The sequence below is a fragment of the Actinomyces sp. Z16 genome (genome assembly GCF_003111765.1).
Taxonomy (GTDB): domain Bacteria; phylum Actinomycetota; class Actinomycetes; order Actinomycetales; family Actinomycetaceae; genus Actinomyces; species Actinomyces glycerinitolerans.
On sequence record NZ_CP027862.1, the window covers coordinates 1,670,383 to 1,901,068 of the forward strand.

Consider the following 230,686-nt stretch of genomic DNA (forward strand, 5'->3'; position numbering starts at 1 on the left):
CCTCCACCGGCGTGCGCATCTACCGCGGCACCGTCGACGCCGCCTCTCTCGGCGACGTCCTGGCCGATACGGTCACCGGCGCCACCGAGGGCTCCCGCCTGGTGCTGCGCGCCCCCGTCTCCGCGGACGACGGCGCCGTGGCCACCGAGATCACCGTCGTCGACGTGCTGCCCACCACCGCGTCCGGCGAGGAGCGAGCCCCCGCCGCGGGCATGCCCACCGTCGCCTTCGCCGACGACGGCACCGTCTCCCTGTCCGTGCAGGACCTGGACGCCCCCACTCGTGCCGCCGCGAGTGTGCTGGTGGCCGGCACCGGGCAGCAGATCAACTCCGGCGACGTCATCATCGCCCGCTACGCCTTCGCCAACTGGTCCGACAACAGCCTGCGCACCTCCAGCTACGGCGCCACCACCGTCCCCGGCATCATCGACATGTCCGACACCATGTCCGGCCTTGCTCAACAGCTGGTGGATGCCACCGTTGGCAGTCGCATCGTGCTGGTGCTGCCGGCGGACCAGGCCGCCGGCGACGACGCCCTGGCCGTGGTCATCGACATCCTCGCCGTCGTAGCCGACGGCACTCTCACCGACGCCACCGCCGTCCCCAGCCCGCAGGCCACGCCCACCACCGACGGCGTGGTACGCGTAACCCCGAGTTCCGGCGCGGCACAACCCGCCGCGGCCGCACCCGCCGGCGCGGCCGCCGGCAAGGAGGAGCAGTAGACATGAGTGTTGCCGTACGTGTGATCCCGTGCCTGGACGTCAAGGACGGCCGCGTGGTCAAGGGCGTGAACTTCACCGGCCTGCGTGACGCCGGCGACCCGGTGGAGCTCGCCGCCCGCTACGACGCCCAGGGTGCCGACGAGATCACCTTCCTGGACGTGTCGGCCTCAGCCGAGGGGCGCGCCACCATGTTGCAGGTCGTGGCCGACACCGCCGAGCAGGTGTTCGTGCCGCTGACCGTCGGCGGCGGCGTGCGCAGCGTGGACGACGTCGACCGGCTGCTGCGGGCCGGCGCCGACAAGGTCGGCATCAATACCGCCGCCATCGCCCGTCCCGAGCTGCTGACGGAGGTCGCCTCCCGCTTCGGCAACCAGGTGGTGGTCCTGTCGGTGGACGCCCGCCGTTGCCCGCCCGGCGTGAGCACCCCCTCCGGCTACGAGGTCACCACTCACGGCGGCACTCGCTCCACCGGCATCGACGCGGTGCAGTGGGCGGCCCGCGCGGCCGAGCTCGGTGCCGGCGAGATCCTGCTGAACTCCATGGATGCCGACGGCGTCACCGGCGGCTTCGACCTGGAGATGCTCGATGACGTGCGCCGGGCGGTGCGGATTCCGCTGATCGCCTCCGGAGGTGCCGGGCGGCCCGAGGACTTCGCGGCCGCCGCCGACCACGGTGCGGACGCCGTGCTGGCCGCCAGCGTCTTCCACTACGGCACCATGACCATCGGGCAGGCCAAGGAGGCGCTGCGCGCCGCCGGCCACCCCGTGCGTTGAGCGGCGGCACCGGAGCCCGCCGGAGGGGTGCCACAATGGCACCCGTGACCGAGTCCCACGCCGTGGCCAATGAGCCCTCCCCGCTGCCGTCCGAACTGGCCGCACGCCTGAAGCGAGACGCGAACGGCCTGGTGGCCGCCGTCGTCCAGCAGTACGACACCCGCGAGGTGCTCATGGTGGGCTGGATGAACGATGAGGCCCTGCGCCGCACCCTGAGTGAGGGGCGCGTGACCTACTGGTCGCGCTCCCGCCAGGAGTACTGGCGTAAGGGCGATACCTCCGGCCATTACCAGTACGTCAAGGCCGTCTCCCTGGACTGCGACGGCGACGCCCTGCTGGTTGAAGTCGACCAGGTGGGGGCCGCCTGCCACACCGGCACGCGCACCTGCTTCCAGGCCGGCGGGGACCTGGGCGCGGTGGTGGGGGAGCGTCCCTCCAGCCGGGACGGATTTGCCTGTACGGCCCCGTCCGGTAACCATGAGGGTTGAGAAACGTAAGGGGGTGACCGACGGTGAACACCTTCGAGGAGCTCGCCGCCACGGCCCGCGCCTGCGTGGCGCAGCGCGAACGACGCGTCCCGCTGGCGCAGCTCAAGGAGGCCGTGCGCGCCGCCCCCGCCTGCCGCGACGCCGTCGCCGCCCTGCACGGTGAGGGCCGGGCCGTCTCGGTGATAGCCGAGGTCAAGCGCGCCACTGCCACCTTCGCGGACCTGTCCGGCGTCGGGGATGTGGCCATTCTGGCCGGCTTCTACGCCGCCGGCGGGGCCGCCTGCGTTTCCGTGGTCACCGAGCCCGCCCGCTCCCACGGTCGGCTGGCCGACCTGGATGCCGTGCGCGCCGCCGTGGACGTGCCCGTGCTGGTCAACGACGTCGTGGTCACCCCCTACCAGGTGCATGAGGCCCGCGCCCACGGCGCCGACCTGCTCATGCTCGACGCCCGCCTGCAGCCCCTGATCCTTGAGTCCCTGATCGAGCGCACCCACTCCCTGGGCATGGTGGCCGTTGTCGAGGCTCACTCGCGGGCCGAGGCCATCACCGCCGCACAGTCCGGCGCCCGCCTCATCGCCGTCGACGCCCGCGACCCGGAGACCCGCAAGGTGGACCGCTCCCGCTTCGAGCGAGTTGCCGAGGTGCTGCCCGCGGGCATTACTCGGATCGCCACCGGCGGCGTGCGCGGCCCCCACGACGTCATGAGCTATGCGCGCGCCGGCGCCGACGTCGTACTGGTCGGCGAGGCCGTCATCCGCTCCGCCGACCCCCAACAGTTCGTGGCCGAGCTGGTTGCCGCCGGCAGCCACCCGGCATTGTTTCCCGCCACCCACCGAGAGGCGCCGTAAGTGCCCGTAGCCCTGCTCAGCCCCGCCGCCATGCTCGCGGCCGCCATCCCCAGCCCCGCCCGCGGGGTGTGGTATCTCGGACCGTTCCCCCTGCGCGCCTACGCCCTGTGCATCCTCGCCGGCGTGTTCGTTTCCGTGTGGTGGGGCGACCGCCGCTACCGCGCCGTCGGCGGGGCAGCCGACCAGGTGCTGGACGTCGCCCTGCTGGCGGTTCCGGCCGGCATCGTCGGCGCCCGCCTGTACCACGTGGTCACCTCCCCGGACGCCTACTTCGGCGCGTACGGCAACCCGGCGCTGATCCCGCAGATCTGGCGCGGCGGCCTGGGCGTGTGGGGCGGCATCTTCTTCGGCGCGCTGGCCGCCGCCTGGATGGTGCACCGCCGGGGGCTGCGGTGGGCGCCGTTCGCCGACGCCGTCGCCCCCACACTGCTGGTGGCCCAGGCCATCGGCCGGCTGGGCAACTGGTTCAACCAGGAGCTGTTCGGCTCCCCGACCACCCTGCCGTGGGGGCTGCGCATCGACGACGCGCATCTGCCGGCGGGCTATGCCTCCGACACCCTGTTCCACCCCACCTTCCTGTACGAGGCGCTGTGGAACCTGGCCGGCGCCGTCTTCCTGGTTTGGTTGGAGCGGAGGCTGCGGCAGCGTGACGGCGCCGTGGGCGGGCGGCTGCTGTGGGCCTACGTGATGGTGTACACGGCCGGCCGCGTGTGGATCGAGTGCCTGCGCATCGACGAGGCGCAGCTGATCGCCGGCCTGCGGTTGAACGTGTGGACCTCCATCCTGATCTTCCTGGTGGGACTGGTCTGCTTCATCGTGACTTCGCGTCGACCGCTCAGCGACGAAGTGTCTCGCGTGGGAGGTTCGTCGTAGGAGCGAGAGTCATTTAGGCTTGCCCCATGCGCAGAGCGAAGATCGTATGCACCCTGGGGCCCGCCACCGACTCACCCGAGCAGGTGCAGGCGCTCGTCGACGCCGGCATGAACGTATGCCGCATCAACCGTTCCCACGGCCGTGCCGAGGACCAGGAGGAGGTCATCGCCCGCGTGCGCGCGGCCGCCGAGGCCTCGGGACGCGCCGTCGCGATCCTGGTGGACCTGCAGGGCCCGAAGATCCGCCTGGGCAACTTCGTGGACGACCAGAAGGTCATGCTCAACAAGGGCGACGAGTTCACCATCACCACCGACGACGTCCTGGGCACCGTCAAGCGCGTCTCCACCACCTTCAAGGGCCTGCCCGGTGACTGCCGCCCTGGCGACCGGCTGCTGATCGACGACGGCAACGTGGCCGTCCGCGTCACCGCCGTCACCGACACCGACGTCGTCACCCGCGTGGAGGTGCCCGGGTACGTGTCCAACCACAAGGGCATCAACCTGCCGGGTGTGGCCGTGTCCGTGCCCGCTCTGAGTGAGAAGGACCGCGAGGACCTGCGCTGGGCGCTCAAGATCGGCGCCGACCTGATCGCCCTGTCCTTCGTGCGCAACGCCGAGGACATCAAGGACGTCCACGAGATCATGGACGAGGTCGGCGTGCGCATACCGGTGATCGCCAAGATCGAGAAGCCGCAGGCGGTGGAGAACCTGATGGACATTGTCTCCGCCTTCGACGGCATCATGGTGGCCCGTGGTGACCTCGGTGTGGAGATGCCCCTGGAGGCTGTGCCGCTGGTACAGAAGCGCGCCATCGAGCTGGCCCGGCGCGCCGCGAAGCCGGTGATCGTGGCCACCCAGGTGCTGGAGTCGATGATCCAGAACCCGCGCCCCACCCGCGCCGAGGCCTCCGACTGCGCCAACGCGATTCTCGACGGCGCCGACGCCGTCATGCTCTCCGGGGAGACCTCCGTGGGCGCCTACCCGATCGAGGCCGTGCGCACCATGGCCAACATCATCGAGAACGTGGAGGAGAACGGCGGCGAGCGCATCGCCCCGCTGGGCTCCTACCCGCAGACCCGCGGCGGCGCCATCACCCGGGCGGCCGCCGAGATGGGCGAGCAGTTGGACGCCACCTACCTGGTGACCTTCACCCAGTCCGGTGACACCGCCCGCCGCCTGTCCCGCCTGCGTTCAACCATCCCGCTGCTGGCCTTCACGCCACTGCGCTCCACCCGCAACCAGCTGTCGGTCTCCTGGGGCGTGCAGACCTACGAGGTGCCCGAGGTAAAGCACACCGACGACATGGTCGATCAGGTGGATGAGGTGCTGCAGGCCAAGCACCTGGCCAAGCCGGGCGACGAGGTGATCATCGTCGCCGGCATGCCGCCGGGCACGCCCGGCTCCACCAACTCCATCCGCGTCCACACGGTGGGCGAGCGCAGCGACTACCGGGTGTGAACGCCGGACCCGGTGCGGTTACGCTGCGCGGATGGACCGGGCATCGGCCCACCGCAGCACGCAGTAGAGCAGTTGCGTGGCGCCGGGCATGAAGCCCGCCCCGTGGTGATAGCAGGGGTCCATGGTTGTAATCAGGATCGCGCCCGGTGTACTGGACTCGTCCAAGAAGGTGGTCACGCCCGCCTCAAGGCCGTCCTCCTCCAGTGCCACCAGCGGCACCGCGCCGTCGGGCAATCGGAAGATGCCGTGGTGGTGCCAGATCACGGCGCGCTTGGACAGGTACTCCCAGATGGGGTGTTCCAAGCTGCGACGCCGCATGCCGGAGTCCTCCCCGGTGCGCCACCACCAGAAGTTGGTGGCTCGGGGTTGCCATCGCAGGTCCGGCAGCCATTCGTGAACGGAATTCTCCCCGAAGACGATCAGCGTACCGCCGCGTTCAGCGACGTCCCGCATGGCGGCGGCGTGCCGCATAAGCATCCGGGGGTGGGAGCGGTCCGCGACGAGCAGGACGTCGAGATCGGCGAAGTCGGCGGCCGACGCGTCGGGCAGGTACAGGTCCGCCGGCCGGTAGGGGCGCAGCGCCGGGTCGGCAAGGGTCTTGAGCTGTGATCCGGTTCCGGTGTGGGCGAAACCGATGGTGGGTGTGGGGTTCATACTGCACCTCCGAGCCAGTTGCGGATGTTGTCGGTGAATCGAGTCAGCGTGGTTCCCGGGGTACGGGCGAAGATGGCCAGGTCCAGGCCGGCGTGCACGACTACGCGACCTTCGCCGACCGGCATCTCCACGTCGATCGGCGCGCGCAGCGGCCCCAGGCCGTTAATGATTGTCACATCCTCAGGCAGGTCCAGCAGGTATCCCCGACCGTAGAAGCCGGCCACGCCGAACTGTTCCAGGGAATCACGGGTGCGGGGAATATGCGGCCCGGAGCGGTACAGCAGCTCATCGACGTCGATGCCGTCCCACACCGGATGCGAGGCCAGGCGGGTGATACCCAGGTCGCGTGGGCCGTGATATTCCAACAGCCGCCATCTGGGCAGGCCGGTCACCCACGGGTCGACGACGTGGCCGTTGACCAGCATGCGGCCGCCGGCGTGCAGGAACGCATCGAACTGTTCGCGCCAGCGGGCGAGGTGACGCTGGTCGCACATGCCGGAGACGAGAATGCCGGGCGTATGCGCCAGTGCTGCGGCATCCAGGTCGTAGGGATCGAGGGGGCGAAATCCGTCCGGCACGGCGGCGGCCCCCATGGTGGGGGAGTGTCCTTCGGGCGCGGGCACGAGCCAAAGCGGTTCGTCATGTGCCATGAGTGTTTCTCCGTTCTGCTTGCCTGCTTCCAATGGTGTGTAGGCGGTCGGCGGCCTAGTCGGCATCACGGCGACGTATGCCGTAGTCCGGGACGACGACGCGTTGCGACAGACCACCGATGCTCACTTCGGGGGTGGCGACCGGCAGGCCGTAAAGGGAGGAGAGGGTGGCGCCGGTCAGCAGCTCGGTGGTGGCGCCGACGCGAATGTCAGCGGCGTCCACGATCAGTAGGGTCTGGTCGGCGATCCGCAAGGCGTGCTCCGGGTGATGACTGGTCATCACCACGGCCATGCCGTCCTCGGCCAGGGCGTGCAGGACGCCCAGTACGCGGGCCTGGTTGCGCAGGTCGAGGGCGGAGGCGGGCTCGTCCAGGACGAGTGCCCGGCAGCCGGTGGCCAGGGCGCGGGCGATGAGCACCAGCTGCCGTTCACCGCCGGATAGGGCCTGGTAGTCGCGGTCGCGCAGGTGGCTGATGCCGACGCGATCCAATGCCGCTGCGGCGGCCTCGTGGTCGGCGGGGCCCGGACTGGCGTAGGCGCGTATGAATCGGGCCCGGCCCATCAACACCATGTTGAGCACGGAGAAGGCGGCCGCCGCGCCGTGCGACTGCGGGACATAGCCGACTACCTCACGCCGGATCACCTCACCCTTGGTGGGCTTGCGCAACCCGGCCAGGCAGGTGACCAGTGTGGTCTTTCCGCGGGCATTCGGCCCCAGTACGGCCAGTACCTCCCCGGCCTCCACCTGCAGGTCGACGTCGCGGAAGATCCACTCGCCGCGTCCGTAGCGGAAGCCGAGGCCGGTGGCGTCGAGCACCGTCGTGGAGTGCCTCGCGCAGTCCGGTTCGATTGTTGCTGTGCCGGTTGTGCTAGTCACTGAGCCACACCCGCCTTCTGAATCGCACCAGCAGGACCACGAAGAATGGGGCGCCGATGATCGCGGTGAGGATGCCCAGCGGCACCTCGACCGAGGCGATCGAGCGGGCCAGCGTGTCCACCGCGGTCAGATAGCCGCCGCCCAGCAGGAAGGAGGCGAGCAGCAGTACGCGGTTGTCGCTGCCCACGAGCAGGCGCGCCAGATGCGGTACGAGCAGCCCGACCCAGCCGATCACGCCGGAGACGGAGATGGCTGCGGCCGTCAGCAGGGCCACCGCCAGCAGCGCCGCATTGCGGTAGGGAGCGGGAGGCACACCCAGGGCGCGGGCGTCGTCGTCGCCGAGGGACAGAATGTTGAGCCGCCAGCGCAGCAGGAAGACGGCGAGTGCGCCCAGCAGGATCGGTGGCAGGGCCGTGAGTACGCTGCCCCAGCCGGCTGTTGCCAGGGAGCCGAGCAACCAGAACGTGATGGCGGGCAGGTCCCGGTACGGGTCGGCGACATAGGTGAGTAGCGAGGTCAATGCGCTGAACAGAGCGCTGATGACCACGCCGCCGAGCACGATCATCAGCAGCGGCGCGCTGGAGACGATGCGGCTGAAGGCCATCACACACCCGAGTGCCCCGAGCCCGAACAGGAAGGCCCCACCCACCAACCAGGCGGAACCGAGCCCGAGCACCATGGTCAGCACACCGCCAAAGGAGGCGCCGGCGGAAACGCCGAGCACCTGCGGGCTCACCAGCGGGTTGCGGAACACCGATTGCAGCACGGCTCCCGCCGTCGCCAGGGCCGCACCGACCAGGAAGGACAGGACTACCCGCGGCAGTCGCACCTCGAACACGATGCTCGCCTCCTGGGCGTACCAGGTGCGCTCCAACGGGAACACGCGGCCGAGCAGCATGCGTGCCACCTCCACCACCGGGATGCTGAAGCGGCCCGCAGCCAGCGCCAGCAGGCACACAGCCAGCGTGATCATCCCGATCACGGCCACGGTCAGCCAGGGCATGCCCGAGCGGTGTCGCCCGGAGGAGGGGGCTTCAGCGGGAGAACTGGTCATAGCCCTGCGCCTCGGCGTTGTCATCGAATCGCAGGATCTGGTCGATCTCGTCCTCCGAAAGGGAGTAGCCGTAGAGGAATTCGTAGTTCTCCCGTATCTGCTCGCGCAGGTCGTAGGTGGCGGTGTCCGGGTAGGCGACCTGGGCCGCCCACATCATCGTCAGATGCGATTCGGCGCTGGGCGGATCCCACCAGAAGCCTCCGGAGGGGACCGCGTACACCCTGTGATTCTTGACGGCCTGCAGCTCGGACAGGGCGGAGTCGGCGTACAAGTCCGCCGGTGTCAGGGCCGTCATGGAGGAGACGAAGATGATCTCCGGATCCCAGGTGAGTAATTGCTCCACGCTGGTGGCATTGGAGGTCGAGTAGTCGATGTCGGCGCCGACGTTCGTGGCCCCGCACAGCGTCATCCAGGTGTTCATATAACCGCGGGTGGAGCTCATGCCGGCGTTGTAGCCGGAGTCACCGGCCGAGCGCAGGAACAGAACCGTGGGCGAGGCGTCCTGCTTGGCGGCGAAGGCCTCCAATGAGGCGATGGTGTCATGCATGCGCTGGAGGATCTGCTGGCCGCGGTCCCGGCGTTGCAGCAGGGCCGCGAACATTTGGATCCACTGCTCCAGGTACTCCTGCGTGCCGTAACGCAGGCCGATCACTGGGTACCCGGCGGCCTCAATGGGATCGATGTAGGTGGAGGAGTCTCCCTGATCGGCCCACTGGATGACCACGTCGGGGTTGATGCGGGTGATCTCCTCCACATTCGGGATGAAGTCCGAGTTGGCGACAGTGTTGTTCGAGACCGCCGCAGGGAACATCGTCTCGAACACCGAGCCCCGGTCGCGTTTGACAGTGGACTCGTTGACCCCGTCGATGCGGTCGTAGCTCTGGTCGATCGCGGTGAGGATCGAAGGCGAGGGGATGACCGTGGTGACGATACTGGTGATCGGCCGGGTGAAGGTGTGGGTCTTGTCGCGCTGGTCGGTGATGACGATCGGCTCGGCCAGGGTGGCGCCGTCCTCGGCGGCCACGTCCTGGCCGGAGCGGGAGGAACAGGCGCCGACGGCCAGGATGACGGGCAGGGCCGCGGTGATTCCGGCGGCCGCTCGCATCACGGTGCGCCGTGGGTAGGAATGCACGTGCATGAGGCTCCTTCAGGGCTGAGGGAGACCCGTCCCTAGGTAATACCCCGGGACGGTTTAATTAGTGCTGCCTACCCTAAATTGTCGTGATCGATTTGTGAACGATTGACGACCTGTCAGTTAAATGAGGGGGCCCGGGCGTAGCGGCGCGGTGGGAGCAGTAGCGCCAGTGGGCGCGTCGGTACCTCCGGTGGGACTCGAACCCACAACACTCCGATTTTGAGTCGGATGCCTCTGCCAATTGGGCTACGGAGGCGTGCTCGCTCGCACGCGGGGCGGCGCGCGGGCCTCGCAACGTCGTCGAGCATACTAGGATTCAGCCGTGAGCAACGAGTCCGCTACTTCCCGAACCCGCAGAGTCCTTGTCGCCGAGGACGAGACCCTCATCCGCCTGGACATCGTCGAGACCCTGACCGATGCCGGCTACGAGGTCGTCGCCGAGGCCGCGAACGGGGAGGAGGCGATTCGCCTCGCCGACGAGTACGAGCCCGACCTGTGCGTCATGGACGTGAAGATGCCCGTGCTGGACGGCATCACGGCTGCCGAGCGCATCATCGACGCGCACGGCTGCGCCGTCGTGATGCTGACGGCCTTCTCACAGACCGAGCTGGTCGAGCGGGCCGGTGCGGCCGGTGCCATGGCCTACGTGGTCAAGCCCTTCACCCCGGCCGAACTGATCCCCGCCATTGAGATCGCCATGTCCCGCCACGACGAGATCCGCTCCCTGGAGGCGGAGATCTCCGATCTGCAGGAGCGCTTCGAGACCCGCAAGCGCGTGGATCGCGCCAAGGGCCTGCTCATGGAGCAGATGGGGCTGAGCGAACCGGAGGCCTTCCGCTGGCTGCAGAAGACCTCCATGAACCGGCGCCTGACCATGCGTGAGGTCGCCGACGCCGTGATCGAGCAGATCGGCGGCGCCAAGGGCGCCAAGAAGGAGTCCTGAACGCGGCCACGGACGGCCGCCGGCGTCCGGGCGGGGATACGGCCCGGACGGTTCAGGCGCCGTCGACCTCCACATACAGGCAGCGCAGAGTGCCGTGCGCAACGATGCGTCCGCTCTCGTCGCTGACCTCCACCCGGTAAACGGCGGTGCGCCGACCGCGGTGCAGGGGGGTGGCCACCGCCGTCACCCAGCCGCGTCGCGCCGGCCGCAGGTGGCTGACCTGCAGGTCGGTGCCCACCGGGGCCGTGCCGGTGGGCGCGCTCTCCCGCGCCGCCACGGAGGCGGCCGTCTCTATCAGCGCGGCGCTGGCTCCGCCGTGCAGTACCCCGGTGACCTGCCGGGCGCCGTCCACCGGCATGCGCACCACGGTGTGCTCGGCCGAACGCTCCTGAAGCTCCATTTGCAGGGTCGACATGAGTGTGCCGGCCTGCGCGTCCGCCAGTCCAGAAGTTCCCAGCGCACTGGTGGCCGAAACCGCGGAGCCGGCCGGCCTGGGCACCGGGAACGGGCGGACGGAAGCGGCGGGGAAGGCCACGGGCACGTCCGGGCCGCCAGATGCGGGTTCCTTTTCGCTCATGCCCTTAGGCTGTCACGGTGAGCACCATCGAGACCAGCCCCGCCACCCCGGACGCCGGAACGCTCCTCCTCATCGACGGGCACTCCATGGCCTTCCGCGCCTTCTACGCCCTGCCGGTCGAGAACTTCACCACCACCACCGGCCAGTCCACCAACGCGGTGTACGGCTTCGTGTCCATGTTCCTGTCCCTGCTGGAGCAGGAGCAGCCCACTCACGTAGCGGTTGCCTTCGACCTGCCCGGCGGCACCTTCCGCACCCGCGAGTACGCCGAGTACAAGAGCACCCGCGATGAGACCCCGCCCGCCTTCGCCGGACAGGTGGAACTGCTGCAGGACGTACTGAACGCCATGGGCGTCCCCACCGTGACCTCCCCCGGATACGAGGCGGACGACATCCTGGCCACCCTGGCCGCTCAGGGGCAGCACGAGGGCATGGAGGTGCTGGTGTGCTCCGGGGACCGCGACTCCTTCCAGACGGTCACCGAGCACTGCACCGTGCTGTACCCGATCAAGGGCGTGTCCACGCTGCGGCGCATGACCCCCGCCGAGGTGGAGGAACGCTACGGCGTCACCCCCGAGCGCTACCCGCACCTGGCCGCGCTGGTAGGCGAGACCTCCGACAACCTGCCGGGCGTCCCCGGGGTTGGCCCCAAGACCGCCGCCAAGTGGATCCGCCTGTATGACGGACTCGAGGGGGTCATCGCCAACGCCGACCAGATCAAGGGCAAGGCCGGCCAGTCCCTGCGCGACCACCTCGACGACGTGCTGCGCAACCGCCGCCTGAACCATCTGCTCACCGACCTGGACCTGGGACTCGACCCCGCCGTCGACCTCAAGCTCACCGGAGCCAACCGGGAGGAACTCGCCCGCATCATGGACGCTTTGGAGTTCCGCAACCTCCAGCAGCGTTCCGAGCGAGTCCTGCCCTTCGCCGACGCCGCCGATCGGCCCGGTGACCCCGACTCGCCCGCCGCCCGCCTGGAGGATCTGCGCATCGCCGCCGTCGGGCATGACGTCGACCCGGGCGACGTTGCCGCTTGGCTGGAGACGAACCTGCCCTCGGGCGAGGGGGACTCGCTCGGGCTGGACGTGGTCGGCACCCTGCACCCCGGCCGGGGGGACACGACCATGGTCGCCGTCTCCGACGGCGTCGTCGCCCTGGTCGCGGACCTGTCCCTGCTCGACCCCACCGATGAACGGGCCCTCTTCTCCCTGCTCACCGACGCCGACCGCCCCAAGGTTGTGGCCGACGCCAAGGGCTCCTGGCACGCCCTGCACGCACGCGGCATCGACCTGGACGGGGTGGTGGCCGACCCGTCGCTCGCCGGCTACCTGTGCCGCCCCGAACAGCGCTCCTACGACGTCGGCTCGCTGGCGCAACGGTGGCTCGGCATCGACCTGGAGGCGCTGGCCGCCGCGCCCGACGACCAGCCGCAGACCGCCTTCGACCTGGACTCCCTGGCCGGCGACGCCCCGGCGGCCGCGGCGCTGGCCGCCGCGCGCCGCGCCGCCGTGCTGCTGCCCCTGCAGCGGGCTCTGGAGGAGCAGATGCGCCGGCGGGGCGTGCTGGAACTGTTCACCGACCTGGAGATGCCGGTGGCCGCCACCCTGACGCAAATGGAGGACGCCGGCATCGCCGTCGACGACGACGTCCTGGCCGCGCGCGAGACCGAGCTGGACGCCCGCGTCACCCACGCCGCCGAGGGCGCCTTCGCCGCCGCCGGGCACGAACTCAACCTCTCCAGCCCCAAACAGCTGCAGACGGTGCTCTTCGACGAACTGAAGATGCCCAAGACCCGCCGCACCAAGACCGGCTACACCACCGACGCCGACGCGCTGGCCTCCCTGTACGCCAAGACCAGTCACCCGTTCCTGGAGCACCTGCTCGAGCACCGCGACGCCATCAAGCTGCGCCAGACCGTGGAGGGGCTGCGCAAGGCCATCCTCCCCGACGGTCGCATCCACACCACCTTCCAGCAGACCATCGCCGCCACCGGCCGGCTGTCCTCCACCGACCCGAACCTGCAGAACATCCCCGCCCGCACCGAGGAGGGCATGCGCATCCGCGAGGCCTTCACCGTCGGGGCCGGCTACGAGTGCCTGCTGACGGCTGACTACTCCCAGATCGAAATGCGCATCATGGCGCACCTGTCCGGCGACGCCGCCCTGATCGAGGCATTCCGCTCCGGGGAGGACCTGCACCGCTACGTCGCAGCCATGGTGCACGGCATCGGCGTCGACGAGGTCACCCCCCAGCAGCGCAGCCACGTCAAGGCCATGAGCTACGGGCTGGCCTATGGGCTGTCCACCTTCGGGCTGGCCCGGCAGCTGGGTGTGGACACCGCCGAGGCGGCCGCGTTGCGGGAGGCGTACTTCGCCCGCTTCGGCCGCGTGCGCGACTACCTGGAGCACGTGGTCGAACAGGCGCGCCGCGATGGATGGACCGAAACCATGTTCGGTCGCCGCCGCTACCTGCCGGACCTGAACAGCGACAATCGGCAGCGCCGGGAGATGGCCGAGCGCGCCGCCCTGAACGCCCCCATCCAGGGCAGCGCCGCCGACATCGTTAAGCAGGCCATGGTTGACGTCGCCGAGAACCTGGTCGCCGCCGGCCTGCGCTCGCGCATTCTGCTGCAGATCCATGACGAGCTGCTGCTGGAGGTCGCTCCCGGGGAGGCCGACGCCGTCGAGGAGCTGGTGCGCACGCGCATGAGCGGTGCGGCCGAACTGTCCGTGCCCCTGGACGTGTCCGTGGGACGCGGCGCCACCTGGCGTGACGCCGCCCACTGATCCTTCGCCGTGGGCGTGCTTCAGGAGGACGGCGTGAGGTATTCCACGCAAATGCGGGCACGGTTTGTGACCCGCCTACAAGTCACGGATTGGGAACGTGCTGGTATGGTCTGACGCGCACGCCCCTAGGCGCCGTTCGCGGCACCCAACCGTGGTGCGGTGCCGGTCCGGGCCGGCCCGCGCGGCGGGGGACGTGTGGAATCTACTGACCCGACCCTTCTGTCCATATTCGGAGCAACCACTCAATGACCACAACCACGCCCAGCCCCGCCCCGGTCGCCGTCAACGACATCGGCTCGACCGAGGAGATCCTCGCCGCCGTCGACGAGACCATCAAGTACTTCGATGACGGCGACATCGTCGAGGGCACCGTTGTCAAGGTGGACCGCGATGAGGTCCTGCTTGACATCGGCTACAAGACCGAGGGCGTCATCCTCGCTCGCGAACTGTCGATCAAGCACGATGTCGACCCCGAGGAGATTGTCTCCGTCGGCGACGAGATCGAGGCCCTGGTTCTCCAGAAGGAGGACAAGGAGGGCCGCCTGCTGCTGAGCAAGAAGCGCGCCCAGTACGAGCGCGCCTGGGGCACCATCGAACGCATCAAGGAGGAGGACGGCGTCGTGTCCGGCACCGTCATCGAGGTCGTCAAGGGCGGCCTCATCCTCGACGTCGGCCTGCGCGGCTTCCTGCCCGCCTCCCTGGTGGAGATGCGTCGCGTGCGCGATCTGCAGCCCTACGTTGGCCGCGAGCTCGAGGCCAAGATCATCGAGCTGGACAAGAACCGCAACAACGTGGTCCTGTCCCGCCGCGCCTGGCTGGAGCAGACCCAGTCCGAGGTTCGCACCAACTTCCTGCAGACCCTGCAGAAGGGCCAGGTGCGCACCGGCGTGGTCTCCTCCATCGTCAACTTCGGCGCTTTCGTGGACCTGGGCGGCGTGGACGGCCTCGTCCACGTCTCCGAGCTGTCCTGGAAGCACATCGACCACCCGTCCGAGGTCGTCGAGGTGGGCCAGGAGGTCACCGTCGAGGTGCTCGACGTCGACTTCGACCGCGAGCGCGTCTCCCTGTCGCTGAAGGCGACCCAGGAGGACCCGTGGCAGGCCTTCGCCCGCACGCACGCCATCGGCCAGGTCGTGCCCGGCAAGGTCACCAAGCTCGTCCCCTTCGGCGCGTTCGTGCGCGTCGAGGACGGCATCGAGGGCCTGGTGCACATCTCCGAGCTGGCTCAGCGCCACGTGGAGGTGCCCGAGCAGGTCGTCAAGGTCGGCGACGAGGTCTTCGTCAAGGTCATCGACATCGACCTGGACCGCCGCCGCATCTCCCTGTCGCTCAAGCAGGCCAACGACGGCGTCGACCCGAACTCCGACGACTTCGACCCGTCGCTGTACGGTATGGCCGCCGAGTACGACGAGAACGGCAACTACAAGTACCCCGAGGGCTTCGACCCGGAGACCAACGAGTGGCTCGAGGGCTACGAGGCGCAGCGCGAGGCCTGGGAGGCCGAGTACGCGGCCGCGCAGGCCCGGTGGGAGGCCCACAAGGCCCAGGTCGCGCGCGCTCTGGAGGAGGACCAGGAGGACGGCAGCGCCGCCCCCGCGGACGCCACCTCCTTCTCCTCGGCTCAGCCCGAGGCCACCGGCACGCTGGCCTCCGACGAGGCGCTCGCCGCACTGCGCGAGAAGCTGACCGGCAACTGACCTCGGCCGCACAGGCGGCACTCGCCTCGGCCCTCGCGGCCGATGAGCAACCACGATTGGGGCCCGTCCACCACCCGGTGGGCGGGCCCCAATCGCGTGTGGGCCGGTTCGACATGGCGCGTCTGGACCGCTTTTCTCTGTATGGATTACTTCCCTCAGTTTGGACCGCTGATAACCTGGCGCTGCCCGGGACGACCCGGAGCCCATGGGTAACACTCGGGGACGGCCCCATGGAAGGGGCATACATGTCCTGGCTGATTTTGATCGGTTCCGGCCTGTTCGAGGCCGTCTGGGCAACCGCGCTGAGCCGTTCAGAGGGGCTCACACGCCTGGTGCCGACGCTCGTCTTCTTCGCCGCGTGCTTTACCTCCATGGGTGGGCTCGCATACGCGCTGCGTGAGATCCCCGTCGGTACCGGCTACGCGGTGTGGACCGCGGTGGGGGCCGCCACGACCGCGGTGTGGGCCATGGCCACCGGCGCCGAACCGGTGTCCCTGGTACGGATATTGCTGCTCACGGGGCTGGTCGCATGTGTGGCCGGCTTGAAACTGGCCGAGGGCTAGGCGGGCATGATGGTGCCATGACTAACGCCTCGCACGCCGCCCACCGCCCGCGCCGCCTGCCCGTGCGCAGCCCCGAAGGCCGCGCCCTGTACGTGGGGCTGACCGGCGGTATCGGCGCGGGCAAGTCGGAGGTCGCCCGACTGCTGGCCGAGCACGGCGCGGTGGTTGTGGATGCCGACGCCGTCTCCCGAGAGGTGGTCGCGCCCGGCACCGATGGCCTGAACGCCGTGGTGGCCGAGTTCGGGCAGCAGCTGCTCAATGCCGACGGAGCCCTGGACCGGGCCGCGCTGGGGCGGATCGTCTTTGCAGACCCGGTGCGGCGCGCCCGGCTGGAGGAGATTCTGCTGCCACGTATCGCCGAGCAGGCGTGGGCTCGGTTGGAAGCGGTCCCTGCCGGGCAGGTGGCCGTCTACGACGTGCCCCTCCTGGTGGAGGAGCAGATGCAGGATCTGTTCGACGTCGTCGTCGTGGTGGAGGCCGAGCTGGAGGCCCGGCTGACGCGTCTGACGCAGCGCGGCCTGGAGCGTGAGCAGGCCCTGGCGCGGATCTCCTCCCAGGCTTCCGACGCCGAGCGCCGCGCCGTCGCCGACGTCGTACTGTCCAACTCCGGCACCCGGGGGCAGCTGGCACTGGCCGTGGGGGAGCTCTGGCAGCGGCTCTCCGCCATGCGGGCGGGATGCAGGTAGGCCGGGAAGTGCTCCCCATAGGAATACCAGCGCGGGCGCAATAGCCTCATTGCCAGGCCCCGACCGGGCCGGCCGGTAATGGACCAAGGAAGGACCTCCATCATGCGCGCCCCGCTTCTGACCCGACGAGCCGCCCTCACGCTGACCTCCGCGGCCCTCATCGCCGGTCTGGCGGCCTGCGCCACCGCCGACCAGGACGATCGTGAAGATGATCACGGTCACCGTGACCGGCAGACGGAGGAGCCGGTGGCATACAAGCCGGTGCTCTACCTATACCCGCCCGAGCAGACCGACATCGAGGTGGCACTGGACTACGCCGGCGAACTCACCTTCACCTACCCCGAGCCGGCAGTCACATCCACGGGCGTGAGCTGGCAGGTCACCGCCAGTCCCGACGGGACCCTCACCGACGCCGGCTCGCGCAGCTACCCCTACCTGTTCTGGGAGGGCATCAACCCCGCGCTCATGACACAGACCGAGGGATTCGTGGTCCAGGCGCACGAGGTCACCGCCTTCCTGGAGGACAAGCTAGCCGTGTTGGGGCTGACGGAGCGCGAGGCCGCCGAGTCCATCACCTTCTGGGCTCCGCGGATTCAGGCCACCGAACAGGTGCTCATCACCTTTGCCGCCGAGCAGCACGCGGCGATCGCCAGCTACAGCTTCACCACGGATGGAGAGCCCCTAACCCCCGAGGTCTTCATCCGCGTCTACCTGGTGATCGGCGACGTCCCCGCCGATCCGGTTCCCAAGCAGGAACTGATCCCCGGCCCCTCACGTGAGGGGTTCACCGCCGTGGAGTGGGGCGGCTGCGACCAGCGCACAACGACGTCCTGAGGCACGTGGAACGCCAGGAGGGCTGCGACGTAGCCTTGGGCCATGCGTCCTGTCACCGACCTGCAGCGCGCCCAGAAGCGCTTCGAGGTCATCAGCCCATACACCCCGTCCGGCGACCAGCCCACCGCCATCGCCGAGCTCACCGAGCGGCTGAACGCGGGGGAGAAGGACATCGTGCTGCTGGGTGCCACCGGCACCGGCAAGTCGGCCACCACGGCGTGGCTGGTGGAGCAGGTGCAGCGCCCCACCCTCATCCTGGAGCCCAACAAGACCCTGGCCGCCCAGATGGCCGCCGAGTTCCGCGAACTGCTGCCGAACAACGCGGTGGAGTACTTCGTCTCCTACTACGACTACTACCAGCCGGAGGCCTACGTCCCCCAGACGGACACCTTCATCGAGAAGGACTCCTCCATCAACGACGAGGTTGAGCGGCTGCGGCACTCCGCCACCAACTCCCTGCTCACCCGCCGGGACGTGGTGGTGGTCTCCTCCGTGTCCTGCATCTACGGCCTGGGCACCCCCCAGGAGTACGTCGACCGCATGACGCCCCTGCGCGTGGGGGAGCAGATCGACCGCGACGAGTTGCTGCGTCGCTTCGTCACCATGCAGTACACGCGCAACGACATCGACTTCACCCGCGGTACCTTCCGCGTGCGCGGGGACACGGTGGAGATCATCCCCATGTATGAGGAGCTGGCCATCAGAGTCGAGTTCTTCGGCGACGAGATCGACGCCCTGGCCACCCTGCACCCGGTCACCGGCGAGGTCATTGACCGGGTGGACGAGGTCTACGTGTTCCCTGCCTCCCACTACGTGGCTGGGCCCGAACGCATGGAGCGGGCCATCGCCGGCATCGAGGAGGAACTGGCCGACCGCCTGGCGGTGCTGGAGCGCGACGGCAAGCTGCTGGAGGCGCAGCGCCTGCGCATGCGCACCACCTATGACCTGGAGATGCTCCGCCAGATCGGCACCTGCTCCGGCGTGGAGAACTACTCGATGCACATCGACGGCCGCTCCCCGGGCACGCCCCCCAACACGCTGCTGGACTACTTCCCCGAGGACTTCCTGCTGGTGATCGACGAGTCCCACGTGACCGTCCCCCAGATCGGCGCCATGCACGAGGGCGACGCCTCGCGTAAGCGCACCCTGGTGGAGCACGGCTTCCGGCTGCCCTCCGCTCTGGACAACCGGCCCCTGACCTTCGCCGAGTTCGAGGACCGGGTCGGGCAGACCGTCTACCTGTCCGCCACCCCCGGCCCGTATGAACTCCAGCGCGCCGACGGCGTGGTGGAGCAGATCATCCGCCCCACCGGGCTGGTGGACCCCAAGATCGTGGTCAAGCCCACCGAGGGGCAGATCGACGACCTGCTCGAGGAGGTGCGCCGTCGCGTCGAGAAGCACGAGCGCGTCCTGGTCACCACCCTGACCAAGCGCATGGCCGAGGACCTGACCACCTATCTCGCCGACCGGGGCGTGCGCGTGGAGTACCTGCACTCCGACGTCGACACGCTGCGCCGCGTGGAGATCCTCCGCTCGCTGCGGCTGGGGGAGTTCGACGTGCTGGTCGGCATCAACCTGCTGCGCGAGGGCCTGGACCTGCCGGAGGTCTCCCTGGTGGCGATCCTCGACGCCGACAAGGAGGGCTTCCTGCGCTCCTCCACCTCCCTGATTCAGACGATCGGGCGGGCCGCCCGCAACGTCTCCGGTGAGGTGCACATGTACGCCGACCAGGTCACCCCCGCCATGACGGAGGCCATTGAGGAGACCGAGCGGCGCCGCACCAAGCAGCTGGCCTACAACGCCGAGCACGGCATCGACCCGCAGCCGCTGCGCAAGAAGATCGCCGACGTCACCGACATGCTCGCCCGGGAGGACGTGGACACCGCCGAGCTGCTGGCCGGCGGCTACCGCGGACACGAGGAGAAGCAGGTCGTCTCCCGCCGCAAGCAGGCGGCCGAGGCGACCGTGCGCGAGAAGCTCGCCGGGACGGCCCAGTCCGACCTGGCGGGGCTGATCCAGGAGCTGACCGACCAGATGCACGCCGCCGCGGAGGATCTGCACTTCGAGTTGGCCGCCCGCCTGCGCGACGAGATCCAGGATCTGAAGAAGGAGCTGCGGGACATGCGGGCCACCGCCTGATGCGGCGGTGCGTCCGCCGCGCCCGGGCGTGCTGCGCAGCGGGCCGCGGCGTCGTCGACGTCGGCAAACACACACCGTTTCCGGCCGCGCGGGGGTGGCGGGTCCGGCACCCCGCGGCGATAGACTCGGCCCATAAGCCCATACGGAGGGGAGTACTCCCAGCAACGGCGACGTCGTCATCACGGCGGACCGGACGGCAACCGCACCGCGGCAGCCCCGGCCCCCGGCGTCGCAGGCCAGCAGGCGCGGCACGCAGTCGCGCCCCTGGCGGGGGGAGACCTCCGGTACCAGCACCGTACCGGAGGTACATGCAGTGGATGTCCACGCCCTCGGCTGGCTCGCCCTGGCCGCCATCATCATCACGATGATCACGATCGACATCGTCGGTCACGTCCGCACCCCGCACGAGCCCACTCTCAAAGAGGCGGCACAGTGGTCGATCGGCTATATCGCCATGGCCGTCGCCTTCGGCGGGATCGTCTGGGCGATTTGGGGCGGCACTTACGGCCAGGAGTACTTCGCCGGGTACATCACCGAGAAGGCGCTGAGCATCGACAACCTCTTCGTGTTCGTCATCATGATCTCCGCCTTCCGGGTGCCCCGGAAGTACCAGCAGGAGGTGCTGCTGGCCGGCATCATCATCTCCCTGGTGCTGCGCCTGGCATTCATCCTCGCCGGTGCCGCGCTGATTGAGAACTTCTCCTGGATCTTCTACCTGTTCGGCGCCTGGCTGCTGTGGACCGCCTTCTCCCAGGCCCGTGAGGGCCTGGAGGAGCCCGACGCGCACCAGGATGAGGAGTACCACCCCACCGGCTTTGTGCGCATGGTGGCCAAGGTCGTGCCCATGACCGACGGATTCGTCGGCGGCAAGCTCATTCACCGCCACGCCGGACGCACCATGATCACCCCCATGCTGCTGTGCGTGATCGCCATCGGCACCGCCGACGTCATGTTCGCCGTCGACTCCATCCCGGCGATCTACTCCCTGACCAGTGAGCCCTACCTGGTCTTCGCCGCGAATGCCTTCTCCCTGCTGGGCCTGCGGCAGCTGTACTTCCTGATCGACGGGCTGCTGGACCGGCTGATCTTCCTGCACTACGGACTGGCCGCCATCCTGGCCTTCATCGGATTCAAGCTGGTCAACCACGCCCTGCACACCAACGAGGTGCCCTTCATCAACGGTGGCGAGCCCTGGGAGATCGTCCCCGAGCCGGACATCGGCGCCTCGCTCGGCTTCATCGTGGTGGTCATCCTGATCACTGTGGCCGCCTCCGTGCTCGTCTCCCGGCACCGGGCCCGCCGGGCCGCACGGGAGGCCGCGGGCAGCAGCAACGCCATCGGCGAATCCGAGGGCGCCGTCACGGCACAGTCCGGCGCCTGAGCCGCGGACACGCTGAGAGCTTCTCAGGAATTTCCGGGCTGGAAAGTACATGCTGAACCCGTGAACCCGACATCCACCGCTACCGTGCCCGCAGAGGCCGCGGATACGACCGGGCTGACGAGCCGGGAGGTCGCTCAGCGCGTAGCGGCGGGGCAGACCAACGCCTTCCGGGACACGACCTCGCGTTCGGCGGTCGCGATCCTGCGCGCCAATGTCTTCACGGTGTTCAACGCGATCCTGGGCACGGCCCTGGTGCTGATCCTCCTGTTCGGCTCCTGGAAGGACGCCCTGTTCGGCTTCGTGCTGCTGCTGAACACGGCCACCGGCACCATCGCGGAGGTGCGCGCCAAGCGGGCCCTGGACCGCCTGTCGGTGCTGGATGCCCCCCGCGCGCATGTCCTGCGTGACGGCGTCGAGCAGGACGTGGAGGTGGCGGAGGTGGTGCTCGACGACGTGCTGCGGCTGCGCAGCGGCGAGCAGGTGCCCGCGGACGCCGTCGTTCTGGCCAGTGACAACCTGGAGCTGGATGAGTCCATTCTCACCGGCGAGTCCGCCTCCGTCCGTCCCGGTCCGGGGGACCGGGTCATGTCCGGTACCACCGTCACCGCCGGCACGGCTCTGGTGCGGACGACGGCGGTCGGCGCCGACGCCTACGCCCACCGGCTGGCCCGGGAGGCGCGCCGCTACTCGGTGGTCACCTCCGAACTGCAGGAGGGCACCAACCGGGTGCTGCGCTGGATCTCCTGGGTGATCGTGCCCGTCGCCCTGCTGCTGTTCTGGTCGCAGTTGCGGCAGAACGGCGGCGTGGCGCAGGCGCTCACCTCCGGGCAGTGGCAGGCGGCACTGGTGGCGGGCATCGCGGGCGTGGTCGGCATGGTGCCGCAGGGGCTGGTGCTGCTCACCTCCGTCAACTTCGCCACGGCCTCCCTGGCTCTGGCCCGCCGCAACGTGCTGGTGCAGGAGCTGCCCGCGGTCGAGGTGCTGGCCCGCGTGGACACCCTGTGCCTGGACAAGACCGGCACCGTCACCACCGGATCCATCCGCCTGGAAGAGGTCACCGGCCCCGACGGCGGCGCCCCGGGCCGGGGGGTCCTGGAGGCCCTGGCCGCCCTCAGCGACGGCGAGGATCCCAACGCCACCGCCGTCGCCATTGCCCGTGGCCTGACCGAGGAGCGGTACCTGGGGGAGCGGGCCGCCGCGGCCCGAGCTCGCACGGTGGAGGCGGCCGTGCCCTTCTCCTCACGGCGCAAGTGGTCGGCGGTCCGCTACGACGGCGTCACCTGGGTGCTCGGCGCCCCCGAGATCATCCTGGCTACCGCCCCGGGGGCGGACGTCGTGCTGGCGCGGGCGCGTGAGCGCGCCGCCGATGGCGCCCGGGTGGTGGCGTTGGCCTGCTCGAGCGAACCCTGCGGCGAGGACGCCGAGGACCACCTGCTGCCCGGCGGACTGGAGCCGGCGGCGCTGGCGGTGCTGGCCGAGGAGATCCGCCCCGACGCCGCCCGGACCCTCGACTACTTCCGGCAGCAGGGCGTGGAGGTGAAGGTGATCTCCGGGGACAACCCGGACACCGTGGCCGCCGTCGCCCGTCGGGCGGGCGTAACCGGCCCGGACGGCGGGGCGCCGGTCGCCGTCGACGCCCGCACCCTGTCGCAGGAGCCGGACCCGGACGGCCCGGAGGCCAAGCGCCTGGCCGACGCCCTGGAGGGTGCGAGCGTGCTGGGGCGGGTGACTCCCGAGCAGAAGCGCGCCTTCGTGCGGGCGCTCAAGTCGCGGGGCCGGGTGGTGGCCATGACCGGCGACGGCGTCAACGACGCCCTGGCTCTGAAAGACGCCGACCTGGGCATCGCCATGGGCAACGGGGCGCCCGCCACCAAGGCGGTCGCCCGCCTGGTGCTGCTGAAGGGGGAGTTCTCCGCCCTGCCGGGCGTGGTGGCGCAGGGGCGGCGGGTCATGGCCAACACCGAGCGCATCGCCTCCCTGTTCCTGGCCAAGACGGTCTACGCCTCGCTGATCGCCGTGGTGGTGTCCCTGACCGCCATCGCCTACCCGTTCCTGCCGCGGCAGCTCACCATCGTGTCGTCCCTGACCATCGGCATCCCCGCCTTCATCCTCGCGCTGGCGCCCAACTCCCGCCGCTACCGGGCGGGCTTCCTGGGGCGGGTGCTGACCCTGGCGGTGCCGGCCGGGCTGGTGGCCGGCTGCGCCACACTGGCGGCCCGCACCTGGCTGGTGGCCTCCGGGGCGGAGCAGGCGCAGGTGACCACCGGCGCCACCCTGGTGCTGGTCTGCGCCGGACTGTGGCTGCTCACCTTGACGGCCCGGCCGCTGCTGGGCTGGCGGCTCGGCCTGGTGGCGGCGATGGCCGGGATCGCGGTGCTGGGCGTGTTCGTGCCCGCGGTGCGCGACTTCTTCCTGCTGGCCTGGCCCGCGGCGGGCACCTGGTGGGTGATCCTGATCGTCTCCGCCGCCGCGGTGGCGGGCATTGAGGCGGTCTACCTGCTGCGCCCGCGCTTGGTCGCATACCTGCATGGCCGCGGCCTGGTGAACTGAACCCGCTTAACCGCGGCGGGCGCGGGGGAGCCTGGCCGTGAGACAGGGAGGCCGGAGGACCGTCAGGCCAGGACGCCGATCACCGGGTTCCACTCGTGGGGGATGCGCTCGGCGATGAAGCCCGCCTGGTTGAAGGGGTCCTCCTCCAGCAGGGCCAGGGCGCCGGCGGCGTCGTCGGCGCGCACCACGATGAGCGCGTCGTGCGTGCCCACGTAGGGGCCGGCGGCGAGCAGCCGGTCCTGCTCGGCCAGCGCGGCGTTGAAGGCGCGGTGGGTGGGGCGGAGGTCGGCCATGGCCTCGTCCTGGTCGGTGACGTAGTGGTACTCGACGGCGAAGATCTTGCTCATGCCGTCAGCCTAGCCATCCTCCGGCCAGGACGTCGGCCTCCGGGATTCGCGTCCTCGATCGGCTACGCTCGCGCCATGTTGAGCCGTATTCCGGAGTGGACTATCGAGGCGCCGCAGTCGCCGGTTCCCCGCGAGGTCGTGAAGGTGGGTGGTCTGCCGCTCGGCTGGCCTGTCGGCAGGGATTGGCCGTTGTGCGCCGAGTGCGGCCTGCCGATGTCCTTCCTCCTCCAGGCCGGCGAGTCGGCGCAGCTGCCTCACACGCCTGCGGGTCAGGTCATGTTCGTGTTCAAGTGCGAGCGCGGCAGTGTCTGTGCCTTCTGGGAGCCGGGCACGGGCCGCAACTGTGTTGCGCTGCTCGACTTCGAAGATCTGAGTGATGCAGCGGCTACCGCCCCCGAGGGTACGCCGGTGCTGCTCGAGCTGTGGGCACGGCGGTGGCGCGAGCATGACGACGGCGTGGATGCATCCCTGGAGCCCGCGTTCTTCGATGCCCGGCATGACGCGATGCCCGAGGGTATCGCGTACCCGCACGACTTCGACTTCGCGCTCCAGACCAAGGTCGGCGGCCTTCCCTACTGGACGGCGAACGGGACCGTGGCCTTCCGGTACTCCGGCGGCACGGTTCTCGCCGAAGGAGGGGACTGGCACTTGGTACTCCAGCTCGACACCGCGCTGAAGGTGGTCGATCCCATCGGCGCAGTGCAGGCCTACGCAGACTCGCACCCCGTGGGTCCTGCGCGCGAGGGTGCCGCTGAGGTCTATCCGGAGGACGGAAGCGTTGAGATCGCGAACTTCTGCCTGGACGGGATCGGCTATGTGCTCGTCGACGGCTCAGCGCAATCTCCGGAGCCGGTGTTCCTGATCAACCGCTGACGGGGCTGGCTTATGGAGCCGGGCGAGGGACCGGTGAGATGTGTACGGGAGGTCAGGGTCGCCAGCGGCGGGTGGCACGGCCGGTGGCACGCGTCGCGCTGATGCTGGCAACGGCTGCCACCAATACCGTAATCGCCAAGCAGACGGCCGCGTAGGCCGGACTGGGACGCCACAGGACACTGTCATTGTTCGTGGCAACTCTCGCCTGGCCTAGGGGCAGAATCAGGTAGAGGACCGTCGCGGTTAGGCCGGACACGAGCACGATCACACCGGTGCGCCAGCGGGCCGTCGAGGCCGCGCAGGACACCGAACCGGACAGAGCACCCACAGGCGCCAGGTTGCGGGCGGCGCGCGCGGAGTCATGCGCCAGTGCCAGCCCGAGCACGATCGCCAGTACCGACAGCCCCACGGCGCCCAGGGTCACGGTCCAGCGGGAGCGGATGTACTGCACCTGACCGGCGGTAATCCACTCCTGCGGCTGGCAAAACACCTGCACACCAGGGGCATTGGCGTGCAGCATCCGCTCGATCCTGCGCATATCTAGGTCCGCGCCGTTCACCGACATGAGGTAAACGCCGCTGCCGGTCTCGTAACCGCGCATGATTTGGCCGGGGGCGGCCGTCGGAGTGATCTCAATGTCGGTTGCACCGGCGAGTTCGTACACCTGCCCGAGGACGGGAACGTTCGTCAACAGTTCGGTGGCCGAGACCTGCTGCTGGGCGCATTCCAGACCCCAGGAGGACAGCAGCTCGCAGCTGGCTTCGATATGGGGCATCGGCTCTGCGTCGGCCGCATCCGACTCGTCGAAGTCGAATCCGGCAGAGAATGCCCCAACCTCATTGGGCAAGAGCGCAACCAGATCCTCGGGAGCAGCGGCCGCATCTAGATGGTCAAGGACGGCGACTTTCTCACCCCACCTGTCCAGTGTCTCTACCGACTCGAAGTACTGCGGGGACATGGATCCGGCCCACAGCTGTATCTGGCCTCCGGCCAGTAGTGCGAGTGTCATCGCCAGTGCCAGATGGCTACTGGCCTTGGACAAGGACACCAACTGGCGGCCCGCGATCAGGCGTCCGGCGTGACCGCGACGGTAGCCCCAGCGGGCCAGCATTCGACCGCACCAGGCGGACAGCGCCGTCACCACGCCGGGCAGCGCCAGTACCGTGAGTACTACACCAGCCGCGTATACAAAGTCCGTTAGCTTGCTTCCTGGATTCCACAGCGGGAACCAAATCGCCAGAAGCAAGCCGCAGATGAGCAGCAGCGTCGGGCTGGCTTTCTTCCAGCGGCGGTGATGCCGCCGGGGAGCGGCGACGTGGCGGCCGCGCCCGCGGCCGAGCAGCACAATGGTGACGGCAAGCACCGCGCCGATCAGCAGGGCGGCAACAATGGGGCCGGCCAACCGGCGCGTATCCGCGGCCGGGAACCAGGCGTCCACCCACGGCACGCGCACATCCACGTACATGGCAACGCCGGTGAGCGCCCCCGCGAGCACAAAGCCGCCGAGGACTCCCGGCCAGGTTTCCGCCAGGTCGATGACCGCCAGGTCGCGGCGGCGCAGGCCGGAGGTCACCAGGGCGGTGATACGCCGCCGGTTCTCCTCCCCGCGCAGCGAGGAGGCGGAGGCGGTCGCGCCGAGGCCGGGCAGGAGCAGCACCCCGGCCACCAGCAGCAGGACCTCCGCCACGGGCGAGGCGTTCAGCGAGCCTGAGCCTGCGTAGGCGCCACCCTCAATCGTGGCGCCGAAGCCGCAGATCGACTCCATCGCATCCGCGTTGAGTGCCTGGTCGGTCGGGCGCAGGTACACGCGCCGCTCCTGCGGCACCTCCAAGCCGTCCAGGCCGATCTGAGCTGAGACGGGGCCGAACAGCCCCTCCAACTGCCCGGTCAGGTCCCGGGCGAGGGCGGGGGAGACCACGGCCTCGCCGGGCTCCGGCCACTCTGCAACGCCGGGAGGCAGCGGGGCGTCGTCGCTCAGCGGGGCGAGGACGATGATCGTGACCGGGCGGTTGTTCACCTGGGTGAACCCGCCGAAGCGGTACAGGACGGTGGCCTCCTGCGCGTCGCACAGCTGCGGAGCAATGGACTCGGCGCGCTCCCGGTGCAGGGCATCCCCGAACCAGGTCAGTGCGAGGCCGGCCAGGCTCAGACACAACAGACAGGTCCCCAGGAACAAGGCCACGGTCTGGGTGCGTGCGAGCAGTCGGGACTCCGAGTGCCGCAGGCTGGTGCCGATGCGCAGCAGACCGGACAGCAGACGACGGTTCATCGGTCCGCCGCCTGCCCGGATTGGTGAACCGTCGCGGTCAGTTTCCCGTCGGCCAGCGCCATGACGTGATCTGCGCGCTGCGCGACCACGGGGTCGTGGGTGACCAGCAGAATGGCGCAGCCCAACTGCGTCGGGAGGGCCATCAGCGTGTCCATGACGCGGTCCCGGTTGGCGGGGTCCAGCGAACCGGTGGGCTCATCAGCGATGAGCAGCTGCGGGGAGTTGATGAGTGCGCGGGCGATGGCGATGCGCTGGCGCTCACCGCCGGAGAAGGAGGAGGTGGCCCGCTCCTGCACGGTAAGTCCCAGTTCGGTCAGGATCGAGTGGGCGCGCTCCTCGGCGTCGGCGGCGGGCACGCCCGCCACCAGCGCCGGCACGATGATGTTCTCCACGGGGGTCAGCTCATCGATGAGGTAGCCGTCCTGGAAGACCATGCCGATGTGCTCGCGGCGGATGCGGGCGGTGGCTGCGCTGTTGCCGGCCTGCATGGCCTCGCCGCAGATGGTGATGGAGCCGGCGTCGGCGCGCAGCAGCCCGAGGATGGCGGACAGCAGGGTGCTCTTGCCGGCGCCGGAGGGGCCGATCAGTGCGGTGGTACTGCCAGCCTGCAGAGTCAGGTCGAGGGCGTCCAGGACGGTGCGCTCCCCGAAGGAGACGGTGAGGCCCTGGACGGCCAGTACTTCATTCGCGGGCCGTGAAGCCGTTGCTGACGGGTTTGCGTCCATGGGGATCCGTTTCGGTGGTTGGAGAACGGCAACGCCTATGTGTCTGAACAAACATAGTTGTGAGTCCGCTCCTAGCCGCCGCAACACACGCAAAGACTCGCGCCACGTTGAAGGCCTGCGCCGCGTCGGGTCCTACTCGTGTCCAAGGCATCGGCGGCACCTCGCCTCACACAGTCGAACGGGTGTACGAAAGCGGGGCCTTGGCCCTACACTCTGACCCCGTGAACGACTCCCTCATCATCCGTGGCGCCCGCGAGCACAACCTGCAGGGCGTCGGCATCGACCTCCCGCGGGACAAGATGATCGTCTTCACCGGCCTGTCCGGCTCGGGCAAGTCCTCCCTCGCCTTCGACACGATCTTCGCCGAGGGGCAGCGCCGCTACGTGGAGTCGCTGTCCTCCTACGCCCGCCAGTTCCTCGGCCAGATGGACAAGCCCGACGTCGACTTCATCGAGGGGCTGTCACCGGCGGTGTCCATCGACCAGAAGTCCACCTCCCGCAACCCCCGCTCCACGGTCGGCACCGTCACCGAGGTCTACGACTACCTGCGCCTGCTGTACGCGCGCGCCGGCATCCAGCACTGCCCCGTCTGCGACGCCGTCATCTCCTCCCAGACCCCTCAGCAGATCGTCGACCACATCCGCGAGATGGAGGACGGCACCCGCTTCCAGGTGCTCGCCCCCGTCATCCGCGGCCGCAAGGGCGAGTACACCGAACTGTTCACCGAGCTGCAGGGCCGCGGCTTCTCCCGCGTCCGCGTCGACGGCGCCACCCACCGCCTGGGGGAGGTGCCCGCCCTGAACAAGAAGCTCAAGCACAACATCGAGGTGGTCGTCGACCGGCTGGTGGTGCGTGAGGGCATCCGCCAGCGGCTGACCGACTCGGTGGAGACCGCCCTGGAGCTCGCCGACGGCCTGGTCATCATCGACCTGGTGGATCTGCCCGAGGACGACCCCGGCCGCACCCGCCGCTACTCCGAGAAACGTGCCTGCCCCAACGAGCACCCGCTCCAACTGGACGAGATGGAGCCGCGCACCTTCTCCTTCAACGCCCCCTACGGCGCCTGCCCCGCCTGCACCGGCATCGGCAGCCGACTGGAGGTCGACCCCGAGCTCGTCGTCCCCGATGAGGAACTCACCCTGGCCGAGGGCGCAGTCGCCCCCTGGGCCAGCCACCAGAAGTACTTCACCCGCCAGCTCAAGGCGCTGGGCGAGGAACTGTCCTTCGACGTCGACACCCCCTGGCGCGCGCTGCCCGAGCGCGCCAAGGACGCGATCCTGCGCGGCAAGGACTTCGAGATCAAGGTCCGCTACCGCAACCGCTGGGGCCGGGAGCGCATCTACTCCACCGGCTTCGAGGGCGCCCTCAACTACGTCATGCGCAAGCACGACGAGACCGAGTCCGAATGGTCCAAGGAGCGCTACGAGGGGTACATGCGGGAGGTCCCTTGTCCCGTCTGCAACGGCACCCGGCTCAAGCCGGAAGTACTGGCCGTACGCGTGGGCGATAAGTCCATCGCCCAGCTGTGCGACCTGTCCATCAGCGAGTGCCGTGACTTCCTGGCCGGGCTGGAGCTGACCGGCCAGGCCGCGCAGATCGCCGGCAGCGTCCTCAGTGAGATCGCCGCCCGCCTGGGCTTCCTCGTCGACGTCGGCCTGGACTACCTGAGCCTGTCCCGCGGCGCCGCCACCCTGTCCGGGGGCGAGGCACAGCGCATCCGCCTGGCCACCCAGATCGGCTCCGGGCTGGTCGGCGTCCTGTACGTGCTGGACGAGCCCAGCATCGGCCTGCACCAGCGGGACAACGCCCGCCTCATCGACACCCTGGAGCGCCTGCGGGACCTGGGCAACACCCTGATCGTCGTGGAGCACGACGAGGAGACCATCCGCTCGGCCGACTACGTGGTGGACATCGGTCCCGGGGCGGGGGAGAAGGGCGGCCAGGTCGTCTACGCCGGCGAGGTCGCCGGCCTGCTTCGGGCCCGCGGCTCCGTCACCGGCGACTACCTGGCGGGCCGCCGCGCCATCGAGGTGCCCGCCAGCCGCCGCAAGCCCGTCAAGGGGAAGGCGGTCACCGTCGTCGGCGCCCGGGAGAACAACCTCAAGGACGTCACCGTCACCTTCCCGCTGGGTGTGTTCACGGCCGTCACCGGCGTGTCCGGCTCCGGGAAGTCCTCCCTGGTCAACTCGATCCTCTACCAGGTACTGGCCAACCGGCTCAACCACGCCCGGGGCGTGCCCGGGCGGCACAAGACCGTGCGCGGCCTGGACAACCTGGACAAGGTCGTGCACGTGGACCAGTCGCCCATCGGCCGCACGCCGCGCTCCAACCCGGCCACCTACACGGGCGTGTGGGACCACATCCGCAAGATCTTCGCGCAGGTGCCGGAGTCAAAGGTGCGCGGCTACGGCCCCGGTCGCTTCTCCTTCAACGTCAAGGGCGGCCGCTGCGAGGCCTGTAAGGGCGACGGCACCCTCAAGATCGAGATGAACTTCCTGCCGGACGTGTACGTGCCCTGCGAGGTGTGCGGCGGCGCCCGCTACAACCGGGAGACGCTGGAGATCCGCTACAAGGACGCCACGGTCGCCGACGTCCTGGACATGACCATCAGCCAGGCCGCCGACTTCTTCGCCGCCACCCCCATCATCGCCCGCCACCTGAACACGCTGGTGGAGGTGGGACTCGGCTACGTGCGCCTGGGGCAGGCCGCCACCACCCTGTCCGGCGGTGAGGCCCAGCGCGTCAAGCTTGCCACCGAGCTGCAGCGCCGCTCCACCGGACGCACCATCTACGTGCTGGACGAGCCCACCACCGGCCTGCACTTCGAGGACATCCGCAAGCTCCTGGCGGTACTGCAGGGACTGGTGGACAAGGGCAACTCCGTGGTGGTGATCGAGCACAACTTGGATGTCATCGCCAACGCCGACTGGATCATCGACATGGGCCCCGAGGGAGGCAAGAACGGCGGCACCGTGGTTGCCACCGGCACCCCCGAGCAGGTCGCCGAGGTCGAGGGCTCCTGGACCGGCCACTACCTCAAGGAGCTGCTCGAGCAGCGCCGGGCGGCGAGCTGACCGGCTCCGCCGCCCGGGGCTGCGGACCGGCTCCGCTAGTCCCGGGCGGCGCGCTCCGGCCGGGGCCTAGGGCCGTAGGGGGTGAGCGCCTCTCGCAGCCGCATCAGCAGTTCCCGCAGGCGCTCGGGCGTGCGCGCGCCCAGGCCGAGCACCACGCCCGGGCCGGCTGCCGCTCCCGGGGAGGCCCAGTACGCGGACATTCCGGCGACTCCCAAACCCGCGCGGTGACACGCGGCCACGGCGCCCGCCTCATCCGCCTGCGGCGCCAGCAGGACGACGGCGTGGAGCCCACCCTCCATGGGTACGCCCTCCGGGAACACCTCCGTGAACAGCGCCCGCCGCTGCCGCTCGATCCGACGCGCCCGGGCCACGTGCCGGCGCAGGCCGTCCTGGGCGAGGAAGCGGGTCATCGCGTCCTGCACGATCCCGGACACGGGCACGCACAGCGGGCGCATCCGCTCCAGCAGCGGCGCGGGCGCCACCAGGTAGCCCAGGCCGACGGCGGGACTCAGGGTCTTCGCAAAGGAGCCGAGCATGATGACCCGCTCGCCCGGGTCCAGGGACAGCAGGGGCGCGGGCGTGCTGCGCAGCTCGGCGTCGTAGTCATCCTCAATGATCATCGCCTCCGCCCGGCGCGCCGCCCCCAACAGGGACAGGCGCTGCCCGGCGGGCATGCGCTCGCCCCACGGGAACTGGTGATTCGGCGTCACCAGTACCGCCTGCGCCCCGGCGGGAAGTGCCGGCGATGTGGGAGCCTCCCGGAAGGCGGCGGTGTCGACCGGGACCGTGCGCCAGCCCAGCGCCCGGGGAATGCCGGTGAGTGAGGGGTAGCCGGGCTCCTCGACCGCCAGCGTCCCCGTGCCTGAGACGCCCCCGCGGCCGCCCAGCGCGCCCAGGGCCAGCCGCAGGCCATCGCGCGCCCCCGCCGTCACCAGAATGCGTTCCGGATCGACGTCGACCTGGCGGGCGCGCCGAATATGGGTGGCCAGGAGCTCGCGCAGCTCGGCGGAGCCGGAGGCGGGGTGCGGTCGCGGATCCGCGGCGGCGGCCCGCCAGGCGGAGCGCCACAGGCCGGTGGTGAGGACCCCGGTGACCGGTGCGCCCGGCCTCAGCTCGGTGGGTTGAAAGTCCGCCGGCGCGCCGGCGGGGCGTGCACGCCGTTGCGGCAACGGCCGGGGCAGCTCCGGGTTGACGCGGGTGCCGCCGTGCGTGGCGGTGAGAAAGCCCTCGGCCACGAGCTGCTCGTAGGCGGTCACTACGCTCCCACGCGATATGCCGAGCTCCCGTGCGAGCAGTCGGGTGGCGGGGAGCGGGTCCCCGGGTGCGAGCTCGCCGCGCGCCACGCGGCCGCGGATGTCCACCACGACCTGCTGGGGGAGTGGCTGCCCGTGGTCGATGATCACCCGACCGCCTCCCATACCTGTTGAACCGAGCGCGTCCGCTGCGCAAACCGCTGCCATCTCCGACACAGACTAGCCGGTGGTCCAAAGAATTGTCCCCGTTGTGGACCTGACAATGACCCACCGGTGTCGTGAGCATGGCGCCATGAGCACACGCGAAACTCCCGCCGTCCCCGATTCCGCTGCCATTCCCGTGGGCACCGGCTCGCCCCTGGTCAAACGGGGCCTGGCCGACATGCTCAAGGGCGGCGTGATCATGGATGTGGTTACCCCGGAGCAGGCGCGCATCGCCGAGGACGCCGGCGCCGTCGCCGTCATGGCACTTGAGCGCGTCCCCGCCGATATCCGCGCCCAGGGCGGCGTGGCCCGCATGTCCGACCCCGACCTGATCGCCGCCATCATCGACGCCGTCTCCATCCCCGTGATGGCCAAGGCCCGCATCGGCCACTTCGTCGAGGCACAGGTCCTACAGCACCTGGGCGTGGACTACATCGACGAGTCCGAGGTCCTGTCGCCGGCGGACTACGCCCACCACATCGACAAGCAGCGCTTCACCGTGCCCTTCGTCTGCGGCGCCACGAACCTGGGCGAGGCCCTGCGGCGCATCGCCGAGGGCGCCGCCATGATCCGCTCCAAGGGTGAAGCCGGCACCGGGGACGTGTCCGAGGCGACCCGTCACATCCGCACCATCAAGGAGGAGATCGCCCGCCTGCGCGGCCTGCGTGAGGACGAGCTCTACGTTGCCGCCAAGGAGCTGGCTGCTCCCTACGACCTGGTGGCCGAGGTAGCCCGCAGCGGGGACCTGCCGGTGGTGCTGTTCACCGCCGGCGGGATCGCCACCCCCGCTGACGCCGCCATGATGATGCAGTTGGGTGCCGACGGCGTCTTCGTCGGATCCGGCATATTCAAGTCCGGCGACCCCGCCGCCCGCGCGGCCGCGATCGTCCGGGCCACCGCCGCCTACGACGACCCGGCCGTGATCGCGGAGGTGTCCCGGGGGCTGGGCGAGGCGATGGTGGGCATCAACGTGGCCGACCTGCCCGCGCCGCACCGGCTGGCGGAGCGCGGCTGGTGAGCGGGCGCGTCGTCGGCGTCCTGGCGCTTCAGGGAGGGGTGGCCGAGCACGCCCGCATGATCGAGGCGCTCGGCCACCGTCCCCGGCCGGTGCGCCGGATCGGCGACCTGGAGGGCATTGAGGCGCTCGTGCTGCCAGGCGGGGAGTCGACGACGCTGCACCGGCTGCTGACCGCCTTCGACCTGACCGAGGGCATCAGGGATGCCGCCCGCAGGGTGCCGACGCTCGGCACCTGTGCGGGCCTGATCCTCCTGGCGACGCTGGGGGTGCTGGACGTCGACGTCGAGCGCAACGCCTTCGGCCCTCAGGCGGACTCCGCCACCGCCCGCCTGCCCTGGAAGCACGGGAGCGTCGTGGCCGCCTTCATCCGTGCACCGCGCGTGACCCGGGTGGGCGGCGGCGTGCGCGTCTGCTCAACCTGGCAGGGCGGCGGCCGCTATGGGGCCGAGCCGGCGATCGTCGGCGTCGAGCAGGGGGAGGGGAAGCAGCGGATCATCGGCGTCTCCTTCCACCCCGAGCTCACCGGGGATACGACGATCCACCGCGACCTGCTGGACTGATGCCGCCGGCGGAGTCGGCTCCGATCGCGCCGTGCTCCGCCTGCTCCTGCTCCTGCGCGAAATGGTTGTATGCGAGCGACAGCCCGAAGCACACGACGCCGGCGACCATGAGCGCCAGGATCCGCGACAGCGAGTTTTGTCCGGCCAGATCCACCACGGCCAGCTTGAACACCACCAGCAGTACCAGGGTGAGCCCGTAGTGGCGCAGTGTGGTGGCGCGCAGCCGGAATCCGATGACGATGCAGGCGGCACCGGTCGCCAGCACCACACCGGTGATCAGCAGAGAAGCTGCGGATGCGCCGGTGAGGATCATCACCGACCACCACAGGGCGAGGCTCTGCGAGAGCGCAATGGTCAGTGTCACGGTGAGTGACATTGCGGAGTGCCGCAGCCAGGGCAGCAGCATTCGCCCGCCGACCACCACGAGGGCCAGCGCCAGGGCAACCAACGGCGCCGCCAGCAGCGGAGAGCCCAGGGAGTCGGCGCGTACCAGCACCGCGACGGCCAGCGCCGTCAACAGTGCCTCGCCCAGCCACGCCAGAGCCGGTGGTGTGGGCACGAGCGGGCTGCGCAGGTCGGTTGCGCCCGCCAGCTGTCCTGCGCGCCGACCCGAGACGAGCATGCGCGGGCTGCATTGGGGCGTGAACGCGCCCATGCCGGCCAACGCCAGCGCCAGGGCACCCGCCAGTAGCGGCGCCGCGATCCGGCCGGCCCCGCCGAGACCGCCGGCGGGAACCAGCCGGTCCAGCAGCCGGGGGATGATCAGCACCAACTGACCGGCCGCGACCCACATCCCCGCGGACAGCCACGAGGGCCGGTTCGCGTGCTCCTCGGAATGCGGGGGCGGTGGAGCCAGTAGCGCCTCCAGAGGGGCGGTCGGGAGCACGCCGATGAGTACGGCCAGAATGGCCAGCATCACGGTGCTGCGATCGGGGGAGAACACTGCCAGCAGCGCGGCTGTGCTGAACAGCGGGAGCACCAGCACGGGGGCGCTGTAACCGACACGTACCACGGGAACGGCGGCCAGTGCCACCGCTGCCACCGCAGGCGGTAGCAGCGCGATATTCAAAGCGAAGACGGCCGCCGCGACGCAGACCACCGTACCCAGGTTCACGGCCGCGACGACGCGCAGCCACGGGGAGGTGGCTCGCTGCGGGAGCAGGGCGGCGGTGGCCAGGCAGACCAGGACCAGGAAGGACATGGCCATGCCATTGCGCGTGGACGACGTCACGTCGTTAGCGGACGCGAGGATTAGCAACGCCAGCGCCTGGATGATGCCGGTGACCGCCCACTCGTATCCGGCGGCCTCCCTTGCTCCGGCTCCGGCCAGCAGACGCGTGGAGTGATGCGCTTGCGCCAGGAGCACCGCGCAGGGCGCTGCGAGCAGCACGATGCCGGTGAGCGGCTGAGCCACCAGCAGCCGGGAGGGGCCGGCCAGCAGCACGGTGCCGGTGACCACCATGGAGGTGGTCGGCAGCCAGGGCGCCAGGCGCATGCGCGGCGTGAAGCGCGGCAGTATCGCCGCCACCACGGCCAGGGTGACGGTGTAGATATCGATCAGGGTCCAGGCCAGGACCGCCTGTTCCGGGTGCGTTGCCACCTGCCAGGTGGCGAAGCCGACGGTCACCAGCGCCCCCAGCATGGAGATGACGGCGGTGAAGAACTGCGCGGTGACGCAGGACACCAGCAGCAGCACGAAGGCCCAGGCCACCATCAGTCCCAGGGCGGCGACCGGGCTCAGTCCGGCGATCAGGGCGGCACCGATGACGGCGACGAAGCCGAGCGCACCGCCCGTGCCCGTGAGGGTGGCGGCCGCCACCTGCAGCCGCTCCCCCTCCTGGTTGACGACCGTGCCCGCGGCGACCAGGGAGACGGCGACGACGCCCAACGCCGTTACCTTCACGACGTCGGGAATCTGGTCCCAGACCAGGGCTATGAGGCTCACGGCGGCGGACACGATCAGGAACGCGGCCGCCCCGGACAGGACGTATCTGCCGATATTGCCCTCGTTGCGCTTCTCCCGCATGGGCCGCATGGCGAACGGGTCGCTGTCGGCGGCGCTCGTGGCGCCGCTGGGGGCCACTGCCGTCGGGGCCTTCTGCGATGGGGTGGAGGGCGCCTTCAGAACGGGCTTGGACGGCGGGTATGTGGCCAGGGCCGGGGTCCGGGGCTGTTGCACCGCGGGAGCCGCGGCCGGTGAGGAGGACGACGTCCGCGTAGTTATCGGCCGGGCGGGTGGGGAGGCGACCGGCGCGGGGCGCGGCTGCGGACGCGCCGCAGAATCGAGGGGGTACCCGTCACGGGAGATCCGTTTGGCCACCCAGTCGAGTTTGCGTTCGAGGGTTGTCAGGCGCCCGATGATCTCTTCGAGCTGCTCACTGCTGACCGTATCCATGTCTCAAGGATCCGGTCCTGGCGGGCCAAAGTCACGCCGTCGCGACGGGGAGTACTTCCCTCGGCCCGGATTGTGATCGAGCCGGACATGTCCGGCGCGTCGGGTACGTCGGTCACGCAGGTCCATCAGGCGTAGGGCGGCACCCGATGATCGTCGGCCGGCGCCGGGCCCGTCCCGGCAGCATATCGGGCCTGCTCGCGCGCGAAGCGGTTGTATGCCAAAGACAGGCAGAAACACGCCAGCCCGGCCACCAGCAGCGCCAGGATCTGGGTGAGCGAGTTCCCGTTCGCCAGGTCCAGCACCGCGAGCTTGACCACCACCAGCATCACTAGTGTCAGCCCGTAGTGGCGCAGTGCGACCGCCCGCGCCCGGAAGCCGAGCACAATGCCCACTGCGCCGGTCGCCAGCACCACACCGGTGACCAGCAACGAGGTCGCCGACGCACCGGTGAGGACCATTACCGACCACCACAGCGCCACGCTGAGCGAGATGGCGGTGGCCGTGCCGGCGCCCGCGCGCCGCAGCCAGGGCAGCAACAGGCGGGCCGCCGCCACCGCGAGCACCAGGCCCAGCACCACCAGCGGTGCCGCCACCAGCCGGTCGCCCGCGGAATCCGCGCGCGCCAGGATGACGAGCGCCTGCAGGCACAGCAGCGCGAACCCCACCCAGCCGATGACCGGAGTCGCGGGAATTCGCGGCGTGCGCGGCCCATTTGCGCCCTCGATGGCGCCGGCGTGGGTCCCCGAGGCGAGCGCGAGTGGAGTGCATCCACGGGTGAACAGCCCCAGGCCCGTCAGCGCCAGGGCGCACACGCCACCCACCAGCGGGGCTGCGGAGCCGCCCGGGACCAGCCGCGCGACCAGCGCGGGCAGCACCACCACCAGGTCCGCGCCGATCAGCCAGACGGCCGCGGTCAGCAGGTCGACGCGTGCCTGTTGCGCGCGCCCGGGGCTCCGGGCCGGGGTTAGTCGGCTCTCCAGCAGCAGGCTCAGGCCGGCGGCGGTGGCCACCGCGACGAGTGCGAGTCCGACGGCGTCCCTGTCTGAATGTGCTCGGGTGGCGAGCGCGAACGCCGGCAGACCCGCCAGTGGCAGTATCGGGATCGGCGCGGCTTGCCCGACGCGGACCACCGGGGCGCCGGCCAGCCCCACCGCCAGCACCGCAGGCAGGAGCAGGCGGGGCTCCACGGCGAAGACGGCGGCACCGATGCCCACCATCACCCCAAGGTTTACCCCGGCCACGTTCCGCGGCCAGGCAGCCGTACCGCCGTCGGGAAGCAGCGCCGCGGTGGAGGCGACCGCAGCCACCAGGAGCACCACGCCGGTCAGGGCACGGGCCGTCGGCGGGGCCGCCGGATCCAGTCCCAGGTGCAGCACGGCCAGCACCATTGCGACACCCACGGCGCCCCATTCCCAAGCGGCCGCGGCGCGCCCGACCGTGCGTGACAGCAGCCGCCCGGAGTGATGCGCCTGAACCAGCAGCACGACGGCCGGTAGACACAGCAGGGCGACCCCGGTCGGGGACCCACTGCGCAGAAGAACGGTCGGCCCGATCACCAGCGCCGTCGCCGTGACCACCATGGAGGTGGTGGGCAGCCAGACGGCATGGCGCATCCGCCGCGCAAAGTGCGCCAGCAGCGCGGACACCGCCGCGAGGGCGATCAAGTAGCCGTTCACGAGCATCCACACCAACGCCGCCCGGCCCGGATGCGCATTGGCCTGCACCCACGCGAAATCAACCGCGACCAGGGCGCCAAGGGCGGAAATCACGGCGGTGAAGAATTGCCCGGCGGTCCAGGACACCAGTAGGAGCACGAACCCCCAGGCGGCCATCAGCGCCATGGCCACGGGGGCTTGTAGGTGCACGAGCAGGACCGCGCCAATGATGGTTACGAAGCCCAACGCCCCACCCGTACCGGTTACGGTGCCCGCCGCCACCCGCAGGCGGGGCCGATTCTCCGCCAGCGTGGTGCCCGCGGAGACCATGGCGAGGGATAACAGTCCGAGCCCGCCGACCTTCCAGCCGTCGGGAATCTGCTCCCAAACCAGCGCAATGAGGCTCACCGCGGCCAGCAGCACCAGCAGCGCCGCCGCGCCGGACAGCAGATAGGCGCCCAAGTTACCCTCCCGCGCCGGAGGCAATTGGGTGGCGGGCGGGGCTCCGGCGTCGGGGGAGCGCGGCGGCGTCGGCTGCGGCGCCCACAACGGCTGCGGTGGCTGCTGCTGTGGGGGTGCATACGGATCGGGAGCGTAGGCGGTAGTGGGCATGTCCCGGGCGGGCTGCCGGGTGGCGGGTCCGGAGGGCAGCGTGGTGGCGGGCCCGGAGGACAGCCGGGCGACTTGTCCCTCCAACCGTCCGACCTCACGCTCCAGGGCGTCCAGACGCGCGATCACCTCATCGAATCGTGCGCGCTCTTGGGAATCCATGATTCAAGGATCCGGCAAGGTCGCGGCGTTGTCACGACTTTGATACGGAGACTTGGACGCGGTGGGCTGATGGGCGGTGGATCAGGCGCGACGGTTTGTGTGTTGGCCTGACGGTTCGTACGTTGCGGTCGACGGTTCGGCACTTCCGGCGACGGTTCGTGGGGTAGGGGTACGAACCGTCGCTGTGATGTCTCAGGACATCGGTGACAGTTTTGTGTCAGGACATCGGTGACACTTGGTGTGTCAGGACATCGGTGACAGTTGTGGTGGTTGGTGGGGTTGGGTGTGTGTGGGTGGAGACGTAACGGACGCCGGGTGCGGGCCAGGGGTACTGGGCCAGGATCTCGCCTTGGGTGTCGGTGAAGGCGACTTGGTGGGGGTCCCAGGTGATGGTCACTGGCTGGTGTGCGTGGGTTCTGGATACCAAGAAGCTGATACCGGCCAGGCTGACCACTCCGTTAGCCCCGATGGTGCCTTGGCGCTGCCCTGAGGGCGGTGTTGTGGGCCGGCGCCTGGGGCGGGGTTGTGTGGGGATGCCGCCGACGGATACGGGCTCGTGGTGCTTGGGGCGTGGCGGGGCGGCGACGGGGGTGGCGTCCCACGCCTGCTGGGGTGTCATCCTCCCGGGCAGGGCCTGGTGTCCTCGCTCGGTGTTGTAGATGTGGTCGAAGGCGTCGACTTGGGCTTGTAGCTCTTCGATGGTGTGGGCCAGGGGCTGGTTGTCGAGGTAGCGGAACAGAGTCTGGTGGAAGCGCTCGTTCTTGCCCTGGGTGGTGGGCTTATAGGGCTTGGAGGTGATGGGTTCTACCCCCAGGGTGCGCACGTGGCCCGTCCAGTTTGCCTTTGCGGCCGCGTCGGGTGGGGTTCAGGGCCGTCCCGTTGTCGGTCAGTAGCCGCTGGGGCACCCCGTAGCGGGCGACGGCCCGGTCGAATACCGCGATAGCCGCCTGGCTGGTCTCGGCGGCGGCGACCAGGGATGCCACCGCCAGGCGGGAGTGGTCGTCGATGAGCCGGGGAGATGACGACCTTGCGTCCTCCGGCGAGGACGTACTCGGTGGCGTCCATCTGCCAGCAGGCGTTCGGGGCCGGATAGACAAACCGGCGCCATGCCGCCCGGGGCCTCTTCGTGGGCTCGGCTCGGGCCACGCCGGCGGAGCGAAAGATGCGGGCCAGTGATGTCGGCGAGGGCGCCTTGAGGCCCATGGCCCGCATCTTGTCGTGCACGCTGATCGGGCCGCAATCCAGGCCAGAGCGTTCCAGCGCGGCACGCACGTCAAGGGCCTGGGAGCGTACCTGGTCGCTTATGCGTCCCGGGCTTGTGCGAGGACGGCGGGAGCGGGGCTCGAGTACCGCGGCCTCCCCGTCAGCTCGGGCTCGGGCCCGCAGCACATAGAAGGTCTTGCGGGAGATGCCCTCCTGTTCGCAGAACGTGGTCACCGCCCCGCGCGGGGCGTCATCAGGCCACCGGGCGATCGCCAGACGCACACGCGGATCAACACCACTACTGTTGGACTTCCTGACTGAGCTCATGCGCCCAAAAGCACACCAGAACTGTCACCCCCAACAACCCACGAACTGTCACCGATGTCCTGACACAGAACTGTCACCGATGTCCTGAGACATAACATGTACGAACCGTCGCGGTTCATGCCGAATCGTTGGTGCTAACTGACGAACCGTCACTGGAACACACGAACCGTCCACCCCCGACGCCGGCCCGAGGACGTCCTCATCGGCCCGAGAAGGTCCTTTGTCCGGTGAGAACGTCCCGTTGCCTCTCCTACCCCACGTACAGCCTTCGCCTGGCGGCCGACCACCCCTACAAGCGCGAGCGGCCACTTTGATACGGAGACTTGGGCGCGGTGGGATAGCCTTTTCCCATGAGCACCACCGGATTGGCCGCTGCCCAGGCAAAGATGCGCGACGCCGGCGTCGCCGAGCAGGCCATCGACGTTTTCAGCCACTACTACCGCGCCCTTGAGGAGGGAGCCACCGGGCTCGTCCCCGAGGACACCATCGAGCCGCTCACGCAGATCGACTCGATCGACGACGTCGAGGTCGACGACGCCGCGGCCCGCGAGGCACTGAGCAAGACCGTCCTGATCAAGCTCAACGGGGGGCTCGGCACCTCCATGGGCATGGACCGGGCCAAGTCGCTGCTGCCGGTGCGCGACGGCAAGAGCTTCCTGGACCTGCTGGTGGATCAGGTGATGGCCGCCCGTGCCCGCTATGACGTCACCCTGCCACTGATCTTCATGGACTCCTTCCGCACCCGCGAGGACACGCTGGCGGCCCTCGCCGCCCACCCGGGCATCGAGGTGGAGGGGATCCCGCTGGACTTCCTGCAGAACCGGGAGCCCAAGTTGCGCGCCGACGACCTCACCCCGGTGCAGTGGGAGGCGGACCCGAGCCTGGAGTGGTGCCCGCCCGGCCACGGCGACATCTACACCGCCCTGGTGGCCTCCGGCGTGCTGGACGCGCTGCTGGAACGCGGCTACAAGTACGCGATGACCTCCAACTCGGACAACCTGGGCGCGGCCCCGAGCGCCCGCATCGCCGGCTGGTTCGCCGCCTCCGGCGCCCCCTACGCCCCCGAGCTGTGCAGGCGCACCCCCGCCGACGTCAAGGGCGGCCACCTGGCGGTGCGCAAGGCGGACGGCCGCATCATCCTGCGCGACACCGCGCAGACCCCGCCCGAGGAGATGCACTACTTCACCGACCAGTTCCGCCACCCCTTCTTCCACACCAATAACCTCTGGTTCGACCTGGAGGTGCTGCGGGACACGCTGACCGAGCGAAACGGCATTCTGGGGCTGCCGCTGATCCGCAACGCCAAGACGGTCGACCCCGCCGACCCCGAGTCGACGCCGGTCATCCAGCTGGAAACCGCCATGGGCGCCGCCGTGGAGGCCTTCGACGGCGCCACCGCCGTGGAGGTGCCGCGCAGCCGCTTCCTGCCGGTCAAGACCACCAATGACCTGCTGCTGGTCCGTTCGGACGTGTATGCGGTGGATGCCGACGGGCTGCTGCAGCAGGTGCCCGAGCAGGCCTGCGTGGTCGACCTGGATCCGCGCTACTACAAGCGGATCGCCGACTTCGAGGCGCGCTTCCCGCACGGGGTCCCCTCCATCCGCGACGCACGCAGCCTGACGGTGCGGGGCGACTGGACCTTCGGGGCCGACGTCGTCGCCACCGGGGACGCGACCGTGACCGAGGCGGGGGCACCCGGGGTGATCGCCGACGGCGCCCGGCTGGGCTGAGCTGCCCGACGGCGGCTTAGGGGCGCCCCCCGGGCACACGTGGGCCGGTACGTGCTTCACACACGTTTCCATCGCAAATACACGAGGCTTGGAGCTTCGCATGCGCCCTGCACCTGTAAAGCTCCAAGACTCGTGACTATGACGCAAACTCGTGTGGACTGCCTGCGTCTACTTGGACTGCCTGAATGGTCCTGCGTTTTGCACGACCTCGGGCCGCGTTCCACGACCTTGGTGTGTGTTGCACGACCACCCCGGGGTCGTGGAATGTGCACCAGGGTCGTGCAGTGTCGCCCAGGGGCGTGCAGTGTCGCCCGGGTCGTGCAAAGCCGTCCCGGCCCCGGCGCCGGACACTGCCACCCGCACAAAGGCCAGGCCGAACGAACCAGCCGGCAGAGGCCACAACACCGGTCTCGAGCAACACATTCGCGCCGACGAACTCACTACGCCCCCGAACCGCACGCGCTCGCGCCGATAACCCGCAGCTCCTGAGCCTGCACACGAGTGAGGCCCCGGACCGCTTGGTCCGGGGCCTCACATGATGCTTCCGGTGGGCGATACTGGAATCGAACCAGTGACCTCCTCGGTGTGAACGAGGCGCTCTAACCCCTGAGCCAATCGCCCGGTGCGGTGCAGACACTAGCGGGACCGAGGCCCCCGCGGCAAACGGAGGACCGGTGAGGTGGATCACCGCCCGTGCATTTGCCACCCGGCCCCGGCTGGATGGTATGGTTCAGCAGCGCTCAGGGGAACGCATGGGTCCCAAGGCGTTGAACATGCGGATGTGGCTCAGTTGGTAGAGCATCACCTTGCCAAGGTGAGGGTCGCGGGTTCGAGTCCCGTCATCCGCTCCGAGGAGCGGGGGTCCTCCCAGCCTCTCATTGGTGGGTTGGCCGAGAGGTTAGGCACCGGCCTGCAAAGCCGTTTACACCGGTTCGAATCCGGTACCCACCTCGGGCGATTGGCGCAGCGGGAGCGCGCTTCCCTGACACGGAAGAGGTCACTGGTTCGATCCCAGTATCGCCCACCATCGCCTTCGCTCTTCCCGTGTTCAGTCCGCCGGGAACCAGCCCTCCAGTACTTGCAGCACGCCGTCGTCATCATTGGCGGGCGCCATGAAGTCGGCGGCGTCGCGGGCGGCGGCGGAGGCGTTGGCCATGGCAATCCCGTAGCCCGCGCGAGCCAGCATTTCCGCATCGTTCCCGGAGTCTCCGAAGGCCGCCACCTGCCCCGGCACCAGGCCCCAGTGGTCCAGCAGCACGCCCAGCCCCGAGGCCTTGTGCCGCCCGGGCACGATCAGGTCCACGCTGTCGTGTCCCGAGACCACCGGCACCATCGCGCCGTCCAGCGCCTCGGACAACCGGTCCAGGAACGCCTGCGTGAAGCCGTGCTCGTCCACCAGCGCGATCTTGGATACGCGGTGACCGTTAATTTCGGCGGTGCGGGCGACGTACTGGTACCGGGGGTGGTAGAAGGTCAGCAGCTCCCGCATCTCGGGCGTCTCCGACTCGCGCAGGTAGGCGCCGTCCGGGCCGGAGGCGATGAAGGTCAGCCCGGCGTCGCCGTCGAGCACCGCCAGCACCCGCGCCAGCGCGTCCATGGGCACGTGCGTCTCCAGCAGCCGGACGCCGTCGGCCAGGACGATCGCCCCGTTATCGGAGACCACGCCGTCGGGAGCCGGGCCCTCCGCGGCCGGGAAGAAGCCGAGCAGCTGCGCCTCCTGATTGCCGGAGGCGACCACGAAGCGCACGCCGGCCTCGCGCATCCGGCGGCGCAGCGGTGCGAAGCGGCCCCGGTCGTAAGTGGAGCCAGTGCGCAGGAAGGTGCCGTCCATATCCACCGCCACCAGGCGCAAATCCGACGGACGTGGCGTCGGGGGAGCGGGCAGCACGCAGGACACCGGGGTGCCGTCCGCATCCGGCGGGATGACGCGATGGTGGGAGGCGGCTGTGTTCATGGTGACATCGAGGGTATGACGGGTCGGCTCATTCGGGGCGGGTGCGTCCGCCTTGCGTCAGGCGCATCATGTCGGCCATGTCCGTGAAGCCCGTGCTCTCGTAGAGCCGCCTGCCCGCGTCGGACGCCTCCAGGTACACCTTGCCCGCGCCCCGTGCACGTGCCTGCCGGACAAGCCAGTCGACGACCGCGGCCCCCACCCCGCGTCCCTGGAACGCAGGGCGCGTGTACACGTTCATCAGGTAGGCGCAACGGCCGCTCGGGTTGTCGGGCGACGGCATCTCCGTGTGCAGGCAGACGCCGCCGCATCCGACCGGCTCGCCGTCCAGCCATGCCAGGCAGGCGATATGCCCGCCGGTCGGTAACTCCCGCTCGTAGTAGGCACGGTTGGCGCGCTCAAGGCGAGTGGGGGCGGCGTCGAGGGCGGTCCCGAAGACTTCACGCAGCACCTCCATGCGCCACGCCAGGAGCTCGTCGATGCGGGCGATCCCGACCTGCTCTATCTCGATCCCCATGATCTCCCCATAATCTCCCTGGGACCTCCGTGACATCCGCGCTGCCACTACCCCGCCCGTCAGCCTGCTTTCAACACCACCGGCAGGGCGGCGTCGTCGGGCTTGCCGTTGCTGTTCAGGGGGATCTCATTCATGACGACGAAGAACTCGGGAATCATGAACGAGGTGAGCCGCCGTGCGAGGCGCTTGCGCAACTCGGAGAGCACGATGCTCTGGGAGGCCGGCGTCAAGTAGGCGACCAGATAGGAGAGCCCGTTCTCGTCGGAATGGTCGCGCACCACGGCGCGGTCAACGGAATCGTCGGCCGAGAGCACGTTCTCCACCTCCGTGCACTCGACCCGCTTCCCCTCGATCATGACCTGGGAGTCCTTACGGCGCAGGAAGGCGATGTCGCCGGTGTCCGTCATGACCCCCAGGTCTCCCGTGCGGTACATGCGCGAGCCGTCGTCCTGCATGACGAAGTTGCTCGACTCCGGTCGCTGTGTCAGGTAGCCGCGCGATACGCCTGTACCCGTCACGCAGATCTCGCCGACCTGTCCGCGGTCGACGGGCTGTAGGTCCTCGTTGAGGATATCCACGCGGTAGCCCAGCACCGCCCTGCCCACCGGGTAGGTGCCATCCGCTAGAGGCGCTCCGGCGCTGGCACGGTAGTAGGTGGCGCAGCAGGTCGTCTCTGAAGGACCGTAGGTGTTGTAGACCTCGGCCCGGTCCACGAGCTGGTCGCAGTAGTTCGCCCGTAGGACGTCGCCGCCGCTAATGTACAGACGCACACCTTTTGGCACGCGCCCCGATGCGTTGAAATCTGCGATGAGGTAGGGGAAACCATCGACGATCGTCACGCCCATCTCGTCAACGAAGTCGAGCAGGGCCGGCACGTTGTCGTGCTCGGCGATGGAGGGGATGGCGAGCGCGGCGCCTGTCAGCAGGGAGCAGAACACCTCCTCGACGAAGATGTCGAAGGAACAGACCGAGTGCTGCAGCATCACGTCCCCCGGCCCAATCCGCATCTCGTGCTCGAAGGCCTTCACGTAGCCGAGCACGTTGCGGTTCTCGACGCACACGCCCTTAGGATCGCCCGTGGTGCCGGACGTGTACAGCACGTAGGCGAGATCCTCCGTGGCCGTGCCGACCGGGATGGGCTGCGGTACCGGGGTGTCGGAGAAGTCGGGGGCGATGTAGATCCGCTCCGCCCCGCGGAACAGACCGTCGTATTCCCGTTGCGTCACCACTACATCCACGTCCGCCTCGGTGAGCATGAAACGGATGCGGTCGACGGGAAAGGATGGTTCTGCCGGGACGTAGGCCGCTCCCGTCTTCAAGACGGCGAGCATGGCCGCAATCATCGCCGGGCCGTGGTCCATCACGATGCCGACGAAGCGGGGATTGCGCGGCAGCATGGTGGCAATCGCCGATATCATGCGGTCAAGCTCGGCGTAGGTGAGGGTTCTGGCCCGGGTGATTACTGCCGGGGCGTCTGGTCGTCGTGCGACCTGCTCTGCGAAGCAACCGTAGATGGTCTGGGTGGTCTGGGTCTTCATAGTCACTTCCTTCGTTCAGGCTATGGAAGTGGAACCGTTCGGTTGTCGCGTTAGCCTAACGCAAGCACGGTGGCTTGCGAACCCAGGTCGTAATGTTGACCGCATGGCCGACCCGTCGACATACCGTCCTGCCCCCGGCGATATCCCGACCTCGCCGGGCGTGTATCGGTTCCTGGACGCCGAGGGACGCGTCATCTACGTCGGCAAGGCCAAGAACCTGCGCCAGCGGTTGAGCAACTACTTCCAGGACCTGAGTGCACTGCACCCGCGCACCCAGAAGATGGTCACCACCGCCTGCGCGGTGGAGTGGACGGTGGTTTCCACCGAGGTCGAGTCCCTCGCCCTGGAGTACTCCTGGATCAAGGAGTTCAACCCGCGTTTCAACGTCAAGTACAAGGATGACAAGTCCTACCCGTACCTGGCGGTCACCATGCAGGAGACCTTTCCCCGCGCGCAGATCGTCCGCGGCGCCCGGCGTCCCGGTGTGCGCTACTTCGGGCCCTTCGTGCAGGTGTGGTCCATCCGCGAGACCCTCGATCAACTGCTGCGCGTTTTTCCCATCCGCTCCTGCTCGGCCGGCGTGTTCAAGCGCGCGCACGCCTCCGGCCGCCCCTGCCTGCTGGGCTACATCGACAAGTGCTCCGCCCCCTGCGTGGGCCGCATCGGCCCCGCCGACCACCGGGCCCTGGCCGAGGACTTCTGCGCCTTCATGGCCGGGCGCACCGGCCCCTACCTGCGCGAGGTCGAGGCACAGATGCGGGCCGCCGCCCAGGCGCTCGACTTCGAGAAGGCGGCCCGCCTGCGTGACGACGCCGAGGCTCTGCGCAAGGTCATCGAGCAGAACGCGGTGGTGCTGCCGGAGGCCACCGACGTGGACGTATTCGCGCTGGCCCGGGACGAGCTCACCGCCGCCGTCCAGGTCTTCCACGTGCGCGGCGGGCGGGTGCGGGGCCAGCGCGGCTGGGTGATCGACCTGGTCGAGGACGCCACCGACGCCGAACTCATCGAGCGGCTTCTCCAGCAGGTCTACTCCGATCTGCTCGACCCGGCCGACGCCGCCGCCCCCGCGGGCACCGCCGTCGGCGCGCCCGCCCGCTCGGGGCCGACCACCTCCCTCGGTGTCGGCGGCCGAGCTCCCGCCGCCCCGCTGGAGCGCACCGCCCCCGAGAACGGCAATCGCACCGGACGCCGCGAGCGCGGCGCCACCAGCGTCGATGACGTCACCCACACCGCAACCACCGCCGTCCCGCGGGAGATCCTGGTGCCCGCCCTGCCGTCCGACGCCGGGGCCGTGCGCGAGTGGCTGACCGGTCTGCGCGGCGCCCGGGTGGAGCTGCGCGTGCCCCTGCGCGGGGACAAGGCCGCCCTCATGGACAACGTGCGCAAGAACGCCGAGGAGGCGCTGCGCCAGCACAAGACCCGCCGCGCCGGCGACCTCACCCAGCGCTCCCAGGCGCTGGAGGAGCTGGCCGAGGCCCTGGACCTGCCCGAGGCGCCGCTGCGGGTGGAGTGCTACGACATCTCCCACACGCAGGGCACCTACCAGGTCGGCTCCATGGTGGTCTTCGAGGACGGCGCCCCCAAGAAATCCGATTACCGGCGCTTCATCATCCGCGGCGAGGACGGCACCGGCACCGCCGACGACACCGCCGCCATGCACGAGGTACTCACCCGTCGCTTCAAGCGGCTGCTGGCCGAGCAGAACAGCCCCGGCCCGGTGTCCGGCTCCGTCCCCGCCGACGTCGGCGGGGAGTACGTGGAGGAGACGGCCAACGACGTCGTGGCGGACGTCCGCGGTGGCAAGCCCGCGGGCGCCGCCGGCGGCGCGGCGGCTGCCGGGGCCGGCGACATCGCAGTGCCCGTTTCCGGTCCGGTCGACCCCGACACCGGCCGTCCCCGGCGCTTCTCCTACACGCCCGGGCTCGTCGTCGTCGACGGCGGCCTGCCGCAGGTCAATGCCGCCCGGGCGGTCCTCGACGAACTCGGTGTGGACGTGCCGCTGGTGGGCCTGGCCAAGCGCCTGGAGGAGGTGTGGGTGCCGGGGGAGGAGTTCCCGATCGTGCTGCCGCGCACCTCGCCGGCCCTGTACCTGCTGCAGTACCTGCGCGACGAGTCCCACCGCTTCGCGATCACCCACCACCGTAAGAAGCGTTCGGCGGGCATGACCCGCTCCGTGCTCGACACCATTCCCGGCCTCGGCCCCGCCCGGCAGACGGCACTGCTGAAGGAATTCGGCTCCGTCAAGCGCATCCGGGCGGCATCCGCCGAACAGATCGCCGCCATCAAGGGCATTGGCCCGACCCTGGCCGCCACCATTCAGCAGCACCTCGCCGGGGCACAGGCCGGGGCGGCTACCGGGACGGAGGCGGAGACGGACCCCGCTGCGGCGTCATCGGATCGGTGACACAATCCCACAGGTGGAGATCCTGCGGGTGTTCAACAACAACGTGATCCTGGCGCGTGACGAGCTGGGACGCGAGACGATCCTGACCGGCCGCGGCCTCGGCTTCCAGCACAAACCGGGCCAGGAGGTCGACACCTCCCGGGTGGCACGCCGCTACGTGCTGGCGCAGAACGCCGAGAGCGTCGGCGAGGTGATGGCCGCGATCCCGCTGGAGCGCATCGCCCTGATCGAGCGCACCTTCCGTGCGGCCGCCCGGGAGCTGGGCACCACCGTGCCCTCCTCCACGGTCGTGGCGGTCGTCGATCACGTCAATCAGGCCATGGAGCGGGCGGCCGCGGGCATCGTCATGGACTATCCGCTGCGCGCCGAGGCCGCCCACCTGCACCCGGAGGAGCTGCGGCTGGCGGAGCGCATGGTCGCCGAGCTCAACCGCGCCCAGGAGGTGCAACTGCCCGACGGGGAGGCCGTCGCCCTGGCCCTGCACCTGTTCGCCGCCGCCGTGGGCGCCCCCTCAACCCAGGAGGCGACGCGCCAGTCGAAGCTGATCGGCCAGGTCATGGATGTGCTCAAGGCCGCCTACGGCCGCGACTTCCGCGCCGACTCCATCGACGCCGCCCGCTTCGCGGTGCACTTGCGCTACTTCCTGGTGCGTGCCCGCACCGACGAGCAGGTGGCAGACGGTACGGGAACTGCGATCGCCGAGTCCCTGCGGCTGCGCTATCCGCGGGCCTACCGGGTGGCGGTGCGGGTGAAGGAACTGTTGGAGATGCGTCTGGGAATCACGGTGCAGGACGATGAGACCGCCTATCTGACCATGCACGTGGCCCGGCTGGAGGCCGGCATCGACCGGGCACCCCTACAACCCGAATAGGTGGTGTGACTAAGGGCACCCTCGGAGGCTATGCCGCTGCACCCCCGGTACCTTCTAAGCTGTTCCCTGAGCCCCCAGAAGGGGCCCAGGATTGTTACCCGCAAGGGGCAAGACCTGAGACGACTCGCAGAGTACTGCGCGGTCGCCTCGGGTCTTTTTTGTTTTCCTGCCGCTTGCGGGCACCCGGATCGAGGAGGATCAGCATGGCCAAGGTCGACTACGCGGCGCTGGCGCCGCAACTGCTGGAGAAGGTCGGAGGTGAGGGCAACGTCCGCTCCATAACCCACTGCGCCACGCGCCTGCGCCTGGTCCTGGCCGACGAGTCCAAGGCGGCGACGGCACAGATCAAGCAGCTGCCCGGCGTCGTCACCGTCGTGCAGGCCGGCGGCCAGTACCAGGTGGTCATCGGCAACGACGTGCCGATGCTGTATGAGGAGCTGGGGCGCATCACCTCGCTGGGGGCGGCCGACTCGGGCGCCGAGCAGCCCGCCGAGGAGGGAAACCTCTTCGACCGGTTCATCAAGCTCATCTCCGCGCTGATCCACCCGGTGCTGTGGACCCTGGCGGGTGCCGGCCTGATCAAGGCGTTGCTGGCGCTGCTGACCACCCTGGGCTGGATGTCAGAAGAAGGCACCACCTACACGATCCTGAACGCGGCCGGCGACTCAGTCTTCTACTTCCTGCCGGTCGTGCTGGCGATCTCTGCGGCACGCCGCTTCAAGGCCAACGAGATCACGGCGGTCGCCATCGCCGGTGCCCTGGTCTACCCCGACATCGTCGCCCTGGCAGATGCGGACTCGGTCACCTTCATCGGCATCCCCGTGGTGATGGCCTCCTACAGCTCGTCCCTGCTACCGATCATCTTCTCCACCTGGATTCAGGGCTACCTCGAACGCTGGCTCAAGCGCGTGCTGCCCAGCACCATCCGCAACTTCATGGTGCCGCTGCTGGTGCTCGCCATCATGGTGCCGCTGGTGCTCATGACGATCGGCCCGGTCACGACCGCGCTGTCCAACGGCATCTCCGGCGGCATCCAGTCCCTGTTCCGGATTGCGCCCTGGGCCGCGGGTGCGATTATGGGCGCCTTCTGGCAGGTGTTCGTCATGTTCGGCATCCACTGGGGCTTCGTGCCCATCATGCTGGCCGACTACGACAACCCCGGCTACTCGGTTATGACCGCCCCGCTGTTCGCCGCCGTCCTGGCGCAGGCCGCCGCCGTGCTCGCCGTCATGATCCGCACCCGCTCGGCGCAGATGCGCCAGGTGGCCGGGCCGGCCGCGCTGTCGGCCTTCCTCGCCGGCATCACCGAGCCCGGCATCTACGGCGTGAACCTGCCGCTGAAGCGTCCCTTCATCGCCGGCTGCATCGGTGGCGCCGTGGGCGGCGCCATCATCGCCATCGGCGGCGGAGCCTCCTCCGCCTTCGTCTTCCCCTCCCTGATCGCCATGCCCGCCCTACTTCAGTACGGCAACGTGGTGGTCACCTTCATCGGCATTGCCGTGGCCGTCATCATCGGCTTCGTGCTCACGCTCGTGCTCGGATTCAATGAGGCCGACGCGGCCGCCGACTCCGACTCCGACGAGGACACCGCAGAGGACGTGGAGGCCTCCGCTGAGCCCACCACCACCCTGGGCGCCCCGGTGGCGGGCCGGGCCATGCCACTGGAGAAGGTCTCCGACCCGGTCTTCTCCTCCGGCGCGCTGGGCGGCGGTGTCGCCGTGCGCCCCAACGGCACCGGGCGGATCGTGGTCACGGCACCCGCTGCCGGGACCCTGGTGACCGTCATGGACTCCGGACACGCCTACGGCATCAAGACCGACGACGGCGTGGAGCTGCTGGTACACGTCGGCCTGGACACGGTCCAGCTCGAAGGCAGGGGCTTCTCGCCGAAGGTCACCGTGGGGCAGCGGGTGGCCCGCGGCCAGGAGCTGGCCGAGGTCGACCTGGAGGTCGTGCGCGAGGGCGGATACGACCCCACCACCATCCTGGTGGTCACCAACACGGCTAGCCTGGCGGGCGTGGTCCCGGTGGCCGACGCCGACGTGGAGGCCGACGACGTCGTCGTCGAGATCGACCACTGATCCCCATCCCCCGTCCCGCGCCGGCGCATCCGGTGCCGGCGCGGGACGGGCAGAATCGATTCCGAACCTGAATACCAGCAAAACTGACCCGTTAACGCACCCATGAAGGAGAACCCAGCCATGCCGACACCAACCACCTTCCCCGACGACTTCCTGTGGGGCGGCGCGCTGGCCGCCAACCAGTACGAGGGCGCCTACGACGCCGACGGCAAGGGCCTGAGCGTCCAGGACGTCATGCCCCAGGGCATCGTCGGCCCCCGCACCGAGGCGCCCACGCCGGACAACCTCAAGCTGGTGGGCATCGACTTCTACCACCGCTACAAGGAGGACATCGCCCTCCTGGCCGAGATGGGCTTCAAGGTCTTCCGCTTCTCCATCGCCTGGTCCCGCATCTTCCCCAAGGGCGATGAGACCGAGCCCAACGAGGCCGGCCTGGCCTTCTACGACCGGGTCCTGGACGAGCTGGAGAAGTACGGCATCGAGCCGCTGGTGACCATCAGCCACTACGAGACCCCGCTGCACCTGACCAAGACCTACAACGGCTGGGCCGACCGGCGCATGATCGGCTTCTTCGAGCGCTACGCCCGCACCCTGTTCGAACGCTACGGCAAGCGGGTCAAGTACTGGCTGACCTTCAACGAGATCAACTCCGTGCTCCACGAGCCCTTCATGTCCGGTGGCATCAACACGCCCAAGGAGGAGCTCAGCGAGCGGGACCTTTACCAGGCGATCCACCACGAGCTGGTCGCATCCGCCTCCGCCACCCGCATCGCCCACGAGATCAACCCCGACTTGAAGGTCGGCTGCATGATCCTGGCGATCCCCTTCTACCCGCTCACCCCGGACCCGCGGGACGTGTGGGCCGCCAAGCAGGCCGAACGCGACAACTACACCTTCGGCGACGTGCACGTGCGCGGCACCTACCCCGGCTACTTCCTGCGCAAGCTGCGGGACAAGGGCATTGAACTGGACATCACCGAGGCCGACCGCCGCACCCTGGCGGAGCACACGGTCGACTTCGTCTCCTTCTCCTACTACATGTCCTCCTGCGAGACCGCCACCCAGGAGCGTGAGGCCAGCGGCGGCAACCTCATGGGCGGCGTCGTCAACCCCACCCTGGAGGTCTCCCAGTGGGGCTGGGCCATCGACCCGCGTGGCCTGCGCACCATCCTGAACGACTACTGGGACCGCTGGGGCAAGCCACTGTTCATCGTGGAGAACGGCCTGGGCGCCCGCGACGAGCTGGTAACCGGCCCCGACGGGACCCCGACCGTCGCGGACGACTACCGCATCGACTACATGAACGACCACCTGGTGCAGGTGCGTGAGGCCATCGCCGACGGTGTACAGGTCATCGGCTACACCTCCTGGGGCTGCATCGACTGCGTCTCCGCCTCCACCGCCCAGATGTCCAAGCGCTACGGCTTCATCTACGTGGACCGCAACGACGACGGCACCGGCACCCTGGAGCGCTATCGCAAGCAGTCCTTCGGCTGGTACCGGGACGTGATCGCCTCGAATGGCGCCAGCCTGAAGGCCTGACCGGCTACGCGGTAACCGACGGCCGCAGCCGGCTCGCGGCGGGCGCACCGGGCACTGGGTAGTCTGTGCCGATGCCCGAAGAACGCGCCCCGCTGAGCCGGCTGCGGCTGCTGCCGCTGCGCCTGGTCCAGTTCACCGCCATCCAACTGGCCTGCTGCGCCTTCCCGATCGCCTTCATCCTGGCCCTGTGGGGCTCCGTGGCGCACTTCACCGTGGGCGGCGACCGCTACCGCATGCCGACCGCGGTGTCGTTCGTGCTCATCGGGGTCTTCCTGTGGCTGGCGGAGAACATCGGCACGTTCCTCAACGCCTGGCGCTACCCCGATCAGCAGGCCGGGTGGCACCTGGTGCACGTGGGCAAGCTCGGCAGCTGGGCACTGCTGGTCACCCTCAGCTTCGTGCTGGTGGCCGCCGTCAAGGCGGAGGAGGGCGTGCGCTACGGCGACGGCGAGGCGCGGGTCACCCCGCCCAGGCGCCGGCGCCGAGCTCGCTGACCGCCTCGATGACTAGCCCTCGGGGCGCGTCACGGTGATGGCTCCGGCCGCCTCCCGCGCCCGGCGGCGGGCCGAGTCGACGTCGTCGGCCGCCGCCACGGCCACGCCCATGCGGCGTCCCGGGTGCGCGTCGGGCTTGCCGAACAGGCGCACGTCGCTGCCCGGCACCGCCAGCGCCTCGGCGACGCCCCGGTAGGTGACCCCGGCGCCGGTACCGGACTCGACGGGCGACTTAACCACGGCGGAGGCGCCGGGCGAGCGCAGGGCGGTGTCCACCGGCAGACCCAGCAGGGCGCGGGCGTGCAGCTCGAACTCGCTCAGGCGCTGGCTCGCCAGGGTCACCATGCCGGTGTCGTGTGGGCGGGGGGAGACCTCCGAGAAGAGCACCTCCTGGCCGCAGACGAACAGCTCCACCCCGAACAGGCCCCAGCCGCCCAGCGCGCCGGTCACCGCCGCGGCCACCTCCTGCGCGCGGCGCAGGGCCGCCTCTGGAAGCGGATGCGGCTGCCAGGACTCCACGTAGTCGCCCTCGACCTGCCGGTGCCCGACCGGCTCGCAGAACGAGGTGACGGTCTGGCCGGTGCGCGGGTCGCGGGAGCGGACCGTCAGCAGCGTGATCTCCGCATCGAAGTTCACAAAGCCCTCCACGATCACCCGGCCCCGGTCCACCCGGCCCTCCGCGGCCGCCAGCCGCCAGGCGGCCGCCACGTCGTCGGGTCCGCGCAGCACGGACTGGCCATGCCCGGAGGAGGACATGACCGGCTTGACGATGCACGGGTAGCCGATGCGCTCGGCGGCGATGGCCAGCTCGGCCGAAGAGGAGGCGAAGGCATAGGGGCTGGTGGGCAGGCCGAGCGTCTCCGCGGCCAGGCGGCGGATCCCCTCCCGGTCCATGGTCAGGCGCGCGGCACGCGCGGTCGGCACCACCCGCACCGCGCCGGCCTCCTCCAACGCCACCAGGGCGTCGGTGGCCAGCGCCTCGATCTCCGGCACCACGATCCGTGCCCCGGACGCCGCGATCGCCGCGGTCAGCGCCCCCGGGTCGGACATGTCCACGGTCAGGGCGTGCTGGGCGACCTGCTGGGCGGGGGCGCCCGCATAGCGGTCGATCGCGGTGACCTCCACGCCCAGGCGCATCAGCGCGATCGCCACCTCCTTGCCGAGTTCTCCAGAGCCGAGCAGCGCCACCTTCGTGGCCGAGGGCGTTCCCGGGGTGCCGATGCCCATGGCGGCGGGGGAGGGGGATGGGGATGCGGTCACGGTCGCCTCCAAGTCGATTGTGCGCGGTGCGCCTTCGCGCCCGGGCGGCACGGCAGCCGCGTGCCGACTGCTACGGCCACGCTACCGAAACTACGCGAGCCCGGCACAGCCGGTTGTGCCATGCTGGGGGCATGGACGCACAGGACCGAACCGACCCCGGCCGCCCGCCGGCGCCGGATGCCGGCCCCGACCGGATCCCCCCGTCGGTACCCGTCGCCGGACCCGCTCCCGCCGCCCCGCCGCCGCCGGGCCTCCCCCCGCGCAAGCCGGTGCGCCACCTCGCCACCCCAGCGGCGGACGCACCCGCCCCCCGCGATCCGGCCAAGGACACGGTCCCGCGCGGCATCCCAGCCATCGATGAGGCGGCCCCGCCGGTGCCGCCGGCCAAACGGCCGGAGATGATCATCGTCACCGGCATGTCCGGTGCGGGCCGCTCCCGGGCCGCCAACGCCCTGGAGGACCTCGACTGGTACGTGGTGGACAACCTGCCGCCACAGCTGCTGCCGGCGCTCGCGGGCATGATGACAACGGTCGGGGCGGGCGTGCACCGGCTGGCCGCGGTCGTCGATGTGCGCAGCCGCGAGTTCTTCGCCTCCTTCATGAAGTACCTGGGGCAGCTGCGCGACGCCGGCGTGGACGTACGCCTGATCTTCCTGGATGCCTCCGATGCCGCGCTCATCCGCCGCTTCGAGTCCTCCCGCCGCCCCCACCCCTTGCAGGGCACCGGCTCCATCCTGGACGGCATCGAGCATGAGCGCACCCTGCTGGCCGGCCTGAAGGGCACCGCCGACGAGGTCATCAACACCTCCGACTACTCGGTGCACGACCTGGCCCGCCGGATCCGGGAACTGGTCGCCCACGAGTCCGACCTGGGCCTGCGGGTGACGGTCATGTCCTTCGGCTTCAAGTACGGGCTGCCGATGGACGCCGACCACGTCCTGGACGTGCGCTTCATCCCGAACCCCTACTGGGTTTCGGAACTGCGGCATCTGACCGGGCGGGACGCGCCGGTGGCCGAGTACGTGTTCCAGCAGGATGGTGCGGCCGCCTTCGTGGACGGCTACGTGAACCTGCTGATCCCGGCGCTGCCCCGTTACGTGGACGAGCTCAAACCGAATGTCACCATCGCGGTCGGCTGTACCGGCGGCAAGCACCGCTCGGTTGCGACCGCCGAGCGGATCGGCGCCGGCCTGCGGGCCGCGGGATTCAAGGTCGCCGTGCAGCACCGGGACCTGGGGAGGGAGTGAACGTCATGGGACAGACTCCGGGGGAGCCCGGGCACGGTGCAACCGGCATCGACGTGCCCGGCGCCCGCGCCACCATCGACTCGGCCGGCTGGCGTCGACGCGGGGAGGAGGGGCCGGCCGTCGTCGCCCTGGGCGGTGGACACGGCCTGTCCGCCACCCTGCGGGCCCTGCGGCACGTCACCCAGCGGCTCACCGCCGTGGTCACCGTCGCCGACGACGGCGGCTCCTCGGGCCGCCTGCGCCGCGAGTTCAACTGCCTGCCGCCCGGCGACCTGCGCATGGCCCTGGCGGCCCTGACCGACGAGACCGAGTGGGGGCTGACCTGGCGGGATGTGCTCCAGCACCGCTTCTCCGGTGAGGGCGAGCTGGATAACCACGCCCTGGGAAATCTGCTCATCCTGGCCCTGTGGCAGCTGCTCGGCGACGAGGTCGAGGGGCTGGACTGGGTGGGCCGGCTGCTGAGTATTCACGGGCGGGTCATCCCCATGAGCGCCTCCCCGCTGGTGATCGAGGCGGATATCGTCGACGGCGATCACCGCCAGCGCGTCAGTGGACAGGTGGCCGTCGCCTCCACCCGCGGCCGCATGGAGAACGTGCGCGTGGTGCCCGAGGACGCCGATGCACACCCGGAGGCGATCCGCGCCATCGACGCCGCCGACTGGGTGATCCTGGGGCCGGGTTCCTGGTACACCTCGGTGCTGCCGCACCTGATCCTGCCGTCCATGCGCCGCGCCCTGGTCGGCACCCGCGCCCGCAAGGCCGTGGTGCTGAACCTGTCGGCGCAGAGCGGCGAGACCGACGACATGACGCTCGCCGACCATCTGCGCGTGTTGGCCGAATACGCCCCCGACCTGCGCCTGGACGTGGTCATCGCCGACCCGAGCGTGGTGGAGGATGTCGCGGAACTGAGCGCGGTGGCCGACTCCATGGGGGCGGTGCTGATGCTGCGGCAGGTGCGGACGGGGGACGCCCTGTGCCACCATGACCCGTTGCGGCTGGCCGCCGTCTTCCGGGACGCCTTCGACGGCGCGGTGGGGGACATCACCGGCCCGCCGCGCGCCGCCTGACCGGTACCCGAGTGGACTGCACCCAACCGGCCGACCCTGAAAAGCGGCCGCGCGGCAGCCCACAACCAGCCCATAACAGCCCAAAAACAAGGACCAGGAGCATCACCACATGTCGCTGACGGTGACCGTCAAGGACGAGCTCGCCCGCGTAAGTACCGAAAACGCCGCCCAGCGGCGCGCCGAGGTGGCGGCCATGCTGCGCTTCGCCGGCGGACTGCACCTGGTGTCCGGCCGCATCGTGGTGGAGGCCGAGTTGGACCACGGCGGGGCCGTGCGCCGACTGCACCGGGACCTGCGGGAGCTGTACGGCATGACACCGGAGGTGCTGGTGGTTCAGGCCGGCTCCCTGCACCGCGGCAGTCGCTACGTGCTGCGTGTGAGCGACCGCGGCCGCGACCTGGCCCGCCTGACCGGCCTGGTGGACGCCCACGGCCGTCCCGTGCGCGGCATGCCCGTCGCGGTAGTCCAGGGGGGACGCAACGCCTCCGCGGCCGCCTGGCGCGGCGCCTTCCTGGCGCGTGGTTCACTCACCGAGCCGGGTCGCTCCTCCGCCCTGGAGGTCACCTGCCCCGGCAGTGAGGCGGCCCTGGCGCTGGTGGGTGCCGCCCGCCGTTTCGACGTGGTGGCCAAGGCCCGCGAGGTTCGCGGCGCCGACCGGGTGGTGGTTCGCGACGGCGAGGCGATCAGCGTGCTGCTGCAGAAGATGGGGGCCGTGGAGGCCAACGCCACCTGGGTGGAGCGTCGCTCGCGCCGTGAGACCCGCGGCACCGCCAATCGGCTGGCCAACTTCGACGACGCCAACCTGCGCCGCTCGGTGCGCGCCGCCGTCACCTCCGGGGCCCGGGTGGAGCGCGCCTTCGAGATCCTGGGGGAGGACGTGCCCGCGCATCTGGTACAGGCCGGACGGCTGCGCATCCAGAACAAGCAGGCCAGCCTGGAGGAGCTGGGGCGCATGGCCGAACCGCCGCTGACCAAGGACGCGGTGGCCGGACGCATCCGCCGACTGCTGGCCATGGCGGACAAGCGCGCCCACGAGCTGGGCATCCCGGACACGGAATCCGTACTCACCCAGGACATGCTCGACATGTGAGATGCACCCGCGTGTTCGCCCCTGGCGTGTCCGAACCGGCACGGCGGCGTGCACGTAACGCTAGACTCAACCTGCCGGATCGGACGGGGAGCACCCCACGAAGGCCCGGGGCACACCACGTGTGCAGCAAGCTACGAATACGTGCGTCCCATGGCGCACTAGGAGGACACAAAGTGACCACCCGCGTTGGTATCAACGGCTTCGGCCGCATCGGCCGTAACTTCTACCGGGCCGCCCTTGAGCAGGGCGCCGACTTCGAGGTCGTGGCCGTCAACGACCTGACCGACATCAAGACCCTCGCCCACCTCCTCAAGTTCGACTCCATCATGGGCCGCCTCGGCGCCGAGGTCACCTACGACGAGGAGAACATCATCGTCGACGGCAAGCCGATCCGCGTCCTGGCCGAGCGCGAGCCGGGCAACCTGCCCTGGGCGGACCTGGGTGTCGACGTCGTCGTCGAGTCCACCGGTTTCTTCACGGACGCCACCAAGGCCAAGGCGCACATCGACGCCGGCGCCAAGAAGGTCGTCATCTCCGCCCCGGCGAAGAACGAGGACGGCACCTTCGTGGTCGGCGTGAACGAGCAGGACTACGACACCACCAAGCACAACATCATCTCCAACGCCTCCTGCACCACCAACTGCCTCGCGCCGCTGGCCAAGGTGCTGGACGAGGCCTTCGGCATCGAGAACGGCCTGATGGTGACCGTGCACGCCTACACCGGTGACCAGCGCCTGCACGACGCCCCGCACCGCGACCTGCGCCGCGCCCGCGCCGCCGCCCTCAACATCGTCCCGACCTCCACCGGTGCCGCCCGCGCCGTGGCGCTCGTCCTCCCGCAGCTCAAGGGCAAGCTGGACGGCTACGCCATGCGCGTCCCGGTCCCGACCGGCTCCGTCACCGACCTGACCTTCAAGCCCGCCAAGCCGGCCACCGTTGAGGAGATCAACGCCGCCGTCAAGGCCGCCGCCGAGGGCCCGCTCGAGGGCGTTCTGGCCTACTCCGAGGAGGACCTGGTCTCCACCGACATCGTCGGCGACTCCCACTCCTCCATCTTCGACTCCAAGCTGACCAAGGTGCAGGGCGACCAGGTCAAGGTCGTCTCCTGGTACGACAACGAGTGGGGCTACTCCAACCGCCTCGTTCAGCTCACCGCCCTGGTTTGCGAGAAGCTCGCCTGAGTCCGCGTAAGCCGGCACTCACCACTGTGAGCAACTGACGGACGCCCGCGCACGCCAACTCGCGTGCGCGGGCGTCCGCCGCATCCGGCGCGAACACACGCTCCGGACCTCCATCCACCAACCATCCCACCAACACAACCAACACAGCACTGCGAGGTTCCATGAAGACCATCGAGTCCCTCGGCGACCTGAAGGACAAGCGCGTCCTGGTCCGCTCCGACTTCAACGTCCCGCTCGACACCGACAAGCACATCACCGACGACGGCCGCATCCGCGCCGCCCTGCCGACCCTGAAGACCCTGCTCGACGCGGGCGCCAAGGTCATCATCGTCGCCCACCTGGGCCGTCCCAAGGGCCAGGTCAACCCCGACTTCTCCCTCGCCCCGGTTGCCACCCGCCTGGCCGAACTGACCGGCGTGAAGGTCACCCTCGCGCAGGACACCGTCGGCGAGAGCGCCCAGGCCGCCGTCGCCGCCCTCGAGCCCGGCAACATCGTGCTGCTGGAGAACGTCCGCTTCAACGCTGCCGAAACCTCCAAGGACGACGCCGAGCGCGCCGCCTTCGCCGAGCAGCTGGCCGCCCTGGCCGACGTCTTCGTCTCCGACGGCTTCGGCGTCGTGCACCGCAAGCAGGCCTCCGTCTACGACGTGGCCCGCATCCTCCCGGCCGCCTCCGGGCTGCTGGTCGCCAAGGAGATCGAGTCCCTCGGCAAGGCCGTCAACGACCCCGAGCGCCCCTACACCGTGGTGCTGGGCGGCTCCAAGGTCTCCGACAAGCTCGGTGTCATCGCCAACCTGCTGGGCAAGGCCGACCGCCTCCTCATCGGCGGCGGCATGGCCTACACCTTCCTCGCCGCCCAGGGCCACGAGGTCGGCACCTCCCTGCTGGAGGAGGACCAGATCGACACGGTGAAGGGCTACCTGGACACGGCCAAGGCCAACGGCGTCGAGCTGCTCCTGCCCGTCGACACCGTGGTCGCCCCCGAGTTCAAGGCGGACGCCCCGGCCTCCGTCGTCGCCGCCGACGCCATGCCGGCCGACCAGATGGGCCTGGACATCGGCTCCAAGACCCGGGAGCTGTTCGCCCAGGCCATCGCCTCCTCCAAGACGGTGGTCTGGAACGGCCCCATGGGCGTGTTCGAGTTCCCGGCCTTCGCCGAGGGCACCAAGGCCGTCGCCAAGGCCATCTCCGACTCTGACGCCTTCTCCGTGATCGGCGGCGGCGACTCCGCCGCGGCCGTGCGCACGCTCGGCTTCGACGAGTCCACCTTCTCCCACATCTCCACCGGTGGCGGCGCCTCCCTGGAGCTGCTGGAGGGCAAGACCCTGCCCGGTATCGCCGTCCTGGACGACTGACCAACCCCCATCACACAGTTCCCGTAAGGGAACCCGGATAAGGAATACGCAAATGAGCAACCGCACCCCGCTGATGGCGGGCAACTGGAAGATGAACCTCGACCACCTCGAGGCCAACCACCTGGTGCAGGGCCTGGCCATGGCCCTGAGCGACGCCGGGCACGACTACTCCAAGTGCGAGGTCCTGGTGATCCCGCCCTTCACCGACATCCGCACCGTGCAGACGATCGTCGAGGCGGACTCCCTGGACATCAAGTACGGCGCCCAGGACGTGTCCATTCACGACAACGGCGCCTACACCGGCGAGATCTCCACCGCCATGCTCACCAAGCTCGGCTGCAGCTACGTGGTCATGGGCCACTCCGAGCGCCGCGAGTACCACAACGAGTCCGACGAGCTGGTTGGCGCCAAGGCCCGCAAGGTACTGGACGCCGGCATGACGCCGATCCTGTGCTGCGGCGAGGCCCTCGAGGTCCGTAAGGCCGGCACCCACGTCGACTTCGTGCTCGGCCAGATCCGCGCCGCCCTGGCGGGCTGGTCCGCCGAGGACGTCGCCAAGATCGTCATCGCCTACGAGCCCATCTGGGCCATCGGCACCGGCGAGACCGCCACCGCCGACGACGCGCAGGAGGTTTGCGGTGCCATCCGTGAGGCCCTGCGCGCCGACTTCGGCGACGCCACCGCCGACGCCACCCGCATCCTGTACGGCGGCTCGGCCAAGCCCGCCAACATCAAGGAGCTCATGGCTCAGCCCGACATCGACGGCGCTCTCGTCGGCGGCGCCTCGCTGAAGGCCGACTCCTTCGCGCAGATGGCCGGCTTCTACGCCTGACCCGTATCCGCGTCAGTGGCGGGTGCGCCCGACCCCACCGTGGGGTCGGGCGCACCCGCATACATGGGGGAGGGGATCGGGTAGAGTCGCCCACGAAGCGGCGGCCGCCTCATAGCCGCCGGACCACCCCGGCCGAATGCCGAACAGCCGACAACGAAGGGAACCGCGTGGGCACGCTGACCATCATCCTGCAAGTGCTGCTGGTGCTGTCCAGCTTCTTCCTGATCATGACGATCCTCATGCACAAGGGCAGGGGCGGCGGCCTATCGGACATGTTCGGCGGCGGCATCACCTCCTCCGCCGGGTCTTCCGGCGTGGCCGAACGCAACCTCAACCGCATCACCGTCGGCGTCGCCCTGGTATGGGTCGCCACGATCGTCGGCCTGGGCCTACTGGCCCGCTTCGCCTGAACCGGACGAGGTCGCCACGAAACCAGCCGTCGACACCGCGCGCCCCGACGTCGACCCCCGGGGGGACGCACTCGTCCGGGCCCGGGCCGGCTACCTCGCCCACCTGCGGGTGGAGCGCGGGCTCAGCCCCAACACGCTGGCCGCCTATGAGCGCGACCTGGGCCGTTACGCCGACTTCCTGCGCGCCCGCGCCATCCTGACCCCCGCCGCGGTCACCGAGGCGGACGTGACCGCCTTCCTGGAGGCGCTGCGCACCGGCGCCGACGGCGGCCGCCCCCTGGCCGCGTCCTCCGCCTCCCGCACGGTCACTGCCGTACGCGGCTGGCACAAGTTCCTACACGCCGAGGGCATCACCGGCGCCGACCCCTCCGCGGCCGTGCGTCCGCCGCAAGTGGGCCGGCGCCTGCCCAAGGCCCTCACCGTCGACGAGGTGCGTCGTCTGCTGGAGGCCGCCGATGTTGACGACTCCCCGGTGTCACTGCGCGACCGCGCCCTGCTGGAGCTGCTGTACGCCACCGGCGCCCGCATCTCCGAGGCCGTGGGGCTGGTGGTGGACGATCTGGACGCCGAATCCGGCTGCCTGCACCTGTTCGGCAAGGGCCGCAAGGAGCGGATCGTGCCCATGGGCCAGTTCGCCTGGGACGCCCTGGACGCCTACCTGGTGCGCGGCCGCCCCGTGCTGGCCGCCAAGGGCAGGGGGGTGCCCGAGGTGTTCCTCAATACGCTCGGCCGGCCCCTGTCACGCCAGTCCGCCTGGGCGGTGCTGCGGCAGGCGGCCCAGCGCGCCGGGCTGACGGGCGCCGACGCGCAGGGGGAACGGCACATCTCCCCGCACACGTTGCGCCACTCCTTCGCCACCCACCTGCTCGCCGGCGGCGCGGATGTGCGCGTGGTGCAGGAGATGCTCGGCCACGCCTCGGTCACTACCACCCAGATCTACACCAAGGTCACCGTCGACCACCTGCGTGAGGTGTACGCCACCAGCCATCCGCGCGCCCGCGGCTGACCATCGCCGGCGGTCACGGGAACGGTCACCGCGCCCCGCGCTGCCTCTTCGACTAGGCTGCCCGTGTGAGTGACGTGAAGCAGCCCGGCCTGATCGACCCGCCCGATACCCCCGCCGAGGACCAGCAGGAGGAGAAGACCTTCCCCGTCCCCGCGCCGCTCGACTCGCACGGCCCGGCCCGCGTCATCGCCATGTGCAACCAGAAGGGCGGCGTCGGCAAGACCACCACCACCATCAACCTGGGGGCCGCCCTGGCCGAATACGGGCGGAGAGTACTGATCGTGGACTTCGACCCCCAGGGCGCGGCCAGCGCCGGCCTGGGCGTCAACGCCCACGAGTTGGACCAGACGGTCTACGACATGCTGGTGGCCGCCCGCCCCGACGTGCGCCCGATCATTCACCACACCTCCGTGGAGGGACTGGACCTGGTGCCCGCCAACATCGACCTATCCGCCGCCGAGGTGCAACTGGTGGGCGAGGTCGCCCGCGAGCAGGCACTCGCCCGAGTGCTGCGCCCCGTCCTGGACGATTACGACGCCATCATTGTGGACTGCCAGCCGTCGTTGGGCCTGCTGACCGTCAACGCCCTCACCGCCGCCCACGGCGTCATGATCCCCCTGGAGACCGAGTTCTTCGCCCTGCGCGGGGTGGCCCTGCTGGTGGAGACCGTGGACCGGGTACGCGACCGCATCAACCCGCGCCTGCAGATCGACGGCATCCTGGCCACCATGGTGGACCCGCGCACTCTGCACTCCCGGGAGGTGCTCGAGCGCCTGCAGGAGGCCTTCGGGGACAAGCTGTTCGACACGCAGATCCGCCGCACCGTTAAGTTCCCGGACGCCTCCGTCGCCAGCGAGCCCATCACCAGCTACGCCCCCAGTCACCCGGGCGCCGAAGCCTACCGGCGCCTCGCCCGGGAGGTCATTGCCCGCGGCAATGTTGCCTAAGAATGTCGCCTAAACCTGGCTCCGCGAGCGCCGCGGCGGCCGCCTCCCAGCCACCGCTGGAGGGCGCCGCACAGCCCGACGCCGCGGCGAGAACGCAACTGCCGGGATTCAGCGTCAACCTGCCCCAGTTCGAGGGCCCCTTCGACCTGCTGCTCACCCTGATCGCCCGCAAGCGCCTGGACATCACCGAGCTGGCCCTGGCGGAGGTCACCGACGAGTTCATCGCCTACATGCGCGCCGACGGCGACCTGGGTCGCGCCACCGAGTTCCTGGTGGTCGCCTCCACCCTGCTCGCCCTGAAGGCCCACCGGCTGCTACCGCACGACCCGGATGAGGCCGACGAGGACATGGAGCTGCTGGAGGCCCGCGACCTACTGTTCGCCCGCCTGCTGCAGTACCGCGCCTACAAGGAGGCGGCCGCCGCCTTCCGCGGCCGCGCCGAGACCGCCTCCCGCACTCACCCGCGCGTGGTGGCCCTGCCCCCCGAACTGGCGGCGCTACTGCCCCGGCTCGTGGCCACCATCGATGCGGAGGACCTGGCCCGTATCGCCGCCGACGTGTTCACCCGCCCCCACGATCCGGGCGTGCAGACCGTGCACCTGCACGAGCGGGTCCCGGTGGGGGAGCAGCTGCGTATTCTCGCCGACCGGCTGCGCCGGGCCGGCACCCTGACCTTCACCGAGCTGACCGCGGATGCGGGCCGCACCGCCGTCGTCGTCGCCCGCTTCCTCGCCCTGCTCATCATGTACCGGCAGGGCGGCGTCGACCTGACCCAGGCCGCCCCCATGGAGGAGATCACCGTCACCTGGCGCGGCGACGCGGATGCGGCCGGCATGACCAGCCCCGATTTGGAGGAGGAGTTCGCATGAGCATCCCGGAACCCGCGGCCTCCCGGCTGCCCGTGCCCGTGTCGGACGCGGAGTTGCGCGCCGCCGTCGAGGCGGTGCTGGTGGTGGCCGACGAGCCGGTGACCGCGGCCGCCCTGGCGGCCGCCCTCGGCAGGGAGGAGACCGACGTCGAGGCGCTGCTGGAGTCCCTGGCCGCCGAGTACGCCGGCGGGGAGCCGTCCCCCGACCGGGGCGTCCGGGCGCGCGGCTTCGTGCTGCGCCGCGCCGCCGGCGGCTGGCGGCTGGCCTCCGCACCCCGGTTCAGCGACCTGGTGGAACGCTTCGTCATCGGCGGTGCCACCGCACGCCTGTCGCAGGCAGCCCTGGAGACGCTGGCCGTGATCGCCTACCGGCAACCCGTCACCCGCGGCCGGATCGCCGCCATCCGCGGCGTCAACGTCGACGGCGTGGTGCGCACCCTGCACGCCCGCGGCCTGATCGAGGAGGCCGGCAGCGAACCCAGCGGCGCGATTCTGTACCGCACCACCGGCGAGTTCCTGGAGTACCTGGGCCTGGACTCGCTCGACGACCTGCCGCCCCTGGCCCCCTACCTGCCCGACACATCCGCCCTGGGAGACATCGAAGACGAGATCAGCGGGAGAATACTGCCGTGAACCCAAGCCAGGACCACCGCGACGAGCGCACGGACGCCGTGCTGGACTTCGGCGCCGAGGAGTTCTACGACGCCGACGACCTCGAAGAAGTCGACTACGAGGTCGACGCCCCCTCTACGGCTCCCGCCGTGGCGGGAGCCGGCGCCGGCCAGGACGGGCAGGCGCGCACCGAGGACCCCTACGTCGCCGGCGGCCAGCGGCTCCAGAAGGTGCTGGCCCACGCCGGGGTGGGGTCGCGGCGCGTATGCGAGCAGCTGATCGCCGCGGGGAGAGTGAGCGTCGACGGGGTGCGGGTCACCGAACCCGGGGTGCGCGTGGACCCCGCCACTCAGGAGATCCGCGTGGACGGCTCGCGGGTGCTCACCGACCCCGACGTCATCACCATCATGCTGCACAAGCCCGCCGGCGTGGTCACCACCATGGAGGACCCGCAGGGACGGCCCACCGTCGCCGAGTACGCCGAGCGGTACCTGACCGAGCACGCCGAGCAGCTGGGCGGAGTGGAGAAGGCCGCCGCCTTGCGGCTGGTGCACGTGGGCCGGCTGGACGCCGACACCGAGGGGCTGCTGTTGCTGTCCAACGACGGCGAACTCACCCACCGGCTCACCCACCCCAGCTACGAGGTCGCCAAGACCTACGTGGCCGTGGTCAAGGGCCGGGTGGGCGCCGGCCTGCCGCGGCGGCTCCGGCGCGGCGTCGAGCTGGAGGACGGTCCGATCACCGCCGACCGGGCGGTGGTCAAGGATGTCTCCCCGGACGCCTCGATCGTGGAAGTCACCCTGCACTCGGGACGCAACCGCATCGTGCGCCGCATGCTGGCTGCCGTCGGCCACCCGGTGATCCGTCTTTCCCGCACCCGGCTGGGCCCCTTGACCCTGGGTGATCTGCGGCCCGGTGCCATGCGGGCCCTGACCGGCGCCGAGGTCAGCGCCCTGCAGCAGGAGGTGGGCCTGTGAGTGCCATCGGAAACCCCTCGGCCGTCCTGTCCACCCGGGGGCCGGTGCTGGTGGTCGGCACCGGGTTGCTGGGCACCTCCCTGGCGCTGGCCCTGACCGCCGCCGGCGTCCCGGTGCAGCTATCCGACACCTCGCCCACCTCCCTGGCGCTGGCCCGCGATATGGGTGCCGGGCAGGTGCGTGACGAGCACAGCCCCGAACCGGCACTGATCGTGGTCGCCACCCCACCGGACGTGGCCGCGGGCGTGGTTCTGCGCGAACTGGACGCGCACCCGGATGCGGTGGTCACGGATGTCGCGAGCGTCAAGGCGCGCATTGCCGCCGAGGTGCGCCGCCACGGCGGGCGGGACGCGCGCCGCTATGTCGGCTCCCACCCCATGGCCGGGCGGGAGCGGTCGGGGGCCGGCGCGGCCGACTCCGACCTGTTCGCGGGCCGCCCCTGGGTGGTCATCGCCGACGGCGCCACCCCGGAGGCCGAGTTGGCGGTGCGCAACCTGGCCGTCGACGTCGGCGCGACCCCGGTGCGCATGACCGCGGCCGAGCACGACGCCGCCGTCGCCGCCGTCAGCCACGTCCCCCAACTGGTCAGCTCCCTACTGGCCGCGCGTCTGGAGACCACCCCGGAGAACGCGCTCGGTCTGGCCGGGCAGGGACTGCGCGACACCACCCGCATCGCCGCCTCCGATCCGCGGCTGTGGTCGGCCATCGTGGTCGGCAACGCCGGGCCGGTGGCGGACATGCTGCGCCAGCTGCGTGGGGACCTGGACCGCCTGATCGATGGGATCGCACCCGCCGCCGTGTCGCCCGACGACCCCGCCTACACCGCCGCCGGAGACGCCGCTACCATCGCCCCGGGCGCCGTCGGCGCCATTACCGACCTGATGACCCGCGGCAACGCCGGGCAGGCCCGCATACCGGGCAAGCACGGCGGGGCGCCGCGCCGCTACGCACAGGTGCAGGTGCTGGTGCCCGACTCCGCCGGCTCGCTCGGTCGGCTGTTCTCCGACGTCGGCGAGGCGGGCGTCAACATTGAGGACTTTGCCATGGAGCACTCGCCCGGGCAGAGCGCCGGCCTGGCCATGCTCTCGGTCATGCCGGCCGCCGCGCAGGGGCTGGAGGATGCCCTGGATGCCCGCGGCTGGCGCGTGGTCGTGTCCTGAGGCGGCCGGCGTGCGCATCCTGATCGTCGGGGCTGGCGTGATCGGCCTGAGCTACGGCTGGCTGCTGAGCCGATGCCATGAGACAACGGTCCTGGCGCGGCCACCCCGTGCGGAGCAGTTGCGAGCCGGCGTGCAGATGCGGCTGCACCGTGCCGGCGGCGGCCATCGTAGGCAGCCACTGTTCGGCCGATACCTTCCTGAGGTTGTCACTGCGCCCGTGGACGCCGAGCTGACGCTCGTCACGGTGGACCGGCTCCACCTGCATGAGGTGCTTCCGACCGTCGCACCACTTGCCGGGCGGACATCGCTGCTATTCATGCTCAACCATTGGGATATCGTCACTCAGCTGCGGGAGTGGCTCCCGCGAGAGGACTACGTTCTCGGCTTCCCCGGCCAGATCGGCGGGGGACGCACCGACGCGGGCGGCGACGTCGGCATTGAGGCGACGCTCTACCGTCACGGCACGCGCCTGGAAGCGGACACGCCTGCGAAACGCGCCGCCCTGGACACAGCCGTCTCTGCCCTGACCACGGCCGGGCTGTCGGTCCGACGGGAGCGGGACATGGCCGGCTGGCTCGCCGTGCATTACCTCCAACAGTCCCTCACCCTCGGCCCACTGCTGGAAGCGGGTGGCTATGACCGGCTGTGCACCGACAGGGACGCCCTGCGACGCATGGTGCTGGCGCTGCGCGAAGGAGTCGCCGTATGCCGGGCGCGGGGCATCGTCACCGGCGGGATACGACCTGCACCGCTGCTGCGTCTACCGGCGCGGATCGTCGCAGTGGGCCTGGGCCGCATGTTTGCTCAGGCCGACACCCGCCGCATGGTGTTGGCGCACTTGGCACACGGGCGTGAGGAGTGGAGGGCCGGCTTCTTTGAGGTGCTGGAGGCCGGCGAGCATTTCGGCGTGCCCATGCCGGTGTGGGACAGCTATGCGCCTCTGGTGGCCGGCGGAAGTACCCGATGACCGGCTGTGGGCGGACTCATCTGCTGCGGATCCGCGCCCGGCCGCGTCATTGTGGGACGCTTACCCCTTGAGGCCAACCGGGCTCGCCTGAGCCTGCGGGGTTGAATGTTGGAGGAGCACATGGGAATCGTCGTCGCCATTGACGGGCCGTCCGGGTCCGGCAAGTCCACGGTGTCCAAGCGGGTTGCGGCCGCGCTGGGGCTGGCCTACCTGGACACCGGCGCCATGTACCGGGCGGCCGCCTGGTGGTGCGAGCGCACCGGCATCGACCTGGACGACGCCGCTGCCGTCACCCACGCCGTGCAGGCCATGCCGCTGGTGATGGGGCTGGACCCCGAGGCGCCCGGCGTCACCTGCGACGGGGTGGACCTCGCCGAGGCCATCCGCGACCCGCACATCTCCACCGTGGTCTCCAAGGTTGCCACCAACCTGGACGTGCGCGCCGAATTGGCCCGGCTCCAGCGGGAGATCATCCGTGCCGAGGCGACCGGCCTGGCCGGCTCCTTCTCCCGCGGCGCCGGCATCATCGCCGAGGGGCGCGACATCACCACGGTGGTCGCCCCCGACGCCGACGTGCGCCTGCTGCTGACCGCCAGCGAGCAGGCCCGGCTCGCCCGCCGCGCCGCCGACCTGGATGCCGCCGGCAAGGCCGTGGATGCGGCCGCCCTGCGCGACCAGGTGGTGCGCCGCGACCACGACGACGCCACCGTCTCCCAGTTCCTCACCGTTCCTGAGGGCGTCACCGCCGTGGATACCTCCGATCTGACGCTGGAGGAGACCATCGCCCGCGTCACCGAACTGGTCGAGCAGGCGCGCACCGAGGCCGCCGAGCGCGAGCGCTTGGAGGACGCCCGCGCCGACGCGCTGCGCGCAGGCCTGGACGACTACGTGCTCGACGCCGACGACCAGGCGGTGCTCGCGGGGGAGGAGATCCCCAGCGCCCAGGCGGGGCTGGAGGCAGGATTGCCGGTGCTGGCCGTCGTCGGCCGACCCAATGTCGGCAAGTCGACGCTCGTTAATCGCGTGCTGGGGCGGCGCGCCGCCGTCGTGCAGGACGTGCCGGGCGTGACCCGCGACCGCGTCTCCTACCCGGCCGAATGGGCCGGCAAGCGCTTCACCATCGTCGACACCGGCGGCTGGGAGGTTGACGTGGCCGGCCTGGACGCCGCCGTCGCCGCGCAGGCCGAGGCCGCCGTGGACTTGGCCGACGCCGTGCTGCTGGTGGTGGACGCCCGCGTGGGGGTCACCGAGGCCGACGACCGGATCGTCAAGATGCTGCGCCGCTCCGGCAAGCCGGTGGTGCTGGCCGCCAACAAGGTCGACTCGCCCGTGCAGGAGGGCGACGCCGCCGCGCTGTGGGCCCTGGGTCTGGGCGAGCCCTACGCCGTCTCCGCCCTACACGGCCGCGGCAGCGGCGAGCTGCTCGACGCCGCCGTCGCCATCCTGCCGGAGGTGTCCGCCGTGGCCGGGCCGGAGCGCAGCGACGACCTGCACCGCATCGCCCTGGTGGGGCGCCCCAACGTCGGCAAGTCCTCACTGCTGAACCAGCTCGCCGGCAACGAGCGGGTGGTGGTCAACGAGCTGGCCGGCACCACCCGCGACCCGGTGGACGAGGTCGTCGAGTTCGACGGCCGCCAGTGGCTGCTGGTGGACACCGCCGGCATCCGCCGCCGCATCCGGCAGGCGCGCGGTGCCGACTACTACGCGGTGCTGCGCACTCAGGGGGCGGTGGAGAAGGCCGAGGTGGCAGTGGTCCTGCTGGACGCCTCCGAGGCCATCACCGAGCAGGACATCCGCGTGATCCAGCAGGTGGTCGACGCCGGACGCGCCCTGGTGATCGTCAACAACAAGTGGGACCTGGTTGACGAGGACCGCCGCAAGCAGCTGGAGTGGGAGGCGGAGCACGAGCTCGCCCATGTGGACTGGGCGCCGCGCATCAACCTCTCCGCCCGCACCGGCTGGCACACCAACCGCTTGGCGCGCGCCCTGGACACGGCCCTGGCCGGCTGGAACACGCGCGTGCCCACGGGGCGGCTCAATGCCTTCCTGGGGGAGCTACAGGCGGCCAGCCCGCACCCGGTGCGAGGCGGCAAGCAGCCCCGCATCCTGTTCGCCACCCAGGTGCAGACCGCCCCGCCACGCATCGTCATCTTCACGACCGGATTCCTGGACGCCGGTTACCGGCGCTTCATCGAGAACCGGCTGCGTGAGGAGTTCGGCTTCGCCGGCACCCCCATCCAGATCGGTGTGCGCGTGCGCGAGCGTCGTCAGCGGCGCTGAGGGCGGCTTCGCCCGGCCGTGAGCGCGCGCCGGGTGCGGCAGAATGTCCACGATCGGCATTAACGCCGGGCTCGGCCGCTCGGGGTGATTCCGCATCCGCGTGATTCCAAGGACTGGCTGACCCGTGGCTTGGGATTGCGGGCTTGTTCGTGCCGATTTCGGACATTTCTTCGCGGCAGTTGTACGATCGCGGCATGGTCGACACGGCGTCGTGGATCGCTGACCTCAAGGAGTTGGAGCCCGCCGACTGGCCCGCGTACCTGAACCAGCGCTCGGGGCTTCCCGGCCCCCGCGCGAACATCGAGCTGATCGCGACGGCCGCGCGGGCCGCCGATCCAGACACGATCGAAGAACTGCTGGCCGACGGCGGCGAGTACACCACTGCCTGTGCGGCCGCCGCAATTGGCTACCGGGCGGCCGATGCGCCATATGAGCGACGGGCGCGGGAGCTTGCCACCGACGAGCGCTGGCGCGTGCGCGAGGCCGTCACCATCGGCCTGCAGCTACTGGGGGACTCCGACCCGCAAACACTGTTCTCCCTCGTCCTGACATGGGCCGACGACGATGACCCGTTGGTACAGCGCGCCGCCGCGGTGACGATCTGCGAGCCGCGGCTGCTGTGTACCGCCGAGGCCGCTCGGCTCGCCATCGACGTGTGCCGGCGCACCACCGATCACCTCATTGCACTGCCGCCGCAGGACCGCAAGGCCCCGGCGGCGCGGACGCTGCGCAAGTCCCTCGGCTACTGCTGGAGCGTGGCCGTGGCGGCCGACCCCGGCGCGGGGCTCCCCGTATTCGCGGCGCTCGACGTCGGCGACCCCGACGTGGCCTGGATCGTCACCCAGAACCGCCGCAAGAAGCGCCTGTCCAAGCTCCTGGACAACCCAGGCTGACCCCGGAGCGGTGTTGCCGGGGCGGCTCGGCATGCCAACGTACGGGCGGTGTCAAGATCGATGACAAACGCCGGGGAAGCGCTCTTCTACGCCACTCGGTACCCGCATGGTTCCAACGTTTTGTGAAGCGCCTGGAGCGCTGCGGATTTCGTTTGTCATCGATTTTGACAGCAAGAGCGCGGAGCGAGCCACGGCGAGGCAGCGGATCACTGACTTCGTGAGGCGCTCCTCAGTTCCACACCCCGGAGGAGCCGCGCCGCCAGGATCCCACCAGGTGGGTGTCCACGATGCCGATGGCCTCCATAAGCGCGAACGCCGTCGTCGGGCCGACGAACCGGAAGCCCAGGCGCTTGAGCCGGCGAGCCAGCGCCTCCGACTCCGGCGAGCGCGTGGGCGTCTCCGCCAGCGTGCGCGGGGCGGGCGTGGCCGCCGGCCGGTAGGACCAGACCAGGCCCGCCAGGCCGCCGTCGACGTCGTCGGCCTCCCGCAGGGCCACGGTGGCCCGGGCGTTGTTGATGGTGGCCAGGATCTTCGCACGGTTGCGCACGATCCGGGTGTCGGCCAGCAGGCGGGCCACGTCGTCGTCCCCGAAGGCGGCCACCGCCTCCGGCTGGAAGTCGGCGAAGGCCTCCCGGAAGGCTGGCCGCTTGACCAGGATGGTGCGCCAGGACAGGCCGGACTGGAAGGCCTCCAGGCTGAGGCGCTCGAACACGCCGCGCTCATCGCGCACGGGCATGCCCCACTCGGTGTCGTAGTAGTCGCGCAGCAGCGGGTCGGCGGCGGCCCACACCGGCCGCGCCAGCCCGTCCTCGCCGATCACCAGGTCTTCCATGCGGTAACCGTAGCGGACGGCCTAGACTGCTTCCATGTCGACAACACGCACACCGGTTGACCCCACCGCCACGGCCGCCTGGAAGCGGCTTACCGAGCTGCACAAGTCCATGGAGCCCGACCTGCGCGCCTGGTTCGCCCAGGACCCGCAGCGTGCCGAGCGCTACTCCTACGAGGTGGGCGACCTGTTCGTCGACCTGTCCAAGAACTTCCTGACCGACGAGGTCCGCGACGCCCTGGTGGAACTCGCCGAGGCCGTGGACGTGCCCGGCCGCCGTGACGCCATGTTCGCGGGCGAGCACATCAACATCACCGAGGACCGCGCCGTCCTGCACACCGCCCTGCGCCGCCCCGCCACCGACACCCTCACCGTGGACGGGCAGGACGTCGTAGCCGACGTGCACGAGGTCCTGGAGAAGATCTACGCCTTCGCCCGCCGCGTGCGCTCGGGGGAGTGGACCGGCGTGACCGGCAAGCCCATCAAGACGGTCGTCAACATCGGTATCGGCGGCAGCGACCTCGGCCCGGTCATGGTCTATGAGGCCCTGCGCCCCTACGTGCAGGAGGGGCTGGAGGCCCGCTTCATCTCCAACATCGACCCCAACGACTGCGCCGAGAAGGTCTCCGACCTGGACCCGGAGACCACCCTGTTCATCATCGCCTCCAAGACCTTCACCACCCTGGAGACCCTCACCAACGCCCGCATGGCCCGCACCTGGCTGCTGGAGGCGCTGGCCTCGCGCGGCATCAGCACCGACGGCGCCGTAGCCAAGCACTTCGTGGCCGTGTCCACCGCCCTGGACAAGGTGGAGGCCTTCGGCATCGACCCTGCCAACGCCTTCGGCTTCTGGAACTGGGTGGGCGGGCGCTACTCGGTGGACTCCGCCGTCGGCACCGTGCTGGCCGTGACCGTCGGCCCGGAGAACTTCGCGGACTTCCTGTCCGGTTTCCACGCCGTCGACGAGCACTTCGCCACCAAGGCGCCGGCGGAGAACGTGCCCATGCTCATGGGCCTGCTCAACGTCTGGTACGTGAACTTCTTCCAGGCCGCCTCCCACGCGGTGCTGCCCTACGCCCAGTACCTGCACCGCTTCCCGGCCTACCTTCAGCAGCTGACCATGGAGTCCAACGGCAAGTCCGTGCGCTGGGACGGCAGCCCCGTGGTGGCCGACACCGGGGAGATCTTCTGGGGCGAGCCCGGCACCAACGGCCAGCACGCCTTCTTCCAGCTGCTGCACCAGGGCACCCGGCTGATCCCCGCCGACTTCATCACCGTCGCCAACCCGGCCCACCCGGTCAAGGACGGCGAAGCGGACGTGCACGAGCTGCTGCTGTCCAACTTCCTGGCCCAGACCGCCGCCCTCGCCTTCGGCAAGACCGCCGATGAGGTGCGCGCGGAGGGCACCCCTGAGGCGATCGTCCCGGCCCGTGTGTTCAGCGGCAACCGGCCGACGACGTCGATCCTCGCCCCGGCACTGACCCCCGCCGTGGTCGGGCAGCTGATCGCCCTGTACGAGCACATCACCTTCACCGAGGGCATCGTGTGGGGCATCGACTCCTTCGACCAGTGGGGCGTGGAGCTCGGCAAGAAGCTGGCCCTGGAGATCGCCCCCGCGGTGCGCGGAGACGAGGCCGCATACGCCGGCCAGGACGCCTCCACCCGGCAGCTGATCGACCGCTACCGCGGCCTGCGGCACTGACCGCGGACGACTCGGTACAGACATGACGCCGGGAGCGGGGGAGACCTACCCCTCGCTGATCGACGACGTCCGCCTGCGCCCGCTCACCACTGCCGAGCAGCAGCGCTTTTCGCGCAATGCACTCGTGCCTCGGGTGGGCGGGCGCAGAGGGACAGCCAACTCGTAGGAGGCAAATATGCACACCGTCACCGCCGCGCAGCTGCGCGAGCGCATTGCCGCCGGGGAACTGCCCGGGCGGGCCTTCACGCTGCTGGACGTGCGCGAGCCGCACGAGGTCGAGCTCGAGGCGATCGATGGCTCCGTGCACATCCCGCTCGCCCAGGTGGTCGAGCGCCGTGGTGAGCTCGATCCGAGCCGGGAGCTGATTGTCTACTGCGCCGGTGGCGTGCGCTCCGCCCGCGCCATTGCGGCCCTGGAAGATGCTGGATACGTCGGCCCCATGACCAACCTGGATGGCGGCATCAAGGCCTGGAACGCCTCTGCCTGACCCGCCGAGGTCGGCGGGACTTACGTGCCGAGGTCGGTGGAAGGGGCCGCGATGGGACTGCGGCAACGGTGAGCGGCGTCACCGCCCACGGATTTCGACGCTGGCACCCGGATGGGCTATTGTCTTCCGTGTTCGCGCGAGGCAACAGCCGCGAGCGGACGGGCTGTGGCGCAGCTTGGTAGCGCACTTGACTGGGGGTCAAGGGGTCGTGGGTTCAAATCCCGCCAGCCCGACGGAAAGCCCTGGAGTGAAAACACTTCGTTCCAGGGTTTGCGTGTTCTTCAACCTCTAACAGAGACCGTCGACTCAACCGATGCAAGGAAGCAGCAGGTGTGACATGGCCTTTGACTACAAGCGGGAGTACAAGGAGTTCTACGCCCCGCCCCGGCGGCCGGGCATTGTGGACGTCCCCGCCATGAACTTCATTGCCGTGCGCGGCAGTGGGGACCCCAACCGCGAGGACGGGGAGTACCAGCAGGCGATCGGCGTGCTGTACGCCGTCGCCTTCACCATCAAGATGAGCCGGCGCGCCGGGCACCTCATGGAGGGGTACTTCGACTACGTGGTCCCACCACTGGAGGGCTTCTGGTGGCAGGCAGGCGCCGGCGACGTCGACTACGCCCACAAGGAGCGCTTCGAGTGGATCGCCGCCATCCGCCTGCCGGACTTCGTCACGGAGGCCGAGTTCGGTTGGGCGCTTGAGGAGGCGACGCGCAAGAAGCACGCCGACTTCTCCCGGGTCCAGTTCATGCCTCTGCAGGAGGGGCTGTGCGTGCAGTGCCTGCACGTGGGCCCCTACGACGACGAGCCGGCCACGCTGGCCCTCATGCACGAGTTTGCGCAGTCAGAGGGCTATGTGCCGGACTTCTCCGACTTGCGCCGCCACCACGAGATCTATCTCAGCGACGCCCGACGCGTCGCCCCCGAGCGGCTGCGCACGGTCATCCGGCACCCGATTCGGCGGGCGTGAGTACTTCCGCTGGCCGAATGCGCCGACACGGGGTCAGTCGACTGTGCGGATGCGCGTGACGCAGGCGGCGCCGAGCACACAGGCGGCGGCCGCCATCAGGTACAGTCCCGTGTAGCCACCCAGGTGGGTGACGATGGGGGCGGCGACGACCGGGGCCAGTACCTGGGCGCCGGCGGAGGCGATGTTGATGATTCCCAGGTCGCGAGCGGCGTCGCCGGAACTGGGCAGCACCTGGGTGACCAGCGCGAAGTCCACGCTGGTGAAGGCGCCGAAGCCGATCCCGAGGATGACGGCGCCGACGATCGCACCGACCCAGTTCTGGGTGAGCGCCAGGTCGAGCGCCGCCAGCCCCGTCACCAGCGCCGCCACGATCACGAAGGGCTTGCGCCGACCCAGCCGGTCGGACCAGATGCCGCCGGACACGGTCGAGCCGAACACGGCGACGGCGTAGATGCCGGTGAGGATGAAGACTCCGGTAGCGGCGGCGTCGGCCTCCATGCCGACCGCATCCATGAGGTAGTAGAGCAGGTAGAGCGTCCCGGTGGAGTTGCCCAGGTTACCAGGAAGCGGGTCAACCACGCCCAGCCGAAGTCCGGGTGGGAGCGCAGCGGTGGCACGAAGCCGGCGAGGATGTGCCGCAGCGACGGGCGCGGGGCGCCGTCGGGCAGCCGCAGGTCGCGGGCGTTGAGTACGTGCGGGATGCCGAGGACGACCACTAGCACGGCCAGCACCAGGTAGCCGGTGCGAGTGCCACCCGCCGTGGCGGCAATGCCGGCGCCCATCACCAGGCCGGCGGTCTGTGCCACGCCGATGAGCCCGGAGACGAAGCCGCGGCGGTCCACCGGCACCTGGTCGGTCACCGACGCATTCAGGGCGGCGTAGGCCGCGTTGAGGAAGCCCTGCACCAGGCACCAGCCCAGGATCATCAACGCCACCGAGTCGGCGATGGCCAGGACCACCAGTCCGACGGTGCCCAGGGTCAGGCCGCCGGCGATCCAGGGCAGGCGGCGGCCGAAGCGTCCGGAAGTGCGGTCTGACAGGGCGCCGAAGACCGGATTGCCGAGCGTGGACACCAGCGCACCCAGGCCGGTGACCAGGGACAGCACCGCCTCCTTGTGGTCGGGTGCGAGCTGGGCCGCCTGCAACCCGAGCAGCACCTGAATGGGGCCGAACCAGGCGGGGACAGTCCGAGCATGGTCAGCGTCAGTGTGAGGGACCAGGTGCGGGGAGGCATGTGTTCGGGGGCGGCTGCGGAGGCGACGCCGCGCGCGGTTAGCGTTGGCATGCGGGCAATCTAGGACGACGACGTGGCGGCATGGTCCGGGACGGGCCGCGGGTGCCGGGTCGAGACCGTCGTGCAACGGTCCTGGAGCCGGACGGCGGCGGGGCCGCCGTCACCGTGAGCGTGTTCCGACGGAGTCTCCGGTGCCGGCTGCGGCGCTAGCCCAGCGGCGTTCCCGTCTCCTGCGCCAACGCAGCCAGCAGCCGGTCCTGGAACTCGATGTCATTCACGCGCCGGTCGGGCTCCTGCGTGCGCTGGTGGTGCCAGTAGGCGCTAGTGTGGGTGCGCGGGTCATCGCCAAGCGCCAGCCAGGCCTGGGTGCGGTGCCCGGCCTCCAGGTCGTCCGGGGCGCCGGCGCCGCCCATGCGGGTGGGCACCCAGCCCGGGTCGACGGCGTTCGCCCATGTGCCCGGACGGAGCCGGCCCACCGCGGCGGCCAGCGCCGTAACCAGCAGCTTGGAGTCCGAATACGACGCCGTTGGCCGCACGCCCGTCCAGTCCAGTTCGGCCAGCCGTGCGGTGTTGAGTCGGCCGCCGCGGTGCATGCTGGAGGAGAGGTAGACGTGGCGCTGCGCGGGCACGAGGGCGGTGAGCAGGTAGGGGGCGACCACGTTTACGGCCAGCACCAGACGCTCGTCCATGGTGCCGGCATTGTGAATGATGGCGTCCACACCTCCCAGGGCGGTCACCTGCTCGGCCACGTCCCGCACCTGGGCCCGATCGGCCAGGTCCCCGACGACGCCGGGAACCGATACCCCAAGCTCCCGACGCACCGCCTCCAGCTGTGCTTCGCGGCGCACGTGCGCCACGACCTCGGCTCCGGCGTCCAGTAGGTCATGCAGAGCACCCAGCCCCAGTCCGGTGCTTGTTCCGGTCACCAGTACGCGTGTCACTGCGGCGCTCTCCGTTCTCCTCGGGCAAGTTGATGATCACGTTACCGCACCGCGGTCGGTCAGCCGGGGTCGTGGATGCTTGTGTCCCGCTATCGCGAGTATGGCCTCGGCGCCGACGTGGGCTGCGACCAGTACGGGCAGGGAGGCGGCGACGCCGGCCGGCGACACGCGGGAGGGCACGCCCTGGGCCCGAAGTGCGCCGCGGGCCCAGGCGCCGTAGCCGATTACCAGCGGTGCGGTTAGTGCCCCGGACACGTACCCGCCCCGGGCCGCGCACGCCGCCAGGTGGGCGAAGCCGTGCAGGCCCCAGGCCGCGGCCGCGTTCTGGAACCAGGCGGAGCGACCGCGGCTGCGGTATCCCGCCACCGAGGCGCCGACCCAGTGAATCCCGATCAGGGCGATCGCCAGACTCACATGCGTCTGACTCCACCCCTCGCGCCGCGCCCCTTCCGGAAGCGGCATCCATTCCGGCGCGCGATGCAGCAGCCAGGCGGATGAGGCCCGGTAGGTGAATAGTTCCTCGCCGTCGTTGAGCAGATAGCAGGCGGCCAGCCCCAGCGCCGCCGCCTTGGCACCGGCGGGCCGCGTCATGAGGTGAAGCTCCGCCAGCGCCGCGCGGCCAGGTGCCCGACCCCATGCAGCACGACGCCGACGACGGGGAAGGCCGGAATGGTCCACCGGGCCGCCTGCGGCTCGACGCCGTCGGCCCGCAGAGCCGCCTTGGCGAAGCGCCAGAACGGGAGCACGACCGGGAGGGCGGTGGTGCAGCCGGGCGTGTAGTCGCGGGCCAGTGCTGCCGAGCCCAGGTGCATGAAGGCGTGCATGCCGTAGCCGTAGAGCATCGCCTGGTAGAAGCCCGAGCGCCCGCGGGTGCGGTAACCGTCCACGGAGGCCGCCGCCATCAACACCCCCATCAGGCTCAGCGCCACATACACCTGGTCGCGCGACATCCCCCGCGTGCGTACGTCCTCGGGCAGCAGTGGCAGGGCGTGGAGGAAGGGGTGACGGCGCCCGGGCATGGTCGCGTACTCCTCCAGGTCGTGGACCAGCCAGGCGAAGAACAGTCCTGAAGTCGCCAAGTCAACTCTGTCCATGGGGCCTCCCAGGATATCGCTACCAATAGTTGCGCAACCTACAGTAGCGGAAGTGGGGGTCAGATGGAAGAATTGCGTGCGATCCGGTGACAGGATGAGGAGGACACCGTGGCGGGCAGGCCAGACGACACGGGTGAGGCGGGCCGACGGGCCGGGCTGCGCGCCGGCACCGCTCGGCGCACAGATGCGGGCCGCGGCGGACGCCCGCGCGACACTGCGCTGGACGAACGCATCCTGCGGGAAACCTTCGCTCTGTTGACCGAGGTGGGGCTGCACGGTCTGCGCATCGACGCGGTAGCTGCGCGCGCGGGCGTCCCCAAGTCCACGATCTACCGGCGCTGGCCCTCCCTGGCCGAGCTCGCCGTCGACGCCGTCGACGCCGCCCTCGGGCCGCGGGAGTTCCCGGCGGGTAAGGACCCGCTGGCCGACCTCGCTCGCATCATCGTCCACACCTGGCGACTGCTCATGCGCCCGCCCCTGACGACGGCGCTGCCCGGCCTGGGTATGGAGCTCGCCGGGCACCCCCGGGCGGCCGCCGCGTACCGGGAGCGCGTGATCGCGCCCCTGCGAGACGGGGCGATTGCCGCCGTCGCCCGCGCGGTGGACGCCGGAGCGTGGAACGGACCGGACCCGGTCACCAGCGTGGACATGCTGGTGGGCACTTTCCTGTACCGGCTTACCTACCTCGGCCAGACCCCGGACCTGGACGAGGTGTTTCGCGTGGCGGAGTTGATTGCCGGACGGGAGCTGCCGAGGTCTCGCGTGAAGCAGCACTCCGAGATATAGCGGCGCTTCGAGTTCTGGGTGCGGTGGACTTCGGGCTTGCCCACCAGGGGTCTGCCGGAACTGGGTCTGTGCGTGGGGGTGAGGCGCTTACGCCTCTCCGACCCTCCGAACCGGCATGGCGAACTCTCAAACGCGAGGAGCCAGATTGATGCCACTTTTCCATCCCGGAAAACCGCAGACTAATTTCATTGTTTTCCCAGATAAGGCGCCCGCCGTATCGAATTGGTGAAATCTCCCACATGCGCTTGAGCGGCGTACTACATTTCCTTCCAGGTGCCCGGCCGGCACCGTTCAGTCAATACAACGTCAACGCTCACATATGGAAAGAGGCTGCCATGTGCACGGGAATCAGGTTCACGGATAATGAAGGCAATATGTACTTCGGGCGAAACCTGGACTGGAGCACCTCCTACGGCGAGCGCATCGTGGTCGTCCCCTCGGGCTTCATGATCCGTTCGGCGTTCGGCGAGGATACTCCGGCCGCGCACGCGGTGATCGGCATGGGCATCGTCTTCGAGGACTACCCGCTGTACTTCGACTGCGGCAACGACGCCGGCCTGGCCGTCGCCGGGCTGAACTTCCCCGGCTACGCCTGCTACCAGGACGGGCCGGTGGTCGGCAAGACCAACGTGGCCGCCTACGAGTTCCCGCTGTGGATCGCGGCGAACTTCACCAGCGTCGATGAGGTCGAGGCGGCACTGGTGGAAACCGCCATCGTGGCCAAACCGGTCAGCGATAACCTCGGCGTCTCCCTGCTGCACTGGATCATCGGCGATGGGCGGCGCAGCATCGTGGTGGAGTACATGAAGGACGGCATGCACATTCACCACAACCCGGTCGATACTCTGGCCAACCAGCCCACTTTCGACTGGCACATGGAGAATCTGCGCACCTTCATCACCGCCAACGGTGATATGCCGGACGCCGCCCACTGGCGCGACGCTGAACTCTCCCCATTCGGTTCGGGTGCCGGCATGCGTGGAATTCCCGGCGACTATTACTCGCCGTCGAGATTCGCCAAGGCGGCATTCCTAAACGCCCATTACCCGGTTAAGGACAATGAAGTGGAGAACGTCTCCCGGTTGTTCCACACCCTGGGCAATGTCTCCATGGTGGATGGGGCCGCCCTCATGGCCGACGGCGCCTACGAGCGCACGCTGTACACCGGCTGCTTCTCGGCCCGCACCGGCACCTACTACTACTCGACCTATGACGACCCGGCACTGCGGTGCGTGAGCCTGGCCGACTGCGTGGGTGCCGATGCGACCGACCTGCTGGAACCCGAGCCGACGGTGTGGCGTCCCTGACACGGCGCGTGAGAGCCTTGTGCCGTACTGCTAACCGCCGCGCTGGTACTGGCCTTCACCGTCGTAGTGGGCAGAAACGATGGGGCGCCGCTGTGCGCGCTCAACATCGGGGCCAACCCGGAGCGCCCCTGGGGCCCGGTCGCCATCCTCGCCGCTGTGACCGCCCTGGTAGGCACCGCGACCGGGGTGCGCCTGGCAGGCGGAGGCGCGAACTGGCCACTCGTCGCACGGGTGCTGGCGCTGGCCGCCCTGGCTCCCGTGCTGGCCGGATCGTGCGCCCGCGCCCTCCTGGCCGTGCTGGCACGCCTGCGGCTGCCGGACGCCCACCGGTGGATGGGGTATGCCCGCAGCGGTGGGTTCATCTGCGTCTGCGCGGCCTATGGGCTCAATGACGGCCAGAAGCTGTTCGTGGTGTGGATGACCGCGCTGGGGCAGCCCGTGGGCGGTCCGGGCGGCGGCCCGGCGCTGCGCTTGATGGCGGCGGTCGGATCCGGGTTGGCCTTCGCCATCGGGGCTCGGCTCGGTCTGCGCGCTGCGGGCCGCGCCTGGCGGGTGGGCGTGTTCGCACCGAAGCCCTATCAGGTCAGCAATGTCCTGGTGGCCACGGCACTGGCGGTCACGGTGGGCGCCATTCTCGGTGCCCCGGTGTCGATGACTCAGGCCACGGTGGGTGCCCTCATGGGGAGCGTGCCCGGCGTCCAGTGGAGAAGACTGCGGTGGAACGCCGTCGGCCGGATCGCCGCCGCCTGGGCCTGGACCCTCCCGGTATCCCTGCTGTGCGGGGCCGGCGCGGCCATGCTGCTCGGTCATTGAGCACGGTGTCGCACGGCGCGCACAATTGGGGCGCTTCGCGTTTGGGGGTGTGGGTGGAGCCGGGAGGAGGTTCGTCGGTTTGCTTTGCGCTGGCGTGGTCTGCTACGCCGGTTCGGTGTCTGCTGAAGGGTTCTGGGCCCTTCAGCGGAGCTCAAACTGGCGTAGCAGAGGCCGAAGGGGCGTACCCAACGACCGCGCGCTGACCTTGACCCCACTCGCTCTACGCCCGCGACACCGCCCCGAGGACATCCCCGCCGGCCACATGTCCTCGTCAGCCTCAGAACATCCTCGCAGACCCCACGCCGACCTCGTGCGCCCGGGCACGACCACCCGCGGGCCCGAACCACCACACCCACAATCCGCAGCGCCCATGAGCATTCGATGGTGCTCCCAGCTGTCACAGATTGCACCACTTTGCTGGGACGTGCCGGAACCTTGGTCGAGAGAACCGCATGATTTCAACGATGTGCGCTAGGTGGCTCGTGTCCGGGCAGGTAAAGTGGTGCAATCAGTGACAGCTGGGCGGCGGTCACCGTGGTGAACCGGCAGGCCCACCGGTTTCCTCGCCCGGAGACACGCCGGCCGCCACATCCACAAGCACGACGAGCCGGCCTGGATGCCCTGGCGGGGTTGTTCAAGAACACACCCCGGCCCTCGAGGACGCCTCCCGGGAGAGCGTCCTAGGCGGCCCGACGACGTCCCCGCCGACCCGAGCACGACCGCACCGCACCAACCACCACCCCACACCACAGCCCCGGCCGAACCTCACACCCGCAAACCGGAAGCACCTGTTTACTACGCCGGTTGGGTGTCTGCTGAAGGGGTCTGGGCCCTTCAGCGGAGGCCAAACTGGCGTAGCAGACGCCGAAGGGGCGTACCCAACGACCGCGCCCTGGCCTCGATCCCACTCGCTCCACGCCCGTGACACCGCCCCGAGGACATCCCCGCCGCCGGTGACGTCGTCGTCAGCCTCAGAACGTCCGCGCAGGCCCAACGACATCGCTTCCCGCACGCCCGAGCACGACCTCATCGTCCCGAACACGACCACCAAGTCGGACCCGTCCGCGCCGAACAACGCGCCGAACACGACCAACCGCGAGCCCGAACCACCACACCCACAAACGCGAAGAGCCACAATTGGGTACACGGAGGACGGATGCAGCATGGCAAGACTGTGGACTTGGCTACGGCGACCAGGGAGACGGCAGACTCTGGTCGGGGCGCTGTCGGCGCAGGCGACTCTCGCCATTGAGGGCGTCGAGCTCGCGCTGCGCGCATGCGAGGCGGACGCGGATCTGGACGCGCTGGTCGAGCGCATCGAGCAGGTAGAGCGCCAGGGAGACACGACTCGCCTGCAGTTCGTGCACCTGCTGTCAACACGCGTGGTGACGCCGCTCGACCGGGAGGACATGTTCCGCTTCTCCCGCTGCCTCGATGAGGTGCTCACCAACACTCGTGACTTCGTGCGGGAGACCCGCGCCTGGCAGGTCCACCCCGATGACCACTCGCGGACGGGCCTCGAACACATTCGCCGCGGACTGGAGCAGCTGGTCGGTGCCATGGACACCTCCTCCGGGCGCATCAACCGGGAGCTGTGCACCGCCGCCCGTAAGGAGGGCCGCCGGGTACGCGAACAGTACGACGACGGCTTGCGCCAACTGTTCGTGGAAGAACTGAACATGGAGGCGCTCGCCCGCCGCGAACTGCTCAGACGCGTTGACGTGATCGGCCTGAGACTGATCGAGGCCATCGACGCCGTCGTAGACGGAATTGTCAAACGCACCATTTGATCGCCTGCGCCGATTCACGATCATCCGCCGGGTCTGTAACAATCGCCTGCGTGAAGTCCTCCACCACGCCCGGCTCGGTTGCCGGCCCCGCCCCACTGCCGCCCGCGCCCGTCGACCTGCGCCTGGTCGTCACGGATATGGACGGCACCCTGCTCGACGGCGACGGCCTACTCCCGGCGGGATTCGCCGACATGGTTTCGCGGCTGCGCGCCCACGGGGTGCTGTTCGCTCCCGCCTCCGGGCGCCAGCTCGCCAACCTGCGCTCCGTGCTGGGTGAGCCGATCACCCACTCGCCGATCATCGCGGAGAACGGCACCCTGGTGGTACAAGACGACGAGGTCATCCACTGCGAGACCATAACCGTGAGCGACACGGTTGCCGCCATCGACACCGCCCGCGACCTGGGCATCGACGGCTACAACGTCGGCGCCGTCCTGGCCGGGGTGGAATGCGCCTACATCGACCGCCAGGACCCGCCCTTCGTGGAAGAGGTCTCCCGCTACTACCGGGAGCTGGAGATCGTCGACGATCTACTCGCCGTGCCGCTGGACCGGACGCTGAAGGTGGCCGTATACGACTTCGACGACGTCGAGGCCGGCAGCTCGCAGGCACTGAAGGCGGCCGTGCCGGACGTGCAGGCCGTCGTCTCCGGCGTGCACTGGACCGACCTCATGCCCCGCACCGCCTCCAAGGGCCGGGCCCTGGCCGCCCTGCAGGCGCGCCTGGGCATCACGCCGGCGCAGACTGCCGTCTTCGGCGACTATCTCAACGACCTGGACATGTACGAGCGGTCCGAGCTGTCATTCGCCATGGCCAACGCCCACCCCGGCATTCAGGCCGTCGCCCACTGGACCGCGCCCGCAAACACCGAAGCCGGCGTCCTACGCACCGTCGACGCCCTGCTCCAGCGCCTGGCCTGAGCGCCGCCGCCGGACGGGACGGTCGCGCGGGCCCTCAGCTTCCGCCCGCCAGCCCCCGACGCAGAGCATCGATCGCATCACTGCGGAAATCGCGCATCGCAGCCGACCAGGTGCAGTAGTCGGCGCCGTGATACATACCCGGCTCAACCCGCAGTTGCACCTGCGCGCCGGCAGCCCGCAGGCGTTCTGCATAGGCACGGTCCTCATCGAGGAACAGGTCCAACTCGCCAACGCCGATCCAGGCGGCCGGTAACCCATCCAGGTGCTCCCGCCGAGCCGGCACCGCCCAGCGCGCCGGCGCCCACCGGTCGGCCGGCTCGGCGACCGGACGCCCCAGGTAGGCGCCCCAACCTTCCGCGTTGCGACGGGCGGTCCACACGAACTCGCCGCGGCCGGGAATCTCGGCGCCACCGGCACCCGTGCGGTCATCCAACATCGGATAGATCAGCAGTTGGAAAGCAACCGGTACTCCCTCGTCCAGGGCGCGCTGAGCGAGTGCGGCCGCGAGCCCGCCGCCGGCGCTGGCGCCGCCGATCGCAATCCGCTCGGCGTCCACGCCCTCGGCCGCGGCCTCGGCGTGCAGCCGACGCAGAACGGTGAAGGCGTCGTCGAGTGCCGCCGGATAGGGGTGGGCGGGCGCCAGCCGGTAATCGACGGAGACCACCAGAATGCCCAGTTCCCGGGCGATGCGTGAGCAGAACAAGTGGTCCTGGGCGGGGGAACCGCCCACAAAGCCGCCACCGTGCAGCCACACGAGGGCGCCCGACGGCGGCGCCTCCCGCCGCGCATCCGGCTCGTACCGCCACACCGGCACCTCCAGACCGCCATCGACGACGACGTCACGGTGCCCCAGGCCGGATGGGAATACCCGCGCGGGCAGCCGCGAGGAAAGCAGGGAGGAGAAGTCGGTGGGCAGGTCCTCGGGCACTCCTGCCTGGCCCCGGCCAATCACCAACAGCGGCGCACGCAGCTCCCGGGCCACGCGGTTGAGCCCCGGTCCCAGCTCTCGGCGGCGCACCGCCAGCGCCCCGATGGCGCTCAGGGCGGCGATGGCGGCCGCGCCACGAGTGGCGCGAGCGGAGGGAGACATGCGGTTCTCCTTCAGTCCTCGTCCAGCAGGTGCTCGATATCGACGTCGGCCCGGCGGGTGGCGCGCAGGGCGTCGAGCTGACGACGCTCCTTCTTGGTGGGGCGGCCCGCCCCGCGGTCGCGAACGATCGCGGCGGGCGCATCCAGCGGGGTCGGACGCGGGGGAGAGAAGTCGGTGTAGGCGGTGCGGGCGACGGGTGCACCCACCCGCTTGACGAGGATCCGCTGCACGCGCAGCAGCCGGTCGAAGCCCTGCACGCGATAGCGGATCTCGTCGCCCACCTTCACGTGTTGGGAGGGCTTGGCGGTCTCGCCGTTGATGCGCACGTGGCCGGCGCGGCAGGCCGCGGTCGCGGCGGAGCGGGACTTCACCTGCCGCACGCTCCACAGCCACACGTCCACGCGCGCCGACGCCGGATCGTTAACGCCGGGAGCACTCCGGCTATCGCTTCCGGCCGCTGGGCCCGACTGCGTATTCGCCACGTGTCCGATCCTAGGGGATCGGGCATCGGGCCTCGGTGCCATTTCAACCGACCTCGGCACGTAACTGCTACCGACCTCGGCGAGATGGGCGGCGGCGGGGCAGGGCGGCACGCCCACGCGTCACCAGCCCGAGCCCGATCAGCAGCGCCCCGGCGGCACACACCAGCGTGTAGACGCGGTCGGCCAGCACCGTTTGCCCCACCCGGACACCAACACTGCGGACGCGCTCGGGCACCGAGACGGCGCCATTGCCGCCGGCCGCGCAGTCGGTCAGTGCCGTGCGCAGGGCGGCGGCGTCGGCGTCCGGCAGCCCGAGGTCGTAGGCGGCCGCCACGCTGACGAACCGGCGGGCGTACTCACAGCGGTAACCGACGTCGTCGGGCCACCATCCGGGCCCGGTAGTGGTGGTCCAAGTGCCCGTCTCGGTGGAGCCGGCCGGGCACGTGGCCGGGCCGCAGTTGGACTTTTCCTGATTGGCCGCGCCATCCACCGCCAGCAGATTCAACGGATCATTGGCGACCAGCAGACGCCGGCGCTGATCCCACTGCCAGGCCCCGTGCGCGTACAGGTAGTTCAGCGGGATCACGTGGTCGATCTGAACGGCGTCGGAGGTGTCCTGCCCACGCTGAAAGGTGACCGTTGATCCGGTGTAGGGATCGTGGAGGGTGCCCGACCAGACCGTGGCGTCGGGGCAGACGGCCGCCCCTGACCGCGCCCGGCTTCGATGCCCTGCGTGCCGTCCTCGCGGGAGAAGTCCGCGTCGGTCAGGTCCCGGGCCAGGATTTCGTTGCGGGTGTCGCAGCCATCCCCATCGACGTCCATCCACGCCTGGCCGAACCAGCCGGTGCGCGAACCCCCTTCACCCCAGGAGACGGCGGCGGGGGAGTCCTCCGGCAACGCCTCGAGCGCGTCCAACGCCTCCGCCGCGCCCAGCACGAGCCGCTCGCGCTCGTCCCAGGAGACAGCGGCCGCGGTTGGCGCATCCAGCGAACTCGCGGTATCCGCTGCCGCCGGGGGCGCGACCGCGCACGGAGTCAGGGCGAGCGCTGCCGAAAGCGCGCAGGCCGCCGGCGCCGTCCGGGCGGATCGGTGGAGACGAGGCAGCATGATGGGCGGGTTCCGCGGCCGGAGGCGGCTCAGGGAACGATGTAGCCGGCGGCGCGGAAGACCTCGTACCACTGCTCGCGAGTCAGCTCCAGGTCGGAGCCGGCGGCCGCGGCCTCGACCCGGTCCGGGCGGGTGGTGCCCAGCACCACCTGAATACGGGCGGGGTGGCGGGTGATCCAGGCGGTGGCAATCGCCTCCGGGGTCACGCCGTACTCGGCGGCCAGGCGGTCCACGACGTCGTTCAGCTCGCCGTAGCGCTCCCGGTTGCCCAGGAACGGGCCGGAGCCGTCACCGGACTGGAAGGGGGACCAGGCCTGAATGGTGGTGTTGGTCAGGCGGCAGTAGTCGAGGATGCCGTCGGTGCGCACCACCGACTGGTCGTGGCGCATGTTCAGGGCCACGCCCTCGGCGATCATGTCCGCATGCGTCAGGGACAGCTGCAGCTGGTTGACGAGCAGCGGCTGGTCCACGGTGGCTCGCAGCAGCTCCAGCTGGCCGCGCGTGTGGTTGGAGACGCCGAAGTGGCGCACCTTGCCGGAGGCGGCGAGGGAGTCGAAGGCGGCGGCCACCTCCTCCGGCTCGACCAGCGCGTCGGGACGGTGCAGCAGCAACACGTCCAGGTAGTCGGTGTGCAGCGCCTTGAGGGAGGCGTCGACGGACTCAAGGATGTGCTGGGCGGAGAAGTCGAACCAGCCCCAGCGGATGCCGCACTTGGTCTGCAGCACCACCTGCTCGCGCTCGGTGGCCGACCAGTTCAGGGCCGAGCCGAAGCGCTCCTCGCAGGCGTGGTCGCGGCCGTAGATGTCGGCGTGGTCGAACATGGTGATGCCCGCGCCGCGGGCGGTGGCTACCAGGTCGCGGATCTCGGCGTCGCTGAGCTCCTTAATGCGCATCAGGCCGAGGATGAGGTTGGAGGCGGTCAGGTCGGATGAGCCAATTGGTTGGATTCTCATACAAATATGGTACTTGACGGCCGCGGCTGTGCCTAGGGGCGGGCCGGCGTTGTCCACAGCCGGGCGCTCGCAGCCGCCGCGGCTCGTGCCTGTGGACGCCGGTGGACGTCCGCGGGCACGAGCCGCGGGTCAGTCGGGCACGCCGGCGGCGGCCGCCCGATCCAGGTGCCAGACCGTGGCCTCGCCGCGGGCGCAGGAGGCCGGGGCGGCGACGACGTCGGGGGCGGCCAGCCCCTTGGCCACCGCCTCGGTCTTACCGGCCCCGCCGGCCACCACCATGACCCGACGGGCCCGGTGCAACACGTCGAAGGTGAAGGACACGCGCTCGGGCGGCGGTTTGGGGGAGTCGCGCACCGCGATCACGTCCGTACCGGTGGTGGGCGCGACCGGGTGCCCCGGGAACAGCGAGCACACGTGCGCGTCCGGCCCCAGCCCCACGTGGACGACGTCGAAGCGCCCGTCGGCCGGGCCGTGCTCCCGCAGCGCCTCGGCCAGTGCGGCGGCCGCCGCGTCGACGGACTCCACCTGCTCGGGGCCAGGCAGGCGGTGCATATTGGCCTCCGGAATTCCGGCGGCTACCAGTCCCGTCACCTGTAGGTCGTTGCGGTCAGGGTCGTCGGCGGGCACGAAGCGCTCGTCGCCCTCCCACAGGTGCACCCGATCCAGCCCGTGCGCGGATGTGAGCCCGACGGCGGCGAGTGCGGCGGGCAGCGCCGCAGCGAGCGCCGCACCGCCCGATCCGCCGGTCAGGACCAGGTGGGCGACGCCCCGTTCGGCGGCGGCGTCGGCGAGCAGTCGCGCGGTCTCCGCGGCGGCGGTGGCGGCCGCCTCGGCCATGGAGTCGTGGACGACGACGGAGGGGAGGGGACGGGCGTCCGCGGCCGCGTTGACGGCGGCGGCATCGACTGTGGGCATCAGTGGATCCTTTCTTCCGCAACGGCGGCCTGGGCGGAGTCCTCGGCGAAGGTGGCCAGAACCTCCTCGTAGACGAGGTCCGGGCTGAGCCGGCGCAACTCCTCGCTCATTGTGGCCACCGGCTCGCGGCGGGCCATGGTCACGACCTGTGGGCGCTCGACGCCGGGGCGCGTGATCATCACCCGCTCGTGGTCCTTGCGCGTGATCACCAGGTCACCGGAGTCGGTGCGCACCGTAATGGTGGCGATGCCGGGAACCTCTGGGGCATCCACCCGCTCCACATCCACACCCAGGCGCAGCCGCAGCCAGCGGATCATCAGGGACACCGAGGCATTGTGCGGCTCGCCGGCGACGACGACTCCCCGGACCGCCCCGGCGCACAGCAGCGAGTCCAGGGTTGAGGCGACCATGGCGCGCCACAGGGTGATGCGCGTCCAGGCCAGGTCGATGTCGCCGCGCGTGTACTCGGGGGCGAGGGCCGCCAGGGCGGAGGACGGGTCCGGCTGAGAGGGCGTGTTGGTGATGCGGGTGGTGGCCAGGGCTCCGAGCGGGCTCGTGGCCGGGCGCACGGGCGGCGCATACGGCCACCAGGTCACCACGGGCACGTCGGGCAGGAGGAAGGGCACCACCAGGGTGTCGGCGTGGCGGGCCGCCTCGCCCTCCGGGAACAGCACCAGGGTCTCGCCGGCGCCAGCGTCGTGGCCGAGCCGGATCTCGGCGTCGAGATGGCCGAGGGAGCCGTCGGGACGGTGCCCATTGTGACGCCGGTCGTCGTCGGCGTCGTCGCTGCCGTTGGTCGGCGACACGACCGCCACCACGCGGCAGGGATGGTCCAGGCTGGCGCCGTGGGCGGCCACGAGGGCCTCCTCCAGACCGTCCCGGTCGGTGTCGATCACGAGGGTGAGCACGCGCGAACCGCTGCTGACACCCTCGGAAAGGAGGGTGGCGACGATCTCGTCGGTTGTGGTCTCGGTGAGGTTGATGATCATGAGCGCCTCCAAATGCGGCCGTCGCGGGCAAGCAGGTCATGGGCCGAGGGCGGCCCCCAGGAGCCGGGCCGATAGCCCTCCGGCACTCCGTTCGCGGCCCAGTGCTCGATCACCGGGTCGAGGATCCGCCAGGACAGGTCCACCTCCCGCTGCTGCGGGAACAGCGGGGCATCGCCGAGCAGCGCGTCCAGAATGAGCCGCTCATAGGCCTCTGGGGACTCCTCGTTGAAGGAGGCGCCGTAGCCGAAGTTCATGGTCACATCGCGCAGCTCCATCTGGGTGCCGGGAACCTTAGAGGCCATGCGCATGGTGATGCCCTCGTCGGGCTGAATGCGCAGCACGATCGTGTTCGCGCCCAGGCCGGCCGTGGCCGCGTCGGTGAAGGGCAGGAACGGTGGTCGCTTGAACACCACCGCCACCTCCGTGACCCGGCGGGCCAGCCGCTTGCCGGTACGCAGGTAGAAGGGGACCCCGGCCCAGCGGCGGTTGGCTATCTCCAGCCGCACCGCGGCGAAGGTCTCCGTGTGGGAGTCGGCGGCCACCCCGTCCTCCTCCAGGTAGCCGCGCACGGGGACGCCGCCCTGGAAGCCGGCCTCGTAGCGGCCGCGGGCGGTGGTCGCGTCCAGATCGAGGACGCCGGCCCGTTCCAGCTTGACGGCGGCCAGCACCTTCTCCTTCTCGGAGCGGATGGCGGAGGCGCGCATGGAAATGGGCTCCTCCATGGCGGTCAGGGCCAGCAACTGCAGCAGGTGGTTCTGGATGACGTCGCGGGCCGAGCCGATCGTGTCGTAGTAGCCGGCGCGGGTGCCGATGCCGATGTCCTCGGCCATGGTGATCTGCACGTGGTCCACGTAGCGCTGGTTCCACAGGGGCTCGAACATGGTGTTGGCGAAGCGCAGCGCCAGAATGTTCTGCACCGTCTCCTTGCCCAGGTAGTGGTCGACGCGGAAGACGTCGTCCGGGCGCACGATCCGGGAGACGACGGCGTCCAGCTCCTGGGCGCTGGCGCGGTTGTGGCCGAAGGGCTTCTCAATGATCACCCGCCGCCAGGAGCCCGGGACCTCGTCCACGAGCCCGGAGGCGGCCACATGCTCGGTGACGGCGGAGAACCAGGCCGGCGGCACCGACAGGTAGAAGGCGCGGTTGCCGCCGGTGCCGCGGGTGGCGTCCAGGTCGGTGACGGTGCGGGTGAGCCGCTCGTAGGCGCCGTCGTCGTCGAAGGAGGCCAACTCGACGAAGCGCATGCCGGCGGCCAACTGATCCCAGATCGCCTGCCGCCAGGGGGTGCGGGCGCCGCCGCGCACCGCGTCCGCGACGTATTCGCGCATGTCGTCGTCGGACCAGTTGCGCCGTCCCACGCCCACCAGCGAGAAGCTGGGGGAGAGCAGGCCACGGTTGGCCAGGTCGTAGATGGCCGGCAGGAGCTTGCGCCGGGCCAGGTCGCCGGTGATGCCGAACATGACCAGCACGCACGGATCGGCGATGCGGGGCAGACGCAGGTCGCGCGGGTCCAGCAGCGGATTGTCCCGCGGAGCGGCAACGCCTCCCGGGGCGCCGGAGGCGGTCGGTGTGCTTGAGATATGGGAGAGGTCCACGGGTGCCTTCTGCGCCTTCCTGTTCTTCTTCCCGGTGGGTGGTTGCGGCCGACCATGACGCCCACTCGGATCCCGGATGCGGTGCAGGGCCGACCGTATCCACTCTATGCGCTCGGCCGACACCGACGCCGGGCAGGGCGGGTGTCGAGGGGGTGTCTGTCAGGGCGTGTTTCAAGTTCTCACCGGCCGTGTACGACGCGACGGCCCCAACGGTAGGCTCTGGGGCGCGCCGGGAGCCTGCCCGGCGCGTAACCTTGCCCAATAACCGATCCCAGAACCGTGGCCCGTGCGGACGGGCAGAAGAGGATTGCGATGAGTTCAGCGAGCGACTTCGTCCCGCAGCCCGCCTCAGCGGATATCGGCGTGTACGGGCTGGGGGTGATGGGCGCCAACCTGGCTCGCAACCTCGCCCGCCATGGTCACTCGGTCGCGGTGTTCAACCGCACCCCGGCCCGCACGGAGCGGCTCATGGACCTGCACGGGGGCGAGGGCGACTTCGTTCCGGCCGTCGACGCGGCCGCTTTCGTCGCCTCGCTGCGGCGGCCGCGCGCCGTGATCATCATGGTGCAGGCCGGCTCCGCCACTGAGGCGGTCATCGAGCAGTTGCGCGAGTTGCTGGAGCCGGGAGACATCATCGTCGACGCCGGCAACACCTTCTATGAGGACACCGAGCGCCGCGAGACCTCCCTGCGCGAGCAGGGCATCCACTTCGTTGGCATGGGTGTGTCCGGTGGTGAGGAGGGGGCACTGCTCGGCCCCTCGATCATGCCCGGCGGCACCGACGCCTCCTACGAGCGCCTCGGGCCGCTGCTGGAGTCCATCTCCGCCCACGTGGACGGCGAGCCCTGCTGCACGCACGTCGGCCCCGGCGGCGCCGGCCACTTCGTGAAGATGGTGCACAACGGCATTGAGTACGCCGACATGCAGCTGATCGCCGAGGCCTACGATCTGCTGCGCGGCGTGGCCGGAATGAGCGTGCCCGAGATCGCCGGCGTCTTCCGCGACTGGAAGCACTCCGAGCTGGACTCCTACCTGATCGACATCACCACCGAGGTCCTGGACCGGGTGGACCCGGCCACGGGCGCGCCCTTCGTGGATGTGATTGTGGACGCCGCCGGCCAGAAGGGGACGGGCGCCTGGACCACCCGCACGGCCCTGGACCTGGGCGTGGCCGTGCCCGCCATCGCGGAGGCCACCTTCGCGCGGGCGGCCTCCTCCGCTCCCGCGCAGCGGGCCGCCGTGCGGGCCGCAGAACTGAACGCCGGCACCACCGTGCCGCATCTGGCCGCCGGCCCCGAGCGCGACGCCTTCGTCGACGCCGTGCGCCAGGCCCTGTACGGGTCCAAGATCGCTGCCTACGCCCAGGGCTTCGACGAGATCGCCACCGCGTCCGCACAGCACGACTGGAATGTGGACCTGGGCGCCATGGCCCGCATCTGGCGCGGCGGCTGCATCATTCGCGCCCGCTTCCTGGACGACATAACCCGCGCCTACGAGGCCGACCCCCAGCTGCCCAGCCTGCTGACGGCCCCCACCTTCGCGGACGCGCTGCGAGCCGCCCTGCCGGCCTGGCGGCAGGTGGTCTCCGCCGCCGCCCTGGCGGGCGTGCCCGCACCGGCTTTCGCGGCCTCGTTGGCCTACGTGGACCAGCTGCGCGCCCAGCGCCTGCCCGCCGCTCTCATCCAGGGACAGCGCGACTTCTTCGGCTCTCACACCTATCACCGTGTGGACGACCCCGAGGGCGTCTACCACGTGCTGTGGGCCGAGCCGGGCCGCGCCGAGGAGAAGTGGAACTGAGTCCTGGACTCGGGGCCGGGTGAAACGCCATCAGCCGCATCCGGCCCCGGCCGGGACCTTTTCCGGACCACGCATTGCGGCGGCCCACCGCGGCAACGGTATGGTTTGACCACAGCGGTGCGACCGGCACCGCCCGACCGGAGGGGAACAGATGTCGAGCACGCCGATGGAACCGGATCCCACCTCGACCCAGGCCTTCGGGGCGATTGGCGTCCCCGTTGAGCCCGACGTCCCCTCAGTGGGCATCTCCGCTCAGGACCGGGCCGCCATCGCGGCACTGCCCGCGGGCACGGCGCTGCTCCTGGTGCAGCAGGGACCGACCGCCGGCGCTCGCTTCCTGCTCGATTCCGCCGAGACAACCGTCGGACGGCACCCGCGCGCAGACATTTTCCTCGACGACGTCACGGTTTCCCGCAAGCACGCGGTCTTCACCGCGCTGCCCGCCGGCGGCTTCTCCGTGCGCGATCAGGGCTCGCTCAACGGCACCTACGTAAACCGCCAGCGCGTGGAGCAGGTGGCCCTGCGTGCGGGCGATGAGGTCCAGATCGGCAAGTACCGCATGACCTACCACCCCGCGCCCCAGCGGGCCGCGCAGTGACCGGCGCCGCCGCCCGGCGTGGGGCGGCCGACGACTTGGCGCCCGCAGAGGGATCCGAACCGTGGCCGCGCGGGGTCTCCCGCGAGCCGGCGATGAAGATCGGTGAGGTGGTCGACCGCCTCAAAGCCGAGTTCCCTGCGCTGTCTGTCTCCAAGGTGCGTTATCTCGAGGCCGAGGGACTCATCTCCCCGCACCGGGTCGGCAATGGCTATCGGCGCTACTCGGTCGCCGACATGGAGCGGCTGCGCTACACCCTGACCGCGCAGCGCGACGAGTACCTGCCGCTGTCGGTGATTCGCGAGCGTCTGACGGAGTTGGACGGGGATATGGACGCCCCGCCGCCGGCCCCGGTGGCGCGGGTGGTGGCCTCGGACGGCCGTACCGTGGCCGGCGCCTTCGACGCCGATGACCTGGTGCACCACTCGGGGGCGTCGCTGGCGCAGATCGAGGAACTCGTGACGATCGGCATCATTGTGCCCGACGCGCACGGCCGCTTCGACTCCCGTGCCCTCACCACCGTGTCGCTCGCGCTCAGGGCGGGCCGGCTGGGCGTGCCCCTGCGCAATCTGCGGACGGTGCGCAGCGCCGCCGAGCGTGAGGCCGACGCCATCGAACTGGCCACCCAGCACAAGCGCAGTCGCTCGACGACGGCGGGGGAGGACGCGGCCGCGGAACTGGCCGGGGTGCTGGCGCAGCTGCACACCAGCCTGCTGCACCACGCCGTCGACGCGCTGCGCTGACCGTCGTATACCAGTCGGCTACTCCAGATACTTCTGTCACCGTTCCCAGGACAGCACCGCCGACCCGCCGGTAGGTTATGAGCGTGCGGACCATGTCACTGATGGGAGTCCGTTCCACGGTCCCGGACTCAGGCCTGGTCGCCGTCCTCATGGAGGACGGGGGCCCTGGCATGATCACCGTCCCCGTGGGGGCGCGGGACGGACTGCTGCTGAGCACCCCTAGCCACAACCGGCCCCCCAGCTGGGTGCCGTTTCTGACTGCCTGCGTGGATGCTTTCGGCTCGGCCATACTGCGGGTGGAGCTCGACGTCGATGCGGACGGCGGCCTATGCGCCGCCGCGGTGCTCGACGCCGCGGCACCCGGCCTGCCGAAGGTGGTGCCCTGTGTCCCCAGCGACGCGCTGATTCTGGCCGACGTGCTGTCCCTGCCGATGCTGGCCACCGACGCGCTGCTGCGGTTGCGCGGCATCGATCTGGGCGAGGAGGCATTGCAGCAGCGCATGCTGCGGTGGCGGCGGGAGCTGGACGGAGCCGTATCGGAAGACGCCTGACCTGGCCGGGCGACTTCCCGCGACACGCGGGGCTCCTGTGACAGATGTGAAAGTTGATGTGCACTGCGTCACACGTCCTTTGAGGCCGTTGCGGGTAATCCGCACAATCTCGCGCCGTCGGAACAGCGGGGGAGTCGAGCGTGAACCTCAACCTCAACTCAATGCCCTTTGTTCGGCGTGCCTGACATTGAGTCCGCCCACGACGGGTTCTATCGTGGAGCAGTGGCCGGGAGGACCGGCCCGCGCGTGCGTCCCCGCGTACGCCCCGATCTCGACAGGAGCCGGCAAGTGAGCGCCAACGAAGCGAGTCTTCACGCACCCGCACCCCAGCACACGCAGGGGATGCTCTTCGGTGACCCGCTCCCGCACCTGGACGTCAACACCGGCTATCGCGGACCGGTCGCCTGCCGCGCCGCCGGCATCACCTACCGGCAACTGGACTACTGGGCCCGCACGGGCCTGGTCGAGCCCTCCATCCGTGGAGCCAAGGGCTCCGGCTCCCAGAGGCTGTACGCGTTCCGCGACATCCTGTTGCTCAAGATCGTCAAGCGCCTGCTCGACACCGGCGTCTCACTCCAGCAGATCCGGGTGGCCATCAACGCCCTGCACGCGCGCGGGGTCGAGGACCTGACCTCGATCACCCTGATGAGTGACGGCGCCTCCGTTTACGAGTGCACCAGCGCCGACGAGGTCGTGGACCTGGTCCAGGGCGGCCAGGGCGTCTTCGGCATCGCGGTCGGACGCGTCTGGCATGAGATCGAGGGATCGCTCGCCGAGCTTCCGGTCGAGCACGCCGCCGACGCCCCGGTCGTCGAGGATGAGCTCGCCAAGCGCCGTGCGGCCAAGCAGCAGGCGGTCTGATAACAAACTCGAAGAGGTACAACATGGCGCCAACCAGAACACTCGGGAACTCCGATCTTTCCGTCAGCCCCATCGGTCTGGGTGGGAACGTCTTCGGTTGGACGGCCGACGAACCCACCTCCCACCGCATTCTGGACGCCTACGTGGACGCCGGCGGAAACTTCATCGACACGGCCGACGGCTACTCCCACTGGGCCGAAGGCCACGTCGGCGGCGAGTCCGAGGCCGTGATCGGTAGCTGGCTGGCGGACCGCGGCCGCCGCGACGACGTCATCATCGCCACCAAGGTAGCCACCAAGCCCGGGCGCGAGGGCCTCGCCGCCGGCAACATCCGCACCGCCCTGGACGAGTCTCTGGAGCGGCTGCACACCGACCACGTTGACGTCTACTACGCCCACTACGACGACCCGAACACGCCGCTGGAGGAAACGGTCGCCGCCTTCGAGGAGGCGCGTGTCGCCGGCAAGACCCGCCACGTGGCGCTGTCCAACTACACCCCCGACCGCGTTGAGGAGTGGTGCGCCATCGCCGCCGCCAATGACTTCGCGGCTCCGGTTGCGCTCCAACCCCACTACAACCTGGTGCACCGGCACGACGTCGAGGGCCCCGGCAACCGCGGGGAGGTGGCCGCCGCTCACCAGCTGGGCATGGTGCCCTACTTCGCCCTCGCCTCCGGATTCCTCACCGGCAAATACCGGCCCGCCGCCGCGACCGGCGCGGAGGTGGCCTCGCCGCGCGGCGGCTGGGTGGAGGACTACCTGCGCCCGGAGTGCTTCGCCGTCGTGGACGTGCTGCGCGAGGTTGCTGCTGCGCACGACGTCGCCCCCGCCGCGGTCGCCCTGGCCTGGCTGCGAGACCGCCCCGGTGTGGTGGCCCCGCTGGCCTCCGCGCGCACCCTCGAACAGCTCGGACCCATCGTCGACGCCCTCACGCTCACGCTCACCGCGGACGAGACCGCGGCGCTCACCCGGGCCTCGGATCAGGTCTGAGACAACCGGCAACAGAACCGACGCCGCCCGGCGTGCGCCTCAAGGCGCACGCCGGGCGGCGTCGTACTTCAGGCGGTACGACGGCCCAGCACGTAGGTGCGCGAGTAGCCGTCCGATAGGTCCGTCAATGTCACGCGAATGAGCCCCGCACCGTCGATGTCGTAGCGCTCCTCCACCTGTGGGCCGTTGCCGAGCCGATGCACCGGTATCGCCGCCAGGTCCTCGGCATCGCGCAAGGAGCGGTCGAAGGGAAACAGCACATCCTCATAAGGCGCGAGCCGGCCACGTGGCTCACCGGATGCATCCACCCCGGCGCACTCCACGAACCGGTAGCGGCCGATGTTGTGTACGGCCGGGTAGCGGCGGGTGATGATCGTGCCGGACTCGCCGTCGGCCCGCTCCTGCACCGATTCCTCGGTCAGCAGGGCGTCGAACACGGTGCGCGCACCGGCGTCGGCCTCCCGGAAAACGCCGAAGCCGCGGGAGAGCCGGTCGGTGAGTGCCACCTCCGCATTGCGGTCGGCGGCGATGGCCAGGCCGATCGCGGTGGAGGCGCCCGGGTAGGGGGAGCGGTGCACCCTCCGCCCGAAGCGCTCCCGCAGCAGCCGCGGCACCAGCGGGAAGGCGGAGCCACCGCCCACCAGGTAGATGCCGGCAATGTCGGCCAGGTCGGGTCCGCCGTCGTCCAGTCGGCCGATCAGCGGGGCCATGGTGTCCAGGCTGCGCTGGAGCAGCGGCGTCGCGGCGGCGTAGAAGTCCGCCGCCGGCAGTACCACGTCCCTGCCACGCAAGGTGATCAGCAGGCGCCGGGTCTGCGGTGCCATCGACTCCTTGGCGTCGCGGCACTCGTCGAGCAGGTCATCCTGCTCCCTGCTGGTCAGCTCCTCCTCGGCCACCCCGGCCCGGTCCAGCACCAGCTGGGCGAGCAGCAGGTCGAGGTCGTCGCCGCCGAGGTCGGAGGCCCCGCGTGAGGCGAGAACCTCGTGCGACCGACCGCGCACGTCCACCAGCGAGGTGTCGAATGTGCCGCCGCCCAGGTCATACACCAGCACCCGAGTGCGCCGGGAGGACACGGTCGCGGACTTGCGGTGGGTGTACTCGAAGCCGGCGGCGCTGGGCTCGTTAAGCATCGCGGTGACGTGGAAGCCGGCCGCCCGGAAGGCGTCCAGGGTGATCAGCCGCTGGGCTCCATAGGCGTGCGCCGGTACCGCCACCACGATGTTGGCGTCCTCGGAGCCCGGGTCCGCGCCCTCCAATGCGCCGGAGTCGGTCAGCTGTGCACGCACGGTCGTCAGGAAACTGGTCAATAGCTCCAGCACCGTGAAACTCGCGTCACCGAGCTGCACGGGTGTTTGGGCGGTGACCGCGGGGGAGGAGAGCAGGCGCTTGAGGCTGCGCAGCAGCGGTGCGCCGTTCCGGGCGGCCGCCCGGGCCGCAAAGCCGTGTACCAGGCCGTCGTCGGTGAGCGCCGTCAGTGAGGGGAAGAACTCGTGTACGTCGCCGTCGGTGTCGGTGAAGCCGACGACGGGATAGTTGCCTCGGTCCGCACGGGCCACGACGGTGCGCGTCGTGCCCAGGTCAATGCCGAGGTCCAGGGGCGCGGAGGGTGCGCGCCGACGCTTGGGGGTCTGTCGCGTATTGCTGCTACCGCTTCGGGCTGCCATGGAAGCGACCCTATCGCTCGGGCCCGTCCGGTGCCCGGCGGCGCGGCGGCGCAGCGGTGAGGCGTGGGCCTCTTTGCCACTCTTCGGCTTGGCCCCCGGGGGTGACCCGGCCCACTGGGCCCGAGCGACGACGTCGCCGCCACCACACCTCGAGTGAACAGTTGGTGAATTCCCTCCGTCTGGGCTTCGGCGGCTCGCGCCGGCGGGGTAAAAATGACAGCAGGTCGCTTTCACACGACCCGGGTGCGTTAAGTGCCGGACAGCCTCCGACGCGACCGCGCTCCCGCCCACCCGACCGGGAATGGCATGAGTACAACCCTTTTCATCGTGGTCGTGGTCGTAGTCACGGCGCTCGTCTTCGACTTCACCAACGGCTTCCACGATTCGTCCAACGCCATGGCAACCTCCGTTGCCACGGGCGCCTTCACGCCGCGGCGCGCCGTGTTGATCGCCGCCGTCCTGAACGTCGTCGGCGCCACCCTCTCCACCGAGGTCGCCAGGACGATCTCCCACGGCATGTTCGACGACGCCCTGATCCAGGCGGCCCCCGAAATGGTGTTCGCCGGACTGGCCGGTGCGATCCTTTGGAACCTCGCCACCTGGCTGTTGGGCCTCCCCTCCTCCTCCTCACACGCCCTGTTCGGCGGACTGATCGGCGCCGTCGTCGTCGCCGCCGGATTCCAGGGGGTTCACTGGGGCACGGTGATCTCCAAGATCATGCTGCCCGCCCTGATCGCCCCCGCCGTAGCCGCGGCGGCGTCGGCTGTCGCCACCTGGGTCAGCTACCGGATTACCGGTCCCACGGACAAGTTCGGTGACAAGATGTTCCGCTACGGCCAGCGCATTTCCGCCTCCATGGTGGCCCTGGCCCATGGCACCTCCGACGGGCAGAAGACCATGGGGGTGATCACCCTGGTGCTCATTGCCGCCGGATACCAGGAGGCGGGATCCGCACCGTACTCGTGGGTCGTACTCGCCGCCGGCGCGGCCATCGGGCTGGGCACCTACTCCGGCGGGTGGCGCATCATGCGGACGATGGGCAAGGGCCTGGTCCACATCGATCCGCCGCAGGGATTCGCCGCGGAGACGACGTCCACCGTCGCCATCCTGGCCTCCTCCCACCTGGGATTCGCCCTGTCCACCACGCACATCTGCACTGGATCGATCCTCGGCACAGGTATCGGCCGAGGCGCCAAGGTCTCTTGGGGCACCTTTGGGAAGATGGGCGCCGCCTGGCTCATTACGCTGCCATGTGCCGCCGTGGTTGGTGCCGTCACCTCCTTCATCGCCGTCAAGGGCGGGGTCATCGGCACCATTGGGGTGATTGTGCTGCTGCTGCTCAGCGCCCTGCTCATCATCCGCCAGGCCAACCACAACAAGGTGGACTTCTCCAACGTCAACGACGCCGACAAGGTGGTCGTCGCCAAGCGGACGGATCCGGAGTTGGGGCGGCCCCCGAGGAGCCTGGAGCAGGTCAAGGCCGAGCTTGTGGGTACCAGCCCCAGTGACCGGGGGACGGGGGCGCTGGTATGAGCATCGACTGGTCCTCGCTGGGCCTGGTCACGCTGGTCACCGTGGTCGGAGCGGCCTTCATCCTCGCCGTCACCTCCGCGGCCGTGCGCATGCTCACCGCGGTGCGCATCAAGCGGCAGTCCGGCGAGGTGAACGGGCTGCACGCCGCCGAAGTGGCCGCGGGCTTCTTCATCGCCTGCGTGGTGGCCATCGCCCTGTTCGGGCTGTGGCTCATCATCCCGTACTTCCACTAAACCGCCGACACGTCGTGTGCGCGTTCGGGTGATGCCTAACGAGTCCGGCTGTTAGTGTCGCCACATGACCGAGGATCTGAGAGCGGCCGCCCTGGAGGCTGTAGCCCGCTCACACGCAGCCGCAGACCCCGACTACCCCGTGGTGCATCTGGCCCCGCCCGTCGGACGGCTCAATGACCCCAATGGCCTGCTGGTGGACTCCGGCACCTACCACGCCTTCTACCAGTTCAGCCCCTTCCACCCACACCACAAGCTGGTGTACTGGGGACACGCCTCCTCCAGGGACCTGCTGCATTGGACCCACCACGATCCGGCCATCATCCCCGACTCGTTCTACGACCGCTCCGGCGCCTACTCCGGCGGTGCGCTCGTGCTGGAGCCGGAGGAGATTGCCGCGGCCCCAGCCGGCGCCCCCTACCAGTTCTTCTACACCGGCAACCTCAAGGATCCGGTCACCGATGAGCGCACCGCCAGCCAGTGCCTGGTCACCAGCCCCGACCTGGCCGGCTTCACCAAGTGGCCGGACAATCCGCTGCTGCCCGACCACCCCGCCGGCTACACCGCTCACTACCGTGACCCGCAGGTGTGGCGCGATCCCGATGAACCCGGCAGCTTCCGCATGCTTCTGGGCGTCCAGCGCGAAGACCTGACCGGAACCGCACTGCTGTACCGCTCAACCGACCTGCGTGAGTGGGAGCTGGAGGGTGAGCTGACCTTCCCCGACGCCGGCGGCGCCTTCGACCACTTCGGCTACATGTGGGAGTGCCCCGGCCTGGTGCGCCTGACCGACGAGCTTACCGGGCAGGTGCGTGACGTGCTGATCTGGTGCCCGCAGGGAGTCGCCCCCGACACCGAGGGCTACGAGAACATCTTCCCCTGCGTCTACACCGTCGGCCGCCTGGTGGGCACCGAGCTGCGCGAGTGCGACGGGACCTTCGCCGAGCTGGACCGCGGATTCGAGTTCTATGCGCCGCAGGCCTTCGCACGGCGTCCCAGCGAGCCCGGCCCGGTCCTGCTGACCGCGTGGGCGGGCAACGCCTCCGAGGATGATCAGCCTTCGATCGACACCGGCGGCTGGGTGCATGCCTTGACGGTGCCGCGCGTGCTGACCCTGCGCGGCGGTCGCCTGCTACAACGGCCGGTGACAACGCCGAGCGACGCCACGCCTGGGCTAACCCTGGTGGGGGAGGGCCGTCAAGCGGCCGCCCCCATCCGGGAACTGGAGGGGCACCGCTCCTGGCAGTTGCGTCTCCAGGCCGCGCCCGATGCGGACCGGTGGGGGGTGCGGATCGGCACCGCCGACTCCTGCGTCACCATCGAGCTTGCCCGTGCCACCGACGGCGCCACGCAGTTGATCGTGGATCGGTCCCGCTCGCGCTACACGCAGCACGGCGCCACCCGTATCGTCACGCTGCCCGCAGGCACGGCGCCGCGACTGGAGGTGCTGCACGACCGTTCCATTACCGAGGTGTTCGTAGGTGACGGCGAGATCGCCTTCACCCTGCGCAGCTTCGTCGCCCCGCACGCCACCGGTGCCGGCCTGCTGGCCGACGACGGAGCGCAACTGACAGCGGGCGTCGTTGTTTACGACTGAGTGCAGGCTTGGGGTGCGCGTCCGCGGCGGGGCGCGTCAACGCGGCGAATTGCCCGGCCCCAACGGTTGCGGAACTCCAGGGGCGAAGGTAGTCTGACCAACGTTTGACATAGGTCTAAGCGCCCGGTCGGCGACCGACCCCCGGCGTACCGGAACCTTCCGTCGAGCTCAATGCAGAGTGATCAGTTCCCACAGAAAGGAAGCCCGGGTGGCTATGGATCACGCCCGCGTGGCGAAAGACGTCCTGACATACGTCGGTGGCGCGGATAACATCAATGCGGCCGCGCACTGCGCGACCCGCCTGCGCCTTGTCCTTAATGACATGGACAAGGTGGATCAGAAGGCGCTGGACAAGGACCCCGATCTCAAGGGCACCTTCGTCGCCGGCGGTATGTTCCAGATCATCGTCGGTCCCGGCGACGTCGACATCGTGTTCGACGAGATGGTCAAGACCGGCGGGGTCAAGGAGGTCTCCAAGGACGAGGCCAAGCAGGAGGCCGCCAAGAGCGGCAACATCGTCTCCCGCTTCATCAAGATGATCGCGGACATCTTCGTCCCGATCCTTCCCGCCCTGATCGCCGGCGGTCTGATGATGGCGATCAACAACGTGCTCACCGCGAACGACCTGTTCTTCAAGGGTGACTCGTTGGTCGGGCGCTACGGCTGGCTGGCAGACTACGCCGATCTGATCAACATGATCTCCTCGGCGGCCTTTGCCTTCCTGCCGGTGCTGGTCGGCTACTCGGCCACCAAGCGCTTCGGCGGCAATGTCTACCTGGGCGCCGCCATGGGTGCGGCGATGGTCTCCACCTCGCTGCTGTCCGCCTACAACATGGCCAATGAGGAGGCCGCCCAGGCCTTCTGGGACTACATGGGCACCGCCGACACGTGGAGCCTGTTCGGTCTGACGGTCGACAAGATCGGCTACCAGGCCATGGTGATCCCGGTGCTGTGCGTCGCCTGGATCCTGTCAACCATCGAGAAGTGGCTGCACAAGCGCCTGTCCGGGACCGCGGACTTCCTGCTGACGCCGCTGATCACCATGCTGTTGACCGGCTTCCTCACCTTCGTGATCGTCGGCCCGATCACCCGCCAGCTGTCCATCTGGATCACCGAGGGCCTGGACTGGACCTACAACACGCTCGGCCCCATCGGTGGTTTCCTGTTCGGCCTGGTCTACTCGCCGATCGTGGTGACCGGCCTGCACCAGTCCTTCCCGGCCGTCGAGATCCCGCTGCTGCCCGTCAACGGCGGCGTCGGCGACTTCATCTTCCCGATCGCCTCCATGGCCAACGTCGCGCAGGGCGCCGTGGCCCTGGCGGTCTTCTTCAACACCCGCGACGCCAAGATGAAGGGTCTTGCCGGTGCCGGTGGTGTCTCCGCCGTCTTCGGCATCACCGAGCCGGCCATCTTCGGTGTGAACCTGCGTCTGCGCTGGCCGTTCTTCATCGCGATGGGGGCCGCCGCCATCGGCGGTGCCGGCGTGGCCCTGTTCAACGTGCGCGGCGCTGCACTGGGCGCGGCCGGATTCGTCGGCTTCGTCTCGATCATCACCGAGAAGATCCCGGTCTACCTGGCCCTGGAGGCGGTCACCTTCATCATCGCCTTCGCAGCCGCCTTCGTCTACGGCCATACCCCCAAGGGGCAGGCGTCCTTCGCCGCCGACGACGAGGTGGACGAGGCCGCCCTCGAGGCCGAGGCCACCAAGGCGCACTCCGCCACTGTGGAACTGCCCGCCGAGGCCGCCACCGACTTCACCATCACCTCTCCCATCCAGGGGCGGGCGGTACCGCTGTCCGAGGTGCAGGACCAGACCTTCGCCTCCGGGATGCTTGGTCCGGGCCTGGCGGTGGTGCCGGACTCCGGGCCCGTCGTCTCGCCGGTTGATGGCGAGGTGCTGGTCGCCTTCCCGACCGGCCACGCCTACGGCATCCGCTCTGCCAGCGGCGTCGAGCTGCTGATCCACGTCGGCATGGACACCGTTGAACTGAACGGCAAGCACTTCACCCCGCGGGTCTCCGCCGGTGACAAGGTGCTGCGCGGACAGACGCTGGTCGAGGTCGACTGGGCCGGCGTAACCGCGGACGGCTACCAGACCGTCACCCCGATCGTGGTGTCCAACGCGACCGCCTTCGGTGGCGTCACCGACGAGCACACCGGCGCAGTCGACCGCGGCGACGCGCTGTACGCCGTCGCCCCCGCCACCGAGCCGGTGGGCGCCTGATCCGCGTGTAGAGGACCTGCCGAGTCCTGTAAACGAAGGCCGGTGGCCGTCCCGGGAAACCGGGGCGGCCACCGGCCTTCGCACCCCCGCATGCCGCGGCGTGGGGGGGAGCGGCGGGAGAAGACGACGGCTACGTCGTCTTGCCGGGAAGCAGCTCTCCGGGCAGCTCTATGGGGGAGTCCACCGGAGTGGCGTCCTCACCATTGGCATGCGCCTGAATCTGGGCCAGCAGCACCTCGACGGCGGCGTGCGCCATGTCGGTCAGGGGTTGGCGGACCGTGGCCAGGCCCGGCAGAGCGCGCCGCACGGCGGAGGTTCCGTCGAATCCGATCACCTTGAAGTCCTCTGGCACGCGTCGGCCGTGGCGCTCGGCCCAGTCCAGGACCGCGGCCGCAGACAGGTCATCGGTGGCGAAGACGGCGTCGATCTGGTCTGCTGCGGCGTCCAGGTGGGCGTCGATGAGACGGGCCCGCTCGTCATCGGGAGTATGGAAGTCGACGGTGAAGATGAGCGGCTCGACGCCGGCCTGCTCCAGGACACTCCGGTAACCGGCCTCGCGCCGGTTGTGCGGACCCGTGCGTGAGGTGAGTAGCGCAGGGCGGAGGGCCCCGCGATCCAGCAGCAAACGAGTGGCCTGGTGTGCGGCCGCCTCGTTGGCGCAGCGGATGTTCGGGATCGTGGGGGAGATGTCCCGGTCGATCGTCACCAGCGGCATACGTACCGTCTGGTACTCGCTTAGGTCGTCGTTGTGAGCGCCAGAGATGATGCCATCGACGCGGTGGGAGACCAACAGGTCCAGGTACTCCCGCTCCCGCTCCGCCCGGCCCATCGAGTTGCACACGAGCATCCGGTAGTGGTGCTCGGCCAGGGCGGTCTCGATTTCATCGGCGAGCTCGCCGAAGAAGGGGAGGGCGACCGTCGGCACGATTACGCCGATGATGTTGGTCGACTTGCCATGCAGCGCACGGGCGACCTGATTGGGCCGGTAGTTGAGCTGGGCGATCGCCTTGGCGACTCGATCCTTAGTCGCCTGGCTGAGGTATCCGCGGTTGTTGAGGACCCGGGATACGGTCGTTAGGGAGACGCCGGCGACTTCGGCGACGTCAGCCAGCGTGGGTTCGTGACGTACGACCAACGGCGACTCCTTTGTGAGACTACTGCATGAATCTGTAACACCGGGCCGACCGATTTGCGCGGCCGTCCGACAAATCCCGCCTAAGCCTAGTCCTTGGCAGGCCGATGTTGTGCATCCGGCCACCAAACGGCCGTCTTGGCCGCATCTATGTCATAACATTCTAGACCATGTCACGGGGTGGTGGGTTCCCATACCGGGCAAGCATATGCCGCACCGGCGACTGCCGCCCACATGACCTGCGCATATTCCCGGGGCGCAGTCCTGCCGATGAGCGGACAGGCGCGGGCTGGTGGGCCATGCGCACGCCTCGTTGCGCGCAGGCGTCTCGGCAGGGCATAGAGGTCCTAGCAGTGCCTGAGCCGCGGGGGTCACGGCGGCTCGGAAGGCTCCTGGTCGCTGAGCACGCCGTCGTGCATGACCATGACCCGGTCGCAGACCGGCAGGATCCGTTCATCGTGGGTGACCATAACCGTCGCCTTACCCAGTTCGTGTGTCTGCTGCGCGAGCAACTGGGCCACGTCGTGGGCCCGGTGCGAATCCAGTGCGGCCGTGGGCTCGTCGGCCAGGATCACCTTGGGGTCGTGGTACACGGCGACGGCGATCGCGGCGCGCTGCTTCTCACCCCCGGACATCTGGGAAGGGTAGGCGCGTACGCGTTCCCCGATGCCCAGCATGGCGAGCAACTCATCGCGACGCTCCGTGGCGGGGGCACGCCGCAGCACCCGGTCATGCAGGGCGAACTGGTCGGCCAGAGTCAGGAACGGGACCAGGCCCGAACTCTGGAGCACGAAGCCCAGGCATCGCCGGCGCAGTTGCGCTCGTTTCTTCTCGGGCAGCGCGGAGAACGGGCTCCCGTCGATTTCAACGGTACCCGTGGTGGGCGTGCGCAATCCGCCCATAACGGTCAGAAGAGTCGACTTGCCCGAACCGGAGGGGCCCAGGATGCCGACAAGCTCACCGCCGTGGATCTCCAGGTCGGTGCTTCTCAGCGCGTGCACGATCTCCCTGCCCTGGTGGTAGTCGCGCGATACCCCGGACAGGCTCATTGCCGCAGCGGACGCGCCTGTATGCCGATGGGCGTCGTGTCTCATGAGATTGCCTCCACAGGATCAATGCGGGCGATAACGCGCACCGACGCCAGCCCTCCCAGGACCGATACCAGGATGAAGGCGGTAGCGATTACGGCGTTGAGTCCCGCAGACAGGCGGAACGGGACGACGTCTGGAAGGATGACCGAGGTCAGCAGGGTCAGCAGCAGGCCCATCAGGACGCCGGTTGCCGCAAGGACCGCGGTCTGGGCGCCTCCGGAGCGGATGAGGTAGCCGGTGGGGACCCCGCGCGCCCTCAGGATGCCCAGAACCGGGCGCTTCTGGAGGGTGAGTACGTAGAGGAAGATCCCGAGTACCAGTGCGCCCACGAGAATGAGGGAGCCGATCATGAGGGTGAATGTCAGCACCTGGGCGGAGTACCCGGGCAACGTCTGAATCAGCTCCTCGGTCGTCAAAAGCGTGAGCCCGGCGGCCGAGGCCGCCTCGACCGCCCGCGAGTCCTCCGTGATGTTGCCGTCAAGCACGACGGCGCTGGTCGCGGGGGACTGGGTGACCGGTCCCTTCTCGCGCAGGGCGTTCGCATCCATGGTGAGTACGGGGGTGGCCTGGAACGTGGTGTCCCGAGTCAGGCCGGTGACGGTCCACTCGTGGTCCGAGCCCAGGAGCCGAACCGTGTCGCCGACGGCCAGTCCGTCCGCCCGCAGGCTCTCGTCGGCCAGGACTTCTTTAGTCGGATCGGTGATCCCGGAGCCGGAGACGATGGTGGGGGAGAGCCGGCCGTCCAAGTCGATGCCGAAGGCGAAGACGTCCGCCTTGGACTCGTTCTCCGCGTCGCCCTGAGCGCCGTCCCCGTCCGCCCTTGAAGGCAGCTGCGCCACGACGGGAACGGAGATGAGGGGTGAGGCATGCGTGTCGGCGTCCTCGGCAATTGATGTGGCGCGGACCACTTGGTCGTTGGTCATTTGCGAGGCCGAGATGTTCTCGTTGGACGCCTCGGTGACCATGATGCTGCCCGAGTGCCAGCTGTCCACGATGGCCCGGTAGGAGCCGGCCAGGCCGGTGGCGAGGGAGGCGAGGAAGAAGGTGAGGTAGGTGATCAGCGTGATCACCGAGACGACGAGCGCGAAACGACCGGGCTCATGCTGAATCTCACGCAGAGCAAGAAACACCGAGGCTCCTTCTTTGAACTCCTAAGCGGTTCGTTGCCGGCGGGAGGCTGTAGACCCATATCCGCTCGGCCGGACCAAGTTGACGATCCGCGAACTGCGCAACAGCTTGCCCTCGGCGGCAGGGTGTTCCGTGTGAGCGGCATTCGAGCAGCATCGGAATCTGGGCACGGTTGAGTGCCGGCGGTCGCGCTGTTGCGTGTGGGGCTCTGAGGGGAGGAGCGCCCCTCTGAGTTTGAGAGATGGCAGGTCCTGGGGCGGGGCGGGCGGACCTGGTCCTCGGATCAACGCCTCAACCCGGAAATGACATAATGTACATTATCGGCGTCTAAGTACCTGCGCTCCGAGCGGTTCCAGGTCGACTGAGCGTGGCTGGCTGCCGTCCGCATACTCCAGCACGACTCTGACCGACTCATCGTGCTGCGAGATGACGACGTCGGCCACTGTGCCATCGCCCATCACCAGCGAGTCGACCATCATTTGCGGGTCGGGTACATGAACCGGGCGTCGCACACCGGCGACCGCGGCGAGCGCGTCGTACAGCCGCCAGGTGTCCTCCGGATTGACGTTCTCCAATCGCGCCGCAAAGTACTCCAGCGGGTACGTGCACAGCACTGTCCTTCCCTGTCCATGACGGCGTTCGATCAGCGCGGGCCGCCCCGCCGCATCCCGCGCCACCACAGTCGCCAGCGACTCGTCCACCGCTACCGGTAGAAACGCTCGTGCCTCAGGATTGCCCGAAGCCCTGAAAGTCAGGGTGGATCCGGCGTCGAGCGGGCCGAGATCGGTGGCAAGAGTGAACTCGACGATATCCTCCGTGACGGGGTCATTCAGGCCGTATGTGAGCTGAGGCGAGACGCCGAAGAGTTGCGTGACACGGTTCCACCAGGGTCCTCGCTGGCTGTCCGCCTCTCCCGCGCAGTACGAGACGTATACCGTTGCACCGGCGTCGGCGAGCTTCTCGAGTCGCAACCACGACGGTGCTGTCAGCTGCTTGATGGAAGGCAGCAAGTAAAGCTTGTAACCCTCTGGGATACCGCCGTCGCCTCCATCCGCGGGCTCATGCACCACACCGGGAGCCAGGTCCGCCTCCCGGGCGGCGACGTAGGCCTGCTCCGAGACGTCGACGATGAGATGGCGTTCGACATCGGTCGTAAACGGGTATCGAGCGGTCAGATAGGATGGGATGACGATAGCGGTCTCGGTGTCGGCCCGGTGTGCCTGGCCCAGTTCGAGCTCGGCCAGTTCGGCACCGAATCTCTGCAACTCCCGCAAAGGGGGCTTGGGTCTGCCCGCGCAGTCCGTGATGCCGAAGTGCTGCTCGAAGGGATGATGACTGTAGGGGCGTTCATCCCGCAGATTGTCATAATCGGTGTTGTTCCAGGCGATCCAGCCCGATGCGCCGGCAGTTAGCGTAGCGTGCAGCAACTGGCGATAGTACGAGGCGCTGCCTTGTGCGGAGACGAAGTCCGAGGACAGACCGAACTCCTCCATGATCACGGGCTTGTTCGCGATACCGCCCAGCTCACAGATGAAGGCGGCCTTGAGATGCTGACGTATCCGGTCATGCTCCATGCGGTAGACGTGAGGGCCGACGAAGTCCACGAGCGGGCCGTACGCGAGGGAGGAGAAGCCGGAGTCATGCCCGGTGGTCTCCACACCCCATAGTCCATCTCCAAGACTGACGGGTTGGTCCCCTCCCCCGGCGCGCACGGCGTCGATCATGAGCAGGGCCCAGGATGTTATGACCTCCTCCGGGCCCTCGCCCCCGTAGATGGGGATCTCGTTGGAGATCAGCCATCCGGCCACCGCGGGATGACGGTGGAAGCGCCGGGTCAGCTCACGCACGTACCAGGCCTGGCGCCCAACCATCCACACGTCGGAGTAAATGTCCCGGCCGCGCCGCCAGGAGGGATCCCAGTTCTCCCCCGACATATGCCCGACGAGGAACGTGGGGATGGTGCGCATGTTCAACTCGGCGTGCGCGTCAAGGAAGTCCGCGTAGTTGACGCAGCAGTTCTCATCGATGACGCTCGGCCCCGGCATGAAGTCGGGCCAGTAGAAGAACGATCGTGTCAGGTTCAATCCGTGGTCGTGGAGTACCTTGAGCTCCTCCCGGACGACGGTAGGGTTATAGCGCAACCACATGCGGGGTCCGCCTTCGCGGGACCAGAAGTTTGCGCCGAGCCACGGCCGGGTGTCTGTGCCACCGAGTAGGTTCGGCATAGGACGGGACGGCATTTCAGTTCCTTTCGGAGCGTGAGACTACTTCACGGCGCCTGCGGTCAAGCCGGCGACGAAACTGCGTTGCAGCAGGAGGAAGGCGATCACTACCGGGACAGACACGGCCAACGAGGCCGCCATGATCTGGTTCCAGTAGACGGCTGTCTGTGTGGAGTACAGCCGCAGTCCGACGGCGAGTGTGCGATTGGCGTCCGTGGTCATCACCGAGGCGAAGAGCACCTCTCCCCACGAGGTCATGAAAGAATAAATCGCCACCGCCACCACTCCGGGGCGTGCGGCCGGAAGCACCACGCGGAACAGAGCGGTGAGCGGGCCACACCCGTCCACCTTGGCGGCATCATCGAGTTCGCGGGGAATTCCGTTGAAGTAGCCGGAGAGCATCCAAATGGAGAAGGGCAGCGAGAACGTCAGGTAAGTCAGAATGAGACCGCCGCGCGTACCGACGAGCTGCACTCCGATCGACGTGTTGATGTTGGAGAAGATCATGAACAGTGGCAACAGGAAGAGGACGCCCGGGAACATCTGCGTCGACAGGATCGCGGTCGTGAACGCTCCACGTCCGTGGAAACGGTAGCGCGACACGGCGTATGAGGCGAAGATGGCGATGATCAGGCTGAAGATGGTGGCAGCCGTGGAGACGATGATTGAATTCACGAAGTAGCGTCCCAGGGGGACCGTCTTCCACATGTCCAGGAATGGTGAGATCGTCGGGTGGGTTGGCCACCAGGTGAAGTCGCCCTGGACGTCTTGCAGCGGCTTGAGTGAGGAGCTGATCATAACGTACAGGGGCAGTGCGACGAACGCGGCGAGCACAACGATGACAACGACGCGTAGGACCTTGAAACCTTTACTCTCACGCATTTTCTGACCTCCGATTGAGGTAGATGATGTACACGCCCGACAGTGCCAGCAGTATCAGCAGTAGTAGGGTCGACATTGCGGAGCCGGAGCCGAAGTTCCAGGTGAGGAACGAGGCGTTGTATATGTGGAAGGAGATCAGGTCTCCCGCGGGCGGGTTTGCGCTTCCGTAAAGGACATAAGGGGTGTTGAAGTCGTTGAAGGTCCACAGGAACATGTTCAGCAACAGGACGAGGTTGACCGGACGCAGCATCGGTAGCGTGATTGACCACCACTGCCGCAGCGGTCGGGCGCCATCAAGCGCCGCCGCCTCGTAGACGTCCTCGGGTATCGACTGCAGCCCCGCCATCAGCATCAGGAACGCGAAGGGCCACCACCGCCATATGGCGACGATCACGATTGCGAAGAATGCATTGCCTCCGATCAACCAAAAGGCACCCTCGTCGAGTATCCCGAGGCTCTGCAAAATGTGATTGATTGCCCCGTTGTCCTTCTGGAACATGAACTTCCAGGCGATGATACCGGCATACATGGGCAGGGCATATGGCACCAGGAAGAGCGTGCGCACCACCGCGCGGCCGCGGAATGGACGCTGCAGCACCACCGCCGCCAGCATGCCCAGCCCCCAGGAGACGGCGACGACGAGAATCGTGAAGGCGCAGGTGATCAGGAGAGAGTTGCGGAACCCGGTGCCGACCGTGCTAGACATGTCAAGCACCTTGCGGTAGTTATCCAGTCCGGCGTCGGGTGCTGCCGTCCAGTTCGCAATGAAGAACTTGGTCAGTTGTTTGAAGCTCATCCAGATGCCCGTAAGCATCGGGATAATGTGTACGAGCAACTCAAAGATGACTGCAGGCAGGATGATCAGGTAGGGAAGCCACCATCCCTGGCGCCGTCGTCCAACAGCGGGGTTTCGGCGACGGTGAGTGGCTGGAGCGTGCGCGGTCATGAGGATCAGCCGATGGCAGCGGAGACGGTGTCCTGGGCGCTTTGGAGCGCCTGGCGTACGTCGTCTGCGGTCAATACGGTGCCGGTTGCGACGGACGCGAACATGTCATTCATGGCCTGCCCGACGGAGGACTCGAACTGGTCCTCGGCCGGAACCAGCGGAAGCGGCTTGGCGCGGTTCTCGTATACCTCCACGAATGTGGCCGCTTCATCCGCGTCGTCGGTGAATGTCGGGTCCTCATCCTTGAGCACCGGCAGCGTCTTGAACTGTTCGCCAAGCGTCGCCTGCTGCTCGGCGTCCGTAAGGTACTTGACTAATTGAAGCGCACCGTCCCGATTACTGGTGTTGGCGAATACTGCAATGTTGATGCCGGCAACATGGCTGGCGGTGTCGTCCGGCGCGTCCGCGGGGGCCGGGTAGGGCACCACCCCAAACTGTTCGCTGGTCATTCCGTTGGCGACGATTGTGGTATCCGCGTTGTTCTGGTTGATGATCATGGCCGCCTTGCCGTTGGCGAAGTCGGCTACCGAGTCGGCCCCGTTGTCGTACTGGGCGTTTGAGGTGTTGACCACCTTGTCGGTCTGCATGAGATCGAGGTACCTGAGGATGCCGTTGACCACGCCGTCGCCGGTGAAGGTCGGGTTGCCATCAGAGTCGAAAAGCTCCTCTCCCTCCTGGGCCGCGTTGATGAAGGCGTAGTGGGCGTTCTCGGTGTAGCTTCCGGCGGCAATCGCCATGCCGTAGACGCCGTTGTCTGGGTCAGTCAGCTGTTTCGCCGCATCGACCATCTCCTCCCATGTGGTTGGGGGCTCCAGGCCGGCATCGGTGAACATTTGACGGTTGTAGTAAAGGCCGTAGGCGAGCCCGTACAACGGCAGCGACGTGGGCGTGGTTCCCTCGGCGCCGCAGGTGGCCAGAGCTGTGTCCACGAACTTGTCGGCGCCGCCAACGGCCTCCATGGCGGCATCATCGAATTCAAGGAAGGCACCGGTGGCCTGTAGTGACACGGCCCAGGTGTTTCCGATGTTAACGACGTCCGGCGCGTCGCCGGAGGTGACCGCGGTCTGGATGCGCGTCTGGAGGTCATTCCAGCCGATCACCTCCATCTCGACCTGAATACCCGTCTCGGCCGTGAACGCCTCGAGCAACGGGGTTAACGTTTCCTTGTCGTCGTCGACGCTCGCCCCCTGGTTCGACGCCCAGTAGGTGATCGCCCCGCTCCCCTGCTCCCCGGAATCATCCGACCGTCCGCACGCGGCGGTCGCCGAAACCGCTGCCAGGGCGGCGGTCAGCCCGGAGACGCCGATGAAGCCACGTCGAGTAAGTGACAGTGCCATGGGTTTCCTCCTTGAAACCTCGCGCTGTGTGCCCCTCGCACAACCGAAGCGCTTCGGTAACAGAATAGAACCAGGCCAAGGGTGCGTCAAGAGTCAGCACGCCGGGGGCTTTAGTGGACGCCAAGCGGCGCCGAGGACCTCCGCACCACAAGCGCACTCGGATCGGCGATCTCGATCCGGACCGGTGCTTCGGCGTTGCGAAGCAACTCCAACAGCATTTGCGCGGCTTTGGTCCCGCATCGCTCGGGATGGCGGTCCAGGGCACTGATCGGAGGTTCGGTGATCTCGCAAAGCACGGAGTTGTCCCAGGCGACGACGAGACAGTCTTCGGGGACCCTGATGTCGTGCTGAACCAGTCTGCGGCAGGCCGCGACCGCGATCAGGTCGTTGGCCGCGACGATGGCGTCCGGACGCTCCGTGCTTCGTGCAGCGACAAGATCGGCGGCGCGTTCCCCGTGCGACAATTCATAGGACCCGCAGATCGAGTCGTAGCTCAAACCGTGGGCGGCGCACTCGGCGGCCACGGCCTCACACCGCCGTACCTCGTGACGGTGCCGCATTGGCCCCGCCGCATGCAGTATTCGGCGGGCTCCCCGTAGTGCCAGATGCTCCACGATGGTGGCGGAGTCGAAGGCATCGTCAGTGAGAATGCCGGGCAACTCGGGGTGCGTGGGCGGCGTGGTCCCGTGCAGCACGGCCGGCAGTCCGAGCGACTGTGCAAGGCCCGCCCGCGGATCGTCAATATTCTCATCGATCAGAATGATCCCGTCCACGCGGCGTTCCGCGGCCCAACGGCGGTAGATCGCCAGCGCGTCGTCGAGACCGGATTCCGTTAGCTTGACGATCAGCTCAACCTCCGTGCCTTCGAGCGCCGCGGCGATACCTGCCAAGAAGCGCAGATAATAGGGCTCGGTTCCGATAACCGCGTAATCGTCTCTCACAACGATGCCGATGCTGCCGGTGCGCGCGCGGGAGAGAGCTCGAGCGGAGGAGTTTGCGCGATACCCCACTCGCGTGGCGTATTCGATGACGCGCCTTCTCGTGGCCTCGCTGACACCCTTGTGGCCATTGAGGGCGTATGACACCGAGGAGATCGACAAGTTGAGGGCGCGAGCCAGATCCGAGATTGTCGGTGCGGCGTTCATATGGCGCTCTCCCCTGATCGATTCACATTTGCCGTACGACCAGGGTCGTCTATACCGTTCACATGCCGCCTCAGCCACGCGGCAGTGTCGCAGGGTTGATCATAGCGATGATTGAGGGGTCATCTTCCGTAGCGGCGATGGACGGCCTGCTTGCTGATGCCCAGCGCGGCGCCGATGGCCGTCCAGCTGTAGCCGGAATTGCGCGCCCGGCGCACGGCGACTTCTTCGGCGGCGTCGAGTTGTCTGCGCTCGCGCACGATGCGTCCGAGCTCCTTCAGTGGCGCGTCGTCGTCGGCGCCAACCAGTGTCTTCATAGCGTCAATCTTAGTTGACTTCCTGGTGGCGCGGCAAGCTCGTGCCGGGACGAAGTGGCGTTCACCCTATGACGAGGGTCATAGTATGTGAATGGATGGGTAATGCATCCAAGATGGGTGGCGAGTGGTGTCTGTTGGTCCTGTCGGACCTGAACTACCCGGCACGGCTTCCCGGGCTGTATCTGCCGATGCGTGCGCTGCTGCTTTCGTGCGCGACACTTACCCGCCCTACCTTCTACGCCTCCTTCTCGGATCTGCCCGGGGCTTTCGCCGCAGCCGCCGTGGCCCGGCTCGAGGACGTGTTCGCGGCGGCCCCGCCGACAGGCGCCGCACGGCGGGCCGACGCCGAGGAACTGGCGGCGACTTTCCGGCAACTCCTCACGCGCATGCAACCCCACGCCGAGTTCTTCCTGCGCGTACTCAACGGTCCCGGTGGTCCCGCCGTCGAGACGGCCATCATCGAGTTCCTCGCTGAGAGGCTGCGTACCTCCTCGCCCGCTGCCTCGGCGCTTGCCGCTGGGCCGCTACCCCTGCGGGTCAGCAGTGAGGCAATTGCCGCCGGCGTCACCTGGACCATGCGGCGCTGGCTGGCCGAGATGCACGGCGCTGACAGTGCGATTGATATCGCAGCGGACTCCCAAATGCTGCGAGACCTGGTGCTGCACATGACTGCGCCGGGACTTGGCATCCCCACCAGCCCCGAATACCCCGGAGGCACTGTTAGGAAGGATCGTCCGTGACCACCGCCCACACCCACCCCGCAACCCGGCGGGGCAGCCGAAGCCGTCGCCGGGAACGCCTATGCCTGGATGAAGCCGTAGTGCTGCTCACCGGCGCCACTGGAGGACTCGGCACCGACCTGGCACGCGAGCTTCACCGCCACGGCGCCCGCATCGCGCTCGTGGGCCGCTCACAGGAGCGACTCGCAGCACTCGCCGCGGAGCTCGGCGGCCCGGATCGCGCCTTGGCCCTGCAAGGGAACGTGGCGGAGCTGGCACAGCTCGAAGGGGTCGCGGCGCGGACGGCGGACCACTTCGGACGCATCGATGTGGTCATCGCCGGCGCCGGAACCGACACCGCCGACACCCTCGAAGACGTAGATCCGCGGGCCTTCGAACGCGACATAGATACGAACCTGACCGCCGTATGGCGCACCTTCCGAGCGACCCTGCCGTATGTGCGCCGGACCCGTGGGCACCTGGTGGCCGTCTCCTCCTTGGCGGCATTCGTCCACTCCCCCATGCAGTCCTCCTACGCCGCCTCGAAGGCCGGCGTCGTCGCCCTGTGCGACAGCCTGCGCCTGGAACTGGCAGGAAGCGGCGTCACCGTCGGCAGTGTGCACCCGACCTTCTTCGACACCCCAATGCAAGCCACGCTGCGGGAGAACGCCGCGTTGACCGCCGCCTGGGGCGGATACCGCGGCGTGTTCACCCCCGTCGATCGCGGCCAAGTGGTGAAGGAGATCGTACGCAGTATCAATCGGCGCGCCCGTACCACCGTCGTGCCCCGCCGCTACAGCTTCGCCGCCCTGGCCCCCGGACCGCTCCAACGCCTACTGGAAACAGGGCCACTACGCCCCCACGTGAAAGGAAACCCGCATGCCTGATATCTCCGCCGCCACCGCTAAGCTGACGGTGCTGCACACCGGCACCGTCATCATCGATGAGGCTCTTCCCTACCACCGGGACTCCGATCGTCCGCTGGCCTGGACGCACCTCGGCCGGAGCCGCCGTCACCTGATTGAGGCGCCCGTGTCCTGCTACCTGCTGGAGGGGCCCCACGGACTCATTCTCATAGACACCGGCTGGAACGCCCGCAACCGGACACGAGCCGGACAGATCGCCAACCTGCGAACTCAGTACCCCGTGAACAAGGCGGTGCTGCCAGTCGGAGCGGCCGTCCACGAGCAACTCGAAGAGCGCGGCATTCGGCCACGTGACGTCGACCTGGTGCTGCTCAGCCACCTGCACTGCGACCACGCCGACGGCCTGTCGCATGTCAAGGAGGCTCCCCGCATTCTGGTCTCCTCCCCCGAGTGGGAGGCGGGCAATACCGACCGCCTGCGCTATCTGCGCCACGAGTGGGACGGTGTGGACGTAGGCACCTTCAGCTGGAACACACAGGTGGGCCCCTTCGGCGCCGGATTCGATGTCTTCGGGGACGGCAGCCTGGTGATGGTGGCGGTGCCGGGGCACGCCCGCGGACTGTGTGCCACCATCGTGCGCACCGGCGCGGTCGCGGAGACCGACCGGGATCGGTGGGTCGACGGCCTCGATGCACCGGGCGTCCCCGATCCGCGCCACTTCCTGCTGCTGACCTCCGACGCCGGCTACGGCCGCCCCTCCTTTGAGGAGGGACTACGGCCCGGTGTCGTCGTCGACGCGGCACAGGCCAAGCGCTCACTGGACTGGGTGCGCGCGGCCGGCGACGATCCGCGCTGCCTGGGCCTACTGGCCAACCACGACCCCGAGGTGCTCCCGGGAACACGAGCGCTGGACTAGGGGCACTGCCGGCCGGCCGGCCGGCTCACTGGTGGTCCGCTCCTCGACGGCGGTGCCGCCCAGGCAGGCTCCGGCCGCCTAGTCGCCCAGGGCGGTGCCGACCGCGCGGGCGGCCTTGATCCACTCGTGGTCGCGCGGCACGTACTTGACCTTGCCGGCCACGTCCTTCAGGGGCACCAGTGCGGTGTCGTGCCCGCGGTCGGCGACCATGACGCCGTACTTGCCGTCCGCGATGGCGTTGGCCCCGGCCACGCCCAGACGGGTTCCCAACAGCCGGTCGGCCGCATTCGGGGTGCCGCCGCGCTGTACGTAGCCCAGGATGGTCACCCGTGCCTCCAGGCCGGTGGCGGCCTCGAGCTGCTCGGCCAGAGTGAAGGTGTTGGCGCGGTGGGAGGCCTCCAGCGCCTTGACGCCCTTCTTCGCCATGGCCTTCAGCTCCGGGCTGGAGGCGTCCTTGACCAGGGCCTGGGCGTGAGCGAGTTCCTCGGCGTCCTTGACGCTGCGGGCGCCCTCCGCGACGGCCACGACCGAGAAGCTCGATCCCTGCTTGCGGCGCCGCTGGATCTTCTCCGCGATCGCCTCCACCGAGTACGGAACCTCGGGCAGCAGGATTACGTCCGCGCCCCCGGCCACGCCCGCCCCGAGGGCCAGCCACCCGGCCCGGTGGCCCATGATCTCGGTGAGGATGATGCGGTGGTGGGAGTGCGCTGTGGAGTGCAGCCGGTCCACCGCCTCGGTGGCGATCTCCAAGGCGGTGGAGAAGCCGAAGGAGGTGTCGGTGCGCACGATGTCGTTGTCGATGGTCTTGGGCAGGTGCAGCACATTAATGCCGGCGTCCATCAGTCGACGGGCGTTCTTGGCGGTTCCACCCCCGCCCAGACACACCAGGGCGTCCAGCTTGTCCTTCTCGACGTTCTCCACGATGGTGGGAATCATGTCGCGGACCTCGCCGTCCACCATCATGCGGTGCACCTTGTCCCGGCTCGTGCCGAGCATGGTGCCACCGGTGGTCAGGATGCCGGACAGGGCCGCGCCGTCCAGCTCGGTGTATCGGTTCTCCGCCAGGCCGCGCATGCCATCGCGGAAACCGATCAGCTTCCAGCCATGCTCGCCGATTGCCGCCTTGCCGAAGCCGCGGATCGCGGCGTTGAGTCCCGGGGCGTCGCCACCGGCGGTCAGGATTCCGATACGCTTGGTTGCCATGGCGCCAAGTATGCCGCAGTACGCCGGGCGGTAGTCGCGTTCCGGCGCTGGGCATTCGCTCGGGTGGGTGCGGCGGCGCGGGAATGCGCCGTGGCCCGGGTGCGTTATCCTCTCGGCAGTTAAGCAACAGCGGGAAGGAAGGCCACCAGCATGGCGGATCGCGCACTGCGAGGCATGACGATCGGCGCGAAGTCGATGGAGTCCGAGGAGGGCGTCGAGTTCGCCGCCAGGCAGAACATCACCTACGAGTGCCCCCTGGGCCACGTCACCACCGTGCCTATGTCCGTGGAGGCGGAGGTGCCCCCCACCTGGGAGTGCCCCGAATGTGGCCAGGCCGCCGCCCTGCGCGGCGAGGATGAGCCCGAGTCGGAGGAGCCGAAGAAGGCGCCGCGCACGCACTGGGACATGCTGCTGGAGCGCCGCGACATTGAGGACCTGAAGGTCCTGCTGGACGAGCGCCTGGAGATGCTGCGCTCCGGGGAGATCTACCGCGAACGCTTCTGAGCCGCGCGCCGTACGCGGTCGGCGGCGCCGCGCACGGCGGTCGCCGCCGAGCCGGCCGCGTCCGCCAGTTGCGCCCCGCGCCGGGCCAGCCCCCACTTGGTGACCAGGGCCAGCTCTTCGGAGAAGATCCCGCCGGACAGCTTGGACCGGCCCGCCTCCCGCTCCCGGAAGGTGATGGGCATCTCCACGATGCGTCCACCGGCGTCGGCCACCAGCTTGGTCATGTTGACCTGGAAGCCGTAACCGAGCGCCTCCACCTCACCCAGATTCAACCGACGCAGCAGGCTCGCCCGGTACACCCGGAAGCCCGCGGTCGCATCCCTGACCCCGAGCCCCAGCATGGCGTTGATGTACAGGTTGCCGCCGCGGGACAGGGCCACGCGCTTCGCATCCCAATCCGCGGTGGCACCGCCGGACACCCAGCGGGACCCGATCACCAGGTCGGGCGCATCGGCCATCTCCGCGCGCTGAATCAGCAGCGCCAGGTCCTCCGGCCGGTGGGAGCCGTCGGCGTCCATCTCGCATACCAGCTCATATCCGGAGGCCAGTGCCCAGGAGAAGCCCGCCAGATAGGCTGGACCCAGCCCGCTCTTCTGATTGCGGTGCAGCACGTGAATGTGGTCGTCGGCCTGGGCGCGGGCGTCGGCGAGACGGCCGGTGCCGTCGGGCGAGTTGTCGTCCACCACCAGGATGTGGGCCTTCGGCGCGGCCTGCCGTACGCCGTCGAGCGCCCCTGCAAGGGTCTCGATCTCGTTGTAGGTGGGTATGACGACCAGAGCCTTCACGGTCCTTCTCCTGTCCCTTGTGCGGGCTGCGGCACGGTCACGCTCACCGCCGCCGACGGCGCAGTCGTGACACACCGGAAACCATACCGGCCGCGGCCAGCAGTGCGGCACCCAGCTGCGCGGCGAGCCCGGGTGCGGCCCCGAGCCGGTCGGCCACGGTGATGGAGGTGCGCAGCGGTACATCGGCCACGAGCGAGGCCTGCGTGTAGGCCTGGGTGCGCTGCTCGACGACGCCGCGGGGGTTGATGATGGCGGTCACTCCGACGGTGGAGACCTGCACCAGGGCGCGTCCGTGCATGACCGCTTGGATCCGCCCCTGCGCCAGCTGCTGTTCGGCCTCCGAGGAGTGCAGGAAGCTGGCGTTGTTGGTGGGGATGACGATCACCTCGCCGCCCTGCTCGACCCCGGCGCGCAGCGTGTCCTCATAGGCGACCTCGAAGCAGATGCCCATGGCCAGCGTGACGTCGCGGTCCTGAGCAGCGGCGTGAATGGTGAGCGTCTGTGGGCCCGTGCCGGGGGCCAGGTCGGTGCCGATACGGTCCACCTGGCGGGTGATGTGGCGCAGCTGCTCGCGCAGGGGAATGTACTCCGCGAAGGGCACCGGCCGGTGCTTGCGGTAGTACTCCCCCGCGCCGACGCCTGGCGTCCACACCACCATGTCGTTGTAGCGCACGCCGTCTGCGTAGGACATCGCCCCCACAAGCACGGGCGCCCCCACCGCCTGGGCGGCCGCCTCCACCAGCGTCGCCGACGCGGGGACGTCGCGCGGGTCCAGGTCGGCGGCGTTCTCCGGCCAGATCACCACGTCGAGGGTGCCCCGGCCGACGGTCTCGGCCAGTGTCAGGGTCGCCTCGGCGTGGTTGCCGGTCACCTCCAGCGCCCGGTTGAAGGCGTCCTCGAACTCCTCGGCCACATTGCCCTGCACCGCGCCGACGCGCAGGGTTCCGTCCTGGGCGCTGCCCTCCATCGGCAGCGCCACCGGCGCAACCACCACGGCGCCGGCGAGGGCCGTGGCCACCAGCGCGTTGAAGGCACGACGGCGGCGCAGCGCATGGGCGGCCTCGGCCACGCCGGCCCCCACCAATGCAACCAGCGCGCTCAGCCCGACGATGCCCCCGTAGGCGGCGAAGGGCAGCATGGGGGCGTCGGCCATGGCGAAGGCGAGCCGGCCGAAGGGGAAGCCGCCCCAAGGCCAGGACGAGCGCAGCTCCTCCACCCCGCACCAGATCACGGTGAAGGCCAACACGCGCGCCAGTAGGGCCGTGGCGGTGGGACGCTCCAGGTGGCCGATGCGAGAGGCCAACGCCCACGCGGCGCCGAAGGCCGCCAGGTAGAGCGACTCCACCGCCGTCAGCGCCACCCAGCCGACCGGGTTGCCCATGGCCACCGCCGTGAAGTGCAGCATCGGGGTGAACAGGGCGACGCCGAACACCAGCCCGAGGCCCGCCCCCGCCCAGGGGCCACGATCGCGCAGCGCCGAGGCCAAGAGGGCGAGCCCGAGCGGGGCCGCCCACCAGGCCCCGATGGGCGGGAAGGCGGCCCATACGGCCAGGCCGGCGCAGGTACAGGCCGGCAGTGTCAGCAGGTGGCGTGCACGGGACCTCATACGGACGACCAACTCACCACTCCTCGGTTGACATCGAGACAGGCCTCGGCGGCGGTCAGGGCCAGCCGGTTCAGGTGGGCCAGGTCTGAGCGGCCGGCGGAGTCAGCCGACCGGGGCGGCTCCCCCGCGCTGAGCGTGGCCAGCTGCCCGAGCACATCCAGCAGCTGCTTGCACCAGCGCACGAAATCCCCGGCGGTCAGGTCCGAGTCGGCCAGGATGGTGGTCAGATCGGCGCCGTCGGCCCAGTCCCGCACCGACCCGGCCACGGCGGGCTCGGCGCCGGCGGAGGGCTCCACCCGCTCCAGGGCCTCCAGGTTGCTGATGCGCCGGGACACGGAGAGCTCTTGGCGCAGCACCTCCCCCAGGCGGGAGCCGGGCGCGGTCGGCAGGCCGAGTGAGGACACCGCCATCCGCGGCTCGTACACGCAGGCCGACACCGCCCCCGCCAACTCCGCCGGGTTCAGGCCGTCCCACAGCCCCTGGCGCAGGCACTCGGCCACCAGCAGGTCCCGCTCGGCGTATACGCGCGCAAGCATCCTGCCGGCCGCCGTGACCCGCAGCTCGCCCTCGGGCCGATCCGCCTCGACCGGGACCAGGTAACCGAGCTCCAGCAGCACCCGGCACACGGCGTCGAACTGGCGGGCGATCGTGCCGGTGCGCCGATCCACCCGGGACTGCAACCGGTCCAGGTCTTCGCGCGCACGCACCCAGCGGCGGCCGATACGGGCGTGCTCCTCGCGGTGCGGGCAGGCGTGGCAGGGGTGGGCGCGCAGCTGGTGGCGCAGTTGCTCGAGGCGGGAGGCGGCGTCGGCGTCGTGGCGGTGGCCGCGGCGGGAGCCGCGCGCGGTGGAGGCATCCAGAGCGCCGGCGCGCAGCGCCTCTATCAGGCGCTCGGCCAGGCGCTCCCGCTGGTGCGGGCGGCGGGCGTCGAGGTCCTCCGGCACCGGCAGTGAGCCGACCCGGTTGACGCCGTCCGGGGTGCTCTCGGGGGTGAGGGTGTGCACCCGCTTGTCCTCGCCGACCACCGTCAGGTAAGGCTCCCCCGAACTCGCCGCATGCTGGGCGACGACGACGCCGTGCCGGTGACGCCTGCCGGTGCGGTACAGGACCACGTCGCCGCGCGCCAGTGCCCCCATGGACCGGCTCGCCTCGCGGCGGCGCTCGGCCCGGTTGGTGCGGGACTGGTCGGCCTCGGCGTCGGCGATGCGACGGCGCAGGAGGGCGTATTCGCCGAAGTCGCCCAGGTGGCAGGCCATCTGCTGCTCCAGCGTGTCCTGGTTCCGGCGCTTGCGACGGACCTCGGCGGCCAGCTCCACCACGCCCCGGTCGGCCTGGAACTGGGCGAAGGAGGACTCCAGCACCTCCCGGGCCCGTTCGCGCGGCAGGCGCCCCAGCAGGTTGACGGCCATGTTGTAGGTGGGGCGGAAGGCGGACACCAGTGGGTAGGTGCGGCGGGAGGCGAGGGAGGAGACGAAGGCGGGCTCGGCCTCGTCGGTGGCCAGGACGACGGCGTGCCCCTCGACGTCGATGCCGCGCCGGCCCGCGCGGCCGGTCAACTGCGTGTACTCCCCCGGCGTCAGGGTCACGTGCGCCGAGCCGTTCCACTTGCGCAGCGACTCCAGCACCACGGTGCGTGCGGGCATATTGATGCCCAGCGCCAGGGTCTCGGTGGCGTAGACGACCTTGACCAGGTTGGCGGCGAAAAGCTCCTCGACGGTCTCCTTGAACACCGGCAGCAGGCCGGCGTGGTGCGCGGCCACGCCCCGGGTCAGTGCGTGCGCCCAGGCGTGAAAGCCGAGCACCCCCAGGTCGGCGGTGGGGATCTCCGCGGTGCGCCGGTCGATGATCTCCCGGATTCGGCGGGCCTCCTGTGGGGTGGTCAGGTCCACGCCGTGGGAGATGGCCTCCCGCACCGCGTTCTCACAGCCGGCACGGGAGAAGACGAACACGATCGCCGGCAGCAGGTCGGCGCGTTGCAGGGCACCGATGACCGTGCGGCGTGAGGGCGGGCGCAGGTGGGCGGTGCGGGCCCCGCCCTCGCCGCGGCGCGGTGGGCGGCCGCCACCGGCATTGCGCGACCACCGGCCCCCACGTCCGGAGACCGCCCTGCGCCCGCCACCGCGCCCATAGCCGCCCCGATGGTCCTCCCCGGCGGCGGCGCGGCGCGCATCCCTCACCGCCCGCAGCAGGTCGGGATTCAATGGCGGTTGGGCGGACGAGCGGGCCTCTCCCGCGGCGGATTGATCGGTGGCTGCGGACTGCGCCGGTGCCGAGTACAGGGGCAGCAGCCGTCGGCCCACCAGCATGTGCTGAGTCAGCGGCACCGGGCGGTGCTCGGAGACCACGACGGCGGTGCGGCCGCGCACCTGCCCGAGCCAGTCCCCGAACTCCTCGGCGTTGGAGACCGTGGCGGACAGTGACACCACCTGCACTTCTGGGGCCAGGTGAATGATCACCTCCTCCCACACCGGGCCGCGGAAGCGGTCGGCCAGGTAGTGGACCTCGTCCATGACCACGTAGCCGAGCCGATCCAGGTCGCGGGCCCCGGAGTAGAGCATGTTGCGCAGTACCTCGGTGGTCATGACGATCACGTCAGCGTGGGGGTTGATGGAGGTGTCCCCGGTGAGCAGGCCCACCCGGTCGGCGCCGTGGCGGGCGACCAGGTCCAGGTACTTCTGGTTCGACAGGGCCTTGATCGGGGTCGTGTAGAAGGCCTTGAGCCCCTTGGACAGTGCCAGGTGGACGGCGAACTCACCCACCACGGTCTTGCCGGCGCCGGTGGGCGCCGCCACCAGCACGCCCTCTCCGGCCTCTAGGGCCCGGCAGGCGTCATTCTGAAAGTCATCGAAGGGGAAGTCGTAGGTCGCAGCAAAGCGGGCGAGCTCGGTGCGTGACTCCGCTTGGCGACGGCGTGCAGCGGCGTAGCGTTCGGCGGGCGAGCTCATGGGGTAACCCTATGCGTAGCCCGCCACCGCTTCGCACGGCCAGCAGGTGCTTGCTTACGACGAAACGGCGGCGGGCGGGTGTGGTTCTCAGGCGGTGGGGACGGAGGAGTTCTCGGCCAGGGCCGCGTCCAGAGCGGCATCCTCCTCGGCGCGGCGCTTCGCCACGTTCTTGTCATGCCGGATGGAGATGAAGCAGGCCAGGAAGTACAGGCCGGTGATGGGGATCGCCATGAAGATCATCGACCACGGGTCCGGCAGCGGGTTCGCGAAGGCCATGAAGGTGAAGATGCCGACCACCGCCCAGCGCCACCCCTTGAGCATGGTGCGCCCCTTCATCACGCCCAGCCGGTTCAGGGCGACCAGGATCTCCGGCAGCAGGAAGGCGGCGCCGAAGGCCAGCACCAGCCGCAGCACGAAAGACAGGTAAGTCGACGCATCCATGATGCCGGTGGAAGACGCCGTCTTCGGGATGAAGCCGGTCAGGATCACCGTCGCGCGCGGCATGATCCACATGCCCAGCGCGCAGCCGGCGGCGAACAGCAGCAGTCCGACAACGCCGAAGATCCAGGTGTAGGCCTTCTCCTTACGAGTCATGCCCGGGCCCACGTAGGCGAAGAACTCGTAGATCCACAGCGGGGAGGACAGCAGCACGCCGATCCAGATCGACACCCGCAGTCGCATGTCGAATGAGGACAGCATGGTGGAGAAGTTGATATTGAGCTTGGCGCCGCGGGCGTTGGCGACCTCGACCGGGTGAGTGATGAACTGGAACGCGGCGTCGTACAGGAAATAGCCGACGACCGCCATCACGGTGATGCCGATTGCGGAGATGAACAGGCGGTTGCGCAACTCGCGCAGGTGGTCCCCGATCGACATGATCGCCTCGGGGTTCTCCTTGCGCTTGCGGCCGGGCAGCTTAGGCATATGCGGCACGTTCTACTCCTCCCGGATGCTGGTGACCGTACGCACGCGGGACCGGGCGGGCCCGGTCCCAGCGGCGAGGTGAGGTGGACGCGCGGCCCGCGGCGCAGTCACGGCCCCGCGGGCCGGGGCGTCACTGCTGGACGGTGCCGTCCGTGTACGGCTGCGGCTGCTGCGGGGCGGCCGGCTGCTGGGGCGCCGCCTGCGGAGCGGTCTGACCCGCCTGGGTCGGCTGGGTGTAGTAGGTGCCCTGCTGCGGCTGCTGCGGAATCTGGGCCGGGGGCTGCTGCGCGACGGGGGTCTCCTCGTCTTCGCGGAGCTCCTTGACCTCCTTCTTGAACACCTTCATCGACTTGCCGATGCTGCCGGCGATCTCCGGCAGCCGGTTGGCGCCAAAGATGAGCAGGACGACGACAAGCAGGACGACGATGTGCGTGGGCTTGATCACGACGCAACTCCTTTCATGGGGCTCGCGACTGTAGATGAGCCCGCAGATACGCTCACGAGTCTAGCGTTTCGCCGTCGTCGGGCGCGCATCCGTTCGCCGGTGTTCCACCACAGGCGTATACGGCGGCCGCACTGTCCAGGGCGCGCTGGGCGGCCGTGGCCGCCTCGTCCGCGAGGTCGGCGGGAGCGACCGACCGGAGGTGACGGCCGGCGGACAGCACCAGGCCCACCAGCCAGGCCCGGTCCCGCCCCCGTATCCGCACGTGCAGTGTGCCATCCCGGTCGGTATGCAACACCTCACAGGGGATCTGCTCGACCAGCCAGCGGCCGGTCGGCTTGAGCACGAGCGTCGCCTCCACTGCGGCTGTGCGCGGGGCGCGGTGCGGAGCCCGGTGGCTGACGGCCGGCACGTCCAGGACCTGCGCCTGCAAAATACGGTCGATTCTGAAGGATCGCTCGGCACGGGCGGTCAGGCACCAGGCGCGCAGCGTCAGGTGAGTGCCGTCGCTGACCAGTTCGAGGGGGTCGACGTCGCGTTCGGTGCGGGTGTCGGTGGCGGAGACGTAGACCAGGTGCAGGCGCCGTCGCCCGGCGAGTGCCCGGCGCACGGCCGGCAGCACGCCCGCCGGTGCGGCCTGCGGCCCGGGAACCGCCGGTGACGCCGGGGCGTCCGCGCTACTCGAGGCGCCCAGGGCCCGGTGCAGGGCGCGGCGCGTCTGGTCGAGGACGGCCGCGGCGTCGGGATCGTCGGCCAGCACCTGCGCCAGCACGCCCAATGAGAGCAGCAGCGCGACCGCTTCGCGGTGGGACAGGCGCACGGGCCGGTCCAGGCCCAGCGGTTCGGTCAGGCTGAGCCGGCCGGCCTCGAGGGCTTCGGCGGAGAAGTCCACCAGTTCGTCGGGCAGGCCCCCGGGCAGGCCGGAGACCCACAGGGTGTCCACATCCCGGCGGATGGTCTGCGCGGTGACGCCGAAGTGCGCGGCCGCCTGCTCCAGGGTGGCGCCGTCGTGCTCGGACACCCAGGCGGGCAGGGCGAGCAGCCGCACCAGCCGGTCGGTGGAACTGGGGCGGGCCATGTCAGTGCCCCTCCTGGGCCGGTGGGGGCCCGCCGAGGGCGGCCACCGCCCGCAGGTGCGCGGCGACGTCGTCTCGCAGCTCGGGCGGGGACAGGACCACGACCGCGTCGGCCAGGGCGGCAAGCGTCCCGGCGAAGGAGAACCGGTCCGTGTAGGTCACATGGATCTCGTCCCAGCCGGCCGGTCGGCGCGCCGGCGCGGTTGCGTGCGCGCGGGCGCGCAGTTGCAGGGCGCGGCCGGGAGCGACGACGAGCACCGCCTCAACCCCGGCGGGGGCGGGCGCGGCCGGGGCCGGGAAGGCCTCGGCCGCGGAGATCACCGACACCGGCCCGACGATGCGAGCCAGCCGGAAGGTGCGCTGCTGGCCGGAGGACTGGTCCCGGCCGTCCAGATACCAGGCGCCCTCGCTCATGCGCAGCCGGTGCGGCTCCACGATGCGAGCCCCCACTCTCCCGGAACTGGCGGAGGCGTAGTCGAAGCTCACGCGGCGCCGCTCCTGGACGGCGCCGGCCAGCTCGGCGGGCACCTGTCCACCGGAGATGTCACTGCCCAGGTCAATGCTCAGATCCGGAAGCGGCGCGGGGTCGGAGTCCGCGGCGACCGCCCGCATCTTGGTCAGTGCGTGCCGGGCCGCGGGGGTGAGTGCCCCACTGCGCCAGGCGGAGGCGGCCAGCTCGACAGCGGCGGCCTGCGCGGCCGTCAGCGTCAGGTCGGGCAGCGTGTAGTCGGCGTCCGTGATGCGGTAGCGGGCGTCCTCGCCCTGGCCGATGGTGGTGATCTGGATGCCCAAGTCCCGCAGCACGCCCTTGTCGCGCTCGAACATGCGCTCGGCGGAGGCGCCGCCGTCGGCGTCATAGCCGGCGACCGTGCGGGTGATCTGTGTGCGCGTCAGGCCCACGGCGGTGTTGCGCAGTGCCAGCAGCAGGTTGACCTGCCGTTCCTCGGCGGGGATGGCGGCCGGAGCGGGGCGGGATGCGGGTTGGGGCACGGCGCCAGCGTAGGCGCTGCGGCGGTGCCGGTGCGGGTGAGACACCCGGGTGGCTTAGGGTGAGGACATGATGTGGCGTGACGCGAACGTGCTCGGCGTGCGGCGGATTTGGGGACGTCCCGGCAGGCGCTGCGCGGAGGTCGAGGCCCGGATCGTGTCGGCCCCGCCGGGCGCCGTCGTGCTCGGCGACGGCGAGCCGTGCCGGGCCGTCGCCTACGAGTCCGTGACCGGCCTGCCCGAGCCCGGCGAGTGGGTGCGGCTGGAGGTGTCCGCACTGGCCCGCGGCCTGGGCACCGGCGGGCACGCGATGGTGACCGCGCGGCCGAGCGTGTTGCCGGCCGATCCGGCGCCGGACGGCCACCTGGTCAAGGCCCGCTACATGCCCGACCAGGTGATGGTCACCGGCGTCGATGAGCAGGACACTCCCGCCCATGCGCTGCTGTCCGCCCCGATCGAGGACCTCACCCTCGCGGGCACGCCCGTGGTGATCGCCGATCTGCACTCCGCCCTGCCGGCGGTCCTGGCGGGCCTGCGCGCCCCGCTGGAGCCGGACCGCGACGCGGCGGCCACGCCGTCGCGGCGGCGCGAGCTGCGCGTCGTCTACGTCATGACCGACGGCGGCGCCCTGCCGCTGCCATACTCGCGTACGGTCGCCGCCCTGCAGGAGGCGGGGCTGCTGGCCGGCACCGTCAGCGTCGGGCAGGCCTGGGGCGGGAATTTGGAGGCCGTCAGCATCCACAACGGCCTGTTGGCGGCCCGGCTGGTGCTGGGCGCGGACGTGATCGTGGTCGCCCAGGGCCCCGGCAACCTGGGCACCGACACCCCCTGGGGCTTCTCCGGCGTGGCCTGCGGCGACGCCGTCAACGCCGTCGCCGCCCTGGACGGCCACCCGGTCGCCTGTCTGCGCGTGTCCGAGTCGGACGGCCGCGCCCGCCACCGCGGTATCTCCCACCACTCCCTGACCGCCTACGGGCGCGTCGCCCTGGCCGCGGCCGACGTCGTCGTTCCTCGCCTGGAGGGCGCCTTCGGGCGGCAGGTGGCCGAGCAGGCCGCCGCCCTGTGCGCCCCGCGCCGGCAGGGAGCCACGCACCGGCTGGTGGAGGTGCCGGTGACCGGGCTGTTCGGGGCGCTGGCCGCCGTGGAGCGGGAGGCCGGCGTGCGCCTGAACACCATGGGCCGCGGCCTGTCCGAGGACGCCGCCGGCTTCCTGACCGCGGCCGCGGCCGGCCGCCACGCCGCCCGGCTGGCCCAGGCCCTGCCCGCGGCCCGGGCGGGCGCGGCGACCACACCGGGGGCTGCACTACGCTGAGCCCATGAAGACTTTCGAGGACCTTTTCGCCGAGCTCAAGGACAAGGCCGCCACCCGCCCCGCCGGGTCCGGCACGGTTGAGGAGCTCGACCGCGGTGTGCACTTCATCGGCAAGAAGCTGGTTGAGGAGGCCGCCGAGTCCTGGATGGCCTGCGAGCACGAGTCCGACGAGGCCGCCTGTGAGGAGCTCAGCCAGCTGCTGTACCACACCCAGGTGATGATGCTCGCCAAGGGGTACACGCTCGAGGACATCTACCGCTACCTGTGACCGGCCCGCCGGGCCCCGCATCGACCCACCAACCACTCACCACATCAAGGACCACCGTGCTGCGCATCGCCGTGCCCAACAAGGGCTCCCTGTCCGAGCCCGCCACCACCATGCTCGCCGAGGCGGGCTACCGCACCCGCCGCTCCGGGCGGGAACTCGTCCTGGTCGACGACGCCAACCAGGTCGAGCTGTTCTTCCTGCGTCCGCGCGACATCGCCGTCTACGTCGGCCAAGGCACCGTGCACGCCGGCGTCACCGGCCGCGACCTGCTGCTGGACTCGGGCGTGGAGGCGATCGAGCACCTGCCACTCGGCTTCGCCCGCTCCACCTTCCGCTTCGCTGCGCCCGCCGGCACCATGAGTACGCTCGCCGACATCGAGGGCAAGCGGGTGGCCACCTCCTACGACGTGCTCGTGCGCAACTTCCTGGCCGAACAGGGAATCAATGCTCAGACCGTGCACCTGGACGGCGCCGTGGAGTCCTCCGTGCAGCTGGGGGTGGCGGACCTGATCGCCGACGTCGTCGAGACCGGGTCCACGCTGCGTGCCGCCGGCCTGGAGACCTTCGGCGAACCGATCCTTGCCAGTGAGGCGGTGCTGATCACCACCGAGCAGTACCGCGACGAGCCCGGCCTGGCCACGCTCGTGCGCCGTCTGGAGGGGGTGCTGCGGGCCCGCTCCTACGTGCTCGTGGACTACGACATCCCCATGAACCGGCTGCACCTGGCCAGCGAGATCACCCCCGGCATCGAGTCCCCCACCGTCTCCCCGCTGCAGAACCCCGACTGGGTGGCGGTGCGGGCGATGGTCCCCCGCAAGGACGCCAACCGCGTCATGGACGAGCTCTACGCCATCGGCGCGCGCGCCATCCTGGTGTCCTCCCTGGTGGCCTGCCGACTGTAACTATGTTCAGACGGTGAGCAGCGGGTCGCAGACGTCGTCGGAGGTCACGGTGGTCTCACCGAGCAGGCCGCGGCCGGCCAGGAAGTCGATGGTCTCCCCCACCTGCTCCGGCACCAGCGCGCCCACCACGGTGTTCTCGCTGGGCCGCACCAGCTCACCCGTGGCCACGGCCACCTCGCGTGCATTGTCGGCCTGTGCGGAGTCGACCAGGTCGGGCACGTACTCCTTGGTGGCCTCCACGGCCGCATCGGGGTCATCCACGAACTTGGTCATCCCGACGGCGGAGGCGGTCACCACCTCCTCCAGCTCGGCGCGGCGGTCGGCCAGCACCTGCGGGGTGGTGATCAGGGAGGCACCCAGCAGCGGCACCTCCTCGCCGATCGCGATGATGCGCACGGGCATGCCGTTCTGGGCGATCTGGACGGCGTCGTTGTTGGAGAAGCCGGCGATCGCGTCCACCTTGCCGCTGGAAAGGGCGGCCTGCTGGGTGTAGCCGATCTCCTGCACGTCGACGTCGTCCTCGCTCAGCCCGGCCGAGGACAGCGCCACCAGCACCGAGTACCAGGTCTCTCCCGTCTTGCCGGGGGTGCCGATCGTCTTGCCGGCCAGGTCCGCGAGCTGGGTGATGTCGGACTCCTCGGGGACGATGATGCAGCCCGGGTAGCGCTGGTAGTAGCCGCCGATGATCACCAACTCATTGCCGTTGGACGCGGCCACGATGGCCTCGTCGCCGCCCGCCACCACCACCTGCTCGGTCCCGGCCAGCAGCGCGTCGAACTGCCCCTCCTGCTCCCCGTGGTGGCGCAGGGAGACGCCCGCCGCATACTCGCCGTCGGCCAGGGCCAGGTAGAAGGGGGCGAACTGCACGTTCGGGGTGTAGGTCATGCCGATCACCAGCCCGGAGGCGTCGGCAGAGGCGGAGGCCGTCGCGGTCCGGGCGCCGGTGCCCGAGGCGCAGGCTGCCAGCAGCCCGGCGGTGCCCGCTCCCATGGCGGTCAGCAGCGTGCGGCGGGTCAAGCGGGGGGCGAGGGCGGTCATGGGGGTTCCTTTCGGTGCCGTGCGGCGGTGAGGGGAAGCGGGCGGGTAGAAGTGGGGAAAGTGGGAATCGGTTGGGAGTCGCGTCCGCACCGCGGCGGGGCGGGCACTCAGGTGGCGCGGCGCCCCCGCATGGAGGCGACGACGCGGCTGCGGCGCTCCAGTTCATGCAGCACCCAGTGGATGGTGGTGGCGATGACGCACAGCACCACGATGGTGGAGAACAGCCCGGTGGTGTCCACGGTCTGCCGCTGGGAGGCGAGCACCATGCCCAGGCCCTCTCCGCCCATGGTCATCTCTCCGATCACGGCGCCGGTGACGGACAGGGTGAATCCCGTGCGCAGGCCGGACAGAATGGAGGGCAGTGCCATGGGCAGCTCCAGGTAGATCAGCATGGACAGCCCGTGGGCGCCGTCGAGCCGGGCGGCGTCGATGACGTCGGCGTCCAGGCCCCGCAGGCCCAGCAGGACGGTGACGGTGATGGGGAAGAAGACCATGAGCACGCACAGCACCACGGTCGGCACCGTCCCATAGCCGATCCACACCACCAGCAGCGGCGCGATGGCGATGGCCGGGACCGCCTGGGAGGCGGCCACGTACGGCAGGACGGCGCGGGAGAAGCGACGGGAGTGGTACAGGGTCCAGGCCAGGGGCAGCGACAGGGCGGCGGCGGCCAGGCAGCCCAGCAGCGCCTCGCGCAGTGTCACCCAGGTGTATCCGGCCAGGCCGCCTTGGGTGAAGGCGAGCACCAGGCGGCGGGCGACGTCGCCGGGGCTGGGCAGAAAGACCGGCGGGATCAGCCCGGCGCGGGTGATCGCCCACCAGGCCAGCAGCAGCACGGCCCCGAGGGCTGCCGGTGGGTTCAGCAACGGTCGCAGCAGACGGGACGATCCGGTACGTGGGCGCCGCGGCGCGCGGGCAGCCTCACGGTCGGCCACGCCGAGGGCGGTGCTGGCGACGGTGGCGCTGGTCATGCGCGGTGTCCTCTCCGGCTCCCCCGGAGCACCCGCCCCGGGGCACTCCGGGGTGACGGGCGGTACGCGCGTAGCACCGCACGGCGCGGGGCCGCTGCCTACGGCCGGGATGCGCCCGCATGGGAACGCACCACGATCCGCCGACGCCGGACGCGCGCCACGTGTCTCCTCCCATCCGGACTTTCACCGTCGGTGCCGGAATTCCACCGGCTCAGCCGACCGCACCCACCCTGCGGGTGGACACAACCGGGTCGCGGACTGTCACCGCCGGTTCGGACTTTCACCGACCCCGGAGCACGTTTCATGCACCACCGACATTAGTGGCTGGTCGCAGCAGTGGCAACCCTGTTCGCCCGAAACGGGCGGGAGTGTGATACGTCTCAGTGGCGGCGTATGCCGGCGGTGACACGGTCCATGAGGGCCAGCACATCGGGACCACGCCAGGCACGCCGACCGCGGGCCACCTGATAGCTGACCACGATTCCCGCCTGCTCCAGGCGTGCCAGCGAACGTCTGGCGCTCTGCGGAGAAACCTTCAGTTCCTGGGCGGTGGTGGCGACGTCAAGGACGGGATGGCGGACCAGCAGGCATATCTGTCACCCTCACCGAAGTCTTTTCCACTTACCGGGATAAGTGTAAAAGGATGCGGGTTGCGGGTGCGCGCCGCTCACCAGCCCGTCGGGGCCAGGCGCCACGGGAATGCTGCCGTGCCGTCGCCGGGATCGTCGGCGTCGAAAAGGCCGGGCAGCCGTCGCCCGCAGTGCCGGCAGCAACCCGACGCATCCAGCTCGTAGGTTTCCACCGTGTAGCCGCGGCGGACGATAACCGCGGCGCCGCAGCCGGGGCAGTGCGTAGTCGCACCATCCGCGTCGCGCACATTGCCCAGGTACACGAAGTGCAGCCCCGCATCCAGCGCCGCGCGGCGGGCCCGCCGAAGCGTCACCACCGGCGTCGGCGGCCGGTCCAGCATGCGGTGGGCGGGGTGGAAGGCCGTCAGGTGCAGCGGCGTGTCCGCGCCCAGCGCGCCGACCACCCAGGCGGCGAGCCGACCGACCTCCTCGGGCGAGTCATTCAGGCCCGGGATGAGCAGCGTGGTCAGCTCCAGCCACGTCGAGGTGTGCTCGCGCACGCGCACCAGCGTGTCCTGCACGTCGCGCAGCCGCGCCCCGGTGATCTTCCGGTAGAAGTCCTCGGTGAAGCCCTTGAGATCAATGTTGGCGGCGTCGACGGCGCCGAACAGTTCCAGCCCCGGTTCGGTACAGATCCACCCGGCGCTGACCGCGTAGGCCAGCAGCCCGCGCTCGTGGCAGGCGTGGGCGGTGTCGATGGCGTACTCGGCGAAGACCACCGGGTCGTTGTAGGTGAAGGCGACGGCGCGGGCACCCAACCGGGCGGCCTGATCGACGATGCTGCCCGGCGGGGCGTCCACGCTGAGCACCTCGATGGAGCGGGCGGTGGAGATCTCCCAGTTCTGGCAGAACTTGCAAGACAGGTTGCAGCCGGCGGTGCCGAAGGACAACACCGAACTGCCGGGGTGGACATGGTTCAGCGGCTTCTTCTCCACCGGGTCCAGGCACACACCCGTGGACCGGCCGTATGCGGTCAGCACGATCCGCTCCCCGCTGCGCCGACGCACGAAGCAGAAACCCCGCTGTCCCTCCCGCAGGCGGCAGTGCCGCGGGCACAGGTCGCATTGCAGCCGGCCGTCCGGCAGCGGGTGCCACCAGCGGGCCGTGTATCCGGCGTCCCCACCCGCCGCACCCGGCCTGGAGGCGGGCGGGGCGGAGGCGGTCACGGCTCCTCCCAGGCGCGAACCCGGTAGGTCTCCACCACCAGGTCCGCATCCCAGAAACCGGCCGGCCAGCCGGCCTTGCGCTTGAGTTGGCGCAGGAAGTCGGCCGGGTCGGGCAACTCATCCCACACCTGCGGCAGGAAGGTGGCGCGCCGGGCCCCCAGCGACAGCACCACGCCGTCGATCCCCGGGCGCAGGCGACGGCGCACCTCCTGCTCATCGTGCGCATCCATGACCTCGGGCGTGGTGAGTACCGACACCTCCAGGTTCAGAGCAGGCAGCTCCATCGCCGTCACGGGCGGGAAGCGCGGATCGCGCAGGGCGGCGGCCACGGCGTTGGCGACGACGTCGTCGCCGAGCGACCGGTGCGCCTCCAGCGAGCCGATGCAGCCGCGCAGGGAGCCGTCGGCGCTGCGCAGGGTGACGAAGGCGGCACCGGGGCGATACAGCCAGGCGGGTCGCTCCCCCGCCAGCAACTCGGCGGGCGTGCCGGTCTCGGCGCCCACCGCGCGGGCGATCGCCCTGCGGGCCAGCGGAAGCAGCGTGTCTCCGGCGTCGGCGGGCGGCTCGGTCGCCTGTGGACCCGCCGCGGCCGCGGCGGGCTCGGCATCTGCGGTGGCCGCCTCATGGAGTGCGACGGCGCAGTAGCCGACCACCCGATCCGGATCGCCGGCGGTGTCGGCCGACGTGCACCGGCCCAGCAGTTCGGCGCGCATGCCGTGCTCCTGCGCCGCCAACAGCATCCCGTCCAGCGGGGTGGCGCCGCAGGCGCGATCGTGGGGGATGGAGGAGTCCAAGGCGAGAATGCGCGTGACGGTCTCCTCGTCGACGGTTACGGCCAAGTCCTGCGGCAGGTAGTGGGACAGGTCGGAGGAGATGATGATGACGGTCTCCGGCCCGCCCCACAGCGCATTGATCACGTCGGCGACGGTGCGCGCCGAGGCGTCCCCGGCAGCCAGCGGCACCACCGCGACGTCAGCCCCCAGGACGGTCTGGATGAAGGGCAGCTGCACCTCCAGGGAGTGCTCCCAGGCGTGTACCTCCGGCGCGGTGGTCACGCCGGGCAGGGCGGCCGCCTGCGCGCAGCCGGCGGCGTCGACATTCAGCACCCCCAGAGGCGTGGCCAACTGGTCGGCGCCGGGCAGCGCCAGTCCCCGCACCGGCACCCGGTGGGTGGGGCCCAGCAGCACCACCCGGGTGATGCGTCCCCGGCCGGCCTCCAGGCGGGCGTAGGCGCGCGCCGCCATGGGGCCGGAGTAGACGTAGCCGGCATGCGGGACGACGACGGCCTTGGGCACGGCCGGGGCGGCGGACAGCTGGGCCCGCGCCCGGGTGAGCAGGTCGGCGAGCATGCGTTTCAGGGCGCGCGCATCCCCGGGGTAGAAGCTTCCGGCGACGGCGGGACGGCGGACGGTCTTCATGGTGGTCTCTCCCTTGAGCAACACCAGGATACTCCGGCCGGGCCCGCATGTATCCGGTGCGGCCCGGCCGGCCGACAGGTCTCAGCGGGCGGCGGCCACGGCGGCGTCGAACTCGCCGGCGACGGCGTGGTCCGGCGTGCCGGCGCGGGACACGGCCCAGGCGGCGAGCAGGTTCGCGGCGAAGCCGGGGGCGAGCTCGTACAGGTCGAAGATGCCGCCGGGCCCGCCGGAGACATTGCCCCAGATCATGACGACGACGGCGCCGGCGATAATGCCGGCGAAGGCGCCCGTGGCGGTCAGCCGCCGCCAGTACAGGCACAGCAGGACCGTCGGGCCGAAGGAGGCGCCGAAGCCCGCCCAGGCGAAGGCGACCAGCGCCAGGATCGTGTCATTGGGCGTCCAGGCCATGGCCGCGGCGATCACGGCCACGCTCAGCACCGCGAAGCGCGAGTACATGACCAGCCGACGCTGGGAAACCTGCCGGTGGAAAACCTGGCGGTACAGGTCCTCGATCAGGGCGGAGGAGGTGACCAGCAGCTGGCTGGAGATGGTGGACATGATCGCGGCGAGGATGGCGGCCAGCATGAACCCGGCCACGAAGGGGTGGAACAGCAGCTGCCCCAGGCTGATGAACACGGTCTCCGGGTTGGTCAGGGCGGCGCCGTCGCGCTGGTAGATCGCCACACCGACGATGGCGGTTGCGGCCGCCCCGGCGACGGCGAACAGCATCCAGCCGATGCCGATGCGGCGGCCGGCCACGGCCTCCTGCGGGCTGCGCAGCGCCATGAAGCGCACAATGATGTGGGGCTGGCCGAAGTAGCCCAGGCCCCAGGCCAGGGAGGAGACGATACCGATCACGGAGGTGGTGGGTCCGAGCACCGCCCAGTAGTGCGGGTCGACTTCACTGACCGCCCGCAGGGTCGGCCCCAACCCGCCCAGGCGCGTCACACCGACAACGGGCACGGCGATCAGCGCGGTCACCATCATGACTCCCTGCACCAGGTCCGTGTAGGACACCGCCAGGAAGCCGCCCACCAGTGTGTACATCACCGTAATGGCGGCCACCAGGGTCAGACCCAGCCGGTAGTCCAGGCCGAAGGAGGACTCGAAGAAGGTGCCGCCGGAGACCATCCCGGATGAGACGTAGAAGGTGAAGAACACGACGATCACGCCCCCGCTGGCCCAGCGCAGCAGGTGCCGGTCGTCGTGCAGCCGGTTGTCCAGGAAGCTGGGGATGGTGATGGAGTCGTGGGCCACCTCCGTGTAGGAGCGCAGCCGGGGCGCCACATAGCGCCAGTTCAACCAGGCCCCCACCGTCAGCCCGACGGCGATCCACGCCTCCACCAGCCCGCTGGCGTACAGCGCCCCGGGCAGCCCCATCAGCAGCCAGCCGGACATGTCGGCGGCGCCCGCAGACAGCGCGGTGACCGCGGGCCCGAGCCCGCGGTCAGCCAGCATGTAGTCGTCCAGGGAGTCGTTATGACCGTAGGCCCACCAGCCGATCGCCACCATTCCAACGAAGTAGATGATCATCGAGATGGCTTGGAAGGTCGTCTCGGTCATGGTGCTCCTAGTCGGGTGGGGGGCCTGCAACCTGCCGCAGTTTAAGTGACGCGGCGGCATCGGCGTCGGCCTGTACCGCATCCAGGCCCTTGCCGGTGCCGGCCGCCGCGTAGGCGGCGACCAGGCCCTCCACCAGCGCGGCGCCGGACAGGCGCACGTGCGCGGCCAAGTCCGGGTCCAGCAACTCCAGGGCCATCTGGGCGCTGAGTACGCCGCTGCCCAGGTCTGCCAACACCAGTACGCCCGAGCCGTCGTCGACGCGCTCGATCGCCGCCATGATTTCGGTGGCGTCCGTGCCCAGGGAGCCGTCGGGCAGGCCCGCCGCCACCTCCGTGGGCGCATCCAGACCTGGAATCAGCCCCTTGGCGAGGGCGACGGCGGCGTCGGCGAGCGGGCGTGAATGAGAGACGACGACGATGCCCGTCATGCGGCGTCCGCCGTCTGGCCGGAGACGACGTCGGCGAGCGCCCGCATGATCAGAGCAGTGGAGGCGGCGCCCGGGTCGATGTGACCGACGGACCGCTCCCCCAGATAGGAGGCGCGCCCCTTCTTCGCCAGCATCGGCTCGGTGGCGTCCCGCCCAGCCGCCGCGGCGTCGGCGGCGGCATTGACGGCGGCCGCGAAGGCGCCGTCCGTGCCGGCACGGAGCGCCTCCAGGGCCGGGTACCAGGCGTCCAACATGGTCTTGTCCCCCGCCTCGGCGTTACCCCGCTGCACAATGCCGCCAATGCCGGCCTCGACGGCGTCGACCAGGGCGGCGGTGTCGATGGTCTCGTGCTTGGCGCAGGCGGTGGACATGCGCAGGAAGAAGGTGCCGTACAGGGGCCCGGCGGCACCGCCGACCTTGGAGATCAGCGCCATCGCGGTCTGCTTGAGGACCGCCGCCGGGGAGTCCGGCTCCGCTTCCAGCGCCTCGACGGCGGCGGTCAGGCCTCGCTTCATGTTGGCGCCGTGGTCGGCGTCGCCGATAGCGGCGTCCAGGGCAGTCAGATAGTCCGCCTGCTCGGTGACCAGGGCGCATGCGCGCCGGATCCAGGCGGCCACATCCGTGGCGGCCAGCGTCGTCAGCGGGGCGGACGGGGTCTGTGCAGTTGAAGTCGTCATGGCGCTCAGACCCCCCAACGCAGGCCGGGCGTGTTCACCGGAGCGTCCCACAGGCCGAGCATGTCCTCATCGGCGCGCACCAGCGTCAGCGAGCAGCCCGCCATGTCCAGGCTGGTGATGTAGTTGCCCACCAACGAGCGCTCCACCTTCACGCCGGCCGCGTCAAGCAACTTGGCGACCTCGCCGTACATCAGGTACAGCTCCAGGAGCGGGCTGGCGCCCATGCCGTTGAGCAGCGCAATGACACCCCGGTCGCCTTCCGGCAGTTCGGCCAGGATGGGGTCGACCAGCTGCTTGGCGATCTCGCCGGCGGGGGCGATCTTGTCCCGATGCCGGCCAGGCTCGCCGTGAATGCCGATGCCGATCTCCATCTCATCCTCGGGCAGGTCGAAGGACGGCTTGCCGTTGGCGGGCACGGTGCAGGAGGTCAGCGCCATGCCCATGGAGCGACCGGCCTCGGAGGTGCGCTTGGCGACCGCCGCAACGTCGGCGAGGGAGCGCCCCGCTTCGGCGGCGGCGCCGGCGATCTTCTCCACGATCACGGTCACGCCCACGCCGCGGCGGCCGGCGGTGTACAGGGAATCCTCCACGGCGACGTCGTCGGCGGTCACAACCGTGGCGATTTCCGTGCCGGACTCGGCGGCGACCATCTCTGCGGCCATGTCGAAGTTCATGACGTCGCCGGTGTAGTTCTTGACGATGTGCAGTACGCCCGCACCCCGGTCCACGGCGGCGGTCGCGGCGGAGACCTGGTCGGGAACGGGGGAGGTGAAGATCTCCCCCGCGCAGGCGGCGTCGAGCATGCCGAAGCCGACGAACCCGCCGTGCAGCGGCTCATGGCCACTGCCCCCGCCGGAGACGATGGCGACCTTGCCATCCTCCTTGGGGGTGGCCCGGTAGACGATGTGCTGGTCAACATCCACCCGGAGGCGATCGGGGTGTGCCGCGGCCATTCCGGCCAGCGCGTCGGTCACGACGCCGTCGACGGAGTTAATGAGCTTTTTCATGGCAGAACTGTACCGCGGATGAGTCGCCGATCACTGTCTCGGCCCCATTCGGCGTCCGGTTCGATACAGAGAACCGGTGAGGGGCGCAGCCGGCGCGGCTCACGCGCGATCGGGGCGGTCAAGCGAGGCGGAGCGGCTTGCGGAGTAAAGCACGACGGCGGCCGCCCAGTCGCCGTCGTGAGTCAAAGACACGGGCCAGTGCTGCGGGCCCGCGGCGCCGTCGCCCAGGGAGTCGGTGACGGCGACGGCGACGGCGCCGGTCAGGCGCAGCGACGGCCTCCCCCAGCGGTCGGTGATCAGTTCGATCTCCCGCCAGTCGACCGCCTCGGGCGACAGCTGCGGAGGGACCGCTCGCCCGGCGCTGGTGTTAACGGTTTGGGACCAGGCCTTGATGAAGGCCTCCTTCGCGGCCCAGCGGCCGGCCAGGTGCTCGGCCTGCGCCGAGCCGGTGACGTCGGCCCGGCGGGCGGCGTCGCGCCGCTCGCGTGCGGTGAAGGCCCGCTCGGCGAATACGGTGCCCGGCTGGTGCAACTGCTCGGCCAGGCCGGAGATATGCACCAGGTCCACCCCAACGCCGAGGATCTCACCGTTTTGACGTTCGGGGACGTCGGGCAACCGTGGTTCAACGCCCATAGTGGAGCCTGCACGCAACGATGAGGACGTCGTCCCCATCGACCCGGTAGACGAGCCTGTGCTCGGACGTGATGCGACGCGACCAGTAGCCGCTGAGATTGCCGCGGAGGGCCTCTGGCTTGCCGAGACCCTCGTTGCCGTGTCGTTGGATGTCCTGGAGGAGGAGATTGACGCGTTTGAGGACTCGACGATCCTCAGTCTGCCACCACAGGTAGTCCTCCCAGGCGTGGGTAGACCAGATGAGTCTCATGGCGGACCCGGTCAGTCCTCACCGGTGTTCACCAGCTCGTGGGCCTTGCCGTGCCCGTCCTCGAGCTCGGTGATCGACTCCAGGAGCCGCCTGGCGTTGGCGGGGTTGCGCAGGAGATAAGCGGTCTCCTTGAGCGCCTCATACTCCGCTAGGGAGACGATGACGGCAGGATCATGCCCGGCTCGGGTGATGACGACCTCCTCGCGGTCGTCCACGACGTCATTGAGCACTTGGGCGTAGCGCGCGCGGGACTCCGTGTAGGTCATGGTCCTCATGACTCACCTCCTGTGCAGAAAACTGTACGTCACGTTCATTCTTCGCTGCAATGGAGCATCGCCGACCAGTTCTATCTCGCGCCAGTCGTCCGCTTCTGGCGCCAGTCGGCGGCCGGCGCATGGTGACCACGGGGAGCACGCCTCGCCACAACGCGTCCGAGCCCGGAACTGCTTTGAATCCGAGTCGTATGTAGAAGCGTTGCGCCCCACGGTTGAAGATGTCTTTGTCGGTGAGCCGAGGCTTCCAGATCTCATCGACCCACTGCCGGGTGGCGCCTTCGGGGCGGACGTAGGTGTCGCACAGGCGCGATACCACACTCCTGTGGCCGTACGGGCTTCTGTGGCGCGCATGGGGCGCACCGTGAACAAGCAGTCTTCGCATCGGTACGCGGCCCGGCTGGCCTTGCTCATCACTCAATCCTAAGTCTGCTTTTCAAGGCTATTCGTGTCGGCGGGTGTGCCAGGCAGACGCTCAACCAGGCGCCCTCGATCTTTTGCCCAGTCGGTACACGATTCAGGCAATGATAAGTGCCCCGGCATCCTAGAAGTCATGGCCTCAAAGCTCCCAAAGCTGTGGAAACCACGCAGTACCTTCGTTTGGGGGTCGTACCTTCTGGCTGTCGATTCGGCACATCTTGTGACGGTTCGTAACTTCTGGTCGACGATTCGTACTCTCTGACGACGGTACGTACATCTAGGTGCCGAACCGTCGCATACAAGTACGAATCGTCGGTGTAAAGGTACGAACCGTCAATACACAGACCACCACGAGCACGAACCCCGCGGGAAACACCACCGCACGGTGAGGCTCCAGTCCCGGCCCCAAGGAAGGCTCCGGGAGTACGCAAAGACCGGACGCCCGAAAGAATCCCTGCCCCCGTAAAGAATAGGCGGGCCGAGCCGGCTTACGGGTCGCGATATGTCCGAACCGCGCACATATTCGCGCCGACAACCCCGCGATGAGCCCTACGGCGCGGTGGCCCCGGGAACCGAAGCTCCCGGGGCCACCGCTGCAACCGGTGCCGGCATCTCATTGGTGCCGGTGTCGGAGATTAGGCGAGTTCGCCGGTGTGGTAGACACCGTCGGCGCCGAGGCGTGCCTGCGGGTCGAGCAGCATGGCGGCCTCAACCTCGTGCGGGTCGCGACCCTTGCGCTCCTCGCCCAGGCGCCGGCCGTCGATCTGCTCGAACAGCGGGGCGCGACCGATCATGCCGGCGCGGCGCTGCCGCGTACCGGCCGCCAGGCGCCGGTTGGCCGAGGCCAGCCAGGCGTCCACGGCCTCCTGGCCGCCCTGCGCGCGCAGCGCCGCCTCGAAGGCACCGGGGTGCACCAGGGCGATCAGGCCGGAGACGTGTCCGAAGCCGAGGCTGGTGAGCAGGCCGGCGCGCACCGGGCCGGCGCCCGGGACGCGGCCGTCCGCTCCACCGCGGCCCGCCAGGCGGATCGGGGTACGCGGCCACACCCAGAAGGCGTCCCGCTCCAGCGGGGCGTCCACCACGTCCAGGCTGGTGTTTCCGGGGGCCACGCCGGTGGCCAGGATCTCGGCCAACCCCGCCACCTGGAACAGTGCGGCACCGCCCTTGGCGTGACCGGTGATCGTCTTCTGGGAGACGGCCACCAGCGGGTTGCCCTCGCTGCGGCCCAGGGCGCGAGCCAGGCGGGTGTGCAGCTCGGACTCATTGGGGTCGTTGGCACCGGTGGAGGTGTCGTGCTTGGAGACCACGGCGATGTCGTCGGCCTCCACGCCCAGAGCGGCCAGGGCCTTGGCCAGACGGGAGTCCTTGCCGCCGCGGCCCGCGCCGAGCGCACCCAGCCCGGGGGCGGGGATGGAGGTGTGGGCGCCGTCGGCGTAGGAGGAGACGAAGCCGATCACACCCGCCACCGGCAGACCCAGTCGGGCCGCCACGGAGCCGCGGGCCAGGATCACCGTGCCGCCGCCCTCGGCCTCGACGAAGCCGCCGCGACGGCGGTCGTTGGCGCGGGAGAAGTGGCGGGCCGAGATGCCCTTGGCGTACATGGCCTCGGCCTCTGCGGTGGCGTTCATATTGCCGAAGCCGACCACCGACTCGATCGAGATGTCGTCGATGGCGCCGGCCACCACCACGTCGGCCTTGCCGAGCGCGATCTTGTCCCAGCCCTCCTCGATGGACACCGCCGCGGTGGCGCAGGCCGAGACCGGCTGCACCATGGAGCCGTAGCCGCCGATGTAGGACTGCATCACGTGCGCAGCCACGACGTTGGGCAGGGCCTCCTGCAGGATGTCGCTGGGGCGCTCCTCACCGAGGAAGCGGCCGACGAACATCTTGCGCATGGACTCCATGCCGCCGAATCCGGTGCCCTGCGTGGAGGCCACGTCGGAGGGGTGCACCGCCGCCAGCAGCTCGGCCGGGGAGAACCCGGCGGACAGGAAGGCGTCCACCGCGGTGACCAGGTTCCAGGAGGCGATGGTGTCCATGCCCTGCACCATGGCGGCGGGGATGCCCCAGCGCTCCGGGTCGAAGTCGACCGGGAACTGGCCGCCGACGGTGCGCGAGAGCGTAGCGCGGCGCGGCACTCGGGCCAGCGACCCGGCCAGGCGGGTGACGGTCCACTCCCCCGTGGGGGCGCCGTCGACCAGCTCCGGGGTCACCAGCGTGTGCTCGGGGTCGGTGACCTCGATGGTGCGGGCGGTGGCCTCGTCGGCCACGGTGAGGGTGATGTCGTGGTCCAGGTAGACGGCGACCTCCTCCGGGCCCTCGGTGGCGATCACGCCGTCGTCGACGAACTCGCGGATGCCGCAGCGGGCCACGACCTCGTCGCGGTAGCGGGCGTAGATATCCGACTCGTCGACGAACTCCCCATCGGTGTCGTACCAGCCGGCCTTGGGGCTGTCCTGCCAGGTGAGCAGGCCCATGCCCCAGGCGAGTTCGAGCACGCCGGCGGCGGTCAGCTCCACGTCGTCGCCGCCGGTCATGCCCAGCTCCGCCTCGCGGCGGGTGCGGCCCGAGCCCCAGGTGGAGACCTCGCCGGTGGAGACCACTACAACCAGGTCGTCCAGGTCGGCGTCCACCTCGCCCCAGTCGGGGGCCGTGGGCTGGGTGGGTACGTGCGGGGTCGGCAGCGCCTTGATGCTCGCCTGAGACGCGGGCTCGGCCTGCGGGGCCGGCGCGGTCGCGGCGGCGCTCTCGCGCAGGGCCACCAGGTCGACGTCGTCGCCCAAACCGCCGGTCAGGTCGGCCTCGACGGGCGCCTGGGCGGCGTGGCCGCGCACCTCGGTGGTGCACAGCTCGACGAGTTCGGCGGCGATCTCCTGGGTGGACCAGGTGCGTACGCCGGCGGCCTCGACGGCCGCCACCAGCGGGTCGTTGCCGCCCATCAGGCCGGTGCCACGCACCCAACCGATGCGCGGGTGGGCGAGGGTGACCCGCCCGGACCAGTTCTTCTCCGCGCGCCAACGGTTCACCACGGCGTCCAGGGCGGACTTTACCTCGCCGTAGGCGCCGTCACCGCCGAAGGTGCCGCGGTTGGGCGAGCCCGGCAGCACCACGTGCAGACGGTGGTCCACATGCGTGTCGGTGCCGATGGCGGACAGGGCGGAGATGGTGCGCTCCACACTCCACAGCAGCAGCCGGGTCTGCGATTCGGCGGCCGGGCCGGCGTCCGCGAGAGTGCCGACCACGCGCGGGGCGGCGAAGGGGAACAGCAGCGTCGGAACCAGCGCCTCCTTGACCAGCTGCGTGGAGCCGCCGGAGGTGACCGTCTGGTCGTTACCGATCCAGTCGGCCAGGGCGTCCACGTCCCGGTAGGAGGCCAGGTTCGCGGGCACCATCCACAGGCGGGCGCCGGCGGAGGCGTGCTCGCGGTACAGGTTGGTGGCGAAGGTCAAGCGCTCGTGGGTCAGTCGGGAACTGGTGGCGACGACGGTCGCGCCTCCGGCCAGCAGCTCCCCGACGACGGCCGCGGCGATCGAGCCGGGGGCCACACCGGTGACCACGGCGACGTCGTCCGCCCAGCGGACCGAGTCCGCGCCGGCGACCGGCTTCTGGGCAGCCGCGGCGGCGATCGCCTCGGCGATCTCGGCGCGACGAGCCAGGTCCGGCGACTCCGCCCCGGCGTCGGCGGCGGCGCGCAGCTGCCGCCCCCACCAGGCGGCCTGGTCGGCCACGGCGGCCCCCAGGCCGGTGAAGCGCTGCGGGGCCAGCTGCTCGGTGGCCGTAGCCAGGTCGGTCTCGCCGTTGCCCAGGCGGGCCAGGTCCTCGCGGGCGGAGGCCCAGCGGTCGTCGATGAGGACGGCGCGGTCGGCCGAGAAGGCGGGGGTCACGGACTTGACCCAGCCGGAACCGAGCTCGGCGTCGATCGCCGCGAGCGCGGCGCGGGTGGCGGCCGCCTCGTCGTCGGCGTCGGCGGGCACGCCCGCCTTGTCGGCCAGGCCCAGGGCATCGAGCAGCGTGCGGGCGGTGTTGGCCAGCACCCCGTCGGCGCCGGTCACCTGAGCGGCGAAGGCGTCCAGGGCGGCGGAGTCAACCACCGCTCCCCCGGCACCGCCGGCGCTCGGCATGGCCACGCTCACCCCGTGGGCGGAGGCAACGGCCTGCACGGCGGCGTCGATCAGGGCGTCCACGGCGCCGGCGTTGGTCAGCGGCGCGGAGGAGCCCAGCGTGGCCAGGTCCTCGCCGCGCATGGAGGCGCCCTCACGGGTACCCAGGAACAGCTCCGCGGTAACGTGGGCAACCCAGCCGTCACCGAGCCCCCAGGTGCCCTTCACGCGCTCACCGACGCGGCCGGCGCGCACGCCGGAGGGGCCGAGGATCCGGCCCAGCCCGGTGCGGGTGGCGTCGGCCAGCACGGGGCCGAAGGGCTTGTAGCCGGGGGCGCCCTTGGCGACGATGCCGGCCAGCGTGTTCATGTCGGCGTCGGCGGCGCCGTCGATGCTGGCCAGCTGCAACTCGGTGCCCAGGTCCATGAGCAGCTGGTTGCGGCGCGAGGACACGCCATTGGTCAGCGACTCGGTGGTGTCGGTGGGCGCGATCTGCTCGGGGCGGATGCGGGCGGCGTACGCCAGCAGCACCGTCAGCGCGTCGGTGGCGCCGAAGGGCAGGTCCGCGACGGGCCCGGCAGCGGCCGGGGCGCTCGCAGCGGGGGCGGCGGGTGCGGCCTCGGCGGGGGTCGGGGCGGAGGCCGCCGGCGCGGCGGGGGTCTGCGCGGACGGCGCGGAGGCCGGCGCGGCGTCCGCGGCCGCGTCGGGCAGCTCGAAGCTCTCCTCCTCCAGGCCCGCGGCCGGGTCGGTGTCGGTGGCCAGTACGCGCGCCTCGTCGCGGCGGGCGTTGTGCACCACCACGTGGCGGCCGGCGTGCTGCGGCAGCGCCAGCGTGCGGGAGGCGAGGTTGGCCAGCGTCGGGGAGGTGGCCAGGCCGACCTCGACGACGTGCTCCACACCCAGGCCGCCCTGCTCCGGGGCGCTCAGCAGCACGTCCTGCGTCTCGATCCAGCGGACCGGGGAGGCGAACTGCCAGGCCAGCAGCTCCACCAGCAGCTGGCGGCCGAGCTCGACGGGCCGGGCGGCCCACTGCTCCCAGTCGTCCAGAATCTGGCGGACCGGCTCGGAGGGGACCACGTCCAGGATGGCACGGGCGAAGTCGCGGGTCAGCGCGAAGGGACGGGCCACCAGGTTGGGCACGTAGCGGCCCACCAGACGGTCCACATCCAGGTCCGTGGGGATCAACGTCAGCAGCCGCTCCCGGAACTCGGGCACGCCCGGGCGCAGCACCTCGGAGTGGAAGGGCACGTCGATGCCGGGCACGTACATGAACGGGTTCTTACCGCCCCGGGCGGCCGCCTTGGCGCGGGCGTCGGCGGCCAGCGCCTCCAGGCCCTTGATGGTGCCGGCGACGGCGTACTGCACGCCCGCCAGGTTGTAGTTGACGATCTGCAGGAACTCCCCGGAGGCCTCGGACACCGAGCGCACGTAGTCCTCCACGGCGTCGGCGCCAATACCCGCCTGGTTGGGGCGCAGGGCCCCCATCCGGTAGTTGGAGGCACCGGACTCATCACGCGGCACCAGGGAGTGCATGGTGGAGCCGCGCTGGAAGACGATGGAGATGGTGGTCTCCACCGACATGACGCGACCGTAGGCGCTCAGCGCGGTGTACTCGCCCAGGGAGTGGCCGGCGAAGGCGGCGGACTCCACCAGGGCGCCGGCCTCCGCCATGCGGGCGGTGGTGGCCATGGCGACGGTGGCCAGCGCCACCTGCGTGAACTGGGTGAGGTTGAGCAGCCCATCGGGGTGCCGGTAGGTCACGCCCCGGGCGGTCATCTCGGTGGGGTTGTCCCGCACCAGGGAGATCACGGAGAAGCCCAGCTCCGCGCGGGTGTGGGCGTCGGCGCGCTCCCACACCTCGCGGGCCGCCTTGGAGATGCGCATCTCGTCCAGGCCCATGCCGCGGGCCTGAATGCCCTGGCCGGGGTAGACGTAGGCGGTCGGCTCCGGCTCGGTGACGGCGGTACCCCGGGAGACGACCTCGTCGCCAATGCGGCAGGTGACCTCCAGGACCAGGCCGCCGCCGATCACCAGGCCGGTGCGCTCAACACTGATCTGTACCCGGTCGCCGAGCTCCACGGGGCCGAGCATGGTGTAGGTCCAGCCGGCCAGTACGTGGTGGGTGCCGTCGGTGGCGGTGGCGGCGGCCGCCTGCTGGGCGGTGGCCGACAGCCACATGCCGTGCACCAGCGGGGCGTCCATGCCGGCGACCTTCGCGGCGTGGTAGCTGGTGTGGATGGGGTTGAAGTCGCCGGTGACGCGGGCGAAGGCCGTCATGTCGGTCGGGGCCGTCACGGTGATGCGGCGCAGCAGGCGGCGGGCCGCCGGAGCGGTCTCGCGGCCGGTGCCGCCGGCCTGCTCGGGCGCGGAGGGCACGGCGGTGCCGGAGGCGCGGCCGCGGATGGCGAAGCGCTCACGCATGAGCGCAACCACGCTGCCGTCGGCGGCGTCCGTCAGTTGCAGGCGCACATCCACCACGCGGCCCGCGCTGGACTCCTCCAGCCCGGCCACCCAGCCGTCGGCCTGAATGACCCGGTCGGGGCCGGCCTCGCGGGCCAGTTCCGCCAGCGGGCGGCGCAGGTCGATGGTGTGGTCCAGGTGCACCGCGCCCAGTAGCCCCTCGATCAGCGGCATGCCGTCCTCGACGACGCTGCCCAGGGCGGCGTAGACCACCGGCCAGCAGGGGCCGAGCAGGGCGTCCGGTACCAGCGGCGCGGCCGCCAGCGAGGTGGGCAGGGCGTCGGCGGTGACGGCGGCGTGGTCCGCGCCCAGGCCCGCACCCAGGGTGAAGCGGGCGTGCACGGTGCCGAAGGGCTGGTGGGCCGGGCGACCCAGGATGTCCTTGGCGTCCGGGACGGCGGGCACCACCTCGGGCAGGTGGTCAACCTCGTCACCGGTGATGGACACGGCGCCGACGCCGGCGGTGTCGCGCAGCAGCGCGTTCATGGTGTCGCTGATACGGCCCGGGTCGACGAAGGGAGCGGCCCCGTCCCAGGCGCGGGCCAGTCGCAGCGGCACCACCAGGCGCCGCACCGCGTGGATGCCCTCCCCGCCGGGGGTGTGGTCCCAGTGGGTGTCCAGGGCGATGTCCAGGTCGTAGGCGTCCTCGGCGACGTCGGGACGGGCCACCACCTGGTAGGCGTCGTCGTCCAGCACGCGGGCCGGGTTGACGGTCAGGTGACCGTTCCACAGCACGTGCGGGGTGGCCCGCACCAACTCGGTGGCGTCGGCCACCGGGCGGGTCCCTGCGCCGCAGCCGACACCGAGGCGACCGGCCGCCGGGGCGGGCTGCTCACCGGCGGATTGCAGCGCCTCAATCACGGCCGTCTCGAAGCGGCCCAGCAGGTGGCCGATCGGCTCGTTGATGGTGGTGATGCCGGCCACGGACACCGGGCCGGGGATGATGCGCACCTGGTCGGCGGTGTAGCGGGGGTCCTGCGACTGCCACAGGGAGTCGGTGCCCCACCAGCGCAGGATGTCGGCGTCGAGCACGGGCACGAAGGGCACCGGCTTGGGGTGCTTGCGGCACAGGTCCACGAACCAGGCCGCATCCGCGGGCTCCACCTGGGTGGTGGCGGCCTCCGGGTAGCGCTCGGCCAGCGCGGCCAGAGCGGCGTCGGCGTCCAGGACGTCGTCCTCACCGGCGAACAGGGTGGGGATCTCACCGTGGTCGGCGCGGTTCAGGCGCGCCTCCACCCGGTGCAGCAGGTCCAGGAACCGGTCGTACCAGCCCTCGTCGGCCCAGTCGTCGCGGCCCGCGGCGCGCCCGTCATGCGGCGCCACGCACAGCTCGGCGTAGCGGGCGGCCCACTCCAGGTAGTTCATCGACTCGACGTCGCCGAAGTAGGGCTTGGCGGTCTTGGCCAGGGCGGCGATCACCTCGTCGCGGCGCGCCGTCATGGCGGCCTCGTTACCGGCGATCTCCTGGATGAGCCGGGAGGCGCGGGCCGAGGAGTTGTCGATCTCGTACAGGTCGGCGCGCAGGTGGGACAGGCCCGAGGTCATGCCCCCGGCGGAGGCCCCGGAGGCGACCCAGCCGCCCTCGTGGGCGGGGTCGATTCCGGGAGTGTCCACCAGCAGCTGCTTGACGTCCTCGTTGGTCTTGGCCTCCAGGGCGGTCATGGCGGCGGTGCCGACGCTGACGCCGTCCACCGGGGCGGCCGCGGTGCCGTAGGCCAGTGCCCACCGACCGGTGATGTAGTCGGCGGCCCGCTCCGGGGCGCCGATGCCACCGCCCACGCACAGCACGATGTTGTCCACCGCGCGGATGGCGTCGTAGGTGGCCAGGAGCATGGTGTCCAGGTCCTCCCACGAGTGGTGGCCGCCGGCGTGACCGTCCTCGATCTGCATGATGAGCGGCACGTCCGGGACCGCCTTGGCGATGGCGATGACCTGGCGGATCTGGTCCACCGTTCCCGGCTTGAAGGCCACGTAGGGGAAGCCCTCCGCGCGCAGGCGGTGGATCAGGGTGATGGCCTCGTCCAGTTCGGGGATGCCGGCGGAGATGATCACGCCGTCGACGGGAGTGCCCGCGGCCCGCGCCTTGGACAGCAGTCGCTGCGTGCCCAGTTGCAGGTTCCACAGGTAGCGGTCCATGAACATGGCGTTGAAGGCGGCGGTGCGGCCCGGCTCCAGGGCCTGCTCCAGGCCGGCCAGGTTGTCGGCCAGCACCTTCGCGGTGGTCTGGCCGCCACCGGCCAGCTCCGCCCAGTAGCCGGCGTTCGCGGCGGCGGCCACGATCTCCGGGTCCACGGTGGTGGGCGTCATGCCCGCCAGCAGGATCGCGGAGCGGCCGGTCAGGCGGGTGAAGGCGGTGTCCACGGTGATGCGGCCGTCGGGCAGCCGGGTCAGGCGCGGCGCGAAGCGCGCCCGGTCCACGGTGGGGGCCGGGGCGGTGCCGGGCCGGTCCAGGTCGTCGATGTGGCGGGCGGTGCCGGCGGGCACCACCGTGGTGCCGGTGCCGGCCACCACCGGTTCGGTCAGGCGGGACAGGACCGTGCCCGGGCCGACGTCGAGGATCAGCTTGCGCTCCCCCGCGCCCAGGGCCGCCGTGACGATGGCCGGCCAGTCCACCGGGTCGATCAGTACGGCCACGGCCAGGTCGTGAGCCAGGTCGGTGTCCAAGCCGGCGCGGCCCGCCCAGGCCACCACGTCGTCGACGGCGGTGGCCAGCAGCGGCGTGTGGAAGGGCACGGAGGTGGTCAGGAACTCGGTGATCGGGTTCAGGACCGCGCCGCCGCGGCGCCGCTCCTTGCGGTCGCGCTCGCTGCGGCGGGCGGCCGCCTGCAAGGCGGTGATGACCTGCTCCAGGTCGCCGGGGCGGCCGGACAGGATGTGGGCCTGGCGGCCGTTGACCACGCCGACGGCGATGCGCTCCGCGCCGGGCACCTGCGCCAGGACCCCGTCGAGCACCGCGCGGGTGACGCCGCGCACCGACAGCATGGGGGTGGTCTCCCCGACCGTGCCCAGGTTCAGCCTGCCCGTGGTGCGGGCGGCGGCGGCCCCGATCAGGCGGGCGATCGCGTGCACCTGCACCACCGCGTCGGGGGCGACGGCGTCGTCACCGTGCTCCCGCGCGCGGCGCAGCGCCTCCAGCAGGGCCACGCCCAGAACCCCCTGGGAGTGGCCGATCACGGCGCCGGGGGCGTGCTCGCCGGCCGGGTCGATGCCGGAGCCGGGCAGGCAGGCCAGGGCGGCGTGCTGGGCGAACAGGATGCCGGGTACGGACACGTCGGCGGTGTCGGCGGCGCCGCCCTGCGGGGCCGGGGCCACCGGCGCGCCGGCGTCGGTGAAGAAGCGCCCGCCGCGCGGCGTGACCGTCAGCAGGTCGGTAGCGACCGGGGCGAGCCGGTCGGCGACGGCGGCGTCGATGGCGACCAGCTCACCGGCCAGGTCGCGGTCCAGGCCGGCCAGTTCCTCCAGCGTGGAGCGCCAGGGGGTGGCCTGCCCGCCGAAGGCGAGTACGTAGGGCTCGCCGGCGTGCAGTCGTTCGGCGATGGTGTCGGCAGTGTTGGGCTGGGTGGTCATGCGGTCCTCGGTTGTCGGGTCGATTGCGGTGGTCTGTGGGTCGGGGTTGGTTGGGTCGATGGTCATTGGGGGCTCATAGGGGGCCGTTGTCGTGCTTGCGGTAGGGGGTACGCCGCTCGTCGCGTTTCTCGGCCAGGGCGGCCAGGGAGTCCACGATCACGGTGCGGGTGTCTTCGGGGGCGATGACGGCGTCGATCTCCCCGATGGCGACGGCCTTGTCGGGGTTGATGACGGTCTGCGTGTACTCGTCGACCAGGCGCTGCTGCTCGGCGGCGGCCGCCTGCTCACCGGCCTCCTCACGCACCTGCTGCAGGTCGCGGCGGTGAATGATGCCCACCGCGCCCTGGGCGCCGAGCACGGCGATCTCCGCGCCGGGCCAGCAGAAGTTCAGGTCCGCGCCGATCGCCTTGGAACCCATGACGATGTAGGCGCCGCCGTAGGCCTTGCGCAGCACCACCGTCACCAGCGGGACGGTCGCGGACGCGTAGGCGTTGATCACCTTGGCGCCGCGGCGGATGATGCCGGCGTGCTCCTGCTCGGCGCCGGGCCGGTAACCGGGTACGTCCACGAAGGTGACCACCGGCAGGCCGAAGGCGTCGCAGAAGCGCACGAAGCGGGCCAGCTTCTCGGAGGCGTCCACGTCCAGGGTGCCGGCATCGACCAGGGGCTGGTTGGCGACCACGCCCACGGGGCGGCCCTCGAAGCAGGCGAAGCCGACCACCACGTTGGCGGCGAAGTCCTCCTGGACCTGCACCAGCTCCCCGTGGTCGACGACGGCGGACACCACGGCGGTGACGTCGTAGGGCTGGCGGGGCGAGGCGGGAACCAGGGAGCCGACCTGGGCGGCGGCGTCCCGGTCCGTGGCCCGGTCGGCGTCCTCGTAGGCGTAGCGGGGCGCCTCCTGGTCGGAGGAGGACGGCAGGTAGGCCAGCAGGGTGCGTACCTGGTCCAGGGCGTCGTCCTCGTCCTCGGCCACGTAGTGGACCACGCCGGTGACCGAGCCGTGGATGTCGGCGCCCCCGAGCTCCTCGGCGCTGATGCGCTCGCCGGTGACGGCGCGCACCACGTCGGGGCCGGTGACGAACATGTGGGAGGCCTCGCGGGTGGCGATCACGAAGTCCGTCAGGGCGGGGCTGTAGACGGCGCCGCCGGCACACGGCCCCATGATCACGCTGATCTGGGGCACCAGTCCGGACGCGGCGCAGGTGCGGTTGAAGATGCGCCCGTACTGGCGCAGGGCCGCCACGCCCTCTTGAATCTTGGCGCCGCCGGAGTCGATCAGGCCGATCACCGGGATGGACAGTCGCATGGCGTCGTCTAGCAGGCGCACGATCTTGTCGCCCTCGACGGTGCCCAGTGCCCCGCCGGACACGGAGAAGTCCTGGGAGTAGACGGCCACCTGCCGGCCGCCGATCTGGCCGAATCCCGTCACGACGCCGGAGGGGCGGGCCCCCTCCCCCGCGCCGGAGCCGGAGTAGCGGCCGATCTCCAGGAAGGAGTCGGCGTCCAGCAGCATGGCGATGCGCTCGCGGGCGGTGTGCTTGCCCTTGGGATGCTGGCGGGCGGCGGCGTGCTCCTCGGCCTGCGCGTCGGCGCGCGCGATGCGCTCGCGGAAGGCGCTGGTCGCGGCCGAGGTGGCCATGGTGGCGTCGGGCGTGGTGGACTCAGTCATGGGTTCAGGCCTCCTGTGGGGCGTTGACGGCGTCGCCGGCGCGCATGCGCACCAGGACCTCGCCGGCGGCTACGGTGCGGCCGGCACTGACCGGGATGTCCGCGACGGTGGCGTCCGCGGGCGCGTGCACGTAGTTCTCCATCTTCATGGACTCCAGCACCACCAGCAGGTCGCCCTCGCGCACCCGCTGGCCCGGGGAGACGCAAATGCGGGTGACGATCGCCTGCATGGGGGCGGCGATGGCGTTCGGGTCGCTGCTGCGCGTGCCCGGCTCGGTGGTGGCGCGCCCGCGCCCGTTGGCGCCCCCGCGGCCACGCAGTGGCTGCTGGGCGCGGTCGCCGCCGCCGTGGTAACCGCCGCTGAGGCGCCGGGCATGGGCGCCGAGGATCCCGTCGGGGACGGTGACCTGCAGGCGGTGCCCGTTGATTTCAATGACGTAGGTGGAGCGGGTGCGGTGGTCGTCGGGCGCCGGCTCGGGGCTGGCGGCAGTCGGTGCGGCGGTCCCGTCACCGGCTGCGCTGGGCGCCAGGGCTGGCAGGACGGCGTCCTCGATCCAACGGGTGGTGACGCCCAGGCCGCCGTCGGCATCCGGACGGGTGAACTCCTCGCGGCCGAGCACGTGGGCGTGCAGCGAGGCGCACACGGTCACGCCCTCCACGATCGTCTCCTTCAGGGCGCGCCGCGCCCGGCGGATCGCCTGCTCCCGGTCGGCGCCGGTGACCACGATCTTGGCGAGCATGGGATCGAAGGTGGGGGTGACGGTGTCGCCGGCGACCACGCCGGACTCGATGCGGATGCCGGGGCCGGCGGGCCAGCGCAGCCGGGTGATGGTGCCGGTGGACGGGGTCAGCCCCTGGGCGGGGTCCTCGCAGGTGATGCGCAGCTCCAGGGAATGACCGCGCGGGGCGGGCACGTCGCCCAGCGGGCCGCCGGCGGCAATGCGCAACTGCATTTCCACCAAGTCGATGCCGGTGACCTCCTCCGATACGCAGTGCTCGACCTGCAGGCGCGGGTTGACCTCCAGGAACCACAACTCGCCGGTGGGGGCGAGTAGGAACTCGCAGGTGGCCACACCCACGTAGTCGACGGCGTCCAGCAGCCGGTGGGAGGCCTCGACCAGCCGCTCGGCCACGCCGGCGGGAAGGAACGGGGCGGGGGCCTCCTCCAGCAGCTTCTGGTTGCGGCGCTGCAGGGTGCAGTCGCGGGTGGACACGACGGCGAAATCGCCGTGGACGTCGCGGGCGCACTGGGTCTCCACGTGGCGGGCGGCGGTGACGAACTTCTCCAGGATGAGGGTGCCGACTCCGGCGGCGGAGTCGAAGGCCGGAGTGCTGCTGGCCTCGGCGTCGGAGGTGAGCACGGTGATGCCGCGGCCGCCGCCGCCGTCGGTGCGCTTGAGCGCAACCGGGTAGCCGTGGGTGGCGGCGAAGGCGATGACCGCTTCGGGGCCGTCGACGCCGCCGGTGATCCCGGGCACGGGGGCGACGCCCGCCTGCTCGGCGGCCCGGCGCGCGCTGAGCTTGTCCCCCAGGGTGCGCATGGCCACCGGTGCGGGGCCCACCCAGGTGATACCGGCGTCGCTGACCGCCTGGGCGAAGTCGGCGTCCTCGGACAGGAATCCGTAGCCGGGGTGGATGGCATCGGCGCCGGTGCGGCGGGCCAGTTCGATGATGGCGTCGGCGTCCGTGTAGCCGGATCCCTCCGGCAGGGCGTAGGCCTCGTCGACCAGTTCGGCGGCCGGGCTCATCAGGTCCTCGGGCGTGTACGGCAGGATCGAGGTGGCGCCGAGGTCGCGCACGGTGCGGGCTACGCGCAGGGCGATCTCGCCACGGTTGGCGATGAGAATGCGGCTGAGGGTGTGGTTGTAGCTCGCGTCAACGCTCACTGAGCGGCTCCTGGGGTGACTGGTCGATGTGGGCGGACCCGCGCGGTTCTGGTAACGGGCAGGCACGGAATCGCGGTTGTCTACAAGCCTTTTCGGCTGCCCCGCTTGGGGGTGGCATGCGATTCCCGCCGCAACGCAACGATAGGACCGTTGACCTTTGTGGGCCTATTGTGGAATCACCACAAATCCGGTCCGTTACCTTGAATTCACCTCAGGGGTGTCGGGGTGGACTCAGTAGCTGTGGGCGGCCGCCTGCTCACGCAGGGCGGCGATGGCCGCGGCGGCGTCGTCGGCCCGATACACGGCGGAACCGGCAACGAACACATCCGCCCCGGCCTCGGCGGCGCGCACGATGGTCTGCTCCGTTACTCCCCCATCGATCTGGATGCGCAGCTGCTGGCCGTGCCGCCCCACCAGGCGTCGGGCGGCCGCGATCTTGTCCAGCATGGGCTCGAGGAAGGACTGCCCGCCGAAGCCGGGCTCCACGGTCATCAGCAACAGCAGATCAAGCTCCCCCAGCAGCGACTCCACCGCGGCAAGGGGCGTGGCCGGGCGCAGGGCGAGCCCCACCCCCACCCCCTGGCGGTGCAACTGCGCGGCCAGGCGGAAGGGGGCGGCCGTCGCCTCCAGGTGACTGGTGACGATCGCACAGCCGGCCTCGGCGTACACCGGTGCCCAGCGGTCGGCGTTCTCGATCATCAGGTGGGCGTCCACCGGCAATTCGCTGTGCGCCAGGACCGTCTCCACCAGGCTGGGACCGCCGAACTGGTTGGGCACGAAGTGGTTGTCCATGATGTCCACATGTAGGCCATCCGCCGTGCGCACCCGGTCCAGCTCGGCGGCGAGGTGGGCCTGGTCGGCATTGAGGATGGACGGGTGAATGGCGGGCATGACGGACTCCTTCACTGGGGGGATCTTTGCTTACGCGCTGCGCCGCAGCAGGGTGCAGAACATGGCGTCGGAATCGTCCAGATGCGGCCAGGTCTGCAACTGCTCCCGGTCGGCGCCGGCGGGCGGGGTCGGGGCCAGCTCGGCGGCGATCCGCCCGGCGTGCAGCGGTTCCAGCTTGATGCCGTCGCGGGCCGCCTGCCGGGTCACGTCGCGCACCACCAGACTGGTTTCGAGCACGTGCGGCGTGCAGGTGACGTAGGCGACCACGCCACCGGGACGCACCGCCGCCACGGCGGAGGCCAGCAGTTCGCGCTGCAGCTCGGCCAGGGCCGCCACGTCCTGCGGGGTGCGGCGCCAACGGGCCTCGGGGCGGCGCCGCAGCGAGCCCAGCCCGGAGCAGGGGGCGTCCACCAGGATGCGGTCGTAGGCGCCCGGCTCCTGCCGACCCACGTTGCGGCCGTCGTCGGTGCGCACCGTGACCACGTCGGGGGGCAGAGCCCGCACGGCGCCCTGCACCAGGCGCGCACGGTGGGCGGTGACCTCGTTGGCCACCAGCGTGGCGCCACGGGAGGCGGCGAGCGCACCCAGGAGGGCGGCCTTGCCGCCGGGACCGGCGCACAGGTCGAGCCACCGCTCATCACGCCCCTCCAGCGGCGCGGCGGCGACCATGAGCGCGACCAGCTGGCTGGCCTCGTCCTCCACACCCGCGCGGGAGTCCCGTATCGCCTCGATGCGGCCGGGGTCGCCGCCGGACATGACCAGCGCATTGGGGCTCAAACGGCCGGGCCGGGGCTCCTCGCCGGTGGCGTCGCGCACCTGCTCGGCCAATTCATCCACCGAGATCAGGCCGGGGCGGGCGCACAGGGTGACGCGCGGGTCGGTGTTGTCGGCCTCCAGCAGGGCCGCCAGCTCCGCGTCGACGTCGGGCCGGGCATTGACCTTCAGCGCCTGCCGCATGGCCTTGACCACCCAGGTGGGGTGGGACAGCGTGCGCGCCAGGGCGGTGGTGGCGTCGGGGGCGTCCGTGCGCAGGCGGTCCAGCCAATCGGCCAGGTCGTGCTCGCTGATGCGGCGCATCACCGCGTTGACGAAGCCGGAGGCGCCGCGACCGGCACTGTAGGCGGCCAGGTCCACGGTGGTGGACACGGCTGCGTGTGTGGGCACGCGCATGCCCAGCAACTGGTGCGCACCCAGGCGCAGCACATCCAGCACCACCGCGTCGACCTGGTCCAAGGGACGGTCGACGCAGGCGGCGATGATCGCGTCATAGCGGCCCTGCAGGCGCAGCGTCCCGTAGGTCAGGGCGGTGGCGAAGCCGGCATCGCGACGGTCCAGGCGGGCCTGGTCTAGCAGTTCGGGCAGAACCAGGTTGGCGTAGGCATCGTCCTCACGCACCTTGGTCAGCGCGTGCAGGGCCGCCAGGCGGGCGGCGTCGGGCTCGGTGTCTGGCCTCATGCGGTGGTGTCCTCCTGCGGTTGAGTGCGTCCTAGCACGGTATCGGCGGCGGGGCGGGCGCCGCGCGCCCAGGCGTCCGCATCCATCCAGTTCTTGCCGGCGGGGGCCACCCGTCCCAGCCGCACGGATCCGGCCCCGGTGCCGACGCGCACCTCGTGCTTGGTTACGTGCAGCGCGCCGGGAGTCAGCCCGGTGTCCTCCGAGATGGGAGTGACCGGTCCCAGGCGCAGCCGGGCGCCGGCGTAGGTGGTGTAGGCGCCGGGAGCGGGGGTGACGCCCCGGATACGCCGATCAATGGCCGTGGCATCCGCCTCCCAGTCCACGCGCCCGTCTGCGGGACTCAGGACGGGGGCGTGCGTGGCCGCGGCATCATCCTGCGGCGTGGGGGTGAGGGTTCCGGCCTCGAGCCCCGCCAGCACGTCCAGCAGCAAGGGGGCTCCGGCGTCGGCCAGGCGGGCGAGCAGGTCGCCGGAGGTGTCCTCGGGGCGGATGGGCTCGGTGATGCGGGCGTAGACGGGGCCGGTGTCCAGCCCCTCCTCCAGTCGGAACACGCTGGCGCCGGTGACCGCGTCGCCCGCGATGATGGCCCGCTGCACCGGTGCGGCGCCGCGCCAGGCGGGCAGCAGGGAGAAGTGGAGGTTGACCCAGCCGTGCGCGGGCACGTCCAGCAGAGCGGCGGGAACCAGGCGCCCATAGGCGACCACGACGGCGACGTCCGCCCGCAGCTCGCGCACCCAGGCCTGGACCTCGGGATCGCGCAGAGTGACGGGGGTGCGCACGTCGAGCCCGGCCGCACGGGCGACGGCCGCCACCGGTGACGGGTGCAGGGTGCGGCCCCGGCCGCGGCGGGCATCGGCGCGGGTGAGCACACCCACAACCTGGTGCGCCGGGGAGGCGATGAACGCCTGCAGCGCGGGTAGGGCCGTGTCGGGAGTTCCGGCGAAGAGCACACGCATGGCGTCAGTCTAAGGGTGCGGGCAGCAGGCCGGCCTCGATCAGTACGGCGCGCAGTCTCGCCGCCCCCGTGAAGTGATGGGCCTGCATACCCGCCCTCCGGGCCGCCTCCACATTGACCGCGGAGTCGTCGACGAACAGGGTGCGGGGGGCATTCAGCCGGTAGCGGTCCAGCAGCAGCCGGTAGATGTCGGGATCGGGCTTGACCAGGTGCTCCTCGCCGGAGACCACGATGCCGCTGAAGCGATCCAGCAGCGGGGAGAGTTGCCGGGTGGTGGCGAACAGGACGTCGTTGAAATTGGTTAGGGCGTACAGGGGCACGCCGGCATCGGCGAGCGCCTCGATGACCCGGGCCGTGCCGGGAATGGGGCCGGTCTTGGTGTCGATGAAGTGGTCCCAGTAGGTGCGCAGGATGCGTGTCCAGTCGGGGCGGTCCGGGTGGGCGGCAGCCAGGGCGGCGAGGATCTGTTCCAGGGGCACGCCGGCGTCCAGCATGGCGTTCCAGCGGTGGAACTCCCCCGCCTCCACGAACTCCTGCCAGTCCTCCAGCCGCACCCGCCCGGCGACCGCGCCGACGGCCTCCCAGGCGTAGATCACGTTGCCGTAGTCGAAGACGACGGCGTCGATGCCGTCGGCCTCCGGGACGCGTTCGGGCTCGCGGTTGGGGGCGGGGGCTGCGCTGCTCATGGTCTCCTGCCTACCACAGGACGGTCGGGTCGAGTTCGACGCGCACCGGCTCCTCCCGGTGCACGGAGGCCTCGCGCATCTGCAGCTGCAGGAAGGCGGCCAGTTCGCGGCCCCGCGCCAGGGGGGCGCGGATCAGTCCCCGCATGTTCGGCGGCTGGGCGCCGGGCGTGGCCGCGCCGGAGTCGGTGGGGCCGCCGTGCTGGGGGGCGGCGACGGGGCCGAGGGCCTCGAAGCCGGCGGCACGGGCCTGCTCGAACAGGTCCTCCAGGCGTGTACGCGGACCGTCGAGGCGGGCCGCCCGCCAGGCGGGCGGCAGGTGCAGCTGGGCGCGTTCGGCCAGCTCGCGGCGGGCGAATCCCGCGTGGTCCCAGCGCACCAGGGCCTGCGCGGCCACCGGGTGCGGGCGGCCCAGCAGCACGACGGCGGCGTCGGGGTGGGCGAGTACGGCCGCGTTGGTCCACTGGCGCATGGCCTCGCTGGCGGCACCGAGATCGGGGCGGGAAGACAGGGCGGCCCCGTCCAGCAGCAGCACCGCCCAGTAGCCGCCGTCGGCCACCGGCTCCGCGCCCGGGGTGGCGATCACCAGGCGCGGGCGGGCATCGACGCCGGCGATCACGCCGTGGTCCTCCCGCGCCCCTGAGGTGACCACGGGGACGCCCGGGAAGGCGCGCCCCAGTTCCTCGGCGGTGCGGGTGGTGCCCACATGCACCATGCGCAGGCGGGTGTGGCCGCACTCCGGGCAGGTCCAGTTGGCGGTGTTCCGCCCGCACCAGCGGCAGGTGACGGTGCCGTCGCGGCCCAGGGCCAGGGGGCCGGAGCACACCGGGCAGCGGGCCACGCTGCGGCAGCGGGCACACGCCACCAGAGGGGCGTATCCGCCGCGCGGCACCTGCACCAGGGCGGGGCCGCGTCGCAGTGCCTCGCGCAGCGCGCGGTGCGCGAGTGAGGGGATGCGGGCGGCGCCGGAGGGCCCCTCCGCCTCCAGTTCGGGAGCGCCGGGCACCTGCACGCGGGCGACGGCGGCGCGCATGGTCTCCCGGTGCGCGTGCAGGTCGGTGGCCCAACCCTGCTCGATGTAGGCCTGGGCCTCCACCGAGCGGGAGTAGCCGGCGATCAGCAGGCCCGCGCCGGACAGGCCCGAGCGCAGGGCCAGCACCGTGCGGGCGTGAATGTAGGGGGCGCGCGGCTCATCGAGCCGGTCGTCGCCGTCGTCCCAGATGACGGCCAGGCCGGGATTGTGCACCGGGGCGAAGGCGGCGCCGCGCGTGCCCACCACCACCCGGGCACGGCCGGTCAAGGCCCGCAGGAATGCCCGGTAGCGGCGGGCGGGCCCGTGCTCGGCGGACAGGGTGACTACGGCCTCCCCATCCAGGGCGTCGGTGAGTGCGGCGGCCACCGCCTCGGCCCGTTCGGTGGTGGCGACGATCACCAGTACGCCGCGGCCTCCGGCGAGGGTGGCGCGAGCGGCGTCGGCCACCAGTCGGGTCCAGGTGGCCACCAGCCCGGGACGCCCCGGCAGGGCTGTCCACACGGCCCGGGGGGCCTGACCGGCGGCTAGGCGCTGGAGGAATGCGGGCCCGCCGGCGTAGGCCGCCCAGGTGTCCGCCGGGGGCGGCGACCAGTGGGGGGCGGCCGGTGCGGGGCGATCGCGTTCGTCCCGCTCGGTGGTGGCGTGCCGGGCGGGCACGGCCAGCCGGATCACGTCGGAACGCACCCCGGCGGTGCGGGCGGCCACCGCCTCGACCAGGCGCATGGTCTCGGGGTTGAGCACCGGCAGGTCGGAGACCACGCGGCGGATTGGGGCCAGCCGGCCGGGGTGGGTGGTGGTGTCACCGCGCTCCCAGACCCAGCCGTGCAGGTCCTGGCGCCCGAAGCGGACCACCACGCGAGTCCCGACGGCGGCGGCCACATCCAGTTCGGGGGGAACCAGGTAGTCGAACAGGCGGTCCAGGTGGGGCACCGCGGTCTCCAGCAGGACGCGTGCGACCGGCTGGGACACGCCGGCACCGGCGACCCGCCGGGTGGCGGTGGCGGGGGCGTCCAGGAGCACGCCCTGTGCGGGCGCGCCCGCGGTGACGGCGTCGCCCATGGCCTCCTCCCCGACCCGCGCCGTCAGCAGGCCGCGCGCAGCGCGTCGGCCCGGTCGGTGTTCTCCCAGGTGAAGCCTGGCCGCCCGAAGTGGCCGTAGGCGCTGGTGGCGCGGTAGATCGGACGCAGCAGGTCCAGGTCGCGCACGATCGCGGCCGGACGCAGGTCGAACACCTGCTTGATGGCGGCGGTGATCTTGCCTACGGGCACGGTCTCGGTGCCGAAGGTCTCCACGTACAGCCCGACCGGGTGGGCGGAGCCGATGGCGTAGGCGATCTGCACCTCGCAGCGCTCGGCCAACCCGGCGGCGACCACGTTCTTGGCCACCCAGCGCATGGCGTAGGTGCCCGACCGGTCCACCTTGGAGGGGTCCTTACCGGAGAAGGCGCCGCCCCCGTGCCGTGCCATGCCACCGTAGGTGTCCACGATGATCTTGCGGCCCGTCAGGCCGGCGTCCCCGGCGGGGCCGCCGATGACGAACTGGCCGGAGGGGTTGACCAGGATGTCGGCGTCGGCGGTGGCGAGCTTCAGGCCATTGGCCTCCTCCGCCTCCAGCACCGGGCGGATCACCTCGCGGGTGATGGCGTCGGTAAGGGACGGGCGGGTGCGGTCGGGATCGTGCTGGGTGGAGATCACCACCCCGTCCAGCGACACCGGGGTGTCGCCGTCGTAGCCGATGGTGACCTGCGTCTTGCCGTCGGGGCGCAGGCCGTCCACGATGCCCTGCTTGCGCACGTAGGCCAGGCGCTCGGCCAGGCGGTGGGCCAGGTGGATGGGCAGCGGCATCAGTTCGGCCGTGTCCGTGCAGGCATAGCCGAACATGAGGCCCTGGTCGCCGGCCCCCTGGAAGTCCAGCGGGTCTAGGTCCCCGGCGTCCTCGCGCACCTGCAGGGCCTTGTCCACGCCGGCGGCGATGTCCGGAGACTGCTGGCCGATCGACACCGACACCCCGCAGGACGCACCGTCGAAGCACACCTCGGAGGACGTGTAGCCGATGGAGACGATCTCACTGCGCACGATGTCTGGAATCTCCACATAGGCGCTGGTGGTCACCTCACCGGCCACATGCACCAGGCCGGTGGTCACCATGGTCTCCACCGCGACGTGCGCGGCCGGGTCCTGGGTGAGGATCGCGTCCAGGATCGCGTCGGAGACGCGGTCGCAGATCTTGTCCGGGTGTCCCTCGGTGACGGACTCGGAGGTGAACTGCCGCAGGGAGTTCGTTGCCTTACGTGCCATATGTGTTGTGGTCCTTATTGGTCGGTGGGTGCGGGGGCGTGGGTGAGTCGAGTGGTTGCGCGTCTCAGGCGTCCCACCAGGGACGCAGAGGATACCAGTGGCCGCCGGTGTCCTCACCGGGGCGGACGGCCAGGAACTGGTGGATCTGAATGTTGTTGCGCTCAAAGTTCCAGCGGGCGCCGGCCATGTACAGGCCCCACAGGAGCGCGGTCTGGGAGCCGCCGGACTCGACGGCCTCGTCCCAGTGGGCCTGCAGGTTGCGGCACCAGTGCTCCAGAGTCAGCGCGTAATGCTGGCGCAGGTTCTCCGCATGCACGATCTCCAGGCCGGCGTCGTGCAGGTGGGTCATCACCACCCCGGGGGCGGCGAGTTCGCCGTCGGGGAAGATGTAGCGGCCGACGAAGGCGCCGGCGCCGTTGCGTTGGTTGGCGTCGCGCCGGGTGATCTGGTGGTTCAGGAGCCGTCCGCCGGGGCGCAGCAGGGAGAACATGGTGCGGAAGTACTCGTCGTAGTGGCGCACGCCGACGTGCTCCATCATGCCCAGCGAGCAGATGCCGTCGAAGTCGTGCTCCGGCACTTCCCTATAGTCCATGACCCGCGCCTGCGCCAGGTCATCCAGGCCCTCGCGGGCGAGCCAGGCGTTGGCCCAACGGGCCTGCGGCTCGGACAGGGTCACGCCGATGGCACGGATGCCGCGGCGGGCGGCGGCGACCAGCACCGAACCCCAGCCGCAGCCGATGTCAAGCAACCGCTGCCCGGGGGCCAGGTCCAGCTTGTCCAGCACCAGGTTGATCTTGCGGCGCTGCGCATCCTCCAGGGATGTGTCCGGCGAGTCGAACAGGGCGCAGGTGTAGGTCATGGACGGGCCCAGCACCAGCGAGTAGAAGCGGTTGGACCGGTCGTAGTGGGAGGAGACCGTGTCCTTGTCCGCCGCCTCGGTGTGGGGGCGCGCGCCGGCCAGGGCGCGGCGCCAGGCCGGCGGGGTCTCGATCTCCGGCACCTCGGGGCGGTGCAGTCCCTCGTGGCGCAGCAGCCGAGAAATGGTGCGCATGCCCGCCGGGGTGGGGCGGCGCAGGTGCTCCTTGCACGCCTGCAGGCTGTCGAAGGCGGCATACGGGTTACCCGGTTCAACGCCGGACGCGATCAGCTCGCCGGTTATGTAGGCGCGGGCCAGGCCGAGATCCCCGGGGGCGGTGGCGAGATAGTTCAGGGCGCGCGGCGACTTGACATGCAACTCCAGGCCGGCGTCGCGCGGGCCGACGGCGGAACCGTCGTAGGCGGTGATCCGCAGGGGCAGCGGGGGCGTGGTCACCGCCTTCACCATGTCGGCCACAGTGGGGGTGCTCGTCCCGTTCCTCGTCATGCAGGTCACTTCCGTGCGCGTTGCAGCTAGAGCGGGGCCTCGCGCGGTGCCCCGCCCGCTCATCGTATGACCGCGTCACCGGCGCCTGAAGCGCACGGGCGGGATCGGATGCGGAAACGGCCGTGAGAAACAAGACGCCGGCGGCGGCTCCGAGGCGCGGGGATGGTCAGACGGAGGGGTGCCGGCCACTCAGGCGGGCGGCGATCAATTCCACCAACGCCTCGGCGACCTCCTGCTTGGTCCCCTGCGCTCGGGCGACCTCCGTGCCGCCCGCGTCCAGGACGACGACGGCGTTCGGCACGTCGCCGAAGCCCTGGTCGGTGCCGACGGCGTTCACGGCCAGCAGGTCGGCACCCTTGCGGCGGGCCTTGGCGGCACCATGCGCCAGCACATCACCATCCGCGTCCCCGGTCTCGGCGGCGAAGCCCACCACCAGGGTGTGTTCGCCGTCCTGGCGCGGCGGGTCGGTGACCAGGCCGGCCAGGATGTCGGGGTTCTCCACCAGGGGGATGACCGGCGCCGCCTGCCGTACCGGCTCGCCCGTGCCGCCGGAGGTGCGCAGTGAGTGCTTCTTGAGCTTGGTGTCGGCCACCTTGGCGGGCCGGAAGTCGGCGACGGCGGCAGCCATGACCACGGCGTCGGCGTCCACGGCGGCGGCGCGCACCGCATCGTGCAGCTCCATGGCGGTGGTGACCGGCACGATGTCAACCTGGGGCGGCAGTTCTGCCAGCACCCCCGGCTCCGCGTGCGCCGACACGACGGTGACGCGGGCGCCGCGGGCGGCCGCAGCGGTGGCGATGGCACAACCCTGCCGACCCGAGGAGCGGTTGCCGAGGTAACGCACCGGGTCCAGGGGCTCGCGGGTGCCGCCGGCGGAAACGACCACGTGCCGGCCGGCCAGATCACCCGGGGTGCCCGCAGCTGCGGCGGCCGTGTCCCTGGAGGCGGCATCGAGCGCGGCCAGGGCGCGGGCGACGATCTGCTCGGGCTCGGGCAGGCGTCCGGCCCCGTAGCCGGAGCCGGTCAGGGGGCCCGCGTCCGGGTCGATGATGGTCACGCCGCGCCGGCGCAGGGTGTCCACGTTGCGACGGGTGGCTGGGTGGTTCCACATTTGGGTGTGCATGGCCGGCGCCATCACCACCGGCGCGGTAGTGGTCAGCAGGGTGGCGGTGAGCAGGTCGTCGGCCCGGCCGGCGGCGGCCCGGGCCAACAGGTCCGCGGAGGCGGGGGCCACCAGCACCAGTTCGGCCCACTCCCCCATCTGCACGTGCGCGACGGCGGCGGCGTCGTCGAAGACCCCGGACTGCACCGGCGCGCCGGTCACGGCCGCCAGCGCCGGGGCGCCGATGAAGCGCAGCGCGGCCGCCGTGGGCACGGTGCGTACCTCGTGTCCGGCCGCGCGCAGCAGCCGGATGATGTACGGGGCCTTGTAGGCGGCGATGGAGCCGGACACCCCCACGACGATGCGCCGCGCCCGGGGCGCGTGTGCGTCCCGGGCGCGGGTGGTTTGCGGGTTCACGGTAATCCTGATCGGTGACGCGGCCCGTGGGGCCGTCAGAACTGGATGTCGTCCAGGCCGGTGGCGGTGCCCGGCTCGTCCTGGCCGCCCAGGTCGATCGGCGCGTCCAGCGAGATGTCGGAGAACATGTCCTCCTCGGCGGCGCGGCGGGCCGCCTCGGCCTCGGCGCGCCGGGCGCGGGCCTCATCCCCGGAGATGACCTGGAGCTTGTCCTCGGCGACCTCGCGCAGGGCGATGCTCAGGGCCTTCTCCTCGTTGTCGGCCTCCACCAGGGGGCCGAAGTACTCGAACTGGTTGTCCTCCAGCTGCTGGTTGTAGCTGTTGATCTGCCGGGCGCGCTTGGCGGCCTCCACCACCAGCCCGTACTTGGAGTCGACCTTCTCCAGGAGGTCGTCAATGGGAGGGTTGGTGATTCCCTCGGGGTCGGCAGAGGTTCCGAGCATGTGCTTGTCTCCCAATGTGTTCTGGTACCGGATCGGGTGCGAGCCTGGCCGGATGCGTGCACACCCGGCGCATCACCGCACCGCAAGCACCCTAGTCTAGCGGCTCAGCCCGAGCACGTCCTCCAGCTCATCCGTGGCACGTGCCACGGTGTCGTTGACAATGGTGCGGTCGAACTCGTCGGCGGCGGCCAACTCCACTCGGGCGGTTTCCAGCCGGCGAGCGCGCTCGGCCGGGTCCTCGGTGCCGCGCCCGGCCAGGCGGGAGACCAACTCCTCCCAGCTGGGCGGGGCGATGAAGATCAGCTGTGCCTGCGGCATGGAGGCGCGCACCTGCCGGGCGCCGGCCAGGTCGATCTCCAGCAGGGCGGGGCGGCCGGCGTCGAGCTGCTCCTGCACCGGGCGGCGGGGGGTGCCATAGCGGTGGGTGCCGTGCACCAGCGCCCACTCCAACATTTCGCCGGCCGCCACCAGGCGGTCGAATTCCGCATCGGAGACGAAGTGGTAGTGCACGCCGTCGCGCTCACCGGGTCGGGGGGCGCGGGTGGTGGCGGACACCGAGACGAACAGGTCGGGGTGGCGACGCCGCAACTCGGCGACGAGCGTGCCCTTCCCCACGGCGGTCGGCCCGGCGATGACGGTGAGGCGGGCGGGCGGCACCTGGGCTGCGGTCATGGGCACATCATGCCTTCTTCTGCGCCCTTCACGCGCGCAGGGCGGCCGCGGCCTCGGCGGCCGCCCGGGCCGCGGCCCGGCGCAGTTGCACGGGGTCGGGGCCGGCACCCAGCACGCCGCGGGAAGACGAGGCCAACACATGGGCCCGGGCGGGTCCGAAGACCGCCTGCAACTCGGGCGCGCCGGCCCCCTGCGCCCCCACGCCGGGCGCCAGTAACGGGCCGCCCGCGGCCAGCAGGTCCAGGTCCAACTCGCGCACGGCGTCGCCCACGGTGGCGCCGACCACCAGGCCCACGCTGCCGAGCTCACCGGCGGCACGGGCGGCCGCGTTGGAGGCGGCCGCGCCGGCGACCACCTCGGCGGCCACCGCCCGCCCCGAGGCGGTGCGGGCGTGCTGCACGGCCGCACCCTCCGGGTTGGAGGTCAGCGCCAGCACGAACACGCCCCGCCCGGTCGCCGCGGCCGCCTGAAGCGCGGGCGTCAGCGAGCCGTAGCCCAGGTACGGGGAGACGGTGATCGCGTCGGCGGCCAGCGGGGCCCCGTCCGCCAGGTAGGCCTGGGCGTACCCGGCCATGGTGGAGCCGATGTCCCCGCGCTTGACGTCCAGGATGGCGGGCGTGCCCGCCCGTCGCAGGGCGGCGAGCACCTCCTCCAGGACGGCGATCCCCGCCGAGCCGTGCCGTTCGAAGAAGGCCGACTGCGGCTTGACGGCCGCCACCCGCCCGGCCAGGGCCTCCACCACGCGCAGGGAGAAGTCCCGCAGTCCGGCGGGCGTGTCCGGCAGACCCCAGGCGTCCAGCAGGGCGGCGTGCGGGTCGATGCCCACACACAGCGGGCCGTGGGCATCCATGGCGGCGGCCAGACGCACGCCGAAGGGCAGCCGCCCGGCGGCGGGGGGCTGCGCGCTCATGCGTCCACCTTCGCGGCGTCGCGGCGCCGGGACCGGTCGGCGTCGTGCTGCTGCAGGCTGCGCACCCGGAAGGGGCCCGCCAGCTGTGCCTCCAGCGCCTGCACCGCCGCCTGCAGCTCCTGCACGGTGGTGATGATCGGCTTGTCGGCGCTGGTGGTGGCGGCACGGATGGAGTAGCCGTCGGCGCGGGCGCCCTGGCCCTTGGGGGTGTTGATCACCATGTCGATGGCGCCGGACTCGATCAGGCCGACGATCGTCTGCTCGCCGTGGGCGCCCTGGCCCTGGCTCACCTTGCGCACGGGCGTGGCGCTGATGCCGTTGCGGCGCAGCACCTGGGCGGTGCCGGCGGTGGCGTAGATGGTGAACCCCAATTCGGCCAGGCGGGCGACGGGCAGCACGATGGCGCGCTTGTCCCGGTCGGCGACGGACACGAACAGGGCGCCCTCACTGGGTAGGCCGCCGTAGGCGCCGTCCTGCGACTTGGCGAAGGCGCGCGGGAAGTCGACGTCGAAGCCCATGACCTCGCCGGTGGAGCGCATCTCCGGGCCCAGCACGGTGTCCACCACCCGGCCCGCCGGGGTGCGGAACCGCTTGAACGGCAGCACCGCCTCCTTCACGGCGATCGGGTCCAGCGGGTCGGTGATCGCGGCGTCGTGGGCGGGCAGGTGGCCGGAGGCCTTCAGGGAGGCGATCGACTCGCCGGCCATGAGCAGGGCGGCGGCCTTGGCCAGCTGCACGCCGGTCGCCTTGGACACGAAGGGCACGGTGCGGGAGGCGCGCGGGTTGGCCTCGATCACGTACAGGGTGTCGGAGACCAGGGCGTACTGGATGTTGATCAGCCCGCGCACCCCCACCCCGGCCGCGATGGCCTCGGTGGAGCGACGGATGCGGGCGATCTCCGTGTCGGACAGGGACATGGGGGGCAGCACGCAGGCGGAGTCGCCGGAGTGGATGCCGGCCTCCTCGATGTGCTCCATGACGCCACCGAGGAACAGCTCGGTGCCGTCGTAGAGGGCATCGACGTCGATCTCGATGGCGTCGTCGAGGAAGCGGTCGATCAGCAGGGGGCCGTTGGCGTAGGCGCCGCCGGCCTCCGCGGAGGCACGGGAGAGGTAGTCGACCAGGCCATCGCGGTCGTAGACGATCTCCATGCCGCGCCCGCCCAGCACATAGCTGGGTCGCACCAGCACCGGGAAACCGATCTCCGCGGCCACGGCCAGGGTCTGCTCGTCGCTCAGGGCAGTACCGTGGGCGGGCGCCGGCAGGCCGGCCCGCTCCAGCACCACGCCGAAGACCTCCCGGTCCTCGGCGGCGTCGATCGCCTCCGGGGTGGTGCCCAGGATGGGCACGCCCGCCGCCTTCAGCCGGGCCGCCAGCGACAGGGGGGTCTGTCCGCCCAGCTGGACGATCATGCCGGCCACCGGGCCGGCCGCCAGCTCCGCCTCGTAGACCTCCATGACGTCCTCGAAGGTCAGCGGCTCGAAGTACAGGCGGTCGGAGATGTCGTAGTCGGTGGAGACGGTCTCCGGGTTGCAGTTGACCATGACCGTGTCGTAGCGCGCGGACAGGGCCATGGTGGCGTGCACGCAGGAGTAGTCGAACTCGATGCCCTGGCCGATCCGGTTGGGGCCGGCGCCCAGGATGATCACGGCCTCCCGTTCGCGGGGGGCGACCTCCGTGCTCTGGTCGTAGGTGGAGTACAGGTAGGGGGTGTTGGCGGCGAACTCGGCGGCGCACGTGTCCACCGTCTTGTACACCGGTCGCAGCCCGAAAGCGTGACGCACCTCGCGCACCGTCTCCTCCCCGATACCGCGCAGGGAGGCGATCTGCGCGTCGGAGAAGCCATGCCGCTTGGCCCGCCGAAGCAGCTCGGCGGTCAGTGCCGGTGCCGCGCACATCTCCTCGGCGATCTCCTGCAGCAGGAACATCTGGTCCAGGAACCAGGGGTCGATCGCGGTGGCCTCGAACAGGGCCTCCATGGTGGCGCCGCCGCGGATCGCCTGCTGCAGGTCCACCAGGCGGTGCTCGGTGGGGGTGCGCAGCGACTCGATGAGCTCGGGCAGCTGCTCGGGGGTGGGGGCGGGGCCGTCCCAGTGGAACACCGAGCCGGACTTGTCGATGGAGCGCATGGCCTTTTGCAGGGCCTCGGTGTAGCAGCGGCCCAGGGCCATGGCCTCCCCCACCGACTTCATGGTGGTGGTCAGGGTGGGGTCGGCGCCGCGGAACTTCTCGAAGGCGAAGCGCGGCACCTTGACCACCACGTAGTCGACCGCCGGCTCAAAGGACGCCGGGGTGGAGCCGGTGATGTCGTTGGGGATCTCGTCCAGCGTGTAGCCGATGGCCAGGCGGGCGGCGATCTTGGCGATGGGGAAGCCAGTGGCCTTGGAGGCCAGCGCGGAGGAGCGGGACACGCGCGGGTTCATCTCGATGACGATCACGCGGCCGGTGTTGGGGTGGACGGCGAACTGGATGTTGCAGCCGCCGGTGTCCACGCCCACCTCCCGGATGACGGCGAAGGCGATGTCTCGCAGCTGCTGCAGTTCCCGGTCCGTCAGGGTCAGAGCCGGGGCGATGGTGATGGAGTCGCCGGTGTGCACGCCCACGGGGTCGACGTTCTCGATGGAGCAGACCATCACGCAGTTGTCGACTTGGTCGCGCATGACCTCCAGCTCGATCTCCTTCCAGCCGAGGATGGACTCCTCCAGCAGCACCTCGGTGGTGCGGGAGTCGGCCAGGCCCTGCCCGGCGATGCGCTCGAGGTCCTCGGCGTTGTAGGCGAAGCCGGACCCGAGCCCGCCCATGGTGAAGGAGGGGCGTACCACCACGGGGTAGCCGCCGAGCGCCTCCACTCCGGCGTGGCACTCCTCCATGGTGTGGGCGATGACGCTGCGGGCGACCTCGGCGCCGCAGCGCTCGACCACGCGCTTGAACTCTTCCCGGTCCTCGCCGGCGTTGATGGCGTCGGCACGGGCGCCGATCAGCTCCACGCCGTACCTGTCCAGCACGCCGGACTCCACCAGGCTCATGGCGGTGTTCAGGGCGGTCTGGCCGCCGAGCGTGGGCAGCAGCGCGTCGGGACGCTCCTTGGCGATGATGGCCTCGATGACCTCCGGGGTGATGGGTTCGACGTAGGTGGCGTCGGCCATGTCCGGGTCGGTCATGATCGTGGCCGGGTTGGAGTTGACCAGGATGACGCGTACGCCCTCGGCGCGCAGCACCCGGCAGGCCTGGGTGCCGGAGTAGTCGAACTCGCAGGCCTGGCCGATGACGATCGGGCCGGAGCCGATGACCAGAACGGAGGAGATGTCGGTACGGCGGGGCATCAGGCGTTCTCCTCGGTGTCGGTGTCGGCGGCGACGCGGTGCTCGTGCATCATGCGTATGAAGCGGTCGAACAGGTGCTCGCCGTCGTGTGGGCCGGCGGCGGCCTCGGGGTGGAACTGGACGGAGAAGGCGGGCAGGTCCAGGGCGCGCAGGCCCTCGACCACGCCGTCGTTGAGGTCGATGTAGCTGACCTCGACGCGGCCGTAGCGCCCGGAGTCGAAGGGGGCGGTGGAGGGGCCGTCGGTGGGGGCGTCGACGGCGAAGCCGTGGTTGTGGGAGGTGATCTCCACACGGCCGGTGGCGCGGTCCAGGACCGGCTGGTTGACGCCGCGGTGCCCGTAGCCGAGCTTGTAGGTGCCGTAGCCGAGCGCCCTGCCGAAGATCTGGTTACCCAGGCAGATGCCGAAGAAGGGGATGCGCGCGTCCAGGACGCCGCGCAGCAGGGCCACCTCCTTATCGGCGGTGCCGGGATCGCCGGGGCCGTTGGAGAAGAAGACGCCATCGGGTTGCAGGGCGCGTAGCTGCTCCAGGGTGGTGGACTGCGGCAGCACGTGCACGCGCACACCGCGCTCGGCCAGCTGCCAGGGGGTGCGGGCCTTGATGCCCAGGTCGATGGCGGCGACTACGGCGACCGGCTCCTGGCCGGCGAACTCGCCGCGGGGCTCAACCACGTAGGCCTCGGTGGTGGTCACCTCGGCGGCGAGCGCCTGGCCGGCCATGGCCGGGGCGGCGCGCACGGCGCTCAGGCAGGCCTCCAGGGCCGCCTCGGAGGGGGCGGAACTGGGGTGCTCGGCGAAGCCGTCGGGCAGGGCATCGCCGGAGAAGATGCCGGCGCGCATGGCGCCCCGTTCGCGCAGGTGACGGGTCAGGGCCCGGGTGTCCACCTCGCAGATGCCGACCACGCCGTAGGTGACCAGGTCGGACTCGAGTTCGCGGCGGGCCCGCCAGGAGGAGGCGCGGCGGGCGGGGTCGCGTACCACGAATCCGGCTACCCAGATGCGGTCGGATTCGCCGTCCTCGTCGTTGACGCCCGTGTTGCCGATGTGCGGGGTGGTCATGACCACGATCTGCCGGTGGTAGGAGGGGTCGGTGAGGGTCTCCTGGTAGCCGGTCATGCCGGTGTTGAAGACGATCTCGGCGACCGTGGAGCCGGTGGCTCCGTAGGAGCGGCCCACCAGGGTGTAGCCGTCCTCCAGGACCAGCAGCGCCGGGGTGCGCTCGATCGGCGCGCCGGCGGGCAGGGCGGGGCTGGTGAAGCCGCCGTACGCTGCCGGGGTCGCGGGGTTGGGGGCGCTCATGCATGCTCCTTCGGTTCGGTCTGCTCGACGGGCCGGCCGGCCAGCACGGTCGGGCGGCCATGCAGGAAGGTGGCCATGACCTGTCCGGGCAGTTCCATGCCGGCGTAGGGGGTGTTGCTGGAACGGGTCCACTGGGCGTCCGGGTCCACCACGCGGCGCACGCTCGGGTCGACCACCGTCAGGTTACCGGGCTCGCCGACGGCCAGTGGACGACCCTGGTCGTCCAGGCGGCCGATGCGGGCGGGCGCCTCGGACAGCACCCGGGCCACGTCGCGCCAGGTCATACGGCCCGGCTCGACCATGGTGGCGATGATGATCGGCAGCGCGGTCTCCAGGCCGGTCATGCCGAAGGCGCCGGCCTGCCACTCGCAGTCCTTGGACTCGCGCGGGTGGGGGGCGTGATCGGTGCCGACCACGTCAATGGTGCCATCGGCGAGCGCCGCCCGGACGGCCTCCACGTCCTCGGCGGTGCGCAGCGGCGGGTTCACCTTGTACAGCGGCGAGTAGGTGCGCGCCTTCTCGTCGGTGAGCAGCAGGTGATGGGGGGTGGCCTCGGCGGTGACGTCGATGCCGCGGGCCTTGGCCCAGCGGATGATCTCCACGCTGCCGGCGGTGGACAGGTGACACACATGCAGACGAGAACCGACATGCCCCGCCAGCAGGACGTCGCGGGCGATGATCGACTCCTCGGCGACGGCGGGCCAGCCGGCCAGGCCGAGCTCGGCGGAGACGCGACCCTCGTGCATCTGGGAGCCCTCGGTCAGGCGGGGGTCCTGGGAGTGCTGCGCGATCACGCCGTCGAAGGACTTGGCGTATTCCAGGGCGCGGCGCATGAGCACCGGGTCGGATACGCACTTGCCGTCGTCGGAGAAGACGCGCACGCGGGCGGCGGAGTGGGCCATGGCGCCCATCTGGGACAGGTGCTCGCCCTTCAGTCCCTCCGAGACGGCGCCGACGGGGTGGACGTCCACCCAGCCGGCCTCGTTGCCCAGGCGCAGCACCTGCTCGACCACGCCGGCGTTGTCCTGCACGGGGGTGGTGTTGGCCATGGCGAACACGGCGGTGTAGCCGCCGACGGCGGCGGCGCGGGTGCCGGTGTAGACGGTTTCGGCGCTCTCTCCGCCGGGCTGGCGCAGGTGGGTGTGGATGTCCACGAGCCCGGGCAGCAGCACCAGGCCGGCCAGGTCGTCGTGGCGGTGGGTATCGGTGGGCGCCTGGGCGACGGCGTCGGGGCCGATGGCGGCGATCGTTTCGTCGATGACGAGGACGTCGGTGGGGTCCTCGCCGTAGGGGCGGACCCCGGGCAGGAGGTGGGCGGTCACAGCTGGTTCCCTTCGTCGGCGAGGAGCAGGTAGAGGGCGGCCATGCGCACGGAGACGCCGTTGCCAACCTGCTCGACCACGCGCGAGCGGGGGTCGTCGGCGGCGTCGGCGGTGATCTCCAGGCCGCGGTTCATGGGCCCGGGGTGCATGACGATGGCGTGCTCGGGCATGGCGGCGCGGCGCACCGCGCCGAGCCCGTAGCCGCGGGAGTACTCCCCGGGGCTGGGGAAGTAGCCGCCGCCGGCGGCGCTCATGCGCTCGCGCTGTACGCGCAGCATCATCACGGCGTCGGGCTCGACGGCGGCGATGGCGGCGTCGAAGTCGTAGGACACGTCGCAGGGCCAGTCATCCATGCCCACCGGCAGCAGGGTGGGTGGGGCCACCATGGTGACGTGGGCGCCCAGGGTGGTGAGCAGGTCGACGTTGGAGCGGGCCACGCGCGAGTGCAGCACGTCGCCGACGATGATGACGCGGGCGCCTTCAAGGTCGCGGCCGCGGGGGCGGGGCTGCCGTCGCCGGCGCGGGCGGAGCCGGAGGCCGGCCCGCCGGGGGTGTACCAGCGGCGCAGGGTCATAGCGTCCAGCAGTGCCTGGGTGGGGTGCTGGTGGGTGCCGTCGCCGGCGTTGAGCACGGGCACGTCGATCCAGCCGGCGTGGGCGAGCAGGTGGGCGGCGCCGCAGGCGGAGTGACGCACCACCACGGCGTCTGCGCCCATGGCCATGATGGTCTGGGCGGTGTCCTTCAGCGACTCCCCCTTGGACACGGAGGAGCCCTTGGCGGAGAAGTTGATGACGTCGGCGCTCAGCCGCTTGGCGGCGGCCTCGAAGGACAGCCGGGTGCGGGTGGAGTCCTCGAAGAAGAGGTTCACCACGGTCTTGCCGCGCAGGGTGGGCAGTTTCTTGACGGCGTGACGCTGGGTGGCGGCCATGGCCTCGGCGGTGTCGAGCACCATCACCGCCTCGTCGTGGGACAGGTCCTTGGCGGACAGCAGGTGCTTCATCGGGTGGCCTCCTGGGTCGCGGCATCGACGATGGTGACGGCGTCGGCGGCGGCGCCGAGTTCCGTCAGGGACACGACCACCTTCTCGTTGCGGGAGGTGGGTAGGTTCTTGCCCACGTAGTCGGCGCGGATGGGCAGCTCGCGGTGGCCGCGGTCGACCAGCACGGCCAGTTGCACGGCGTCGGCGCGGCCGATGGCTCCCAGGGCGTCCAGGGCGGCGCGGATCGTGCGGCCGGAGAAGAGCACGTCGTCGACCAGGATGACGGTGCGGCCCTCGAGGCTCTCCCCCGGGATGCGGGTGGGCTGGGGCACGCGGATCGGGTGCCGGCCGAGGTCGTCGCGGTACATGGTGATGTCCAGGGTGCCGACCGGTGGGGCGCCGGCGGGGTCGTCGTCCTCCTTGGCGGCGACCTCCAGGGCTGCGGCCAGGCGCTGGGCCAGGGGCACGCCTCCGGATGGGATACCAAGGACCATGAGGTTGTCGCTGCCGCGATTGCGCTCGAGGATCTCGTGGGCGATGCGGACGAGGGAGCGCTGGATCTCGGCGGCGCCGAGGATCTGCTTCCCGGTGGACTGTGCTGCGGCCACGGTGCGTGGACCTCCTTCTCCGCCTCACTGGACGGGCTTCAAGGATGTCGTTCGGAGCGATGTTAGCGCAGCGCCTGGGCCGGTGCGGCCGGCGTCCACCCGGTGAACGTCGGCCGCACCGGCGAGTGCGGCGCGCCGGGCCGACACCGCGCACACGAGTTCTCCCCTGATACACGCGTTTTGGAGGTTTGCGGGTGCTGGGCACGTGCAAACCTCCAAAACGCGTGATCGTGGCGGCAACGCATGTTCGTGATGGCCTGCGCTTGGGCGTGCCGCACGCTTTGACGGACAATGAGTCAAGGCTCGGGCCGCTCGGACTCGGGCCGCCCGGCAGAGGAGCCGACCATGACATCTGGACACACCGGCGTCCGCCCCATGCAGACGGGCCGTCAATCCCTGCTCGTCCGGATCATGCTCATCGCATTGACCATTGCGGTTCTCGGCTCCGCCGGGTTCGGCACCTGGGTGGCCTTCATTTACGACGGCGGGACGCCCACGCTGATCCCCTTCGGGCTCGTTGCGCTTCTAGGCGGGTTGTTCGCGCTGTGGGGCCTGTCCGAGCAGTCGGCGAAATGGGTCGGCCTGGCGGCCGTGCTTCAGGTGTTCGCGCCGACGGGTGCGGCGTGGGCGGCCAGCCTGGTCCTAGCGGTGTTCGGAGCGGTCGTGCTGGTGATGCAGTGGAGGGCCGGCCGTCACCTCCCGGACCGGCAGCACGCCCACGCCTAGGATGCCGCGTCGCTCGACGTCGATCACCGCGTGAGATCGGGTCCGGCTTGGGCTGAGTTGCTCAGCGCAGCACCTCGGCCAACGTGAGTGGCGTCCGCCCGGTGAGCGCGCGGACGTCGTCGGTGACGGTGGCGAGGACGCCGGAGGCAATGGCGGTGTACGTGGACACCCAGGCGTCCAGCTGCCAGTCGGGCACGCCGTAGCTGCGCCGGGAGGCGTAGGCCTCCTCCAGGCTCTGGTCCCGGTAGACGGTGGGGCGGCCGGTGACGGCCGTGATGGTGGCCGCCGCCTCGGCCAGGGTGAAGGCCTCGGGCCCGGTGAGTTCGTAGGTCGCGCCGTCGTGGCTGGTGTCACCGGCCGCGGCGGCGGTGAGGATGGCGGCGGCGCTGCGGGCTACGTCCGCGCGGGCGACCGCGGCGACGCGTCCGGAGCCCGCCGGACCGGCGATGACGCCGTCGACGGCCAGATCGGGGATGAAGTCGGCGTAGAAGGAGTCGCGCAGGAAGGTGAAGGCCATGCCGGACTGGCGCAGGTGCTCCTCCGTGGCCTGGTGGGTGCGGGCCAGGGTGAAGGCGGCGTCGGGGGCGGCGGCGAGGAAGCTGGTGTAGACGACGTGCCGTACCCCGGCGGCGCAAGCCGCGTCGATGAAGGTCTTGTGCTGCTCGAGGCGGTCGGCGCTCTCGGCCGCGGAGACCATGAACAGCAGGTCGACTCCCCGCAGGGCCTGCGCGGCGGCGTCGGCCTGGCCGTAGGAGGCGACGGCGACGTCGTCGGCCCAGGCGGGGGCCTTAGCCGGGTTGCGCACGAGGAGGCGCTGATGCAGGCCGGCGTCGTGCAGCAGCTCGGCGACACGGCCACCGACCTTGCCGGTGGCACCGGTGACGGCGATCGTGAGCGGGCGGGCGGAGGGGTCCGGGCCGGAGGTGGTGCTCATGGCACCTGTCTACCCCACTCCCCGCGAGACCAGCACCTGATGGGGAAGGCGAATCCGGAAGCACTGTCACAAATGATGACAAACGAGCCCACGTGTCCGAAGGCCGACCAAGGAAACGTTGAAATCATGCGGTTGGTATTCTGGGCCGGGCGGTTGGATCTGGCGTTTGTCACCATTTGTGACAATGCACCTCCGCAGTAGGCGGTCGCGCGCCAGGCAAGAGTCCCAGCGTCAACCGACTGCAGCCTCGAGTACCGCGCGGGCGGTGACCTCGTCGGTGACCAGCGCGGAGAGGTAGCCGCCGCGCAGGGCCGCGCGGATCGCGGTCACCTTCTCCTCGCCCGCGGCCACGCCGACGACGAAGGGAATCCCCTTGAGGCGCTCGGGCTCCATGCACAGGGTGCGCTCGCACAGCGCCGTGGGCACGTGTCGTCCCTCGGCGTCCAGGTGGTGCCCGCACACGTGTGCAACCGCGCCGCGCCGGCGGCACTCGCGCACCACCTGCGGCGTCATCCACTTGCGCAGCAACGGGCTGGTGGACTCCCCCACCGCGCCGATGCCCGTCAGGGCGACGTCGCTGCGGGCGGCCAACTCCAGCGTGGTGGCGACCTGGTCCTCTTGGCGCACGGCCCGCGCCAGGTTCAGCGAGTCGAAGACCAGCGGCACGGTCAGCGACCGGTAGCGACCGCCCAGCCGCATGGCCAGGTTGCGGCACACGTCGCCGCCGTCGCCGAGGTCGTAGGACTCCCCCGCCGAGCCGATCATCGCCACCACCGTCGAGGTGGGCCAGGTGCGCTCGGGCATCTGATGCACGACGGCGGCCACGGCCCGCCCGTTGGACACCGCGATCACCGACCGCGGGCCGCAGTGCTCAACCAGCAGCTCCGCCGCGGCCCGGGCGACGTCGGGGGTGACGCCGGGAACGAACGGACGGGACACCTCGGTGACGCGAGCCTGTTTGAGGCCGAAGGCGGAGGTGAGCTCCTCCTCCAACGCCATCAGCCGCTCGATGGGGTGTGCGACCGTCACCTGAACGATCCCGACTCGGCGGGCCTCGGTCAGCTTGCGTGAGACCGTGGAGCGCGAGTAGCCCAGGCGCTCGGCGATCTCGTCCTGACTGAGGTCCTTGTCCCAGTACAGGTGGGCGATGTCCAGCAGCAGCCGCGCGTGTTCGCGATCCAGGTTTGCGCACATAATTGCATCTTACAGCCAGATAACCTAGCTTTCACCTCAATTAGGCGTAAGTAAACAGGTTATGAAGGCCACCTGCCCTGAGGTAAGGATGCACGGATGTGCAGCACACGCCCTTGGGGGTGGCGTCGTCCCGCCTTAGCGTGAAGCCACCGCGGCGGTGAGGGCCGGTGGTTACAGCCAACTCTCGCCGGCACCTGCCGGCACAGATACCGCCCGGTGTGCAGTACATCGCTCATCCGTTCGAAGGAGAACCCCCATGGCAATCGTCCGCACCATTCACGGCGACGTCGACCCGTCCACGCTCGGCGTCGTCAACGCCCACGACCACCTCATCCGCGTCGGCGCGGGCGAGGTCTACATCGACCCCGACCACCTCCTGGACGACGAGGACAAGGCGGTCGAGGAGGCTGGCTACTTCGTCGACGCCTCCAAGCGCTTCGCCTCCACCGCCACCATCGTGGACATGTGCCCGGCGTCCTCCGGCCGCGGCGTGCTCAAGCTGAAGCGCGTCGTCGAGCGGGTCCCCGACCTGCAGGTCATTCAGGCCACCGGCTTCCACCAGCAGAAGGTCTACCTCGAGTGGCGCCAGTCCTGGGTCAACCAGTACACCGTCAACGAGATCGCCGACCTGCTGATCGCCGACATCGTCGAAGGCGTGGACGCCAATGACTACATGGGACCGCTGGTCAAGCGCACCGACGTGCGCGCCGGCGTCATCAAGTGGGCGACCGCCTACGGCAAGATCACCGACTGGGAGGTCAAGACCGGTAAGGCCGTCGCCATCGCCTCTAAGGAGACCGGCGCGCCCGTCAACACCCACGTCACCGCCGGCACCTGCGGCCCCGAGCAGGCCCGCTTCCTGATCGAGCAGGGTGTGGCCCCGGAGAAGATCGCCATCGGCCACATCCAGCGCAACTGGGACCCGTGGATCCAGGAGCAGATCACCAAGCTCGGCGCCTACGTGGAGCTGGACGGCACCAACCGCATCAAGTACGTGCCGGACAACGCCCGCGTCAACCTGCTCAAGGTGCTCGGTGAGAAGGGCTACGGCAAGCAGATCCTGCTCGGCACCGACTCGGGCAAGGCCTCCTACCAGAAGGCCTACGGCTCGGTCTCCGGGATCGACTACGACCCGGCGGTGTTCTGCCCGCGCCTGATCGACGACGAGGGCTTCGACCCCGACTACGTCCAGGACCTGCTGGTGAACAACGCCGCCAGGTTCTTCGCATTCGAGCCCCTGGCCGACTGAGCGAGGCGAGTTGAAATGAGCGAACCCCGCAACACGCCCAGGCTCCAGATCGCCCTGGACACCCTGGACCAGCCCAGCGCGCTGGGCCCCCTGCAGCAGGCGGCGCCGTACGTCGACGTCATCGAGTGCGGCACCATCCTGATCCTGTGCGAGGGCTACCACGCGGTGCGCAACATTCGCGCCCTGTTCCCGGACAAGCAGATCCTCGCCGACGTGCGCATCGCGGAGGCGGGTGCCAAGATCGCCCGCCTCGCCTTCGAGGCCGGCGCGGACCTGGTCTCCTGCGTGGCAGGCGCCTCCATGACCACCATCGAGCAGGTCTGCAAGGTCGCCGCCGAGTTCGACGGCGAGGTACAGGTGGAGCTGGCCGACGAGTGGTACGACCCGGAGCGGGCCCGCGCCTGGCGCGCCGCCGGCGTCCAGCACGTCATTGTCAAACGGTCCCGCGACCGCGAGGCCGCCGGCGACCTGTCCTGGAAGGCCGAGGACATGGACCGGGTCGACGAGCTGGCGGACATGGGCTTCACGGTCACCGTCACCGGCGGCATCAGCGTGGCGGACCTGCCGGCCTTCGCGGGCCGCAGGGTTGGCATCGTCATCGCCGGACGCTCGATCGTCGGCGCCGAGGATCCGGCCGCCGCCGCATCTGCGCTGCGCGACGCCATCGACGAGGTGTGGTCATGAGCGTGACCTCCCTCGACGACGGTATCCGCCTGGGCATCTACGAGAAGGCCCTGGTCGGCAACCCGCTGGCCACCCCCGACGACTGGGCGGGCTTCCTCGCCCAGGTGCCGCAGGCCGGCTACTCCTTCCTGGACCTGTCGGTCGACGAGTCCCCGGAGCGGGAGGCCCGCCTCGAGTGGGGGCCACGCCAGTGCCGCATGGTACGTGAGGCCGCCGAGTCGGTCGGCACCGGCATCGGCGGGGTGTGCCTGTCGGTGCACCGGCGCATAGGCCCGGGCTCGGCCGACCCCGAGGTACGGCGTCGGGCCCGCGAGGTCATGGCCCGCGGCCTGGAACTGTGCCACGAACTGGGGGCGCCCGTAATCCAGATCGCGGGCTATTACGCCTACTACGAGGACCCCCACCCGGACGCCGAACGCTGGTACGGCCAGCTGCTGGCCGACGCCGTGCCCCTCGCCTCTCGCCTCGGGGTGGTGATGGGGATCGAGAACGTCGACGGCACCGACGTAACCTCGATCCGCAAGGCCATGGAGTTCGTCGACGCCGTCGGCTCCCCCTACCTGCAGGTCTACCCCGACCTCGGCAACATCGCCGAGCAGGGCCTCGACCCCGCCGTCGAGTTGGAGGCGGGCCGCGGGCACATGGTGGCCATGCACGCCAAGGATGTGCGCCGCGGCGAGCCTCGGCGGGTGGAGATGGGCACCGGCATCGTCGACTGGGACAAGTCCTTCCAGCTGCTCGCCGCCCAGCACTGGACCGGTCGGCTCATGATTGAGATGTGGAACGACGACGCGCCCGACTCCGTCGCCCGTTGCGTGGCCGCACGCGAGTTCATTGAGGGCAAGGCCGCCGGCGCCGGCATCGCCATTCAGAGGCCCTGAGCACCATCAGACGACTCGCAACGCGAGCCGCACGCGGCACACACGCCGTCATCCCCTGACCGTCTTCGAGAACCCCTACGGCTGCAGCCAGACAGGCAGCCGCAGCGCCGCCCATTCGCGGCCACACACAGTCAACCAGAAAGACCGAACAATGACGTACGACCTGACCACTATCGGTGAGGGGCAGATCCGCCTCACCTGTGAGCGTGGCGAACGGCTGTCCACAGCCCGCTCACTGCGCATGACCGCTGCCGGCTCCGAAGCCAACGTCGCCGGACTGCTCAGCGAGCTCGGCCGCTCAACCGCCTGGGCGTCGAAGCTGCCCAAGGGTGAGCTGGCCGACCGCATCGCCCTGGAGTACTCCGCCGTCGGCGTGGACATCCGTCACACGGTGATGACGGAGGAGGGCCGGGTGGCCCTGTACTTCCTCGAACCGGGCGAGTTCCCGCTGCCGGGCAAGGTGACCTACGACCGGCTGCACACGCCCTTCCGCACCATCACGCCGGAGGAGTTCAACTGGGATGCCCTGCTGGACACCCGCGTCGTCTTCCTCACCGGCATCACGGCGGCGCTCACCCCCGAGACCGCCCGGGTGGTGCGCTACTTCGCCGACGCCGCCGTCGAGCGGGGCGTGGACGTCGCCCTGGACGTCAACTTCCGCTCCCTGCTGTGGACCGGCGAGCAGGCACGCGAGACCCTCGAGCCGATCGCGCGCCAGTCCTCGATCCTGTTCTGTTCGCGTACGGACGCCCGGGTGGTGTTCGGCATCGACAAGCCGGACGTGCAGGCCTGCCACGCCCTGCGCGAGGAGATGGGCGTGCCCACGGTGGTCTCCACCGACGGCCGCGCCGGTACCTACCTGTCGACGGCGGAGAAGGATCGCATCTTCGAGATCCACTCCGTCCCGGTGATCGACCGGCCCGGGGCAGGTGACTCCTTCGTCGCCGGCACGCTGCACGGTTGGCTCGACGGCGACGTCGAGAAGGGCATCCAGATGGGCACCAAGGTCGCCCAGATCGCGCTGACGCACCACGGCGACCTGACCCACGTGCGTCCCGGCGAGCTGCAGACCCTGCAGAGCTCGGACATCGTCCGCTGAGCAAATCGACCGTACCGCCGGGCGGCGCACAGCCGCCCGGCGGCCGGTCCCTAATCAAACGTCTGCTCAATCGACAAGATCGGATTGAAATGAGTACACAGGCAACGGCGCCTGCGGCGCCGCGGGGGAAGACCGCCCTGAACAAATCGACAATCATCACCTCACCGGTCACCAGAAGTCGCTGATCGGCATGGCGATCGTGGGCAACGTGTCGGAGTTCTTCGACATGTTCCTAATCGGCTTCATCGTCAACCTCCTCATCGAGACTCCGGGCTGGAACCTGACCGGATTCCACTCCGGCGTGATCCTCGCCGGCTCCGGCCTGGGCACGGTCCTCGGCTCCATTACCTGGGGCCGACTGGCGGATGTGTTCGGTCGTAAGACCGCCTTCATCTGGTGCATCGTGGTGCTGGTGGTCTTCACCGCCGCCTCCGCCTTCACCCCGGTCAACGGCTGGATTCTGTTGACCATTCTGCGCACCGGTGTGGGCTTCGGCGTCGGCGGCCTCAACATCACCTCCGTGCCCTTTGTGCAGGAGTTCGTACCCGCCAGACAGCGCGGCCTGTTGGCCGGACTCACGAGCGTATTCATCCCGGCCGGCATCTTCCTGGGCGGGCTGGTGACCAGGTACCTCGGCGATTCGCTCGGCTGGCGCGGACTGATCGCCGTCGGCTGCATCCCCATCGTGCTGCTCGCCTGGACGCGGATCGTTCCGGAGTCGCCCCGCTTCCTGCAGTCCCGCGGGCGTGACCGGGAGGCCAAGGAGGCCTACGCGTGGGCCATGGAGATCCCGGTGGAGCAAGTGGCCGATCTGCCCGATATCAAGGAGGCCTCGTCGGCGTCCTACGCGGTGATCTTCTCCAAGTACCCCAAGCAGCTGCTGGTGGTCGCCGTCGGCTCCTTCTGCTTCATCATGGGCTCCTTCACGGTGCAGTCCTGGGGGCAGACGCTGCTAGGGCAGTCCTTCAAGTTCAGCGCCGCCTCCGTAGCAACCCTGTTCATGTTCGTGTCGCTAGGCGACCTGCTGGGACGCCTGGGATCGGCCTGGATCTCCGACAAGATCGGACGGCGCTGGACCATGTTCGGCTGCGGCATGATTGGTGCCATCGGCGCCCTGATCGCCGCCTTCTCCACCAGGATGGTCACGTCCGGTGGAGAAATCGGCAACGCAGGCTACGTGTTCTTCGCCGGAATCTTCATCGTCATGATGTTCGGCGATGGCGCCTTCGGCATCCTCAACGCCTTCGGCGGTGAGCAGTTCCCGACGGAGGCCCGCTCCACCGGGCTTGGCCTCGGGTATGGCATTGGGTCGATTGCCAAGGTCGTCGGTCCATACTTCGTCGGTGCCCTGGTGGGCTCTTCCGAACTCAGCCCGGAAGTGGTGTTCGTACCGTTCATCATCTTCGCAGTGCTGCTGTTCCTGGGTGGCATCGTCTACCTGTTCGCCCGCGAGACGAAGGGTGCTGCACTGGAAGACATCTGAGTGCCCCGTCGTGGCCGCGGTCCGCGGACCACGGCCACGACGTCGCCAACTGCTCGGCCGACGCCGAAGCCCGGGACAAACGGGTTGCCCCCGGAACCGTGTGGGTTCCGGGGGCAACCCGTATCTCAGCGACCAGGCGACGTTGGCGAACGCGGGCCTGGTTGCCGGGATGCTTAGTGTTGGCCGTAGACGTTCTGGTAGCGGTCGTTGAGGCGGTCGATCAGGTCCTGCTCGATCGGCACCGGCTCACCCCCCTGACGCGCGATATGCACCGTACGCGCCACCTCCTCACACATCGCCGCAGCCTTCACCGCCGCCCGCGCATCGACCCCGATCGTGAACGGGCCGTGATTCGCCATCAACACCGCCGGCGACCGCGACCCCGACAAGGTCTCCACAATCCCCCGCCCAATCGAATCATCCCCGATCAAGGCAAACGGACCCACCGGAATCTCACCCCCAAACTCATCCGCCATCATCGTCAACACACACGGCACCGGCTCCCGCCGCGCCGCCCACGCCGTCGCATACGTCGAATGCGTATGCACCACCCCACCCACCCGGTCCATATGCCGATACACATACGCATGCGCCGCCGTATCCGACGACGGCGTCAGATTCTCCGGCGTCCCATCCTCGATCTTGTCCCCATCCAGCGTGCACACCACCATGTTGTCCGCCGTCAGCTCCTCATACGCCACCCCCGACGGCTTAATCACGAACAAGTCCGTCCGCTCCACACTCCCATCCGGACGAGACACGCTCACCCGCTCAGACACATTCCCAGCCGTCCACACCACCAAACCCCACCGAATCAACTCCCCATGCAAACGCGCCACCCGCTCACGCGCATCAGCCACCGCCCCACGCACACCATCATCCAAATCAGCCAACACAATCCGCTCGGTCTTCTCAGCCATGAGAGCACTCCTTCGTGACGGGCCGGCCCGGCGCCGGCCAACTTGTATCGTCACGGCAATCGTGCCCACCGCGGGGCAAACAGTCACCGCCCCCACCGCACGTTCGTGCATGGCGGGGGCGGTGACGTTTCGACCTTCTCGGCAGGTTTACCTGCGCCGTTCTCGGCGCGGTCGGAAGGCGCGAGGGCGGTGCAGCGGATGCGGACGCTCGTTCAGCGAAGCGTGTCGGCCAGGTCGCCGATGCGCCCCAGCAGCCCGTTCAGGAAGCGCGGAGAGTCATCGGTCGACAGCATGCGGGCGAGGGTGATCGCCTCGTCGACGGCCACCGGCGCATCGACGTCGTCGTTCCAGACGATCTCCCACGTGGCCAAGCGCGCGATGGCCCGATCCGTGGCCGGCATGCGGCTCAGCACCCACCCGTGGGAGTAGGTCTCGATGGTCTCATCGATCTCGCTCAAGTGGTCGGCGACGCCGGCCAGCGCCTGACGGGTATAGGCGGGCGCCTCGGTGTGGTTGGCGGAGTGGAAGGCCCGCTCGGCGGCCAGCTCCCGTAGGTTCTGCGCCCCGGAGTCGCCCTGTAGCAGGCCGCGCTGGTCGGCCTCGAAGAGCACCTCCACGGCACGCCGCCGCGCCTTGGTGCGTGCGGTGACCGGGAACTTGGGGTGCCCACTCGCAGCGGCGGGTGCGCCGTCGTCGTCCAGTGGTTCCTCGGCGGCGTCAGACTCCGACACCGGCATGGATTCGGTCATCGGCGGTCAGTCGGTGACGCGGGAGATGTAGGAGCGGGAGCGGGTATCGACCTTGACCTTGTCGCCGATGTTGAGGAACAGCGGGACCTGGATCTCGGCACCGGTCTCCAGGGTGGCCGGCTTGGTGCCCGCAGAGGAGCGGTCGCCCTGCAGACCCGGCTCGGTGTGGGAGATGGTCAGCACGACGGCGGCCGGCAGTTCCACGAACAGCACGTCCTCCTCATGGAAGGCGACGATCACGTCCTGGCCCTCAAGCATGAGGTCGGCGGCGTCACCGACCACGTCGGCGGGCACGTAGGTCTGCTCGTAGGTCTTGACATCCATGAAGACGAAGTCGTCGCCGTCCTTGTAGGAGAACTGCATGTCGCGGCGGTCGACGGTGGCGGTCTCCACCTTGAGGCCGGCGTTGAAGGTCCGGTCCACGGTCTTGCCGGACAGAACGTTCTTGATCTTGGTGCGCACGAAGGCGGGGCCCTTGCCCGGCTTGACGTGCTGGAACTCGACTACCTGCCACAGCTGGCCCTCCAGGTTGAGCACCATGCCGTTCTTCAGGTCGTTCGTCGTTGCCACGTGCGGTTCCTAACTCGCTAGAGGATTGCTGGAGGTCTTAGACCGGGTAAGCCTACCGCCATCACTCGTTCACTCCCCCGGCCGCCGCCTGTCATGCCGGTCACGGCTTACGTATCGCCGCGCCATATCAACCGACCTCGGCGAGTGGGGCGGCTAGTGGAAGTCGGTGATGTCCTTGACGTCCTCGCGCAGGGCGTGTACTTCGCCCAGGCGGGCGAGCGTGGCGTAGCGCTGCTCGGCATACGGCAGGGAGACCTCCAGCAGGAATTCGGCCATGCGGTCCTGCCCCTGGCGGGCCAGCTCTGCGGCGAGCGAGCGGATGTCGTCGGGGTGCCGGTTCTGGCTCATCTTCGCCTTGCCCTGTACCTGCTCGATGCCCACCTCGACCGCCACGATCGCCCGTGCCATCCGCTCCAACTTCTCCTCCCCGATGGGGGTGAGCACGTCGTCCGGCTCGGACAATTCGGTGAGCCTGCGTGCCGCCTGCAGCGCCGCCTCGGGGCTGGAATCGATACGCACCGGCCCCCGCACGTGCAGGGTGATGTAGTCCCAGGTGGGCACGTTCGGCTTGACCTCGTTGGTGGCGTACCAGCGGGGCGAGACATAGGTGTCGACGTCGTCGAAGATGACCATGCCGCGGCCCGTTATCGGCTCGCGCACCTGCGGGTTGTTGCGCACCAGGTGGGTGACCAGCGCATTGCGCTCCGCGTCCCGGTAGAAGGGCACGAGGGTGGCCGCCGGCCCGTCGGCGTGCACGGTGATCAGGTTGCCGACGTGGGGTCGGTCCAGCAGGGAGGTGGCGTAGTCCTCGGGAAGTTCAAAGTGCCGCGGCACATACATGCGTTCAGCCTATGGCTCGGCCCGCCGTGGGGTCGAGCCCACCCGGTCGGCCAGCTGCTCCAGTACCAGCGCGGCGGCCCGCTCCGGGGTGGTATCGGTGGTGTCGACGACGACGCCGCCCGCCTGTGCGCAGGCGGCCTCCCGTTCGTGCAGCATCCGCGTGAACGCCTGATAGACGTTGCCGAGCGCCACCGAGCGCGGTGCGTCCAGGCCGTTGCGGGTGGCCAGTCGCCGCGGCGTGGCGGTCAGGTGTACCAAATGCGCCCCGTCGGCACGCGCCTGCGTGAGAGCGGCCTGCACAGCGTCGTCATCCAGACACCCTGAACCGAGGGCGATGACGGCGCCGGCCGCGGCCTGCCCGAGCGTCTGCCGTGCGGTGGCCGCCTCGGCGCGCCGGTAGCGCTCCTCGGGGACGGCCACCAGGGCGAGTTCGGGCAGGGTGCCCAGTGCCGCGGCCGTCTCCTGCCCGACGTCGTACAGCGGCAGCCCGGTGGCGTTCGCCAGGGCGCGACCCACACTGCTGCAGCCCGCGCCGGGGGCACCGAGCAGCACCACGCGCGCCGGATTCATGCGCGCCCCTCCGCAACCGCCGCAGGGCTGGCGGACGGGGCGGTGACCGCGTCGTGGGCGGCCCGCAGCACCTCCAGGTCGGGCTCCACTCCGCGCACCGGCTGAGCGATGTCATCCAGCAGCACCATGCGCAGCCTGCCGGCGCGCACCTTCTTGTCCGACGTCATGGCGGCGCAGAGCGCATCGAAGGAACCCGCTCCCTGCGGGAACGCCGTTGGGAGCCCGGCCGCGGTGAAGGCGCGCCGGTGCAGCGACACCGCGTCGGCGTCGAGCCGGCCCAGACGGTGGGCCACCTCGGCGGCGAACACGCAGCCCACGGCGACGGCCTCTCCGTGCCGCCAGGTGTAGTCGGTGACCTTCTCAATGGCATGGGCGTAGGTGTGACCGTAGTTGAGGATCTCCCGCAGCCCCGCCTCGGTCAGGTCCTCCCCCACCACGGCGGCCTTGACCGCCACCGAACGGGCCACCAGCTCGGCGATGACCGGGGAGTCGGCGGCCGGCGGGGCGGGTGCGGCGAGTACCCGGTCCAGGATGACCGGGTCAGCGATGAACCCGCACTTGACGACCTCCCCCATCCCGGCGCGCAACTCCGCCTCGGGCAGGGTGGCCAGGGCAGCCAGGTCGGCGATCACGGCGGCCGGCGGGTGGAAGGCGCCCACCAGGTTCTTGCCGGCGTCGGTGTCAATGCCGGTCTTGCCGCCGACCGCCGCATCCACCATCGCCAGCAGGCTGGTCGGCACCTGCACGACGGGGACGCCGCGCAGCCAGGTGGCGGCGGCGAAGCCGGCCAGATCGGTGGTGGCCCCACCGCCCACGCCCACGACGCAGCCGTCCCGGCCCAGGCGGAAGGCACCCAGCTGCTCCCAGATCTGGTTGAGCACGCCCGCGTGCTTGGCGCTCTCCCCTCCGGGCACCTCGATCCGGGCGGCGCGCAGCCCGGCCGCCCTCAACGCCCGCTCATATTCGGTGGCGGAGGCGGCCAGCGCGTCGGCGTGGACAATCGCCACCCCGCCCGCGCCGCCTCCGGGGGCGGTGGCTACGGCTTGGGTGACGGCGTCCGCCAGCCCGCTGCCGATCACGACGTCGTAGGGACGGGCCGCGGCGGTACCGGGCACGGTTATGCGGGTGCGACCGCCCTCATGCACTTGGCGCGGGGCGGTGGGGCGCAGCCCGGATACACCGCGGACAGGGGCCAGCGCGGCCGCGGCCCGCGAGGGAGCGCTCCCCAAAGACACCAGCACGAGCGCGGCGACCTGCTCGGGAGTGAGCCCATCGGTGGGCACGGTTATGGTTGCGACCCGCTGGTACAGGTCGGCGCGCTGCGCATGCAGGTTCTCCATGCGGGCCAGCACATCGGCGGCGATGTCATCCTGGGCGGCCGCAGTGGCGTCGGAGTCCGCCGCCCGCCCGGCGGGGTTCACCAGCGGCCGGCCGGCGCCGTCGCCGACGTGTGCGGCCGCGGTGGCGGGGCTGGCCGCCAGGTGTACGACGGTGTGCCCGCGCAGCAGGCGACGGTTCTCCTCCCGCAGGACGCCACCGCCGCCGAGCGCCACGACTCCCTGGGCGGCGGCCTCCCCGGTCAGCACGGCCCGCAGAGCGCGGGTCTCCCGATCCCGGAAGCCCTCCTCACCCTCGGCGGCGAAGATCTCCGGGATGGTCATGCGGGCGCGGCGACGAATCTCCGCGTCCGTGTCGGTGACTTGCACGCCCAGCGCGGTGGCCAGCAGTCGCGCCACCGTGGTCTTGCCGGATCCGGGCAGCCCAACCAGAACCAGCGGCAGCAAACCCGTATCCACGGCGCCCTCGGACACCGCCGGACCCGGCCGGTCGGCGTGGCTCGTGTGGCTCATGGGATTGACTCCTTCGGCGTATGGGACGGGCGATGAGACTGGATGGCGGCCGCGGGGCGTTCACCACTGGGTGCGTTCGGCCACGCGGGCGAGGTAGCCGGAAAGGTTGCGGCGGGCCTCGGCGACCGAATCCCCGCCGGTCTTCTCCACCAGGGCGTCGGCGAGCACCAGCGCCACCATGGCCTCGGCGATCACCGCGCCGGGTACGACGGCGGTGGTGTCGGAGCGCTGGTGCAGTCCGGTGGCCGGCTCGCCGGTGGCCAAGTCAATGGTGCGCAGGGCGTGCGGGACCGTGGAAATGGGCTTGTAGGCGGCCCGCACCCGCAGCGGTGCCCCATTGCTGATGCCGCCCTCAATGCCGCCGGCGCGGTTGGTGGCGCGGTCCACCCGCCCGGCGTCGATGGTGAGGATCTCATCGTGGGCGGCGGAGCCCGGGCGGGCCGCCTCGGCGAAGCCGTCCCCGATCTCCACACCCTTAACCGCCTGGATGCCCATGAGGGCGCCGGCCAGGCGCGCATCCAGCCGCCGATCGGCCTGCACATGGGTGCCCAGTCCGATCGGTACGCCGGTGGCGATCACCTCCACCACTCCGCCGAGCGTGTCACCGGCCTTGCGGGCGGAGTCGATGGCCGCAACCATGGCGGCACCGGTGGCCGGGTCGGTGCAGCGCACCGGGTCGGCGCTCAACCGGACCTCGTCGTCGGGCGTGGGGCGGGCGGCGTCGTCGGGCAGGGCGACCGTCCCGATGCGCACCACGTGACTGACCAGGCGGATTCCGGCGACCTGCTCCAGCAGTGCCTCGGCCACCGCTCCCAGAGCCACCCGGGCGGCGGTCTCGCGGGCAGAGGCGCGTTCGAGGACGGGGCGGGCGTCGGGCAGGTCGTACTTGAGCAGCCCGGGCAGGTCGGCGTGGCCGGGGCGTGGGCGGGTCAGCGGCAGATTGCGGGCGATCTCGCGTTCGTCGCCGGTGCCGGCGTGCTTGCGCAGGGCGGTCTCGGGCACCGGGTCGGCGCTCATAACGGTGGACCACTTGGGCCACTCGGAGTTGCCGATGCGCAGGGCGATGGGGCTGCCCAGGGTACGGCCGTGGCGGATGCCGCCAAGGATCGACAGTTCGTCCGCCTCGAACTTCTGCCTGGCGCCGCGCCCATGGCCCAGGCGACGGCGGGCGAGGGCGGCGCGGATCTGTTCGCTCGTGATCTCCACGCCCGCGGGCACGCCCTCAATGATGGCGGTGAGGGCCTCACCGTGGGATTCGCCGGCGGTCATCCATCGAAGCATGGGGTGATCATCCCACGCCGCCGGGCGCGACGTCACCGCGGTCCGGCGGCGCGGGCGGCGAGCGCCTCCACCAGCGCGCGGCGCATCGGCGCCAGCGGCGGAGTGCGGCCAGTCATGAGGGTGACCTGTGGGACCGCCTGATGCAGCAGCATCAGCCAGCCGGGGGCCACGCTCCCGCCGGCCGATTGCCAGGCCGCCGCCAGTGGCGTGGGCCAGGGTGCATAGACGACGTCCAGCAGCACCGCGCCGGGCCCGGGCCGGGACGCTCCGCCCGCGATTGCGGCGGTCAGTGGCGCAGCCAGGGTGTCGGCGGCGCCGGCCGGGAGCGTGGAGACGAGCAGATCGGCGTCGGCGGCCGCGGCGGCCACCTCGGCGTCGGAGGCGGCATCACCGGGCCGCCAGGTTAGAGCCGCCACCTCCAGACCCATGCGGTGGGCGGCGGTCAGCGCACGGCCGGGGCCGGCGTGGCGACGGGCGGCGACGGTGATGTCGGTGGCCCCCAGTTCGGTCAGGGCTGCCAGCGCGGAACAGGCGGTGGCGCCGGAGCCAAGCACCACGGCGCGCGTCGCACCGCCCGCGGGAGCCGCGGTGGCGCCGTCCGCCGGGGCGGTGCGGGTCTCGCGGATGGCGCCGACGATGCCGGCGACGTCGGTGTTGAAGCCGGCCAGCAGGGCGGCACCGCGGCCGGAGCGCTGGGCGATGACGGTGTTGACGGCGCCGACCGTCGCCGCCAGCGGGTCCACGACGTCGAGCCGACGCAGCAGCGCCTGCTTGTGCGGCATGGTCACGCTCAAGCCGGCCCAGATCGGGTCGGACGGTGCCGGGGCGGCCAACTCCTCCAGCAGCGAGGCCAGGTCCGCGGGCGCAGTCTCGCGGCGTTCATACACCCAGTCGTCCAGGCCGAGCGCCCGGTAGGCGGCCCGGTGCAGCACCGGGGACAGCGAATGCGCAACCGGCGCACCGATGACGGCGGCCCGATGCCGGGGCGGGGTGGGCGAACTCGTCGGCGGCGCGGCGCACATCGCGTCTACTCGCCGTCCGCCGGGGCCGTCGGGCTGGGCGAGGCGGAGGCGCCGGAGCAGACCTCGGGGTTGTCCTCGCAGTACGCCGACAGCTTCTCGGTGTTGGCCACCTGCTCCTCGTGCGTGGTGGCGAACAGGGTCTCCCCGGTTTCCAGATCGACGGTCACGAAGTACAGCCAGTCGCCGGCGGGCGGGTCGACCACCGCCTGAATGGCGGCCTCGCTGGGACTGCCGATCGGGGTGGGGGTCAGCCCGGCATGCTGGTAGGTGTTATAGGCGTTGGCGTCGTCCGCGATCTCGTCGGCGGAGGGGATGCCGCCGGTGCGGCCCAGGCCGTACAGCACGGTGGAGTCCATCTGCAGCATGCCCTTGGTCTCCCCGTCGGTGTCGGCGAGCCGGTTCTCGATGACGCGAGCCACCTGGCCGTAGTACTCGGCGTGGAAGACCTCCCGTTCCACAATGGAGGCCTTGATCAGCACGTCCTCATAGTCGGCCTCGTCCACGCCGGCCTTGCTCAGGCGTGTGTTGGTGGTGGAGACCATGGAGGCGACCACGTCGGTGGCCGTGGCGTCCTCGGCGATGTCATAGGTGGAGGGGGCGAGCCAGCCCTCCACGTCTCCGCCGGCGACCTCCGGCAGACCGATGGCGGTGGTGTCCGCGAAGGCGGCGTCGACTTCGGCGTCGGTGTAGCCGCCCACGCTCATGAGCCGCTCCTTGACCTCCGCCTTGGTAGCGCCCTCGGGGACGGTCAGCGTGTGATCGGAGCGGGAGGACGGGTCCAGCAGCAGGGCGACCGCGTTGACGGCGGACATATGGGTCTTGAGCGTGTAGGTGCCCGCCTGGATGTTGCCGGCATTGGAGTTGGCCGCGTAGGCGTTCTTGAAGGCGCCGGCGGTTGCGACGACGTCGGCGTCGACGAGGATCTGGGCGATGTCCGCGCCGGTGGCGCCATCCGGGATGGTGACGACAACATCGTCCTCACCGGCCCCGGTGTAGTCGGCGACGGCGGTTTGCTCGGGCTGGGCGCCCTTGACCACGCCCAGGGCCTTGTAACCGACGAAGCCGACCGCGGCTAGCACTACCGCCAGCACCACGGCGGTCAACGCGTGGCGGCGGCGCTTGCGGCGCCTCCGGTCGCGCTCAACGTGACGGTCGCGGCGCCGGCGGGGGCCGGCGTCCGGCTGTTCGGCGTCGGTGCGGTCAACCCCGACGGCCGAGAAGAAGTCGTCCTCGGTCACTGTCTGCCTTCCTGGATGGGTACGACCATCTCGCCGACGGGCGCGTCGGTGGAGCGCTCCGTGGCGAGGGCCTGTTCAAGTATGACCACGGCGGCCGCCTGGTCGACAACGCTGCGAAAGCTCTTCTCCCGCCGACCGGACTCGTGCAGCTCGCGGTGGGCGGTTACGGTACTCAGCCGCTCATCCACCAAGCGCACCGGCACAGGAGCGATCAGGCCGGCGAGTGTGCGCGCCCAGCGGCGGGCATCGCGCGTAGAGGCCGAAGCGCCTCCACTGAGGCTGCGGGGCAGCCCGACGATCACCTCGAATGCGCCGTGGTCGGCCACCAGGTCGGCGGCCTCCTCCAGGTCGGCGCCGTAGCGGTCGCGGCGCAGGGTGGCCAGCGGTACCGCGAGGATGGCGTCGGCATCGCAGCGGGCCACGCCCACGCGCACCTTGCCGACGTCGAAGGCCAGTCGAACCCCGGTCCTCACCACGTACCCCTTGCCGGGTGCCCGCGGGCTCAGGCCAGGGCGGCCGCGATGGCGGCCAGCGCGGCGGGAATTGCGGCCGGGTCCTGGCCGCCACCCTGGGCGACGTCATCCTTACCGCCACCGCCACCGCCGAGTGTCTTGGCGGCGGTGCGCACCAGCGCCCCCGCTCGGGCGCCCTGGGCGCGGGCGGTGGGGTTGGTGGCGACGACGACGAGCGGGCGGCCATTCGCCTCCCCGGCCAGGGCCACCACGACGGCCTCCGACTCGGGCAGGCGTCCGCGCACATCCAGGGCGAGGCTGCGCAGCGCGTCGGCAGAGCCGACCGCGCCGAGCGAGGCGCTGGCCAGCAGGTAGTCGCCGGTGCGGGCGGCCGCGCCGGCGATCTCGCCGGCCCGGGCGGTCAGGGCGGCCTGCTCCGCGGCTGCCAGCTTCTTCTCGGCGTCCTTCAGTCGCGCCAGCAGGGTCTCCACGCGGCCGGGTAGCTCCTCGGGGCGGCCGCCCACCAGGGTGGACAGCTGCGAGACGAGCGCGTGCTCCTTGCGCTGGAAGCCGTAGGCGGAGTCCGCCACCAGGGCGTCGATACGGCGCACGCCGGAGCCGATCGATCCCTCCCCCAGCAGGGCGATGCGGCCGATGTGACCGGTGGAGGGCACGTGGGTGCCACCGCACAGCTCCCGGTCGAAGCCGTCGCCGATGGTGACGACCCGCACCTGCTTGCCGTACTTCTCCCCGAACAGGGCGATCGCGCCCGAGGCGCGGGCCTCCTCCAGGCCCATGACCTCGGTGGTTACCGGCAGGTTCTCGGCGACCTTGTCATTGACCAGTGCCTCGATGTCGTCCATCTGACCGCCGGAGAGGGCCGAGCCGTGCCGGAAGTCGAAGCGCAGCCGGGCGGGCGAGTTCTCACTGCCGGCCTGGGCGGCGTCGGGCGAGACCACGTTACGCAAGCCCGCGTAAACCATGTGGGTGGAGGTGTGGGCGCGGGCGATGGCCAGGCGGCGCACGGTGTCGATTTCGGCGTAGGCGCGCTCGCCCACCGCGGCCGTGCCCTCGGTGAGGGTGCCGCGGTGCACGGACAGGCCGCGGATGGGGGCCTGCACATCGTGCACCTCGATGACGCCGCCGTCGGCCAGGCGAATGGTGCCGTGGTCGGCCAGCTGGCCACCCATCTCGGCATAGAAGGGGGTGCGGTCCAGGATGACCTCCACCTCGGCCGGGGCGGTCGCCACCGGGGCGGGCACGCCGTCGACCAGCAGGCCGGTGACGGTCGCGTCGGCGGCCGACTCGGTGTAGCCGAGGAACTCCGATCCGCCGCCCATCTGCTTCTCAATGTCCTGGAAGACGCGCACATCCGTGTGGCCGGTCTTCTTGGCACGGGCGTCGGCGCGGGCGCGTTCCTTCTGCTCCTCCATGAGGGTGCGGAAGGTGGCCTCGTCCACGTCCACGCCCTGCTCCGCGGCCATCTCCAGGGTCAGGTCGATGGGGAATCCGTAGGTGTCGTGCAGCTCGAAGGCCGCCTTGCCGGGGACGACCGGACGGGTGCCGCGCCCAGATTCGGAGGCCCGCTGCTTGGCGGAGGCGACGGCGGTGTCCAGGATGGTGGTGCCTGCGGCCAGGGTGCGGCGGAAGGCCTCCTCCTCCGCGTAGGCGACGTCGGAGATGGTGGCCCAGCCGGTCTCGAGCTCCGGGTAGGAGGCCTTCATGGCGTCCTTGGAGGCGGTCAGCAGGGTCGGCAGGGTGGCGTCGCTCACCCCGAGCAGGCGCATGGAGCGTACGGCGCGGCGGATCAGGCGGCGCAGCACGTAGCCGCGGCCGTCGTTGCCGGGGCGCACGCCGTCGCCGATGAGCATCAGTGCGGAACGGACGTGGTCGGCCACCACCCGCAGGCGCACGTCGTCGAGGTAGGCGTCACCGGCCTCCGGGCCCGCGGCGCCCCGGCCGTAGGTCTTGCCACTCATGGCCTCGGCGGCGGCGATGACGGGGTAGACCTCGTCGATCTCGTACATGTTGGGCTTGTCCTGCATGATGAACGCCAGGCGCTCCAGGCCGAGCCCGGTGTCGATCGCGGTCTGGTCCAGCTTGCCGATCAGCTCGAAGTCATGGCCCTCGCCCTCGCCGCGGATGAACTCGTCGAAGACCAGGTTCCAGATCTCCAGGAAGCGGTCGCCGGCGGTGTCGGCAATGGGACCGCCGTCCGGACCATAGGCGGGGCCGCGGTCGTAGTGGATCTCGCAGCAGGCGCCGGCGGGGCCGGGCTGGCCGGTGGACCAGGAGATCTCCGCGAAGGGCAGCAGTTGTACGCGCTCGGCGGGCACGCCGATCACGCGGGTCCAGTGGTCGAAGGAGACCTTGTCCTCCTCCCAGATGGTCATCCACAGCCGGTCGCCGTCCAGGCCGTACTTGCCCTCCTCGCGGCTGCCGGTGAGCAGGTCCCAGGCGTAGTCGATGGCGCCTTCCTTGAAGTAGTCGCCGAAGGAGAAGTTGCCGTTCATCTGGAAGAACGTGCCGTGACGGGTGGTACGGCCGACATTGTCGATGTCATTGGTGCGGATGCACTTCTGCACGGAGGCGGCGCGCGGCCACGGGGCCTTCTCGGTGCCCAGGATGTAGGGGATGAAGGGCACCATGCCGGCCACGGTGAACAGGATGGACGGCTCGGGGGACACCAGGGACACGGAGGGGCGGATCTCGTGCCCGTTCGCGGCGAAGTAGTCGAGCCAGCGGGAGCGGATCTCTGATGTACGCATGAGATGCCTCGTCCTGTTCGTTTCGGGAGGGGCGTGCGCTGCGCACGCCGGTGGATTGGAGAGCCGGGGCGAGAGTACCCCGGAACGCTGGGGACGCCCCGAACCGGTATGCGGTCCGGGGCGTCCCGGCGTCGTGAAGCGTGGGGTCAGCGCGAGTAGTACTCGACGACCATCTGTACGTCGCAGGTCACCGGGACCTCTTCGCGCTTGGGGCGGCGCACCAGCTGTGCCTGCAGCTTCTCCAGCTCGACGTTGAGGTAGTCGGGCACGGGCGGCAGCACGTCGCGGTGGGTGCCGGCGGCGGCGACCTGGAAGGGCACCATCACCTGGGAGCGCGGACGCACCTGAATGGTCTGGCCGGGCTTGACGCGGAAGGAGGGACGGTCCACGACCTTCCCGTCAACCATGATGTGGCGGTGGACGACGCTCTGGCGGGCCTGCGCGATGGTACGGGCGAAGCCGGCGCGCAGGACGAGCGCGTCCAGACGCATCTCCAGCAGCTCGACCAGGGACTCACCGGTCAGGCCCTTCTCGCGGCGGGCCTCCTCGAAGACCTTCTGCAGCTGGGCCTCGCGGATGCCGTACTGGGCGCGCAGGCGCTGCTTCTCCTTCAGGCGGACGGCGTAGTCGGACTCGGTGCGGCGGCGGGCGCGGCCGTGCTCGCCGGGGCCGTAGGGGCGCTTCTCGAAGTAGCGGACGGCCTTGGGGGTGAGCGGAATGCCGAGGGCGCGCGAGAGGCGCACCTGGCGGCGGGAGCGTGAAGAGCTCATAGATATCTTCCTGTCGGATCGGTTCGCACGCCGTGGGCGGGTGTGCCCAGGCGCGGGGTCAGCCACGTCGGCTAAGACCCCAGGAGTGCCCGAGCGCGCGCCGGTCGCGCGACGCCGCAGGCAACCCGGAAACATTAGCGCGGCGGCGGCAGGGGATGCACGTCTAAGCCACCGGTTGTGAGCCGGTCCTCATCCGGCTTCGGCCCTGCCAACAGCCGGCCACCCGGAGCGAACCATAGCGGCGACGTGTCGAGGCCGGCTCACCCGCGGCGACCAGGCGGTGACGTGTCGAGACCGGCACGCCCGCGGCGACCAGGCGGTGACGTGTCAAGGCCGGCACACCCGGAGGCGCCTGCGTCGGGATGTACACGAGTTCGCGTCGAATACACGAGTTCTAGAGGTTTGCGAGCGCAGGGCACATGCAAACCTCTAAAACTCGTGTTCATGAAGCAAACGCGTGTGCGTCTGCCGGTGTGTTCGTGTCTCCTCACGCTTGCGGGCGTGGTGATTCGGGCTCGAGCTGCTGTGTGGTGGTCGGGTTCGGGGCTCTGTTCGACGGGGGCCGGCCTACCAGGTGGTCGTGTTCGGGTCGGTGAGGTCGTTCTCGGTGGCTGCCGACCTGCCGAATACGACCTCGTAGGCGCCAAACCCTCCACATTCGGGAGGGTTTCGGGCTGACGAGGTCTTTTGGCCGAGCCCGGGTCGTTGTCGGGCTGATGAGGACGTTCTCGGGGCGGCGGGGACGATGCCGGGCCGGTGGAGGGCGGCGGGGTGGACGGTTCGTGTGTTCCAGTGACGGTTCGCCAGGTAGCAGCAACGATTCGGCATGAACGACGACGGTTCGTACCCCTACCCCACGAACCGTCGCAAGAAGTGCCGAACCGTCGACCAGAGCGTACGAACCGTCAGACGAAGGCACCGAACCGCTGGGCGAACACGCGAACCGTCGGGCTAAAGTGCCGAACCGTCAGAGGAACGCACGAACCGTCGGCTAAAGGCGTGAACGTCGGCCCGAACGCACGAGCTGCCGCGCCTGATCGACTGTTCCCCGCACCGCGCACACCCCCAGCCAACGCGCACTCCCACCAATCGCGCCCGCGCACCCCGCCGCCGGGACACGTACGCCAACACCACCCGGCGAACCGCCCCATCCACCCACCAGATGCCCAAGCGCGGGGAGCCGGGCTTAACCGGGGTCGTCAGGCTCGACTTCGAAAGACCTCAGCCCCAAGCGCGACGAACCGGGTTACTTCGGCTGCCCCTTGTGCGGGGAAGAGTGACGGGAGCGCAGCAGGGTGGAGATGATCACGTACACCAGGAACAGGCTGAACAGGATCGAGCCCATGCGCGGGCTGACCAGGCCGGCGACGACGCTCCCCAGTGGAGAAGCCGCGGCCGACGCCACGCCCACGACGAGCCCCACGCGCACGTCGGCCACCCCGTGGCGCAGGTTGGTGACGGTTCCCGACAGGGCGGTGGGGAGCATCACCACCAGGGAGGTGCCGCGGGCCAGCAGGTCACCGATGCCCACGGCCAGCTGGGTGCCGGGCACGATCACGGCGCCGCCACCCACGCCGACGAGTCCCGACAGGATGCCCGCCACCAGACCCACCCCCACCAGGGCGGCGCCGCTGGCGGGCGTGAGACTCAATCCGGCGTCGCGCACCGGCACCATGAGCTGCTGGGAGACGATGACGAAGACCGCGAAGGCCACGAAGATCCACGGCAGGATGCGGGCCGGGAGCGTACGCAGCAGGCGCACCCCGATCTGCGCGCCGGTCAGGGAGCCAATGATCAGGAAGACGGCGGCCACGAGGGACACCTGTCCCTGCACCCCGTAGGAGACCGCCCCGACGATGGAGGTCGGCACGATGGCGACCAGGGAGGTGGCGGCGGCGTGGCGCTGATCCATGCCGGCGAAGGCCATCAGCGCCGGCACGATCACCAGTCCCCCGCCGACACCGAACAATCCCGCCAGGAAGCCGGCCCCCAGTCCCATCAGTACAATCGCCGGCCAGCGTCGGGCGGGCGGGGACCACGGTGCCGGAGCATCGGACCGGTTGCGGGCGGAGTCGGGATCGGGGGCTTCGACGTCGGGGGTTGCGGTCACCCGCCGACCCTATCCCCGCTCGCGCGTTCAGCTCACCTGCCCTTCTCCCCTGCGGCGCCGTGGGTGATGCGCCGGATGGCCGCCAGCCGCCGGGTCAGCTGCTCCTCGAAACCGTTCGTGGTCGGCCGGTAGTACTCGGCGCCGGCCAGTTCGTCGGGCAGATACTGCTGGGCGACGACGCCGTGCGGGTAGTCGTGCGGGTAGCGGTAGCCGACGCCGTGGCCGAGGCGCTCGGCGCCCGCATAGTGGGCGTCGCGCAGGTGAGCGGGCACCTGCCCGCCGCGGCCCGCGCGCACGTCCGCCGTGGCCTCACCGATGCCGACCGTCACCGCGTTCGATTTCGGGGCGGTGGCCACCGCCAGGGCCGCCTCGGCCAGCACCAGTTGCGCCTCGGGCATGCCGATCAGGGCGACCGCCTGCTGCGCGGCCACGGCCGTGGACAGCACACCGGGGTCGGCCAGGCCCACATCCTCGGCGGCGTGGATGGTGATGCGTCGGGCAATGTAGCGCGGGTCCTCGCCCGCCGCGAGCATGCGGGCCAGGTAGTGCAGGGTGGCGTCGGGATCGGAGCCGCGCATGGACTTGATGAAGGCGCTGATCACGTCGTAGTGCTGGTCTCCCTGCCGGTCGTAGCGGACGGCGGCGACGTCGGCGGCCCGCTCCACGTCGGCCAGCCCGATCCGGGGCGCGGCGGACTGCGCGGCGGCCTCTCCCCCGGACCCGTCGGTGGGTGCCGGTGTGGCTGCCAGAACCGCGCCGGCGGCCGCCTCCAACACGGTCAGGGCCTTGCGCGCGTCCGAGCCGGCCATGCGCACGATCTGCTCGCGGGCGTCGTCGGCCAGCGTGACCGCGCCGCCCAGGCCGCGTGCATCGACCAGCGCCCGCTCCACCAGCGCACGCACGCAGTCGGCGTCCAACGGGTGCAGCGTCAGCAGCAGGGAGCGCGACAGCAGCGGCGAAACCACCGAGAAGGACGGGTTCTCCGTGGTGGCGGCCATGAGCGTCACCCAGCGGTTCTCCACGCTCGGCAGCAGCGCGTCCTGTTGCGAGCGGGAGAAGCGGTGCACCTCGTCGACGAACAGCACCGTCTCCTCCCCCGCGGCCAGGCGCCGTCGGGCGTCGGTGACCACCTGGCGGACGTCCTTCACCCCGGCGGTGACGGCGGACAGCTCCACGAAGCGGCGACCCGAGCCGCGCGCCACCAGATACGCCAGCGTGGTTTTGCCGGTGCCCGGTGGCCCCCACAGGATCACGCTGGACACCCCCGCGCCGCCGGCCGGTCCACCCGCGTCGGCGGCAGGCTCGACCAGGCGACGCAGCGGGGAGCCGGGGGCGAGCAGATGGTCCTGGCCGACCACTTCGTCCAGGGTGCGTGGCCGCATCCGCACGGCCAGGGGCGCGTGGGCGTCTCCGGGCAGGCCGACGGCGTCGGTTCCGGCGCTCTCAAACAGGTCCGTCATGTGCACGATTCAACACCCGTTTCGGCTCCGCCCGAGTGCCGGGACCACTCAGCGCCCGGCGGTCTGCCAGACTAGGGCGCATGCTTGCCTGGCTTTCCCGCCGCGTCATCAAAGATGCCTGGATCATCGTCGGTGCGTGGCTGCTTCTCGCCGTCGCGTTGCTGCTCCCTTCCATCACGGGGCTGGGCGGCAACAACCTGTTCGAGCGCGCGGCCGCGGGGAGCACTTCAATTGCCGGCACCAACAGTGCGGAGGGTGAGCAGATCCTGGACACGCTGTCGGGTGATGCCGAGACGGTGACGCTGCTGGTCACCGACATGGACATCTCCGACACCGTCACCCAGCAGACGGTCGCAGACGCACTGGAGGACGCGCACGCGGATCTGCGGGCGCTGGTGGGCGAGCAGAACGTGATCGATCCCTTCGTGGTCCCCGGCATGCTGAATGAGCCCGCCGCACAAATGCTGGCCTCCACCGACCTGGACGGCTTCCTGCTGGTGGTCACCGTTGATCCCAACGGGGACACGGTCGCCGACGCCGACGACAAGAAGTACGCCGAGCAGGTCGCCGAACTGGTCGGCCGGGTTGAAACCCGCCTGGAACAGGTCCCGGACGAGCTGAGTCGGGTTGAACCCGGTGTGCGCGGCATTGTCTCCGACGACGCACGCATGTCCGCAGCCGTCAACGATCAGGTGCGCGCCGACCTGGTGCGGGGTGAGCTGATCTCCCTGCCGCTGGCACTGATCATCATGGTGCTGGTCTTCGGCGGCTTCCTGGCTGCCGGCATGCCGCTGATCGGTGCGCTGGCCTCCATCGCGTGCACCATGGGAGTGCTGTACTTCCTGAGCCTGGGCATGGACCTGCAGTCCTTCGTCATCAACATTGTCACCGTGATCAGTCTGGGACTGTCGATCGACTACGGGTTGCTGATCACCTCCCGCTACCGGGAAGAACTTGCTCGCTCCCACGACGCCGCCGGCGAGGACGCCGGGGGGCACCGGCGTCGTCGTCGCAGCGGACGACGGGACCCCCGCCTGGCGGCCTGCATGACGACGACGCTGGCGACGGCCGGCCGCACGGTGCTGTTCTCGGCACTTACGGTGTCGGCCTGCATGCTCGGCCTGGTGCTGATGGGACCGGCGGTGCTGCGGTCCATCGGCATCGCCTGCCTGGCCTCGTGCCTGATCGCGGTGGCGGCGGCGGTCACCCTGGTGCCGGCCGTGCTGGTGCTGCTGGGGCGGCGCCTGCTGCACCCGCCGCTGCTGCAGCGCATTCCGGTCCTCGGCGCCATGCAGCGACACCTGGGGGATGTGACCAGTGAGCGCGGAGTGTTCCGGTGGATCGCCCGGCAGGTGCAGCGCATGGCCTGGGTGGTGCTGGTGGCCTGCGTGGTGGCGCTGGTGGTGCTGGCCTCCCCGGCCCGCAACCTGCACCTGCTCTCCTCCACTACCGAGCTGCTGCCCACCGACTCCGACCAACGCACCTACCTGACGGTGCTGGAGGAGCGCTACTCCGCCGTAACCCAGCAGGACGCCACCATGATCATCGCCGCCACCGGTGAGCGGGTCACCGACTTCATCAACGAGCAGGTGGCTGCCGTCGACGGCGTCCAGGAAGTGTTGCGGGTAGCCACCGCCGGCGACTACACAGTGGTCTATCTGGAGCTTTCCGGTGATCCGACCTCCCGCGCCGCCGAAGACACGGTCGCCTCCATACGGACGTTGTCTGCACCCGCCGACACCTGGACCACCGGTCAGGCGGCCAGCCAGCTGGACTTCCGTCAGTCACTGCTGGCGTCCCTGCCGTGGGTGGGCACGTTCATTGTGCTGGCGACCTTCGTACTGCTGTTCCTCATGACCGGTTCCCTGCTGGTTCCGCTCAAGGCGCTGCTGATCAACCTGCTGTCCCTGGCCGCCTCAGTGGGCGCGCTGACCTGGGTGTTCCAAGAAGGACACCTGACCGGGCTGCTCGGCTTCGTCCCCATCGGCGGGGTGGAGGCCTACGTGGTGGTCACGGCCGTGGGTGTCGGCTTCGGACTGGCCATGGACTACGAGGTCTTCCTACTGGGGCGGATCAAGGAGTACTGGGACGCCGGCGCCGACAACGACACGGCCGTCGCCAAGGGTCTGCAGCGCTCGGGCCGCATCGTCACCTTCGCCGCCCTGATCATGGTGGTGGTGTTCCTCGGCTTCGTCAGCGGCGAACTGCTGATCGTCAAGGAGGTCGGGCTGGCGCTGGCAATCGTGGTTGCCCTGGACGCGACCGTGGTGCGCATGCTGCTGGTGCCGGCCACCATGACTCTGCTGGGGCGTTGGAACTGGTGGGCGCCGACGCCGCTGCAGCGCCTTCACGACCGCTACGCGCAGGTCGGCGTGCTCACCGGTGAGCCGGCGCCGTCGGGCCCCGAGTCACGGGGGCCGGCCGAGCCTGAGGCGACTGCGGCCGCCACCGAGTAGCCGCGGGTGGTAGCGCGGGCTACCGGAGACACGGCCTATAGCAGGCTGATGTCGCCCGCACCTTCGCGGGCGACCTCCGGCACGTCCTCGGTCAGGTCGATGACGGTGGTCGGCTCGGTGGAGGTGACCGGCCCCTCGATGACGACGTCGATCAGGTGGCCGAGTGCATCCTCGATCTCCCAACCATTGGACTCCGGCGTGGTTTGTCCCGGACGAATGAGGGTGGAGGACAGGATCGGGGCGCCGAACTCCTTCACCAGCGCCTGCGCGATGACGTGGTCGGGAATGCGCACGCCCAGGGTGTGCTTCTTCGGGTTCAAGGTCATCCGCGGCACCTCCTTGGTGCCCTTGAGGATGAAGGTCCACGGCCCGGGCGTGAGCCGCTTGATGAGCCGGAAGGCGTTGTTGCCGACGATCGCGAGCGGGCCGACCTGGGCGAAGTTGGCGCACACGAAGGTGAAGTTGTGCTTGGAATCCAGCTGACGAATCGTGCGAATGCGCTCCAGTCCCTCCTTGTTGCCGGGGGCGCAGGCGAGCGCGTAGCCGGAGTCCGTGGGGTAGGCGATGAGCTCACCGTTCCGGAGTCTGTCGACGATCTTGGTGACCAGTCGTGCCTGGGGGTTGACGGGGTGCAGCTCAATGTAGCGGGACATGGAGCACATTGTTGCACCGATCACCCCGTGTTGTCGTGCGCCACACGGTGGGGTGGGCCATCGGCCGGCACGCTCAGTCACGGCGGCGGTAGGCGCTGGGCGTGGTGCCGGTCTCTTCCCGAAAACGGCGGTTGAAGTTCGAGAGGTTGGTGTACCCGCTCAGTGCGCACACCCGGGCCACCGGCAGGTCGGTGGTGCGCAGCAGGTGGCAGGCCCGCGCGACTCGACGCCGCCGTACCAGTTCGGAGAAGGTGATCCCGGCGGTGGCGTGGAAGAACCGGGAGAACGCCGATGGGCTGAGCGCCACCAGTTCCGCGGCCCGGGTCATGGAGATCTCCTCCGCCAGGTGGGTCTCCACATAGTCCAGGACGACGTTGATCCGGGAGGCGGTGGCGTCGTCGAGGCTGGGCACGTAGCCGGCGCTGGCGATCGGGTGCGCCTCCGCGGCGGGGGCGGCGAGGAAGACGCGGGCCAGTTCCAGTAGCGCGGCCAGCCGCCCCAGCGGGCCCTGCTCGCCCATGCTTTCCAGAATGGCGGCCGCCCGCTCACGGCTGTCCCCCGACAGCATGATGCCTCGGCGTGCGCGGTCGACCAGCGCCCCCATGGCGGCCAGTTCGGGCAGCTGCCCGGAAGCCGCCTCGAAGCGCGCGGGCAGCACCTGGCACAGCACGTCGCGTTCGGGCAGGCGTTCGCCGGGACCGAGGTCCGAAAGCCAGTTGTGCGGCAGGTGCGGTCCCATCAGAGTGACCTGTCCGGCTTCGAAGTCGATGGCGCGGTCGCCCGCGAGCATCTGCCCGGAGCCGGAGCGGATCAGGTGGAACTCGATCTCGGGGTGGTGGTGCCAGCGGGCAAGCGGGTCGGGGTATCCGTGCGTCCACCAGCGCACCGAGGTGCCGGCGTCGGGGACGATGACTTCCAGGTCGCCGACGTCGGCCTTCGTCCCCGGCGCGGGTTCGACGCCCGGGGTGGAGGGGCGTGGGGGGATGCCGGGGCGGGCCGATGGGGAGGACACACGCTCATTGTGCGCGCCCTGCCCACCGGCCCGTCGGCGGTTGCGGTGGTTGGCCCTTTGCACGGCTGCGGCCTCGGGTCAGCCCACCGTGATCTGGAGTTTGACGTCGCCGGGGCGGCCCTCGGCCACCCGGTCGAAGACCTCCTTGGCGCGGTCCATCGGGAAGGTTTCGGTGATGAAGGGCTTGAGATTGATCTTGCCGGCCGCGACCAGGTCGATGGCGCGCTGGTAGACGTTGGCGTAGCGGAAGACGGTCTCGATACGGGTCTCGCGGGCCTGCACCTCGGTGACATCGACGGCGACCGGGTCCACGGGGATGCCGACCAGGACGGTGCGGTTGCCGGGGGCGCCCAGCTTCCACAGGTCCTCGTACGCGGACGGGTGGCCAGAGGCCTCGAAGACCACGTCTGCGCCCCAGCCGGCGGTGCGCTCGTTCACGACGTCGAGCAGGCGCTGCTCGCGCAGGTCCACGGTAACGACGCCGGGGATCTGGGAGGCGATCTCCAGCTTGACCGGGGAGACGTCGGAGACGATGGCGGTGGAGGCGCCGCCGGCGAGCGCGGCGGCGGCGGTGAGCATGCCGACCGTGCCACAGCCGGAGACGACGGCGACGTCGCCGGGGTGGATGGCGGCCTTGGTGGCCGCGTGCATGCCGACCGCTAGCGGCTCGAGCAGGGCGCCCTCCCCGTAGGAGACGTTGTCGGGCAGGTGGTAGGTGAAGGCCGCCGGGTGAATGACCTCCTCGACCAGGCAGCCGTCTACCGGCGGGGTGGCCCAGAAGGAGACGGCGGGGTCGACGTTGTACATGCCCATGCGGGAGGCGCGCGAGCTCATGTCCGGGACGCCCGGTTCCATGGCCACGCGGTCGCCGACGGCGAAGTCGGTGACGCCCTCGCCCACCTCCAGCACGGTGCCGGAGGCCTCGTGGCCGAGGATCATCGGCGCCTCGACGATGTAGCGGCCGATGCGGCCGTGCGTGTAGTAGTGGACGTCCGAGCCGCAGATGCCGACGGTGTGCGGGGCGATGCGCAGCTGGCCGGGGCCGCAGACGAGGTCTCCGGGGACCTCGCGGACGTTGATCTCATTGCGCTTCTCTAGGACTACAGCCTTCATGGTTTCTTCTCCTCGTGGGTTGGTTGCGGTGATTTGGTGGTGGTGAGCGGGTTTAAGGATGGTCGGCGATTCGGTGGGCTCAGGCGTCCACCTCCGCGACGGGTCGGTCGGCGGTCTCCGGCAGACGCCGCCCATTGCGGTCGAAGCCGGGCTGGTCGGGGTGGATGAAGACGGTGATGAGGGAGCCCAGCAGGTACAGGGCGGTGTAGGTCCAGCACACTCCGGCGACGCCGATGTGCGGCAGCAGCAGGGTGACCAGCCCGGGGCCGACGAAGGTGGTCAGGCCGGAGGCGAGGTTGTTGGCGGAGATGGCCGCCCCGCGGTGTTCGGGGCCAGGGCGGGGAATACGGCGGCCATGGGGACGAAGGCGGTCACGCCCATGCCCAGGAGGACGGCGGCCGCGCCGAGGGCGATCATGTTGCCGCCCAGGAACTGGGGCACGTAGTAGAAGCCGAGGGTGGCGGCGGCGCAGAACCAGCACCCGTACCAGCGCATCTGCCGCATCCACCCGAAGCGGTCGCCGATCCAGCCCCAGAAGAGGTTGCCGAAGACGGTGACGGCGAACTGGATGCCCCAGATGGTCATCCACTGCGGCATGGTGAACCACTCCTCGCCGTAACCGGCCGTGGTCAGGTACAGGGGCATGATGACCGGGAACCCGTAGAGACTGAGGTTGCAGATGACGCGGACGATCGCCGTGAGGGCCACCTCCCGGTTGGTGCCGAGGATGGTGACGCCCACCGACAGCTGTCGCAGTGTGTCACCCAGGTCGCCGCGCTTGGGCTGAGGTTCGCCGCGGCCCACAAACAGCAGGCAGAGCAGGCCACCGGTGATGGTCCAGGCCAGGGAGAACCAGAGCGTGCCCCGCTCGCCGATGAAGTTGATGGTCCGGGCCGGGATCCAGGAGCCGAGGCAGCCGACGCCGATGGAGTAGGCGGTCCAGAACCAGCCCATGGCGGAGGCGCGGGACGCCGGCGCCACCTTCTGGGTGATGTACACGACGAAGGAGTAGATGAACAGGGGGTAGGCCAGTCCGCGGCAGGCGTATATCACCAGGATCAGCGGGTAGATGCCCGAGGGGATCGCCACGCCGACGAACAACAGGTGCAGGCAGACCCACAGCCCGGCCCCGATGAGCATTATCCGGCGGACCCCGAAGGTCTCGGCCAGTACGCCGGAGGCCCAACCGGACAGGGCGGCCATCAGGCCGTAGGCGGTGATGACCGTTGACGCCTGGGTCGCGGCGAAGCCGAGGGAGACAAGGTACTTGGATAAGAAGGTCAGCTCGAAGCCGTCGCCGGTCATGAAGATGGCGATGGCGATGAGCCCGGGGATCAGGATCTTCGGGGGTGCAAGGCGCATGGGTTCCACTCCGTCGTGTTGGTGCCGCGGCTCATTCCGCGGTTGCTGGCTCAAGCATCGCCCCGGGCGCGCACAGCGGTCTTCCGGCGCCGATGCCGAGCGCCGGTACTTTTTTGACCCCGCCGTGGACCCGACCGGCCCGGTAGCATCGGTCGCAGCCGCTTGAAGGGGGGTGCTTATCTTGTCCGGCACGGAACCCGACTCGGGTGCGCCACGCGACGCTCGCAGCACCCGCGGGCCCTGGTGGTGGCGGGCGCTTACTTGGCCGTGGCGGCACTGGTTGCCCATTGTGGCGCACCTGGTGGGGATCACGGCCACGCTGTTGACGCCGATAGCCTTCCTGTGGGCCGGTCTGAGCATGCCGACGACCGCCTTCGAGCCTGAGGACGCCGATTACCGGTGCGCCTACTTGCTGGAGCAGCCGGTGGTGGCCGTCCAGGCCCACGAGTCGTGGTTCTTCTCCTCGTGCGACATCCTCACTTCCGGCGGCGACCTGTTGGCGCGGGTACCCATGAGTCCGGGCTGGTGGCCCTGGGCGGCCGGAGGGCTCGTGCTGCTTAGTGCGAGTGCCGTGGTCATGGCAATTGTGGCTCTCGGTCTTCAGGGCGGTGAGCACAGAGCATCCGCCCGCGTGCTGGTGGTGTTGGCGCTGGTGATCGTGCTGGCTACTCCACGCGGCCTGGCCTGGCTGGGTGAGCACGCCGAGTCGCCTGATGCCACCGCGTTGGCCCGGGCCCAGCAAATGACGATCCCCAAGCTAGCCGGAAACGGCCGCGTCGTGCCGATGAACAGCTTGATAGTAGAGGAGTGCGACCCCGCAGAGCTGAGCTACTGGCACATTTGGAACTCTGCCGCACTGGGCGGCCACGTCACCGCTGCAATCGCCGTACAGAACGACTCCAAGGCCGCTTGTCTGGTATCCGGCTGGCCCGACGTCGTCGTTGTTGACGAGCAGGGCCGGGACCTTGAGGTCTCTGTACTGCACGTGGACGACCAGGAATCCAGGTCACCGAGCACAAACGACCCGCCCGTGGTAGAGATCGGTCCGCGCGTACGGGCCGTCGCCACCCTGCGGTGGGACAACGACCAGAGCCGCCCCACCGGCACCCACCTGGCGGTGACGACCGTACTCGGCCGCCAGGCAGTCACGAAGGACCCCGACCCCAGGTACAAGGAATGGGGCACCGCCCACGACCTGACGATCCCCGAAGGCCATCTCATTCTGATCTCCCCGTGGGAGCATGAATAGCCGCACCGCCGCCGACCGCGCGTTTCACGACCACCCGGGGTCGTGAAACGCACCCCAAGGTCGTGTTCGGGCAACACGAACAGCCCTCTTCAACGACGTAAGACGATGTAGTACAATCCATGTATGACGCGGCTGTACTGGGACGCTGCCACGGAGCGGTATATCCGGAACCGCGCCAAGAGGTACCCGGGTGCAATCGGCGTCACGCCAGAGCAGGCACGTGAAGTGCTGGATGACATCGACCTGGTTGCGCTCGAACCTGATCCAAAGTCTCATACTGGCGCCAGTCGCTTCATCGGCTATTCACCGGATGCGAAACGAGTACTGACCATTATTGCCTGGCGGGATCGCGACGGTGATCTGCATCTTGTGAATGCCTGGCGTGCGACCGGCGCAGACCTGCGCCTGTACAACCTCAAGGAGGACGAGGAGGACTTCGATGGCCAAGACGGTTGACGTTGAAATGATCGCCAAAATGCGCGAGGAATCCGAAGCGACCCGCGAAGCGGAGTACCCCGTGAATACCGTTCCTGTACGACCGAACCGGTCTCAGGTGTACTCGGTGCGGTTAACCCCGCAGGAACGTGAGGCAATCGAGGCGGTCGCTGAGGCAAAACACCTGCCCGCCTCTACCCTGGTGCGGGCATGGATACTGGAGCGTCTTGAGGCCGAGCACGCCGCTTGACTGACACTGGTCGACGACTCCCCGGAGCCGCGCGTTTTACGACCCCCGGGTGCACTGCACGACCCCGGGGTGGTCGTGGAACGCGCCCCAAGGTCGTGTTTTGCACCGGCAAGGCGGTCAGCCCTCTTCAACGACGTGGCATAGGGCCGGGGTAGCATCGAGCGCAACCGCTAGGTTCGAGGAGGACCACGATGCCCGGGACAGGCGCACCCGCTGCACGCGGCCAGGCGTTGGTTGCGGCTCGTGATCTAAGTGTTGGCTATGGCGAGCACGCCGTGTGCGGGCCGGCTACCTTCGTCCTCCGAGCGGGTGAGGCGCTGGCACTCGTAGGCGTCAATGGCGCCGGCAAGTCCACCCTGCTACGCACCTGTCTCGGCCTGCTGCCACCCGTCGACGGCGAGGTGAGACTGCTGGGGCGCATCCCCGATCCGCGTTCGGGTCGGCAGCGCCGGGCGGTGGCACGCGAGTTGGGCGAGGAGTCCTTCTTCCCCGCCCTGACCGTGGCCGAGCATCTCGCCCTGGTCTGTTACGGGCACTCCACCCCCGCACCGGAGCGCACCGCCGCCGAACTCCTGGATGAGTTCGACCTGGCGGATCTGGCGGATGCCCTGCCCGATGAGCTGTCCTCGGGGCAGCGGCGCCGCTTGGCCCTGGCCGCGGTGCTGGCCCGGCCGCGCCGTCTGCTGGTACTGGATGAGCCGGAGCAGCGCCTGGACCACGTCACCCGCCGGGCCCTCGCCCGCCGCGTAGTGGACGAACGCGAAGCGGGAATCGGGGTACTGCTGGCCTGCCACGACGCCGAGTTCGTGTGCACGGCTGCAACCGCGGTGCTGCTGGTGGGTACAGGCACCCGCCTGCTCAGCGTTTCCGACGGAGTGCGCGCCATCACCGAGGGCCGGCTGTGACCGCGGCCGGCGGCAACTCCTCCCCCGCACCGCCCCCGGGTCGGGAACTACGCCGCTGGGTACGGGGTCATACCGCTAGTACACGCAGCCCCTGGGCGATTCTCGGTGATGTCTATGACACGTTACTGTCCGCGGCGATCCTGGCTGCCATGACCGTCCCGTACCTGGCGCGGTTGGGGACCGGTGCCCCGGCGTCCATGCCCGGTATGGTCGCCGCAGACCCGGCCTGGGCGGCGATACTACTGGCGCTGGTACTGGTGGGGCTGCTGTTGGATCCGCTGCGGCGGCTGGGCCCGCTGTTCCTGCGGACCTATGAGGCGGCCTGGTGGCTGCCCATGCCCGGCGATCGGCGTGGCCTGCTGGCCCCCGTGGCGTGGGCGGAGATGGCGCTTGCGGTCGTCGCCGGCGGCACGGCCGGATTCTTGCTGGCGGTGGTGGCGGGCGGCGGAGCGGCGACGGCCTCTGGGACAATCCTGCTCGGCGGTGGCGGTGGGGCGCTGTTGTTATTGGCGCTGGTACATGCGCAGGTGGATGGTACCGGCCTTCTCGGTGCGAGAGTGGCACTGCTGGTCATGGCGGCAGCGGTGCTCGCGGTCGGTGCGTTAGGTGTGCCTTTTCCGCGCCGCGCGGCAGGAGTAGTGCTCACGCTGCTGGGCCTATTAGCGGATTTGGCGGCCGCCGCCTGGTGGTGGCGGTTGCGGGCCCGGCTGGTTGACATACCGGATTCGCACCTGCTGGAGGTGGCCGCCCGCAACCTGGGTGCGCAGGTTTCCTGGCTCTCCCTGGACACTCGCGCGCTAGGGCGCCTGCTGTCCGCCCCGGCTCGGCGTCCGGCCCGCCCATCACGCCTGCCGCTGGCCGGGTTGTCGCGTCGGCTGCCGCGGGCGCTGGGTCCGGTGTTAGCCATGGCTCAGGCGGACTGGCTGCTGCTGTGGCGCCAGCCGCGCCGCTTGGTGCAGCTACTGGCGGGCCTGCTCATTGCGATGTTCCCCCTGGTGTCCAGCGGTATCGGAGCGGTCGGCCAGGCCGTCTTCCATCTGGTCGGCGGCTGGGTTGCGGTCCTGGCTCTCGCCGAGCCCGCACGGCGTGCCTGGTTCGACGGCGCGGCGGACGCGTCCTGGCCGGTTGGCCCCATCCTGATCAGGTGCGGGCACCTGCTGGTGCCAGCCACGGCGATGACTCTTTGGACGGCGGTGGCGGTGCCCGCCCAGCTACGTGAACAGGCATACTCGTTGACGCTTACCGGGGCGTGCAACATCATCGGTCTCGTGGTGGCGGCGGGTTGCGGCTGGGCCGGTGCGGCGTTGCGGTCGGGGTTCCGGCCCGCACCGGATTTCTCCCTGGGCCTGATCGCCTCGCCGGTCGGATCGCTGCCGCCGGGCGCGGTCGCGATGCTGGTAAACGGGCCCGACGCCGCCGCCCTGGCCGGAGCGCCGACCGCACTGCTGGCCGCGGGAGTGTCCCCGACGGCGCGACTGCTAGTCGCGCAGATAGCCGTCAGCGCCGTCGTCGTCACCTGGGGGCTGCTGGCCGGCCGCAGGCTGGTCTGAAGAACTAATCCCGTTGCTGCCAGGTCACCTTGTTCAAGACGTCGAAGGAACTGCCATTCCATAAGAAGTCCGCTTCCCCATGCCCGGTGGCGCAGGCGGTACAGGCCTCATCGGTGGCCAGGAACTCACCGGCCCACTCCAGGTGGAAACCGTTCTCAATCGGCTCGAGGGTGCCCTCGACCGCGCTGATCGCATTGCTCTGGTAGGGCCCGGCGGCGATCTGAATCCCGGTCTCGACGGCGGGCGCTGTGGAAGCATCGTCGTAGAAGCCGATGTGGTCGTATACCAGGTTCCCGCCGCCCCAGCAGGAGAAGACGACGGCCCGGTATGGCTTGCCGGCGAGGGTCACCACGGCGGTCTGCTTGACCGTCACGCTCATCTGAATAGTGCCGTCCTCCATGCTGGCAAAGCCGTCAACGAGGTTCACCCGACCGTCAGCGCTCCCCCAAAAGGCGCATTGTTCGGGCACGATCACCTCACCATTTATGAATGCGGCCTCATCCGGGACCGTAGCGTCCGCAGCAAGTGGCTGCGGCGTCGACGTCTCCTGGGCCGGCTGCGCCAAGGGCGCATCCGTGCTTGCGGAAGCGGTTGGCTCCTCAGTGCCCGCTGCCGTCCTAGTTGCCGCTGCGGCGGAGCTTGATGGCCCCGTCGCGGATGCAATCGGGGCGGCGTCCCGATTCGCCGGGCCGCACCCCAGAACGGAGCCGGCCATGAGCAGCATCGCGACGACGGCAATGGCGCGCGCCCCCGAAGCACGGTTGCTCGCAGATGATTTACCCATCGCACACCACATTTCTTGCAGCCTAGTCGGTTGCAGCGCGGTACAGGTCGATACCCGCGCCAGGAACCGCCTCGATAAGGCGCTTGGTGTATTCCTCGCGCGGGTGGGCGAACAGCTCATCACTCGGCCCGGCCTCAACGAGCCGCCCCTGCTCCATGACGACGACGTCGTCGGCCAGCAGGCGCACAACGGCCAGGTCGTGGGTAATGAACAGGTAGCTCAGTTTCAACTCCGCCTGCAGGTCCGACAACAGTTTAAGGATCTGCGCCTGCACCAGCACGTCCAGAGCGGATACGGCCTCATCCAAGACGACGATCTCCGGCCGCAGGGCCAGGGCACGCGCGATGGCCACGCGCTGACGCTGGCCACCGGACAACTCGCCGGGGTAGCGGCGCATGGCGCTGCGCGGCAGCGCCACCATGTCCAACAGCTCGGCGACCCGCCGCTCCCGCTCCTTGCGCGTGCCCACCCGGTGCACTCGCAGCGGTTCCTCCACCGAGGAGAACACCGAATACATGGGGTCCAGAGAGCCGTAGGGATTCTGGAACACGGGCTGCATAACGCGACGCAGGCCGAAGAGCTCCCGCTTGTTCAGCGTGGACAGGTCGGTACCGTGGTGGAAAACCTTCCCGCTGGTGGGGTCGATCAGATTCAGGATGATGTTGGCGACGGTGGACTTGCCCGAACCGGATTCGCCGACCAGAGCCAGAGTGGTGCCCTTACGCAGGCCGAAGCTGACGTCGTCGACGGCCTTGAGGGTGTTGGCCTTCCCCTTGGCACCACGCACCGGGAACACCTTCGTCAGGTGCTCCACGCGCAGCACGTCCTCGGTGGATACCTGCCCCATCCCGGCGCCCAGCAGCTCCTCGTCGGTGGTCTCCACGCCCCGGGCGTGCGCCTGCTCGATGCGGTGGGAGGCGAGCGAAGGAGCGGCCTGCACGAGCCGCTTGGTGTAGGGGTGCTGGGGGTCCTTGAGGATCTCCAGGCTGGGGCCGGATTCAACAACCCGCCCGCGGTGCATAACCACCAGGTGCTCGGCACGCTCCGCCGCCAGCCCCAGGTCGTGGGTGATCAGCAGCATGGCGGTGCCACGCTCGCGGGTCAGGGTCTGCAGGTGGTCGAGGATGACCCGCTGGACCGTGACGTCCAGGGCACTGGTCGGCTCATCGGCGATGAGCAGACTCGGGTCGGCGGCCATGCCGATGGCGATCAGCGCCCGCTGACGCATACCACCGGAGAACTCGTGCGGGTACTGCTTGGCGCGGCGGGCGGCGTCCGGCAGGCCGGCCTCGGTGAGCAACTCGGTCACCCGACGGTCCAGCTCGCCGCCGGGCACCACGTTGTTGGCCCGCAGTGCCTCCTTGACCTGGTTGCCGATGGACCAGACCGGATTGAGGTTACTCATCGGGTCCTGCGGCACCAGGCCGATGCGCGCCCCGCGCAGCGCGGTCATCTCCTTGGCGGAGGCGCTGGCCAGGTCTTGCCCCTCGAAAAGGATCTTCCCGCCGGTGACGCGACCGGTGCCCGGCAGCAGGCCGATGACGGCGTGGGCGGTGGTCGATTTGCCGGAGCCGGACTCCCCCACAATCGCCACCGACTGGCCCGGGTAGACGGTCAGATTCGCCTTGCGTACCGCCGGGACCAGGCCGGTGGAGGACCGGAAGGCCACCTGAAGGTCCCGGATCTCCAGCAGCGGCCGGTCGGGATCCGGACGCTTGTCCGCGATGCTCGTATCTGTCATGTTCTTCGCGTTCGCCTTGCTCATTTGCGGGCCTTGGGGTCGAGGGCGTCGCGCACGACGTCACCCATCATGATGAAGCCGAGCACCGTCAGGGCCAGGGCACCGGCCGGATAGAACAGAATGCCGGGCGCGCTGCGCAGTGAGGACTGGGCCGCGGAGATGTCCGCTCCCCAGGAGACGATGGTGGCGGGCAGACCGATTCCCAGGAAGGACATGGTCGCCTCGGTGACGATGTAGGAGCCGAGCGACACCGTGGCGGTGACGATGATCGGCGCCGCCGCGTTGGGCAGAATATGCCGGAACATGGTCGCCCACCTTCCGGCGCCCAACGCCGTCGAGGCTATGACGAACTCGTCGTTCTTGACCGCCATGACCGCACCCCTGGTGATACGGGCGATCTGTGGCCAACCGAAGATCCCCAGCACCAGCACCACCGTGAATACGGAGCGATGAGTCTTGAACATACTCATCACCACGATGGCGGCGAGCATGAACGGAACCGCGAAGAAGATATCTGTGATCCGCGACAGCAGGGCGTCGAACCAACCTCCGAAGAACCCGGCGATGGCGCCGATCATGGAGCCGACCGCCACCACGAGCAGGGTGGTCAGCACACCTACGCTCACGGACGCGCGGGCCCCGTAGACGGTACGGGCGTATATGTCGCAACCCTGCTTGTCGAAGCCGAAGGGGTGGCCCGCACTTGCCGGCGCCAGGGAGTTGCTCAGCTCGCAGAAGCGGGGGTCGGTGCTGGTGAACAGGCCCGGCGCCACCGCCAATGCCACGGCGGCGAGGATCAGCAGCGCGGCGGTCCAGAACAGGGGACGGCGCCGCAGCTGTTTCCACGCCTCACCCCACATTGATGCCGGTGCGGACTCGTCGGCCACCGCGTCTACCGCCCCCAGGCCGGTCTCGTCGACGTCGGAGACGAAGCGCTCCTGGCCGGGGCGGGCAGCGGTGGGCGAAGTGCCGGGTTGAAGAGTGTCAGGCATAGCGGATCCTCGGATCGAGGGCGGCGTAGAGCAGGTCCACGAGCAGGTTGGAGATGATGAAGACGAGCACGAGCACGGTGGTGAAGGACACGACCGTCGTGCCCTGCCCCTGAAGGATCGCCCGATACAGGGTTCCGCCGACGCCGTGGATGTTGAAGATGCCCTCGGTGACGATGGCACCGCCCATCAACGCGCCCAGGTCGGCCCCCAGGAAGGTCACCACCGGTATCAGTGAGTTGCGCAGAATATGGTGGGTAACCACACGGCGTTCGGAGATGCCCTTGGCGCGGGCGGTGCGCACGTGGTCGGCGGCCAGGTTCTCCCCCACGGAGGTACGAGTAAGCCGTAGCACGTAGGCGAAGGATACTGCCGAGAGCACGATGGCGGGCATGAGCAGGTCCTTGATACCGGGGTTGCTCCCGGCCGTCACCGGCAGCCAACCGGCCTTGATACCGATCAAGAACTGCAGCACGAAGCCGATGACGAAGGTGGGCACGGCTATCACCGTCATGGACACGATCAGCACGGTTGCGTCGAAGAATCCGCCCCGACGCAGCCCGGCCAGGGTGCCGATGATGATTCCGAAGACGGCCTCCAGCACCAGTGCCATCACGGCTAGTTTGATGGTGACGGGGAAGGCCTGTGCCATTACCTCGGAGACGGGCTGGTGGGAGAAGGTGGTGCCGAAGTCGCCGGTGAAGATGCCCTTGATGTACAGCAGGTATTGCACTATGAAGGGCTGATCCAGGTGGTATTCGGCCCGGATCTGGGCGACGACGGCGTCCGACAGGGCGCGTTCCCCGCCCAGGGCGGCAACAGGGTCGCCGGGCAGTGCGAAGACCATGGCGTAGATCAGGAAGGTGGCCCCGAAGAACACGGGAATCATCTGCAAGAGTCTGCGTCCAACATAGCGGAGCATAGTGAGTCTTCCGGTGAGTGGTGTCCATGCTGTCGGGGCCGGACGGGCGCCCGTCCGGCCCCGACAGCTGGGAATGTCAGGCCTTGCTGATGGCGTAGTAGAGCGGAACAGAGTTCCAGCCCCACTTGACGTCGGAGACCAGCGTCGAGTAACCGCCGAAGCCGTTCTGGTACCACAGCGGAATGGCCGGTAGGTCAGCGAACAGCAGCGTCTGTGCCTGTTCGTACAGGTTCAGCGCTTCGTCCGCGTCCGTGGTCTGCGCCGCCTGGTTCAGCAGATCATCGAACTCCGAGTTGGAGTAGTGGGCATCGTTGGAACCGGCTCCTGTCTGAAAAACGGCGCCAAGGAAGTTGGACATGGACGGGTAGTCGGCCTGCCAACCGGTGCGGAAGCCAGACGTGATGGTGCGGGCATTGATGTCGTCGCGCAACTCCTGGAAGGTGGGGTAGGAGTTGCCGGAGGCCTCGATGCCGAGGGTGTTCTTAATAGAGTTGCACACCGCGTCCACCCAGGTCTTGTGCGGGCCGTCGGCGTTGTAGGCGATCGTGAATTCGCCCTCGAAGGGGCTGATGGCGTCCGCGGCCGCCCAGGCCTCCTTCGCCGCGTCGGGGTCGTAGGTGAGCACCTCATTGCCCTCGACGTCCGCGGTCCAGCCCTCGATCACCGGCGAGGTGAAGTCGGAGGCCGGTGTGCGGGTCTCGTTGTAGATGGTGTCGCAGATCTCCTGTCGGTTGATGGCCAGCGATAGGGCCTTGCGGCGCAGACGTCCCTCCTCGTCCATCTTGAAGTGCTCGGAGTCGACGTCGATGGAGAAGCACTGGATGACGGCGCCGGGCTGGTTGACGGCGCGATCGCCCAGGTCTTCATTGAAGGTCGCCAGGGCTGAGTCCGGGATGGCGTCCAGGAGGTCGACGGCATCGGACTGCAGATCCGCGTAGGCAGCGTCATAGTCGGTGTAGAACACGAAGGTGACGCCGTCGTTGACGGCCTTGCGCGGACCTGCGTAGTCGGGGTTGGCAACCAGTTCGGCCCGATCGTTGTGGGTCCAACTGGAGAGCGTGTAGGGGCCGTTACCCACCGGGTTCTGTCCGAAGGCGTCCATGTCGTCGTAGGCGGACTCCGGCAGCGGGTAGAAGGCGGAATAGCCCAGGCGCAGCGGGAAGTCCGACTGCGGCTCGGTAAGCGTGATAGTGAACTCGGTGTCGGAGACCTTCTTCAGGCCCGTAAGCTCGGAGTCCTCATCGTAGGAGAAACCCTCGATGGGCTCGTAGAAGTAGCTGGACAGGTGCGCGTGGGACAGCAGCGCGCCGTAGTTCCAGGCATTGATGAAGGAGTCGGCGGTGACGGGTGTGCCGTCGGAGAAGGTCCAGCCCTCGTTGAGGGTGACGGTGAAGGTCTGGTTGTCTTCGGTGGTGACGTCCTTGGCGACCTCGTTGACGATGGCGCCGTCGGCGTCGTAGCTGTATAGGCCGGCGAAGAGCAGGTCGACGATGCGTCCGCCGCCCACCTCGTTGGTGTTGGAGGGAATCAGCGGATTCTGGGGCTCGGTGCCGTAGGCGAGCACGGGATTGCCTGCGGTCGAGTCGTCGGAGGCGTTGTTGGATCCGCATGCGGCCAGTGACAACAGCACGGCCGTTGAGGCCGCTCCAATGCCGAAGGCGCGGCGCGAGATGACAGTTGTGGTGTTCATCGGTCCTCTATGGTGGTTGTACCGGTTGGAATGAGCGCGTCGGCGCGTCCGCGGTGACGCGTGCAGGCGCCGATGCTGCCACATCGACGGCTGAGACTATTCACATGCGCCTGAGAATACACACGTCGACGTGGTAACAAATCAGATTGTCAGACGTCGGCGTCCGGGACGGCGTCGACGCCGGCCTCCTTGCGCTGCTCGGGTGTGATCGGCGCGGGCGCGTCGGTGAGCGGGTCGTAGCCGCCGCCGGACTTCGGGAAGGCGATCACGTCGCGGATGGAGTCCGCGTGGGTCAGCAGGGACACGATGCGGTCCCAGCCGAAGGCGATGCCGCCGTGCGGCGGAGCGCCGAACTTGAAGGCGTCCAGCAGGAAGCCGAACTTCTCCTGCGCCTCCTCCGGCCCGATCCCCATGACCTTGAAGACGCGCTCCTGCACGTCACGGCGGTGGATACGGATGGAGCCACCACCGATCTCGTTGCCGTTGCACACGATGTCGTAGGCGTATGCGAGCGCCGAACCGGGGTCGGTGTCGAAGGTGTCCAGGCACTCCGGCTTGGGCGAGGTGAACGCGTGGTGAACCGCCGTCCAGGCGGACTTGCCCAGGGCCACATCGCCTTCGGCCTTGGCCTCGGCCGACGGCTTGAACAGGGGCGCGTCCACCACCCACACGAAGGACCAGGCGTCGTCGTCGATCAGGCCGCAGCGCCTGCCGATCTCCAGGCGCGCGGCACCCAGCAGGGCCCGGGAGGCATCCACGGTGCCGGCGGCGAAGAAGATGCAGTCTCCCGGCTTCGCTCCGGCGGCCTGCGCGAGGCCGGCGCGCTCGGCGTCGGTGATGTTCTTGGCGACCGGCCCGCCGAGAGTGCCGTCCTCGGCGACCGTCACGTAGGCCAGGCCGCGGGCTCCGCGCTGGCGGGCCCACTCCTGCCAGGCGTCGAAGGTGCGACGGGATTGCGAGGCGCCACCAGGCATGACCACGGCGCCGACATAGGGGTTCTGGAAGACCCGGAAGGTGGTGTCCTTGAAGAACTCGGTCAGGTCCACCAGTTCGAGTCCGAAGCGCAGGTCCGGCTTGTCGGTGCCGTAGCGCTCCATGGCCTCGCGATAGGTCATGCGCGGAATCGGGGTGGGCAGTTCGTAGTCGATCAGCGCCCATACTTCCTTCAGGATGTCCTCGGCTACGGCGATGACGTCCTCCTGGTCGACGAAGCTCATCTCGACGTCCAGCTGGGTGAACTCCGGCTGGCGGTCGGCGCGGAAGTCCTCGTCGCGGTAACAGCGGGCGATCTGGTAGTAGCGCTCCATGCCGGCCACCATGAGCAGCTGCTTGAACAGCTGGGGGCTTTGCGGCAGGGCGTACCAGGACCCCGGTGCGAGGCGCGCGGGCACCAGGAAGTCACGGGCGCCCTCCGGGGTGGAGCGGGTCAGCGTGGGCGTCTCGATCTCCACGAAGTTGTGGCCGTCCAGCACGCGCCGGGCGGCCTGAGACACCTTGGCGCGCAGCCGCATGGCGTGCTGCATCGGGGTGCGGCGCAGATCGAGGTAGCGGTACTTCAGGCGGGTCTCCTCCCCCACCTGACCGGAATCCTCGGCATGGTCGGAGACCTGGAAGGGCAGCGCCGCCGCGGGATTGAGGATCTCGACGTCGGAGACGACAACCTCGATCTCCCCGGTGGGCAGGTTGGGGTTGGCATTGCCGTCGGGGCGTGCGGAGACCTCACCGGTCACCTGGAGCACGTACTCGGCGCGCAGGTCGTGGGCTATCTCCTCACGGATGACGACCTGGGCGATGCCGGAGGCATCACGCAGATCAATGAAGGCGACGCCGCCGTGGTCACGGCGGCGATCCACCCATCCGGCGAGGGTGACGACTTCTCCGATGTCGGCTGCGCGCAGAGTCCCTGCATCACGGGTTCGCATCACGGTGCTGTTTTCCTTCCGTTGGGGACGCTGAGCCGGCGTCCGGCGGGGCGCACCGCGAGACGGGCGGGCGCCGGCGGCGATACTACGCCGGGCGCCCGGCGCATTCAGCGCCTGGCCGCGTATTCGAGCTCGCGCTCGTAGGCGCGCAGGCGACGGCGCTCGATCAGCATGATCACGCTCAATACCAGCAGCACCGCCGCCAGCGCGAGCAGCACTGTGGTTACCACCGGCAGTGAGACCGAGGCCCAGCCGGTCCTTGCGGCGCCGGCGTCTCCCGAGTCGCCGCCGGCGGCGACGGCGGGGGCGGTGGGCTCGACCGAGGGGTGGCGACGGTGGTGGGCGTTGGCGTGGAGGGCACCGTGGAGGCTCCCCCGCCAATGATGGTGACGTCCGCGACGGTGAAGTAGGGGCTCTTGTTGGTGTAGTCCAGAGTGCGCACGGTGTTGGTCGGAATGTCCTCCCCCGCCGTCACTATGAAGCGCAGCCAGTGGGCGCCCTTGGCCACATCGGCAGGCAACTCGACCGCGCCGGCGTAGGTGCCGTCTTCACCCACGGTCAACTCGCCGACCACACCGGGCTGACCGCCTGGGCCGGGGTCGGCGTCGTCGATGAGGATCGCGACTTCGGCTCCCTGGGGGAAGCCTGAAAGCGTGAAACTCAAGGTGCCGCCGACGGCGATGGTGGACGGACTCACGGTGGAGGCGGTGCCGGTGGTCGAATCGCCCGTGAATGTGTCGGCCTGTGCGCCGACGGAGGGCAGCAGAACGAGCGCCGTGGCTATCAGCACCACCAGCGTCCGCAACCATGCACGTGGCACGGCCCCTCCTCCCGTTACCCGACTGTAACGAGCATACATGTTATCTGCTGCGGACTCGTGTCTTTGCGCCGCCGAACGTGGGAACCGCGAGCAGTATGAATGACGCCGCACCGATCACGAGCAGTCCCGCTGCACCGGCGAGTTTCCACCCGTCGGCGCCCAGCGCACTGTGATCGGCCAGGTCCTCGCCTGTGAGCAGGGTTACGCCTGCGGGTTCACCGCCCTCGTCGTTCGCAGGCTCGGTGATTTCCAACTGGGCCCAGCCCAGCAGTTGGGAATCGCGGTCCCCTACGGCAATCTTGTAACTGCCCGGATCCAGCGTGGAGATGTCCAGCGACACGGAATTGTCTGCGTCAACCTGGACCCACCCGCCGGTGGTGGCGCCGGGGTAGACGAATACGGCCACCCAGTCGCCCTCCTCGACCTTCGCCGACGGGAAGAACAGGGTGATGGTGGTGCCTTCACGGGTGCCCGATAGGGAACCGGCGTTACCGGGTACCAGTTCATTGGGGCTCCGCACGGGGGACGCCGGGGCGGTGCTCGGCCGTACGTTCGCGTCGGTGGCCGCTGGTTCCGCCGCCGCATCGACGGACGTGCCCGCGTCAACGGCGGCTGCAGCCGACCCCGGTGCCCCGGTGGTGGAGGGCACCTGCACGACCAAGGGGTCGACGTCGACGCCCTCGTTGAGAACCTCAAACCCAGAGCGGGGATTAACTGCGGTCGCCGAGCCGGCACTCGACGGGCCACCCGTGCCCTGGCCGCCCGGATGCTCCGCCGCGGTGCCGGTCGCGGCCGCCCGCGGTGTGGCCGCCGGCGTCGGCGCGACCGCTGCCGCAGTGGGTACCGTCGCAGTCCCCGGAGTAGTTGGGACGGGGGAAGTGGTGGGCTCCGCCGACGCCTGAGCGGTTGGCTCTACTGCGGGTGCGGTGCTGGGCGCAGCCGTTGGCTCCGCGGTGGGTGAGGCGCTCGGCAGCGGCGTCGGGGCCTGCGAGGACGCAGGCGAGGGCACAACGGTGGGTTCGACGCTCGGCACCGCGGTGGGTTCCGCGCTCGGCTGGGCGCTCGGCTCCCCGCCACCCGAGCCGGAGATGTGCACGACGATGGGTGCGGCCCCGCCGGCGGGCGTAGCAGAGATCGTGTACCCGTCGCCCACAGTTACGCCGGCGGCAGCCAGGGCCGCCGCGGAGACGGTGAATTGCCTGCCGGAGAACTCGGCGAGCACGGTCACCGAATCGGTATGCCCATCGGCGTCGGTGACGTCCAGTGCGACCTTGAAGGCACCGCCGATGTTGGTGCTGCGCCCGAACGTCCAGCCCGTACCGGTCAGCGTGCCGTCTGCGTAGCTGAGGGTCGAACCCGCTGTCGCCTCGGGCAGGCGCACGTCGACGGTGAAGGTATCGATGCTCTGCCAGTCCTGATCGGCCGCCCGGCGCCACTGCATGGTGAAGGTGTCCACATGCGGGTCCATGGCCTGGGTGAAGGGCCACAGGGGCAGGGCGTAGTCCGAGCGCCCATTGGTGAACACGGGGTAGATGGTGGCCGACTGTGCCGAGCCGATGGCGCTCACCAACCGCACCTGTACGGGGACCGACACACTGCCAGCGCTGCCGAGCGGCTGCCCCTGGGCATCCTGCCAGCCGGAGAACACCAGAACCGGCCGGTCGGTGCTGGAGGATGACACATAACTGGCGCCGGGGTTGCGCACGGTCACGGTCGCGCCTGCGGCGCGCTGCGGAGTCGTGGTTGCGGCGGGAGCGGCCAAGACCGCCTGCGCCGGCGTGGGAGAGGCCATCTCGCCGTCCGCGTCGTTGCCGATCGCGGCGGTGACGCTGGCGGTCACTGCGGCCGGCCCGCCCTGAAGCTCGGCCGCCTGCCAGTGGCCGACGGCGACCGCGGCGCCGGCGCCAACGGAGGTCGCCAGGATCACTCCGAGCGCAGCTGGCACCGTGAACGCGACCCGCAGCGCTGGTCTGTGGGTCGCGCGGGTTGACTTGCTGTGGCGCGGGAGATGGGTCATCTATTCGGAACTCGTCTGTTGGCCTTGGTCTGGTCGGAACCGCGCCGGCAAAATCGCCGTCGCGGCGTCGACGGGACGTAGCCCGCATGCACTTCCGGGCGGCCTCGGGAATCCTGACATACAGGACCCTCAGGGGCTCGGAGGAAATGCCGTGGGCTACCCCAACGGGTTTCGATAGTATCGCCCAATTTGCTTGCGCGACACTGAAATGCCGGGAGCGTGGGCGGATTCACCTGCTCGTTCCGATTCGGCTCGGTTCACCGCGGCGTCGCGGGCCGCACCGCGAGACCGGTGTCACGTGTGACCTGATGCGCGCAGCGGCGGGGAGTCCTCAAATCGTTACCATACGTCCGTAAGCTATGACTCAGGAGTGATCCGTGCTGTGAGCCCCGTTCGCGGCTCGTTCTGCCGCTCCCCAATTGTGCGGCACCGAGCGTGATCCCGTGAGTTAGTACGTGAAGCCCGCAAGTCCCCGCCGGTAAGTCCACGCGGGTGCCGGGCGAGTGTGGTGGGTGCGGCGCGGCAAGAGCGGAGGCCGCCCGGTCTCCCCCACACTCCGCGACCGGTTCCCCAAGCGGAACCAGATACGGGAAACAGACGATGACAGCCACCCCGACTGGGGCATCTGCGCCCTTCGGCCCCTCCGACGACAACACCTTCGGCTCCGCCCTCGGCATCGACGACCTGTTCAGTGCCGAAATCGGCGGCGCCACTCCAAGCGTCCCCGCCGACGACCAGGTAGCCGCACCCCACTCGACCCCCGAATCACCGCAGTCCGCCGCATCCTTCGACACGCCCGCATCCTCCGACTCTCCGGAGGACCCCGAGGGCCTGGAGGACGAGGACGAGGCCGACGATTTCGACCTGAACCTGCCCGAGTCCGATCCCGAGGACCCCGACTCCGACATCGACGAGTCCGATGAGGTCGACGACGACGTCGCCGACGATGAGGAGGATGTCGACGGTCACACCCCCTTCGTCGATGACGCGCAGGACGAGGACGCGCAGGACGAGCCCGCCCGCGCGCCCGAGGACGTCACCTTCGACGACCTGGGCCTGCCCGCCGACCTGCTCAAGGCCGTAAAGGACATGGGCTACACCACCCCCACACCCATCCAGCGCGAGGCGATCCCCGTTCTGCTGTCCGGCCGCGACGTCGTCGGTATTGCCCAGACCGGCACCGGTAAGACGGCCGCCTTCGGGCTGCCGCTGCTGGACGCCGTGGACGCCCATGACGGAGCGGTGCAGGCCCTGGTGCTGGCACCCACCCGTGAGTTGGCCCTCCAGAGCGCCGAGGCGATCACCGATATGGCCGCCCGCTCCCGCGGGCTCGACGTGGTAGCCGTCTACGGCGGCGCCCCGTACGGTCCCCAGATCGGGGCGCTCAGGGACGGTGCGCAAGTAGTCGTGGGCACGCCCGGGCGCATCATCGACCTGATCGAGAAGGGCGCTCTGACCCTGGATGAGGTGAAGTACTTCGTCCTGGACGAGGCCGACGAGATGCTGCGCATGGGCTTCGCCGAGGACGTGGAGACGATCGCCGCCACCATTCCGGCCGAGCGCCGCACCGCCCTGTTCTCCGCGACCATGCCGCCCGCCATCCAGGCGGTCGCGCGCCAGCACCTGGACAACCCGGTGCGAGTGGAGGTCTCCCGCCAGGCCTCCACCGTGGACACCGTCCGCCAGACCTACGCGGTGGTGCCCTTCCGTCACAAGATCGGGGCGGCCGCACGCGTGCTGGCGGTCACCGATGCCGAGGCCGCCCTCGTGTTCGTGCGCACCAAGTCCACCGCCGAGGACGTGGCCATCGAGCTGGCCGGCCGCGGCATTCAGGCCGCCGCCATCTCCGGCGACGTGCCTCAGCGCGAGCGCGAGCGGCTGGTTGAGCGCCTGCGCAACGGCACCCTCGATGTGCTGGTAGCCACCGACGTCGCCGCCCGCGGACTGGACGTGGACCGCATCGGCCTGGTCGTCAACTTCGACGTGCCCCGCGAGGCCGAGGCCTACGTGCACCGCATCGGCCGCACCGGCCGCGCCGGCCGCCACGGTGAGGCCGTCACCTTCCTGACTCCCAAGGAGAAGGGCAAGCTCCGCCAGATCGAGCGCCTGACCGGCGCCCGCCTGGAGGAGATCACACTGCCCTCCCCCGCGGACGTGTCCGAGCACCGGGCCGGCAAGCTGTTGGACCGGGCCGCCGCTCGGCACGAGCGCGGCCGCCTGGACATGTATGCCCGGCTGGTGGCCGCCAAGAGCGAGGAGCTCGGAATCGACGCCGACGAGCTGGCCGCCACGCTGCTGGCCCTCGCCGTCGGCGACGAGGGGCCGCGCCGTCGTGACGACGGCGAGCGTCCGCGCCGCGGGAACCGCGAGGAGCGCCTGGACGACGACGGGACCTTCGTCTCCGCCTCCTTCGAGGGTGACCGCCGTGGCCGCCGCGGGGACCGCATCGAGGGCAAGCCCGGCGCCAGCCGCGGCGGCCGCCGCTATCACGACGAGGGCTCCGGCACCGTCTACCGCATCGAGGTCGGCCACCGCGACCGGGTGCTGCCCGGCGCGATCGTCGGGGCGCTGGCCAACGAGGGCGCCATCTCCGGCTCCGACATCGGCAAGATCGACATCCTGCAGTCCTTCTCCCTGGTCGAGATTCACACGCCGCTGAGTGAGGAGCAGTTGGAGCGTATGCGGCACGCCACCTTCGCCGGCCGGGAGCTGCGCATCCGCGTGGACGAGGGGCCGGGTTCCGGTTGGGACGAGGACCGCGGCGGCCGCTCGGGTGGCTTCCGCGGGCGGAACAACGACCGTGGCTCGGGACGTTACGACCGTGGCGGATTCAAGCGGCGCTACGACCGCGATGACCGTCGTAACGACAGGAACGACAGGAACGGCCGCTGGGGCAACCGCGGTTGGAACAACGGTCGCAAGGGCGGATTCCGCGGTAATCGCGACGGGCGGTGACGCCCCCGGCCCGGAACCCGACCGTGGGGAGGAGAATGCATGATCCCTGCCGTGTATCTGCTCGCGGTGGTGGTGTTCGGCTTCGCCGCGACCCTGCTGCGTCTGCCTCCCCTGGTCGGGTTCCTCGCCGCCGGCTTCGTGCTGGGCTCCTCGCCGCTGCCGAACCTGGAGTTCGTTGAGGTCCTGGGCGACCTCGGCGTGGCGGTGCTGCTGTTCACGATCGGACTCAAGCTCGACCTGCGGGTGCTGCGTCGCAAGGAAGTCGCGGGTACGGCGGTCATCGTCATGACGGTGCTTTCCGTCCTGAGCGCGGCCGTTGTGGCCGCGCTGCTGGCCCTGGGCCTGGACCTCGGCGCCACCACGCCGGGCGGTATCGCCGCCGTCGGCTTCGCCCTGTCCTTCTCCTCGACGGTCGTGGTGGTCAAACTACTCGAGGACCGCGACGACGCCGGTTCCCTGTATGGGCGGATCGCCATCGGCGTGCTTGTGATCCAGGACATCGCCGCGGTGGCGTACATGACGATCGCCTCCGGCCGGCTGCCCAGTCCCTGGGCCGCCGCCCTGGTGTTGCTGTGGCCGGCATCCCGACTGTTCGGCAAGGTGCTTGACCGCATCGATCACCGGGAGATGCGCGCCCTGTTCGGCATGTCGATGGCCCTGCTGCCCGGCTATCTGCTCTTCGACCTGGTCGGTATCGACGGGGATCTGGGCGCGCTGATCATGGGAGCGCTGCTGGCGTCACACCCGGCCGCGAAGGAGCTGTCCAGCGCCCTGTTCACCATCAAGGAGATCCTGCTGGTGGGGTTCTTCCTGGCCATCGGCCTGGACGGGGTCCCCGACACGGCCGCCTTCGAGTTCGCGGGCGCCCTGCTGCTCCTGTTGCCGGTGCGCTCACTGGTTTACACGCTGGTGTTGCGCGCGCTGGGTATGCGGCGACGCACCTCGGTGCTAACCGGCCTGGCGCTTACGGCCTACAGCGAGTTCGCGCTCATCGTGGTGGGCACCGCCGCCGACCACGGGCTACTCGGCGCGCAATGGCCGGCCGCCGTCTCCCTGGCCCTGGCACTGTCCTTCGTGGTTTCCGCACTGGTCAACCACAAGCCGGTCTCCCTGGTGCGCTGGTTGTCCGGGCTGCTCCCCCACCGCCCCGCCAGCACGCTGCACCCCGACGAGCAGCCGCTTCGGCTCGACGGCGTTTGCACCGTCGTCTTCGGCATGGGACGGGCGGGACGCTCCACGTACACCAGGCTGTACGCCGACGGGGAGTCGGGCGTGCTCGGCATCGACAACGACGCTACGAAGGTGGAGGAACTGACGCGCCAGGGCTTCAACGTGCTGGAGGCGGACGCCACCGACCAGCAGTTCTGGGAGCGGCTGGAGGCCGTGCACGTGTCCACGGTGGTGCTGGCCATGTCCGAGCCGGGCGCCAACGTACACGTACTGGACTGGTTGGACCGTTCACATTTCGAGGGCCGGGTTCTGGCGATCGCCCGCTACGACGACGAGGCCGCCTCGATGCGGGCGGCGGGCGTCGACGTGGTGATCAACCTGTACGAAGGCGCCGGTGAAGCGCTTGCCCGCGCGGCCGAGTCGCTCGATTCTGGATCATCAGCGCCCGACAGTAATGCCGGGCGCTGAACCGGTGCGCTGAGGCTCCGGTTCAGCGCGCCGTCGGTGAGCACAGGCCGTCCAGCAGTGCCCGGACCTCCCCGATGCGTGCAAGCTCCACATCCAGCGGCTCGACCAGGGTGGTTGCTAAGACCTCGGCCACCGCTTGGCGCAGGCGCCCGTTGACGCGTCTGCGCCGGCGTGCGGCGCCGACTCGCGCCAGGGCCGTACCGCTCAGCCCGAGTACCAGGCCGATCAGAAGGCCACCGAGCAGCAGCACGGTGGGCCAGGGCAGGTGCCCCCAACGCGGCGGCTCTGCCGCCAACAACAGGTAGCGGTTCATAACGCGTAGGATCAGGAGCCAAAACCCACCAACCAGCGCCGTGAACGCCAGCAGCACCTGCAGCGCATTCGCGCACGTCCACCAGCGGGGGCGACTGTTCTGCTCCAGGTCCGTACGCCCGACGGCGGCGTCCAGCCGGTCATAGAGCTGCTCCGCCCGCGGGCTCAGCCGCTCGCACACCTGCTCCTGGGCGGTGGCCGGAAGCCGACTGGTCCGTGCTGCCATGTAGCCTCTGGCGGTTGCGCGCAGGGCAGCGTCGGCGGCCGCATCGGGAGCGGGCAGGGAGGTGCGCGGAACCGGCGGCGCCGCGGAGCCCGACGACGCCCGGCGGGCGTGGACGTCGTCTCCCAGATGCAGAGCCCGCAACGGGTCTCTGCGCAGACGTGCGAGCCAGCGCGCCGGCAACCAGCCCACGCGGACTGCCGCCCCCAGTCGCATGGAGTCGCCGACCGCATCGGCGACTCGATCCGTGCCCACCGCGCGGCAGGCCGCCTCCCGAAGGGCCACGAGGGCCTCACGCTCGCCGCTACCGGAGGATCCCGCTGCAGCCGCGGAGTCGGACTCCAGCCAATTGCGGATGCGAACGGCCAGCGCCCGAGCGTCGGCGGCCAGACGCGCCCGGCTCACGTCCTCGGCGGCGGCGACCTCACGGATACGGGCCCGCAACTCCTGCACGCCCTGCCCGGTGCGGGCACTGACTTCGATGACATCCACGCCCTCCAGGCCCTCGCGGGCCAGGAGGCGGGCGAGGTCATGGGTGGCCGCCGTCCGCTCGGCCTCGTTCAGGCGGTCGACCTGATTGAGGGCCACGACGGATACGGCGGCGTGCGCGGCCATGGGCGCTATGAACTCGTGGTGGATGACGGCGTCGGCGTACTTCTCCGGATCCAGGACCCACACCAGCACGTCGACCAGGCCCGCCAGACGCTCGGCAATCACCCGGTGCCGCCGGACGTCGGAGTCGATGTCCGGCAGGTCCAGGAGAATGGTGTTCTCCCCGACCCCGACGGAGGCGGGTCCCCAGGACGGGGACTCGGGCAGCCGCACTCGTGCGTCGACCGCGAGCCAGTCCAGTAGCCGCCCCGCCGCGCCGTCCGCCTCCGGTCCCGGTGAGGCGGGCAGTGCGGCCAGCGGCTGGGTCGTCGTCGGCCGGGTAACCGCGGTGGGTGCCGCGTCGACTCCGCAGATCGCGTTGAACAGGCTCGACTTGCCCGAGCCCGTCGCCCCCAGGAGCGCGACCACACTAATCCCCGGGGCGATGAGTCGGCGCTGTCCGGCGCGGTCAAGCAGGGCGCGAGCGGCCTCAAGGAGGTCTGCGGGCAAGAGCCCGTCGCCGGCCTCCACCAGGCGGGCGAGCATGACCAGCGGGTCCTCAGGGGTGTCGACTCCCGCATCGACCGGGGTGGGCTTGCGGATTCTCATCTGGCGTCCTCCCCGTCAGCCGCCCGACGGCGCCGGTGACCTCCTGCAGGTGCTCCGCAAGCTGCTCGGGGCGCGGCGAGGGAGCCTGCAGCGCCTGGGTGAAGACGGCCTGCTCCTCTTGGAGGAAGGCCGCGACTCGCTCGTTGAGGGCTAGACGGGAGCGGCGGGCAAGGTCACGCATGGCTTGGTCGCCGAAGACGGCCTCCAGCAGTCGCTGTGCGACCACGGCGGCGCCGCCTGCAATCCCAACCTCCACGCCCGTCAGGCCGCCGGTGTGGGCGAAGACGACCACCATGAGGGCCACGCCGGTGCCGTTGACTCCCAGTGACACCAGCCGCGCGGTCAGGCGCTTGTCCGCTCCTTCTGCGCGGACCAGGTTCAACACGTCGCCCTGCCAGTCCCGTACCAGCTGTTCGGCCCGCTGCGTGCGCTCCGCCACCGTCGGCAGCGCGGAGATGGCACACGACAGTGGGTAGGCGGCGGTGCCGGCGCGCCGCCAGGTCTGCTCCGTCTCCAGGCGGGCGCGCTGTGCCTCGTTCACGAGCAGCATTGTCAGCGAGGACTCGATGGCCTCCTCGACGCGCTCGGCGGGTGCGGGGCGTCCCAATACCGCCGCGGTAACGCGGTCGCGCAGGCGGCTGACCTGGGACTCGAGCCCGCGCAGGAGCTCGCCCGTGCCGACCAGCTCCTGCCAGCGGGCAAGCACCTCGCCGCGCAGCATCGAGCCGTCCTCGGTCGCCTGGGTGACCCGGTCCAGGGCCTCCGCATGAATCGTCGCGGTGGCGTAGGCCAGACGGCCGCGTTCGGCCTCCTGGGCGCGGACCGCGTCCAGCACGCCGTCCATTCCGGCGAGGGCGGAGCCGAGTGCCCCGGTCAGGGTGCGTCGGGCCACGTCGCGCCGCGCCGCGGCGTCGACCGCAAGTGCGCCGAGCCAGTGCCGCAGCGGCGCCACATATTCGTCGGACAGGAAACCATCCGGGTCGAGTCTGGTCTCCGGGATTACGAAAACCGGGCAGGAGGACAGGCCGGCGGCGTCCAGGCGGCGGCGCAGGTCCTTGCCGACCGCCTCGTCGGCGCCGGCGGGAACGCGGTCCAGGACCACCGCCGTGACGACGTCGCGCGCGGCGGCGGCACGCAGGTGCTCCCATACGACGGCGTCGGCGTAACGCGAGGCGGTGGTAACGAAGATCCACAGGTCGGCAGCAGCCAGCAGCGTGGCGGAGAGTTCCCGGTTCTCGTCGACGACGGAGTCCACGTCGGGCGCGTCCAGGAGCGCGAGCCCCGCGGGCAGGGTCGAACAGGAGCGAACCTCGACCTCGCGCGGCGTGTGCAGGCCCGCCGCCGTCGGCTCCGCGCCCTCCGCGACGCGCACGTGGGCGAGCGATCCGAGTACCCGGGATCCGTCGAACCAGGCGTCGTCGCCGGTGGCGTGCAGCAGCAGGGGACGGCGCGTCGTCGGGCGGATCGCGGAGGAGACGGCCACCCGTCGGCGTACGAGCGAGGACACCAGCGCGGACTTGCCAGCCCCGGTGGAGCCGCCGACCACGGCGAGCAGGGGCGCGTCCATCGCCTTCAGGCGCGGCAGGACGTAGTCGCCGAGCTGATCGCGCACGATCCGGGCCGTGCGGGCGGCGGTGTCCGCCCCCGCCAGCGCGTACGGCAGGCTGAGGCCGGACAGGTCGCCGCGCAGGCGGCTCAGGGCGGCCTCGGTGTCGCCGATACCGGCGGTGCCGGGCGGAGGAGGCGGCGCGGCCCCCGCGTCAGCACTCACGACTCAGCCCTGCTCACCCGCTTGGCCTGCCGCCGCGCCGACCGGGCGCAGACGCGGAGCGAGGTCGGCCTCGTCGGCGGGGAGCCAGGTGGCGGCGTCGGCGGGCACCTGCTCGCCGGAGCGGATGTCCTTGACCGAGTCGGGCTCGCCTTCGGCGCCGGGAAACCACACATAGGGAATGCCCCGCTTGTCGGCGAAGCGGATCTGCTTGCCGTACTTGGCGGCCGTCGGGGACACGTCGGCGGCAATGCCACGGGAGCGCAGCGCGTCGGCCAAGGAGTCGGACACACCGCGGTGCTCCTCGTCGGTGACCGCAACCAGCACGGCCGTGGGCACGGCCCGAGTCACCTCCAGCATGCCGGCGCCAATCACCCTGGCCAGCAGGCGGGACAGGCCGATCGAGATGCCCACGCCCGGGAAGGTGCGCTTGCCGTCGGAGGCCAAGGAGTCGTAGCGGCCGCCCGAGCACACCGAGCCCAGGTCCTCGTGGCCGGCCATGAAGGACTCGTAGACGGTGCCCGTGTAGTAGTCCAACCCGCGGGCGATCTTGAGGTCGGCGACGATGGCGCCGGGGCGGCGGCGCGCGGCGGAGCGCAGCAGCTCGGACAGCTCGTCCAGGCCCTGGACCAGCAGCTCGCCGGGGTCGGCGCCGTTGAGCGCGGACAGCACGTCGGCACGTACCCGCTCGGCGTCGGCGCCCGTGATCTGAGCCAGCCGCAGGGCCGCGTCGGCCTGCTCCGGGGTGATGCCCACGACGTCGACCAGCTCGGTGGCGACCCGGCCGGCGCCGATCTTGTCGAGCTTGTCCACCACGCGCAGCACCTCCGCCAGCTGATCCTCGCAGACACCGACCGACTGGTAGAAGCCCTGCGCGACCTTGCGGTTGGACACGTGGATGGTGACGGCGGGGATCGGCAGCGCGCTCAGCGCCTCGTGCATGATCAGCGGCATCTCCACGTCGTGGTACAGCGGCAGGGCGCCATCCCCGACGACGTCGATGTCCGCCTGAACGAACTCGCGGAAGCGGCCCTCCTGCGGGCGCTCGCCGCGCCAGACCTTCTGGATCTGGTAGCGCTTGAACGGAAAGTGCAGGGTGCCGGCGTTGTCCAGCACGTAGCGGGCGAAGGGCACGGTCAGGTCGAAGTGGAGGCCGAGCTGCTTGGCCGGGTCGGTCTCCTCCGCCTCGCTGGGGTCCGCCTGGAGGCGGGAGAGCAGGTAGACCTCCTTGCTGGTCTCGCCCTTGCGGGTGAGCTCCGACAGCGGCTCAACGGCGCGGGTCTCGATCCCGCTGAATCCATGCAGCTCGAAGGTGCGGCGCAGGGTGTCGATGAACTGCGTCTCGACGATGCGGGCCGCGGGGAGCCACTCTGGGAAACCGGAGAGGGACGATTGTGCCTGTCGGACCTGGGCTGCTGTCATGGGCCGCATTGTGTCATGCCGCCGCCGTCGGTCGACGCCGCCACCGAAACCGGCGGGGGCCAGCCACGGTTGTTCTTGCGCCGTGCCCGCCCCGACCGGTGCTCACGCACCGGTCTCGCCGTGTTTTGCGCCGTGCCCGCCCCGACCGGTGCTCACGCACCGGTCTCGCCGTGTTTTGCGCCGTGCCCGCCCCGACCGGTGCTCACGCACCGGTCTCGCCGCCCCGGACCTTGGCCTCGGCCAGGTAGGGGTTGGCGTGGTGCTCATGCGCCATGGTCGTCGCGGCGCCGTGGCCGGGCAGCAGCACCGTGGCCGGATCGACGGCGCTGGCCAGCAGCCTCAGCGTCGCCCACATCTGATACTGGTCCCCGCCCGGCAGATCGGTGCGCCCCACACTGCCCTTGAAGATCACGTCCCCGGTCAGCGCCACCAGGTAGTCCTCCTCAGGGATACTCGCC

Annotated in this window: 187 protein-coding genes, 6 tRNA genes, 5 pseudogenes and 1 riboswitch (2 of these 199 running past the window's edge); of the genes and pseudogenes, 84 read left to right on the forward strand and 114 right to left on the reverse strand. The window is 70.1% G+C overall.

Annotation, left to right across the window (positions count from 1 at the left end; all coding sequences use genetic code 11):
• The 6 genes in view from C3B71_RS06880 to pyk are tightly spaced (at most 44 nt apart) and all read left to right on the forward strand, a layout consistent with a single transcriptional unit that may run on beyond the window.
• A protein-coding gene (locus tag C3B71_RS06880) for a hypothetical protein (protein WP_108966974.1) crosses the window boundary here: on the forward strand, positions 1–722 show its 3' portion. Its footprint begins 595 nt before the window's first position; the window shows 722 of its 1,317 coding nt (coding positions 596–1,317); its start codon lies beyond the left edge, outside the window; it ends in the stop codon at positions 720–722.
• A gap of 2 nt (positions 723–724) precedes the next feature.
• Positions 725–1,495 (forward strand): imidazole glycerol phosphate synthase subunit HisF, encoded by a 771-nt coding sequence (gene hisF / locus C3B71_RS06885; RefSeq protein ID WP_073332486.1) that lies wholly within the window; start codon positions 725–727, stop codon positions 1,493–1,495.
• 44 nt (positions 1,496–1,539) lie between these two features.
• The gene (gene hisI, locus C3B71_RS06890; RefSeq protein ID WP_234416164.1) at positions 1,540–1,983 is read left to right on the forward strand and encodes a phosphoribosyl-AMP cyclohydrolase; all 444 of its coding nucleotides are present in this window, start codon (positions 1,540–1,542) and stop codon (positions 1,981–1,983) included.
• Positions 1,984–2,006: 23 nt separating this feature from the next.
• Positions 2,007–2,831, forward strand: a complete 825-nt coding sequence (locus tag C3B71_RS06895) for an indole-3-glycerol phosphate synthase TrpC (protein WP_073332480.1) — start codon at positions 2,007–2,009, stop codon at positions 2,829–2,831.
• A gap of 30 nt (positions 2,832–2,861) precedes the next feature.
• Positions 2,862–3,704: a prolipoprotein diacylglyceryl transferase gene (lgt, locus tag C3B71_RS06900; RefSeq protein WP_108969654.1), complete on the forward strand. Its 843-nt coding sequence runs from the start codon at positions 2,862–2,864 to the stop codon at positions 3,702–3,704.
• A 26-nt stretch (positions 3,705–3,730) separates the two neighbouring features.
• Positions 3,731–5,161: a pyruvate kinase gene (pyk, locus tag C3B71_RS06905; RefSeq protein ID WP_108966976.1), complete on the forward strand. Its 1,431-nt coding sequence runs from the start codon at positions 3,731–3,733 to the stop codon at positions 5,159–5,161.
• Positions 5,162–5,179: 18 nt separating this feature from the next.
• Here pyk and C3B71_RS06910 read toward each other — a convergent pair whose 3' ends face one another.
• The 6 genes from C3B71_RS06910 to C3B71_RS06935 form a co-directional block, all read right to left on the reverse strand.
• Positions 5,180–5,815, reverse strand: a complete 636-nt coding sequence (locus tag C3B71_RS06910) for a hypothetical protein (protein WP_073332475.1) — start codon at positions 5,813–5,815, stop codon at positions 5,180–5,182.
• Positions 5,812–6,465 carry a hypothetical protein gene (locus C3B71_RS06915; protein ID WP_108966979.1) on the reverse strand — a complete coding sequence of 218 codons (654 nt, stop codon included), beginning with the start codon at positions 6,463–6,465 and terminating at the stop codon, positions 5,812–5,814. The genes C3B71_RS06910 and C3B71_RS06915 overlap by 4 nt, the downstream gene beginning before the upstream one ends.
• A gap of 55 nt (positions 6,466–6,520) precedes the next feature.
• Entirely contained in the window at positions 6,521–7,342 is an 822-nt protein-coding gene (locus tag C3B71_RS06920; RefSeq protein ID WP_199912590.1) for an ABC transporter ATP-binding protein, read from the reverse strand.
• Complete coding sequence (locus C3B71_RS06925; protein ID WP_108966981.1) at positions 7,335–8,396, reverse strand: FecCD family ABC transporter permease; 1,062 nt, start codon at positions 8,394–8,396, stop codon at positions 7,335–7,337. The genes C3B71_RS06920 and C3B71_RS06925 overlap by 8 nt, the downstream gene beginning before the upstream one ends.
• A complete protein-coding gene (locus C3B71_RS06930) occupies positions 8,377–9,534 on the reverse strand; it encodes an ABC transporter substrate-binding protein (protein WP_073332467.1) in 1,158 nt (385 codons plus the stop codon). The genes C3B71_RS06925 and C3B71_RS06930 overlap by 20 nt, the downstream gene beginning before the upstream one ends.
• Before the next feature lie 179 nt (positions 9,535–9,713).
• Positions 9,714–9,787: transfer RNA gene (locus C3B71_RS06935), tRNA-Leu, on the reverse strand.
• A gap of 66 nt (positions 9,788–9,853) precedes the next feature.
• On the opposite strand from C3B71_RS06935, the gene C3B71_RS06940 reads away from it, so the two are divergent.
• Complete coding sequence (locus C3B71_RS06940; protein ID WP_073332465.1) at positions 9,854–10,474, forward strand: ANTAR domain-containing response regulator; 621 nt, start codon at positions 9,854–9,856, stop codon at positions 10,472–10,474.
• 52 nt (positions 10,475–10,526) lie between these two features.
• Here the strand turns inward: C3B71_RS06940 and C3B71_RS06945 are convergent, their stop codons facing one another.
• Positions 10,527–11,051, reverse strand: a complete 525-nt coding sequence (locus C3B71_RS06945) for a PaaI family thioesterase (RefSeq protein WP_108966984.1) — start codon at positions 11,049–11,051, stop codon at positions 10,527–10,529.
• 17 nt (positions 11,052–11,068) lie between these two features.
• Between C3B71_RS06945 and polA the strand changes: the two genes are divergently transcribed.
• From polA to C3B71_RS06985, 8 genes are all read left to right on the forward strand, one after another.
• Positions 11,069–13,840, forward strand: coding sequence for a DNA polymerase I (gene polA / locus C3B71_RS06950; protein WP_396027150.1), 2,772 nt, complete (start codon positions 11,069–11,071; stop codon positions 13,838–13,840).
• A gap of 245 nt (positions 13,841–14,085) precedes the next feature.
• Positions 14,086–15,537, forward strand: a complete 1,452-nt coding sequence (gene rpsA, locus C3B71_RS06955) for a 30S ribosomal protein S1 (RefSeq protein WP_073332457.1) — start codon at positions 14,086–14,088, stop codon at positions 15,535–15,537.
• A 245-nt stretch (positions 15,538–15,782) separates the two neighbouring features.
• Positions 15,783–16,100 (forward strand): DMT family transporter, encoded by a 318-nt coding sequence (locus tag C3B71_RS06960; RefSeq protein WP_073332455.1) that lies wholly within the window; start codon positions 15,783–15,785, stop codon positions 16,098–16,100.
• A 92-nt stretch (positions 16,101–16,192) separates the two neighbouring features.
• The gene (gene coaE, locus C3B71_RS06965; RefSeq protein ID WP_108969659.1) at positions 16,193–16,786 is read left to right on the forward strand and encodes a dephospho-CoA kinase; all 594 of its coding nucleotides are present in this window, start codon (positions 16,193–16,195) and stop codon (positions 16,784–16,786) included.
• Between the two features lie 102 nt (positions 16,787–16,888).
• On the forward strand, positions 16,889–17,620 hold the full coding sequence (locus C3B71_RS06970; protein ID WP_234416165.1) for a transcriptional initiation protein Tat: 732 nt from the start codon (positions 16,889–16,891) through the stop codon (positions 17,618–17,620).
• Positions 17,621–17,662: 42 nt separating this feature from the next.
• Positions 17,663–19,759 carry an excinuclease ABC subunit UvrB gene (gene uvrB / locus C3B71_RS06975; RefSeq protein ID WP_073332449.1) on the forward strand — a complete coding sequence of 699 codons (2,097 nt, stop codon included), beginning with the start codon at positions 17,663–17,665 and terminating at the stop codon, positions 19,757–19,759.
• Positions 19,760–20,072: 313 nt separating this feature from the next.
• Positions 20,073–21,140, forward strand: a complete 1,068-nt coding sequence (locus C3B71_RS06980) for a TerC family protein (RefSeq protein WP_108966989.1) — start codon at positions 20,073–20,075, stop codon at positions 21,138–21,140.
• A 60-nt stretch (positions 21,141–21,200) separates the two neighbouring features.
• Positions 21,201–23,690 carry an HAD-IC family P-type ATPase gene (locus C3B71_RS06985; protein ID WP_181574880.1) on the forward strand — a complete coding sequence of 830 codons (2,490 nt, stop codon included), beginning with the start codon at positions 21,201–21,203 and terminating at the stop codon, positions 23,688–23,690.
• A 62-nt stretch (positions 23,691–23,752) separates the two neighbouring features.
• Here C3B71_RS06985 and C3B71_RS06990 read toward each other — a convergent pair whose 3' ends face one another.
• Positions 23,753–24,037: a YciI family protein gene (locus C3B71_RS06990; RefSeq protein WP_073332442.1), complete on the reverse strand. Its 285-nt coding sequence runs from the start codon at positions 24,035–24,037 to the stop codon at positions 23,753–23,755.
• A 75-nt stretch (positions 24,038–24,112) separates the two neighbouring features.
• Here C3B71_RS06990 and C3B71_RS06995 point away from each other — a divergent pair, with 75 nt between their 5' ends.
• A complete protein-coding gene (locus tag C3B71_RS06995) occupies positions 24,113–24,910 on the forward strand; it encodes a hypothetical protein (RefSeq protein ID WP_146752420.1) in 798 nt (265 codons plus the stop codon).
• A gap of 52 nt (positions 24,911–24,962) precedes the next feature.
• Here C3B71_RS06995 and C3B71_RS07000 read toward each other — a convergent pair whose 3' ends face one another.
• Positions 24,963–27,179: a hypothetical protein gene (locus tag C3B71_RS07000; protein WP_108966997.1), complete on the reverse strand. Its 2,217-nt coding sequence runs from the start codon at positions 27,177–27,179 to the stop codon at positions 24,963–24,965.
• A complete protein-coding gene (locus C3B71_RS07005) occupies positions 27,176–27,904 on the reverse strand; it encodes an ABC transporter ATP-binding protein (protein ID WP_108966999.1) in 729 nt (242 codons plus the stop codon). Before C3B71_RS07005 ends, C3B71_RS07000 begins: the two co-directional genes overlap by 4 nt.
• A 221-nt stretch (positions 27,905–28,125) precedes the next feature.
• Between C3B71_RS07005 and uvrA the strand changes: the two genes are divergently transcribed.
• Complete coding sequence (uvrA, locus tag C3B71_RS07010; protein ID WP_108969661.1) at positions 28,126–30,978, forward strand: excinuclease ABC subunit UvrA; 2,853 nt, start codon at positions 28,126–28,128, stop codon at positions 30,976–30,978.
• A gap of 35 nt (positions 30,979–31,013) precedes the next feature.
• Here the strand turns inward: uvrA and pdxR are convergent, their stop codons facing one another.
• Positions 31,014–32,381 (reverse strand): MocR-like pyridoxine biosynthesis transcription factor PdxR, encoded by a 1,368-nt coding sequence (gene pdxR / locus C3B71_RS07015; RefSeq protein WP_234416166.1) that lies wholly within the window; start codon positions 32,379–32,381, stop codon positions 31,014–31,016.
• A gap of 142 nt (positions 32,382–32,523) precedes the next feature.
• On the opposite strand from pdxR, the gene pdxS reads away from it, so the two are divergent.
• The gene (gene pdxS, locus C3B71_RS07020; protein ID WP_108967004.1) at positions 32,524–33,453 is read left to right on the forward strand and encodes a pyridoxal 5'-phosphate synthase lyase subunit PdxS; all 930 of its coding nucleotides are present in this window, start codon (positions 32,524–32,526) and stop codon (positions 33,451–33,453) included.
• On the forward strand, positions 33,450–34,013 hold the full coding sequence (gene pdxT / locus C3B71_RS07025; protein ID WP_108967006.1) for a pyridoxal 5'-phosphate synthase glutaminase subunit PdxT: 564 nt from the start codon (positions 33,450–33,452) through the stop codon (positions 34,011–34,013). Before pdxS ends, pdxT begins: the two co-directional genes overlap by 4 nt.
• Here the strand turns inward: pdxT and C3B71_RS07030 are convergent.
• The 3 genes and pseudogenes from C3B71_RS07030 to C3B71_RS07040 form a co-directional block, all read right to left on the reverse strand.
• A complete protein-coding gene (locus C3B71_RS07030) occupies positions 33,973–36,408 on the reverse strand; it encodes a DUF2339 domain-containing protein (protein WP_108967008.1) in 2,436 nt (811 codons plus the stop codon). The genes pdxT and C3B71_RS07030 overlap by 41 nt on opposite strands.
• Before the next feature lie 125 nt (positions 36,409–36,533).
• Positions 36,534–38,834 carry a DUF2339 domain-containing protein gene (locus C3B71_RS07035; protein ID WP_108967011.1) on the reverse strand — a complete coding sequence of 767 codons (2,301 nt, stop codon included), beginning with the start codon at positions 38,832–38,834 and terminating at the stop codon, positions 36,534–36,536.
• Positions 38,835–39,051: 217 nt separating this feature from the next.
• Positions 39,052–40,364 (reverse strand): annotated as a pseudogene (locus C3B71_RS07040) (DDE-type integrase/transposase/recombinase).
• A 350-nt stretch (positions 40,365–40,714) separates the two neighbouring features.
• On the opposite strand from C3B71_RS07040, the gene C3B71_RS07045 reads away from it, so the two are divergent.
• On the forward strand, positions 40,715–42,094 hold the full coding sequence (locus C3B71_RS07045) for a UTP--glucose-1-phosphate uridylyltransferase (RefSeq protein WP_108967013.1): 1,380 nt from the start codon (positions 40,715–40,717) through the stop codon (positions 42,092–42,094).
• Positions 42,095–42,642: 548 nt separating this feature from the next.
• Here C3B71_RS07045 and C3B71_RS07050 read toward each other — a convergent pair.
• Positions 42,643–42,715 (reverse strand) — tRNA-Val (locus C3B71_RS07050).
• 154 nt (positions 42,716–42,869) lie between these two features.
• On the opposite strand from C3B71_RS07050, the gene C3B71_RS07055 reads away from it, so the two are divergent.
• From C3B71_RS07055 to C3B71_RS07065, 3 genes are all read left to right on the forward strand, one after another.
• Positions 42,870–42,942: transfer RNA gene (locus C3B71_RS07055), tRNA-Gly, on the forward strand.
• Between the two features lie 32 nt (positions 42,943–42,974).
• Positions 42,975–43,045: transfer RNA gene (locus tag C3B71_RS07060), tRNA-Cys, on the forward strand.
• A 1-nt stretch (position 43,046) separates the two neighbouring features.
• Positions 43,047–43,121 (forward strand) — tRNA-Val (locus tag C3B71_RS07065).
• 21 nt (positions 43,122–43,142) lie between these two features.
• Here C3B71_RS07065 and C3B71_RS07070 read toward each other — a convergent pair.
• From C3B71_RS07070 to C3B71_RS07080, 3 genes are read right to left on the reverse strand one after another with little or no spacing between them, the layout of a single operon-like run.
• Positions 43,143–44,048 carry an HAD hydrolase family protein gene (locus C3B71_RS07070; protein ID WP_108967015.1) on the reverse strand — a complete coding sequence of 302 codons (906 nt, stop codon included), beginning with the start codon at positions 44,046–44,048 and terminating at the stop codon, positions 43,143–43,145.
• Between the two features lie 28 nt (positions 44,049–44,076).
• On the reverse strand, positions 44,077–44,562 hold the full coding sequence (locus C3B71_RS07075; RefSeq protein ID WP_108967017.1) for a GNAT family N-acetyltransferase: 486 nt from the start codon (positions 44,560–44,562) through the stop codon (positions 44,077–44,079).
• A gap of 59 nt (positions 44,563–44,621) precedes the next feature.
• On the reverse strand, positions 44,622–46,100 hold the full coding sequence (locus C3B71_RS07080) for an amino acid adenylation domain-containing protein (protein ID WP_108967019.1): 1,479 nt from the start codon (positions 46,098–46,100) through the stop codon (positions 44,622–44,624).
• 103 nt (positions 46,101–46,203) lie between these two features.
• Here C3B71_RS07080 and uvrC point away from each other — a divergent pair, with 103 nt between their 5' ends.
• From uvrC to C3B71_RS07105, 5 genes are all read left to right on the forward strand, one after another.
• Positions 46,204–48,504 carry an excinuclease ABC subunit UvrC gene (gene uvrC / locus C3B71_RS07085; protein WP_108967021.1) on the forward strand — a complete coding sequence of 767 codons (2,301 nt, stop codon included), beginning with the start codon at positions 46,204–46,206 and terminating at the stop codon, positions 48,502–48,504.
• A 13-nt stretch (positions 48,505–48,517) separates the two neighbouring features.
• A complete protein-coding gene (locus tag C3B71_RS07090; RefSeq protein WP_108967023.1) occupies positions 48,518–49,375 on the forward strand; it encodes a PRD domain-containing protein in 858 nt (285 codons plus the stop codon).
• A gap of 203 nt (positions 49,376–49,578) precedes the next feature.
• On the forward strand, positions 49,579–51,456 hold the full coding sequence (locus C3B71_RS07095; RefSeq protein ID WP_108967025.1) for a beta-glucoside-specific PTS transporter subunit IIABC: 1,878 nt from the start codon (positions 49,579–49,581) through the stop codon (positions 51,454–51,456).
• Positions 51,457–51,576: 120 nt separating this feature from the next.
• Positions 51,577–52,998, forward strand: a complete 1,422-nt coding sequence (locus tag C3B71_RS07100) for a glycoside hydrolase family 1 protein (protein ID WP_108967027.1) — start codon at positions 51,577–51,579, stop codon at positions 52,996–52,998.
• A gap of 71 nt (positions 52,999–53,069) precedes the next feature.
• Positions 53,070–53,492: a DUF817 family protein gene (locus C3B71_RS07105; RefSeq protein WP_108967029.1), complete on the forward strand. Its 423-nt coding sequence runs from the start codon at positions 53,070–53,072 to the stop codon at positions 53,490–53,492.
• Positions 53,493–53,504: 12 nt separating this feature from the next.
• Here the strand turns inward: C3B71_RS07105 and purT are convergent, their stop codons facing one another.
• Positions 53,505–54,719, reverse strand: a complete 1,215-nt coding sequence (gene purT / locus C3B71_RS07110; RefSeq protein WP_108969663.1) for a formate-dependent phosphoribosylglycinamide formyltransferase — start codon at positions 54,717–54,719, stop codon at positions 53,505–53,507.
• Between the two features lie 164 nt (positions 54,720–54,883).
• Here purT and rapZ point away from each other — a divergent pair, with 164 nt between their 5' ends.
• The 16 genes and pseudogenes from rapZ (at position 54,884) to C3B71_RS07190 (ending at position 71,644) form a co-directional block, all read left to right on the forward strand.
• On the forward strand, positions 54,884–55,999 hold the full coding sequence (rapZ, locus tag C3B71_RS07115; protein WP_083565894.1) for an RNase adapter RapZ: 1,116 nt from the start codon (positions 54,884–54,886) through the stop codon (positions 55,997–55,999).
• 5 nt (positions 56,000–56,004) lie between these two features.
• Positions 56,005–57,066 carry a gluconeogenesis factor YvcK family protein gene (locus tag C3B71_RS07120; RefSeq protein ID WP_083565893.1) on the forward strand — a complete coding sequence of 354 codons (1,062 nt, stop codon included), beginning with the start codon at positions 56,005–56,007 and terminating at the stop codon, positions 57,064–57,066.
• A gap of 109 nt (positions 57,067–57,175) precedes the next feature.
• Complete coding sequence (whiA, locus tag C3B71_RS07125; RefSeq protein ID WP_073332394.1) at positions 57,176–58,156, forward strand: DNA-binding protein WhiA; 981 nt, start codon at positions 57,176–57,178, stop codon at positions 58,154–58,156.
• Between the two features lie 173 nt (positions 58,157–58,329).
• Positions 58,330–59,337 (forward strand): type I glyceraldehyde-3-phosphate dehydrogenase, encoded by a 1,008-nt coding sequence (gene gap / locus C3B71_RS07130; protein WP_073332391.1) that lies wholly within the window; start codon positions 58,330–58,332, stop codon positions 59,335–59,337.
• Between the two features lie 161 nt (positions 59,338–59,498).
• Positions 59,499–60,692 carry a phosphoglycerate kinase gene (locus tag C3B71_RS07135; RefSeq protein ID WP_108967032.1) on the forward strand — a complete coding sequence of 398 codons (1,194 nt, stop codon included), beginning with the start codon at positions 59,499–59,501 and terminating at the stop codon, positions 60,690–60,692.
• A 52-nt stretch (positions 60,693–60,744) separates the two neighbouring features.
• Positions 60,745–61,524 carry a triose-phosphate isomerase gene (gene tpiA, locus C3B71_RS07140; RefSeq protein ID WP_073332385.1) on the forward strand — a complete coding sequence of 260 codons (780 nt, stop codon included), beginning with the start codon at positions 60,745–60,747 and terminating at the stop codon, positions 61,522–61,524.
• Between the two features lie 167 nt (positions 61,525–61,691).
• A complete protein-coding gene (gene secG / locus C3B71_RS07145) occupies positions 61,692–61,934 on the forward strand; it encodes a preprotein translocase subunit SecG (protein ID WP_073332382.1) in 243 nt (80 codons plus the stop codon).
• Positions 61,935–62,004: 70 nt separating this feature from the next.
• Positions 62,005–62,940 (forward strand): annotated as a pseudogene (xerD, locus tag C3B71_RS07150) (site-specific tyrosine recombinase XerD); the annotation flags it as partial.
• A 65-nt stretch (positions 62,941–63,005) separates the two neighbouring features.
• On the forward strand, positions 63,006–63,887 hold the full coding sequence (locus C3B71_RS07155) for a ParA family protein (RefSeq protein ID WP_108967036.1): 882 nt from the start codon (positions 63,006–63,008) through the stop codon (positions 63,885–63,887).
• 2 nt (positions 63,888–63,889) lie between these two features.
• Positions 63,890–64,756, forward strand: coding sequence for a segregation and condensation protein A (locus C3B71_RS07160; RefSeq protein ID WP_073332373.1), 867 nt, complete (start codon positions 63,890–63,892; stop codon positions 64,754–64,756).
• Positions 64,753–65,388 (forward strand): SMC-Scp complex subunit ScpB, encoded by a 636-nt coding sequence (gene scpB / locus C3B71_RS07165; protein WP_108967038.1) that lies wholly within the window; start codon positions 64,753–64,755, stop codon positions 65,386–65,388. The genes C3B71_RS07160 and scpB overlap by 4 nt, the downstream gene beginning before the upstream one ends.
• Positions 65,385–66,344: a pseudouridine synthase gene (locus tag C3B71_RS07170; RefSeq protein ID WP_108967040.1), complete on the forward strand. Its 960-nt coding sequence runs from the start codon at positions 65,385–65,387 to the stop codon at positions 66,342–66,344. Before scpB ends, C3B71_RS07170 begins: the two co-directional genes overlap by 4 nt.
• The gene (locus tag C3B71_RS07175; protein ID WP_108967042.1) at positions 66,341–67,504 is read left to right on the forward strand and encodes a prephenate dehydrogenase; all 1,164 of its coding nucleotides are present in this window, start codon (positions 66,341–66,343) and stop codon (positions 67,502–67,504) included. The genes C3B71_RS07170 and C3B71_RS07175 overlap by 4 nt, the downstream gene beginning before the upstream one ends.
• Before the next feature lie 10 nt (positions 67,505–67,514).
• Positions 67,515–68,471, forward strand: a complete 957-nt coding sequence (locus C3B71_RS07180) for a ketopantoate reductase family protein (RefSeq protein WP_159097659.1) — start codon at positions 67,515–67,517, stop codon at positions 68,469–68,471.
• A 120-nt stretch (positions 68,472–68,591) separates the two neighbouring features.
• Positions 68,592–70,751 carry a bifunctional cytidylate kinase/GTPase Der gene (gene der, locus C3B71_RS07185; protein WP_108967046.1) on the forward strand — a complete coding sequence of 720 codons (2,160 nt, stop codon included), beginning with the start codon at positions 68,592–68,594 and terminating at the stop codon, positions 70,749–70,751.
• Between the two features lie 194 nt (positions 70,752–70,945).
• Positions 70,946–71,644: a PBS lyase heat domain-containing protein repeat-containing protein gene (locus C3B71_RS07190; protein WP_108969666.1), complete on the forward strand. Its 699-nt coding sequence runs from the start codon at positions 70,946–70,948 to the stop codon at positions 71,642–71,644.
• A 229-nt stretch (positions 71,645–71,873) separates the two neighbouring features.
• Here C3B71_RS07190 and C3B71_RS07195 read toward each other — a convergent pair whose 3' ends face one another.
• Entirely contained in the window at positions 71,874–72,476 is a 603-nt protein-coding gene (locus C3B71_RS07195; protein WP_108967048.1) for a DNA-3-methyladenine glycosylase I, read from the reverse strand.
• Between the two features lie 34 nt (positions 72,477–72,510).
• Here C3B71_RS07195 and pgi point away from each other — a divergent pair, with 34 nt between their 5' ends.
• The 4 genes from pgi to C3B71_RS07215 all read left to right on the forward strand — a co-directional run bounded on the left by pgi (position 72,511) and on the right by C3B71_RS07215 (position 75,632).
• The gene (gene pgi, locus C3B71_RS07200) at positions 72,511–74,175 is read left to right on the forward strand and encodes a glucose-6-phosphate isomerase (RefSeq protein WP_108967050.1); all 1,665 of its coding nucleotides are present in this window, start codon (positions 72,511–72,513) and stop codon (positions 74,173–74,175) included.
• A 175-nt stretch (positions 74,176–74,350) separates the two neighbouring features.
• Complete coding sequence (locus C3B71_RS07205; protein ID WP_108967052.1) at positions 74,351–74,662, forward strand: rhodanese-like domain-containing protein; 312 nt, start codon at positions 74,351–74,353, stop codon at positions 74,660–74,662.
• A gap of 159 nt (positions 74,663–74,821) precedes the next feature.
• Positions 74,822–74,895, forward strand: a tRNA-Pro gene (locus tag C3B71_RS07210).
• 104 nt (positions 74,896–74,999) lie between these two features.
• Positions 75,000–75,632: a GyrI-like domain-containing protein gene (locus C3B71_RS07215; RefSeq protein ID WP_108967054.1), complete on the forward strand. Its 633-nt coding sequence runs from the start codon at positions 75,000–75,002 to the stop codon at positions 75,630–75,632.
• Between the two features lie 33 nt (positions 75,633–75,665).
• Here the strand turns inward: C3B71_RS07215 and C3B71_RS16135 are convergent, their stop codons facing one another.
• From C3B71_RS16135 to C3B71_RS07235, 5 genes and pseudogenes are all read right to left on the reverse strand, one after another.
• Positions 75,666–76,145 carry an MFS transporter gene (locus C3B71_RS16135; RefSeq protein WP_325048221.1) on the reverse strand — a complete coding sequence of 160 codons (480 nt, stop codon included), beginning with the start codon at positions 76,143–76,145 and terminating at the stop codon, positions 75,666–75,668.
• A gap of 98 nt (positions 76,146–76,243) precedes the next feature.
• Positions 76,244–76,789 (reverse strand): annotated as a pseudogene (locus tag C3B71_RS16425) (MFS transporter); the annotation flags it as partial.
• A 283-nt stretch (positions 76,790–77,072) separates the two neighbouring features.
• Positions 77,073–77,792 (reverse strand): SDR family NAD(P)-dependent oxidoreductase, encoded by a 720-nt coding sequence (locus C3B71_RS07225; protein ID WP_199912593.1) that lies wholly within the window; start codon positions 77,790–77,792, stop codon positions 77,073–77,075.
• 51 nt (positions 77,793–77,843) lie between these two features.
• The gene (locus tag C3B71_RS07230) at positions 77,844–78,398 is read right to left on the reverse strand and encodes an HXXEE domain-containing protein (RefSeq protein ID WP_108967057.1); all 555 of its coding nucleotides are present in this window, start codon (positions 78,396–78,398) and stop codon (positions 77,844–77,846) included.
• Entirely contained in the window at positions 78,395–78,901 is a 507-nt protein-coding gene (locus C3B71_RS07235; RefSeq protein ID WP_108967059.1) for an HXXEE domain-containing protein, read from the reverse strand. The genes C3B71_RS07230 and C3B71_RS07235 overlap by 4 nt, the downstream gene beginning before the upstream one ends.
• Before the next feature lie 108 nt (positions 78,902–79,009).
• Here C3B71_RS07235 and C3B71_RS07240 point away from each other — a divergent pair, with 108 nt between their 5' ends.
• The 5 genes from C3B71_RS07240 (at position 79,010) to C3B71_RS07260 (ending at position 84,517) form a co-directional block, all read left to right on the forward strand.
• Positions 79,010–79,687 (forward strand): TetR/AcrR family transcriptional regulator, encoded by a 678-nt coding sequence (locus C3B71_RS07240; RefSeq protein ID WP_234416171.1) that lies wholly within the window; start codon positions 79,010–79,012, stop codon positions 79,685–79,687.
• A gap of 335 nt (positions 79,688–80,022) precedes the next feature.
• On the forward strand, positions 80,023–80,994 hold the full coding sequence (bsh, locus tag C3B71_RS07245; protein WP_108967060.1) for a choloylglycine hydrolase: 972 nt from the start codon (positions 80,023–80,025) through the stop codon (positions 80,992–80,994).
• Positions 80,995–81,060: 66 nt separating this feature from the next.
• Positions 81,061–81,807: an inorganic phosphate transporter gene (locus C3B71_RS07250; protein ID WP_159097660.1), complete on the forward strand. Its 747-nt coding sequence runs from the start codon at positions 81,061–81,063 to the stop codon at positions 81,805–81,807.
• A gap of 1,163 nt (positions 81,808–82,970) precedes the next feature.
• Positions 82,971–83,597, forward strand: a complete 627-nt coding sequence (locus tag C3B71_RS07255) for a DUF47 domain-containing protein (protein ID WP_108967064.1) — start codon at positions 82,971–82,973, stop codon at positions 83,595–83,597.
• Positions 83,598–83,647: 50 nt separating this feature from the next.
• The gene (locus C3B71_RS07260) at positions 83,648–84,517 is read left to right on the forward strand and encodes a Cof-type HAD-IIB family hydrolase (protein ID WP_073332310.1); all 870 of its coding nucleotides are present in this window, start codon (positions 83,648–83,650) and stop codon (positions 84,515–84,517) included.
• A 34-nt stretch (positions 84,518–84,551) separates the two neighbouring features.
• Here the strand turns inward: C3B71_RS07260 and C3B71_RS07265 are convergent, their stop codons facing one another.
• The 7 genes and pseudogenes from C3B71_RS07265 to zwf form a co-directional block, all read right to left on the reverse strand.
• Positions 84,552–85,607, reverse strand: coding sequence for an alpha/beta hydrolase (locus C3B71_RS07265; protein ID WP_073332307.1), 1,056 nt, complete (start codon positions 85,605–85,607; stop codon positions 84,552–84,554).
• A gap of 11 nt (positions 85,608–85,618) precedes the next feature.
• Entirely contained in the window at positions 85,619–86,008 is a 390-nt protein-coding gene (locus tag C3B71_RS07270; protein ID WP_234416216.1) for an RNA-binding S4 domain-containing protein, read from the reverse strand.
• Between the two features lie 148 nt (positions 86,009–86,156).
• A pseudogene (locus C3B71_RS07275) lies at positions 86,157–87,196 on the reverse strand (HNH endonuclease family protein).
• 29 nt (positions 87,197–87,225) lie between these two features.
• Positions 87,226–88,149 carry an aldo/keto reductase gene (locus tag C3B71_RS07280; protein ID WP_108967066.1) on the reverse strand — a complete coding sequence of 308 codons (924 nt, stop codon included), beginning with the start codon at positions 88,147–88,149 and terminating at the stop codon, positions 87,226–87,228.
• Between the two features lie 129 nt (positions 88,150–88,278).
• Entirely contained in the window at positions 88,279–89,064 is a 786-nt protein-coding gene (gene pgl, locus C3B71_RS07285; RefSeq protein WP_181574837.1) for a 6-phosphogluconolactonase, read from the reverse strand.
• The gene (locus C3B71_RS07290; RefSeq protein ID WP_108967068.1) at positions 89,064–90,053 is read right to left on the reverse strand and encodes a glucose-6-phosphate dehydrogenase assembly protein OpcA; all 990 of its coding nucleotides are present in this window, start codon (positions 90,051–90,053) and stop codon (positions 89,064–89,066) included. The genes pgl and C3B71_RS07290 overlap by 1 nt, the downstream gene beginning before the upstream one ends.
• Complete coding sequence (gene zwf / locus C3B71_RS07295) at positions 90,050–91,570, reverse strand: glucose-6-phosphate dehydrogenase (RefSeq protein WP_258522223.1); 1,521 nt, start codon at positions 91,568–91,570, stop codon at positions 90,050–90,052. Before zwf ends, C3B71_RS07290 begins: the two co-directional genes overlap by 4 nt.
• A gap of 390 nt (positions 91,571–91,960) precedes the next feature.
• Between zwf and gndA the strand changes: the two genes are divergently transcribed.
• From gndA to C3B71_RS07325, 6 genes are all read left to right on the forward strand, one after another.
• Positions 91,961–93,445, forward strand: coding sequence for an NADP-dependent phosphogluconate dehydrogenase (gene gndA, locus C3B71_RS07300; protein WP_108967070.1), 1,485 nt, complete (start codon positions 91,961–91,963; stop codon positions 93,443–93,445).
• A 151-nt stretch (positions 93,446–93,596) separates the two neighbouring features.
• Positions 93,597–94,043: an FHA domain-containing protein gene (locus C3B71_RS07305; protein WP_073332292.1), complete on the forward strand. Its 447-nt coding sequence runs from the start codon at positions 93,597–93,599 to the stop codon at positions 94,041–94,043.
• A gap of 92 nt (positions 94,044–94,135) precedes the next feature.
• On the forward strand, positions 94,136–94,783 hold the full coding sequence (ftsR, locus tag C3B71_RS07310; protein ID WP_073332710.1) for a transcriptional regulator FtsR: 648 nt from the start codon (positions 94,136–94,138) through the stop codon (positions 94,781–94,783).
• A 101-nt stretch (positions 94,784–94,884) separates the two neighbouring features.
• Positions 94,885–95,334 carry a bifunctional nuclease gene (locus C3B71_RS07315; RefSeq protein ID WP_139240975.1) on the forward strand — a complete coding sequence of 150 codons (450 nt, stop codon included), beginning with the start codon at positions 94,885–94,887 and terminating at the stop codon, positions 95,332–95,334.
• A 342-nt stretch (positions 95,335–95,676) separates the two neighbouring features.
• Positions 95,677–96,195 carry a MerR family transcriptional regulator gene (locus C3B71_RS07320; protein WP_073332706.1) on the forward strand — a complete coding sequence of 173 codons (519 nt, stop codon included), beginning with the start codon at positions 95,677–95,679 and terminating at the stop codon, positions 96,193–96,195.
• Positions 96,196–96,218: 23 nt separating this feature from the next.
• On the forward strand, positions 96,219–97,184 hold the full coding sequence (locus C3B71_RS07325; RefSeq protein WP_108967072.1) for an aldo/keto reductase: 966 nt from the start codon (positions 96,219–96,221) through the stop codon (positions 97,182–97,184).
• Between the two features lie 68 nt (positions 97,185–97,252).
• Here the strand turns inward: C3B71_RS07325 and C3B71_RS07330 are convergent, their stop codons facing one another.
• Positions 97,253–98,848, reverse strand: a complete 1,596-nt coding sequence (locus C3B71_RS07330) for an Hsp70 family protein (RefSeq protein ID WP_108967074.1) — start codon at positions 98,846–98,848, stop codon at positions 97,253–97,255.
• Between the two features lie 306 nt (positions 98,849–99,154).
• Here C3B71_RS07330 and C3B71_RS07335 point away from each other — a divergent pair, with 306 nt between their 5' ends.
• From C3B71_RS07335 to C3B71_RS07350, 4 genes are all read left to right on the forward strand, one after another.
• On the forward strand, positions 99,155–100,381 hold the full coding sequence (locus C3B71_RS07335) for an inorganic phosphate transporter (protein ID WP_108967077.1): 1,227 nt from the start codon (positions 99,155–99,157) through the stop codon (positions 100,379–100,381).
• On the forward strand, positions 100,378–100,614 hold the full coding sequence (locus C3B71_RS07340; RefSeq protein WP_073332278.1) for a hypothetical protein: 237 nt from the start codon (positions 100,378–100,380) through the stop codon (positions 100,612–100,614). The genes C3B71_RS07335 and C3B71_RS07340 overlap by 4 nt, the downstream gene beginning before the upstream one ends.
• 64 nt (positions 100,615–100,678) lie before the next feature.
• Positions 100,679–102,208 carry a glycoside hydrolase family 32 protein gene (locus tag C3B71_RS07345; protein WP_108967079.1) on the forward strand — a complete coding sequence of 510 codons (1,530 nt, stop codon included), beginning with the start codon at positions 100,679–100,681 and terminating at the stop codon, positions 102,206–102,208.
• A 214-nt stretch (positions 102,209–102,422) separates the two neighbouring features.
• On the forward strand, positions 102,423–104,432 hold the full coding sequence (locus tag C3B71_RS07350) for a sucrose-specific PTS transporter subunit IIBC (RefSeq protein WP_181574838.1): 2,010 nt from the start codon (positions 102,423–102,425) through the stop codon (positions 104,430–104,432).
• Positions 104,433–104,562: 130 nt separating this feature from the next.
• Here C3B71_RS07350 and C3B71_RS07355 read toward each other — a convergent pair whose 3' ends face one another.
• The 9 genes from C3B71_RS07355 to C3B71_RS07395 all read right to left on the reverse strand — a co-directional run bounded on the left by C3B71_RS07355 (position 104,563) and on the right by C3B71_RS07395 (position 114,629).
• Complete coding sequence (locus tag C3B71_RS07355) at positions 104,563–105,567, reverse strand: LacI family DNA-binding transcriptional regulator (RefSeq protein WP_073332269.1); 1,005 nt, start codon at positions 105,565–105,567, stop codon at positions 104,563–104,565.
• 368 nt (positions 105,568–105,935) lie between these two features.
• On the reverse strand, positions 105,936–106,613 hold the full coding sequence (locus tag C3B71_RS07360) for an ABC transporter ATP-binding protein (protein ID WP_108967083.1): 678 nt from the start codon (positions 106,611–106,613) through the stop codon (positions 105,936–105,938).
• A gap of 41 nt (positions 106,614–106,654) precedes the next feature.
• Positions 106,655–107,785 carry an ABC transporter permease gene (locus tag C3B71_RS07365; protein ID WP_073332263.1) on the reverse strand — a complete coding sequence of 377 codons (1,131 nt, stop codon included), beginning with the start codon at positions 107,783–107,785 and terminating at the stop codon, positions 106,655–106,657.
• Positions 107,786–108,100: 315 nt separating this feature from the next.
• Positions 108,101–109,930: a hypothetical protein gene (locus C3B71_RS07370; protein ID WP_199912594.1), complete on the reverse strand. Its 1,830-nt coding sequence runs from the start codon at positions 109,928–109,930 to the stop codon at positions 108,101–108,103.
• 117 nt (positions 109,931–110,047) lie between these two features.
• On the reverse strand, positions 110,048–110,887 hold the full coding sequence (locus C3B71_RS07375) for a carbohydrate ABC transporter permease (RefSeq protein ID WP_108967087.1): 840 nt from the start codon (positions 110,885–110,887) through the stop codon (positions 110,048–110,050).
• Complete coding sequence (locus tag C3B71_RS07380) at positions 110,880–111,833, reverse strand: carbohydrate ABC transporter permease (RefSeq protein ID WP_108967089.1); 954 nt, start codon at positions 111,831–111,833, stop codon at positions 110,880–110,882. Before C3B71_RS07380 ends, C3B71_RS07375 begins: the two co-directional genes overlap by 8 nt.
• A 5-nt stretch (positions 111,834–111,838) precedes the next feature.
• Positions 111,839–113,170 (reverse strand): ABC transporter substrate-binding protein, encoded by a 1,332-nt coding sequence (locus C3B71_RS07385; protein WP_108967091.1) that lies wholly within the window; start codon positions 113,168–113,170, stop codon positions 111,839–111,841.
• A 110-nt stretch (positions 113,171–113,280) separates the two neighbouring features.
• The gene (locus tag C3B71_RS07390; RefSeq protein WP_108967093.1) at positions 113,281–114,315 is read right to left on the reverse strand and encodes a LacI family DNA-binding transcriptional regulator; all 1,035 of its coding nucleotides are present in this window, start codon (positions 114,313–114,315) and stop codon (positions 113,281–113,283) included.
• 119 nt (positions 114,316–114,434) lie between these two features.
• The gene (locus C3B71_RS07395; RefSeq protein ID WP_181574836.1) at positions 114,435–114,629 is read right to left on the reverse strand and encodes a hypothetical protein; all 195 of its coding nucleotides are present in this window, start codon (positions 114,627–114,629) and stop codon (positions 114,435–114,437) included.
• Between the two features lie 95 nt (positions 114,630–114,724).
• Here C3B71_RS07395 and C3B71_RS07400 point away from each other — a divergent pair, with 95 nt between their 5' ends.
• The 3 genes from C3B71_RS07400 to C3B71_RS07410 are packed head-to-tail and all read left to right on the forward strand — an operon-like array spanning position 114,725 to position 117,130.
• On the forward strand, positions 114,725–115,369 hold the full coding sequence (locus tag C3B71_RS07400; protein ID WP_146752361.1) for a hypothetical protein: 645 nt from the start codon (positions 114,725–114,727) through the stop codon (positions 115,367–115,369).
• On the forward strand, positions 115,366–116,235 hold the full coding sequence (locus C3B71_RS07405; protein WP_108967098.1) for an SDR family NAD(P)-dependent oxidoreductase: 870 nt from the start codon (positions 115,366–115,368) through the stop codon (positions 116,233–116,235). Before C3B71_RS07400 ends, C3B71_RS07405 begins: the two co-directional genes overlap by 4 nt.
• Positions 116,228–117,130: an N-acyl homoserine lactonase family protein gene (locus C3B71_RS07410; RefSeq protein ID WP_108967100.1), complete on the forward strand. Its 903-nt coding sequence runs from the start codon at positions 116,228–116,230 to the stop codon at positions 117,128–117,130. The genes C3B71_RS07405 and C3B71_RS07410 overlap by 8 nt, the downstream gene beginning before the upstream one ends.
• Positions 117,131–117,208: 78 nt before the next feature.
• On the opposite strand, the gene C3B71_RS07415 is transcribed toward C3B71_RS07410, so the two are convergent.
• Positions 117,209–118,333, reverse strand: coding sequence for a 6-phosphofructokinase (locus C3B71_RS07415; protein ID WP_108967102.1), 1,125 nt, complete (start codon positions 118,331–118,333; stop codon positions 117,209–117,211).
• A 150-nt stretch (positions 118,334–118,483) separates the two neighbouring features.
• Here C3B71_RS07415 and C3B71_RS07420 point away from each other — a divergent pair, with 150 nt between their 5' ends.
• A complete protein-coding gene (locus tag C3B71_RS07420) occupies positions 118,484–118,837 on the forward strand; it encodes an RNA polymerase-binding protein RbpA (RefSeq protein ID WP_086614511.1) in 354 nt (117 codons plus the stop codon).
• On the opposite strand, the gene C3B71_RS07425 is transcribed toward C3B71_RS07420, so the two are convergent.
• The 7 genes from C3B71_RS07425 to C3B71_RS07455 all read right to left on the reverse strand — a co-directional run bounded on the left by C3B71_RS07425 (position 118,819) and on the right by C3B71_RS07455 (position 127,605).
• Positions 118,819–119,622 (reverse strand): polyprenol monophosphomannose synthase, encoded by an 804-nt coding sequence (locus tag C3B71_RS07425; protein WP_108967104.1) that lies wholly within the window; start codon positions 119,620–119,622, stop codon positions 118,819–118,821. The two genes, C3B71_RS07420 and C3B71_RS07425, sit on opposite strands and share 19 nt — an antisense overlap.
• Positions 119,623–119,665: 43 nt before the next feature.
• A complete protein-coding gene (lnt, locus tag C3B71_RS07430; RefSeq protein ID WP_108967106.1) occupies positions 119,666–121,228 on the reverse strand; it encodes an apolipoprotein N-acyltransferase in 1,563 nt (520 codons plus the stop codon).
• Positions 121,225–124,173 carry a DEAD/DEAH box helicase gene (locus C3B71_RS07435; RefSeq protein WP_108967108.1) on the reverse strand — a complete coding sequence of 983 codons (2,949 nt, stop codon included), beginning with the start codon at positions 124,171–124,173 and terminating at the stop codon, positions 121,225–121,227. Before C3B71_RS07435 ends, lnt begins: the two co-directional genes overlap by 4 nt.
• Positions 124,174–124,260: 87 nt before the next feature.
• Positions 124,261–125,097, reverse strand: a complete 837-nt coding sequence (gene tatC / locus C3B71_RS07440; RefSeq protein WP_396027133.1) for a twin-arginine translocase subunit TatC — start codon at positions 125,095–125,097, stop codon at positions 124,261–124,263.
• A gap of 130 nt (positions 125,098–125,227) precedes the next feature.
• Positions 125,228–125,542: a Sec-independent protein translocase subunit TatA gene (tatA, locus tag C3B71_RS07445; protein ID WP_073332233.1), complete on the reverse strand. Its 315-nt coding sequence runs from the start codon at positions 125,540–125,542 to the stop codon at positions 125,228–125,230.
• 52 nt (positions 125,543–125,594) lie between these two features.
• Positions 125,595–126,617 carry a helix-turn-helix transcriptional regulator gene (locus C3B71_RS07450; RefSeq protein WP_108967110.1) on the reverse strand — a complete coding sequence of 341 codons (1,023 nt, stop codon included), beginning with the start codon at positions 126,615–126,617 and terminating at the stop codon, positions 125,595–125,597.
• 1 nt (position 126,618) lies between these two features.
• Positions 126,619–127,605 carry a helix-turn-helix transcriptional regulator gene (locus tag C3B71_RS07455; RefSeq protein ID WP_108967112.1) on the reverse strand — a complete coding sequence of 329 codons (987 nt, stop codon included), beginning with the start codon at positions 127,603–127,605 and terminating at the stop codon, positions 126,619–126,621.
• Between the two features lie 67 nt (positions 127,606–127,672).
• Between C3B71_RS07455 and C3B71_RS07460 the strand changes: the two genes are divergently transcribed.
• Genes C3B71_RS07460 through hisG form a run of 3 tightly spaced genes read left to right on the forward strand, consistent with a single transcriptional unit; the run spans position 127,673 to position 130,084 of the window.
• A complete protein-coding gene (locus C3B71_RS07460; RefSeq protein ID WP_108967114.1) occupies positions 127,673–128,914 on the forward strand; it encodes a DUF3866 family protein in 1,242 nt (413 codons plus the stop codon).
• Positions 128,915–128,918: 4 nt separating this feature from the next.
• Positions 128,919–129,182, forward strand: a complete 264-nt coding sequence (locus C3B71_RS07465; RefSeq protein ID WP_073332223.1) for a phosphoribosyl-ATP diphosphatase — start codon at positions 128,919–128,921, stop codon at positions 129,180–129,182.
• A 56-nt stretch (positions 129,183–129,238) separates the two neighbouring features.
• Positions 129,239–130,084 carry an ATP phosphoribosyltransferase gene (gene hisG, locus C3B71_RS07470; RefSeq protein WP_073332221.1) on the forward strand — a complete coding sequence of 282 codons (846 nt, stop codon included), beginning with the start codon at positions 129,239–129,241 and terminating at the stop codon, positions 130,082–130,084.
• A 6-nt stretch (positions 130,085–130,090) separates the two neighbouring features.
• Here hisG and C3B71_RS07475 read toward each other — a convergent pair whose 3' ends face one another.
• The 30 genes and pseudogenes from C3B71_RS07475 to pyrR all read right to left on the reverse strand — a co-directional run bounded on the left by C3B71_RS07475 (position 130,091) and on the right by pyrR (position 173,990).
• Positions 130,091–131,122 carry an ABC transporter substrate-binding protein gene (locus C3B71_RS07475; protein ID WP_108967116.1) on the reverse strand — a complete coding sequence of 344 codons (1,032 nt, stop codon included), beginning with the start codon at positions 131,120–131,122 and terminating at the stop codon, positions 130,091–130,093.
• Positions 131,123–131,229: 107 nt separating this feature from the next.
• The gene (locus C3B71_RS07480; protein ID WP_083565889.1) at positions 131,230–132,093 is read right to left on the reverse strand and encodes an ABC transporter permease; all 864 of its coding nucleotides are present in this window, start codon (positions 132,091–132,093) and stop codon (positions 131,230–131,232) included.
• Positions 132,094–132,251: 158 nt separating this feature from the next.
• A riboswitch (FMN riboswitch) is annotated at positions 132,252–132,394 on the reverse strand.
• 366 nt (positions 132,395–132,760) lie between these two features.
• On the reverse strand, positions 132,761–133,888 hold the full coding sequence (amrS, locus tag C3B71_RS07485) for an AmmeMemoRadiSam system radical SAM enzyme (RefSeq protein ID WP_108967118.1): 1,128 nt from the start codon (positions 133,886–133,888) through the stop codon (positions 132,761–132,763).
• On the reverse strand, positions 133,885–135,306 hold the full coding sequence (amrB, locus tag C3B71_RS16430; protein WP_108969676.1) for an AmmeMemoRadiSam system protein B: 1,422 nt from the start codon (positions 135,304–135,306) through the stop codon (positions 133,885–133,887). Before amrB ends, amrS begins: the two co-directional genes overlap by 4 nt.
• Positions 135,307–135,387: 81 nt before the next feature.
• On the reverse strand, positions 135,388–136,869 hold the full coding sequence (gene putP / locus C3B71_RS07495; RefSeq protein ID WP_073332215.1) for a sodium/proline symporter PutP: 1,482 nt from the start codon (positions 136,867–136,869) through the stop codon (positions 135,388–135,390).
• Positions 136,870–136,876: 7 nt separating this feature from the next.
• Positions 136,877–137,296 carry a dihydroxyacetone kinase phosphoryl donor subunit DhaM gene (gene dhaM, locus C3B71_RS07500; RefSeq protein WP_108967120.1) on the reverse strand — a complete coding sequence of 140 codons (420 nt, stop codon included), beginning with the start codon at positions 137,294–137,296 and terminating at the stop codon, positions 136,877–136,879.
• Positions 137,293–137,973, reverse strand: a complete 681-nt coding sequence (gene dhaL, locus C3B71_RS07505; protein WP_108967122.1) for a dihydroxyacetone kinase subunit DhaL — start codon at positions 137,971–137,973, stop codon at positions 137,293–137,295. The genes dhaM and dhaL overlap by 4 nt, the downstream gene beginning before the upstream one ends.
• Before the next feature lie 5 nt (positions 137,974–137,978).
• Complete coding sequence (dhaK, locus tag C3B71_RS07510; RefSeq protein WP_108967124.1) at positions 137,979–138,980, reverse strand: dihydroxyacetone kinase subunit DhaK; 1,002 nt, start codon at positions 138,978–138,980, stop codon at positions 137,979–137,981.
• Between the two features lie 99 nt (positions 138,981–139,079).
• Positions 139,080–139,613, reverse strand: a complete 534-nt coding sequence (gene acpS, locus C3B71_RS07515) for a holo-ACP synthase AcpS (RefSeq protein WP_108967126.1) — start codon at positions 139,611–139,613, stop codon at positions 139,080–139,082.
• Positions 139,603–139,863 (reverse strand): Txe/YoeB family addiction module toxin, encoded by a 261-nt coding sequence (locus tag C3B71_RS07520; protein ID WP_073332200.1) that lies wholly within the window; start codon positions 139,861–139,863, stop codon positions 139,603–139,605. Before C3B71_RS07520 ends, acpS begins: the two co-directional genes overlap by 11 nt.
• Before the next feature lie 11 nt (positions 139,864–139,874).
• On the reverse strand, positions 139,875–140,138 hold the full coding sequence (locus tag C3B71_RS07525; protein ID WP_073332197.1) for a type II toxin-antitoxin system Phd/YefM family antitoxin: 264 nt from the start codon (positions 140,136–140,138) through the stop codon (positions 139,875–139,877).
• Positions 140,139–141,190: 1,052 nt separating this feature from the next.
• Positions 141,191–150,682, reverse strand: a complete 9,492-nt coding sequence (locus C3B71_RS07530) for a type I polyketide synthase (RefSeq protein ID WP_108969678.1) — start codon at positions 150,680–150,682, stop codon at positions 141,191–141,193.
• Between the two features lie 73 nt (positions 150,683–150,755).
• Positions 150,756–152,354, reverse strand: a complete 1,599-nt coding sequence (locus tag C3B71_RS07535) for an acyl-CoA carboxylase subunit beta (protein ID WP_073332191.1) — start codon at positions 152,352–152,354, stop codon at positions 150,756–150,758.
• 4 nt (positions 152,355–152,358) lie between these two features.
• Positions 152,359–154,239 (reverse strand): ATP-binding protein, encoded by a 1,881-nt coding sequence (locus C3B71_RS07540; protein ID WP_108967128.1) that lies wholly within the window; start codon positions 154,237–154,239, stop codon positions 152,359–152,361.
• A gap of 231 nt (positions 154,240–154,470) precedes the next feature.
• Positions 154,471–155,130: a ribulose-phosphate 3-epimerase gene (gene rpe / locus C3B71_RS07545; RefSeq protein ID WP_108967130.1), complete on the reverse strand. Its 660-nt coding sequence runs from the start codon at positions 155,128–155,130 to the stop codon at positions 154,471–154,473.
• A 30-nt stretch (positions 155,131–155,160) separates the two neighbouring features.
• Entirely contained in the window at positions 155,161–156,585 is a 1,425-nt protein-coding gene (locus tag C3B71_RS07550) for an RsmB/NOP family class I SAM-dependent RNA methyltransferase (RefSeq protein WP_108967133.1), read from the reverse strand.
• Positions 156,582–157,541, reverse strand: coding sequence for a methionyl-tRNA formyltransferase (fmt, locus tag C3B71_RS07555; RefSeq protein WP_108967135.1), 960 nt, complete (start codon positions 157,539–157,541; stop codon positions 156,582–156,584). The genes C3B71_RS07550 and fmt overlap by 4 nt, the downstream gene beginning before the upstream one ends.
• 4 nt (positions 157,542–157,545) lie before the next feature.
• Entirely contained in the window at positions 157,546–158,226 is a 681-nt protein-coding gene (locus tag C3B71_RS07560) for an HAD family hydrolase (protein WP_108967137.1), read from the reverse strand.
• A 10-nt stretch (positions 158,227–158,236) separates the two neighbouring features.
• Positions 158,237–160,315: a primosomal protein N' gene (locus C3B71_RS07565; RefSeq protein ID WP_159097661.1), complete on the reverse strand. Its 2,079-nt coding sequence runs from the start codon at positions 160,313–160,315 to the stop codon at positions 158,237–158,239.
• 23 nt (positions 160,316–160,338) lie between these two features.
• The gene (metK, locus tag C3B71_RS07570) at positions 160,339–161,553 is read right to left on the reverse strand and encodes a methionine adenosyltransferase (protein ID WP_108967138.1); all 1,215 of its coding nucleotides are present in this window, start codon (positions 161,551–161,553) and stop codon (positions 160,339–160,341) included.
• 64 nt (positions 161,554–161,617) lie between these two features.
• Complete coding sequence (locus C3B71_RS07575; protein ID WP_108967140.1) at positions 161,618–162,916, reverse strand: class I SAM-dependent methyltransferase; 1,299 nt, start codon at positions 162,914–162,916, stop codon at positions 161,618–161,620.
• Positions 162,917–163,082: 166 nt separating this feature from the next.
• Positions 163,083–164,435: a bifunctional phosphopantothenoylcysteine decarboxylase/phosphopantothenate--cysteine ligase CoaBC gene (gene coaBC / locus C3B71_RS07580; RefSeq protein WP_108967142.1), complete on the reverse strand. Its 1,353-nt coding sequence runs from the start codon at positions 164,433–164,435 to the stop codon at positions 163,083–163,085.
• A gap of 35 nt (positions 164,436–164,470) precedes the next feature.
• Entirely contained in the window at positions 164,471–164,878 is a 408-nt protein-coding gene (rpoZ, locus tag C3B71_RS07585; protein WP_073332023.1) for a DNA-directed RNA polymerase subunit omega, read from the reverse strand.
• Between the two features lie 96 nt (positions 164,879–164,974).
• A complete protein-coding gene (gmk, locus tag C3B71_RS07590) occupies positions 164,975–165,550 on the reverse strand; it encodes a guanylate kinase (RefSeq protein ID WP_073332021.1) in 576 nt (191 codons plus the stop codon).
• 28 nt (positions 165,551–165,578) lie between these two features.
• Positions 165,579–166,460 carry an orotidine-5'-phosphate decarboxylase gene (pyrF, locus tag C3B71_RS07595; RefSeq protein ID WP_108967144.1) on the reverse strand — a complete coding sequence of 294 codons (882 nt, stop codon included), beginning with the start codon at positions 166,458–166,460 and terminating at the stop codon, positions 165,579–165,581.
• Entirely contained in the window at positions 166,457–169,783 is a 3,327-nt protein-coding gene (carB, locus tag C3B71_RS07600; RefSeq protein WP_108967146.1) for a carbamoyl-phosphate synthase large subunit, read from the reverse strand. The genes pyrF and carB overlap by 4 nt, the downstream gene beginning before the upstream one ends.
• Positions 169,783–171,081 (reverse strand): glutamine-hydrolyzing carbamoyl-phosphate synthase small subunit, encoded by a 1,299-nt coding sequence (carA, locus tag C3B71_RS07605; RefSeq protein ID WP_108967148.1) that lies wholly within the window; start codon positions 171,079–171,081, stop codon positions 169,783–169,785. The genes carB and carA overlap by 1 nt, the downstream gene beginning before the upstream one ends.
• A complete protein-coding gene (locus tag C3B71_RS07610) occupies positions 171,078–172,403 on the reverse strand; it encodes a dihydroorotase (protein ID WP_108967150.1) in 1,326 nt (441 codons plus the stop codon). The genes carA and C3B71_RS07610 overlap by 4 nt, the downstream gene beginning before the upstream one ends.
• A pseudogene (locus tag C3B71_RS07615) lies at positions 172,400–173,403 on the reverse strand (aspartate carbamoyltransferase catalytic subunit). Before C3B71_RS07615 ends, C3B71_RS07610 begins: the two are co-directional and overlap by 4 nt.
• The gene (gene pyrR / locus C3B71_RS07620; RefSeq protein WP_108967152.1) at positions 173,400–173,990 is read right to left on the reverse strand and encodes a bifunctional pyr operon transcriptional regulator/uracil phosphoribosyltransferase PyrR; all 591 of its coding nucleotides are present in this window, start codon (positions 173,988–173,990) and stop codon (positions 173,400–173,402) included. The pseudogene C3B71_RS07615 and the gene pyrR overlap by 4 nt, the downstream one beginning before the upstream one ends.
• A 345-nt stretch (positions 173,991–174,335) precedes the next feature.
• On the opposite strand from pyrR, the gene C3B71_RS07625 reads away from it, so the two are divergent.
• Positions 174,336–174,716 carry a hypothetical protein gene (locus C3B71_RS07625; protein WP_108967154.1) on the forward strand — a complete coding sequence of 127 codons (381 nt, stop codon included), beginning with the start codon at positions 174,336–174,338 and terminating at the stop codon, positions 174,714–174,716.
• Positions 174,717–174,777: 61 nt separating this feature from the next.
• On the opposite strand, the gene C3B71_RS07630 is transcribed toward C3B71_RS07625, so the two are convergent.
• On the reverse strand, positions 174,778–175,650 hold the full coding sequence (locus C3B71_RS07630) for an SDR family oxidoreductase (RefSeq protein WP_108967157.1): 873 nt from the start codon (positions 175,648–175,650) through the stop codon (positions 174,778–174,780).
• 231 nt (positions 175,651–175,881) lie between these two features.
• Positions 175,882–176,844 carry a sugar-binding transcriptional regulator gene (locus C3B71_RS07635; RefSeq protein ID WP_108967160.1) on the reverse strand — a complete coding sequence of 321 codons (963 nt, stop codon included), beginning with the start codon at positions 176,842–176,844 and terminating at the stop codon, positions 175,882–175,884.
• Positions 176,845–177,100: 256 nt separating this feature from the next.
• On the opposite strand from C3B71_RS07635, the gene C3B71_RS07640 reads away from it, so the two are divergent.
• The 5 genes from C3B71_RS07640 to C3B71_RS07660 all read left to right on the forward strand — a co-directional run bounded on the left by C3B71_RS07640 (position 177,101) and on the right by C3B71_RS07660 (position 182,240).
• A complete protein-coding gene (locus C3B71_RS07640; RefSeq protein WP_108967162.1) occupies positions 177,101–178,093 on the forward strand; it encodes a phosphotriesterase family protein in 993 nt (330 codons plus the stop codon).
• A 15-nt stretch (positions 178,094–178,108) separates the two neighbouring features.
• Complete coding sequence (locus tag C3B71_RS07645; protein ID WP_108967164.1) at positions 178,109–178,777, forward strand: 3-dehydro-L-gulonate-6-phosphate decarboxylase; 669 nt, start codon at positions 178,109–178,111, stop codon at positions 178,775–178,777.
• Complete coding sequence (locus C3B71_RS07650; RefSeq protein WP_073331994.1) at positions 178,774–179,658, forward strand: L-ribulose-5-phosphate 3-epimerase; 885 nt, start codon at positions 178,774–178,776, stop codon at positions 179,656–179,658. The genes C3B71_RS07645 and C3B71_RS07650 overlap by 4 nt, the downstream gene beginning before the upstream one ends.
• Before the next feature lie 151 nt (positions 179,659–179,809).
• Entirely contained in the window at positions 179,810–180,757 is a 948-nt protein-coding gene (locus tag C3B71_RS07655) for a sugar kinase (protein WP_073331992.1), read from the forward strand.
• Positions 180,758–180,947: 190 nt separating this feature from the next.
• Complete coding sequence (locus tag C3B71_RS07660) at positions 180,948–182,240, forward strand: MFS transporter (protein WP_108967166.1); 1,293 nt, start codon at positions 180,948–180,950, stop codon at positions 182,238–182,240.
• 173 nt (positions 182,241–182,413) lie between these two features.
• Here the strand turns inward: C3B71_RS07660 and C3B71_RS07665 are convergent, their stop codons facing one another.
• From C3B71_RS07665 to C3B71_RS07730, 14 genes are all read right to left on the reverse strand, one after another.
• Positions 182,414–183,160, reverse strand: a complete 747-nt coding sequence (locus tag C3B71_RS07665) for an L-ribulose-5-phosphate 4-epimerase (RefSeq protein WP_108967168.1) — start codon at positions 183,158–183,160, stop codon at positions 182,414–182,416.
• 212 nt (positions 183,161–183,372) lie between these two features.
• A complete protein-coding gene (nusB, locus tag C3B71_RS07670; RefSeq protein ID WP_083565877.1) occupies positions 183,373–183,909 on the reverse strand; it encodes a transcription antitermination factor NusB in 537 nt (178 codons plus the stop codon).
• 6 nt (positions 183,910–183,915) lie between these two features.
• The gene (efp, locus tag C3B71_RS07675) at positions 183,916–184,479 is read right to left on the reverse strand and encodes an elongation factor P (protein WP_073331984.1); all 564 of its coding nucleotides are present in this window, start codon (positions 184,477–184,479) and stop codon (positions 183,916–183,918) included.
• Positions 184,480–184,632: 153 nt separating this feature from the next.
• Positions 184,633–185,319: an FMN-binding negative transcriptional regulator gene (locus C3B71_RS07680; RefSeq protein WP_108967170.1), complete on the reverse strand. Its 687-nt coding sequence runs from the start codon at positions 185,317–185,319 to the stop codon at positions 184,633–184,635.
• Positions 185,320–185,328: 9 nt separating this feature from the next.
• Complete coding sequence (locus C3B71_RS07685) at positions 185,329–185,889, reverse strand: shikimate kinase (RefSeq protein WP_108967172.1); 561 nt, start codon at positions 185,887–185,889, stop codon at positions 185,329–185,331.
• Positions 185,886–187,739, reverse strand: a complete 1,854-nt coding sequence (gene aroB / locus C3B71_RS07690) for a 3-dehydroquinate synthase (protein ID WP_108967174.1) — start codon at positions 187,737–187,739, stop codon at positions 185,886–185,888. Before aroB ends, C3B71_RS07685 begins: the two co-directional genes overlap by 4 nt.
• Positions 187,740–187,799: 60 nt before the next feature.
• Positions 187,800–189,020 carry a chorismate synthase gene (aroC, locus tag C3B71_RS07695; protein WP_108967176.1) on the reverse strand — a complete coding sequence of 407 codons (1,221 nt, stop codon included), beginning with the start codon at positions 189,018–189,020 and terminating at the stop codon, positions 187,800–187,802.
• A 32-nt stretch (positions 189,021–189,052) separates the two neighbouring features.
• The gene (locus C3B71_RS07700; protein ID WP_108967179.1) at positions 189,053–190,042 is read right to left on the reverse strand and encodes a shikimate dehydrogenase; all 990 of its coding nucleotides are present in this window, start codon (positions 190,040–190,042) and stop codon (positions 189,053–189,055) included.
• A gap of 5 nt (positions 190,043–190,047) precedes the next feature.
• Positions 190,048–191,280 carry an endolytic transglycosylase MltG gene (gene mltG / locus C3B71_RS07705; RefSeq protein WP_108967181.1) on the reverse strand — a complete coding sequence of 411 codons (1,233 nt, stop codon included), beginning with the start codon at positions 191,278–191,280 and terminating at the stop codon, positions 190,048–190,050.
• Positions 191,277–191,753, reverse strand: coding sequence for a Holliday junction resolvase RuvX (gene ruvX, locus C3B71_RS07710; RefSeq protein WP_108969683.1), 477 nt, complete (start codon positions 191,751–191,753; stop codon positions 191,277–191,279). The genes mltG and ruvX overlap by 4 nt, the downstream gene beginning before the upstream one ends.
• Positions 191,754–191,782: 29 nt before the next feature.
• On the reverse strand, positions 191,783–194,500 hold the full coding sequence (alaS, locus tag C3B71_RS07715) for an alanine--tRNA ligase (protein WP_108967183.1): 2,718 nt from the start codon (positions 194,498–194,500) through the stop codon (positions 191,783–191,785).
• A 146-nt stretch (positions 194,501–194,646) separates the two neighbouring features.
• Complete coding sequence (rpsD, locus tag C3B71_RS07720) at positions 194,647–195,270, reverse strand: 30S ribosomal protein S4 (protein ID WP_073331965.1); 624 nt, start codon at positions 195,268–195,270, stop codon at positions 194,647–194,649.
• 1,246 nt (positions 195,271–196,516) lie between these two features.
• Entirely contained in the window at positions 196,517–197,380 is an 864-nt protein-coding gene (locus C3B71_RS07725; RefSeq protein WP_258522926.1) for a sulfite exporter TauE/SafE family protein, read from the reverse strand.
• A 32-nt stretch (positions 197,381–197,412) separates the two neighbouring features.
• Entirely contained in the window at positions 197,413–198,840 is a 1,428-nt protein-coding gene (locus C3B71_RS07730; RefSeq protein ID WP_108967186.1) for a replication-associated recombination protein A, read from the reverse strand.
• An 80-nt stretch (positions 198,841–198,920) separates the two neighbouring features.
• Here C3B71_RS07730 and C3B71_RS07735 point away from each other — a divergent pair, with 80 nt between their 5' ends.
• Positions 198,921–201,296 (forward strand): MMPL family transporter, encoded by a 2,376-nt coding sequence (locus tag C3B71_RS07735; protein WP_108967188.1) that lies wholly within the window; start codon positions 198,921–198,923, stop codon positions 201,294–201,296.
• A gap of 35 nt (positions 201,297–201,331) precedes the next feature.
• On the opposite strand, the gene C3B71_RS07740 is transcribed toward C3B71_RS07735, so the two are convergent.
• From C3B71_RS07740 to C3B71_RS07755, 5 genes are all read right to left on the reverse strand, one after another.
• On the reverse strand, positions 201,332–201,949 hold the full coding sequence (locus tag C3B71_RS07740; RefSeq protein WP_073331959.1) for an L-threonylcarbamoyladenylate synthase: 618 nt from the start codon (positions 201,947–201,949) through the stop codon (positions 201,332–201,334).
• Between the two features lie 73 nt (positions 201,950–202,022).
• Positions 202,023–202,961 (reverse strand): helix-turn-helix domain-containing protein, encoded by a 939-nt coding sequence (locus C3B71_RS07745; RefSeq protein WP_199912595.1) that lies wholly within the window; start codon positions 202,959–202,961, stop codon positions 202,023–202,025.
• A 78-nt stretch (positions 202,962–203,039) separates the two neighbouring features.
• The gene (locus tag C3B71_RS07750) at positions 203,040–204,074 is read right to left on the reverse strand and encodes an NAD(P)-dependent alcohol dehydrogenase (RefSeq protein WP_108967190.1); all 1,035 of its coding nucleotides are present in this window, start codon (positions 204,072–204,074) and stop codon (positions 203,040–203,042) included.
• A gap of 79 nt (positions 204,075–204,153) precedes the next feature.
• Entirely contained in the window at positions 204,154–204,294 is a 141-nt protein-coding gene (locus C3B71_RS16150; RefSeq protein WP_199912596.1) for a hypothetical protein, read from the reverse strand.
• A 59-nt stretch (positions 204,295–204,353) separates the two neighbouring features.
• Positions 204,354–205,436, reverse strand: coding sequence for an RbtT/DalT/CsbX family MFS transporter (locus C3B71_RS07755; protein ID WP_199912597.1), 1,083 nt, complete (start codon positions 205,434–205,436; stop codon positions 204,354–204,356).
• Positions 205,437–205,617: 181 nt separating this feature from the next.
• Here C3B71_RS07755 and C3B71_RS07760 point away from each other — a divergent pair, with 181 nt between their 5' ends.
• The 5 genes from C3B71_RS07760 (at position 205,618) to C3B71_RS07780 (ending at position 209,825) form a co-directional block, all read left to right on the forward strand.
• On the forward strand, positions 205,618–206,685 hold the full coding sequence (locus tag C3B71_RS07760; RefSeq protein WP_146752357.1) for a DUF4232 domain-containing protein: 1,068 nt from the start codon (positions 205,618–205,620) through the stop codon (positions 206,683–206,685).
• A 123-nt stretch (positions 206,686–206,808) separates the two neighbouring features.
• Positions 206,809–207,141: a hypothetical protein gene (locus C3B71_RS07765; RefSeq protein WP_111890626.1), complete on the forward strand. Its 333-nt coding sequence runs from the start codon at positions 206,809–206,811 to the stop codon at positions 207,139–207,141.
• The gene (locus C3B71_RS07770; protein WP_108967197.1) at positions 207,125–207,370 is read left to right on the forward strand and encodes a DUF6290 family protein; all 246 of its coding nucleotides are present in this window, start codon (positions 207,125–207,127) and stop codon (positions 207,368–207,370) included. Before C3B71_RS07765 ends, C3B71_RS07770 begins: the two co-directional genes overlap by 17 nt.
• Before the next feature lie 191 nt (positions 207,371–207,561).
• A complete protein-coding gene (locus C3B71_RS07775) occupies positions 207,562–208,275 on the forward strand; it encodes an ABC transporter ATP-binding protein (RefSeq protein WP_108967199.1) in 714 nt (237 codons plus the stop codon).
• 149 nt (positions 208,276–208,424) lie between these two features.
• Complete coding sequence (locus C3B71_RS07780; protein ID WP_108967201.1) at positions 208,425–209,825, forward strand: DUF6297 family protein; 1,401 nt, start codon at positions 208,425–208,427, stop codon at positions 209,823–209,825.
• Positions 209,826–209,829: 4 nt separating this feature from the next.
• Here C3B71_RS07780 and C3B71_RS07785 read toward each other — a convergent pair whose 3' ends face one another.
• The 9 genes from C3B71_RS07785 to C3B71_RS16435 all read right to left on the reverse strand — a co-directional run bounded on the left by C3B71_RS07785 (position 209,830) and on the right by C3B71_RS16435 (position 220,638).
• Positions 209,830–210,390 carry a hypothetical protein gene (locus tag C3B71_RS07785; RefSeq protein WP_146750793.1) on the reverse strand — a complete coding sequence of 187 codons (561 nt, stop codon included), beginning with the start codon at positions 210,388–210,390 and terminating at the stop codon, positions 209,830–209,832.
• 241 nt (positions 210,391–210,631) lie between these two features.
• Positions 210,632–212,350, reverse strand: a complete 1,719-nt coding sequence (locus tag C3B71_RS07790) for a dipeptide ABC transporter ATP-binding protein (RefSeq protein WP_181574832.1) — start codon at positions 212,348–212,350, stop codon at positions 210,632–210,634.
• A 20-nt stretch (positions 212,351–212,370) separates the two neighbouring features.
• The gene (locus C3B71_RS07795) at positions 212,371–213,342 is read right to left on the reverse strand and encodes an ABC transporter permease (protein ID WP_108967207.1); all 972 of its coding nucleotides are present in this window, start codon (positions 213,340–213,342) and stop codon (positions 212,371–212,373) included.
• Complete coding sequence (locus C3B71_RS07800; RefSeq protein ID WP_108967209.1) at positions 213,335–214,261, reverse strand: ABC transporter permease; 927 nt, start codon at positions 214,259–214,261, stop codon at positions 213,335–213,337. The genes C3B71_RS07795 and C3B71_RS07800 overlap by 8 nt, the downstream gene beginning before the upstream one ends.
• Positions 214,262–214,337: 76 nt before the next feature.
• Positions 214,338–215,951, reverse strand: coding sequence for a peptide ABC transporter substrate-binding protein (locus C3B71_RS07805; RefSeq protein WP_108967211.1), 1,614 nt, complete (start codon positions 215,949–215,951; stop codon positions 214,338–214,340).
• A gap of 149 nt (positions 215,952–216,100) precedes the next feature.
• Positions 216,101–217,876 (reverse strand): aspartate--tRNA ligase, encoded by a 1,776-nt coding sequence (aspS, locus tag C3B71_RS07810; protein WP_108967213.1) that lies wholly within the window; start codon positions 217,874–217,876, stop codon positions 216,101–216,103.
• A gap of 104 nt (positions 217,877–217,980) precedes the next feature.
• Positions 217,981–218,103: a hypothetical protein gene (locus tag C3B71_RS16690; RefSeq protein WP_267896280.1), complete on the reverse strand. Its 123-nt coding sequence runs from the start codon at positions 218,101–218,103 to the stop codon at positions 217,981–217,983.
• Positions 218,097–218,693 (reverse strand): hypothetical protein, encoded by a 597-nt coding sequence (locus C3B71_RS07815; protein ID WP_159097662.1) that lies wholly within the window; start codon positions 218,691–218,693, stop codon positions 218,097–218,099. Before C3B71_RS07815 ends, C3B71_RS16690 begins: the two co-directional genes overlap by 7 nt.
• Before the next feature lie 40 nt (positions 218,694–218,733).
• Positions 218,734–220,638 carry a hypothetical protein gene (locus C3B71_RS16435; RefSeq protein ID WP_234415846.1) on the reverse strand — a complete coding sequence of 635 codons (1,905 nt, stop codon included), beginning with the start codon at positions 220,636–220,638 and terminating at the stop codon, positions 218,734–218,736.
• 672 nt (positions 220,639–221,310) lie between these two features.
• On the opposite strand from C3B71_RS16435, the gene C3B71_RS07825 reads away from it, so the two are divergent.
• Together C3B71_RS07825 and C3B71_RS07830 are read left to right on the forward strand one after the other, a co-directional pair.
• Complete coding sequence (locus tag C3B71_RS07825) at positions 221,311–223,665, forward strand: DEAD/DEAH box helicase (RefSeq protein WP_108967217.1); 2,355 nt, start codon at positions 221,311–221,313, stop codon at positions 223,663–223,665.
• 39 nt (positions 223,666–223,704) lie between these two features.
• Positions 223,705–225,303: a cation:proton antiporter family protein gene (locus C3B71_RS07830; RefSeq protein ID WP_108967219.1), complete on the forward strand. Its 1,599-nt coding sequence runs from the start codon at positions 223,705–223,707 to the stop codon at positions 225,301–225,303.
• 22 nt (positions 225,304–225,325) lie between these two features.
• On the opposite strand, the gene C3B71_RS07835 is transcribed toward C3B71_RS07830, so the two are convergent.
• The 4 genes from C3B71_RS07835 to C3B71_RS07850 form a co-directional block, all read right to left on the reverse strand.
• Positions 225,326–227,038: a GTPase gene (locus C3B71_RS07835; protein WP_108967221.1), complete on the reverse strand. Its 1,713-nt coding sequence runs from the start codon at positions 227,036–227,038 to the stop codon at positions 225,326–225,328.
• Positions 226,989–228,809 carry a dynamin family protein gene (locus C3B71_RS07840; RefSeq protein WP_442778363.1) on the reverse strand — a complete coding sequence of 607 codons (1,821 nt, stop codon included), beginning with the start codon at positions 228,807–228,809 and terminating at the stop codon, positions 226,989–226,991. The genes C3B71_RS07835 and C3B71_RS07840 overlap by 50 nt, the downstream gene beginning before the upstream one ends.
• Before the next feature lie 3 nt (positions 228,810–228,812).
• Positions 228,813–230,237 carry a histidine--tRNA ligase gene (gene hisS, locus C3B71_RS07845; protein ID WP_108967223.1) on the reverse strand — a complete coding sequence of 475 codons (1,425 nt, stop codon included), beginning with the start codon at positions 230,235–230,237 and terminating at the stop codon, positions 228,813–228,815.
• 193 nt (positions 230,238–230,430) lie between these two features.
• A protein-coding gene (locus C3B71_RS07850; RefSeq protein WP_108967225.1) for an MBL fold metallo-hydrolase crosses the window boundary here: on the reverse strand, positions 230,431–230,686 show its 3' portion. Its footprint extends 572 nt past the window's final position; 256 of the gene's 828 nt are visible here — the last part of the coding sequence; the start codon falls outside the window, past its right edge — the gene reads right to left on this strand; it ends in the stop codon at positions 230,431–230,433.

What these genes read in the sequence shown, in the direction of transcription:
- hisF (WP_073332486.1), top strand. Translation starts at nt 725, where the DNA reads ATGAGTGTTGCCGTACGTGTGATCCCGTGCCTGGACGTCAAGGACGGC.
- lgt (WP_108969654.1), top strand. Translation starts at nt 2,862, where the DNA reads ATGCTCGCGGCCGCCATCCCCAGCCCCGCCCGCGGGGTGTGGTATCTC.
- pyk (WP_108966976.1), top strand. Translation starts at nt 3,731, where the DNA reads ATGCGCAGAGCGAAGATCGTATGCACCCTGGGGCCCGCCACCGACTCA.
- C3B71_RS06910 (WP_073332475.1), bottom strand. Translation starts at nt 5,815, where the DNA reads ATGAACCCCACACCCACCATCGGTTTCGCCCACACCGGAACCGGATCA.
- C3B71_RS06915 (WP_108966979.1), bottom strand. Translation starts at nt 6,465, where the DNA reads ATGGCACATGACGAACCGCTTTGGCTCGTGCCCGCGCCCGAAGGACAC.
- C3B71_RS06925 (WP_108966981.1), bottom strand. Translation starts at nt 8,396, where the DNA reads ATGACCAGTTCTCCCGCTGAAGCCCCCTCCTCCGGGCGACACCGCTCG.
- C3B71_RS06930 (WP_073332467.1), bottom strand. Translation starts at nt 9,534, where the DNA reads ATGCACGTGCATTCCTACCCACGGCGCACCGTGATGCGAGCGGCCGCC.
- C3B71_RS06945 (WP_108966984.1), bottom strand. Translation starts at nt 11,051, where the DNA reads ATGAGCGAAAAGGAACCCGCATCTGGCGGCCCGGACGTGCCCGTGGCC.
- rpsA (WP_073332457.1), top strand. Translation starts at nt 14,086, where the DNA reads ATGACCACAACCACGCCCAGCCCCGCCCCGGTCGCCGTCAACGACATC.
- C3B71_RS06960 (WP_073332455.1), top strand. Translation starts at nt 15,783, where the DNA reads ATGTCCTGGCTGATTTTGATCGGTTCCGGCCTGTTCGAGGCCGTCTGG.
- C3B71_RS06970 (WP_234416165.1), top strand. Translation starts at nt 16,889, where the DNA reads ATGCGCGCCCCGCTTCTGACCCGACGAGCCGCCCTCACGCTGACCTCC.
- uvrB (WP_073332449.1), top strand. Translation starts at nt 17,663, where the DNA reads ATGCGTCCTGTCACCGACCTGCAGCGCGCCCAGAAGCGCTTCGAGGTC.
- C3B71_RS06990 (WP_073332442.1), bottom strand. Translation starts at nt 24,037, where the DNA reads ATGAGCAAGATCTTCGCCGTCGAGTACCACTACGTCACCGACCAGGAC.
- C3B71_RS06995 (WP_146752420.1), top strand. Translation starts at nt 24,113, where the DNA reads ATGTTGAGCCGTATTCCGGAGTGGACTATCGAGGCGCCGCAGTCGCCG.
- C3B71_RS07000 (WP_108966997.1), bottom strand. Translation starts at nt 27,179, where the DNA reads ATGAACCGTCGTCTGCTGTCCGGTCTGCTGCGCATCGGCACCAGCCTG.
- C3B71_RS07005 (WP_108966999.1), bottom strand. Translation starts at nt 27,904, where the DNA reads ATGGACGCAAACCCGTCAGCAACGGCTTCACGGCCCGCGAATGAAGTA.
- pdxS (WP_108967004.1), top strand. Translation starts at nt 32,524, where the DNA reads ATGAGCACACGCGAAACTCCCGCCGTCCCCGATTCCGCTGCCATTCCC.
- C3B71_RS07030 (WP_108967008.1), bottom strand. Translation starts at nt 36,408, where the DNA reads ATGGATACGGTCAGCAGTGAGCAGCTCGAAGAGATCATCGGGCGCCTG.
- C3B71_RS07035 (WP_108967011.1), bottom strand. Translation starts at nt 38,834, where the DNA reads ATGGATTCCCAAGAGCGCGCACGATTCGATGAGGTGATCGCGCGTCTG.
- C3B71_RS07045 (WP_108967013.1), top strand. Translation starts at nt 40,715, where the DNA reads ATGAGCACCACCGGATTGGCCGCTGCCCAGGCAAAGATGCGCGACGCC.
- C3B71_RS07070 (WP_108967015.1), bottom strand. Translation starts at nt 44,048, where the DNA reads ATGAACACAGCCGCCTCCCACCATCGCGTCATCCCGCCGGATGCGGAC.
- C3B71_RS07075 (WP_108967017.1), bottom strand. Translation starts at nt 44,562, where the DNA reads ATGGGGATCGAGATAGAGCAGGTCGGGATCGCCCGCATCGACGAGCTC.
- C3B71_RS07080 (WP_108967019.1), bottom strand. Translation starts at nt 46,100, where the DNA reads ATGAAGACCCAGACCACCCAGACCATCTACGGTTGCTTCGCAGAGCAG.
- uvrC (WP_108967021.1), top strand. Translation starts at nt 46,204, where the DNA reads ATGGCCGACCCGTCGACATACCGTCCTGCCCCCGGCGATATCCCGACC.
- C3B71_RS07095 (WP_108967025.1), top strand. Translation starts at nt 49,579, where the DNA reads ATGGCCAAGGTCGACTACGCGGCGCTGGCGCCGCAACTGCTGGAGAAG.
- C3B71_RS07100 (WP_108967027.1), top strand. Translation starts at nt 51,577, where the DNA reads ATGCCGACACCAACCACCTTCCCCGACGACTTCCTGTGGGGCGGCGCG.
- C3B71_RS07105 (WP_108967029.1), top strand. Translation starts at nt 53,070, where the DNA reads ATGCCCGAAGAACGCGCCCCGCTGAGCCGGCTGCGGCTGCTGCCGCTG.
- purT (WP_108969663.1), bottom strand. Translation starts at nt 54,719, where the DNA reads ATGGGCATCGGCACCCCGGGAACGCCCTCGGCCACGAAGGTGGCGCTG.
- rapZ (WP_083565894.1), top strand. Translation starts at nt 54,884, where the DNA reads ATGGACGCACAGGACCGAACCGACCCCGGCCGCCCGCCGGCGCCGGAT.
- C3B71_RS07120 (WP_083565893.1), top strand. Translation starts at nt 56,005, where the DNA reads ATGGGACAGACTCCGGGGGAGCCCGGGCACGGTGCAACCGGCATCGAC.
- whiA (WP_073332394.1), top strand. Translation starts at nt 57,176, where the DNA reads ATGTCGCTGACGGTGACCGTCAAGGACGAGCTCGCCCGCGTAAGTACC.
- C3B71_RS07135 (WP_108967032.1), top strand. Translation starts at nt 59,499, where the DNA reads ATGAAGACCATCGAGTCCCTCGGCGACCTGAAGGACAAGCGCGTCCTG.
- tpiA (WP_073332385.1), top strand. Translation starts at nt 60,745, where the DNA reads ATGAGCAACCGCACCCCGCTGATGGCGGGCAACTGGAAGATGAACCTC.
- C3B71_RS07160 (WP_073332373.1), top strand. Translation starts at nt 63,890, where the DNA reads ATGTCGCCTAAACCTGGCTCCGCGAGCGCCGCGGCGGCCGCCTCCCAG.
- scpB (WP_108967038.1), top strand. Translation starts at nt 64,753, where the DNA reads ATGAGCATCCCGGAACCCGCGGCCTCCCGGCTGCCCGTGCCCGTGTCG.
- der (WP_108967046.1), top strand. Translation starts at nt 68,592, where the DNA reads ATGGGAATCGTCGTCGCCATTGACGGGCCGTCCGGGTCCGGCAAGTCC.
- C3B71_RS07190 (WP_108969666.1), top strand. Translation starts at nt 70,946, where the DNA reads ATGGTCGACACGGCGTCGTGGATCGCTGACCTCAAGGAGTTGGAGCCC.
- C3B71_RS07195 (WP_108967048.1), bottom strand. Translation starts at nt 72,476, where the DNA reads ATGGAAGACCTGGTGATCGGCGAGGACGGGCTGGCGCGGCCGGTGTGG.
- pgi (WP_108967050.1), top strand. Translation starts at nt 72,511, where the DNA reads ATGTCGACAACACGCACACCGGTTGACCCCACCGCCACGGCCGCCTGG.
- C3B71_RS07205 (WP_108967052.1), top strand. Translation starts at nt 74,351, where the DNA reads ATGCACACCGTCACCGCCGCGCAGCTGCGCGAGCGCATTGCCGCCGGG.
- C3B71_RS07215 (WP_108967054.1), top strand. Translation starts at nt 75,000, where the DNA reads ATGGCCTTTGACTACAAGCGGGAGTACAAGGAGTTCTACGCCCCGCCC.
- C3B71_RS16135 (WP_325048221.1), bottom strand. Translation starts at nt 76,145, where the DNA reads ATGGATGCGGTCGGCATGGAGGCCGACGCCGCCGCTACCGGAGTCTTC.
- C3B71_RS07230 (WP_108967057.1), bottom strand. Translation starts at nt 78,398, where the DNA reads ATGACGCGGCCCGCCGGTGCCAAGGCGGCGGCGCTGGGGCTGGCCGCC.
- C3B71_RS07235 (WP_108967059.1), bottom strand. Translation starts at nt 78,901, where the DNA reads ATGGACAGAGTTGACTTGGCGACTTCAGGACTGTTCTTCGCCTGGCTG.
- bsh (WP_108967060.1), top strand. Translation starts at nt 80,023, where the DNA reads ATGTGCACGGGAATCAGGTTCACGGATAATGAAGGCAATATGTACTTC.
- C3B71_RS07255 (WP_108967064.1), top strand. Translation starts at nt 82,971, where the DNA reads ATGGCAAGACTGTGGACTTGGCTACGGCGACCAGGGAGACGGCAGACT.
- C3B71_RS07265 (WP_073332307.1), bottom strand. Translation starts at nt 85,607, where the DNA reads ATGTCTCCCTCCGCTCGCGCCACTCGTGGCGCGGCCGCCATCGCCGCC.
- C3B71_RS07280 (WP_108967066.1), bottom strand. Translation starts at nt 88,149, where the DNA reads ATGAGAATCCAACCAATTGGCTCATCCGACCTGACCGCCTCCAACCTC.
- pgl (WP_181574837.1), bottom strand. Translation starts at nt 89,064, where the DNA reads ATGCCCACAGTCGATGCCGCCGCCGTCAACGCGGCCGCGGACGCCCGT.
- C3B71_RS07290 (WP_108967068.1), bottom strand. Translation starts at nt 90,053, where the DNA reads ATGATCATCAACCTCACCGAGACCACAACCGACGAGATCGTCGCCACC.
- gndA (WP_108967070.1), top strand. Translation starts at nt 91,961, where the DNA reads ATGAGTTCAGCGAGCGACTTCGTCCCGCAGCCCGCCTCAGCGGATATC.
- C3B71_RS07305 (WP_073332292.1), top strand. Translation starts at nt 93,597, where the DNA reads ATGTCGAGCACGCCGATGGAACCGGATCCCACCTCGACCCAGGCCTTC.
- ftsR (WP_073332710.1), top strand. Translation starts at nt 94,136, where the DNA reads ATGAAGATCGGTGAGGTGGTCGACCGCCTCAAAGCCGAGTTCCCTGCG.
- C3B71_RS07315 (WP_139240975.1), top strand. Translation starts at nt 94,885, where the DNA reads ATGGGAGTCCGTTCCACGGTCCCGGACTCAGGCCTGGTCGCCGTCCTC.
- C3B71_RS07320 (WP_073332706.1), top strand. Translation starts at nt 95,677, where the DNA reads ATGCTCTTCGGTGACCCGCTCCCGCACCTGGACGTCAACACCGGCTAT.
- C3B71_RS07325 (WP_108967072.1), top strand. Translation starts at nt 96,219, where the DNA reads ATGGCGCCAACCAGAACACTCGGGAACTCCGATCTTTCCGTCAGCCCC.
- C3B71_RS07330 (WP_108967074.1), bottom strand. Translation starts at nt 98,848, where the DNA reads ATGGCAGCCCGAAGCGGTAGCAGCAATACGCGACAGACCCCCAAGCGT.
- C3B71_RS07335 (WP_108967077.1), top strand. Translation starts at nt 99,155, where the DNA reads ATGAGTACAACCCTTTTCATCGTGGTCGTGGTCGTAGTCACGGCGCTC.
- C3B71_RS07340 (WP_073332278.1), top strand. Translation starts at nt 100,378, where the DNA reads ATGAGCATCGACTGGTCCTCGCTGGGCCTGGTCACGCTGGTCACCGTG.
- C3B71_RS07345 (WP_108967079.1), top strand. Translation starts at nt 100,679, where the DNA reads ATGACCGAGGATCTGAGAGCGGCCGCCCTGGAGGCTGTAGCCCGCTCA.
- C3B71_RS07350 (WP_181574838.1), top strand. Translation starts at nt 102,423, where the DNA reads ATGGATCACGCCCGCGTGGCGAAAGACGTCCTGACATACGTCGGTGGC.
- C3B71_RS07360 (WP_108967083.1), bottom strand. Translation starts at nt 106,613, where the DNA reads ATGAGCCTGTCCGGGGTATCGCGCGACTACCACCAGGGCAGGGAGATC.
- C3B71_RS07370 (WP_199912594.1), bottom strand. Translation starts at nt 109,930, where the DNA reads ATGTGGTTGCGCTATAACCCTACCGTCGTCCGGGAGGAGCTCAAGGTA.
- C3B71_RS07375 (WP_108967087.1), bottom strand. Translation starts at nt 110,887, where the DNA reads ATGCGTGAGAGTAAAGGTTTCAAGGTCCTACGCGTCGTTGTCATCGTT.
- C3B71_RS07380 (WP_108967089.1), bottom strand. Translation starts at nt 111,833, where the DNA reads ATGACCGCGCACGCTCCAGCCACTCACCGTCGCCGAAACCCCGCTGTT.
- C3B71_RS07385 (WP_108967091.1), bottom strand. Translation starts at nt 113,170, where the DNA reads ATGGCACTGTCACTTACTCGACGTGGCTTCATCGGCGTCTCCGGGCTG.
- C3B71_RS07390 (WP_108967093.1), bottom strand. Translation starts at nt 114,315, where the DNA reads ATGAACGCCGCACCGACAATCTCGGATCTGGCTCGCGCCCTCAACTTG.
- C3B71_RS07395 (WP_181574836.1), bottom strand. Translation starts at nt 114,629, where the DNA reads ATGAAGACACTGGTTGGCGCCGACGACGACGCGCCACTGAAGGAGCTC.
- C3B71_RS07400 (WP_146752361.1), top strand. Translation starts at nt 114,725, where the DNA reads ATGGGTAATGCATCCAAGATGGGTGGCGAGTGGTGTCTGTTGGTCCTG.
- C3B71_RS07410 (WP_108967100.1), top strand. Translation starts at nt 116,228, where the DNA reads ATGCCTGATATCTCCGCCGCCACCGCTAAGCTGACGGTGCTGCACACC.
- C3B71_RS07415 (WP_108967102.1), bottom strand. Translation starts at nt 118,333, where the DNA reads ATGGCAACCAAGCGTATCGGAATCCTGACCGCCGGTGGCGACGCCCCG.
- C3B71_RS07420 (WP_086614511.1), top strand. Translation starts at nt 118,484, where the DNA reads ATGGCGGATCGCGCACTGCGAGGCATGACGATCGGCGCGAAGTCGATG.
- lnt (WP_108967106.1), bottom strand. Translation starts at nt 121,228, where the DNA reads ATGAGGTCCCGTGCACGCCACCTGCTGACACTGCCGGCCTGTACCTGC.
- C3B71_RS07435 (WP_108967108.1), bottom strand. Translation starts at nt 124,173, where the DNA reads ATGAGCTCGCCCGCCGAACGCTACGCCGCTGCACGCCGTCGCCAAGCG.
- tatC (WP_396027133.1), bottom strand. Translation starts at nt 125,097, where the DNA reads ATGCCTAAGCTGCCCGGCCGCAAGCGCAAGGAGAACCCCGAGGCGATC.
- C3B71_RS07450 (WP_108967110.1), bottom strand. Translation starts at nt 126,617, where the DNA reads ATGGCCCGCCCCAGTTCCACCGACCGGCTGGTGCGGCTGCTCGCCCTG.
- C3B71_RS07460 (WP_108967114.1), top strand. Translation starts at nt 127,673, where the DNA reads ATGATGTGGCGTGACGCGAACGTGCTCGGCGTGCGGCGGATTTGGGGA.
- C3B71_RS07465 (WP_073332223.1), top strand. Translation starts at nt 128,919, where the DNA reads ATGAAGACTTTCGAGGACCTTTTCGCCGAGCTCAAGGACAAGGCCGCC.
- C3B71_RS07475 (WP_108967116.1), bottom strand. Translation starts at nt 131,122, where the DNA reads ATGACCGCCCTCGCCCCCCGCTTGACCCGCCGCACGCTGCTGACCGCC.
- C3B71_RS07480 (WP_083565889.1), bottom strand. Translation starts at nt 132,093, where the DNA reads ATGACCAGCGCCACCGTCGCCAGCACCGCCCTCGGCGTGGCCGACCGT.
- amrB (WP_108969676.1), bottom strand. Translation starts at nt 135,306, where the DNA reads ATGAAGACCGTCCGCCGTCCCGCCGTCGCCGGAAGCTTCTACCCCGGG.
- putP (WP_073332215.1), bottom strand. Translation starts at nt 136,869, where the DNA reads ATGACCGAGACGACCTTCCAAGCCATCTCGATGATCATCTACTTCGTT.
- dhaM (WP_108967120.1), bottom strand. Translation starts at nt 137,296, where the DNA reads ATGACGGGCATCGTCGTCGTCTCTCATTCACGCCCGCTCGCCGACGCC.
- dhaL (WP_108967122.1), bottom strand. Translation starts at nt 137,973, where the DNA reads ATGACGACTTCAACTGCACAGACCCCGTCCGCCCCGCTGACGACGCTG.
- dhaK (WP_108967124.1), bottom strand. Translation starts at nt 138,980, where the DNA reads ATGAAAAAGCTCATTAACTCCGTCGACGGCGTCGTGACCGACGCGCTG.
- acpS (WP_108967126.1), bottom strand. Translation starts at nt 139,613, where the DNA reads ATGGGCGTTGAACCACGGTTGCCCGACGTCCCCGAACGTCAAAACGGT.
- C3B71_RS07520 (WP_073332200.1), bottom strand. Translation starts at nt 139,863, where the DNA reads ATGAGACTCATCTGGTCTACCCACGCCTGGGAGGACTACCTGTGGTGG.
- C3B71_RS07525 (WP_073332197.1), bottom strand. Translation starts at nt 140,138, where the DNA reads ATGAGGACCATGACCTACACGGAGTCCCGCGCGCGCTACGCCCAAGTG.
- C3B71_RS07530 (WP_108969678.1), bottom strand. Translation starts at nt 150,682, where the DNA reads ATGACCACCCAGCCCAACACTGCCGACACCATCGCCGAACGACTGCAC.
- C3B71_RS07535 (WP_073332191.1), bottom strand. Translation starts at nt 152,354, where the DNA reads ATGACTGAGTCCACCACGCCCGACGCCACCATGGCCACCTCGGCCGCG.
- rpe (WP_108967130.1), bottom strand. Translation starts at nt 155,130, where the DNA reads ATGCCCGCCATTCACCCGTCCATCCTCAATGCCGACCAGGCCCACCTC.
- C3B71_RS07550 (WP_108967133.1), bottom strand. Translation starts at nt 156,585, where the DNA reads ATGAGGCCAGACACCGAGCCCGACGCCGCCCGCCTGGCGGCCCTGCAC.
- fmt (WP_108967135.1), bottom strand. Translation starts at nt 157,541, where the DNA reads ATGCGTGTGCTCTTCGCCGGAACTCCCGACACGGCCCTACCCGCGCTG.
- C3B71_RS07560 (WP_108967137.1), bottom strand. Translation starts at nt 158,226, where the DNA reads ATGAGCAGCGCAGCCCCCGCCCCCAACCGCGAGCCCGAACGCGTCCCG.
- C3B71_RS07565 (WP_159097661.1), bottom strand. Translation starts at nt 160,315, where the DNA reads ATGGGCGACGCCGTCACCGCGGGCGCGCCCGCACAGGGCGTGCTCCTG.
- metK (WP_108967138.1), bottom strand. Translation starts at nt 161,553, where the DNA reads ATGGCACGTAAGGCAACGAACTCCCTGCGGCAGTTCACCTCCGAGTCC.
- C3B71_RS07575 (WP_108967140.1), bottom strand. Translation starts at nt 162,916, where the DNA reads ATGACGAGGAACGGGACGAGCACCCCCACTGTGGCCGACATGGTGAAG.
- rpoZ (WP_073332023.1), bottom strand. Translation starts at nt 164,878, where the DNA reads ATGCTCGGAACCTCTGCCGACCCCGAGGGAATCACCAACCCTCCCATT.
- gmk (WP_073332021.1), bottom strand. Translation starts at nt 165,550, where the DNA reads ATGACCGCAGCCCAGGTGCCGCCCGCCCGCCTCACCGTCATCGCCGGG.
- pyrF (WP_108967144.1), bottom strand. Translation starts at nt 166,460, where the DNA reads ATGAGCGCGCAGCCCCCCGCCGCCGGGCGGCTGCCCTTCGGCGTGCGT.
- carB (WP_108967146.1), bottom strand. Translation starts at nt 169,783, where the DNA reads ATGCCCCGCCGTACCGACATCTCCTCCGTTCTGGTCATCGGCTCCGGC.
- carA (WP_108967148.1), bottom strand. Translation starts at nt 171,081, where the DNA reads ATGAGCGCCCCCAACCCCGCGACCCCGGCAGCGTACGGCGGCTTCACC.
- C3B71_RS07625 (WP_108967154.1), top strand. Translation starts at nt 174,336, where the DNA reads ATGACATCTGGACACACCGGCGTCCGCCCCATGCAGACGGGCCGTCAA.
- C3B71_RS07630 (WP_108967157.1), bottom strand. Translation starts at nt 175,650, where the DNA reads ATGAGCACCACCTCCGGCCCGGACCCCTCCGCCCGCCCGCTCACGATC.
- C3B71_RS07635 (WP_108967160.1), bottom strand. Translation starts at nt 176,844, where the DNA reads ATGTGCGCAAACCTGGATCGCGAACACGCGCGGCTGCTGCTGGACATC.
- C3B71_RS07640 (WP_108967162.1), top strand. Translation starts at nt 177,101, where the DNA reads ATGGCAATCGTCCGCACCATTCACGGCGACGTCGACCCGTCCACGCTC.
- C3B71_RS07645 (WP_108967164.1), top strand. Translation starts at nt 178,109, where the DNA reads ATGAGCGAACCCCGCAACACGCCCAGGCTCCAGATCGCCCTGGACACC.
- C3B71_RS07650 (WP_073331994.1), top strand. Translation starts at nt 178,774, where the DNA reads ATGAGCGTGACCTCCCTCGACGACGGTATCCGCCTGGGCATCTACGAG.
- C3B71_RS07655 (WP_073331992.1), top strand. Translation starts at nt 179,810, where the DNA reads ATGACGTACGACCTGACCACTATCGGTGAGGGGCAGATCCGCCTCACC.
- C3B71_RS07660 (WP_108967166.1), top strand. Translation starts at nt 180,948, where the DNA reads ATGGCGATCGTGGGCAACGTGTCGGAGTTCTTCGACATGTTCCTAATC.
- C3B71_RS07665 (WP_108967168.1), bottom strand. Translation starts at nt 183,160, where the DNA reads ATGGCTGAGAAGACCGAGCGGATTGTGTTGGCTGATTTGGATGATGGT.
- nusB (WP_083565877.1), bottom strand. Translation starts at nt 183,909, where the DNA reads ATGACCGAATCCATGCCGGTGTCGGAGTCTGACGCCGCCGAGGAACCA.
- C3B71_RS07680 (WP_108967170.1), bottom strand. Translation starts at nt 185,319, where the DNA reads ATGTATGTGCCGCGGCACTTTGAACTTCCCGAGGACTACGCCACCTCC.
- C3B71_RS07685 (WP_108967172.1), bottom strand. Translation starts at nt 185,889, where the DNA reads ATGAATCCGGCGCGCGTGGTGCTGCTCGGTGCCCCCGGCGCGGGCTGC.
- aroB (WP_108967174.1), bottom strand. Translation starts at nt 187,739, where the DNA reads ATGAGCCACACGAGCCACGCCGACCGGCCGGGTCCGGCGGTGTCCGAG.
- aroC (WP_108967176.1), bottom strand. Translation starts at nt 189,020, where the DNA reads ATGCTTCGATGGATGACCGCCGGCGAATCCCACGGTGAGGCCCTCACC.
- C3B71_RS07700 (WP_108967179.1), bottom strand. Translation starts at nt 190,042, where the DNA reads ATGTGCGCCGCGCCGCCGACGAGTTCGCCCACCCCGCCCCGGCATCGG.
- alaS (WP_108967183.1), bottom strand. Translation starts at nt 194,500, where the DNA reads ATGCGTACATCAGAGATCCGCTCCCGCTGGCTCGACTACTTCGCCGCG.
- rpsD (WP_073331965.1), bottom strand. Translation starts at nt 195,270, where the DNA reads ATGAGCTCTTCACGCTCCCGCCGCCAGGTGCGCCTCTCGCGCGCCCTC.
- C3B71_RS07730 (WP_108967186.1), bottom strand. Translation starts at nt 198,840, where the DNA reads ATGACGGACCTGTTTGAGAGCGCCGGAACCGACGCCGTCGGCCTGCCC.
- C3B71_RS07735 (WP_108967188.1), top strand. Translation starts at nt 198,921, where the DNA reads ATGCTTGCCTGGCTTTCCCGCCGCGTCATCAAAGATGCCTGGATCATC.
- C3B71_RS07740 (WP_073331959.1), bottom strand. Translation starts at nt 201,949, where the DNA reads ATGTCCCGCTACATTGAGCTGCACCCCGTCAACCCCCAGGCACGACTG.
- C3B71_RS07750 (WP_108967190.1), bottom strand. Translation starts at nt 204,074, where the DNA reads ATGAAGGCTGTAGTCCTAGAGAAGCGCAATGAGATCAACGTCCGCGAG.
- C3B71_RS07755 (WP_199912597.1), bottom strand. Translation starts at nt 205,436, where the DNA reads ATGCGCCTTGCACCCCCGAAGATCCTGATCCCCGGGCTCATCGCCATC.
- C3B71_RS07765 (WP_111890626.1), top strand. Translation starts at nt 206,809, where the DNA reads ATGACGCGGCTGTACTGGGACGCTGCCACGGAGCGGTATATCCGGAAC.
- C3B71_RS07770 (WP_108967197.1), top strand. Translation starts at nt 207,125, where the DNA reads ATGGCCAAGACGGTTGACGTTGAAATGATCGCCAAAATGCGCGAGGAA.
- C3B71_RS07775 (WP_108967199.1), top strand. Translation starts at nt 207,562, where the DNA reads ATGCCCGGGACAGGCGCACCCGCTGCACGCGGCCAGGCGTTGGTTGCG.
- C3B71_RS07780 (WP_108967201.1), top strand. Translation starts at nt 208,425, where the DNA reads ATGACCGTCCCGTACCTGGCGCGGTTGGGGACCGGTGCCCCGGCGTCC.
- C3B71_RS07790 (WP_181574832.1), bottom strand. Translation starts at nt 212,350, where the DNA reads ATGACAGATACGAGCATCGCGGACAAGCGTCCGGATCCCGACCGGCCG.
- C3B71_RS07795 (WP_108967207.1), bottom strand. Translation starts at nt 213,342, where the DNA reads ATGCCTGACACTCTTCAACCCGGCACTTCGCCCACCGCTGCCCGCCCC.
- C3B71_RS07800 (WP_108967209.1), bottom strand. Translation starts at nt 214,261, where the DNA reads ATGCTCCGCTATGTTGGACGCAGACTCTTGCAGATGATTCCCGTGTTC.
- C3B71_RS07805 (WP_108967211.1), bottom strand. Translation starts at nt 215,951, where the DNA reads ATGAACACCACAACTGTCATCTCGCGCCGCGCCTTCGGCATTGGAGCG.
- C3B71_RS07825 (WP_108967217.1), top strand. Translation starts at nt 221,311, where the DNA reads ATGACAGCCACCCCGACTGGGGCATCTGCGCCCTTCGGCCCCTCCGAC.
- C3B71_RS07830 (WP_108967219.1), top strand. Translation starts at nt 223,705, where the DNA reads ATGATCCCTGCCGTGTATCTGCTCGCGGTGGTGGTGTTCGGCTTCGCC.
- C3B71_RS07835 (WP_108967221.1), bottom strand. Translation starts at nt 227,038, where the DNA reads ATGAGAATCCGCAAGCCCACCCCGGTCGATGCGGGAGTCGACACCCCT.
- hisS (WP_108967223.1), bottom strand. Translation starts at nt 230,237, where the DNA reads ATGCGGCCCATGACAGCAGCCCAGGTCCGACAGGCACAATCGTCCCTC.